The sequence below is a fragment of the Mycobacterium sp. MMS18-G62 genome (assembly GCF_053877835.1).
Map to the genome: position 1 here is coordinate 1930047 of NZ_CM132662.1, position 226582 is coordinate 2156628.

General features: G+C 66.1%; 225 protein-coding genes and 2 pseudogenes (2 of these 227 only partly in view). 122 read left to right on the forward strand and 105 right to left on the reverse strand.

Annotated features, from left to right (window positions below):
- The 4 genes in view from ACWW36_RS09615 to ACWW36_RS09630 are tightly spaced (at most 57 nt apart) and all read right to left on the reverse strand, a layout consistent with a single transcriptional unit that may run on beyond the window.
- Positions 1-1109: the 5' portion of an alcohol dehydrogenase catalytic domain-containing protein gene (locus ACWW36_RS09615; protein ID WP_456141313.1), read on the reverse strand. 70 nt of this gene lie to the left of the window's left edge; 1109 of the gene's 1179 nt are visible here — the first part of the coding sequence; the start codon lies at positions 1107-1109; its stop codon lies beyond the left edge, outside the window.
- Between the two features lie 57 nt (positions 1110-1166).
- Positions 1167-1934 (reverse strand): isocitrate lyase/PEP mutase family protein, encoded by a 768-nt coding sequence (locus ACWW36_RS09620; RefSeq protein WP_456141314.1) that lies wholly within the window; start codon positions 1932-1934, stop codon positions 1167-1169.
- The gene (locus ACWW36_RS09625; protein WP_456141315.1) at positions 1931-2761 is read right to left on the reverse strand and encodes a DUF427 domain-containing protein; all 831 of its coding nucleotides are present in this window, start codon (positions 2759-2761) and stop codon (positions 1931-1933) included. The genes ACWW36_RS09620 and ACWW36_RS09625 overlap by 4 nt, the downstream gene beginning before the upstream one ends.
- A gap of 12 nt (positions 2762-2773) precedes the next feature.
- Entirely contained in the window at positions 2774-4156 is a 1383-nt protein-coding gene (locus ACWW36_RS09630; RefSeq protein ID WP_456141316.1) for an acyl-CoA dehydrogenase family protein, read from the reverse strand.
- A gap of 68 nt (positions 4157-4224) precedes the next feature.
- Between ACWW36_RS09630 and ACWW36_RS09635 the strand changes: the two genes are divergently transcribed.
- Positions 4225-4749, forward strand: a complete 525-nt coding sequence (locus tag ACWW36_RS09635) for a hypothetical protein (RefSeq protein WP_456141317.1) — start codon at positions 4225-4227, stop codon at positions 4747-4749.
- On the opposite strand, the gene ACWW36_RS09640 is transcribed toward ACWW36_RS09635, so the two are convergent.
- Positions 4689-5321, reverse strand: a complete 633-nt coding sequence (locus ACWW36_RS09640) for an FMN-binding negative transcriptional regulator (RefSeq protein WP_456141318.1) — start codon at positions 5319-5321, stop codon at positions 4689-4691. The genes ACWW36_RS09635 and ACWW36_RS09640 overlap by 61 nt on opposite strands.
- 49 nt (positions 5322-5370) lie before the next feature.
- Between ACWW36_RS09640 and ACWW36_RS09645 the strand changes: the two genes are divergently transcribed.
- Positions 5371-5685 (forward strand): hypothetical protein, encoded by a 315-nt coding sequence (locus ACWW36_RS09645; protein ID WP_456141319.1) that lies wholly within the window; start codon positions 5371-5373, stop codon positions 5683-5685.
- On the opposite strand, the gene ACWW36_RS09650 is transcribed toward ACWW36_RS09645, so the two are convergent.
- From ACWW36_RS09650 to ACWW36_RS09665, 4 genes are all read right to left on the reverse strand, one after another.
- Complete coding sequence (locus tag ACWW36_RS09650; protein ID WP_456141320.1) at positions 5686-7062, reverse strand: HNH endonuclease signature motif containing protein; 1377 nt, start codon at positions 7060-7062, stop codon at positions 5686-5688.
- Between the two features lie 31 nt (positions 7063-7093).
- Positions 7094-7384, reverse strand: coding sequence for a DUF222 domain-containing protein (locus ACWW36_RS09655; RefSeq protein ID WP_456141321.1), 291 nt, complete (start codon positions 7382-7384; stop codon positions 7094-7096).
- An 86-nt stretch (positions 7385-7470) separates the two neighbouring features.
- The gene (locus tag ACWW36_RS09660) at positions 7471-8250 is read right to left on the reverse strand and encodes a maleylpyruvate isomerase family mycothiol-dependent enzyme (protein ID WP_456141322.1); all 780 of its coding nucleotides are present in this window, start codon (positions 8248-8250) and stop codon (positions 7471-7473) included.
- Positions 8251-8259: 9 nt separating this feature from the next.
- Positions 8260-8742 carry a flavin reductase family protein gene (locus ACWW36_RS09665; RefSeq protein WP_456141323.1) on the reverse strand — a complete coding sequence of 161 codons (483 nt, stop codon included), beginning with the start codon at positions 8740-8742 and terminating at the stop codon, positions 8260-8262.
- A 26-nt stretch (positions 8743-8768) separates the two neighbouring features.
- Here ACWW36_RS09665 and ACWW36_RS09670 point away from each other — a divergent pair, with 26 nt between their 5' ends.
- Entirely contained in the window at positions 8769-9224 is a 456-nt protein-coding gene (locus tag ACWW36_RS09670) for a PPOX class F420-dependent oxidoreductase (protein WP_456141324.1), read from the forward strand.
- A 2-nt stretch (positions 9225-9226) separates the two neighbouring features.
- On the opposite strand, the gene ACWW36_RS09675 is transcribed toward ACWW36_RS09670, so the two are convergent.
- Positions 9227-9616, reverse strand: coding sequence for a DUF3224 domain-containing protein (locus ACWW36_RS09675; RefSeq protein WP_456141325.1), 390 nt, complete (start codon positions 9614-9616; stop codon positions 9227-9229).
- A gap of 222 nt (positions 9617-9838) precedes the next feature.
- Here ACWW36_RS09675 and ACWW36_RS09680 point away from each other — a divergent pair, with 222 nt between their 5' ends.
- The 4 genes from ACWW36_RS09680 to ACWW36_RS09695 all read left to right on the forward strand — a co-directional run bounded on the left by ACWW36_RS09680 (position 9839) and on the right by ACWW36_RS09695 (position 14490).
- Positions 9839-11062: a glycosyltransferase family 4 protein gene (locus tag ACWW36_RS09680; protein WP_456141326.1), complete on the forward strand. Its 1224-nt coding sequence runs from the start codon at positions 9839-9841 to the stop codon at positions 11060-11062.
- Positions 11056-11787, forward strand: a complete 732-nt coding sequence (locus tag ACWW36_RS09685) for a class I SAM-dependent methyltransferase (RefSeq protein WP_456141327.1) — start codon at positions 11056-11058, stop codon at positions 11785-11787. The genes ACWW36_RS09680 and ACWW36_RS09685 overlap by 7 nt, the downstream gene beginning before the upstream one ends.
- Entirely contained in the window at positions 11774-12844 is a 1071-nt protein-coding gene (locus tag ACWW36_RS09690; RefSeq protein ID WP_456141328.1) for a prenyltransferase, read from the forward strand. The genes ACWW36_RS09685 and ACWW36_RS09690 overlap by 14 nt, the downstream gene beginning before the upstream one ends.
- Positions 12845-13005: 161 nt before the next feature.
- A complete protein-coding gene (locus tag ACWW36_RS09695; RefSeq protein ID WP_456141329.1) occupies positions 13006-14490 on the forward strand; it encodes a purine-cytosine permease family protein in 1485 nt (494 codons plus the stop codon).
- Here ACWW36_RS09695 and ACWW36_RS09700 read toward each other — a convergent pair.
- On the reverse strand, positions 14487-15134 hold the full coding sequence (locus ACWW36_RS09700) for a class I SAM-dependent methyltransferase (RefSeq protein ID WP_456141330.1): 648 nt from the start codon (positions 15132-15134) through the stop codon (positions 14487-14489). The genes ACWW36_RS09695 and ACWW36_RS09700 overlap by 4 nt on opposite strands.
- Positions 15135-15188: 54 nt before the next feature.
- Here ACWW36_RS09700 and ACWW36_RS09705 point away from each other — a divergent pair, with 54 nt between their 5' ends.
- Entirely contained in the window at positions 15189-15758 is a 570-nt protein-coding gene (locus ACWW36_RS09705) for a TetR/AcrR family transcriptional regulator (RefSeq protein ID WP_456141331.1), read from the forward strand.
- On the opposite strand, the gene ACWW36_RS09710 is transcribed toward ACWW36_RS09705, so the two are convergent.
- Positions 15755-16366: a TetR/AcrR family transcriptional regulator gene (locus ACWW36_RS09710; RefSeq protein ID WP_456141332.1), complete on the reverse strand. Its 612-nt coding sequence runs from the start codon at positions 16364-16366 to the stop codon at positions 15755-15757. The genes ACWW36_RS09705 and ACWW36_RS09710 overlap by 4 nt on opposite strands.
- 104 nt (positions 16367-16470) lie before the next feature.
- On the opposite strand from ACWW36_RS09710, the gene ACWW36_RS09715 reads away from it, so the two are divergent.
- Positions 16471-17826: a cytochrome P450 gene (locus tag ACWW36_RS09715; protein WP_456141333.1), complete on the forward strand. Its 1356-nt coding sequence runs from the start codon at positions 16471-16473 to the stop codon at positions 17824-17826.
- On the opposite strand, the gene msrA is transcribed toward ACWW36_RS09715, so the two are convergent.
- Together msrA and msrB are read right to left on the reverse strand one after the other, a co-directional pair.
- Positions 17823-18353: a peptide-methionine (S)-S-oxide reductase MsrA gene (gene msrA, locus ACWW36_RS09720; protein ID WP_456141334.1), complete on the reverse strand. Its 531-nt coding sequence runs from the start codon at positions 18351-18353 to the stop codon at positions 17823-17825. The genes ACWW36_RS09715 and msrA overlap by 4 nt on opposite strands.
- Entirely contained in the window at positions 18350-18835 is a 486-nt protein-coding gene (gene msrB, locus ACWW36_RS09725; RefSeq protein ID WP_456141335.1) for a peptide-methionine (R)-S-oxide reductase MsrB, read from the reverse strand. Before msrB ends, msrA begins: the two co-directional genes overlap by 4 nt.
- A 17-nt stretch (positions 18836-18852) precedes the next feature.
- Between msrB and ACWW36_RS09730 the strand changes: the two genes are divergently transcribed.
- The 4 genes from ACWW36_RS09730 to ACWW36_RS09745 all read left to right on the forward strand — a co-directional run bounded on the left by ACWW36_RS09730 (position 18853) and on the right by ACWW36_RS09745 (position 21680).
- Positions 18853-19263, forward strand: a complete 411-nt coding sequence (locus ACWW36_RS09730) for a hypothetical protein (protein ID WP_456141336.1) — start codon at positions 18853-18855, stop codon at positions 19261-19263.
- A gap of 19 nt (positions 19264-19282) precedes the next feature.
- Positions 19283-19789, forward strand: a complete 507-nt coding sequence (locus ACWW36_RS09735; protein WP_456141337.1) for a nuclear transport factor 2 family protein — start codon at positions 19283-19285, stop codon at positions 19787-19789.
- Positions 19786-20796 carry an NAD-dependent epimerase/dehydratase family protein gene (locus ACWW36_RS09740; RefSeq protein WP_456141338.1) on the forward strand — a complete coding sequence of 337 codons (1011 nt, stop codon included), beginning with the start codon at positions 19786-19788 and terminating at the stop codon, positions 20794-20796. Before ACWW36_RS09735 ends, ACWW36_RS09740 begins: the two co-directional genes overlap by 4 nt.
- Before the next feature lie 110 nt (positions 20797-20906).
- The gene (locus ACWW36_RS09745; RefSeq protein WP_456142427.1) at positions 20907-21680 is read left to right on the forward strand and encodes a class I SAM-dependent methyltransferase; all 774 of its coding nucleotides are present in this window, start codon (positions 20907-20909) and stop codon (positions 21678-21680) included.
- On the opposite strand, the gene ACWW36_RS09750 is transcribed toward ACWW36_RS09745, so the two are convergent.
- Entirely contained in the window at positions 21668-22135 is a 468-nt protein-coding gene (locus ACWW36_RS09750; RefSeq protein WP_456141339.1) for a DUF4262 domain-containing protein, read from the reverse strand. The genes ACWW36_RS09745 and ACWW36_RS09750 overlap by 13 nt on opposite strands.
- A 52-nt stretch (positions 22136-22187) precedes the next feature.
- Positions 22188-22709 carry a DUF4262 domain-containing protein gene (locus tag ACWW36_RS09755; RefSeq protein ID WP_456141340.1) on the reverse strand — a complete coding sequence of 174 codons (522 nt, stop codon included), beginning with the start codon at positions 22707-22709 and terminating at the stop codon, positions 22188-22190.
- A gap of 26 nt (positions 22710-22735) precedes the next feature.
- Here ACWW36_RS09755 and ACWW36_RS09760 point away from each other — a divergent pair, with 26 nt between their 5' ends.
- Positions 22736-24118 carry an NAD(P)/FAD-dependent oxidoreductase gene (locus tag ACWW36_RS09760; RefSeq protein ID WP_456141341.1) on the forward strand — a complete coding sequence of 461 codons (1383 nt, stop codon included), beginning with the start codon at positions 22736-22738 and terminating at the stop codon, positions 24116-24118.
- Here the strand turns inward: ACWW36_RS09760 and ACWW36_RS09765 are convergent.
- The gene (locus ACWW36_RS09765) at positions 24115-24585 is read right to left on the reverse strand and encodes an SRPBCC family protein (RefSeq protein ID WP_456141342.1); all 471 of its coding nucleotides are present in this window, start codon (positions 24583-24585) and stop codon (positions 24115-24117) included. The genes ACWW36_RS09760 and ACWW36_RS09765 overlap by 4 nt on opposite strands.
- A gap of 87 nt (positions 24586-24672) precedes the next feature.
- Between ACWW36_RS09765 and ACWW36_RS09770 the strand changes: the two genes are divergently transcribed.
- From ACWW36_RS09770 to ACWW36_RS09780, 3 genes are all read left to right on the forward strand, one after another.
- Positions 24673-25047 carry a DUF427 domain-containing protein gene (locus ACWW36_RS09770; RefSeq protein ID WP_456141343.1) on the forward strand — a complete coding sequence of 125 codons (375 nt, stop codon included), beginning with the start codon at positions 24673-24675 and terminating at the stop codon, positions 25045-25047.
- A gap of 9 nt (positions 25048-25056) precedes the next feature.
- Positions 25057-25968: a DNA-3-methyladenine glycosylase family protein gene (locus ACWW36_RS09775; RefSeq protein ID WP_456141344.1), complete on the forward strand. Its 912-nt coding sequence runs from the start codon at positions 25057-25059 to the stop codon at positions 25966-25968.
- A gap of 67 nt (positions 25969-26035) precedes the next feature.
- Positions 26036-26593: a Dps family protein gene (locus ACWW36_RS09780; RefSeq protein WP_456141345.1), complete on the forward strand. Its 558-nt coding sequence runs from the start codon at positions 26036-26038 to the stop codon at positions 26591-26593.
- Here ACWW36_RS09780 and aqpZ read toward each other — a convergent pair.
- From aqpZ to ACWW36_RS09795, 3 genes are all read right to left on the reverse strand, one after another.
- Complete coding sequence (gene aqpZ, locus ACWW36_RS09785) at positions 26586-27362, reverse strand: aquaporin Z (RefSeq protein WP_456141346.1); 777 nt, start codon at positions 27360-27362, stop codon at positions 26586-26588. The two genes, ACWW36_RS09780 and aqpZ, sit on opposite strands and share 8 nt — an antisense overlap.
- A 120-nt stretch (positions 27363-27482) precedes the next feature.
- Positions 27483-28541: a cupin domain-containing protein gene (locus ACWW36_RS09790; protein WP_456141347.1), complete on the reverse strand. Its 1059-nt coding sequence runs from the start codon at positions 28539-28541 to the stop codon at positions 27483-27485.
- 44 nt (positions 28542-28585) lie between these two features.
- Positions 28586-29881 (reverse strand): ClC family H(+)/Cl(-) exchange transporter, encoded by a 1296-nt coding sequence (locus tag ACWW36_RS09795; protein ID WP_456142428.1) that lies wholly within the window; start codon positions 29879-29881, stop codon positions 28586-28588.
- Positions 29882-30663: 782 nt separating this feature from the next.
- On the opposite strand from ACWW36_RS09795, the gene gltB reads away from it, so the two are divergent.
- The 3 genes from gltB to ACWW36_RS09810 all read left to right on the forward strand — a co-directional run bounded on the left by gltB (position 30664) and on the right by ACWW36_RS09810 (position 37653).
- Positions 30664-35247 (forward strand): glutamate synthase large subunit, encoded by a 4584-nt coding sequence (gene gltB, locus ACWW36_RS09800; RefSeq protein WP_456141348.1) that lies wholly within the window; start codon positions 30664-30666, stop codon positions 35245-35247.
- Complete coding sequence (locus ACWW36_RS09805; RefSeq protein ID WP_456141349.1) at positions 35240-36706, forward strand: glutamate synthase subunit beta; 1467 nt, start codon at positions 35240-35242, stop codon at positions 36704-36706. The genes gltB and ACWW36_RS09805 overlap by 8 nt, the downstream gene beginning before the upstream one ends.
- Positions 36707-36834: 128 nt before the next feature.
- Positions 36835-37653 carry a polysaccharide deacetylase family protein gene (locus tag ACWW36_RS09810; RefSeq protein ID WP_456142429.1) on the forward strand — a complete coding sequence of 273 codons (819 nt, stop codon included), beginning with the start codon at positions 36835-36837 and terminating at the stop codon, positions 37651-37653.
- A 403-nt stretch (positions 37654-38056) separates the two neighbouring features.
- Here the strand turns inward: ACWW36_RS09810 and ACWW36_RS09815 are convergent, their stop codons facing one another.
- Entirely contained in the window at positions 38057-38926 is an 870-nt protein-coding gene (locus tag ACWW36_RS09815) for an LLM class F420-dependent oxidoreductase (protein ID WP_456141350.1), read from the reverse strand.
- Between the two features lie 60 nt (positions 38927-38986).
- Here ACWW36_RS09815 and ACWW36_RS09820 point away from each other — a divergent pair, with 60 nt between their 5' ends.
- The 9 genes from ACWW36_RS09820 (at position 38987) to ACWW36_RS09860 (ending at position 48248) form a co-directional block, all read left to right on the forward strand.
- On the forward strand, positions 38987-39559 hold the full coding sequence (locus ACWW36_RS09820) for a TIGR03086 family metal-binding protein (RefSeq protein WP_456141351.1): 573 nt from the start codon (positions 38987-38989) through the stop codon (positions 39557-39559).
- 145 nt (positions 39560-39704) lie between these two features.
- Positions 39705-40046, forward strand: a complete 342-nt coding sequence (locus ACWW36_RS09825; protein ID WP_456141352.1) for an ArsR/SmtB family transcription factor — start codon at positions 39705-39707, stop codon at positions 40044-40046.
- 5 nt (positions 40047-40051) lie between these two features.
- Positions 40052-40531, forward strand: a complete 480-nt coding sequence (locus ACWW36_RS09830) for an NADH-quinone oxidoreductase subunit B family protein (protein ID WP_456141353.1) — start codon at positions 40052-40054, stop codon at positions 40529-40531.
- A gap of 29 nt (positions 40532-40560) precedes the next feature.
- Positions 40561-42495: a proton-conducting transporter transmembrane domain-containing protein gene (locus tag ACWW36_RS09835; protein ID WP_456142430.1), complete on the forward strand. Its 1935-nt coding sequence runs from the start codon at positions 40561-40563 to the stop codon at positions 42493-42495.
- Between the two features lie 5 nt (positions 42496-42500).
- Positions 42501-43445 (forward strand): respiratory chain complex I subunit 1 family protein, encoded by a 945-nt coding sequence (locus tag ACWW36_RS09840; RefSeq protein ID WP_456142431.1) that lies wholly within the window; start codon positions 42501-42503, stop codon positions 43443-43445.
- Positions 43446-43454: 9 nt separating this feature from the next.
- Entirely contained in the window at positions 43455-44117 is a 663-nt protein-coding gene (locus tag ACWW36_RS09845) for a hypothetical protein (protein ID WP_456141354.1), read from the forward strand.
- Positions 44117-45580: a proton-conducting transporter transmembrane domain-containing protein gene (locus ACWW36_RS09850; protein WP_456141355.1), complete on the forward strand. Its 1464-nt coding sequence runs from the start codon at positions 44117-44119 to the stop codon at positions 45578-45580. The genes ACWW36_RS09845 and ACWW36_RS09850 overlap by 1 nt, the downstream gene beginning before the upstream one ends.
- A gap of 2 nt (positions 45581-45582) precedes the next feature.
- Positions 45583-47061, forward strand: coding sequence for a hydrogenase large subunit (locus ACWW36_RS09855; protein ID WP_456141356.1), 1479 nt, complete (start codon positions 45583-45585; stop codon positions 47059-47061).
- Between the two features lie 182 nt (positions 47062-47243).
- Positions 47244-48248, forward strand: coding sequence for a PHP domain-containing protein (locus ACWW36_RS09860; RefSeq protein WP_456141357.1), 1005 nt, complete (start codon positions 47244-47246; stop codon positions 48246-48248).
- 21 nt (positions 48249-48269) lie between these two features.
- Here ACWW36_RS09860 and ACWW36_RS09865 read toward each other — a convergent pair whose 3' ends face one another.
- From ACWW36_RS09865 to ACWW36_RS09890, 6 genes are all read right to left on the reverse strand, one after another.
- The gene (locus ACWW36_RS09865) at positions 48270-49673 is read right to left on the reverse strand and encodes a hypothetical protein (RefSeq protein WP_456141358.1); all 1404 of its coding nucleotides are present in this window, start codon (positions 49671-49673) and stop codon (positions 48270-48272) included.
- Between the two features lie 25 nt (positions 49674-49698).
- Entirely contained in the window at positions 49699-50172 is a 474-nt protein-coding gene (locus ACWW36_RS09870) for a YbaB/EbfC family DNA-binding protein (RefSeq protein ID WP_456141359.1), read from the reverse strand.
- Between the two features lie 30 nt (positions 50173-50202).
- Positions 50203-50523 (reverse strand): ESX-1 secretion-associated protein, encoded by a 321-nt coding sequence (locus ACWW36_RS09875; protein ID WP_456141360.1) that lies wholly within the window; start codon positions 50521-50523, stop codon positions 50203-50205.
- 33 nt (positions 50524-50556) lie between these two features.
- Positions 50557-51381 carry an EspA/EspE family type VII secretion system effector gene (locus ACWW36_RS09880; protein ID WP_456141361.1) on the reverse strand — a complete coding sequence of 275 codons (825 nt, stop codon included), beginning with the start codon at positions 51379-51381 and terminating at the stop codon, positions 50557-50559.
- Positions 51382-51442: 61 nt separating this feature from the next.
- Positions 51443-52648, reverse strand: a complete 1206-nt coding sequence (dinB, locus tag ACWW36_RS09885; protein WP_456141362.1) for a DNA polymerase IV — start codon at positions 52646-52648, stop codon at positions 51443-51445.
- A gap of 24 nt (positions 52649-52672) precedes the next feature.
- Positions 52673-53314 carry a TetR/AcrR family transcriptional regulator gene (locus ACWW36_RS09890; protein WP_456141363.1) on the reverse strand — a complete coding sequence of 214 codons (642 nt, stop codon included), beginning with the start codon at positions 53312-53314 and terminating at the stop codon, positions 52673-52675.
- A 76-nt stretch (positions 53315-53390) separates the two neighbouring features.
- Between ACWW36_RS09890 and ACWW36_RS09895 the strand changes: the two genes are divergently transcribed.
- Positions 53391-54866: a flavin-containing monooxygenase gene (locus tag ACWW36_RS09895; RefSeq protein WP_456141364.1), complete on the forward strand. Its 1476-nt coding sequence runs from the start codon at positions 53391-53393 to the stop codon at positions 54864-54866.
- A 7-nt stretch (positions 54867-54873) separates the two neighbouring features.
- On the opposite strand, the gene rraA is transcribed toward ACWW36_RS09895, so the two are convergent.
- From rraA to ACWW36_RS09935, 8 genes are all read right to left on the reverse strand, one after another.
- Positions 54874-55353, reverse strand: coding sequence for a ribonuclease E activity regulator RraA (gene rraA, locus ACWW36_RS09900; protein WP_456141365.1), 480 nt, complete (start codon positions 55351-55353; stop codon positions 54874-54876).
- 9 nt (positions 55354-55362) lie between these two features.
- Positions 55363-56118, reverse strand: coding sequence for a MerR family transcriptional regulator (locus tag ACWW36_RS09905; RefSeq protein WP_456141366.1), 756 nt, complete (start codon positions 56116-56118; stop codon positions 55363-55365).
- Positions 56119-56166: 48 nt separating this feature from the next.
- A complete protein-coding gene (locus ACWW36_RS09910) occupies positions 56167-56661 on the reverse strand; it encodes a hypothetical protein (RefSeq protein WP_456141367.1) in 495 nt (164 codons plus the stop codon).
- 70 nt (positions 56662-56731) lie between these two features.
- Complete coding sequence (locus ACWW36_RS09915) at positions 56732-57652, reverse strand: CopD family protein (RefSeq protein WP_456141368.1); 921 nt, start codon at positions 57650-57652, stop codon at positions 56732-56734.
- Positions 57649-58149: a copper resistance CopC family protein gene (locus ACWW36_RS09920; RefSeq protein ID WP_456141369.1), complete on the reverse strand. Its 501-nt coding sequence runs from the start codon at positions 58147-58149 to the stop codon at positions 57649-57651. The genes ACWW36_RS09915 and ACWW36_RS09920 overlap by 4 nt, the downstream gene beginning before the upstream one ends.
- The gene (locus tag ACWW36_RS09925; protein ID WP_456141370.1) at positions 58146-58802 is read right to left on the reverse strand and encodes a YcnI family copper-binding membrane protein; all 657 of its coding nucleotides are present in this window, start codon (positions 58800-58802) and stop codon (positions 58146-58148) included. Before ACWW36_RS09925 ends, ACWW36_RS09920 begins: the two co-directional genes overlap by 4 nt.
- 34 nt (positions 58803-58836) lie before the next feature.
- Positions 58837-59367 (reverse strand): hypothetical protein, encoded by a 531-nt coding sequence (locus ACWW36_RS09930; RefSeq protein WP_456141371.1) that lies wholly within the window; start codon positions 59365-59367, stop codon positions 58837-58839.
- Positions 59368-59374: 7 nt separating this feature from the next.
- Positions 59375-60031, reverse strand: a complete 657-nt coding sequence (locus ACWW36_RS09935) for a DUF6474 family protein (RefSeq protein WP_456141372.1) — start codon at positions 60029-60031, stop codon at positions 59375-59377.
- Positions 60032-60240: 209 nt separating this feature from the next.
- Here ACWW36_RS09935 and ACWW36_RS09940 point away from each other — a divergent pair, with 209 nt between their 5' ends.
- The 3 genes from ACWW36_RS09940 (at position 60241) to ACWW36_RS09950 (ending at position 63013) form a co-directional block, all read left to right on the forward strand.
- Positions 60241-61314 carry a hypothetical protein gene (locus tag ACWW36_RS09940; protein WP_456141373.1) on the forward strand — a complete coding sequence of 358 codons (1074 nt, stop codon included), beginning with the start codon at positions 60241-60243 and terminating at the stop codon, positions 61312-61314.
- Positions 61315-61376: 62 nt separating this feature from the next.
- Complete coding sequence (locus tag ACWW36_RS09945) at positions 61377-61868, forward strand: ImmA/IrrE family metallo-endopeptidase (protein WP_456141374.1); 492 nt, start codon at positions 61377-61379, stop codon at positions 61866-61868.
- Positions 61865-63013, forward strand: a complete 1149-nt coding sequence (locus ACWW36_RS09950; RefSeq protein ID WP_456141375.1) for a hypothetical protein — start codon at positions 61865-61867, stop codon at positions 63011-63013. The genes ACWW36_RS09945 and ACWW36_RS09950 overlap by 4 nt, the downstream gene beginning before the upstream one ends.
- An 88-nt stretch (positions 63014-63101) precedes the next feature.
- On the opposite strand, the gene ACWW36_RS09955 is transcribed toward ACWW36_RS09950, so the two are convergent.
- From ACWW36_RS09955 to ACWW36_RS09970, 4 genes are all read right to left on the reverse strand, one after another.
- Positions 63102-63500, reverse strand: a complete 399-nt coding sequence (locus tag ACWW36_RS09955; protein WP_456141376.1) for a transcriptional regulator — start codon at positions 63498-63500, stop codon at positions 63102-63104.
- A gap of 446 nt (positions 63501-63946) precedes the next feature.
- Positions 63947-64648, reverse strand: a complete 702-nt coding sequence (locus ACWW36_RS09960; protein ID WP_456141377.1) for a TMEM165/GDT1 family protein — start codon at positions 64646-64648, stop codon at positions 63947-63949.
- Positions 64649-64902: 254 nt separating this feature from the next.
- Positions 64903-65436, reverse strand: coding sequence for a peptidase (locus ACWW36_RS09965; protein WP_456141378.1), 534 nt, complete (start codon positions 65434-65436; stop codon positions 64903-64905).
- Positions 65437-65577: 141 nt separating this feature from the next.
- The gene (locus ACWW36_RS09970) at positions 65578-65910 is read right to left on the reverse strand and encodes a S26 family signal peptidase (protein WP_456141379.1); all 333 of its coding nucleotides are present in this window, start codon (positions 65908-65910) and stop codon (positions 65578-65580) included.
- 22 nt (positions 65911-65932) lie between these two features.
- Here ACWW36_RS09970 and sodN point away from each other — a divergent pair, with 22 nt between their 5' ends.
- Positions 65933-66355, forward strand: coding sequence for a superoxide dismutase, Ni (gene sodN, locus ACWW36_RS09975; protein WP_456141380.1), 423 nt, complete (start codon positions 65933-65935; stop codon positions 66353-66355).
- Positions 66356-66428: 73 nt separating this feature from the next.
- Here sodN and ACWW36_RS09980 read toward each other — a convergent pair whose 3' ends face one another.
- The gene (locus tag ACWW36_RS09980; RefSeq protein WP_456141381.1) at positions 66429-66587 is read right to left on the reverse strand and encodes a hypothetical protein; all 159 of its coding nucleotides are present in this window, start codon (positions 66585-66587) and stop codon (positions 66429-66431) included.
- 380 nt (positions 66588-66967) lie between these two features.
- Between ACWW36_RS09980 and ACWW36_RS09985 the strand changes: the two genes are divergently transcribed.
- The 3 genes from ACWW36_RS09985 to ACWW36_RS09995 all read left to right on the forward strand — a co-directional run bounded on the left by ACWW36_RS09985 (position 66968) and on the right by ACWW36_RS09995 (position 69272).
- The gene (locus ACWW36_RS09985; RefSeq protein ID WP_456141382.1) at positions 66968-67318 is read left to right on the forward strand and encodes a rhodanese-like domain-containing protein; all 351 of its coding nucleotides are present in this window, start codon (positions 66968-66970) and stop codon (positions 67316-67318) included.
- 75 nt (positions 67319-67393) lie between these two features.
- Positions 67394-68443: a DUF4328 domain-containing protein gene (locus ACWW36_RS09990; protein ID WP_456141383.1), complete on the forward strand. Its 1050-nt coding sequence runs from the start codon at positions 67394-67396 to the stop codon at positions 68441-68443.
- A gap of 4 nt (positions 68444-68447) precedes the next feature.
- Entirely contained in the window at positions 68448-69272 is an 825-nt protein-coding gene (locus ACWW36_RS09995; protein WP_456141384.1) for a glycerophosphodiester phosphodiesterase, read from the forward strand.
- Here ACWW36_RS09995 and ACWW36_RS10000 read toward each other — a convergent pair.
- The 3 genes from ACWW36_RS10000 to ACWW36_RS10010 are packed head-to-tail and all read right to left on the reverse strand — an operon-like array spanning position 69269 to position 72095.
- Positions 69269-70480, reverse strand: a complete 1212-nt coding sequence (locus ACWW36_RS10000) for an LCP family protein (RefSeq protein WP_456141385.1) — start codon at positions 70478-70480, stop codon at positions 69269-69271. The two genes, ACWW36_RS09995 and ACWW36_RS10000, sit on opposite strands and share 4 nt — an antisense overlap.
- Before the next feature lie 31 nt (positions 70481-70511).
- Entirely contained in the window at positions 70512-71279 is a 768-nt protein-coding gene (locus ACWW36_RS10005) for a CPBP family intramembrane glutamic endopeptidase (RefSeq protein ID WP_456141386.1), read from the reverse strand.
- 27 nt (positions 71280-71306) lie between these two features.
- Complete coding sequence (locus ACWW36_RS10010; protein ID WP_456141387.1) at positions 71307-72095, reverse strand: DUF2470 domain-containing protein; 789 nt, start codon at positions 72093-72095, stop codon at positions 71307-71309.
- Positions 72096-72201: 106 nt separating this feature from the next.
- Between ACWW36_RS10010 and pheA the strand changes: the two genes are divergently transcribed.
- Both pheA and ACWW36_RS10020 read left to right on the forward strand, forming a co-directional pair.
- The gene (pheA, locus tag ACWW36_RS10015; protein WP_456141388.1) at positions 72202-73122 is read left to right on the forward strand and encodes a prephenate dehydratase; all 921 of its coding nucleotides are present in this window, start codon (positions 72202-72204) and stop codon (positions 73120-73122) included.
- Positions 73119-73805, forward strand: coding sequence for a histidine phosphatase family protein (locus ACWW36_RS10020; protein ID WP_456141389.1), 687 nt, complete (start codon positions 73119-73121; stop codon positions 73803-73805). The genes pheA and ACWW36_RS10020 overlap by 4 nt, the downstream gene beginning before the upstream one ends.
- Before the next feature lie 4 nt (positions 73806-73809).
- Here the strand turns inward: ACWW36_RS10020 and ACWW36_RS10025 are convergent, their stop codons facing one another.
- Positions 73810-73998 carry a hypothetical protein gene (locus tag ACWW36_RS10025; RefSeq protein WP_456141390.1) on the reverse strand — a complete coding sequence of 63 codons (189 nt, stop codon included), beginning with the start codon at positions 73996-73998 and terminating at the stop codon, positions 73810-73812.
- 116 nt (positions 73999-74114) lie between these two features.
- On the opposite strand from ACWW36_RS10025, the gene ACWW36_RS10030 reads away from it, so the two are divergent.
- Complete coding sequence (locus ACWW36_RS10030; protein ID WP_456141391.1) at positions 74115-75089, forward strand: pirin family protein; 975 nt, start codon at positions 74115-74117, stop codon at positions 75087-75089.
- On the opposite strand, the gene ACWW36_RS10035 is transcribed toward ACWW36_RS10030, so the two are convergent.
- From ACWW36_RS10035 to ACWW36_RS10050, 4 genes are read right to left on the reverse strand one after another with little or no spacing between them, the layout of a single operon-like run.
- A complete protein-coding gene (locus tag ACWW36_RS10035) occupies positions 75086-76288 on the reverse strand; it encodes an NAD(P)/FAD-dependent oxidoreductase (RefSeq protein WP_456141392.1) in 1203 nt (400 codons plus the stop codon). The two genes, ACWW36_RS10030 and ACWW36_RS10035, sit on opposite strands and share 4 nt — an antisense overlap.
- Positions 76285-78399, reverse strand: coding sequence for an FUSC family protein (locus ACWW36_RS10040; protein WP_456141393.1), 2115 nt, complete (start codon positions 78397-78399; stop codon positions 76285-76287). The genes ACWW36_RS10035 and ACWW36_RS10040 overlap by 4 nt, the downstream gene beginning before the upstream one ends.
- A gap of 22 nt (positions 78400-78421) precedes the next feature.
- On the reverse strand, positions 78422-78946 hold the full coding sequence (locus tag ACWW36_RS10045) for a hypothetical protein (protein WP_456141394.1): 525 nt from the start codon (positions 78944-78946) through the stop codon (positions 78422-78424).
- Entirely contained in the window at positions 78939-79505 is a 567-nt protein-coding gene (locus ACWW36_RS10050) for a TetR/AcrR family transcriptional regulator (RefSeq protein ID WP_456141395.1), read from the reverse strand. The genes ACWW36_RS10045 and ACWW36_RS10050 overlap by 8 nt, the downstream gene beginning before the upstream one ends.
- Before the next feature lie 167 nt (positions 79506-79672).
- Between ACWW36_RS10050 and ACWW36_RS10055 the strand changes: the two genes are divergently transcribed.
- The 7 genes from ACWW36_RS10055 to ACWW36_RS10085 all read left to right on the forward strand — a co-directional run bounded on the left by ACWW36_RS10055 (position 79673) and on the right by ACWW36_RS10085 (position 85888).
- Positions 79673-80311: a TetR/AcrR family transcriptional regulator gene (locus ACWW36_RS10055; protein ID WP_456141396.1), complete on the forward strand. Its 639-nt coding sequence runs from the start codon at positions 79673-79675 to the stop codon at positions 80309-80311.
- Between the two features lie 117 nt (positions 80312-80428).
- On the forward strand, positions 80429-81361 hold the full coding sequence (locus ACWW36_RS10060) for a class I SAM-dependent methyltransferase (RefSeq protein WP_456141397.1): 933 nt from the start codon (positions 80429-80431) through the stop codon (positions 81359-81361).
- Positions 81362-81447: 86 nt separating this feature from the next.
- Positions 81448-82857, forward strand: a complete 1410-nt coding sequence (locus ACWW36_RS10065) for an aldehyde dehydrogenase family protein (RefSeq protein WP_456141398.1) — start codon at positions 81448-81450, stop codon at positions 82855-82857.
- Positions 82858-82868: 11 nt separating this feature from the next.
- The gene (locus ACWW36_RS10070; RefSeq protein ID WP_456141399.1) at positions 82869-83732 is read left to right on the forward strand and encodes an SDR family oxidoreductase; all 864 of its coding nucleotides are present in this window, start codon (positions 82869-82871) and stop codon (positions 83730-83732) included.
- 7 nt (positions 83733-83739) lie between these two features.
- Positions 83740-84702 carry an NADPH:quinone oxidoreductase family protein gene (locus tag ACWW36_RS10075; protein ID WP_456141400.1) on the forward strand — a complete coding sequence of 321 codons (963 nt, stop codon included), beginning with the start codon at positions 83740-83742 and terminating at the stop codon, positions 84700-84702.
- The gene (locus tag ACWW36_RS10080; protein ID WP_456141401.1) at positions 84702-85406 is read left to right on the forward strand and encodes a haloacid dehalogenase type II; all 705 of its coding nucleotides are present in this window, start codon (positions 84702-84704) and stop codon (positions 85404-85406) included. Before ACWW36_RS10075 ends, ACWW36_RS10080 begins: the two co-directional genes overlap by 1 nt.
- Entirely contained in the window at positions 85403-85888 is a 486-nt protein-coding gene (locus tag ACWW36_RS10085) for a DUF456 domain-containing protein (protein WP_456141402.1), read from the forward strand. The genes ACWW36_RS10080 and ACWW36_RS10085 overlap by 4 nt, the downstream gene beginning before the upstream one ends.
- On the opposite strand, the gene ACWW36_RS10090 is transcribed toward ACWW36_RS10085, so the two are convergent.
- The 4 genes from ACWW36_RS10090 to ACWW36_RS10105 all read right to left on the reverse strand — a co-directional run bounded on the left by ACWW36_RS10090 (position 85878) and on the right by ACWW36_RS10105 (position 88805).
- Positions 85878-86054: a (2Fe-2S)-binding protein gene (locus ACWW36_RS10090; RefSeq protein ID WP_456141403.1), complete on the reverse strand. Its 177-nt coding sequence runs from the start codon at positions 86052-86054 to the stop codon at positions 85878-85880. The genes ACWW36_RS10085 and ACWW36_RS10090 overlap by 11 nt on opposite strands.
- A complete protein-coding gene (locus ACWW36_RS10095; protein ID WP_456141404.1) occupies positions 86054-86689 on the reverse strand; it encodes a fatty-acid--CoA ligase in 636 nt (211 codons plus the stop codon). The genes ACWW36_RS10090 and ACWW36_RS10095 overlap by 1 nt, the downstream gene beginning before the upstream one ends.
- A gap of 104 nt (positions 86690-86793) precedes the next feature.
- Positions 86794-87591 (reverse strand): tyrosine-protein phosphatase, encoded by a 798-nt coding sequence (locus ACWW36_RS10100; RefSeq protein ID WP_456141405.1) that lies wholly within the window; start codon positions 87589-87591, stop codon positions 86794-86796.
- On the reverse strand, positions 87591-88805 hold the full coding sequence (locus tag ACWW36_RS10105; protein WP_456142432.1) for an acyl-CoA dehydrogenase family protein: 1215 nt from the start codon (positions 88803-88805) through the stop codon (positions 87591-87593). The genes ACWW36_RS10100 and ACWW36_RS10105 overlap by 1 nt, the downstream gene beginning before the upstream one ends.
- A gap of 56 nt (positions 88806-88861) precedes the next feature.
- Between ACWW36_RS10105 and ACWW36_RS10110 the strand changes: the two genes are divergently transcribed.
- Positions 88862-89323, forward strand: coding sequence for a nuclear transport factor 2 family protein (locus ACWW36_RS10110; RefSeq protein ID WP_456141406.1), 462 nt, complete (start codon positions 88862-88864; stop codon positions 89321-89323).
- A 3-nt stretch (positions 89324-89326) separates the two neighbouring features.
- Here the strand turns inward: ACWW36_RS10110 and ACWW36_RS10115 are convergent, their stop codons facing one another.
- The 3 genes from ACWW36_RS10115 to ACWW36_RS10125 form a co-directional block, all read right to left on the reverse strand.
- Positions 89327-90166, reverse strand: coding sequence for a class I SAM-dependent methyltransferase (locus tag ACWW36_RS10115; RefSeq protein ID WP_456141407.1), 840 nt, complete (start codon positions 90164-90166; stop codon positions 89327-89329).
- Between the two features lie 156 nt (positions 90167-90322).
- A complete protein-coding gene (locus tag ACWW36_RS10120) occupies positions 90323-90571 on the reverse strand; it encodes a hypothetical protein (protein WP_456141408.1) in 249 nt (82 codons plus the stop codon).
- Between the two features lie 164 nt (positions 90572-90735).
- Complete coding sequence (locus ACWW36_RS10125) at positions 90736-91599, reverse strand: LLM class F420-dependent oxidoreductase (RefSeq protein ID WP_456141409.1); 864 nt, start codon at positions 91597-91599, stop codon at positions 90736-90738.
- Between the two features lie 335 nt (positions 91600-91934).
- Between ACWW36_RS10125 and ACWW36_RS10130 the strand changes: the two genes are divergently transcribed.
- The gene (locus ACWW36_RS10130; RefSeq protein ID WP_456141410.1) at positions 91935-92576 is read left to right on the forward strand and encodes a response regulator transcription factor; all 642 of its coding nucleotides are present in this window, start codon (positions 91935-91937) and stop codon (positions 92574-92576) included.
- Position 92577: 1 nt separating this feature from the next.
- Entirely contained in the window at positions 92578-93771 is a 1194-nt protein-coding gene (locus ACWW36_RS10135) for a sensor histidine kinase (protein WP_456141411.1), read from the forward strand.
- Here ACWW36_RS10135 and ACWW36_RS10140 read toward each other — a convergent pair.
- The 3 genes from ACWW36_RS10140 to ACWW36_RS10150 are packed head-to-tail and all read right to left on the reverse strand — an operon-like array spanning position 93761 to position 97885.
- Positions 93761-94900 carry an acyl-CoA dehydrogenase family protein gene (locus tag ACWW36_RS10140; RefSeq protein ID WP_456141412.1) on the reverse strand — a complete coding sequence of 380 codons (1140 nt, stop codon included), beginning with the start codon at positions 94898-94900 and terminating at the stop codon, positions 93761-93763. The genes ACWW36_RS10135 and ACWW36_RS10140 overlap by 11 nt on opposite strands.
- Before the next feature lie 9 nt (positions 94901-94909).
- On the reverse strand, positions 94910-96349 hold the full coding sequence (gene pntB, locus ACWW36_RS10145; RefSeq protein WP_456141413.1) for a Re/Si-specific NAD(P)(+) transhydrogenase subunit beta: 1440 nt from the start codon (positions 96347-96349) through the stop codon (positions 94910-94912).
- A 3-nt stretch (positions 96350-96352) separates the two neighbouring features.
- Positions 96353-97885 carry a Re/Si-specific NAD(P)(+) transhydrogenase subunit alpha gene (locus ACWW36_RS10150; RefSeq protein WP_456141414.1) on the reverse strand — a complete coding sequence of 511 codons (1533 nt, stop codon included), beginning with the start codon at positions 97883-97885 and terminating at the stop codon, positions 96353-96355.
- 296 nt (positions 97886-98181) lie between these two features.
- Between ACWW36_RS10150 and ACWW36_RS10155 the strand changes: the two genes are divergently transcribed.
- From ACWW36_RS10155 to ACWW36_RS10165, 3 genes are read left to right on the forward strand one after another with little or no spacing between them, the layout of a single operon-like run.
- The gene (locus ACWW36_RS10155; protein ID WP_456141415.1) at positions 98182-99045 is read left to right on the forward strand and encodes an ABC transporter permease; all 864 of its coding nucleotides are present in this window, start codon (positions 98182-98184) and stop codon (positions 99043-99045) included.
- The gene (locus ACWW36_RS10160) at positions 99042-100070 is read left to right on the forward strand and encodes a taurine ABC transporter substrate-binding protein (protein WP_456141416.1); all 1029 of its coding nucleotides are present in this window, start codon (positions 99042-99044) and stop codon (positions 100068-100070) included. Before ACWW36_RS10155 ends, ACWW36_RS10160 begins: the two co-directional genes overlap by 4 nt.
- Positions 100054-100833: an ABC transporter ATP-binding protein gene (locus tag ACWW36_RS10165; protein ID WP_456141417.1), complete on the forward strand. Its 780-nt coding sequence runs from the start codon at positions 100054-100056 to the stop codon at positions 100831-100833. The genes ACWW36_RS10160 and ACWW36_RS10165 overlap by 17 nt, the downstream gene beginning before the upstream one ends.
- Before the next feature lie 3 nt (positions 100834-100836).
- Here ACWW36_RS10165 and ACWW36_RS10170 read toward each other — a convergent pair.
- Positions 100837-100944 (reverse strand): annotated as a pseudogene (locus ACWW36_RS10170) (CAP domain-containing protein); the annotation flags it as partial.
- Positions 100945-101070: 126 nt separating this feature from the next.
- On the opposite strand from ACWW36_RS10170, the gene ACWW36_RS10175 reads away from it, so the two are divergent.
- Positions 101071-101715, forward strand: coding sequence for a TetR/AcrR family transcriptional regulator (locus ACWW36_RS10175; protein ID WP_456141418.1), 645 nt, complete (start codon positions 101071-101073; stop codon positions 101713-101715).
- A gap of 5 nt (positions 101716-101720) precedes the next feature.
- Here the strand turns inward: ACWW36_RS10175 and ACWW36_RS10180 are convergent, their stop codons facing one another.
- Complete coding sequence (locus ACWW36_RS10180) at positions 101721-102542, reverse strand: class I SAM-dependent methyltransferase (protein ID WP_456142433.1); 822 nt, start codon at positions 102540-102542, stop codon at positions 101721-101723.
- A gap of 99 nt (positions 102543-102641) precedes the next feature.
- Here ACWW36_RS10180 and ACWW36_RS10185 point away from each other — a divergent pair, with 99 nt between their 5' ends.
- Both ACWW36_RS10185 and ACWW36_RS10190 read left to right on the forward strand, forming a co-directional pair.
- Positions 102642-104408, forward strand: a complete 1767-nt coding sequence (locus tag ACWW36_RS10185; protein WP_456141419.1) for an acyl-CoA dehydrogenase — start codon at positions 102642-102644, stop codon at positions 104406-104408.
- 31 nt (positions 104409-104439) lie between these two features.
- Complete coding sequence (locus ACWW36_RS10190; RefSeq protein WP_456141420.1) at positions 104440-105294, forward strand: mechanosensitive ion channel family protein; 855 nt, start codon at positions 104440-104442, stop codon at positions 105292-105294.
- Here the strand turns inward: ACWW36_RS10190 and ACWW36_RS10195 are convergent.
- Entirely contained in the window at positions 105281-106387 is a 1107-nt protein-coding gene (locus ACWW36_RS10195) for an alcohol dehydrogenase catalytic domain-containing protein (RefSeq protein WP_456141421.1), read from the reverse strand. The two genes, ACWW36_RS10190 and ACWW36_RS10195, sit on opposite strands and share 14 nt — an antisense overlap.
- 35 nt (positions 106388-106422) lie before the next feature.
- Between ACWW36_RS10195 and ACWW36_RS10200 the strand changes: the two genes are divergently transcribed.
- A complete protein-coding gene (locus tag ACWW36_RS10200; RefSeq protein ID WP_456141422.1) occupies positions 106423-106884 on the forward strand; it encodes an acyl-CoA thioesterase in 462 nt (153 codons plus the stop codon).
- A complete protein-coding gene (locus ACWW36_RS10205) occupies positions 106859-107299 on the forward strand; it encodes an SRPBCC family protein (protein WP_456141423.1) in 441 nt (146 codons plus the stop codon). The genes ACWW36_RS10200 and ACWW36_RS10205 overlap by 26 nt, the downstream gene beginning before the upstream one ends.
- A 2-nt stretch (positions 107300-107301) precedes the next feature.
- Here ACWW36_RS10205 and ACWW36_RS10210 read toward each other — a convergent pair whose 3' ends face one another.
- Positions 107302-107646: a hypothetical protein gene (locus ACWW36_RS10210; protein ID WP_456141424.1), complete on the reverse strand. Its 345-nt coding sequence runs from the start codon at positions 107644-107646 to the stop codon at positions 107302-107304.
- Positions 107647-107807: 161 nt separating this feature from the next.
- Positions 107808-108500: a GntR family transcriptional regulator gene (locus ACWW36_RS10215; RefSeq protein ID WP_456141425.1), complete on the reverse strand. Its 693-nt coding sequence runs from the start codon at positions 108498-108500 to the stop codon at positions 107808-107810.
- Between the two features lie 121 nt (positions 108501-108621).
- On the opposite strand from ACWW36_RS10215, the gene fadD5 reads away from it, so the two are divergent.
- From fadD5 to ACWW36_RS10300, 17 genes are all read left to right on the forward strand, one after another.
- Complete coding sequence (gene fadD5 / locus ACWW36_RS10220) at positions 108622-110256, forward strand: fatty-acid--CoA ligase FadD5 (protein WP_456142434.1); 1635 nt, start codon at positions 108622-108624, stop codon at positions 110254-110256.
- 212 nt (positions 110257-110468) lie between these two features.
- The gene (locus ACWW36_RS10225; RefSeq protein WP_456141426.1) at positions 110469-111266 is read left to right on the forward strand and encodes an MlaE family ABC transporter permease; all 798 of its coding nucleotides are present in this window, start codon (positions 110469-110471) and stop codon (positions 111264-111266) included.
- 1 nt (position 111267) lies between these two features.
- Entirely contained in the window at positions 111268-112137 is an 870-nt protein-coding gene (locus ACWW36_RS10230) for an MlaE family ABC transporter permease (protein ID WP_456141427.1), read from the forward strand.
- A 3-nt stretch (positions 112138-112140) separates the two neighbouring features.
- Positions 112141-113418, forward strand: coding sequence for an MCE family protein (locus tag ACWW36_RS10235; RefSeq protein WP_456141428.1), 1278 nt, complete (start codon positions 112141-112143; stop codon positions 113416-113418).
- On the forward strand, positions 113415-114446 hold the full coding sequence (locus ACWW36_RS10240) for a virulence factor Mce family protein (protein WP_456141429.1): 1032 nt from the start codon (positions 113415-113417) through the stop codon (positions 114444-114446). The genes ACWW36_RS10235 and ACWW36_RS10240 overlap by 4 nt, the downstream gene beginning before the upstream one ends.
- Positions 114443-116017, forward strand: a complete 1575-nt coding sequence (locus ACWW36_RS10245) for a virulence factor Mce family protein (RefSeq protein WP_456141430.1) — start codon at positions 114443-114445, stop codon at positions 116015-116017. Before ACWW36_RS10240 ends, ACWW36_RS10245 begins: the two co-directional genes overlap by 4 nt.
- Positions 116018-116021: 4 nt before the next feature.
- Positions 116022-117683 (forward strand): virulence factor Mce family protein, encoded by a 1662-nt coding sequence (locus ACWW36_RS10250; RefSeq protein ID WP_456141431.1) that lies wholly within the window; start codon positions 116022-116024, stop codon positions 117681-117683.
- Positions 117684-117685: 2 nt separating this feature from the next.
- Complete coding sequence (locus ACWW36_RS10255; protein ID WP_456141432.1) at positions 117686-118828, forward strand: virulence factor Mce family protein; 1143 nt, start codon at positions 117686-117688, stop codon at positions 118826-118828.
- Positions 118829-118831: 3 nt separating this feature from the next.
- A complete protein-coding gene (locus ACWW36_RS10260) occupies positions 118832-120412 on the forward strand; it encodes an MCE family protein (RefSeq protein ID WP_456141433.1) in 1581 nt (526 codons plus the stop codon).
- Positions 120382-121065, forward strand: a complete 684-nt coding sequence (locus tag ACWW36_RS10265) for a hypothetical protein (RefSeq protein ID WP_456141434.1) — start codon at positions 120382-120384, stop codon at positions 121063-121065. Before ACWW36_RS10260 ends, ACWW36_RS10265 begins: the two co-directional genes overlap by 31 nt.
- The gene (locus ACWW36_RS10270; protein ID WP_456141435.1) at positions 121062-122030 is read left to right on the forward strand and encodes an RDD family protein; all 969 of its coding nucleotides are present in this window, start codon (positions 121062-121064) and stop codon (positions 122028-122030) included. Before ACWW36_RS10265 ends, ACWW36_RS10270 begins: the two co-directional genes overlap by 4 nt.
- On the forward strand, positions 122027-122578 hold the full coding sequence (locus tag ACWW36_RS10275) for a mammalian cell entry protein (protein ID WP_456141436.1): 552 nt from the start codon (positions 122027-122029) through the stop codon (positions 122576-122578). Before ACWW36_RS10270 ends, ACWW36_RS10275 begins: the two co-directional genes overlap by 4 nt.
- Positions 122545-123417, forward strand: coding sequence for a mammalian cell entry protein (locus tag ACWW36_RS10280; RefSeq protein WP_456141437.1), 873 nt, complete (start codon positions 122545-122547; stop codon positions 123415-123417). The genes ACWW36_RS10275 and ACWW36_RS10280 overlap by 34 nt, the downstream gene beginning before the upstream one ends.
- 16 nt (positions 123418-123433) lie before the next feature.
- The gene (locus ACWW36_RS10285) at positions 123434-124126 is read left to right on the forward strand and encodes a YoaK family protein (RefSeq protein WP_456141438.1); all 693 of its coding nucleotides are present in this window, start codon (positions 123434-123436) and stop codon (positions 124124-124126) included.
- A 9-nt stretch (positions 124127-124135) separates the two neighbouring features.
- The gene (locus ACWW36_RS10290; RefSeq protein ID WP_456141439.1) at positions 124136-124966 is read left to right on the forward strand and encodes an SDR family oxidoreductase; all 831 of its coding nucleotides are present in this window, start codon (positions 124136-124138) and stop codon (positions 124964-124966) included.
- 2 nt (positions 124967-124968) lie between these two features.
- Entirely contained in the window at positions 124969-125751 is a 783-nt protein-coding gene (locus tag ACWW36_RS10295; protein ID WP_456141440.1) for a fructosamine kinase family protein, read from the forward strand.
- A 26-nt stretch (positions 125752-125777) separates the two neighbouring features.
- Positions 125778-126299 carry an MBOE_33420 family protein gene (locus ACWW36_RS10300; RefSeq protein ID WP_456141441.1) on the forward strand — a complete coding sequence of 174 codons (522 nt, stop codon included), beginning with the start codon at positions 125778-125780 and terminating at the stop codon, positions 126297-126299.
- Here the strand turns inward: ACWW36_RS10300 and ACWW36_RS10305 are convergent.
- Positions 126296-127342 carry a phosphodiester glycosidase family protein gene (locus tag ACWW36_RS10305; RefSeq protein ID WP_456142435.1) on the reverse strand — a complete coding sequence of 349 codons (1047 nt, stop codon included), beginning with the start codon at positions 127340-127342 and terminating at the stop codon, positions 126296-126298. The genes ACWW36_RS10300 and ACWW36_RS10305 overlap by 4 nt on opposite strands.
- Positions 127343-127559: 217 nt before the next feature.
- Between ACWW36_RS10305 and ACWW36_RS10310 the strand changes: the two genes are divergently transcribed.
- Positions 127560-127856 carry a GlsB/YeaQ/YmgE family stress response membrane protein gene (locus tag ACWW36_RS10310; protein WP_456141442.1) on the forward strand — a complete coding sequence of 99 codons (297 nt, stop codon included), beginning with the start codon at positions 127560-127562 and terminating at the stop codon, positions 127854-127856.
- On the opposite strand, the gene ACWW36_RS10315 is transcribed toward ACWW36_RS10310, so the two are convergent.
- Entirely contained in the window at positions 127853-129121 is a 1269-nt protein-coding gene (locus ACWW36_RS10315) for a PQQ-dependent sugar dehydrogenase (RefSeq protein ID WP_456141443.1), read from the reverse strand. The genes ACWW36_RS10310 and ACWW36_RS10315 overlap by 4 nt on opposite strands.
- Complete coding sequence (locus ACWW36_RS10320; RefSeq protein ID WP_456141444.1) at positions 129099-129863, reverse strand: pirin family protein; 765 nt, start codon at positions 129861-129863, stop codon at positions 129099-129101. The genes ACWW36_RS10315 and ACWW36_RS10320 overlap by 23 nt, the downstream gene beginning before the upstream one ends.
- A 69-nt stretch (positions 129864-129932) precedes the next feature.
- Between ACWW36_RS10320 and ACWW36_RS10325 the strand changes: the two genes are divergently transcribed.
- Positions 129933-130376, forward strand: a complete 444-nt coding sequence (locus tag ACWW36_RS10325; RefSeq protein WP_456141445.1) for a MarR family winged helix-turn-helix transcriptional regulator — start codon at positions 129933-129935, stop codon at positions 130374-130376.
- Here ACWW36_RS10325 and ACWW36_RS10330 read toward each other — a convergent pair.
- Positions 130357-131481 carry an NDMA-dependent alcohol dehydrogenase gene (locus ACWW36_RS10330; RefSeq protein WP_456141446.1) on the reverse strand — a complete coding sequence of 375 codons (1125 nt, stop codon included), beginning with the start codon at positions 131479-131481 and terminating at the stop codon, positions 130357-130359. The genes ACWW36_RS10325 and ACWW36_RS10330 overlap by 20 nt on opposite strands.
- A gap of 186 nt (positions 131482-131667) precedes the next feature.
- On the opposite strand from ACWW36_RS10330, the gene ACWW36_RS10335 reads away from it, so the two are divergent.
- On the forward strand, positions 131668-132570 hold the full coding sequence (locus tag ACWW36_RS10335; RefSeq protein ID WP_456141447.1) for a DUF559 domain-containing protein: 903 nt from the start codon (positions 131668-131670) through the stop codon (positions 132568-132570).
- Positions 132571-132586: 16 nt separating this feature from the next.
- Here the strand turns inward: ACWW36_RS10335 and ACWW36_RS10340 are convergent, their stop codons facing one another.
- Positions 132587-133588, reverse strand: a complete 1002-nt coding sequence (locus ACWW36_RS10340; RefSeq protein ID WP_456141448.1) for a sigma-70 family RNA polymerase sigma factor — start codon at positions 133586-133588, stop codon at positions 132587-132589.
- A gap of 20 nt (positions 133589-133608) precedes the next feature.
- Between ACWW36_RS10340 and ACWW36_RS10345 the strand changes: the two genes are divergently transcribed.
- Genes ACWW36_RS10345 through ACWW36_RS10370 form a run of 6 tightly spaced genes read left to right on the forward strand, consistent with a single transcriptional unit; the run spans position 133609 to position 137783 of the window.
- Positions 133609-134448, forward strand: a complete 840-nt coding sequence (locus ACWW36_RS10345; RefSeq protein ID WP_456141449.1) for an alpha/beta hydrolase — start codon at positions 133609-133611, stop codon at positions 134446-134448.
- Entirely contained in the window at positions 134445-135428 is a 984-nt protein-coding gene (locus ACWW36_RS10350) for a hypothetical protein (protein WP_456142436.1), read from the forward strand. Before ACWW36_RS10345 ends, ACWW36_RS10350 begins: the two co-directional genes overlap by 4 nt.
- Positions 135429-135443: 15 nt before the next feature.
- Positions 135444-136193, forward strand: coding sequence for a DUF2786 domain-containing protein (locus ACWW36_RS10355; protein WP_456141450.1), 750 nt, complete (start codon positions 135444-135446; stop codon positions 136191-136193).
- Positions 136190-136684: a TIGR04338 family metallohydrolase gene (locus tag ACWW36_RS10360; protein ID WP_456141451.1), complete on the forward strand. Its 495-nt coding sequence runs from the start codon at positions 136190-136192 to the stop codon at positions 136682-136684. Before ACWW36_RS10355 ends, ACWW36_RS10360 begins: the two co-directional genes overlap by 4 nt.
- 10 nt (positions 136685-136694) lie before the next feature.
- On the forward strand, positions 136695-137369 hold the full coding sequence (locus tag ACWW36_RS10365) for an O-methyltransferase (RefSeq protein WP_456141452.1): 675 nt from the start codon (positions 136695-136697) through the stop codon (positions 137367-137369).
- A 15-nt stretch (positions 137370-137384) separates the two neighbouring features.
- Positions 137385-137783: a nitroreductase family deazaflavin-dependent oxidoreductase gene (locus ACWW36_RS10370; protein WP_456141453.1), complete on the forward strand. Its 399-nt coding sequence runs from the start codon at positions 137385-137387 to the stop codon at positions 137781-137783.
- Here ACWW36_RS10370 and ACWW36_RS10375 read toward each other — a convergent pair whose 3' ends face one another.
- On the reverse strand, positions 137784-138512 hold the full coding sequence (locus ACWW36_RS10375) for an IclR family transcriptional regulator (RefSeq protein ID WP_456141454.1): 729 nt from the start codon (positions 138510-138512) through the stop codon (positions 137784-137786).
- A 34-nt stretch (positions 138513-138546) separates the two neighbouring features.
- On the opposite strand from ACWW36_RS10375, the gene ACWW36_RS10380 reads away from it, so the two are divergent.
- Entirely contained in the window at positions 138547-139881 is a 1335-nt protein-coding gene (locus tag ACWW36_RS10380) for an FAD-binding oxidoreductase (RefSeq protein ID WP_456141455.1), read from the forward strand.
- A 1-nt stretch (position 139882) separates the two neighbouring features.
- Complete coding sequence (locus tag ACWW36_RS10385) at positions 139883-140647, forward strand: DAPG hydrolase family protein (RefSeq protein WP_456141456.1); 765 nt, start codon at positions 139883-139885, stop codon at positions 140645-140647.
- On the opposite strand, the gene ilvD is transcribed toward ACWW36_RS10385, so the two are convergent.
- Positions 140644-142350 carry a dihydroxy-acid dehydratase gene (gene ilvD / locus ACWW36_RS10390; RefSeq protein WP_456141457.1) on the reverse strand — a complete coding sequence of 569 codons (1707 nt, stop codon included), beginning with the start codon at positions 142348-142350 and terminating at the stop codon, positions 140644-140646. The genes ACWW36_RS10385 and ilvD overlap by 4 nt on opposite strands.
- 72 nt (positions 142351-142422) lie before the next feature.
- Here ilvD and ACWW36_RS10395 point away from each other — a divergent pair, with 72 nt between their 5' ends.
- Both ACWW36_RS10395 and ricR read left to right on the forward strand, forming a co-directional pair.
- Positions 142423-143028, forward strand: coding sequence for a DUF305 domain-containing protein (locus ACWW36_RS10395; RefSeq protein WP_456141458.1), 606 nt, complete (start codon positions 142423-142425; stop codon positions 143026-143028).
- A gap of 1 nt (position 143029) precedes the next feature.
- Positions 143030-143320, forward strand: a complete 291-nt coding sequence (gene ricR / locus ACWW36_RS10400; RefSeq protein WP_456141459.1) for a copper-sensing transcriptional repressor RicR — start codon at positions 143030-143032, stop codon at positions 143318-143320.
- 78 nt (positions 143321-143398) lie between these two features.
- Here ricR and ACWW36_RS10405 read toward each other — a convergent pair whose 3' ends face one another.
- Together ACWW36_RS10405 and ACWW36_RS10410 are read right to left on the reverse strand one after the other, a co-directional pair.
- Entirely contained in the window at positions 143399-143695 is a 297-nt protein-coding gene (locus ACWW36_RS10405; protein ID WP_456141460.1) for an MTH1187 family thiamine-binding protein, read from the reverse strand.
- Positions 143692-144081: a PPOX class F420-dependent oxidoreductase gene (locus ACWW36_RS10410; RefSeq protein WP_456141461.1), complete on the reverse strand. Its 390-nt coding sequence runs from the start codon at positions 144079-144081 to the stop codon at positions 143692-143694. Before ACWW36_RS10410 ends, ACWW36_RS10405 begins: the two co-directional genes overlap by 4 nt.
- Before the next feature lie 63 nt (positions 144082-144144).
- Between ACWW36_RS10410 and ACWW36_RS10415 the strand changes: the two genes are divergently transcribed.
- From ACWW36_RS10415 to ACWW36_RS10425, 3 genes are all read left to right on the forward strand, one after another.
- Entirely contained in the window at positions 144145-145371 is a 1227-nt protein-coding gene (locus ACWW36_RS10415) for an MFS transporter (protein ID WP_456141462.1), read from the forward strand.
- A gap of 142 nt (positions 145372-145513) precedes the next feature.
- On the forward strand, positions 145514-146542 hold the full coding sequence (locus ACWW36_RS10420; protein WP_456141463.1) for a L,D-transpeptidase: 1029 nt from the start codon (positions 145514-145516) through the stop codon (positions 146540-146542).
- Positions 146543-146664: 122 nt separating this feature from the next.
- A complete protein-coding gene (locus ACWW36_RS10425) occupies positions 146665-147120 on the forward strand; it encodes a hypothetical protein (RefSeq protein WP_456141464.1) in 456 nt (151 codons plus the stop codon).
- Here ACWW36_RS10425 and ACWW36_RS10430 read toward each other — a convergent pair.
- A complete protein-coding gene (locus ACWW36_RS10430) occupies positions 147117-149078 on the reverse strand; it encodes a M13 family metallopeptidase (RefSeq protein ID WP_456142437.1) in 1962 nt (653 codons plus the stop codon). The genes ACWW36_RS10425 and ACWW36_RS10430 overlap by 4 nt on opposite strands.
- A 54-nt stretch (positions 149079-149132) precedes the next feature.
- Here ACWW36_RS10430 and ACWW36_RS10435 point away from each other — a divergent pair, with 54 nt between their 5' ends.
- Complete coding sequence (locus tag ACWW36_RS10435; RefSeq protein ID WP_456141465.1) at positions 149133-149735, forward strand: hypothetical protein; 603 nt, start codon at positions 149133-149135, stop codon at positions 149733-149735.
- Positions 149732-150421: a hypothetical protein gene (locus tag ACWW36_RS10440; RefSeq protein WP_456141466.1), complete on the forward strand. Its 690-nt coding sequence runs from the start codon at positions 149732-149734 to the stop codon at positions 150419-150421. The genes ACWW36_RS10435 and ACWW36_RS10440 overlap by 4 nt, the downstream gene beginning before the upstream one ends.
- A gap of 88 nt (positions 150422-150509) precedes the next feature.
- Here the strand turns inward: ACWW36_RS10440 and ACWW36_RS10445 are convergent, their stop codons facing one another.
- From ACWW36_RS10445 to ACWW36_RS10460, 4 genes are read right to left on the reverse strand one after another with little or no spacing between them, the layout of a single operon-like run.
- Positions 150510-150914: a CoA-binding protein gene (locus ACWW36_RS10445; protein ID WP_456141467.1), complete on the reverse strand. Its 405-nt coding sequence runs from the start codon at positions 150912-150914 to the stop codon at positions 150510-150512.
- The gene (locus ACWW36_RS10450; RefSeq protein ID WP_456141468.1) at positions 150911-151561 is read right to left on the reverse strand and encodes an alpha/beta fold hydrolase; all 651 of its coding nucleotides are present in this window, start codon (positions 151559-151561) and stop codon (positions 150911-150913) included. The genes ACWW36_RS10445 and ACWW36_RS10450 overlap by 4 nt, the downstream gene beginning before the upstream one ends.
- A gap of 11 nt (positions 151562-151572) precedes the next feature.
- On the reverse strand, positions 151573-152097 hold the full coding sequence (locus tag ACWW36_RS10455; protein ID WP_456141469.1) for an XRE family transcriptional regulator: 525 nt from the start codon (positions 152095-152097) through the stop codon (positions 151573-151575).
- Positions 152094-154991, reverse strand: coding sequence for an MMPL family transporter (locus tag ACWW36_RS10460; RefSeq protein ID WP_456141470.1), 2898 nt, complete (start codon positions 154989-154991; stop codon positions 152094-152096). Before ACWW36_RS10460 ends, ACWW36_RS10455 begins: the two co-directional genes overlap by 4 nt.
- A 315-nt stretch (positions 154992-155306) precedes the next feature.
- On the opposite strand from ACWW36_RS10460, the gene ACWW36_RS10465 reads away from it, so the two are divergent.
- The 4 genes from ACWW36_RS10465 (at position 155307) to ACWW36_RS10480 (ending at position 158515) form a co-directional block, all read left to right on the forward strand.
- Positions 155307-155885, forward strand: a complete 579-nt coding sequence (locus ACWW36_RS10465) for a hemophore (protein WP_456141471.1) — start codon at positions 155307-155309, stop codon at positions 155883-155885.
- A 170-nt stretch (positions 155886-156055) separates the two neighbouring features.
- The gene (locus ACWW36_RS10470; RefSeq protein WP_456141472.1) at positions 156056-156445 is read left to right on the forward strand and encodes a heme-binding protein; all 390 of its coding nucleotides are present in this window, start codon (positions 156056-156058) and stop codon (positions 156443-156445) included.
- A gap of 54 nt (positions 156446-156499) precedes the next feature.
- Entirely contained in the window at positions 156500-157168 is a 669-nt protein-coding gene (locus ACWW36_RS10475) for a response regulator transcription factor (protein ID WP_456142438.1), read from the forward strand.
- Positions 157169-158515 carry a HAMP domain-containing sensor histidine kinase gene (locus tag ACWW36_RS10480; RefSeq protein WP_456141473.1) on the forward strand — a complete coding sequence of 449 codons (1347 nt, stop codon included), beginning with the start codon at positions 157169-157171 and terminating at the stop codon, positions 158513-158515.
- Here the strand turns inward: ACWW36_RS10480 and ACWW36_RS10485 are convergent.
- Genes ACWW36_RS10485 through ACWW36_RS10500 form a run of 4 tightly spaced genes read right to left on the reverse strand, consistent with a single transcriptional unit; the run spans position 158506 to position 163178 of the window.
- Complete coding sequence (locus tag ACWW36_RS10485; RefSeq protein ID WP_456141474.1) at positions 158506-160869, reverse strand: glycoside hydrolase family 65 protein; 2364 nt, start codon at positions 160867-160869, stop codon at positions 158506-158508. The two genes, ACWW36_RS10480 and ACWW36_RS10485, sit on opposite strands and share 10 nt — an antisense overlap.
- Entirely contained in the window at positions 160866-161645 is a 780-nt protein-coding gene (locus ACWW36_RS10490) for a beta-phosphoglucomutase family hydrolase (RefSeq protein WP_456141475.1), read from the reverse strand. The genes ACWW36_RS10485 and ACWW36_RS10490 overlap by 4 nt, the downstream gene beginning before the upstream one ends.
- A gap of 38 nt (positions 161646-161683) precedes the next feature.
- On the reverse strand, positions 161684-162037 hold the full coding sequence (locus ACWW36_RS10495) for a DUF3054 domain-containing protein (protein ID WP_456141476.1): 354 nt from the start codon (positions 162035-162037) through the stop codon (positions 161684-161686).
- Between the two features lie 7 nt (positions 162038-162044).
- Positions 162045-163178 carry a lysylphosphatidylglycerol synthase transmembrane domain-containing protein gene (locus ACWW36_RS10500; protein ID WP_456141477.1) on the reverse strand — a complete coding sequence of 378 codons (1134 nt, stop codon included), beginning with the start codon at positions 163176-163178 and terminating at the stop codon, positions 162045-162047.
- Positions 163179-163255: 77 nt separating this feature from the next.
- Between ACWW36_RS10500 and ACWW36_RS10505 the strand changes: the two genes are divergently transcribed.
- A complete protein-coding gene (locus tag ACWW36_RS10505; protein WP_456141478.1) occupies positions 163256-164398 on the forward strand; it encodes an AI-2E family transporter in 1143 nt (380 codons plus the stop codon).
- A gap of 4 nt (positions 164399-164402) precedes the next feature.
- On the opposite strand, the gene ACWW36_RS10510 is transcribed toward ACWW36_RS10505, so the two are convergent.
- The 3 genes from ACWW36_RS10510 to trmB are packed head-to-tail and all read right to left on the reverse strand — an operon-like array spanning position 164403 to position 168959.
- Positions 164403-167480: an MMPL family transporter gene (locus tag ACWW36_RS10510; RefSeq protein ID WP_456141479.1), complete on the reverse strand. Its 3078-nt coding sequence runs from the start codon at positions 167478-167480 to the stop codon at positions 164403-164405.
- Positions 167481-167523: 43 nt separating this feature from the next.
- Positions 167524-168216 carry an NYN domain-containing protein gene (locus tag ACWW36_RS10515; RefSeq protein ID WP_456141480.1) on the reverse strand — a complete coding sequence of 231 codons (693 nt, stop codon included), beginning with the start codon at positions 168214-168216 and terminating at the stop codon, positions 167524-167526.
- Positions 168213-168959 (reverse strand): tRNA (guanosine(46)-N7)-methyltransferase TrmB, encoded by a 747-nt coding sequence (trmB, locus tag ACWW36_RS10520; protein ID WP_456141481.1) that lies wholly within the window; start codon positions 168957-168959, stop codon positions 168213-168215. The genes ACWW36_RS10515 and trmB overlap by 4 nt, the downstream gene beginning before the upstream one ends.
- A 192-nt stretch (positions 168960-169151) precedes the next feature.
- On the opposite strand from trmB, the gene ACWW36_RS10525 reads away from it, so the two are divergent.
- From ACWW36_RS10525 to ACWW36_RS10550, 6 genes are all read left to right on the forward strand, one after another.
- A complete protein-coding gene (locus ACWW36_RS10525; protein ID WP_456142439.1) occupies positions 169152-170108 on the forward strand; it encodes a hypothetical protein in 957 nt (318 codons plus the stop codon).
- On the forward strand, positions 170105-171604 hold the full coding sequence (locus tag ACWW36_RS10530; protein ID WP_456141482.1) for a hypothetical protein: 1500 nt from the start codon (positions 170105-170107) through the stop codon (positions 171602-171604). The genes ACWW36_RS10525 and ACWW36_RS10530 overlap by 4 nt, the downstream gene beginning before the upstream one ends.
- A gap of 184 nt (positions 171605-171788) precedes the next feature.
- A complete protein-coding gene (locus ACWW36_RS10535; RefSeq protein WP_456141483.1) occupies positions 171789-173615 on the forward strand; it encodes a phosphoenolpyruvate carboxykinase (GTP) in 1827 nt (608 codons plus the stop codon).
- Positions 173616-173671: 56 nt separating this feature from the next.
- Positions 173672-175198, forward strand: a complete 1527-nt coding sequence (gene fadD4, locus ACWW36_RS10540; RefSeq protein ID WP_456141484.1) for a fatty-acid--CoA ligase FadD4 — start codon at positions 173672-173674, stop codon at positions 175196-175198.
- On the forward strand, positions 175195-176082 hold the full coding sequence (locus ACWW36_RS10545; RefSeq protein ID WP_456141485.1) for an enoyl-CoA hydratase/isomerase family protein: 888 nt from the start codon (positions 175195-175197) through the stop codon (positions 176080-176082). Before fadD4 ends, ACWW36_RS10545 begins: the two co-directional genes overlap by 4 nt.
- A gap of 26 nt (positions 176083-176108) precedes the next feature.
- Positions 176109-177062 carry a Rieske 2Fe-2S domain-containing protein gene (locus tag ACWW36_RS10550; RefSeq protein ID WP_456141486.1) on the forward strand — a complete coding sequence of 318 codons (954 nt, stop codon included), beginning with the start codon at positions 176109-176111 and terminating at the stop codon, positions 177060-177062.
- Here ACWW36_RS10550 and ACWW36_RS10555 read toward each other — a convergent pair.
- Complete coding sequence (locus tag ACWW36_RS10555; RefSeq protein WP_456141487.1) at positions 177020-177748, reverse strand: GntR family transcriptional regulator; 729 nt, start codon at positions 177746-177748, stop codon at positions 177020-177022. The genes ACWW36_RS10550 and ACWW36_RS10555 overlap by 43 nt on opposite strands.
- On the reverse strand, positions 177748-178905 hold the full coding sequence (locus ACWW36_RS10560) for an acyl-CoA dehydrogenase family protein (RefSeq protein WP_456141488.1): 1158 nt from the start codon (positions 178903-178905) through the stop codon (positions 177748-177750). The genes ACWW36_RS10555 and ACWW36_RS10560 overlap by 1 nt, the downstream gene beginning before the upstream one ends.
- 29 nt (positions 178906-178934) lie before the next feature.
- On the opposite strand from ACWW36_RS10560, the gene ACWW36_RS10565 reads away from it, so the two are divergent.
- The 3 genes from ACWW36_RS10565 to ACWW36_RS10575 are packed head-to-tail and all read left to right on the forward strand — an operon-like array spanning position 178935 to position 182333.
- The gene (locus ACWW36_RS10565; protein ID WP_456141489.1) at positions 178935-179918 is read left to right on the forward strand and encodes a MaoC family dehydratase; all 984 of its coding nucleotides are present in this window, start codon (positions 178935-178937) and stop codon (positions 179916-179918) included.
- 13 nt (positions 179919-179931) lie between these two features.
- Positions 179932-181038: a CoA transferase gene (locus ACWW36_RS10570; RefSeq protein ID WP_456141490.1), complete on the forward strand. Its 1107-nt coding sequence runs from the start codon at positions 179932-179934 to the stop codon at positions 181036-181038.
- A complete protein-coding gene (locus tag ACWW36_RS10575) occupies positions 181032-182333 on the forward strand; it encodes an amidohydrolase family protein (protein WP_456141491.1) in 1302 nt (433 codons plus the stop codon). Before ACWW36_RS10570 ends, ACWW36_RS10575 begins: the two co-directional genes overlap by 7 nt.
- Here ACWW36_RS10575 and ACWW36_RS10580 read toward each other — a convergent pair.
- Positions 182330-183271 (reverse strand): alpha/beta hydrolase, encoded by a 942-nt coding sequence (locus ACWW36_RS10580; protein WP_456141492.1) that lies wholly within the window; start codon positions 183269-183271, stop codon positions 182330-182332. The genes ACWW36_RS10575 and ACWW36_RS10580 overlap by 4 nt on opposite strands.
- Positions 183272-183333: 62 nt before the next feature.
- Here ACWW36_RS10580 and ACWW36_RS10585 point away from each other — a divergent pair, with 62 nt between their 5' ends.
- Complete coding sequence (locus tag ACWW36_RS10585; protein ID WP_456141493.1) at positions 183334-186084, forward strand: helix-turn-helix transcriptional regulator; 2751 nt, start codon at positions 183334-183336, stop codon at positions 186082-186084.
- 2 nt (positions 186085-186086) lie between these two features.
- Here ACWW36_RS10585 and ACWW36_RS10590 read toward each other — a convergent pair whose 3' ends face one another.
- On the reverse strand, positions 186087-186584 hold the full coding sequence (locus ACWW36_RS10590) for an Rv2253/PknI dimerization domain-containing protein (protein ID WP_456141494.1): 498 nt from the start codon (positions 186582-186584) through the stop codon (positions 186087-186089).
- Between the two features lie 63 nt (positions 186585-186647).
- Positions 186648-188846 (reverse strand): acyl-CoA dehydrogenase, encoded by a 2199-nt coding sequence (locus ACWW36_RS10595; protein ID WP_456141495.1) that lies wholly within the window; start codon positions 188844-188846, stop codon positions 186648-186650.
- A 165-nt stretch (positions 188847-189011) separates the two neighbouring features.
- Between ACWW36_RS10595 and ACWW36_RS10600 the strand changes: the two genes are divergently transcribed.
- Both ACWW36_RS10600 and ACWW36_RS10605 read left to right on the forward strand, forming a co-directional pair.
- Positions 189012-190235, forward strand: coding sequence for an alpha/beta hydrolase fold domain-containing protein (locus ACWW36_RS10600; RefSeq protein ID WP_456141496.1), 1224 nt, complete (start codon positions 189012-189014; stop codon positions 190233-190235).
- Between the two features lie 25 nt (positions 190236-190260).
- On the forward strand, positions 190261-191679 hold the full coding sequence (locus ACWW36_RS10605; RefSeq protein WP_456141497.1) for a WS/DGAT/MGAT family O-acyltransferase: 1419 nt from the start codon (positions 190261-190263) through the stop codon (positions 191677-191679).
- Between the two features lie 22 nt (positions 191680-191701).
- Here the strand turns inward: ACWW36_RS10605 and ACWW36_RS10610 are convergent, their stop codons facing one another.
- The 3 genes from ACWW36_RS10610 to ACWW36_RS10620 are packed head-to-tail and all read right to left on the reverse strand — an operon-like array spanning position 191702 to position 195415.
- The gene (locus ACWW36_RS10610; protein WP_456141498.1) at positions 191702-192976 is read right to left on the reverse strand and encodes an alpha/beta hydrolase; all 1275 of its coding nucleotides are present in this window, start codon (positions 192974-192976) and stop codon (positions 191702-191704) included.
- Positions 192969-194600 carry an acyl-CoA ligase FadD12 gene (gene fadD12, locus ACWW36_RS10615; protein WP_456141499.1) on the reverse strand — a complete coding sequence of 544 codons (1632 nt, stop codon included), beginning with the start codon at positions 194598-194600 and terminating at the stop codon, positions 192969-192971. The genes ACWW36_RS10610 and fadD12 overlap by 8 nt, the downstream gene beginning before the upstream one ends.
- Positions 194601-194605: 5 nt before the next feature.
- A complete protein-coding gene (locus ACWW36_RS10620; RefSeq protein ID WP_456141500.1) occupies positions 194606-195415 on the reverse strand; it encodes a lysophospholipid acyltransferase family protein in 810 nt (269 codons plus the stop codon).
- A gap of 104 nt (positions 195416-195519) precedes the next feature.
- On the opposite strand from ACWW36_RS10620, the gene ACWW36_RS10625 reads away from it, so the two are divergent.
- A complete protein-coding gene (locus ACWW36_RS10625; RefSeq protein ID WP_456141501.1) occupies positions 195520-196971 on the forward strand; it encodes a protein kinase family protein in 1452 nt (483 codons plus the stop codon).
- A 15-nt stretch (positions 196972-196986) separates the two neighbouring features.
- Positions 196987-197769, forward strand: a complete 783-nt coding sequence (locus tag ACWW36_RS10630) for a crotonase/enoyl-CoA hydratase family protein (RefSeq protein ID WP_456142440.1) — start codon at positions 196987-196989, stop codon at positions 197767-197769.
- A gap of 247 nt (positions 197770-198016) precedes the next feature.
- On the opposite strand, the gene ACWW36_RS10635 is transcribed toward ACWW36_RS10630, so the two are convergent.
- Positions 198017-198589, reverse strand: a complete 573-nt coding sequence (locus ACWW36_RS10635) for an HD domain-containing protein (RefSeq protein ID WP_456141502.1) — start codon at positions 198587-198589, stop codon at positions 198017-198019.
- A gap of 57 nt (positions 198590-198646) precedes the next feature.
- On the opposite strand from ACWW36_RS10635, the gene ACWW36_RS10640 reads away from it, so the two are divergent.
- Complete coding sequence (locus tag ACWW36_RS10640; protein WP_456141503.1) at positions 198647-199480, forward strand: arylamine N-acetyltransferase family protein; 834 nt, start codon at positions 198647-198649, stop codon at positions 199478-199480.
- On the opposite strand, the gene ACWW36_RS10645 is transcribed toward ACWW36_RS10640, so the two are convergent.
- On the reverse strand, positions 199477-200049 hold the full coding sequence (locus ACWW36_RS10645) for a TetR/AcrR family transcriptional regulator (RefSeq protein ID WP_456141504.1): 573 nt from the start codon (positions 200047-200049) through the stop codon (positions 199477-199479). The two genes, ACWW36_RS10640 and ACWW36_RS10645, sit on opposite strands and share 4 nt — an antisense overlap.
- A 717-nt stretch (positions 200050-200766) precedes the next feature.
- On the opposite strand from ACWW36_RS10645, the gene ACWW36_RS10650 reads away from it, so the two are divergent.
- Positions 200767-202602: an acyl-CoA dehydrogenase gene (locus tag ACWW36_RS10650; protein ID WP_456141505.1), complete on the forward strand. Its 1836-nt coding sequence runs from the start codon at positions 200767-200769 to the stop codon at positions 202600-202602.
- A 76-nt stretch (positions 202603-202678) separates the two neighbouring features.
- Here the strand turns inward: ACWW36_RS10650 and ACWW36_RS10655 are convergent, their stop codons facing one another.
- Together ACWW36_RS10655 and ACWW36_RS10660 are read right to left on the reverse strand one after the other, a co-directional pair.
- Positions 202679-204160, reverse strand: coding sequence for an aldehyde dehydrogenase (locus tag ACWW36_RS10655; protein ID WP_456141506.1), 1482 nt, complete (start codon positions 204158-204160; stop codon positions 202679-202681).
- Between the two features lie 10 nt (positions 204161-204170).
- Positions 204171-204980 carry a class I SAM-dependent methyltransferase gene (locus ACWW36_RS10660; RefSeq protein WP_456141507.1) on the reverse strand — a complete coding sequence of 270 codons (810 nt, stop codon included), beginning with the start codon at positions 204978-204980 and terminating at the stop codon, positions 204171-204173.
- 36 nt (positions 204981-205016) lie between these two features.
- On the opposite strand from ACWW36_RS10660, the gene ACWW36_RS10665 reads away from it, so the two are divergent.
- Positions 205017-206177: a glycosyltransferase family 4 protein gene (locus ACWW36_RS10665; protein ID WP_456141508.1), complete on the forward strand. Its 1161-nt coding sequence runs from the start codon at positions 205017-205019 to the stop codon at positions 206175-206177.
- On the opposite strand, the gene ACWW36_RS10670 is transcribed toward ACWW36_RS10665, so the two are convergent.
- Together ACWW36_RS10670 and ACWW36_RS10675 are read right to left on the reverse strand one after the other, a co-directional pair.
- Complete coding sequence (locus ACWW36_RS10670; RefSeq protein WP_456141509.1) at positions 206161-207771, reverse strand: hypothetical protein; 1611 nt, start codon at positions 207769-207771, stop codon at positions 206161-206163. The two genes, ACWW36_RS10665 and ACWW36_RS10670, sit on opposite strands and share 17 nt — an antisense overlap.
- 62 nt (positions 207772-207833) lie before the next feature.
- Positions 207834-209036: a DUF3068 domain-containing protein gene (locus tag ACWW36_RS10675; RefSeq protein ID WP_456141510.1), complete on the reverse strand. Its 1203-nt coding sequence runs from the start codon at positions 209034-209036 to the stop codon at positions 207834-207836.
- Between the two features lie 207 nt (positions 209037-209243).
- On the opposite strand from ACWW36_RS10675, the gene ACWW36_RS10680 reads away from it, so the two are divergent.
- Positions 209244-210356 (forward strand): acyltransferase family protein, encoded by a 1113-nt coding sequence (locus ACWW36_RS10680; RefSeq protein WP_456142441.1) that lies wholly within the window; start codon positions 209244-209246, stop codon positions 210354-210356.
- Here ACWW36_RS10680 and ACWW36_RS10685 read toward each other — a convergent pair.
- The gene (locus ACWW36_RS10685; RefSeq protein ID WP_456141511.1) at positions 210325-211800 is read right to left on the reverse strand and encodes an AMP-binding protein; all 1476 of its coding nucleotides are present in this window, start codon (positions 211798-211800) and stop codon (positions 210325-210327) included. The two genes, ACWW36_RS10680 and ACWW36_RS10685, sit on opposite strands and share 32 nt — an antisense overlap.
- 96 nt (positions 211801-211896) lie before the next feature.
- On the opposite strand from ACWW36_RS10685, the gene ACWW36_RS10690 reads away from it, so the two are divergent.
- Entirely contained in the window at positions 211897-213543 is a 1647-nt protein-coding gene (locus ACWW36_RS10690; protein WP_456141512.1) for an acetolactate synthase large subunit, read from the forward strand.
- Here the strand turns inward: ACWW36_RS10690 and ACWW36_RS10695 are convergent.
- The 4 genes and pseudogenes from ACWW36_RS10695 to ACWW36_RS10710 form a co-directional block, all read right to left on the reverse strand.
- A pseudogene (locus ACWW36_RS10695) lies at positions 213542-217696 on the reverse strand (alpha-(1->3)-arabinofuranosyltransferase domain-containing protein); the annotation flags it as partial. The gene ACWW36_RS10690 and the pseudogene ACWW36_RS10695 sit on opposite strands and share 2 nt — an antisense overlap.
- A gap of 1 nt (position 217697) precedes the next feature.
- On the reverse strand, positions 217698-217871 hold the full coding sequence (locus ACWW36_RS10700; RefSeq protein ID WP_325332952.1) for a DUF2613 domain-containing protein: 174 nt from the start codon (positions 217869-217871) through the stop codon (positions 217698-217700).
- 93 nt (positions 217872-217964) lie between these two features.
- Positions 217965-218912, reverse strand: a complete 948-nt coding sequence (locus ACWW36_RS10705) for a 1-acyl-sn-glycerol-3-phosphate acyltransferase (protein WP_456141513.1) — start codon at positions 218910-218912, stop codon at positions 217965-217967.
- A complete protein-coding gene (locus ACWW36_RS10710; protein ID WP_456141514.1) occupies positions 218909-219736 on the reverse strand; it encodes a patatin-like phospholipase family protein in 828 nt (275 codons plus the stop codon). The genes ACWW36_RS10705 and ACWW36_RS10710 overlap by 4 nt, the downstream gene beginning before the upstream one ends.
- Before the next feature lie 53 nt (positions 219737-219789).
- On the opposite strand from ACWW36_RS10710, the gene ACWW36_RS10715 reads away from it, so the two are divergent.
- Genes ACWW36_RS10715 through ACWW36_RS10725 form a run of 3 tightly spaced genes read left to right on the forward strand, consistent with a single transcriptional unit; the run spans position 219790 to position 222561 of the window.
- Positions 219790-220968, forward strand: a complete 1179-nt coding sequence (locus tag ACWW36_RS10715) for a glycoside hydrolase family 3 N-terminal domain-containing protein (RefSeq protein ID WP_456141515.1) — start codon at positions 219790-219792, stop codon at positions 220966-220968.
- A gap of 28 nt (positions 220969-220996) precedes the next feature.
- Complete coding sequence (locus ACWW36_RS10720) at positions 220997-221620, forward strand: TetR/AcrR family transcriptional regulator (RefSeq protein WP_325332954.1); 624 nt, start codon at positions 220997-220999, stop codon at positions 221618-221620.
- A gap of 11 nt (positions 221621-221631) precedes the next feature.
- Entirely contained in the window at positions 221632-222561 is a 930-nt protein-coding gene (locus tag ACWW36_RS10725) for a carbohydrate kinase family protein (protein WP_456141516.1), read from the forward strand.
- Between the two features lie 112 nt (positions 222562-222673).
- On the opposite strand, the gene ACWW36_RS10730 is transcribed toward ACWW36_RS10725, so the two are convergent.
- Both ACWW36_RS10730 and ACWW36_RS10735 read right to left on the reverse strand, forming a co-directional pair.
- Positions 222674-223516, reverse strand: a complete 843-nt coding sequence (locus tag ACWW36_RS10730) for a MaoC/PaaZ C-terminal domain-containing protein (protein WP_456141517.1) — start codon at positions 223514-223516, stop codon at positions 222674-222676.
- 1 nt (position 223517) lies between these two features.
- Positions 223518-224870: a 3-oxoacyl-ACP reductase gene (locus ACWW36_RS10735; protein WP_456141518.1), complete on the reverse strand. Its 1353-nt coding sequence runs from the start codon at positions 224868-224870 to the stop codon at positions 223518-223520.
- Between the two features lie 75 nt (positions 224871-224945).
- Here ACWW36_RS10735 and ACWW36_RS10740 point away from each other — a divergent pair, with 75 nt between their 5' ends.
- Together ACWW36_RS10740 and ACWW36_RS10745 are read left to right on the forward strand one after the other, a co-directional pair.
- Complete coding sequence (locus ACWW36_RS10740; protein ID WP_456141519.1) at positions 224946-226247, forward strand: acetyl-CoA C-acetyltransferase; 1302 nt, start codon at positions 224946-224948, stop codon at positions 226245-226247.
- A gap of 149 nt (positions 226248-226396) precedes the next feature.
- On the forward strand, positions 226397-226582 hold the 5' portion of the coding sequence (locus ACWW36_RS10745; RefSeq protein WP_456142442.1) for a TIGR03564 family F420-dependent LLM class oxidoreductase. The gene runs 747 nt beyond the window's last position; only the first 186 of its 933 coding nucleotides appear in the window; the start codon lies at positions 226397-226399; its stop codon lies off the right edge, out of view.

Here is a 226582-nt window from a genome sequence, read left to right on the forward strand (position 1 = left end):
GAGCTCAGCGGCAGCCGATGGGTAGCGAACTGCTCGACGCCGAGCGGATCGGAGTCGGTCAGCAGCGGCATGATGTCCGGCACCCACCGCTTCACGTTGGCCTGGCCCATCCGCAGCTGAATCTGCTTGTCGAACAACGTCATCATGTTGATCGGGTCGGCCGCTCCGCCGTAGACGCCGGACAGGGAGATGGTTCCGCCGCGGCGCACCAGTGAGATCGCGGAGTTCAGTGCGGCGAGCCGGTCGACGCCCGCGTGCCGCATCACGGCCCGGCCCACCGGCGGTGGAAGGAAGCCCGCGGCGGTGTGCACGGTCTCGGCGATCGGGGACCCGTGGGCCTCCATCCCGACCGCGTCGATCACCGAGTCGGCGCCGCGGCCCTCGGTGTAGCTCATCACGACGTCTTCGGCGTCGTCCTTGCGCAGGTCGATGACGTCTTCGCAGTATTCGCGTGCCCGGCTGAGGCGTTCGTCCACCAGGTCGACACCGAGGACCCGACATCCCTTGCGCTGCGTTGCGATCCGGCACGCCATCGAGCCGATCGGCCCGAGGCCGAGCACCACAAGGGTGCCGCCGTCGGGCACGTCCGCGTATTCGACGGCCTGCCACGCGGTGGGCAGCACGTCGGACAGGTATACGTAGCGTTCATCCGGCCCGTCGTCGGGGACCTTGATGTGGGTGTACTGGGCCTGCGGCACGCGCAGATACTCGGCCTGGCCGCCGGCCACCTCGCCGTACAGCTTGGAGTAACCGAACAGCGCGGCGCCGGTGCCCTGGTCGCGGTTCTGCGTCGTCTCGCATTGGCTTTGCAGTCCGTGGCCGCACATGAAGCAGTGTCCGCACGAGATGTTGAACGGGATCACGACGCGGTCGCCCACGTTGAGGTCACCGGTCTCGCGGCCGACCTCTTCGACGACGCCCATCGCCTCATGTCCCAAGATGTCGCCTTGGCTCATGAATGCGCCGAGCACCTCGTACAGGTGAAGATCCGACCCGCAGATGTTGGTGCTCGTGACGCGGATGATCGCGTCGGTCGGTTCCTTGATCGCCGGGTCGGGCACCGTGTCGACGGACACTTTTCTCCGCCCCTGCCACGTGACTGCTCGCATGGGTCCTCCTCTGCGGTGAGCTTTCTATGGGCGTGCCCACTCGCAGGAGCGTCAAACCTACGACCGGACGGCGAATCGCACCAGACGCGCCTGCATCTCCGGATATGGTTTAGCCGCAGGGATTTCACGACCGTCACGCACGGCGACCGCGACCTGGGCGGCGGCATGGATCGCGGCGCGGTACGGCAGCGAGCCCGTCGACACCCGGCGCACTCCGAGGGCGGCGAGGTCGGCTAGCGAGCAGCCCGGGATGGCGAGGACGTTGACCGGACGCTCGATCGCGCCGGTGAGCTCGCGCAGCACGTCGGGATCAGTGGCGCCGGGAACGAAGATGCCGTCGGCGCCGGCGGCAACGTACTGGGTGGCGCGGTCCAGCGTGGAGGCCACGGTTGCGTCCTGGCCGAGCCAGTACGTGTCGACTCTAGCGTTGACGAACACGTCGGGCGAACGTTGTTTGATCGCAGCGACTTTGGCGGCGTGTGCCTGCGGGGTGATCAGCTTTTCGGCCGAGCTGTCCTCGATGTTGATGCCATCGACGGGCAACTGCGCGACGTAGGTGGCGACGTCATCAGGCCCGTCTGCATAGCCGTCTTCGATGTCCATGGAGACATAGCAGTCAAGTGTGCGCAGCGCGGCGGCGAGTTCGATGTTGGCGTCTCGGGTGGCGCGGCCGCCGTCGGGCCGTCCGAGGCTGGAGGCCACACCGAAGCTCGTCGTACCGATGGCGGTGAACCCGCATTCGAGCAGAGCGAGTGCCGACGGCACATCCCAAGCATTGGGTAACAGCAGCGGCAGCTCGCCAAAGTGCAAGTCCGCGAACGTCATCCGTCGCTCCACGGCGTGACAGGCCGGCCGCGGCGCTCGCCGTCGACGATCACGTCGAGGCGCTCGTCGAAGAAGCAGACCCGGTCACGGACGGGCTCGGCGTCGTGCAGCGGCTCGTGGTAGGTCCATGCGATGTCGCGCGGCCCGTCGGGCACCGAGAAGTAGGAGGCCCGGCCCTTGTACGCGCAGTAGGTCACCGTTTCGCTGGGTTCGAGCCGCACGGCGACGTCTTCGCGTGGAAGGTAGAACCGCACCGGCAGCAGCGTTTCGAAGAGCAGCATGGGCCGCGACGACTCGGCCAAGAGTTGGCCATCGGACTCGATCCGGATATGGCGGCTGCTGCGCAGCACATCGATCCGGCCGAACGGATCGTGCGGGTGGCTGACGATCGGCTCGTCCTCCTCGCGCCATTCGAACGCGTTGAACTCGAGGATCACGTAGTCGGACAGGTCGGGGTCGTCGGGTCGGAACGCCGCCGCGGCGCCGGTCTCGTCGCCAACGAGGACGTCGTATGCGGTGCCCGAGCACGAATGCGCGTCGAACGGAACCGTCGGATCGAGGATCGGGCGAGAGCTGATCGCGGGCAGCCGAACGCCGACGTCCTCGTCGGCACCCGACTCGGCACCGGCCGGGACGAGTTGCGCCGTCAGGGCACTGCGCGGGACGGCGTAGGTCGGCACGACGCGCCGCGGCTCCCAGACCAACCGTGCTTCATACGTGTCGGCGACCGGCTCGCCTGCGAGGTAAACGCGAATTCTCTTGGCCGTCGGCTCATACCGCAGAGTGTCGAGACTGCCGCTGAGCAGGTCCATCATTCGAACGCCCATCGCGGACCCCTTTCATTTGCGGGGCGGGCGCAACAAGTTCATCGCCACTCGCATTATCGGGCCGGGCACGCGATCCTTGGCGGAAAGCGCGGCACTGGCCGCTCGCGTGCGCATCTCGGCGCCGCGGCCGAACATCTTGTTCAGCGGGCCACCGGTCGGCTCGAGGTCCACATGCAGCGGTGGCTTGCCGTCGGCGGCGCCAAGCGCATTGGAGATCACAATGCGCTGGATCTCGCTCGTGCCTTCAAAGATGGTGTACAGCTTGGCATCTCGATACCACTTCTCAACCGGGTGGTCCTTCAGGTAGCCCCAGCCACCCATCGTCTGGATAGCCCGCTCGGTCGTCTTGACGGCGACTTCGCTGGCGGCCAGCTTCGACATCGAGCCCTCGCCGCGCTCGAACGGCACACCGGACGCGGCCATCCACGACGCCCGCCAGGTGAGCAGCCGTGCGGCGTCGATCGCGGTGGCCAGGTCGGCCAGTGGAAAGGCGATGCCCTGGTTGTCGATGATCGGAGAGCCGAATGCCACGCGGCGGTTCGCGTATTCGGTGACGTATTCGAGTGCAGCCCTGGCGATTCCGAGCGCCTGTGCGGCAACCATGGGCCGCGTCTGTTCGAAGGTGCCCAGCGTGGCCGACCCGGAGCGCTGTCCGCCTTCGATCGCCTCGCGCGCCTTGGCGAGTTTGTGTTCGAGCTTCTCGTGTCCGCCGAGCAGGTGATCGCCGGGCACGCGGACGTTGTTGAATTTGAGTTCTGCCGTGTGCGAAGCGCGGCAGCCGAGCTTGTCGAGCTTGCGGACCATCTCCAGGCCAGGGGTGCCGCCGGGCACGATGAAAAGTGCCTGACCCTTGTGGCCGAGTTCCTGGTCGACGACCGCGTTGACGACGTGCACGTTGGCGATGCCGCCGTTGCCGATGAACATCTTGTGGCCGTCGATGATCCAGTCGTCGCCGTCGCGGCGCGCCGTCGTGCGCAGATTGCGGACGTCGCTGCCGCCCTCGGGTTCGGAGATCGCGAGCGCGGCGAGCTTGAGATCGCCTGGCGTGCCGAAGCATTCGGGCGCCCATTGGAGCATCTGCTCGGGCGATGCGGCCTGGCCGATGGCTGAGAGCGCCAGGGCGGGCATCACCACGGCAAGGCCGATGCCTGCGCAGCCCCAGAAGAGCTCTTCCATGAACATCGGCAGCGACAGTCCCGTGGGGTCGCCGATCAGGTCGCGGTAGAACAACGGGCCATAGAAACCCCGGGCAGCCGCTTCTTCTAAAACCGGCCACGGGAATTCCTGGCGCTGGTCGTACTCGGCCGCGACCGGGCGGACGCACTTCTCGGCGAACTCGTGCGTGCGCCGCGCAAGGTCGTGTTGCGCGGCGGTGGGAGTGATATCGAAGGCCATCGATCCTCCGATTAGCCGCGCACGCCGGTTACGAAACAATTGCCCCGTTTGTGCCGCACACTTGGGCGGTGAAACTCGCGGGCCTTCATCTTCGGCAGCGCGACGGGGTCACGTGCGGGCCGACGGTCGCGGTGGTGGCAGGCGCCCTGCTGGACCCTGGCTATCGCGCTCGGCTGTCGGGCAATGAATGGTTTGCAAGCGAGCAGGCCCGAGTGCATGCGGAGGTGAACCGGATCTGGCCGCGCCGCCTCGGCACGACTCCGATGGGAATGGCGCGGGCGGTCAACATGCACAGTGCGGCCAGGTATCGATGGCGGCTGTTCCGCGGCCGGTGGGACGGACTGGCCGATGTGCGGCGATCGGTCGAGGCAGGCTGGCCCGTGGCGATGTTGATCGGCCGGATCGTTCCCCGGCATTGGGTACTGATCGTCGACGCGGTTGGTGATCGGCTCGAGTGCTATGAACCGTCGTCGGGGGAGGTGCGCTCGGTCGAGCTGAACGACATGCGGCGGTCGCGGCTGCGTGGAGTGGGTTACCCGAGGCCGTTTGCGTTCGTGCTGCCGAGCTCGGCCACCCGGTCAGCGACGAGCTGATCGTGCGGCGCGTCGGAAGCCTTGAGTCCGGCGACGACGCCGGCGCGGTTGCGTTCGGGTTGGTTCTGGGACATCTTCGCCTTGCCTTCGACGTGGTCGATGACGAGCTCGACGCCGACGATCGCTCGTAGCTGCGCGCGGGTGTAGCTCTCGGGTGCGTCGCTCACCTGCCACGGCTGAGCGCGGTGCTTCTCATGGTTGTTCGTCAGGGTGGTGACGAGATTGAGCACCCAGTCGGGATCGTCGTGCACGACCAATCGGCCGTGGACATGCAGCACCTCGTAGTTCCAGGTGGGAACGACCTTGCCGGTCTCGGCCTTTGTCGCATACAGGCTCGGTGAAATGTAGGCCTGCGCGCCGGAGAAGATGGCGACGGACTCGGCGCCGTCGGCATGCCAGTGGGGGTTGGCGCGGGCGACATGGCCAAGGAGCGAGTGCCCGTCGTAGATGAGGGGAAGCGGCGTGACGATCAAACCCGTCGAGTCGTGCGTGACCAGATGCGCGAACCCGGCTTGGGCCAATGCATCGCGGGTTTTGTCATCAGACAGCGCGAACTTCCTGGGTACGTACATGGTCACTCAAGCGTAGGGCCAGGTGGGTGTTCGAACGTATGATCGAACAGTGGGCGAGCTCCAGTCGATCGGCTACAACGGGCAGCCCGTGGAGCAGGCGTTCCGGCGGGTGGATCCGCCCGTCGCAGTGCTGGTGGACCTCGCCGCATTGTTTCCGCGCGAGCCGCACCGCGGCGGCGGCTACAACCCGGCCGGATTGCAGATGCATGCGGTGGTCGAGGGCCGGCTCACCTGCTGGGGTATGTGCGAGCAGGGCCACTGGTGGGGACTCGTCACGTACGACATCGCCTACGGCGCGCGGCGCAAATCGGTGACGCACTGGATACCCGCGTGGATGCTCAAACGAATAGTGGATCGCGGCTAGCTACGGCCCTTGGTCTTCTTCGGGTAGTAGGTATTTCTCGGGGTGGTGGAAGTTGTTGACCCGGGCTTGTCCGGTGTCCAGGTGCGGTGGCGGTATCCATTCCGTGCGGCCGTCGTCGCGTTTGCGGGTGGTCCAGCCGCCCTCTTCGACCAGGCGGTTGTCGCCTCCGCAGGCGAGGGTGAGTTCGTCGATGTTGGTTTGGCCGTTATTGGTCCAATTCCGGTCGGCGTGGTGAACCTGGCAGCGATATCCCGGTGCGCTGCAGCCGGGTCGGGTGCAGCCGCGTTCCTTCGCCAGCAACACGATGCGTTGGGCGGCCGAGGCGGTCCGTCGAGCGCGTCCCAGATATAGCGGCAACCCGGTGTGGCGGTCGAACACCGACAGATAGTGATAGGAGTGGGTGGCCAGCTTGATCACCGCACTCATTGGTAAGAAGGTGCCCCCAGCGGTGAGCGCGTGCCCTTTTCCGGACACCAGTTCTTGCAGTGTGGTGGTCACGATGATCGTGCAGGGCAGCCCGTTGTGCTGACCCAGCTTCCCCGAACTGAGCACACTGCGCCCCATCGCGGTGAGCGCGTCGTGATTGCGCTGACCTTGCGAACGCTGATCACTGTGCACCGCGGCCTCGGCCGGTTGCTCGTCGACGCATGGCGCCTCGTCTCCGGGGTTGCACATGCCAGGGGCGGCCCACTTGGCCAACACCGCATCCAAAGTCGCCCGGCCTTCGGGATCCAACCGGCCGTGGATGCGGCTCGTCCCATCGATGCCCTGCTTCTCAATCGTCAGATAGCGCCGCCGGGCGTGCTCGGCCTCCTCCGGCTCGTCGCCGTCCTGGTTGAGCAAGAACGCCAAGCGGTCCGCGGCCTCGCGCAATTCGACCGGCCCCACCCCCGCGGCGGCGCGGGCCAAATCCGCCTCAGCCAACTCCCGGGTCTGGGCATCGACGGAAGCCGGTAGCGCATCGAAGAATCGCGCGAGCACCTGCACATGCTCGACCCCGATCAGCCCGCGCTGCTGGGCGGCGGCCACCTTCGGCAACTGCGGTTGCAGCCCCTCGCCCGTCAGCCCACGCCGCGGCCCCACCAGCTCGGCGTGCTTGATCCTCCGCTTGGCTTCTTTCGGCGAGATCCGCAACCGCGTCGCCAACACATCCGCCAAATTCTTACCGCCCAACGCCTTCGGATCGGCTTCGGCGGCCAGCCGGCTGATGATCTGATGGTCGACCATCGGCTGGCGGCGCGCCACCACCTCGCGGCGGTGCTGCAACGCCAGCAGCTCGGTATGCGTCAGCGCGTCCAGCGACAGCGCGGCCACCTTCTCGTTGACGGCCTCCCACTCGTCATAGACCGCCGCCACAGCCTCACGATCCGAACCCATACATCGAACATTAGTTCGAACCACCGACAAGTTACGCCGACGGGCGCTCGGCCTCAGATATCCGTCGTTGTGCTTCGCCGGTCGAAATCCGCAACCTCCTGGACAACGTGTCTGCTTGTGCAGCAGGGTCGGCCTCGGCGAGGATCCGGCCGATCAGCCTTCGACTGAGTCCGGCCGACGCTTTGTCGAACGTTTCCAGCCGCTCGAGAAGTGCATATCTATCCGCGCGCGACAGCGCATCCAATGGCAACACGGAAAGCGCGCGATAGCCGGATTCAACCGCCTCGAGCGCCCCGATGATCTGATCTTTTGTAGTCGTCATGCACTAACCATGCAGCCGCCCACCGACAAGTAGCGCTCGTCCGCAATCCGCTGAGTCGGCGCCGATCACGATGTAGTCGTAGGCGCTCAAACGACGTTCACATAGTCCAGGAACCGGGCGGCGTAGTCCGCGTCGCCGCCGATCGTCACGTCACGTTCGCGCCATCCGACCCGCTGCGTGCCCCACTCGGGGAATTCGATTGCCCGCCCGGCGATCTGGGCTGCGCACCCGTCCGATGACCCCACATAGACGCCACCGTCCGGGCGCACCACCCAGCGCCGGCCGCCGGGACCGGACAAACTGATGGCCACTGGCCGATCCAGCCATCCCGGTCGAGCGGCACCCAGCTGGTTGCCGAGCACCGCCATCATCCACTCGAGCACGACGGCGATCCGGTTGGCATCGGTGGCAGGCGCATCCCGGCCAAGCGCGGGCGCGATGTCGTGGCGCAGATGGGTGTGGGTATCGAACACGATCGCGCACAGCAGCTGGCCGACCGGAAAACGACCGAGGTCCGCCAACCGTGTCGGCATGCGCGTCAGCGGAGTTCGGGCAAGCAGGCCCATCGTGCGCAGCACCACCCGACTCCAGCGCTCATACTCTGCGAGGACTTGTGACGCCGGCCAGTCGCGACGCGGATCGACCATCTCGTCATTAGTGCGCTCAATGTCCTTGCTGCGGACGAGCTGTAGCGCGGCAGGACCGAACAACGCGTGGCAAGCCGAACCCATGTGGGCGATCACGTCTTGCACGCGCCAGCCCGCAGCCATGCTTGGCGTCTTCCAGTCGGCGTCGTCGAGATCCCGGCAGAACTGCAGCACTTCCAAGCGTTCCAGCCGCAACGCGCCAACCGCGTCGTTGGTCACGGCTAGCAATCATGCCTCGTGGCCAGGATCAAGATCGCGGACATCGGAGAAAGTAACCAGTTGCTCGAACTTCTCCGGTGCGCTGCCTGCGACGGGTTCGAGCAGGTGCCCGACATGGTCGCCCATGTCGTAGCGGCTGAGTACCTCACCGACGAACCAGCCGGCCGCGTCGGAGAGGATCGGCATCCCATGCGGCCCCGGCTGCCACTTGCAGCGCGCGAACTTGTCAGTGCGATCACCGGTCTCGCTGGCGAACAACCGGGCGAGCTCGCTATGCCTGCGCGGGACCAGATGCAACGCAAGGTGGCTCGCCCGCTGAGCCACACGAAAGGTGTGGTTGCGCTCCGACAGCCCCACCAGAAAACGCGGCGGCCCGATGCTTACCTGGCTGGTGAACCCGACGAGGCAGCCGGCAACTCCGTCGTCGGAGCGCGTGGTGACGACGTACATCGGATAGTCGAGCAGTGAGACCAGTTTCTCGAAGGGTTCCATCGTCGTCCGATCGTTAGGGTTTAGGTATGGCCAGAAGGTACGCCACCGCAGACAGCGTCGAGCTTCCCGAACTGCTCGACTTCGTGCGCCCGCGACATCGTATGGTGCTCACCACTTTTCGGTCCGACGGCTCATTGCAGAGTTCGCCTGTGACGGGCGGAGTCGACGACGCGGGACGCATCGTCATCTCCAGTTATCCGCAACGGGCCAAATCGGCCAACGTCAGGCGAACGCCGCGCGCGAGCGTGACCGTGCTCTCCGACGAATTCAACGGCCCGTACGTACAAGTCGACGGTGACGCCGAAGTCATCGAGCTGCCGGACGCCGTCGAGCCGTTGGCCGACTACTACCGATCCATCGCCGGGGAGCATCCCGATTGGTCGGAGTACCGACAGGCGATGGTCGACCAAGGCAAGTGTCTGATCCGCATCACCCCGCGGCGATGGGGGCCGGTGGCGACCGGCGGCTTCCCTCCCCAATAGCGCTACCAGGCGCCCGACAGGTCGAGCGTCATCGAGCCTGCGGGATCGGCGCGGAACTTCCCGGTGCCCGCCACGTCGGCCAACCCGCCCGTGCCTGACGCAACGCGCAGCTCGGCGGCCGCGACACCGTCGCGGTATTCACCGTCGTGCAGCAGCACCAGGCCGCCGTCCAAACCGCCGATCGTTCCCGTGACGTGTTCGATACCGACAAACAGCGCGCTCTTGTCGGGCATGTAGGTCAGCAGCCATTTGGTCGTGGAGGTGCCCTTGATGTCGCCCTCGTACCGCTTCGAGACGAGGGCCTCGGTCAGCTTCGTCGCATCACTGCCGTCCTCGAACGGCGTCTCGTCCCAACTCCCGATTTCAAAGCGAGCCTCGATGTGTCTGCTCATGGCAGTGGGAATACCCGGAGCGAGGGCTGGAGAATCGGCAGGCGAGCGTTAGGCCGCGGCGCGATTGTGGTAGTCAGGGCAGAGCGGTCGCGTTGCGTCCGCTAGCACGTCAAACTATAGTCTGGACACATGTCCAGAGGGTTCGGAGTCTTTGCGTGACACGATTTGTCCAGTTCACCGGCTCCGGATTCGTCCGCTAGTGCGCAGTGTCGTGAGCTGAGCATGCGCATCGCGTTGTTGTCCTACCGGAGCAAGACCCATTGCGGCGGGCAGGGCGTCTACGTCCGTCACCTGAGCCGCGGTCTTGTCGAGCTCGGCCATGACGTCGAGGTCTTCTCCGGACAGCCCTACCCCGAGGTGCTCGACCCGCGGGTGCGGCTGACCAAAGTCCCCAGCCTCGACCTGTATCGCGAGCCGGACCCGTTCCGCATTCCGTGGCCCAGCGAGATCAAGACCCGAATCGATCTGCTCGAGCTGCTGACGACGTGGACGGCGGGCTTTCCCGAACCTCGGACGTTCAGCCTGCGCGCGGCGCGGGTCCTGGCCGAGCGCCGCGCGGACTTCGACGTCGTACATGACAACCAGTGCCTCGGCACCGGGCTCCTCAAGATCGCCGAGTCCGGCCTGCCGGTGGTCGCGACGGTGCACCATCCGATCACTCGCGACCGCGTGCTCGACGTGGCGGCCGCGCGGTGGTGGAGAAAGCCGTTGGTGCGGCGGTGGTACGGGTTCGCCGAGATGCAGAAGCAGGTGGCCCGCCAGATCCCCGAACTGCTCACCGTCTCGTCGACGTCGGCCGCCGATATCGCCGAGGACTTCGGTGTGGCGTCCAGCCAGCTGCACGTGGTGCCGCTCGGTGTGGACACCGCGTTGTTCAAGCCCGGAGAGCGACGGGTCCGCGGCCGGATCATCGCGATCGCCAGCGCCGACGTTCCTCTCAAGGGCGTGAGCCATCTGCTGCATGCCGTCGCACGCCTTCGCGTGGAACGCGACCTCGAACTGCAGCTCGTCGCCAAGCTCGAACCCAACGGCCCGACGGAAAAGCTCATCGCCGAACTGGGCATCTCAGACATCGTGCACAGCTCCAGCGGGTTGTCCGATTCCGAGTTGGCGGACTTGCTGGCATCCGCCGAAATCGCTTGCATCCCTTCGCTCTACGAGGGCTTCTCACTGCCTGCAGTCGAGGCGATGGCCAGCGGCACTCCGATTGTGGCGAGCCGCGCAGGCGCGCTGCCGGAGGTGGTCGGCGCCGACGGCGAATGCGCCAGGCTGGTCCGGCCTGCCGACGTCGACGAGCTGACGCGGGTGCTGGGCGAACTGCTGGACTCGCCGCGGGAGCTGCGCCGTCTGGGTTCGGCGGGCCGCCGGCGCGCGCTCGAGGTCTTCAGCTGGGAATCCGTTGCGGCACAGACGGTGGCGGTCTACGAAAAGGCGATCGCGTGCTGACCGTCGACTTCGACCGGCTTGCTGTCGGTGCACGCACCAAGGTGATCGACGTGGGCTGCGGCGCGGGCAGGCACAGCTTCGAGGCCTACCGACGCGGCGCCGACGTCATTGCGTTCGACCAGAACGCCGCCGATCTCAACGACGTCGACGAGATCCTGCAGGCGATGAAGGCGCAGGGCGAAGTGCCGGAATCTGCCACGGCCGAGGCGGTGAAGGGCGACGCGCTGGAGCTGCCGTACGCCGACGCGTCGTTCGACTGCGTGATCGCATCCGAGATCCTCGAGCACGTCCCGGAGGACGACCGGGCGATCGCCGAACTCGTGCGTGTGCTCAAACCCGGTGGCTCGCTTGCGATCACGGTTCCTCGCTGGCTGCCCGAAAAGGTGTGCTGGGCGCTGTCCGATGAATACCACGCCAACGAGGGCGGCCACATCCGCATCTACCGGGCCGACGAGCTACGCGACAAGGTGCTTGCCCACGGCCTGCGGTTGACGCACAGTCATCACGCACACGCCCTGCATTCGCCGTTCTGGTGGCTGAAATGCCTTGTGGGAACCGCTAATTCCGATCATCCGGCCGTCAAGGCTTATCACAGGCTGCTTGTCTGGGACATGGTGAGCCAGCCATGGCTCACCCGCACAGCGGAGTCGCTGTTGAATCCGGTGATCGGCAAGAGTGTGGCGCTGTACTTCCGGAAGCCGGTGGTGTCTGTTGCTGGCTCCTGACGTCCCCGGCGTGCCCGGTGTCCTCACGCCGGCGCAATGCCGTCAGACCGCGCAGTCGATTGCCGCAACACAAGAATCTTCTGGTGCGATCCCGTGGTTCACCGGTGGCCACACCGACCCTTGGGATCACGTCGAAAATGCGATGGCGCTGACCGCGGCGGGGTTGTTGGAGCCCGCGCGTGGCGCGTTCGAGTGGTGCCGGACGGCCCAGCGTCCCGACGGGTCGTGGCCGATCCAGGTGCGTAACGGCGTCATCGAGGATGCCAACAGCGACAGCAACTTCTGCGCCTACATCGCCACCGGTGTATGGCACCACGTCCTGATTACGGGTGATCGGCGGTTCGCCGAAACCATGTGGCCCGTCGTCAGCAAGGCCATCGACTTCGTGCTCGGCCTGCAACGAAGCAGCGGCGAAATCGTCTGGGCGGCAAGCCCGTCCGGTCCAGAGCCCGATGCGCTGCTGACCGGCTGTGCCAGCATCTATCACAGCATTCGGTGCGCACTGGCGCTGGCGGACTACTTCGACGACCCTCAGCCCGAGTGGGAGGTCGCGGTCGGCCAGCTCGGCCACGCGATCGCCGATCACCCAGAGGCGTTCGTGGTCAAGGACCGATGGTCGATGGAGTGGTACTACCCGGTGCTCGGCGGCGCGCTGCGCGGCGCGGCGGCACGCTCACGCATCGACGAGCGGTGGAGCGATTTCGTCGTGGACGGGCTTGGCATCCGATGTGTCGACGACCGGCCGTGGGTCACGGGCGCCGAAACCTGTGAACTGGTAATGGCATTGGACGCCATCGGCGATACCGGCCGCGCGCGCGAGCAGTTCGCGGCCATGCACCACCTGCGCGAAGGCGACGGCTCGTACTGGACCGGACTTGTGTTCGCAGACGGCAAGCGGTGGCCCGAGGAACGCACCACGTGGACGGGCGCGGCAATGATCCTCGCCGCTGATGCGCTGTCGTCGACGACCGCCGCGAGTGGGATCTTCCGCGGCGCCGACCTGCCTCGCGGGCTAGAGGGCGAGTACGACTGCGCCTGCGCGACGAGCGATCGGTAGTCACTAGCGACGCCGTCGACTCGCGGCGTAATTCATTTGATCGAATAGCGTCGGCAGGCACGTCGCTCAGGCTTACGATCACGCCGGGCCGACGAGTACGGTCGCCTTTCACGTCGGCTAGGGGTTCTTGTCAGCCATATCCTTCCGAGCAAGGAGGCCGCATGTCCGGTGAAACTTCGCCCGCAACTCGTGGACGCATTGCCGGGGTCGAGGTGCGCTCGATCGACTATGTGCCGCTTAACGAACGGCACGGCCAGGTATGGAGTCAGGGGCCGTTGTGGTTCATGAGCAACGCCCAGATCGCGACTCTGGCGGTTGGCACATTCTCGATCACCGGGGGTGGCAACCTGATCTGGTCGTTTCTCGCGATCATCTCCGGTGTCCTCTTCGGGACGTTCTTCATGGCGTTCCACTCGGCACAAGGGCCACAGCTCGGGCTGCCCCAGATGATCCAGTCACGCCCGCAGTTCGGGTATATGGGCGCATTGCTGGTCTGGGCATTCGCATACTTGCAGTACGCGGGCTTCAACATTTTCAACACTATTTTGGCGGGCGACGCCCTGCACGCCACCATTCACGGGCCCAGCAAGATGTGGATCGTGGTCGCCACGTTGGTGGCGGCGATCGTAGCGCTGGTGGGCTACGACCTCATCCATGGAGTCGAGCGGTGGCTGACGGCGGGCTTCCTCGTCATTTTCGGGCTCCTGACGATCACGGTATGCACGCTGAACTATCCGCCCGGCTCCTTCGACATCGGCGATTTCAAATGGACACCGTTCCTAGTCCAGTTCGGCGCGGTTGCGGGTTACCAGATCAGCTGGGCCATCTACGTTTCGGATTACTCCCGCTACCTTCCTCCGTCGGTCACCGTCCGCTGGACCTTCCTGTGGACGTACTGGGGCTCCGCGCTGGGCGCGATCTGGTTGATGTGCTTGGGTTCGGCGCTGGCCGCATGGGCGGGCGACAACTTCGACACCATCGCGTCGCTCGAGTCGGCCGGTAATCAGCTGTTCTCCGGCTTCGGCGCTGTTGCGCTCGTCTTCTCCACGCTTGGCCTGATTTCGGTCACTGCCTTGAACATGTACGGCGGATCACTCACCTTGATCAGCGCGATCGATTCCTTCAAGAAGGTCCGGCCGACCTCGACGGTGCGCATCGTCACCATCACGTTCACAGCGGTGCTCTCGCTTATCCCGGCATTGCTGATCGGCGAGAACTTCCTCACCAACTTCGAGGATTTCCTGCTATTGGTGCTCTACTTGTTTGTTCCGTGGACCGCGGTCAACCTCGTCGACTACTACATCGTGCGACGCGGGCACTATGCCATTGCCGAGATATTCGACCCTCGGGGTATGTACGGACGATGGGGCTGGCGGGGCATCACGGCGTATCTCGTGGGCTTCGCGGCGATGGTTCCGTTCCTCAGCACCAGCAAGTACACGGGCTTTGTCGCGAACGCACTTGGGGGGGCTGACATCTCAATGTTCATCGGCCTTCCGGTCGCGGGAATCCTGTACTGGGTCCTCGCCAAGTCGGTCGACGTCGAGGCCGAGACCAGGGTCGCCCAAGCGGAGGCTGCAGAGCTGGAGCGGTTGGCTCAAGCGCACCTGCGTCCCGAGGAGGATTACAGGCCTGACGCGGGCTAGAGCACCTCGCCGGGGACGCCTGACGTCCGCTCCAGTACGCGCATCGACCCCTGGGCCTGCACCTCGCGAAAATCGTCGGCGTCCAGTGCGCGGCGATAGATGTGGAATGGCGCCTGCCCGCCGTCATTCGGGTCGGGGAACACGTCGTGGATGATCAGTGCGCCGCCGAGATCGACCCATTTGGCCCAGCCGTCGAAATCCCGCTGCGCGGCCTCTTCGGTGTGGCCGCCGTCAATGAACAACAACCGCAACGGCATTCGCCAACCACGCGCGACAACCGGAGACTTTCCCACGATTGCCACGACGTGATCGTCCAGACCCGCCGCGTCCAGCGTGTGCCGCGCAGTGGGCAGCGTGTCGAACAACCCGGTGACAGGGTCGACCAGCGACGTGTCGTGATACTCCCAGCCGGGCTGGTGCTCCTCAGAGCCGTGATGATGGTCGATGGTGTACACCACGCCGCCGGTCTGCTGGGCCGCAGCGCCGAGCAGCACCGTGGACTTGCCGCAGTAGGTACCGATCTCGACGCCGACGCCGTCGCCCAGATACTTGACCGCCGTGTCGTACAGCGTCCGGCCCTCGTCGGCGGGCATGAAGCCGATGACCTGCTCTGCGAGGGCGAAAAGTTCATCTGTGTGGCTCATCGGCGTCCAACTTACCGTTGCTGGTCATAGGCAGTTGTAGTAGCGTCCGGACATGTGTCCGATCCGGCCTTGGAGTCGACTCGGCGCCGTCTGACCGCCAAACAAGCCGATACCGTCGACCGCCTTGGTCGGGCCGCGGTCGACCTTCTATGTCGTGACGGATTCACCGGCCTGACCGTCCGTCGCGTGGCCGCCGAGGCAGGTGTCGGCGCGGCGACCGCATATACGTACTTCTCCTCGAAGGAGCATCTCGTCGCCGAGGTGTTCTGGCGCAGGCTCGCCGCATCGCCACCCGCCGCACACGAATCCGACGACCCCGCGGCGCGCGTCATCGAGGTGCTGCGGCATATCGCTCTGTTGGTTGCGGACGAACCGGAGTTCGCGTGCGCGGTGACCAATGCACTGCTGGGCAAAGACCCTGACGTGGACGTGTTGCGACTGCGCATCGGCCGCGACATCCGCGATCGGCTGACCGCCGCACTCGGACCCGAAACCGACCCGGATGTCATCGACTCACTGGAAATTCTCTACTCGGGCGCGCTCGTGCGGGCCGGGATGGGTCACACGTCGTATGTCGACATTGCGCAGCGGTTGGAGAAGTCGGCGCGGCTGATTCTGCGCTAGCCGCGAGGCCCGAGAATCGCCGACGCGGCGGTGATCGCCGGTTCGAGGATGGCGCGCACGTCGCGTCCGTCCTCGACGAAAAGCGCTGTCAGCTCGCGTAATCCGCCGAGCAGGATCAGCGCAAGCGGCCGGGAAATCGGAGACAGGTTGGCCCGCCGGAAGCCCGGACTGTCGGTGAGGTCGACGAGCATGTCGGTGAGGTGTTCCATGGCCAGCCGATGCAGCGGCCGAGCCGCCGCGCCCAGCGCAGGCGCCTCGCGGATCCAGCTCAGTGTGATCGCCGGCCGCGCGCCGATGTGATTGACGTACGCGACGGCGGCCTGGCGGATCTGCGCCTGCCAGTCTGCTTCTGGGTCCACGCTGCCCCGGATGCTGGCGATCAAATCTTCGTTGTTTCTGCGCAGCAACTCGATCAGGCACTCTTCCTTGCTCGCGAACTGCTCGTAGAAGGTGCGCTTCGATGTGCGCGCGTGCCGAACGATGTCGGCGACCGTCGTGTCGCGATAACCGCGCTCACCGATCGATTCGGCCAGCCCGTCGAGCAACCGGTCCCGGAAGGCAGAGAAAGCAGGGTCGACGGACGCACCCGTGTTGAGCGCTGTCGTCATTTCATCTCCCGGAAGCTCTTGCGCGGTGTTGGTACTACCCGGTACCGTACTACACATACTCGTGGTACATGGTAGTACCAAGCTAACGGCTGGAGCGATTACCAATGACTGACGCAGCGGTTGTCAACACCGAAGCCCCGACGACACCCGGCCCGCTCAAGCAACCACCGGTCGTGCCGTTCCCCAAGGCGGTCCAAGGAGTTGCCTTCGCGGGGTTTCGCCGCTGGATGATGCGCAAGGCAATCAAGCGGTACGGCCGTGTCTTTACGATCAACGTTCCGTTCTTCGGCCGCACGGTGATGATGTCGGACCCCGCACTGGTGCGGCAGGTGTTTCTCGCAAGCACCGATGACCTGATGAACGTCCAGCCGAATCTCAGCCGGATCTTCGGGCCCGGCTCGGTTTTCGCGCTCGACGGCACGCAGCACCGCAGTCGGCGCAAGCTGCTCGCCCCGCCGTTTCACGGACAGAGCATCAAGAACTACGAAAAGGTCATCGAAGAGGAAACGTTGCGCGAGAGCGCAAATTGGCCGGAAGGCAAGGAGTTTCGGACCCTGGAGCCGATGAACAAGATCACCCTCAACGTGATCCTGCGGACAGTGTTCGGGGCCGACGGTGTCGAGCTCGACTATCTGCGGCAGATCATCCCGCCGTGGGCAAAACTGGGTTCGCGTATGGCGACCATGCCCGAGCCGCCGGTAACCCTGGGTCGCTACAGCCCGTGGGGGCGGTTGGCGGAGTTCCGCCGCAACTTCGACCGCACCGTCTTCACGCTCATCGACAAGGCCGAAGCGGACCCGCATCTGGAGGACCGCACCGACATTCTGGCTCTCCTGCTTCGCAGCAGATACGACGACGGATCGAAGATGTCGCGTCAAGACGTCTCCGACGAGTTACTCACGCTCCTTGGCGCCGGGCACGAAACGACCGCATCCACGCTGGGTTGGGCGTTCGAGCGGTTGCGCCGCCATCCGGACGTCGTCGCACAGCTGGTCAACGAGGTCGACGAGGGCGGCAGCGAATACCGCCAGGCGACCATTCTCGAGCTGCAGCGCAACCGGACAGTGATCGACTTCGCCGGCCGCCACGTCGCCGCCGCTCCGTATTTCGAACTCGGTGAGTGGCGCATCCCGCACGGCTACGAAATCGTCGTCAGCCTCGCCGACCTACACAACAACCCGGAATTCTTCCCGAACCCCGAGCGGTTCGACCCGTCGCGTTTTCTCGGCAACAGGCCGCCCGCATTCGCGTGGGTGCCGTTCGGCGGCGGTACACGCCGCTGCATCGGCGCCGCATTCGCCAACACGGAGATGGACGTCGTACTGCGAACCATCCTGCGGCACTTCACGATTGAAACCGACGACGCGCCGGACGAGAAGATCCACTTCCGCGGCATCGCGTATACGCCGAAGGACGGCGGCCTGATCACCTTGCACCGCCGTCCTGTGCCTGCTGCCTAGACTCCCCTACTTGCGTGTGGGCCCACGGCGCGCTTGGGCAGCTTCCAGCCCGGCCGCGGGAAGTGGCAGGTATACCCGGTCGGGTAGCGCTCCAGGTAGTCCTGGTGCTCCGGCTCGGCTTCCCAGAAGTCGCTTGCGGGCGTCACTTCCGTGACGACCTTGCCCGGCCACAGCCCCGAGGCGTCGACGTCGGCGATGGTGTCCAGTGCGATGCGCTTCTGCTCGTCGTCGACATAGAAGATCGCCGACCTGTAGCTGGTGCCGACGTCGTTGCCCTGGCGGTTCTTCGTCGTCGGGTCGTGGATCTGGAAGAAGAACTCCAGCAGCGCGCGGTAATCGGTCTGCGACGGGTCGTAGACGATCTCGATCGCCTCGGCATGCCCCGGGTGATTGCGGTAGGTCGCGTTCGCGTTCTGGCCACCGGTGTAGCCGACGCGGGTGGACACCACGCCCGGCTGCTTGCGGATCAGGTCCTGCATGCCCCAGAAGCAGCCGCCGGCCAGGATCGCCTTCTTGTATTCGGTCACGCTGTCTCCTTTGTGAATAGCGTGCGGTACTGCCCATATCCTTCCGCCTCGAGGTCGTCGAGGTGGATGAACCGCAGCGCCGCCGAGTTGATGCAGTAGCGCAGCCCGCCTTCTGCGCGCGGACCGTCGGTGAACACGTGCCCGAGATGGCTGTCGCCGTGGGCGGACCGCACCTCGGTGCGGAGCATCAGGTGCGAGAAGTCACGCTTCTCGATCACGTTGTCGGACTCGATCGGTTTGGTAAAGCTCGGCCAGCCGGTGCCGCTCTCGAACTTGTCGACCGACGCGAACAGCGGTTCCCCGGAGACCACGTCGACGTAGATGCCGGGCTCGTGGTTGTCCCAGTATTCGCCGGTGAAGGGACGCTCGGTGCCGTTCTTCTGCGTCACGTGGTACTGCTCCGGCGACAACGCGTCGACCGCCGCTTGTGCTGAATGTCGCCGGCCGAGCGGCTCCGGGTTCTTGTTGTATTCCGCTGTCATAGTGCTTGTATAACCCCGTGCGGTACCCCATTAGTTCCTGCCTTCTTGCGGCCGGCGTCGTTCTCGCCTGCGCCCCGGTGGCGTCGGCCGATCCGGCGGTCGTCGCTCCGCCGGAAGTGCCGCCGGACCCCTCACGCCTGGTGTTCATCGACAATCCGGCGATCGTCGATCCGCATCCGATGCCGGTGGAGTCCTGGAGCCGCAGCGGCGACGGACTGGCGGTCGACTTCACGTCGGGCGTACCCGAGTGCTCCGGCGTGCACGTCGACGTCGAGGAGACCGAGCAGACCGTCACAGTCGAATTGCAGGGCGGTGCGCCGCCCGAATCCGTCGGCCGTATGTGCATCATGCTCGCGGTGTTAGGAACCCTCGAGATCCCGCTGCAAAGTCCGCTCGGAGAGCGGCAGGTGCTCGACAAAGTCCAGTAGAACGTGTTCTAGTTTCGGGGTGACCAGCAAGACGTTCACCCGCGAGGAGTTGGCCGCCGCGTTCGAGCAGTTCGAAGCGACGGTCGACCGCGCCGCTGCGACCCGCGACTGGGATCCATGGGTCGAGCAGTACACACCCGACGTGGAGTACGTCGAACACGCCGCCGGGACGATGCACGGCCGCGACGAGGTGCGCACCTGGATCTGGAAGACCATGGAGAGCTTCCCCGGCAGCTACATGACGTCGTTTCCCGCGCTGTGGTCGGTGATCGACGAGCAGACCAGTCGGATCATTTGCGAGCTCGACAACCCGATGCGCGACCCGGGCGACGGCACGATCATCAGTGCCACGAACATCACGATCCTCACCTACGCGGGCGACGGGCTGTGGTGCCGGGAGGAAGACGTCTACAACCCGCTGCGGTTCGTGTCCGCGACGGTGAAGTGGTGCCGCAAGGCCCAAGAGCTCGGCACGCTGCCCGACGAGGCGGCGGCCTGGATGAAACAATTCGGAGGCGCCAAGTGAAGCCGAAACTCGTCATCGGCGCCAACGGTTTTCTCGGCTCGCATGTGACGCGGCTACTGGTTGCCGACGGGCACGAGGTTCGCGCGATGGTGCGGCCGAACGCGATGACGATCGGCATCGACGATCTGCCAGTCACGCGGTTCGTCGGCGACATCTGGGACAACGACACCCTGCGCGAGGCAATGGCCGGTGTTGACGACGTCTACTACTGCGTCGTCGATGCCCGCGGCTGGTTGCGTGACCCGGCGCCGCTGTTTCATACGAACGTCGATGGCACCCGCAACGTGCTCGAGGTCGCGAAAGATGCTGGGCTGCACCGGTTCATCTACACCAGCAGCTACGTGACCGTCGGTCGCCGTCGTGGGCACGTTGCGAGCGAAGACGACGTCATAAATGACCGCGGACTCACGCCGTATGTCCGCTCTCGAGTACAGGCCGAGAACCTCGTGCTGCAGTACGCCAAGGAGCACGGGCTGCCGGCCGTCGCGATGTGCGTTTCGACGACCTACGGCAGCGGCGACTGGGGCCGCACTCCACACGGGGCAATCATCGCCGGCGCGGCGTTCGGCAAGCTGCCATTCGTAATGGGAGGCATCGAACTGGAGGCCGTCGGCGTCGACGACGCCGCGCGCGCAATGATTCTCGCCGCCGAACATGGACGAGTCGGCGAGCGGTACCTGATTTCGGAGAAGATGATCAGCAACGCAGAAGTCGTCCGCATCGCCGCCGAGGCGGCCGGAGTTCCTGGTCCTACCAAGTCGATTCCGCTGCCGGTGTCGTATGCGCTCGCCGTCGCGGGCAGCATCAAGGCGAAGCTGCGTGGCACCGACGAGCGGCTGTCGCTCGGCTCGCTGCGGCTGATGCGGGCCGAAGCACCGGTGGACTGCGGCAAGGCCGCCCGCGAATTGGGCTGGGAGCCAAGGCCGGTCGAGGAATCCATCCGCGAGGCGGCGAAATTCTGGGTCGGCCTGCGCGAAGCCAAACGCAAGAGCAAGACGGCAGGCTGAACGGCGCGCCGAACGCCGTTCAGTAGGTACCGCTTGCGACCCGGGCATGACTAGCCTCGGGTGACGTGACCGAGAAACTCCACGTCGACCTGTCCGGTGCGCCGCAGACAATGCTCGCCACCTTCTACGCCAAGGCGGTCGATGCCGGCCTGGAACGGCCGATCCTTGGCGACCGCTACGCCAGGGACATCGTCGACCGCATCGACTACGACTGGAAAAAGACCACGATCACCCCGGCGAACTCAGCGGCCGTCACCACCCGCAGCGCGCACTTCGACAGGTGGGCCCGGCAATTCCTCGCGGTCCATCCCGACGCCGTCGTGCTGCATTTGGGCTGCGGGCTCGACGCGCGGTACTTCCGGCTGGATCCCGGCCCCGGTGTCGAGTGGTACGACGTCGACTACCCCGACGTGGCGGACATCCGCAATCAGCTCTACCCGGCACACGACCACTACCACGTCGTCTCGGCGTCGGTCACCGATCCGGCGTGGCTCAACGACATTCCAGCCGACCGTCCCGTGCTGGCCATCGGCGAGGGCCTGACGATGTACCTGACCCAAGCGGACGGCGTCGCACTCTTTCGTCGAATCGTCGACCGTTTCCCTTCCGGGGAACTGCAATTCGACGCCTTCAGCCGGCTGGGCATCAAATCGCAGTGGACCAACGCAGTGGTGCGGCGCGCGGGCGCCACGCTGTACTGGGGCATCGACGGCCCCGACGACATTCTCGAGTCGGTACCCGGCGTGCGGCTGCTCGCCTGGGTATCCGCGATCGAGGTCGACGGGTTCGCGGAGGTGCCCTGGTATTACCGCGCCACGCTACGGGCTATGCGGGTCCTGCCCGGGCTGCGCTACATGGCGCAGTATCACCGCTACGCCTTCTGAGCGCGCACACCGAGCACGGGTTGCCGACGTCGGCCATGACCCCAACCCGCGGCCCACGGCCAGCGACCATGGTCATCGGCCCACACCAACTGCAGCGCCCGAATGTCCGGACCGCCAAGGGCCACCGCGAATGTCATGTGCGCATCGGGATGTTCCACTTCGACGATCTCGAGGAGCGGCCCAGCGCCCTCGGCGATGTGTGCGCCCGGTTTGAGGACCCGACCGCGCACCGCGGCCGCAGCCACGTCGTTCAACAGACGCGCCGCTCGCTCTGGAGATAGGCCCGTGACCAACAGCTCCGGTAGACCGCGGTCGTGGAGTCCGATCGTGTACGCATATGGGCGCCGGTCGTCTTCGACGCCCTGTACCGCCCATCCGTGTATTCGGATCGTCGCCAGGAGTTCGTCGAGATACTCCTCGGTGGTGCCGTTCGGGTTATCGCACTGCCAGCACATCACCGCACCTTCCTGTCGTAGTTAGGGCCAGCGTGCACCGGGGGTCCGACAACTACCGGCGCACGAACCGCACACCGAGCACCGGTTGCGTTGCTCGTCCGTCGGCGAACTCCGCTGACCACGGCCAGCGGCCCCTGCCGTCGGCCCACACCAGCTGAAGCGCTCGAATGTCCGGTCCACCGAACGCCACCGCCCAGCCCATGTGCGCGTCTGGGTGCCCGACTTCGACCGTCTCGATGCGAGGTCCATCGGGCAGGGAGATCTGCTGCCCCGGAGTCAGCACGTCGCCGCTCACAGACCTTCGTGCCACCATGTCCAGCAGCCGCAATGCACGCGCCGGTGATACCCCGGTGATCAGTAACTCGGGCAGGTCCCAGTCATGAAGCCCGATTGTGTAAGCGTATGGCCTGCGGTCGCTTTCGACGTATTGCACTGTCCAACCCTTCTTGCGGATCTTGCCCTGCAACAGGTCGTAGTAGTCGTCGCGCGTCGCTCCGGGGTGATCGCACAACCAGCACATGACGCCCTTCCTGTTGTCGTAGTTGGGGGCCAGCGTGCACCGGGGGTCCGACAAATCCGTCCTGCTGCCAGAATCGGACGGTGCCCACAGCAGGTCCCGTCAACGGTCGCGTCTCGAACTGGTTCGTCAAATACCCGTCCCCGCGCCCACCGCTGCCGGGAACCCGAGATGCCGACGTATGCATCGTCGGCGCCGGATACACGGGCCTGTGGACGGCCTACTATCTCAAACGGGTCGACCCATCATTGCGAATTGTGGTGCTGGAGGAGCGATTCGCCGGGTTCGGCGCGTCGGGCCGCAACGGCGGCTGGCTGTCCGGCCTGGTGCCCGGCGATCGCCACCGCATGGCAGGGCTCTACGGCCGCGAGCGCGTGCTGGCGTGGCAGAAAGCCCTCAACGACTCCGTGGACGAGGTCATCGACGTCGCGTCGCGCGAAGGCATCGACGCCGGCATCGTCAAGGGCGGGACCATGCAGATCGCCCGCAACCCCGCCCAGGCGTCGCGACTGGCCGCCGAGATCGACGAAGAACTGAAGTGGAAGATCGACGGCATCGCTGCGCTGACGAAAGACGAAGCGACACAACGCATTCAGATCGACGGAGTGGTATCGGCATATCACACTCCGCACTGCGCACGGGTGCAGCCCGCCAAACTCGCGCGCGGTCTGGCCGATGCGGTCGAACGGCTCGGCGTCGACATCTACGAGATGTCGCTCGTCACCAAGATCGAAGCGGGACGGGTGACCACGCCGATCGGCACCGTCACGGCGCCGGTCGTATTGCGCGCTACGGAGGGTTTCACGGCGTCGTTGCCGGGGCTGCGGCGTCGCTGGCTTCCGATGAACAGCTCGATGATCGCCACCGAGCCGATACCCGACAGCGTGTGGGAGTCCGTCGGCTGGACAGGCTGCGAGACCCTCGGCGACACCGCGCACGGTTTCTTCTACGCGCAGCGCACCGCCGACAACCGGATCGCCATCGGCGGCCGCAGCGTGCCGTACCGGTTCGGCTCGCGGACCGATCTCGACGGGCGCGTCCCCGAGCGCACGATCAAGCACTTGACCGCGACCCTGCACCGCATCCTGCCGCAGGTGCGAGACATCCCGATCGCCCACGGCTGGTGCGGGGTACTGGCCGTGCCGCGTGACTGGTCGGCCAGCATCGTGCACGACAAGGCGACCGGCCTCGGCTGGGCCGGCGGATACGTCGGCCACGGCGTCACGGCCACCAACCTGGCCGGCCGCACGCTGGCCGATCTGGTCCTCGACCGCCACAGCCCGCTTACCGAGCTGCCCTGGGTCGGCCACCGCTCACGCAATTGGGAGCCCGAACCGTTGCGCTGGCTCGGTGTGCGCGGAATGTACCTGGCGTACAAGGCCGCCGACTGGCATGAGGCGCGCGGCGGCCGAACGACCTCGCCGATCGCCGTCGTCGCCGACCGGATCGCCGGCCGGCCGCACTAGAGCGCTTCGGCCTTCTCCTTCAGCCGCTGCAACGTCAGCTTGATGTGCTCGGCGTTGGCCGCGTCCCGGTCCCGTACGCCGGTGCCGACCCACGCCGTCTTGCTGAACCAGCCGGGACGTCGGTCCCAGGTCCGCTCGGTCACGCGGCACCCGCCGTCGGCATCTGCAATGTCGTAGCGCCACCGCGCGACGGGCACACCGAGGTACCGGACGTCGAACGCGAAGGCGCGTCCCGGCTCGGCATCGGTGACAGTGCAGGTGGTCGACCAGCGGAAGAAACCGTTGCGATTGTGGCCTTTGAACACCGCGCCTGGACGTGCGGTGTTCCCCTCGCGCCAGTCCATGGCCTGGGCTTCCTCGGCCAGCGACGCCAAGGTGGGTAGATCGGTGATCAGGTGGTAGACGGTCTCGGGGTCGGCATTGATGCTCACCTCGGCCTGTGCGGAGGCGGCGCCCGGATCAGTCATGCCGGCGATCGTATGTTGGCTGCCAGGAACATATGGCGGGTCTGGGCATGTTGCGTTGTAGAGACACCGTTCGTCAGGAGAGCAGCCATGACCGACCGACCCGTACTTGAGCCCACCGAGACCCATCCGATCACCGTCCAACCGACCGGCAAGCACGTGACCGTGAAGGTCAATGGCGAGGTGGTAGCCGACACCGACAACGCGTTGACGCTTCAGGAGTCCACGTACCCGGCGGTGCAGTACATCCCGTTTGCGGATGTGGTGGGCGACCGGTTGAAGCGCAGCGACACCGAGACGTACTGCCCGTACAAGGGTGAGGCCAGCTACTACCACGTCGTCACCGGCGCCGGCGAGACCGTCGACGACGCGATCTGGACCTACGAACAGCCGTATCCGGCCGTGGGTCAGATCGCTGGACATGTCGCGTTCTATCCGGACAAGGCGGACATCGCGGTCGCATAGCCTGGCCTGGTGCACAGTTCGGCCAGCGTCGTATTCGACGGGCCTGCCAGCCCTGGCTTGACCCTCTCGCCGCTGCGCCGCGGCCGCGGCGACCCCTGCTATCACGATGCCCCCGACGGCGCGATCTGGCGGACCAGCCTGATGCGCAGCGGACCGGTGACCGCCCGTGTCACGCAGTCGGCGCCGAATACCGTCGACTGTGAAGCATGGGGCAGTGGCGCAACGGAATTCGTCGAAACGCTGCCCGCCCAGTTGGGCGTCGACGACGACCCATCCGGGTTCGCCCCTGACGAACCGACCATTGCCGCGGCGCTTGAACGCGTCCCGCATCTGCGGCTGGGGCGCACCGGCCGCGTGCTGGAGGCGTTGATCCCCGCGGTGCTCGAACAGCGCGTCTACGGCATGGATGCGCGCCGGGCCTGGCGCAAGCTGGTGACGAAGTTCGGCTCACCGGCACCAGGGCCCGCACCTGAGCACATGCGCGTTCCGCCGACCGCCGACGTGTGGCGCCGTCTCCCGTCGTGGGAGTTCCACAAAGCCAACGTCGACCCTGGCCGGGCCCGCACAATCGTCGGCTGCGCACAACGCGCGGACTCGCTGGAGCGGCTGGCAGCCAGGCCGCCCGAGCAGGCGCGTATGGCGCTGATGTCGCTGCCGGGAGTGGGGGAGTGGACCGCGGCCGAAACAGCCCAGCGCGCGTTCGGAGATGCCGACGCGCTGTCCGTCGGTGACTTCCATCTGTCGAAGATGGTGGGTTGGCGCCTTCTCGGTTACCAGATCGACGATGCGGCGATGCTCGAGCTGCTCGAGCCGCTGCGACCGCACCGTCACCGCGCCGTGCGGCTGCTGGAAGTCACCGGGCCGGCGCATGCGCCGCGGCGCGCACCGCGTCAGGCGATACCGAATCTTCGCGCGATCTAGCGGTGATTACCGGCTATGCCGGATGGGTACACGTCGCGGGACAGTCGATCATGCGAAGGAGCTATTGATGACTGAGTTCACAATCCCCGGCTTGTCCGAGAAGGACGGCAACAAGGTTGCCGACCTGCTGCAAAAGCAGCTCAGCACGTACAACGATCTACACCTGACGCTTAAGCACGTGCACTGGAACGTCGTCGGCCCCAACTTCATCGGCGTTCACGAGATGATCGACCCACAGGTCGAATTGGTGCGCGGTTATGCCGACGAGGTGGCGGAGCGCATTGCGGCCCTTGGCAAGTCACCGCAGGGCACACCCGGCGCGATCATCAAGGACCGCACCTGGGACGACTACTCCGTCGAACGCGACACGGTGCAGGCCCACCTTGCTGCTCTCGACCTGGTGTACACCGGCGTGATCGAGGACACCCGCAAGGGCATCGAGACGCTAGAGGATCTGGACCTGGTGTCGCAGGACATGCTCATCGACCACGCCGGCGAGTTGGAGAAGTTCCAGTGGTTCGTGCGAGCCCATCTGGAGAACTCCGGCGGGCAGCTGGCCAGCGCCGGCGCCAAGACCGAGCGCGCCGCGGCCAGCAAGGCGAAGAAGAAGGCACCGGTCAAGTAGTCGAGGGCTCCTCCAGGGCATCGTCGCGCACCGGACGGTCGGCCAGTTCTTCGTTGCGGCCGAACAGGTATGGGTAGGCGATGCCCGCGATCGCCGCTCCCAACAGTGGTGCCAGCCAGAACACCCATAGCTGAGCCGGTGCGCCGTTGCCGTTCAAGAATGCGACGCCGGTGGATCGCGCCGGGTTGACCGAGGTGTTGGAGATCGGGATTGAGATCAGGTGGATCAAGGCCAGGGTGAGGCCGATCGCCAAGCCGGCGAACCCTTTTGGAGCACGGTCGTCGGTGGAGCCAAGGATGACCAATAGGAACATGCCTGTCAGTACGACCTCGGCGATGATCACTGCCCACAGTGAGAAACCACCGGGGGAATGTTCGCCGAATCCGTTGGCGGCCATATTGCCGTGCCGACCCGGCCAGCCTTTCTGTCCCTTGGCTATCACCCAGATCGCTCCGCCCGCCACCAATCCGCCGATCACCTGTGTAATCCAGTAGGCGGGCAACGCTTTCCACTCCACGCGGCGTGCCAGCGCCGCACCAAGCGTGACGGCGGGGTTGAAGTGACCGCCGGAGATCGTGCCGAATGCGTACACACCGGTGAGCACCGTCAGGCCGAATGCCAGTGAGACACCGAGGAACCCGATACCCAGCGACGTGTGCCCGGATGTGAACTTGGCGGCGAACACCGCGCTGCCACACCCTCCGAACACCAACCAGAACGTTCCGAGGAACTCTGCTGCCAGTCGGTGCAGCATTGTCGGCTCGCGCATGCGTGACTCCTTCGTCCGATGTGAAGCCATGCGCCGAGGGTGACACGCCTTGGTTGCGGCAGGGCCGGTCGTGGCCGAATCGTGCCTGGATGGCAACCTTCGCGACCCGCGCGTGACCTTTTACCGTTCGCCCATTGCGAATTCGTCGACCCTGTTGTTGCGGCTGACGATCAGTGGATCGGTCTTGGTGAACGGGAAGTTCGGCAGATCGTCGATGTGCATGTTGAATGTCGCGGCCAACACTTCACGGGAGTAGGCACTTGCCGAGGCGCGGTAACCGATATCGCCCGGTGTGGGCTGGTCGAAAAAGATCGCGAAGTGGATGTCGGGCGCGTCGACGACCTCGATGTGATGCGGATAGGCGCGTGGGATGAAATACACGTCGCCCTCGTTGAGGTACCAAGTGTCGAGCGTACCGTCGGGATCCATCACCGTCATCCGGCCTTTCCCTTTGTGCACGTAGCCCATTTCGGCGGTGACCGGATGCCAATGCGGTTCGCGCATGCCGTCTTCGCGGATGCGCAGCGAGTACATCGACAGGTCCTTGAGCGCCGGCCAGAACTGCAGCCGAGCCAGCCGGGCCGAGCCGACGGCGAGACCGATGGGTGGACTCTGCGCTTCGACGGCGAACTTGTGCGGGTCGTCGAAGCGAGCGTTGGGCGGAACGACCGGGTCGCCGTTGCGCCGCGCCAGCTTGCGGTCGATGGTGTCGCGGCGCATCTTGGCGAAGTCGGATGCGGGCAAGTCGTAGGTGTTTCCCAGTACGGCGTCGGTCATCGCGCCGAAAGCCGCTGCAAGACCGAAGTCTTCGGGCCGCTCGCTGCGGAACGAGAGGATGAACTCCGCCGGATCTTCGCCGATGTTCTCAATGTGATGCAGCGACCCGGAGTCGATGTGGAACATCTCGCCGGCGCTGATCGTGAAGCTGGAGAACTTGCTGTAGGTGTCCAACACCGAGACCAGCGACGTGCCCGACACACAGTAGGTGAGCTCGTTGCAGTCGGCGTGCCAGTGCGGCGTCCGCATGGCGCCGGGATTGATGACGATGCGCTTGATGGACATGCCGGACAGAATCGGGAAACTGTCGGCGGTGACCCGTCTGATCGAGCCGAGGTCGTTCTCTTCGACGATTTCACCATCGGTCAGCGACGTGGCGTGCCTGCTCGGTGTAGTTGCCATGGCGGAAGCTTCTCACTGACGGACCGGTCAGAAGCGTCGATCCGTCAACTGCCACCGCGTTTCTCGATGGACGCTTCGTCGGGCATCCGCTCGCGAAGGCTGTCATAGATCGGCGGCGATCCAACGAAGTACGCCACGAGCACCGCCGCAGCCGTCGCGGCCATCATCGGCACGAGCACCTCGGTCGTGGCTGTCATCTCCGTGACGACGACCATCCCCGTGACAGGGGCGCGCACCGTAGCTCCGAAGAATGCAGCCATTCCGACGAGCGCCATCGGAACCGCTAACTGCGTTGCGTTTCCGGGCCACACCAAACCGAAGCCGCCTGCGAAGAGCAGTCCCCACAGCGCGCCAACTGCCAGCAGCGGCGCGAACAGCCCTCCGGGCACCGCCGCCGAGTACGACAGGGGGCCGGCGATGAACCGCACCGCAAGGATGCCGACGACGACGGACGCAGCGATGTGTGGTCCGCCGAGGATCCGTTGGGTGAGGTCTTCGCCGCCGCCCACCCCGAGCGGGTATATGAACATCGCGAGCCCGATGACGGCGCCGATGACGGCCGCCTTCGCCAGGGTCGGGATCCGGCGAATCGCCGCGACATGGTCAAGGAACCACAACACCAACCGGTTGTAGGCAGCACCCAGGCATCCGGTCAGCAATCCGAAGACGACGAAGAGGGGCAACCAGGCGAGCGCCGTATCGCCTATGGGTTCGACCCGAAAGTCGGCGTGGTTGCCCAGGACAAACCGAGAGCAAGCCACCCCTGCGACAGCCGAAAACAGCGTCGCCAGCACGGTTTTCACACGAAATGACTTCGTGACCTCTTCGAGGGTGAAGAGCGTGCCTCCGATCGGCGCGTTGAAGGCTACCGCCAGGCCGGCGCCGCCCAACGCTGTCTGCATCATCCTGACCTCGGAATCGGGCAGCCTGGCACGTCGCGCCGCTTCGGCGCCGATCGCCGCGCCCATGTGCACCGTCGGCCCTTCGCGACCCAGCACGAGGCCCGATCCGATGCTCAACACACCACCGACGAACTTCGCCGGAAGCAACCGGATGAGCGGTGGCTGGGCCTCACCCAGAAAGACCGCCTCAACATGCTGGATACCGCTTCCTGCGGCGAGTGGCTCCCACCGCACGATCAGGGCGGCCAAGGTTGCACCAGCCGCGGCTGCGGCCATGGGAACCAGCCAGCCGGGCCCCGGTAACTTGTGTGCAAAGTCGACGAGGTCGATACGCAGGTCATCGGCCTTCTGCAGACACCAGCGGAACGCGCCGCCGACGAAGCCGATGAGCACCCCCGCGATGATCGCGGTGAGGCAGATATGTAATGAACCCCGCATGGAATCGTCGGGTTCATCGGGACGCGCCGTCGGTGCCGTCATCGTGCGAGCAACCGTTCTCCTTCACGCCGGATAACCCGGATCCCAGTCTCGCAGATCGTGACGGGCGTTACCGGGCAGCGACTCGAAGTCGCGAATGGACGCTGCCTTGGCTGGGCGATGTGGGCGAGTGGGTCCAGCATGGTGACATGGGCAAAACCTATGGGGTGCACTGGTTTACAACGTGAGCTTGATACCAGTTGAGGGGCGGTGCGTGGGCGACCACCGGGTTGGTGGTACCTCCATCGAGGCATGCGATCTTGATGTCCGCGCCGTCGATGGGTGTGGTGCCACGGTTGGCCGTCGAAGGCCGGTCTCCAGGCGCTTCTCTAAGAATCTGACTAGGCTTTGTGCAAATGCGTGTGATCTTGTCATGGCAGCGTACAGACTTTGTCCTTCATCACAGCAAATATTGTGGATGAATGGACCAGGAGTGTGATTTACCCCGCAGCTAGCAAATCCCCCCGCCCCACGGTTGAAAGATTAACCGCGGCAACGTTATTCGTTCGTTATCTAAGTCGCGACTGTCAACTGGCCTTAGCGGCCAGCCGAGTATAGTTAGGCTCGACTAAGTTGGCATGTCAGGCGGGGTTTGTCATATCGTTTTCTCCACTTGTGGCGAGTGGGGTAGGGCCGTCGTTCAGTGCTGCACGGAGGCACCGCCACCGCCAAACCGGCTAATGCCGTCGCTGACGGCTGCCATGAATGCTTCGCGAAGGCGTGCGAGAAAAGGGTAGGTGGGAATGGCGCCCCGTATTCAAGGGCTGTACAACCCCGCGTTCGAGCACGATGCGTGCGGCGTGGCGATGGTCGCCGACATGCACGGCCGCCGCAGTCGCGACATCGTCGACAAGGCCATCACGGCCCTGCTGAACCTGGAGCACCGCGGTGCCCAGGGCGCCGAACCGCATACCGGCGACGGCGCGGGCATCTTGCTGCAGGTGCCCGACGCGTTTCTGCGCGCTGTTGTCGAATTCGACCTGCCCGAATACGGCAGCTATGCGACCGGCATGGCGTTCCTGCCCCAGTCATCCAAGGACGCCGCCACGGCGTGCGAGGCCGTGGAGAAGATCGTCGAGGCCCAAGGGCTGCAGGTGCTCGGCTGGCGCGAGGTGCCGACCGACGAGTCGTCTCTTGGCGCGCTGGCGCGCGACGCGATGCCGACTTTCCGCCAGCTGTTCATCGCCGGCGCATCGGGTATGGACCTCGAGCGCCGTGCGTACGTTGTGCGCAAGCGTGCCGAGCACGAACTCGGCACAAAGGGCCCTGGTCAAGACGGCCCTGGTCGCGAAACCGTCTATTTCCCAAGCCTTTCCGGTCAGACGTTCGTTTACAAGGGCATGCTCACGACGCCTCAGCTGAAGGCGTTTTACCTTGACCTGCAAGACGATCGGCTCACCAGCGCACTGGGCATCGTGCACTCGCGGTTCTCCACCAACACGTTCCCGTCATGGCCGCTGGCCCACCCGTTCCGGCGCATCGCCCACAACGGCGAGATCAACACCGTCACAGGTAACGAGAACTGGATGCGGGCGCGCGAGGCGCTGATCGACACCGACGTCTTCGGCTCGGGCGATGCCTTCGACAAGATCGTCCCGGTCTGCACGCCGGGGGCATCGGACACCGCGCGATTCGACGAGGTGCTCGAACTGCTGCACCTGGGCGGGCGCAGCTTGCCGCACGCGGTGCTGATGATGATCCCCGAAGCGTGGGAACGCCACCCGTCGATGGACCCGGCGCGGCGGGCGTTCTACCAGTACCACGCATCGCTGATGGAGCCGTGGGACGGCCCGGCGTCGATGACGTTCACCGACGGCACCGTGATCGGCGCGGTGCTTGACCGCAACGGCCTTCGCCCGTCACGGATTTGGGTCACCAACGACGGCCTTGTCGTGATGGCGTCCGAGGCCGGCGTGCTCGACCTCGACCCGTCGACCGTGGTCAAGAAGATGCGGCTCCAGCCTGGCCGCATGTTCCTTGTCGACACGTCGGCGGGCCGCATCGTCGACGACGAAGAGATCAAGGCCGAGCTGGCCGCCGAGCAGCCGTACCAAGAATGGCTCGACGCGGGTCTGTTCCACATCGACGAGCTTCCGCCTGGCGACTACGTGCGCATGCCGCATCACCGAGTGGTGTTGCGCCAGCAGATCTTCGGTTACACCTACGAGGAGCTCAACCTGTTGGTGGCGCCGATGGCGCGCACCGGTGCCGAGGCGTTGGGTTCGATGGGCACCGATACTCCGATCGCCGTGCTGTCGGCGCGGCCGCGGATGCTCTACGACTATTTCCAGCAGCTGTTCGCCCAGGTGACCAACCCGCCGCTGGACGCCATCCGTGAAGAGGTGGTGACCAGCGTGCAGGGGACGCTCGGTCCCGAGGGCGACTTGCTGAACCCCAACGCCGAGTCCTGCCGCCAAATCGTGTTGCCGCAGCCGATCCTGCGCAACGCCGAGCTGTCGAAGCTGATGTGCGTCGACCCCGATCACGAGATCCGCGGTCACAAGCACGGCATGCGCGCAGCCGTGATCCGTTGCCTGTATCCGGTGAACCGGGGCGGCCAGGGGCTCAAGGAAGCCCTCGACAACGTGCGGGCGAAAGTGTCGGCGGCCATCCGGGACGGTGCGCGCATCATCGTGCTCTCGGACCGCGAGTCCAACGAGCAGATGGCGCCGATCCCGTCGCTGCTGTCCGTTTCGGCCGTGCACCACCACCTGGTCCGGGAACGGACCAGAACCAAGGTCGGCCTGGTCGTGGAGGCCGGTGACGCCCGCGAGGTGCACCACATGGCTTGCCTGGTGGGCTTCGGCGCGGCCGCGATCAACCCCTACATGGCGTTCGAATCCATCGAGGACATGGTCGACCGCGGTGTGATCACCGGTATCACCAGTGATCAGGCCAAGGCCAACTACGTCAAGGCGGCGGGCAAGGGCGTGCTGAAGGTGATGTCCAAGATGGGCATCTCGACGCTCGCGTCGTACACCGGCGCGCAGCTGTTCCAGGCCATCGGCATCAGCCAGCAGATGCTCGACGAATACTTCACCGGTTTGACCTGCCCGGTGGGCGGCATCGACCTCGACGACATCGCCGACGACGTCGCTGCCCGCCACGCGCTGGCCTACCTGGACCGGCCCGACGAGTGGGCGCACCGCGAACTCGAGGTCGGCGGCGAATACCAGTGGCGCCGCGAGGGTGAATACCACCTGTTCAATCCGGACACCGTGTTCAAGCTGCAGCACTCGACCCGCACCGGGCAGTACTCGATCTTCAAGGAGTACACCAAGCTTGTCGATGACCAGAGCGAGAGGATTGCCTCGCTGCGTGGCCTGCTGAAGTTCGCCGAAGGCGTCCGCCCGCCCGTGCCGTTGGACGAGGTGGAGCCGGCGAGCGAGATCGTCAAGCGGTTCTCGACCGGCGCGATGAGCTACGGCTCGATCTCCGCCGAGGCGCACGAGACGTTGGCGATCGCGATGAACCGCCTTGGCGGCCGGTCGAATTCGGGCGAGGGCGGCGAGGACGTCAAACGCTTCGAACACGACGAGAACGGCGACTGGCGACGCAGTGCCATCAAGCAGGTGGCTTCCGCACGCTTCGGCGTCACGAGCCACTACCTGACCAACTGCACCGACATCCAGATCAAGATGGCCCAAGGTGCGAAACCCGGTGAGGGCGGCCAGCTTCCGGGTAACAAGGTCTACCCGTGGGTGGCAGAGGTGCGCCACTCCACGCCGGGTGTCGGCCTGATCTCACCGCCGCCACACCACGACATCTACTCGATCGAGGATCTGGCGCAGCTGATCCACGATCTGAAGAACGCCAACCCGCAGGCGCGCGTGCACGTGAAGCTGGTCAGCGAGAACGGCGTCGGCACGGTGGCGGCGGGCGTGTCCAAGGCGCACGCCGATGTGGTGCTCATTTCGGGGCACGACGGCGGCACCGGCGCGACGCCTCTGACGTCGCAGAAGCATGCGGGCGCGCCGTGGGAGCTGGGCTTGGCCGAGACGCAGCAGACCTTGCTGCTCAACGGGTTACGTGACCGGATCGTCGTGCAGGTCGACGGGCAGCTCAAGACGGGCCGCGACGTGGTGGTCGCCGCGCTGCTGGGCGCCGAGGAGTTCGGCTTCGCGACGGCGCCGCTGGTGGTGTCCGGCTGCATCATGATGCGGGTCTGCCACCTCGACACCTGCCCGGTGGGCGTGGCGACACAGAACCCGGTGCTGCGTCAGCGGTTCACCGGCAAGCCGGAGTTCGTCGAGAACTTCTTCATGTTCATTGCTGAGGAAGTTCGGGAAATGATGGCGCAGTTGGGCTTCCGGACCGTCAATGAGATGGTCGGACAGGTCGGCTCGCTGGACACCACCCGCGCGGCCGAGCACTGGAAGGCCTACAAGCTGGACCTGTCGCCGGTGCTGCACGAGCCGGAGTCGGCGTTCATGAACCAGGACCTGTACTGCAGCTCGCGTCAGGACCACGGCCTGGACAAGGCGCTCGACCAGCAGTTGATCGTGATGTGTCGTGAGGCGCTCGACTCGGGTACACCGGTGCGGTTTTCCACGACCATCGCGAACACCAATCGGACCGTCGGCACCATGCTTGGTCACGAGGTCACCAAAGCTTATGGCGGGCAAGGCCTTCCCGACGGGACGATCGACATCACATTCGACGGGTCGGCCGGTAACAGCTTCGGAGCGTTCGTGCCCAAGGGCATCACGCTGCGCGTGTACGGCGACGCGAACGACTACGTCGGCAAGGGCTTGTCCGGTGGCCGCATCGTGGTACGCCCGTCGGACAGTGCGCCCGAAGACTATGTCGCCGAGGAGAACATCATTGCCGGCAACGTGATCCTGTTCGGAGCCACCAGCGGGCAGGCGTTCTTGCGCGGTGTCGTCGGCGAGCGGTTCGCGGTCCGCAACTCGGGCGCGCAGGCAGTGGTCGAGGGCGTCGGTGATCACGGCTGTGAGTACATGACAGGCGGCAAGGTGGTCATCCTCGGTTCGACCGGACGCAACTTCGCCGCGGGCATGTCGGGCGGTGTGGCTTACGTCTACAACCCCGAAGGCTCTTTCGAGGACAACCTCAACTCGGAGATGGTTGACCTCGAGGCGCTCGACGGCGAGGATGTGGCCTGGCTACGCGACACAATCCAAGCGCATGTGGATGCTACGGATTCTGCAGTCGGGCAACGCATTCTGGCCGACTGGGAAGGAGCACTGCAGCACTTCGTGAAGGTGATGCCGCGCGATTTCAAGCGGGTGCTCGAGGCGAAGGCGCAGGCCGAACGTACCGGCGAGGACGTCGACGAGGCGATCATGGCGGCCGCCAATGCCTGATCCCAAAGGTTTCCTCAAGTACACAAAGCGCGAGACCCCGCCACGGCGGCCGGTCCCGCTGCGATTGCTCGACTGGAAAGAGGTCTACGAGGACTTCTCCCACGACACGCTGCGCGAGCAGGCCACCCGCTGCATGGACTGCGGTATCCCGTTCTGCCACAACGGGTGTCCGCTTGGCAATCTCATCCCCGAGTGGAACGATCTCGTACGCACCGACCGCTGGCGCGACGCGATCGAGCGGCTGCATGCGACCAACAACTTCCCGGAGTTCACCGGCCGGCTGTGTCCCGCACCGTGTGAGGGCTCGTGTGTGCTTGGTATCAACCAGGATCCGGTCACGATCAAACAGGTCGAGGTCGAGATCATCGACAACGCCTTCGAGGAAGGCTGGGTCGTCCCGCTGCCGCCAGGTCAGCTGACCGGCAAGACGGTCGCGGTCGTCGGCTCCGGACCGGCCGGCCTCGCGGCCGCACAGCAGCTCACTCGCGCCGGGCACTCGGTGACGGTGTTCGAGCGCGACGACCGCATCGGTGGCCTGCTGCGCTACGGCATTCCCGAATTCAAGATGGAAAAGCGCCACATCGACCGCCGTTTGGCACAGATGGAGGCCGAGGGGACCGTCTTCCGTGCCGGCGTGAACGTCGGCGTCGACATCCCCGCCAGGCAGCTGCGGTCCGAGTTCGATGCGGTTGTGCTGACCGGCGGTGCCACCGCGTGGCGTGACTTGCCGATTCCGGGCCGTGAGCTGGACGGCATCCATCAGGCCATGGAGTTTCTGCCGTGGTCCAATCGCGTGCAGCAGGGCGATCCGGTGGTCGACGAGGACGGTCTGCCGCCGATCCACGCGAAGGGCAAGAAGGTCATCATCATCGGCGGTGGCGACACCGGAGCCGACTGCCTTGGCACCGTCCACCGCCAGGGTGCGGCGAGCGTGCACCAGTTCGAGATCATGCCCCGCCCGCCGGAGACCCGCGCGGAGTCGACTCCGTGGCCGGTCTACCCGTTGATGTTCCGGGTTTCCTCGGCGCACGAGGAAGGCGGCGACCGGGTGTACTCCGTGAACACCGAGGAGTTCATCGGCCGCGACGGGCATGTCACCGGGTTGCGCGGGCATGAGGTTCGCATGGAGGGCGGCAAGTTCGTCAAGGTCGAGGGCACCGAGTTCGAGATGGAGGCGGACCTCGTCCTGCTTGCGATGGGCTTCGTCGGCCCCGAGCGCGAAGGCCTGCTGACCGACCTCGGCGTGGAATTCACCGATCGCGGAAACGTCGCGCGCGACGCCGACTTCCAGACGACGCTGCCTGGTGTTTTCGTCGCGGGTGACATGGGCCGGGGTCAGTCGCTGATCGTCTGGGCGATCGCAGAGGGCCGTGCCGCAGCGGCTGGTGTGGACCGCTATTTGATGGGCCGGACCGCGCTTCCGGCGCCGATCAAGCCCACCGCGGTGCCTCAGCGGTAATTACCGGCAACGTCAGACCTGGCGGTTAGCGGCGTGTCCGCTTCGGATAGCAACGGTCTGACCAGCAGACTGGTTGCACTTTGCCGCCGCAACCTGCTCAATTTCCAAGTCTGCGCGTCGGGTCCGAGCTGACCCGGCGCCGCTTCCTCGCGGCGTTATCCGTCGCGACTCTGGCAGGCGTAGGGATGGCGCGCTGCACCGTCGGCGGCCAACCCCGGGCTGCGCAGGCCGCCACGCCGACCGTCTCTCCCGATCCCGTCCCTCGGCCGTCGCCCGTCGGGCTGCTGCCTCCGCCTCCGCGGACCGCGCGGATTGCGCTGCCCGGAGGCGGAGTGCTCAGCAGCCTGCCCGGTGAGGGTGATCTGCTCGCGGTGACGGTGGACGACGGTGTGAACAGCGATGTGGTACGCCTATACACGCAGTTCGCCAAGGACACGGGTATTCGGCTCACCTATTTCGTCAACGGTACGTACTACTCGTGGACAGAAAACCGAGACTTGTTGCGCCCCTTGGTAGATGACGGCCAAATACAGCTGGGCAACCACACGTGGTCGCATCCGGACCTGACGACGATATCGGCAGCCGATGTGGCAGAACAACTGCGGCGTAACCATCAGTTTCTCTGGAAGATGTATGGCGTCGACCCGCGACCCTACTTCCGGCCGCCGTACGGAAAGCACAACCCGACGGTCGACAAGATCGCCGGCGATCTCGGGTACACCGTCGACACCCTCTGGTCAGGTTCCCTCGAGGACCAGAACGTGATACCCGAGGACGAGATCCTCAAGATGGCCAACAAGTACTTCAACCCGCAAGCCATCGTGATCGGGCACCTGAATCACCTGCCCGTGACCCATGTCTACGGCCAGCTCGTTGACCTCATACGGTCGCGCCAGCTTCGCACGGTGACACTCGATGATGTGTTCCTCAAGCCTGATCCAACCTAATCACATCCGTCACATCTGTCACTCTAAAAACATCTGATGATTGTTCGGCGCGCCTAGTTCTGTTTGCCGGATGTCAGGTATCTAATGACTTCATGAGGGCGCTGCGATAAAGTAGGGCCCAGATCAGCAATCGGTATACCGCAGGAGTTATTACCGTGTACCTCAACCCGATATCTCGGTCACGGGTGAGTCGAATCGCCTGGTCACTATTACGTCATCCCCTGAAGAGCCGTGAATTCCCTGCCAAGGCAGAACGGCTGATCACCGCAGACGAGCTGCTTCGGTACGGCGTCTAGCAAATCTCGGCAGGCTGGTTACGTCGATCCGACAGATCGTGATCCCGCCTTTGCCTAACCGTTATATTTTCGTTACCGTCAGCCGCATTTGCTGGGATGCGCGCGGTTCAACTGACTAGTCCCGAATCCCTGATCGCCTCGGCGAGCGGTTCCAACACCGCCGGCGTGTGGGGCGTGGGCAGGTAGACGATCGCCAAATCCAACCCTTCCTTGCCGAGCGCAGCCGCCTCCTCGATCGCATGTCCGTAGTCGATCGGGCTATCCGGGCTGTGGTGGTCAGGACTGAGCCGGACGTGTGCCGACAGCATGATCTCCTTCGGATCGCGGCCGATGTCCGCGCAGTGCGACGCGAGCACGTCACGCTTGCGCGCGAACTCCTCCGCCGGCCCACCCACGAAGTTCCAGTGCTGCGCATACTTCGCCGTGATCCGCAGCGTGCGCTTTTCGCCGCTGCCGCCGATGCAGATCGGCGGATGCGGCTTCTGCGGCCCCTTCGGCTCGTTGCGCGCATCTTTGAGCTGATAGAACTTTCCGTCGAACGACGTCGTGTCCTTGCTCAACAGGCTCGTCAGCACCTCGCAGGCTTCCTCGAACCTGTCGAAACGCTCTTTGATGCTCCCGAGCTCGATCCCATACGCGCCTGACTCCTCCTCGTTCCAGCCGGCGCCGATTCCCAGCTCGAGGCGGCCGTTGGAAATGATGTCCAGCGCGGCGGCCATATTGGCGAGCACCGCCGGGTGGCGGTAGTGGACACCCGTGACCAGTGTGCCCAGCCTCAGCCGCTTGGTGGCCTGCGCCAGCGCGGTCAGCGTCGTCCAACCTTCCAGGCAGGGCCCGGTCGAGTCGGAGAAGATCGGATAGAAGTGGTCGAAGGTCCAGCCGGATTCGAATACGTCGATATCGTCGGCCGCCTTCCAGACGGCAAGCATGTCGGCCCAAGTGGTGTTCTGCGGTGATGTTTTGAAGGCGAATCTCACAGTTCGAAAAGTAGTCTTCGAAGCTGATTAATTCCTGGCGCGGCGAAAGTCATTACCGACATGATCGATTTCAGCCTCTCCTGCCAGCGCACCGCCGACCTCTTGGCCAACGTCACCGATGACGACCTCGCCGCCCCGACTCCGTGTGCGAACTTCTCCGTCGGCGACGTGGTACACCATGTCGGCGGGCTGGCGCTGGCGTTCGCCGCCGCCGCTTGCAAGGATCGCGGGCCGCTTACTGGCCCGCCTCCCAGCGTCGATGCTGCCCAGCTGGATCCCTATTGGCGGACCCGTTACCCGGAGCGGTTGACCGAACTCGCTCAAGCCTGGGCCGATCCGAGCGCTTGGCAGGGCATGTCCCGGATCGCAGCCATGGACATGCCCGGTGAGGCCGTCGGGCTTGTCGCACTCACCGAAGTCGTCATCCACGGTTGGGATCTAGCTCGTGCGACCGGGCACGCCTACGACGTGGATCCCGCCGTCGCTGATGCGGTGCTTGCCAACGTCGCCCAGTTCGCGGCCCAAGGACCGGTCGAGGGACTGTTCGACGCTGCCGTGCCGGTCGCCGATGACGCGCCGGTACTCGACCGGATCGTCGCGCTGAGCGGGCGCGACCCCGGTTGGCGTGCGTGAAGGGTCACTGCGGCTGACTGGCCACATGAGTGCGGGCGTCTCGGCTTGAACCGTGATTGCTCCGGCGACTAGTCCACTGCTTCCACCATCTGATAAGTTCTTCAATTGATTGAACGAAGAACATCGCAACTCTTCAGGGGATGGCGTGGAAGCGGAGCCGCTGTACAAGCTCAAGGCAGAGTTCTTCAAGACGCTCGGTCATCCCGCGCGGATCCGGATTCTTGAACTGCTGGCGGTTGGCGACCGAGCCGTCGGTGAGCTCTTGCCGGAGATCGGCATCGAGTCGTCCAACCTGTCCCAGCAGCTCGGTGTGCTGCGGCGTGCTGGGGTGGTCGACGCTCGCAAAGACGGCAACACGGTGATCTATTCGATCGCCTCACCGGATATCGCCGAATTGCTCACCGTGGCACGAAAGGTGCTGAGCGGAATGCTGCGAGATCGGGTCGCTGTCCTAGAAGATCTGCGTGCCGCGGGCCCGGCTGAGTAACGCCGATGGGCTGGTTCCGCAAAATCCTCAGAGTCGGCCGCGTGGTCGAGCGAGCCGGGAACACACCTGCGCAGGCCGTGAAACCGCCTGCGGGAGTGCGTGGTTCGCTGCAGATCCGACATGTGGACGCCGGATCCTGCAACGGATGTGAGGTAGAGATCGGTGGCGCCTTCGGCCCGGTTTACGACGCCGAGCAATACGGGGCACGGCTGGTCGCGTCGCCCCGGCACGCCGACGCGCTGCTGGTAACCGGCGTAGTGACACACAACATGGCCGATCCACTGCGGATCACGGTCGCGGCCACTCCACGGCCGCGAGTGGTGATCGCCTGTGGCGACTGTGCGCTGAACCGCGGCGTGTTCCGAGACGCCTACGGCGTGGCAGGCGCGGTCGCTGACATCGTTCCCGTCGACGTCGAGATCCCGGGGTGCCCGCCCACGCCGACGGAAATCATCGCCGCCTTGCGATCGGTGACCGGGAAGTGACTGCCACGCTGCCAGTCTCGTCCGCGACCGTGGAAGACACTCCGCATCACCACCGATACGGTGCGCTCGCGGGGGTTCTCACGTCCTGCGTCGGCGTGATAGGCGTGTGGGCAGGTCTGGCCGGCTTGTTCGGCGCGGTTCGGCCGGTGCACATCGGATGGCTGTTGCCGCTGTCCGGTGTGCAACTGGAGCTTGATCCGCTTGGCGGCTTCTTCATGGTGCTCACCGGCGCGGTGGCCATACCTGTCGGCTTCTATGTGATCGGATACTCCCACCACCTCAGCCGGGTGCCCGCAGCGGTGCTACCGCTGTTCGTTGCCGCGATGCTTGTGGTCCCTGCCGCGGGATCAGTGACCACCTTCCTGCTGGCGTGGGAGCTGATGGCGATCACGTCACTGGTGTTGGTGCTGGCCGACCACACGCGCGCCGAAGTGCGTTCGGCAGCACTGGTTTACGCGGTAATGACTCAGCTTGGATTCGTGGCCATCCTGGTCGGCCTGATGGTGCTGTCGGCGGCGGGTGGGGCGGACCGGTTCGCCGACCTGACCGGCGTGTCCGACGGTGCGCGGACCGCTGTCTTCTTGCTGACGGTCGCCGGATTCGGCTCCAAGGCCGGCCTGGTGCCGCTGCACGCCTGGCTGCCACGTGCGCACCCCGAGGCACCCAGCCCGGTCTCGGCACTGATGAGCGCCGCGATGGTCAACCTGGGTCTGTACGGGATCGTGCGCGTCGACCTCCAACTGCTCGGCCCCGGTCCGCGATGGTGGGGCCTTACGTTACTCGTCGTCGGTGGGATGTCCGCACTGTACGGCGTGTTGCAGGCGTCGGTGGCGACGGATCTCAAACGGCTGCTTGCCTATTCGACGACGGAGAACATCGGGCTGATCACGCTGGCCCTCGGTGCGGCAACGCTGTTCGCAACTTCCAGCGCGTCGAGGCCCGCGACGATCGCCATGGCAGCGGCGATGCTGCTCCTCGTCGGGCATGCGGCTTTCAAGTGCCTCGGGTTTCTGGCCGCCGGCTCGGTGCTGGCGGCCACCGGCCTGCGAGACCTCGACCGGCTCGGCGGGCTCGCTCGGCGAATGCCGGCCACCACGGCCATGTTTGGGGTGGCCGCGCTCGGTGCGTCAGGACTGCCGTTGGGCGCAGGCTTTGTCGGCGAGTGGCTTCTCGTCCAGTCCCTCATCCACGCCGCACCGGGCCACGACACAATGGTGGCCCTGACGGCGCCTCTGGCCGTCGGCGCGGTCGCACTGACCGCCGGCCTGGGTGTGGCGGCGATGGTCAAGGCGTTCGGTATCGGGTTCCTCGCCCGCCCTCGCTCCGAATCCGCCTCCAGTGCAACCGAATCCACTAGCTGGATGGTCACGGGCATGGCGATCGCCGCCGGAGCCTGTGTGCTGATCGCGGTGATGCCCTTCCTGGTCGCACCCGCGTTACGCCGGGTTCTCGGCGCGCTTCCCGCCGCACAGCCCGTCGCGTTCACCGATTTCGGTGCTGTGGTGCGGTTGCCGGGCATACCGGGTTCAATCGCACCGGGCATTATCGCCGCGGCGCTGATCATCGCGGTGCTGGTGGTGATCATGCTGAGTCGATGGCGCTCGCGGCGTCGTCCAGCCGCCGAGGTGCTCCCGTTGTGGGCTTGCGGCGCCGACGATCTGACGGCGCGGATGCAATACACCGCCACATCATTCGCCGAACCGCTTCAGCGGGTATTCGACGACGTGCTGCGGCCGGACACCGACATCGAAGTCACGCCTTACGCGGAATCGCGCTACATGGTCGAGGGTGTGCGCTATCGAAGCAGGATCGGCGACGCCATCGAAGAACGGTTGTACCGTCCAGTGGTCGACGCGGTAGCCACCGCAGCAGCCGTACTGCGCAGGGCACACACCGGAAGCGTGCACCTATACCTCGCCTACGGGGCGCTCGGCGTACTGATCATGCTGGTGGTCGCGAGATGAATGCGATTTCTTACCTCGCAGGCGCGGCCCAGATCGGCACCGTGACGATCGGTGCGCCGCTGGTGATCGGCCTGATGCGGCAGGTGAGGGCGCGGTGGGAGGGCCGCGCAGGTGGCGGGCTCCTACAGCCTTGGCGCGACATTCGCAAACAGCTTGGTAAGCAACAGATTACGCCGGCGGGCACGACCATCGTCTTCGCCGCGGCGCCCGCGGTGCTGGCGGGTACGACTCTGCTGATCGCCGCGATCGCGCCGGTCGTGGCGACCGGCTCACCCCTAGATTCGAGCGCCGACCTGTTCGCGGTTGTCGGGTTGCTGTTCCTCGGCACCGTCGCGTTGACTCTCGCCGGGATCGACACCGGCACCTCATTCGGCGGCATGGGTGCCAGCCGGGAAATCACCATCGCGGCGCTGGTCGAGCCGACGATCCTGCTGGCGGTGTTCGCGCTGTCGATACCGGCAGGATCGGCGAACCTTGGTGCACTCGTGGCGAACACCATGCATAGTCCCGGGCAGGTGGCCTCGCTGGCCGGTGTGCTCGCATTCGTCGCACTGGTGATCGTCATCATCGCCGAGACCGGGCGGCTGCCCGTCGACAACCCAGCGACGCATCTCGAGTTGACGATGGTGCACGAGGCGATGGTGCTCGAATATGCGGGACCGCGGCTGGCAATGGTGGAATGGGCATCGGCGATGCGGCTCACTGTGTTGCTCGCCCTGCTGGCAAATCTGTTCCTGCCGTGGGGAATTGCCGGTGGCCAGCCCAACCTTGTCGATGTCGTGATCGGTGTGGCCGCTGTAGCCGTCAAGGTTGGTGTGCTGGCGACCCTGCTGGCCAGCGCCGAGGTGTTCATCGCGAAGTTGCGGCTGTTCCGAGTGCCCGAACTGCTGGCGGGGTCGTTCCTTCTCGCACTGCTCGCAGTTACCGCTGCCAACTTCTTCACCGTGTAGGAAACCGAAATGACCGACGTGAACTTCGCCATCCTGATCGACTTCGCCGCGGGGGGTCTCGTGCTCGCGGCCGTGCTCGTCGTGTGGCGTCGTGACCTGCGAGCCATCGTGCGGCTGCTGGCATGGCAAGGTCTTGCCCTGGCGGCGATTCCGGTCGTGCGTGGCCTCCATGACAACGATCCCGCCCTTGTTGCAGTCGGTGTCGCGGTGCTCGTCCTGCGCGCCGGGATCCTCCCGTGGCTGCTCGCCCGCGCACTGGCGGCTGAACAGCGGGCGCAGCGCGAGGCCACGCCGCTGGTGAACACGGCCACCTCGCTTCTGATCACCGGCGCCCTGACGATTGTCGCGTTCGCGATCACCCGCCCGCTGGTGAACCTGGAATCGGACCCGGTCGTCAACACCGTCCCCGCGGCGTTCGCGGTGATCTTCATCGCCCTGTTCGTCATGGCGACAAGACGTCACGCGGTCTCCCAAGCGGCGGGATTCCTGATGCTGGACAACGGGATCGCCGCGACGGCGTTCCTGCTGACGGCAGGCGTGCCGATGATCGTCGAACTCGGCGCATCGCTGGACGTGCTGTTTGCGGTGATTGTCATCGGCGTGCTGACGGGACGCCTGCGCCGCGCCTTCGGCGGTGCCGACCTCGACCAATTGCAGGAGTTGAGAGACTGATGACCGCACTGCTCCTCGTCGCGATGTTGGCGCCGATCGTCGCTGCGATTGTGAATCTCGTTGTGGGATGGCATCGTTGGACCGCGGCGTTGACTGTGCTGTCGGCCGCCACCGTGCTGGCCTGCGGGGCTGCACTCGGCACGAGGGTCGGATCCGCTCAACATGTGTTTCTGGGCGGCTTGCTGCGTGCCGACGCCCTGTCGGTGACCATGTTGGTCGTCATCGGTGTGGTGGCCACGCTGGCCACCTGGGCCAGCATCGGATACATCGACGCCGAACTCGACCACGACCACACCGACGCGGCCGGGGCTCGGTTGTACGGCGTGCTGACACCCGCATTCGTCGCGGCGATGGTTCTTGCCGTGTGCGCCAACAACATCGGTGTGATCTGGGTCGCGATCGAGGCCACCACCGTCGTCACGGCTTTCCTGGTCGGCCACCGTCGCACCAAGACCGCCCTGGAGGCGACGTGGAAGTACGTGGTGATCTGCTCGGTCGGCATCGCGGTCGCATTCCTGGGCACCGTGCTGTTGTACTTCGCGGCTCAGCACGCCGGTGCGCCCGGCGTGCAGGCGCTCAACCTCGATGTGCTCACCGCACACGCCTCCGGCCTCGACCCCGGGGTGGCGCGAATGGCCGGGGGGCTCCTGCTCATCGGCTATGGCGCGAAGGCCGGGCTCGTTCCGTTCCACACCTGGCTGGCCGACGCTCACAGTCAGGCGCCTGCGCCGGTGTCGGCATTGATGAGCGGGGTGCTGCTGTCGGTGGCATTCTCGGTTCTGCTGCGCATCAAACCGATCATCGACGCCAGTACAGGTGAGACGTTCCTGCGTACCGGCCTGGTTGTGCTGGGACTGGCCACGCTGCTCGTCGCCGCGCTGATGCTGACGGTGACCGGCGATGTCAAACGCATGCTCGCGTACTCGTCGATGGAGAACATGGGCCTGATCGCGATCGCAGCCGCGGCCGGGACGACGCTGGCGGTAGCGGCACTTCTGCTGCACGTGCTTGCGCACGGCATCGGCAAGACGGTGTTATTCCTAGCCGGTGGGCAACTGCAGGTCGCACACGGGTCCACCGCGATCGCCGACATCACGGGCGTCATCCGGCGTTCCCGTCTGGTCGGCGGCTCGTTTGCGTTGGGGTTGATCGTGCTGCTCGGGCTGCCGCCGTTCGCGATGTTCGCCAGCGAGCTGGCCATTGCGCGATCCCTGGCCGACGCGCGGCTGGCCTGGGTGCTTGGCGCGGCAATGCTGTTGATCGTGGTCGCGTTCGCCGCACTGGTGCGCAACTCAGGCCGGATGCTGCTTGGCGCCGCGCCCGCGGCGGCGCCGGCGATAGTCGTGCCGGTCACCATTGCTGCGGCTCTGCTCATCGGCCTCGGCGCCTCGATCGCGCTCGGGATCAGCGCGGGGCCGCTGACCGACATGCTCACCACCGCCGCCGGACAGGTCGGGGCGTAGCAATGAGCGGAGATCGCATGCTGCACCGGATCTCTCGAGATGCGGTAGCGGACCGGGCGGAAGAACTCTTCGCGTCCGGCTTCCGGTTGGCATTGGCGGCGGCTCACGACGACGGCGATCGACTGCGGGTGGTGTACCTGTTCCTCGCTGGCCGGCCCGACCGTCGCGTCGAACTGGAATGCGTCGTGCCCGCGAGTAATCCGGCGGTGCCGTCGCTGGCATACCTGTCCTTCCCTGCCAGCCGGTTCGAGCGGGAGATGGCCGACCTATACGGCATCCGTCCAGTCGGACACCCACGGCCGCGTCGACTCGTCCGGCACGCGCATTGGCCCGAGCGCTGGTATCCGATGCGTGAAGATGCCGGGCCAGCACCGGAATTCGAGACGACCGGGCGGTTCCCGTTCGTGACGGTCGAGGGCACCGGGGTATACGAAATCCCCGTGGGACCCGTGCACGCCGGGTTGATCGAACCGGGCCATTTCCGGTTCTCCGTGGTGGGTGAGACGGTGCTACGGCTCAAGGCGCGGTTGTGGTTCGTGCATCGGGGGCTGGAGAAGCTTTTTCATGGGAGGGCGGCCGCCGACGCGACCGAACTGGCCGAGCGGGTCAGTGGCGACACATCCGTCGGGCATGCAGTGGCGCACAGTCTGGCGGTCGAAGATGCGCTGGGCATCGAGGTGCCCGACTCGGTGCATCGGCTGCGGGCGCTGCTCATCGAGTTGGAGCGGCTCTACAACCTGGCCGCCGACCTCGGCGCACTCGCCAACGACGTCGGATTCTCGCTGGCCAACTCTCACTGCCTGCGGATCCGCGAGCAACTGCTGCGGCTCAACGCCTCAGTCACCGGACATCGGCTGCTGCGCGGCGCGGTCGCGCCTGGTGTCGTGCGGTTGCATGCACTGCCGGAGCCGGCCGAATTGCGGTCGATCGCGTACGACCTCGCCGAGGTTGCCGAACTAACGCTCGCCAACAGCGTGATCCACGATCGGTTCGCGGGCACATCCATCCTGACGGCCGACGACGCACGTGCAATGGGTTGCCTAGGTTATGTGGCCCGCGCCAGCGGCATTCGAACCGATGCCCGGCTGGATCACCCGGCCATCGATCTGCCTATTAGCGAGACCGGCTCATCCGACGGCGATGTGCTGGCCCGCTACGCCGTGCGGCGAGACGATTTCGCGGCTTCGGCCGAGTTGGCGTGCTATCTGGTCGAATCGCACACCGGCCCAACCCAGCACGAAGGCGAAGTGCCACAAGCCCAGGAACTTCGCAGTGGCGTCGGCATCGTCGAAGGCTGGCGCGGAACGATCGTGCACCGCGTCGAGATCGGCGCCGATGGCTGCATCACGCGCGCGAAGATCGTCGATCCGTCCTGGTTCAACTGGCCTGCGCTGCCCGTCGCGATGGCCGACACGATCGTCCCCGATTTCCCGCTGACCAATAAGAGCTTCAACCTGTCCTACGCCGGCAACGATCTCTAGGAAGAAGAGTTTTCGACCGCGCAGGCGGGCCTCCCGAAGAGAATGCACCGCTGGCGTCCGCAGGTTGAGAGGGCATGACCGCCGCCGGTGGCGTCGACTTTCTGCGGACCGAATCATCGCGCTCTCCGGTCGGGACCCAGTGTGGCGTGCCTGGCGGTACAGAGGCGGGGCACACTGGAGGCATGGATCCGGTCATCGCGCTGCGCCAGATCGCCTACTACAAGGACCGTGCCCGCGAAGACCCTCGACGGGTGATGGCCTACCGCAACGCGGCCGACATCGTCGAAGCACTGAGCGAGACCGAGCGGGAACGGCACGGCGCCGCCAACAGCTGGCAGTCCCTGACCGGCATCGGACCCAAGACGGCGAAAGTCATAGCCGAAGCGTGGTCAGGACGGGAGCCCGGAGCTCTCGTCGAATTGCGGGAAGCCGCAAAGGATCTGGGTGGCGGCGACGTCCGCGCCGCCATCAAAGGCGACCTCCACGTCCACTCCAATTGGTCCGATGGATCCGCTCCGATCGAGGAAATGATGCTCGCCGCAAGGGAACTCGGGCACGAGTATTGCGCGCTGACCGATCATTCACCGCGGCTGACGATCGCCAACGGCCTATCGCCCGACCGGCTGCGTAAACAGCTCGACGTCATCGACGAGCTACGCGAAACCGTTGCGCCGATGCGAATCCTCACCGGCATCGAGGTCGACATCCTCGAAGACGGTTCGTTGGATCAGCAGGATGACCTGCTGGAGCGTCTCGACGTCGTGGTCGCCAGCGTTCATTCGAAACTGTCGATGGACGCCGAGTCGATGACCCGGCGAATGATCAAGGCCGTCACCAATCCACACACCGCTGTGCTCGGCCACTGCACGGGCCGTCTCGTCAGCGGCAACCGCGGCATCCGGCCCGAATCGAAGTTCGACGCCGAAAAGGTGTTCACTGCCTGCCTCGACAATGGCACTGCCGTCGAGATCAATTCGCGGCCTGAGCGCCGGGATCCACCGACCCGGCTGCTGAACCTCGCGCTCGAAATCGGATGCCTGTTCGCCATCGACACCGACTCGCATGCGCCCGGCCAACTCGATTTCTTGGGCTACGGCGCCCAGCGTGCGCTTGACGCCGAAGTGCCCGTCGATCGCATCGTCAACACTTGGTCTGCCGACAAGCTGCTGGATTGGACGTCGGCTTAGACGAACTATTGGGCCGAGTCCTCATTTCGGCGCGACCAGTGAGAACAACTCCGTGCCGTCGTCGGACAGCTGGACCAATGTCGTATTCACACGCCAGACCTGAGCGAATGAGTTCACGCGGGAAGGCAGTGTCCACAACGTCTCACACGTTCCCAGGTCCCGCGCTTTCGCCACGAATCCGGCATCGGGGTTGGTGACCGAGAAGACAATTGCGGATCCGTTGATACCCAAGAAGTTCGACATGTTGAAGTCACACGCCGGCCCTTTGGTCCCCGTCTTCAGTTCGTACTGCCGCCACATAGGAAACGCTTCGCTCTTGTTCTCGTTGACGAACAGGGTGGTTCCTATGAGGTGGACCGCCCCGCCCGGGAGGTCCATCAGCTTGTGGCCGTCGGGGGAGTAAATCGCGGACTGGCCACCTGAGGCCACAATTGGCAAACCCACTGAGCCGGTGAGTGAGCCGTCGATACTATGCCCGCCGAGTTGGTTACCGCGGTCGTCGAAGAAACTAACCCCCAACGACTTTCGATTGCGTACGACCTCGGCCGCAAATCCGCCAGCGTATACCTCCGTCTCCCCAAGATGGGCGCCATCGTCTACCTCGGGCTTGACCACCCTGCCGTCGCGGAGTGAGAACACGGTCATCTCGTAAGCGCGAGGGTCTGCACTCACTTGGACACCAAGTGCCTGCGGCGCCAGCTCGAATCGAGGCGATGTTCCCGACTGAATTCGTCCGTTACCAGGCACGAACCATGTTGTCTCAGCTCGTAGCCCAATGCCGTATACGCCTTGGCCGTCCGTCTTGGCGACTGCATAGTTGCCGACCTGTTCCACAGCGAGCGTCGCGAATCCGAGGCGGAGATCTGTCGGGCCGTTGTAGGCCACGGTCCCGGAGGGTACGTCCACCACGTATGCGGTGGGCGACGAATCATCGCTGAGGCACAGAAGATTCGCGGGTCCGTTCAGGAAGCATTCGGGCGGTCGACTGCCCGCATCTAATTTGACCGGAGCGAAGAGCCGCTGACCGGTGCGCACGTCGATACCTATTACCCACCACTGTGGACCCGGCGTAGCAGGAGTACTGGCCAGGAAATAGGCGTGGTCGTCGTGGTTACCGATGAGTGGGCGCGAACGAAGCGGATCGTTCAGGTTGCCAACCCGGCTCAGCTCTGTCCCATCAACGGGCCCGGGCAGGCCAAGGTCCGTGACATTCGCTCGCCAACCGGCAACCGGCTGCGCGCGCATCGGTGAGGAGAGCATTGCGCTTGGCGCCGGCTGCCAGGACTGGCGGGTCACCGCGGTGCCATCATCGCGCAACCGCCACACGACGAGGGCGACCGTAGATGCGACAACTGACAAGACCGCGACTGCGATGAGCCAGCGTCGACGCGGTCGCGACGCGACGGGTTCAGGCGTCATCCTCACATTGACCACCTTGACCTTGGCGTGATTAAGCCTCGTCGTGTAGCGCGTAACGAGCTGCGAAGACGTTCGCTCTGCGCGCTTCCGCGGTCTGTGGCGACGGCAGGCCGAGATCATGCTCGATGTAGCCACTGGTCATGACGGAGTCGTGTCCCATCGTGCGCATGAGCTGCACGATAACCGCATGCTGTGCGGCCTGTGCCTTCTCCGCGGCGAGGCCGGCGAGGACGACGATCTCATCGGCAAGTTGAGCTTCTGTCATGTCCGCCGCATTCGCCGACAGGTCAACTCGGTGCAGACGGCCACCGATCATCGCCGTCGCTGACACTGTCCCTGCTGGGTTGGTGACTGTGAATAGTGCCGCCAGCGGGCGGTCGTCTCCCTGGTCGAGAATTGGGGAGTACTCGGCAATTACGTCGAGCGCCGACGCTTCGTCGTAGTCGCGCGGAGCGGCGAATTCGAGGGCGTCGTCATCGTCGTCCCAGGGCACGTCACCAGTCATCGCGGGTAACTCCGCGCGGTCGGGACGTTGTCACAGCGCGCAAGAGTCGATGTCCCGGCGCGCGAGCCAGTCGGCATTGTTGTAATTTTCGGACGCGGTGTGGAGCCTCTCCGAGAGGTCATGCGACATCTGCCACAGTTTCGTCCGAGCGTTATCGCGTGCCGCCTCCACTGCGTCGACGGCCATATTGCTGGCGGCACACACTACGCCGTGGGTGCTCCAGACATGAGATGCGAGATCGTTGACCGTTTCCCCCGCTATCTTCATCGTGCCGGCTGCCGTCGTCTGCTTGGCTGCGATCTCGTCGATGTGCTCAGTCAATACACGGAGATTGTCCCCTTGGGCGGACAATTTGGTTCCTCCATTCGATCTGTGTTCTCAGCCTCATCGCGGAGCGGGTGTGTCGCTGGGTTTTGCGGGTGGATATATGACGGGTGGTCCGTCGGGCTCAGGGACCTGGTACGGCAGATTGGCATCTGTACGACTTGGTAGTCGTCCGGCCGTGCGCTCGTCGCCGAATGGTTCGCCGCAGGGGATGACGACGCTTTCGTCATCTCCGAACAACACCTCGCCGGCCGCCGCCTCGTAGGTGCCAAGCTGATCTCGAATTCGATTCGCGTTCAGCAGCGACTCGGCGAGCAGTTTCGCCATCGACATCTTCGCCAATTCCACCTGGCTGCCGGCAACAGCCAGATCGGCCGCGGCCTTGACCGCGGCGCCGCCAGGGATTGCGTTCATCCATGACGTCGCTGTGTCGTAGTCGGAAAGAAACTTGATCCGGTCGTCGAGGTTCGTGCGGGTCTCGGTGACTTGGGCGGCTAAATCGCTGAGATACCCCCGCATGTTCTTCTCGGCCTCGGCGACGTCGAGGGTATGCCGGCGGTGACTGTCGTTCTTCGTCTCGTATGCGTCGGCGGCCGTGCCGTCCCAGCGGTCTGGCTTCACCCGAGCGTCGATGAGCAGATTGCCGGCCTCGTCGTACATTTCGGCGGACTTCTTGAACGCCTCACCGGCTTCCGGCTGACCGGATCCCGTCGTTGCCTTCATGCCGTGGATCACGCCCTGCGCAGCGGCGAGAATGGGTGAGCCAGCTACATCAATGAGCGTGTTCGCTGCCTTGTCGAGCAAGCTTGGCGGCTTGTCCCAGTCGACGCCGACGACGTCGCCGTACCGTCGAAGCAAATCGAGTGCTTCTCCCAGCAAACTCAATGCTCTGCCCCTTCTATCCGAATCAGCTTAAGCCAGCTCCGCAGGGGTTAGTTGCGCCAATCTAGTCCGGCAGGTGCGGCATCTCCAGTCCCGGATCACGGCCGAGCAGCACACCTCGGGTCAGTGCGGTGTTGCCATAACGCTGACGCACGCGGTCGACAGCGTCGTCGAGCGCCACCGTGTCGGCAAGTTCGAAGAACGGCAACTCCAGCTGCTGCGCTCCTTCGCGGTCGATGTTCGACACCGCGAAGCCGACGAGCGTCAGGCCTCTGTCGGCTATCAAAGGTGCGGCGGCCGTGACCAATCCGCGTGCGGTATCCAGGATGGCGTCGGTCGACCCCGTGGCCCGCGCCATGGTGTGCGACCGAGTGACCCGGCTGAAATCGTCAAATCGCAGTCTTAGCACCACGGTTCGACCCGTGCGTCCCGCCTTGCGCATACGCCGGGTGATGCGGTCGATGAGATTGATGACAACCGCGTCGATCTCCTGCGCCGTCATGTTGTTGCCCCGCCGTCCTAGGGCGCGCTGTGCACCGACCGACCGGCGTCGGACACCGGTGACAACCCGACGCCGATCGATGTTGCGGGACAACGCAAACAGCTGACGGCCCATGGCGCCGCCGACCATCGCGGCGAGCGTGGATTCGCCCAATTCGGCGACATCGGCGACGGTTTCGATGCCGTGCGCATGCAGCTTCTCTGCCGTCTTCACCCCGACGCCCCACAGCCGGCGCACCGGCAGCGGATGCAGGAATGCCAGCTCGCGGTCGGGCGGGACGAGCAACAGTCCGTCCGGCTTGGCTTCCTGGCTGGCGACCTTGGCCAGGAACTTGGTGCGGGCGATTCCGACGGTGATGGGCAGCCCGACGCGGTCGCGGACCTGTGCCCGCAGCCGCGCTGCGATCTCCACGGGCGTGCCTGACACCCGCCAGAGACCGGACACGTCGAGAAACGCCTCATCCACGCTCAGCGGTTCGACGGCAGGCGTCGTGTCGCGGAAAACCTCGAACACCGCGTCGCTGGCTTGCGAATACGCCGACATGCGGGGTGGCACGACGATCGCGCGCGGGCACAGCTGCCGCGCCTGGCGGCCACCCATCGCAGTGCGCACCCCGTAGGCCTTGGCTTCGTAGCTTGCGGCGAGCACCACGCCACCGCCGACGATCACCGGCCGGCCGCGCAAAAGGGGATCATCGCGCTGCTCGACCGATGCGTAGAACGAGTCGAGGTCAGCGTGCAGGATGGATGCCGAGGCCGACACGAACATATGTTCGCATCAGGGTCCGACGAGTCAGCGCCCTTCGCCGTAGATGCTGGCTACCCAGACGTGCACCAGCGTCTCGAGCACCTGCTCTTTCGGTATGGCCGGGTGCTCGTCGGAGAACGAGGCGAACAGCGTCCGCTCGTTCATCAGGTTCAATGCGGTGGCCAGATCCTCGGCCGGCAGCGTCGTGGGGGCCAAGCCGCGCTCGCGCTCCGCCTCGATGGTGGCGGCCGTGTTGTCGATCCACTTCTGCATGAACCGAGCGAGCAGGTCACGGATCTCCGGATGGGTAGCCCGGGCCGCATGACCGGCGCGGGTGACGCCCTTGTGCTTCACAAAGGCCTCGAAGAAGACGTTGATCGCGGTGCGCCAGGCCTCGTATCGGTCGTCCGGCAGGGCGTCGGCCAAGCCCTCTGATGCGGTGTCGGCCTCCACGATGACGCGTTCGACGAGCGTGAGCAGGACTGCGTCCTTGGACGGGAAGTAGAAGTAGAACGTCGGCCGGGACAGGCCGGCGCCTTTTGCCAGGTCATCGACGGAGATCTCGCTGAACGGCCGCTCGTCGAGCAGGCGTTCGGCGGTTGCCAGGATGGCCGCTTCGCGGTCGTCGCCCGAAGGTCGCGTTGAGCGGCGGCCTCGGGATGCGCGAAGAGGGCTGGCAGTGGTCACGACGTAGACCTTACTCTGTGTCGAATTCTTCAACACACCGTTGACTCACTCGACACGGTGTTGATAGCTTTACATCATGACCGAATTTGTCGACGTCGTCATCGTCGGAGCCGGTATCTCCGGCATCAGCGCCGCATGGCACCTGCAGGACCGCTGCCCGGGCAAGAGCTACGTCATCCTCGAACGCCGCGAGAACCTCGGCGGCACCTGGGACCTGTTCAAGTACCCCGGCATCCGCTCCGATTCCGACATGTTCACGCTCGGATTCCGGTTCAAGCCGTGGACGTCGGAGAAGGCCATCGCCGACGGTCCGTCGATCATGGCGTATCTCAAGGAGACGGTCGCTGAGTACGGCATCGACAAGCACATCCGCTACGGCCACAAGGTGGCCGGTGCCGACTGGTCCGACGACGAGAACCGGTGGACCGTGCGCGTCGAGCGCGACGGCGAAGAAGTGGAAATCAAGGCGGCCTTCTTGTTCGCCTGCAGCGGCTACTACAACTACGACGAGGGCTACTCGCCGGAGTTCGTCGGTTCGGAGGACTTCGAGGGCACGATCATCCATCCGCAGCACTGGCCGGAGGACCTGGACTATGCGGGCAAGAAGATCGTTGTCATCGGCAGTGGCGCAACCGCAGTGACTTTGATTCCCGCCCTTGCCGATTCGGGCGCCGGGCATGTGACGATGTTGCAGCGCTCGCCGACCTATATCGGTGCGCTGCCCGACGTCGACCCATTCACCGTGCGGACCAACAAGACACTGCCGACCAAGCCCGCGTACGTGCTGAACCGGTGGAAGAGCATCCTGTTCCAGTCGGCGCAGTACCAAATCAGCAGGCGTTTCCCGAATTTCATGCGCAAGACGCTGATGACGATGGCCCAGCGCCGCCTGCCCGAAGGCTACGATGTCGAGAAGCACTTCGGCCCCAGCTACAACCCGTGGGATCAGCGGCTGTGCCTGGCGCCCAACGGGGATCTGTTCAAAACGATCCGCGCCGGCAAGGCCGACGTCGTCACCGACACGATCGAGCGCTTCACCAAGACTGGTATCAAACTGACCTCGGGCGAAGAGCTTCAGGCCGACATCATCGTCACCGCAACGGGTTTGAACCTACAGTTGTTCGGCGGTGCCAAGGTGATGCGCAACGGCGTACCCATCGAACTCAACGACACGATGGCCTACAAGGGCATGATGCTCACACACATGCCGAACATGGCGTTCACGATCGGCTACACCAACGCATCGTGGACGTTGAAGGCCGACCTCGTCTCGGAGTTCGTCTGCCGGGTGCTGAACTACATGGACGCCAACGGTTTTGACACCGTCGAGCCGCAGCATCCAGGCAATTCCGTCGACGAGCGACCGCTGATGGACTTCACGCCGGGCTACGTGCTGCGGGCGTTGGACTACCTGCCCAAGTCCGGACATGTCGCCCCGTGGCGGCTCAAGCAGAACTACCTGCTCGACTTGCGCCTCATTCGGCACGGCAAGGTTGACGACGAGGCGCTGGCCTTCTCCAAGCACCGTGCCACGGAGCCGGTTTCGGCGTAGCGCCTAGCTACGGCGCGACCACGACGATGCCGTCGTCGTCGCTGTACGCGATGTCGCCCGGCGCGAACACCACTCCGCCGAACTCGACCGCCACATCGCGGTAGCCGTCGCCGGTCTTGGTGCTCTTGCGGGGATTCGTGCCCAGCGCCTTGATGCCGATGTCGAGGGTGCGCAGTGTCGCCGCGTCGCGCACCGCGCCGTTGATGATCAGCCCCACCCAACCGTTGTCGACGCCGAGGCCGGCGATGACGTCACCGACCAACGCGGCATGCAGCGAGCCGTCTCCGTCGATCACCAGCACGCCGCCGTTGCCCGGCTCGGAGAGCACTGATTTCAGCAGCGCGTTGTCCTGAAAGCACTTGACGGTCGTGATCGGTCCCGCGAATTGCGACCGGCCGCCGTACTGGCCGAATTGCAGGTCGCAGCTGCGGACGTCGGGGCCGATGTCGTCGACCAGGTCAGCTGTGGGGCGAGGCTCTACGGTCACCGGTTGATGCTAGCGACCGGATTTCTCGACGATGATGTCGCGCACGAACTGCGCCAAGCCCGGCTCCGCGTCGTCGTAGTAGCGGGTGAATCGCTCATCGGCGACGTACATCTCCGCCAGGCAGCGATGCATTTCGTCGCCGCAGTCGTAGAACCGTTCGATCGATGCGCGGTGCCGCTCTGCGAGTTCATTGGCCGCCGCAGAGCCCGGCTGCACGCCGTTGCGTTTCGCCTCAGCCAGCGCCGCCAGCAGTGCATCCCCTTCGGCCTTGATGTCGATCCAGTCCTGCTTGCCCAAGCGCGAAACCCGTTGCTGCGATTGCTTCCACGCATCGGTGTCGCCCCAGCGCTGCTCCGCCTCGGCGGCGTACTCCCCGCTGAAAGCGGTGGTGCCGAAGATCTCCACCTGTTCCTCTGCGGTCAGCTGGATACCGTCGCGATGTGCGTTCATCAGTTCCTCCACTGCTTTGATCGTGTGCTCCAAGCGCTGCGCCTGCTCCAGCAGCAACTCGTGCTGGCGTCGCAGGTGTTCGACCACGTCCGCCGCCTTGTCGTCGAGCAGCGTGCGGATCTCGTCGAGCAGCAACCCGACGGAGCGGTACACGAGCACCAGATGCAGACGCTCGATGTCGGCGTCGGTGTAGCCGCGGTAGCCCGCCGGGGTGCGGACGCTGGGCACCACCAGACCGATGTGGTCGTAGTGGTGCAACGTGCGCACGGAGACACCGGTGAGGGTGGCTACCGCTCCGACGGTCTTGGCGTCCATGCCGCCACTATCGACCCTGACGCCGCGTGAGGGTCAAGCCGAATTCGATCAGTCGTCGGAGTGCCGCCGTGCCAACAGCACGACCAGGATCGCCAGCACGCCCGCGGCGATGGCCGCCACGATGGGTAGCCGCGACGGTTCAGGGCCGACGAGTGGGACAGACGCGGGCCCCGCAACGGGGTTACTTGCGCTGGCGACCGTCGACTTCGCCTGCGCTGCAGCCTCTCTCGCGGCCGTCGCGAGATCACCATTCGTGTCGGCCAGCCGTTGAGCGGGCGGCGCTGCGTTCGGAGGCGCCTTCTTGGCAGCAGTCTTTTTCGCGGCCTTCTTGGCGGGCGCTTTCTTCGCGGCTTTGGCCGGTGCCTTCTTAGCGGCCTTGGCGGGCGCCTTCTTGGCAGCTTTAGCCGGAGCTTTCTTGGCCGGCGGCACGGGTGGTTCGGCGGCAGGCGGGACGGGATCGGCGCCAGGCGTCGACGGCGCTTGTTCAGCCGCCGGGGATACCTCGTCCGGCTTCTCGTCGGGTCGGTCCTGCTGGTCTGCCATCTGGCTGCTCCTTTGCGCCTGTGTATTCCTACCCGGCAGTGGCTCCCATCATGCCAGGTTGCATATGGCGCTAACCGGTCACGGCCAGTGCGGCCGCCAGGGTCAGCGCGACGGCCATGATTGCCAATTCCGTCAACGCCCTCGATCGCGAGACCACGGCCGCGGTTCGGTGCGAGCGAGCGGCAGGCACCCACATCGTGCGATTTCGCCACGCCAGCACCACCAGCGTCGCCATCACCGCGACCTTCGCCGACACCAGCCTGCCGTAGCCCGTGCTGACCAACTGTGCAGGCGAGCCGATCGCGACCGCCGCACCCACGATGCCGCCAACCAGCAGGGCGATCACACACCACAGCGACAACTGCGAGAACCTCGGCAGCACGCGCGCCCACTGGCCCCGGTGTTCGACGGTGAGCACGAGCGCCGCCAACGTGCCGCACCACAGCGCGGCTGCCAGCGTGTGCGCCGCAATCGCCGCGCCGCCGATGGTGCTCGCCGCGACATGGCCGGTGAGCGGACGCGCCGTCAAGCCGACGGCAGCGACGCCGGTTACGGCCAGATTCGCCGACGTCGTCCGCGAGGCCATCACGGCGACCACAACCACCAGAGCGGCACCCGCGCCGAACAGCTCGACGCGTCCAGCCGCCGTGTGTACCGCGAATTCGGCCGCCGTGCCGAGACCGAGCCGGAATACCGGAACCGCCGCCGCGTCAGCGGCGTCGAGCACGATCCGGGCCAGCTCAGCCAGCAGCCACACCGCGCCGGCGATGGTGAGCGGGACGGTGGCGCGGCGGATCAGCTCTGCCCGATACCGATCGATCTCCAGCATCGGCACCACCGCGAGGCCGAGCGTGATCACCGCCGCGCAGTCGGCGACCGCGCGCACCAGCGTCGCAGCCAGTTCATTGTGCTGCGACGCCAGCGCCCACGCGGCCACCGATGCGGCAACGATGACCAGCACACCGCCGGCCACCGCCCGTCGACTCGTCACCTCCGCCGTCGCACCGCCCACGCCGCGCCGCCGGCAACGATCAACCCGGCGGCCACGTAGAACGGCCACACCGGAACTCCGTCGCCCGACGCCGGACTCGCCGACGGGCCCGGAGTGCCAGTGCCCGAAACGGCGAGCCGAAACTGCCACGATCCGGACACCACATGACCGTCAGCTGATGTCGCCCGGTAGTTGACGGTGTAAGTGCCGGACGGTCCCAGTGGCCGCACGCCGACGCTGATGACAGCGCCGTCGACCTTCGGCTCACCCGTCGACCAGAGGTTGCCGTCGGGGCCGACGACCGTCATCGCGGCGAACTGCGGCTGCATCGCCTCGTTGAACGTCGCGCTGACCTGTGTCGGGGACTGGGTCAGTTCTGAGTTCTCGACGGGGTCGGTCGCGATGCGCGTCGCATGCGCGGACGCCACCGATGCCCCGCCGACCGCTGCGATGGCGAGCCCGATGATCAGCATCACCGATGCGACGAGGCGATTCATGATCGCCGTCGTACCAGCAGAACCATCGCGACCGCAACGGCCGACAGCGCCAATGCGCCGCCCGCCAGCCACCGCGCCGAGTTGTCGGGCGCCACCGCCGTCTGCGCCATCGGCATCGGATGGTCGTCCGCAGCCTGGGCGCCCGTCAGAGCGACCTCCGGCACGGGGTATTCGGGTTCGGCCCCGCCGGGTGGCGCCGGCTGATCCCATTTCACGACTGTGCCGTCCGAATACGTCTGCGTCGCCGGGAAGCTGGCGCTTTCGGCATCGGGCAGCTTCACCGAGATTCGGAAAAGGCCGAACTGGTCGCGCCCGACGCCGGTTCCCGGCGCAGCGGTCCACGTGACCGAACGGACGGTGCCCGCGGCGGCGTCTCGATCCAGCGTCGCGGACCAACCCGGCAGCACCTCGGTACTCGCAGACGCGACGGTGGGTAGGACTACGCTCAATTGTGTTGTCAGCGCACCCTTTTCGGACTCGTTGGGAACTTTGAAAGTCAGCACCGAGTATGCGCCCGGTGCCGGGTTGTCCGCCGTGACGCGGACGTGCGCCCATGCTGGCGCGGCGCCGGGCAGCAGGGCAAGGGACATTGCCGCCCCGGTGGCGGCAACGATGGTCATGGCGCGCGCAGGCGCCACAGGACTGAATCGCATTCGATTGTGCTTTCTGTGTCGTCGGGGATGTCGGTCAGCGGGCGAGGCTGACCGGCGGACCCCGATGTGACACAGAAGCGGCGAGCAGAAGCGCCGAGCGCAGCGGCTGATCGGCGCCACCCAGAGCGACGACGGTTGGCCCGGACGACGGCAAGTAGACGCTTCGCACAGCCGCCCGCACCGCCCGCGATACGGCGCGGCACAGCCGATCGCCCGCCGCGATCAAGAGCGCGCCCACCGCGATCGCGGTCAGGTGTGCGGCCAGCATCGCCGCAGCGGGAGGGGCACCGACGGAGGTGTGAGCGTGGCCTGCGGTCTCGAGCATCACGTGCCCGAGCAGCTGACCGGCCGCCAGGAGACCGAGCAGCACGCGGGCGTCGGCGCCCCTGGTGATGGTCGCGGCCAGCGCACCGATGGCGACAGCCAGCACGGCGAGTTGAGCTGTGGCCGCCCCTGTTGGCACCGCCCCACCGCCGGCGCCGTGCGCGGCTATGGCGAGGGCGGCTGTCAGCAGTCCCGCGGCCGAACCACGCAGGCGCGCTGCGGGATTCGGGACGCGGGACATCTGCGGGTCAGACCAGGCCCAGCCGGGCCATCAGGTCGGCGTCGATCCCGTCGAGTTGCTCGGTGATCGCGGCGTGAGCGGCGCGGCGACGCGAGACGGGCATGTTCTCGGCCGCGGTTACCGCCGCAGACAAGTCGTTGAGTCGTTCGGTCATCGCGGCGACGAACTGCTTGGTCTCGCCGTCCTTGGGCTTCTTGTCGGCGACGAGACGCAACGAGTGTTCGGCACCGGCGATCCGCGCCGACAGCTGAGCACCATGACCGGAGAACTGACCGATCTGACTGAGCGGGACACCGAGCCGGTCGGCGCGGCGCTCGTCGACGAACCCGCGCGCGGCAATAGCGGCGCGGTAGGCGATCGGCACGACGATCGGGGCCAGCAGCCGGGTCACCGTGAGCATGCGGCGGATTCGGGTGGGGGAGAACAGCTTGCCTTCGCGGGCCGCCTTCAACTGTGTCTCAGCAACCTTGAGCGCGGCCCTGTCGCTGTCGCGCTGGGCCCTCAGTTGGGCCTTGAGCGCCCTGGTTTCGGCCCTGTGCGCGGCCTTGATGCGCCGCGCTTCGTTCTTCGCGGCGAGCTTGGCTTCCAGCTTGGCCTTGGCTTTGATCGCGCGGGCTTCGGCCCTACGGGTGGCGCGGGTTTTGCGTCGCTTGAACAGACTCATCCCCTGCTGCCTCCCGGGTCATCTGATTGACGTTGACGTCAGTTCGATCGATCGTGCAGCCCAACACTATCGTCCGGAGTTCTTTCGGTGCGGAGCGCGGTGCGGCCGCAGTTGGTTTAAATCGGCAGCAAACGGTCCATCACGGTTGTGCGACAATCGTTTGATCATCTTGATGACCATCGTGCGATGCCGTGGAGGGTGGTGACGACGTGGGTTCGCGTGTGCGCATCGCCGCGGCGGCCTGCTTCGTGGCCTCTGGGCTGATGGCCGCGGGCGCAGGTGCCACGCTCGCCTTTGCCGAGCCCGGTCAGCATCACGGCGGTTCGGGCGATAACGACAGCAAGGACTCCAGCGGCGCCACCATTCACGACGGGCTCGGGCACGAACATGACGGCTCAGGTCAGGTGGCCGACAAGGGCGGCAACGAAGATCGGCCGGGGGTGAACGGAACGACGCCTGGCGTTGGTCCGCTGCCGGGCGGGACGGGCAACGAGCATTCCGGAAACGTAGGCAGCGGCAAGACTCCCGCCGGCCACGATCCGGGCACCAAGGACGACCAAGAGGGCGACCAGGCTGGCGGAGGCCAAGGCACGACACCGCCGACGACGAAGCCAAGCTCGACGTCGACGCCACCGTCGCCACCGCCGGAGCAGCCGGGCTGCGACAAGGACAACAACGACGATCACTGCAATCCGGGCTGGCCGTGGTGGCCATGGCCGTGGCCATGGGAGCCGGGCCAGCCGCCAGGTCCCGGCGGCGGTGGGGGAGGCGGCGGAGTCGTCGAGGTGCCCTCGGGTCGCCCGAAGCCGCCGCCGGAGATGCAGCTGCCGCCCGAATTGAAGCCGCCCGCATCGGAACCCGCCCAGCCGGGCGTCGTCAGCCCCGTCCCCGGCGTGGGCGTTGCGGCCGCGGAGCTGCCGATTGCCCCGCTCACGCTGCCGGTGGTTGTCGCGCCGCCGGCGGGCTTTGGCGGAGGAGCCGGTGGGGCGCCGAATGCGCCGACGTTGCCGGGAACACCCCGCGGCGTCACGGCAGAGCCGCCAGCCGGACGGGAGCCGCTGCCGGCCAGCGTGGGCAGCAACATCGCCGCGCCGGCGTCGTCGTATCGCACCGGATACGGCGAGTATTTGCGGACCGCCGGATTGTCGCAGGTTGCGGCCATGGCGGTGCCGGGTATTACCGGCATTTTGGTACTCACCAGCGCTGGTGGGTTAGTAGGGTACCGGCAGGCCAGGGCGGGCCACGCCGTGCGCACTGGCGGTACTGCGAGGTTCATGAACTGACAAACTGCGCGCCCTCTCGGGGGCGAACAGCACATAGTGGACTCGTCGAAGAGGGGGTTTGTATGCCTGCCAGCCGTCGCGTCACCCGTGCCGTTGGTGCGGTGCTTGATCTCGCCCCGCGCCGCGGGGAAGTGTCTCTGCCTCGCCTCGTCGACGCCGTCAGCGAGGACCGCGATCGGCCGATCGAACTCAAGATGGCCGATCTGCCTCCCGGCGTTTGCGGGCAGTGGCGCCAGTATGCCGATCGCGATGTGTTCTTGATACAGAAGGGTTTACCCGCGTGGGACCGCACGCTGGCTCACGAGCTGGGCCATCTGGTTCTCGGCCACGAGGGCATACCGGTCGTCCAGGCGGCCCGCGAGAACACCGAGGTGGCCACCTCGGATCTGATCGGGTACATGCTCAACCAGCGGACCGGCTGTATGGGTCCGGCCGGCGAGGATGCCGAGCAGGAAGCGGAGGACTTCGCGGCGCTGCTCATCTACCGGCTCGGGCGACTGCCGTCTGATCGTTCTTCGATAGTGCAGGTCCGGCTCGGAGAGGCATTTGGTTGATCGTCTGGGTGATCGCCGGTCTGCTCGGATTGGCTACCGGACTTCGAATCGGCTGGGCTCTGGTCAACAAGCAATCTCTGGTCAGCACCGCGATGATCATCGCGCTGGGCAGCCTCGGATTTGTTGCAGCGCTCAACTGGCAGCCGCTTACCCTCCTGATCGACACGGTGCTGCACTGGAACAACATCTCGATGGGTCTGACTCAGGTGGCCCTGATCGCGTGCGCAGCGGGCAGCTGCGTGATGATCACGTCCGTCTCCTCGGTGCGTAAACCCGGCACAATTCGAAAAATCGCGATCGCGCAGTACAGCGTTGCGGGTGTGATCGCCGCGGTGAGCTTGGCGACCTTCTTCGCAGCTGGCCAGCAACCGGAGGTGTCTCCCGAGGAGTACCTCAAGAGGAATCTGAACTCCAGTGGCACAGCGTTGCCCTGGCTGCTTCCGCTGCTGTACGTGCTCCTGGCCCTGACCCTGGTCTCGTGGGCGGGGATGCGGTATTCAAACCGAAGCCGCCGGGGCCGTGCGTTGTTCGTGTTCACCTTCGGCATCGTGCTGATCGTGCTGGCGTCCGCCTTCTTCTTCCTGCGCGCCGTGGGTACGACTCATCTTTTCGGCGTCGGCGCAGCGGCCACACTGCTGGGTTGCGCGATGCTGATCGTCGCGGCGGGGTCACTGCTGCCCAGTGTCGAAGACTGGTTCGGGGCGCGACGCGAGCTGCGTGTCATCCAGCCGCTGCTCACCGAACTGGGGCGCAGGCATCCGGACATCGGCATCGGCGTGCGCCCTCGCGGGCCTCTGGTGTTCCGGGTCGCCGAACGGATGTCGCTGATCTCTGACGCGCTGTTTCTGGAGGCCACCGCCGACAGCACCCGCAGGCGGCCCGTGGACGCCACCGGGGCCCGGGCCTCACGGGAACTCGACGAGGTCGACGACGTGTCGGACGTGGAGTCACCCGCTGTGCCGCCGCGACAGCAGGCACAAGCCATCGCACAGTGGATTTATGACGGACGCGAGGGTGCCCCTGAGGACACCCTCGCGACTTTTCCAGGTCTGAGCTGGCTGCGGCAGCCGACGTCGTATTCAGATCGGGAATGGATTCTCGAGATCGCGCAGCGGTATCGCGAGCTGGCGATCAAGGGGACATAGCCCCAACTACTAAGCACCTATTGTCGTCGTCCCCAACTGACGTGGGGACGACGACTTCGCCGACCGTCGCGTTACGACGGGCGACGGGCTAATCGTCCAGGTGCTCCCTGCGGCGCAGTTCATCAACCTTCTGAACGATGTCCTGCTGCGCTTCTGGGGACAGCCCGACGGTGCGTGCCGCAATACGGCGAACGCCCTCGTCGCGCATATTCGCCAGCCAGGTCAATTCCTTGTCGAGCTTCTCGTAGTACTCGTCGTCCGTGAAGTAGGCCGGCTTGATACGGAAGAAGTTGGCAAGGGCGGCCATGGTGGCTGCCGAGGGATTGGTTCGGTTGCCCGAGCGGAGCTGCGACAGGTACGGAGCCGACATCGTGACGCCTTCAGCCTTGAGGGCAGCGATCACTTCAGCCGACGTGTGCGGGCCACGACCGGGCGGGTAAACCGTGTCAAACAGGCGGTTTAAGCGGGCGGCGAACGTCTTGCTCATCTAGTTTGACCTCCACATGATGGTCGAGCGGGTTTTATAGGCGGCGTATTTGCTGAACATCGTAGCGAGACTTGTGCCCACAACCAAGTGCAAACCGCAGAAAAGTTAACCCGCCTTTTCGTTTCAGTGTGCCGCTACAGGTCTAAACGGCGATGTCGGTGGGCTCCGGCACCGTCATACTACGGTGCGCCGAAGCAAATAATAACGCCTGGGTGCCGATGAGTTTCCTATGTCTTTGACAGCAATCGTCACAGGAATCGCGATGTTCACCATGGGCAACGCAGATCACGGATCAACAGGCGGAATCCAGCGTTTGCTAGTTGGCAGGTCAGAGGGGGTGCCGTAAGCCCCCTTAGGGTGCTCCTCAGCACGTAGCGGAGGTTAGCGCGGCGACTGCGTGAGCCAGGTCAGTCGTTCGACCGACAGTAGCCAGCTAGTGGTGTGGATCACTCCGACGACGATTCGAGCGGGACCAGCGCGCGTTGATGTCCGCGGCGCCTGGCGATGAGCCGGACGGCGACGGTGAAGGCGAATACGGCAGCGACCGATGCGATGACCGCTACTGCCACCCACTTCAGCCCGAGAGCGCCGTCGATGAGCAACCACAAACCGAAGACCAGAAACAGCACACTGGCGAGGTAGTGAAGAAAGCGTTCGGGCAGCCGCTTGTGCATTACCGCGCCCACTGCGATAGCGACGCCGTCGGCCAGCACCATGCCCGCGGTGGCTCCGATCCACACCCCGGCCCAGTTGTGCTCGCTGGCCAGCGCGACGGTGGCGAGCATCGTCTTGTCGCCAAGCTCTGCGAGCACGAACGAGGAGATGACGGCCAGCAGCACGTGCCGCGGCTCGGCGACAGATCGCACCTCGTCGTCTTCGCCTTTGTGGCCGTCGCGCCACGTCCACACCGCGAACAGCAGGAAGGCGATCGCCGCGATGAATGCGATGGGCCTCTGCGGCAGCGTCAGGCCGACGAAGTGGCCGATGGTCACCGAAAGGCCGTGCACCATGAACGAGGCGATACCGACGCCGCAGAGCACCACCCACCACCGATGGCGCAGCGCGTAGGTCATCGTCATCAGCTGAGATTTGTCGCCCAACTCAGCGACAAAGACCACCGAGAGACTGACGAGGACTGCGGTGAGCATTCGACGACCTTTCGACGCGTCGCCGACGGGCCAGAAGTTCGCGGTCCGTCAGGCTTCGGTCGAAGGTCTCGCCCACCGCAGTGCGGTTCGCCGGCCGGGCTCTACGCCAGTATGTCGACACGACGATTGGGGGCTACTCCCCTTCGCTGACATCACCGACGATAGCGACCGGTGAATGCGGACGCCACTCGGCGGGTAAGTTCGGGTGCCCGAATCCACCGTTTCCGGTGGCGAATCAAATGCTTCGAAAACCCTTATGCCGCAAGCAGCATGGCCAAGATCGCGGTATCGGGATGGCTGATGGGGTCGACACCGACCCGGCTCACCATGGAGGTCACCGTGCCGTCCGATTCTGCCTCCACCCATGCGGCCCGGTGTTCCAGTCCCAGATGCGGCAGACCGGGCAGCAGCACGCAGCCCGATGCGGCTCCGGTGCACTCCGGCAGTGACGGCATGGTCTCCGACGGTGGATGCAGCATCAGAAGAGCCGGGGGCTGATGATCCGCGAAATAGCCTGGCGGAACGGCAGATTCACCGACCACGGTGCCTTCGGCGACTACCAGCCCGACAGTGCCGGGCTCCGGATCGTCAGGCAACTCTTCACGCACACCGAAAATCGTTGTGGTGGACAGTAATCCCGGCAACGACGCTACGCGAACGGCGACCATCAACAGCTGCGCCCATTCCTTGGTCGAATCCGGCCACCGGCCGGACACCACGAAACCCTTGAGCGATCCACGCGAATGAAACGGGGCGATCTCGATCGCCCGACCGGACCCCATCTCCATCTCGCCTCCGCGCCATCGGTGTTCGGTTTACTTCCCCCGACACGCCTGTGGGTCGATTCGCTCAGAATGCGGTAGGTCTGGCCTGGCACGCAAGACGACACGAGTGCTAACAGCGAGTTAACTCAACAAGACGCGTGTTGATCATCGACTCCGCACAGTCCAGATCACGCGATACGAACCGGTTGCAGGCACCCAGCCGAACTGCCGCGAGTCGACAACACCAGGCGCCTGCGGGTTGTCCGAGTGGGCCTCGAAACTCGCGCTGCGACCGGTACCGCGCACATCGCCGACGCGTTTGACGAGCCACCGCGACGGCTTTGTCGGATCGGGAAAGACACGCAATTGCCCGCGCCGAGGGGCACCGACGCGTATCGCGAGTAGCCCGTCACCTGGGTGAAGCGAGGGCCGCATCGAGTCCTCGACGACGGCGAACCGGCGTAGCGGCCAGCCTCGCCGGGGATGGTTGCGGCCCACAGCCAAAGGGTAAGTTAGGGCCATGCTGCAAAGACTCTTCGCGAACGCCACCCCTGCCCATGCTCACTGCGACTTGTACTGCGGCGTCTACGACCCCGCCCAGGCCAAGATCGAAGCGCTGTCGTGCCTGAAGACTCTTCAGAAGTACCACGACTCCGACGACGACCATTTCAAGGCTCGCGCGATCCTCATCAAGGAGCAGCGCGCCGAAGAGGTCAAGCATCACCTGATGGTGCTGTGGGCCGACTTCTTCACCAAGGACCACTTCGAGCAGTTCCCCAATCTGCACCAGTTGTTCTGGGACGGCGTGCACGGAGCGGGTGACGTCAAGAAGTCGCTCGACGTCGCCGTCGCCGAGAAGCTGCTGAAGACGATCGATGAGATCGGTGACATCTTCTGGCAGACCGACAAAGGCAAGCAGATGGGCGTCTACCCACCCGCCTGACAACTCAACGTCCAAACACAAGAGCCGCCGGATCAGACTCCGGCGGCTCTTTCGTGTGTATTGAGAAGCTTGTTCAGAACCAGACGATCAGGGCGAGGATGCCCAGCAGGACGAGCGCAATCGCACCTGCTCGCAGGCAAGCCATGAGTTGTCCGCGCGTATAGGCATGCGCGGAGGTGTGCCATTCAGAAGGCGGCAAAGCGGACCCCGGCCCCATTGGATGCGACGCCATCAAACGCTCCTGACCTGCAAGATCGTGACCTCCCCCAGTGAGATCTATCACAAGCTCTCGTGTGACGGTGATCATAGCCCGTCGGCTTGCCGCGTGGAAATCGGAGTCGGCATCGGCTGTGCAGAAGCCGGACAGTTAGCCCATCAACTCATTTCGCTCGATTGCGCGCGGCCTGTTGATTAGGTAGCCGCAGCGGCCCAAGGTTATGCACAGTCAATTTCAGCAACTACACAGACTTAGCGGCTCAAGCGGGGTTCTGGCCGATGGCGGCCTGTGGATGAACCTGTGGAAACTGTGGATAGCGCGGCATTGCTGACACCTCCTGAGCGAGGCGTCTCGGGCACCGCCGACCGATGAACTGCCAGTGCCGCCGTGTCAGCATGGAGTCCGTGGACGAACTAGTAGTTGCCCAAGCACAGATCGCCGATGTGCCGTCGGAGTTCGACGAGTCGGTCGTGCTACTCGATGTGCGTGAGGACGACGAGTGGCAGCGCGGTCATGCACCGGGCGCGCGGCACATCCCGATGGGTCAAATTCCGGCCCGCATTTCCGAACTCGATCCGACCGCCACGCTGTTCGTGGTGTGTCACGTCGGCGGACGATCACAACGGGTCGCGCAGTATCTGGCCGGCCACGGCTACCGGCCACTCAACGTCGCCGGAGGCATGCAGGCCTGGGCCGGCGCGGGCCGCCCTGTGGTCACAGACAGCGGCGACGCGGGCGTCGTCTGAACAATCGTCGCTAGGCTGGTCGGATGATCCTGCGCACGCGAGGAGCGAAATGATGGTGCGCACGCAAGGAGCGAAATGATTCAGGTGTGTTCCGCGTGCGGAACGCGATGGAACGTGCGAGATCGGCGCCGGGTGTGGTGTCCGCGCTGCAACGGCACACTGCTGCCGCCGTCGGCTCCGATCGCCGGTACCGAATGGAGCGCGCGGCCATCGGCGTCGGCGCTGAATCCAAGCACCCAGACAACTCCGCCGCGGCTGCCGCCCGGCTACCGCTGGATCGCCGTGCGACCGGGCATGGCGCCGCCGCCCCGCATGCGGCGCCGGCCCCTTGGGCCCACCCCGCGCTATGCCGTGATCCCGCGCTGGGGGTTGATCGACCATTTCGACACCGACGTGCAGCCGCAGGCCGGTCCGCGAACCGGGCCGTCGTCGGCGATGGTGCGCACGACACTGATCACGACCATGGCGGTGCTCGGCATGGCGGCGCTGGTACACGTCCTGCGCTACGCGTTGCTCATCGTGAACCGAAGCGTGCTGCTGAACCCGTGGGTGGCCGGCATAGCGACGTGGCTGGGCGTTGCGGTCAGCGTGCTCGCGGTGTTCACGGTCGTGGCCAGCGCGGTGGTACTGACGAACTGGCTGATCGCCAGGCGTGCCGCGGCTTTCGCTGGCCACGGGCGCGCCGAGCCACGCCCGACGTGGGCGCTTCGCTTGGGATGTTTATTGCCGTTGGTGAACCTGGTTTGGGCACCTGTCTTCGTGATCGAACTGGCCAGGATCGAGGATCGGCTGAAATGGCTGAACCGCCCGATCGTGCAATGGTGGCTGGTATGGATAACCAGCACGGCGGTGTCGGGGTGGTCGATCGCCACGAGCTTCACCACTGATCCCCAGGGCATCGCCGACAACACCGTGACCACGATCGTGGCGTACCTGCTGGGGCTGGCCGCGCTGGTTCTGGCCACGAAGGTGTTTCTCGGATTCGAGCGTCAGCCCGTCGAACGGGCCGCAAAGCGCTGGGTAATCGTCGCCGACAAGAACGCCACGCCCGCGGAAAAACCGCATGCCGCCGAACCGGAACCCGCCTCTGCGGTTGAGTCCGAAGGGCAGAACCCGGCAGCATAGCCGTATGGACTCGGGTGACGGCGCGCTCGGCGGTCACCCATTCGTGGTGGCCCACCGGGGCGCATCGGCTGAACGTCCGGAACACACCCTGGCCGCCTATGAGCTGGCGCTGAGCCAGGGCGCCGACGGAGTCGAATGCGATGTGCGGCTGACCCGCGACGGACATCTGGTGTGCGTGCACGATCGCCGAGTCGACCGAACGTCGAGCGGCACCGGCCTGGTCAGCGAGCTGACCCTGGCCCAATTGCGCGAATTGGATTTCGGCTCATGGCATCCCAGTTGGCGCGCCGACGGGAGTCAGGGCGACACCGGACTTTTGACGCTGGACGATCTCGTCGGTTTGGTCCTGGACTGGAACCGGCCCGTCAAGATCTTCATCGAGACAAAGCATCCCGTCCGATACGGCGCGCTGGTGGAAAGCAAGGTGCTTGCCCTGCTGCACCGGTACGGCATCGCGGCTCCGGCGTCGGCTGACCTGTCCCGTGCCGTCGTGATGTCGTTCTCCGCGGCCGCGGTGTGGCGGATCCGGCGTGCGGCGCCGCTGCTGCCGACGGTGCTCCTCGGCGAGACGTCGCGCTATCTGGGCGGCAGCGCCGCCACCACCGTCGGCGCAACCGCCGTCGGGCCGTCGATCGCGACGCTGCGCGAGCACCCCGAATTGGTGGACCGGGCCGCCGCTCAGGGGCGGGCGTTGTACTGCTGGACGGTCGATCACTACGAGGACGTCCACTATTGCCGTGACATCGGCGTCGCCTGGGTGGCGACGAACCACCCGGGCCGCACCAAGGCGTGGCTGCAAAACGGGCTGACGGGAGCCGGGCGCGACTAGCCGGGCTGGGCGGCGTCGAGGACGTCCGGCGGGATAGGCGAGTCGGACGCCAGTGCGGCGAACAACTGTCCCGCTGCGTCGCTGTTCCACACCACGACCGAGCCGGAGTCGCTGCCGGTGAACTCGCCGATCGGCACGGTGGTGGTCAAAATGTCGCCCCGCAGCGCCCACGCCAGCCGGGCCAGATCCCAGATGTGAGCACCCTGATCGACGGCCAGGGCACCGGTGGCCGCATGCGCCATCGGGTACCAGCGCAGCGGGTTGAGCACTACGGCGGGACTGGCGGTGCGATGCAGCAGGGCCGACATGAAGTTCCGCTGATTGACCATCCTGTCCAGGTCGGCGCGTGGGGTGGCGCGGGTCCGCACATAGCCGAGCGCATTGCGGCCGTCGAGCTTCTGGCAGCCGGCGGGCAGATCGATCCCGGCGAGCGGATCGCTGATGGGTTCGGTGGGGCACATGGTCACTCCGCCGACCGCGTCGACCATGACGGCGAAGCCGTCGAAGCCGATTTCCGCGTAGTGGTCGAGCCGGATCCCGGTGGCCTGTTCGACGGTCTGCGCCAGCAGCGGCGCCCCGCCGAACGAGAACGCGGCGTTGATCTTGTCCTGGCCGTAGCCAGGGATCGAGACGTAGGAGTCACGCGGGAGCGACACCATCGTGGTCGGCGTGCTCGAACCGATGGCCGGGACATGAACCAGCAGGATCGTGTCGGTGCGGCCGGTGCCGATGTCTCCGCCGGTCGCAAGCTCCGCCTGTTGTTCGGGCGTCAGGTTCTGACGGCTGTCCGAGCCGACGAGAAGCCACGTGGTGCCCTTGCCCTCGGCCGGACGCTCGGGATAGTCGGCCAGCGCCGGGATGCGATGCAGCGACGAGTCCATCCAGAACCCGATGCCGACGACGGCGACGACGAACACCAACAGCAAGGCGAGCACGATGCGGCCCCAATGCCGTTTGCGGCGAGGCTTTTTCGGTGGCGGGGGCGGAGGCGGGTGCCCCGCCGCGGGAGCGGGCCGGCGTGGAGGTGGTGTCGGGGGCCGACGCGGTGGAGGCGGTGGCCGGCGGGGCGGCGGCGGTGGCGGAGGTGTCGGCGGGTTCGGCGGCCACGCAGGCGGCTGCCGGTAGTTCGGGTCGCGACGGATCACCTGCGACGGCTCTTGGCGCGCCCTGGGATCGGGCCTTTGGCCGCGCGGCCGATGATCGTCCACGATTGAGAATCTACGTGGCCAACGGCCGCGATTACGGCAGCCAGCTCAGGTGCTCGGCCGCCAGTACGTAACCGACGAACGCCACCGCGTCGATCAGACCGTGAGCGATGATCAGCGGCCACAGCCTGCGGGTGCGCAGCCAGACATAGCCAAAAACCAATCCCATCGCGATGTTGCCGAGGCCCGCCCCGTAGCCCTGATACAGGTGGTAAACACCGCGCAGGATGCTCGACGCGAGCACCGCGGCCACCGGGTTGACATTCAACTGGCGCAGCCGGGTGATCAGGAACGCGACGACGACGACCTCTTCGGCCCAACCGTTGGCGAACGCCACGGCGAGCAGCACGGGGATGCGCCACCAGGTGTCGTTGAGTTCCGTGGGCACCACGGACACGCTCAGCCCCAACAGCCGGGCGGCCACATACAGCCCGAGGCCGGGCAGCCCGATCAGGGCCGCCAGACCGATGCCGCCGAGCACGTCGGAGCGCCAGCGCAGCCGGCCCAGTCCTATCTGGCTCGGGCCAAAGCCACTGCGCCACAGCAGATATAAGCCAAGCGACCCCCACGCCAGCAGCTGAAACACTCCGGCGAGGTTCAGGCCCATGTCGATCAGGTCGATCGGTGAACGCCGCGGGTTCAGCGCTATCTTCTGCCCGGCCAGGCCGAGAATTATCGCCTCGGCCAGGTTCAGCAGGGCGGTGTAGGCCGACAGCCCGAACGTGACAGCGAGGACGACGAAGACCTCGATCCGTAGCCCGCGCCGCTGCGCAACAGTCAGCTCGTCGGGCGCCACGGTCACCGGAGATACGGTAGCGGGCGATGTGTTCTACAGGCGGCGCGCGCGCAGTCCGTTGAGGAACGGGCAGCCCATCAGCACGCGGATCGCCTGGCTCAGACCGGTCACGTCGTCGACCGGTTTTGCGAACGGCAGCCGCACGTCGTGGTCGCCTTCTTCGTTTTCCACGCGCAGCCGGACACCGTAGCGATCCAGGCCCAGCGGGCAGACTCGACCGCGGCGAAGCGCCGCGGGCAGACGCGACGCGAGCCGGTCGACCACTTCGCGGTGCGCGGAGTCCAGATGCTGCAGCCAGCACGATTCCATCGCGCAGAACGGATCCGGCTGCGCTCCCAGCAGTGTGCCCACCGCGACGGACTCGGCGCCGGTGGAATCAGCGACCACCACCGACTCGATCTCTAGGCGCATCAGCGTGTAGCGGACGTCTTGGTCAGACTGTGCGGGACCCGAATTGACTTGTAGCAGAGCAGGATTGGGATCTTCATCGGCGATCAGGTCGAGCAGGGGAGCGACGTCGTCGACGGGGACGGTGTGCAGGCGACCGCGGATCCACACCAGCGAGCGCACGGGTTCGCGGACGGGCACTGGCGCGTAGTCGGTCATCTCGAGCACCGCCTGTATGCCGGCACACCCTTCGTCGCCGACGACGTCGGCAAGCCCTTCGTCGACCGGGACGGTGATCGCGAACGAACCGTCGTCGAGCAGGTGATGCACTGGCGTCGCGATCGGTTCGACACCCTCGACGGCGAGCATCGCCCCCGACGCCCGCACGCATGCACTGCGGATTCGTTCGGCCGTCGTCGGTGCCGCTGTCATCATCGCGCCGCTCCTTCTAATTAGGTTAGCCTAAGTTAACTTCGCGTGCATCGAAGCGCAAGGCTTTCACGTACCGGGGCGCGGCGCCGACACCGGATAGGGTTGAAATGTGCCCCGCATCGCCTACCTCGGACCGGAAGGGACGTTCACCGAGGCGGCCATGCTCAAGATGTCGGCCAACGGCGTGATTCCAGGCGGACCGGCGACGATCACCCCGATCTCCGCGGATAGCACGCAGTCCGCACTCGCCGCGATCCGGTCTGATGACGCGGATTACGCCTGCGTGCCGATCGAGAACTCCATCGAGGGATCGGTGGTGCCGACACTGGACACCCTCGCCAACGGCACGCCACTGCAGATCTTCGGCGAGTTGACCCTCGACGTGTCGTTCACGATCGCCGTTTCACCGGGCACCTCGGCCGAGGACGTCGAAACCGTGGCGGCTTTCCCCGTCGCGGCCGCGCAGGTGCGCAACTGGTTGGCGGACCATCTCCCGAAGGCGCAACTAGTGCCGGCCAACTCCAACGCGGCGGCCGCGCACGACGTGGCCGACGGCCGTGCCGACGCGGGGGTGACCACCGCGCTGGCCGCCGAACGCACCGGTCTGACGGTGCTCGCGAGCGACGTCGTCGACGAACTCAACGCGCGCACCCGCTTCGTGTTGGTCGGAGTGCCCGGGCCGCCGCCGCAACGCTCGGGCGCCGACCGCACATCGGTGGTGTTGCGCCTGGACAACGTACCCGGCGCGCTGGTGTCGGCCTTGACCGAATTCGCCATCCGCGACATCGACCTCACCCGCATCGAATCCCGCCCCACCAGAACCGAATTGGGCACCTATGTGTTCTTCCTGGATTGCGTCGGGCATATCGACGACGACGCCGTTGCCGAGGCACTCAAGGCGCTGCATCGTCGTTGTATGGATGTGAGATATCTGGGGTCGTGGCCAACCGGATCGGCGGCCGGTGCAACACCGCCGCCTCTTGACGAAGCGTCGCGGTGGCTGGACGGGCTGAGGAAGGGAACGCCGTGAGCGGACGGCTGGTGCTGGTCCGGCACGGACAAACACACGGCAACGTCGAACGCCGGCTCGACACGCGGCCCCCGGGCGCGGAGCTGACCGATCTCGGCCGCGGCCAGGCCCGCGCATTCGCGCGGGAACTGCTGTACCGCCCGGCGATGCTCGTTCACTCGGTCGCGGTGCGCGCCGCCCAGACCGCCGCCGAGATCGGCGACGAATTGGGGCTGAATGCCCACGAATTCGACGGCATTCACGAAGTTCAGGTCGGCGATCTCGAGGATCGCAACGACGACGACGCGATCGCCGAGTTCGAGACGGTCTACCAGCGTTGGCACGAGGGCGATCTCGGGGTGGCGATGCCCGGCGGAGAGAGCGGCGACGCAGTTCTCGAGCGCTACGTGCCGGTGCTGACCCAATTGCGCATGCGTTACCTCGACGACCACGAGTGGCATGACGACATCGTGGTGGTCAGCCATGGCGCGGCTATCAGGCTGGTGTCGGCGGTGCTGGCGGGCGTCGACGGCAGCTTCGCGCTCGACCACCACCTGGCCAACGCCGAGACCGTTGTGCTGGCGCCGATCACCGACGGCCGGTGGAGCTGTGTGCAGTGGGGGACGCACACGCCGCCGTTCTATCCGGAGCCCGACGTCCACCCGGTGGAAGATGCGCTGCAGTCCGCCGACCCGATGGGCTGAGCTCTCAAATAGCGATGGCTATGGCGTCGCCGCACGTGCAGCCGATCGCGTCGCAATCGATCACAAACGCGTGCACCACCTCGGGAGTGACGCAGCCGTCCTCGGTGCACTCCGAGCGAAATCGAGTGTGGTGAATGACGGTGCCGTGGCAGTGCTCCAGCCCCGCCAGGCACTCGCGGCATTCACTGCTCATGGCCCGTTCATAGCACCGCACGGCGACGAAGCGTGGTTGCCGCGCCTGGGAGAGGAACGACTGGGGAATATTCGGACTGTAGTCCGGTTATATCGGTAGATGCTTAGGAGGTACCGATGCCAGCCATAACCGCCGATACGCTCACCCTTCCCAGGATCGCGTTGCCTGCGCCCGCTGACACCGAACGGCCGGTCCGGTCGATCACCAGTGGCCCGCGCGGCTACGAAGGAGAAGGATTCCCCGTCGTCCGCGCATTCGCCGGAGTCAGCACCGCCGACCTCGATCCGTTCGTCCACATGGACCAGATGGGCGAAGTCGAGTATCGACCGGGCGAGCCGAAAGGCACCGACTGGCATCCGCACCGCGGGTTCGAGACCGTGACGTACATGATCGACGGCCGCTTCGCCCACCAGGATTCACATGGCGGCGGAGGACTGATCACCGATGGCGCCACCCAATGGATGACGGCTGGGTCGGGCATCCTGCACATCGAGACGCCGCCAGCCGAACTGGTGGACAGCGGAGGACTGTTTCACGGCATCCAGCTGTGGGTGAACCTGCCCCGCAAGGACAAGTTCGCGGCGCCGAAATACCAGGCTATCGAGGGCAACCAGGTCACACTGCTGTCGTCGGACGACGGCGGGGCGCTGGTCCGCGTCATTGCCGGCGAGCTCGACGGCCAACGCGGGCCTGGCGCCACCTACACACCAATTACTTTGGCGCATACGACTATTGAGCCAGGAGCCCGGTTGAACATGCCGTGGAACCGCGACTTCAACGCGCTCGTGTACGTGCTGTCCGGTCGCGGGACCGTCGGACCCGTCGACCATCCGATTCATCAGGGACAGCTCGCCGTGCTCGGCCCCGGCGATCGGATCCGCATTGGTGCCGACCCGAACCAGGACTCGAACCGGCCCGCGCTCGAGGTGCTGGTGCTGGGCGGCAAGCCGATCCGTGAGCCGGTCGTCCACTACGGGCCGTTCGTGATGAACACGAAATCCGAACTGATCCAGGCGCTCGACGATTTCAATGCAGGCAAGTTCGGCGCCATCCCGCCCAATGCGCTGATGCCACACCGGCCGATCGGCTAGCCCGCCGCGCTCGGCCGCGACTGCAGTGCGGGTGCGGCGGCGGCCAGAATCTCGTCGCGATTTCCGTTGAGCGGCGGGTAGATTCGCTGACAGTTGATTGTGAGCTTGGTGGCCTTGGCTTCGGCGCCGCTTGCGACCACTTGACGGTCCCAGCCTTCGGTGTAGACCGCGCCGGCGGGTCCGAGGTCCAAAACCGTGACATACCAAGGGATTCGCAGCGGCAGCATCGGCTCGCCTAGCAGGTCACTGATGACGTTGTATCCGGCGAACCGGCCCATCGGCCTGCCGTGCTGACACGACATCACCGACAGGTGCGTGTCGTCCATCCTCGCCGCCGCGACATCTCCTGCGGCGAACACGTCCTGCACGCCCTCGACCCGCAGATAGTCGTCGACGGGGACGCGGCCGAGCCGGTCACGTTCGACGCCCAGGTCCGCGGTGAGCGGGTTGGCCCGCATGCCCGCACACCACACCACGGTCGACGCGTCGAGCTTTTCGCCGGTCGACAGTGTCGCCCCATCCTTGTCAACCGCGGTGATGCTGACGCCGAGTCGGGTCTGCACCCCGTTGGCCGTCAGCGCTGCCTCGATGACCGGCCGTGCCGACGGCCCCATGTCCGAGCCGACGTGCGGGTTGTGGTCGGCGAGTACGACGCGGGCGGGGACGTCCGGGAACAGCGCCGCCAGCCGGGTCGGAAGTTCGCAGGCGGTCTCGATGCCCGTCAGGCCCGCGCCCACCACGACGGCCGTGTTTGCAGCCGGAGTCTGGGGGCCGGCGGCCAGCGTCTCCAGATGCCGCTGCAACGCCGTTGCCCCGTCGTATGTGTCGACGTCGAACCCGAATTCACGCAGACCCGGAATATCAGGTCTGACCACTTGGCTGCCCAGCGCCACCACCAAACGGTCGTAGATATGCGTGCCTGCAGACGTCTTCACCGTGCGCGACGCGGGATCGATCGCGGTCACGTCGGCGGTTACATGCCGAACTCCCGCCGGGTCGAGCACGTCTCGCAGGGGTATCCGGCACCGCGTCAGATCGGCCTCGTAGTTTCGGACCCGAATGTCGTGAAAGGGCTGCGCGCTGATCACCGTGACGTGCATATCGCCATGCGCTACGTCGAGCTCATCGAGGCGCCGCGCGGCTCCGAGCGCCGTCCATAATCCGGCGAAACCCGCACCGAGCACGACGACTTCGCTCATCCGGCTGACGCTACTGTCCGCGGATAGAGCAGCTCCAGTTCGCCGATGTTGGCCGCGACGGTGACCAGCGGCAGCGCGGCCGAGATCGACATCGCGTCTCCGGTCGCCTCGGCGCGCAGGCTGAGTACGAAGTCGTCACTGATCGGTGGCAGAGGGACAGCCGGGTCGACACCCCCGAGACGTTCACACACCGCATCGGCATGCGCCTCGAGCACTTCGCGCGTCTTGGCGTAGACGCCGAGGGGCGGCGGGACGACGTCGGTGATCAGTTCCGCGGCCGCCCGCAGCCGGATCGCACGGTTGGCGGCCGTGATCACCGGCGCCCTGAAGTCGGTATTGCCGCCGCTTTCCGAAAGATACTGGCGCACAGCGTCATCCACCGTGCGCGAAGCCTCCAGTGCATCGTGGCTCAATGCGATGACGCGGTCTGTCGCCTCTTCTGAGGCGCCACGCGTCACCCGTCGGACGGCGGCTTTCAAGAACGCTGCCCCGACGCTTCGGGCGTTGGCGATGGCCGTTGACACCAACGCCGTGGCACCGCGCGGCCACAGCAGCACCGACACGATCACCCCGACCAGCGCGCCGACGAGCACGTCCTCCACCCGGATCAGGCCGACCCGCCAACCCGTCGGCACGATCAGGTTGAAGTTGATCAGCACCATCATCGTGAACGCCGCCTGGCCCGCGATGAACGAGGCGACCTCGGGAACGAACGCGGAACCGAACGCGACCACCGGAAGCAACATCCACATGACGGCGCGATCCACACCGACCACCTCGATGACGACGACACCCAACACGAATCCGATCACCGTGCCCGTCACGGCCCGCAGCACCCGTGTGCCGGTCGTCAGCGCGCTGCTCCGCAGCACCGACATCGCCGCAAGCACCACCCAGAATCCGTGCTGGACCGGAAACAGATGCGTGACGGCGACGGCGACCGCCAGGCCCAGACCGGTGCGAAGGCTGTTGCGCAGCACCACCGCCTTGGTGGCGAGGAAGCCCTTGGTGATCGCGGCGACGGCCACGGTCTCGGGCATGACCCAGTCGGCGGTGCCGGTTTCCGGCAGGCGACGACCGAGCACACGAGCCCAGACGGGACGCGCGTCGGCGGCCGCGGCGTTGCGGATGAGGCGGCCCGTCACCCCGACAGTGGCGGAGAAGGTGCGCCTGCCCAGGAGTCTGCGACCGACCGCGACCGCGGCGTCGTCGTCGCCTTCGTTGAGGATCTCGACGATGTCCTCGCGATAGCGGCCCTGCGCGACGACGCGCAACTCGGCCAGCGCGTCAGTCAAATCCGCGGCACTGGCCGCGCGTTGCGTGGCGTTGGGACTGACCAGAACAGCCGCCGAATCCCTGAGCACCCGGATGATCGGCGGCAACATATCGCGGAGCAGTCGGCTGGTGTCCTCGGCGATCCGGTCGGACAAGAAGCCAAGGTCATCGACGACGCGAACCAGGGCGCGGCTTCCGGCGGTGAGCGCGACGGGTCGGTAGTCGGCGCCAATGTAGTTGTCCCACAAGGCGTTCATCGCTCGTGTCACGTCTTTGGGCGTCGAGACGCCGTCGAGGCTGTCCGCCAGGGCGCGGCACACCGCGGCCGCGTGCTGGCGCAGCTCGTCGTGATGGCGGGGCGGCAGTAGGAACAACGCGGCGGGAACACACAACGCCAATGCGATGGCCCAGCCCAGCAGTCGCTCGGGTATCGGGCCAGGCGGCGTGCACGCGGGCAGAACGAACAGCAGCAGTGTGGCCCGCTGGCCGGCAGCGATGATTTCACTCAGCACTCCGGCGAAGGTGACCGCGACGCCGAGCACGAACATCGCCACGACGCTCACCCACGGATAGGGCGCCACCAGGGTTCCGGCCGTGATGAGGATCGCGCCGTTGATCCCGAGGCCGCAGTACGCCAGGGCGCGCGCCGGACGGTTCCCGGGGAAGTCGACCAGGATCAGCAGCGCCACCGAGCCGAAGATCGTGAACAGTGGCGTCTGCGAGCCTTCTCCGACCGCGAAGCTCACCGCCGCCGCGATCGGCAGCACGATGGCGGCGCGGGTGGCCCTGCGCAGGGCGTCGTGTTCGGGGTCGCGTTGCTGGACCCGGTTCGCCACCCGGCGCCATAAGCCGGTCAAGTCAATGCGCAATGATCTTGATGCCCACGACGAGGACGCCGACGCCGACCAGGCCGGCGACCGTGATCGCCTGCTGCCACCACCGTAGATGGGTTCGGCGCACGGCGAGCAGTGCGATGACGCCGAGCTCGCCGACCACGATCCACATCGCAATCCACATCGCCGTGTAAGTGCGCAACAGCCCGACCCCGGCTACGGCAAGGACCGCCAGCGGAAGGAACGCGGCCTCCAAGATCTGGCCGGACGACTGCAGCATCCGGGCCGCGGCCCGGCCCTGCGGTGCCCGGCCGTACACGCCGAGATGGGCGATCCAGTCGGCCAGCAGGCTCGCGGCCCACAAGCCGCCGGTGGCCACCGCGACGTCAAGCACGCGTGCCCACGCGCTGGTGTCCTCGGAGGTATAGCGCACTAGTACGGCGAGGGTGGCCAAACACGAGATCGCTCCGTAAAGCCGTTCGCGTAGCAGTGAGACGACGTGTTCGACCGGGACGGGGTCGTGTTCGGTATCGCGTGCCGCACTAGTCACCGGCGGGCACCGAAGCGAATCGGCCGGAGTCGAGAGCGTCGAGCAGCTGTCCGGCGATCCATTCGAGTGCAGCGGTGTCGCGCTCAAGGGTGGCCTGCTCGAAGCCGACCAGCAGGTAGACGCCCCAGGCCGCGAACAGTTCGGCCTGCCTCTTGTTCTCCAAGATCTCGTAGGCCGATTCATACATGATGTCGAAGCGCTGTTGATCGACCGCGGCCTGAATCCCATACACCTGCGGATCCAGCGAGCTCCACACCCGGATCGCGGCCTCCGCGCCGTGCGGCAGCGTCAACCCGACCTGGATCAGCGTGTCGATGCGGCGGCGCGGATCCGGCTCGGCGCGCACTGCTTCGATCACCTGCACGGTCCTGGCCTGCATCCAGTGCGTGATGAGTTCGGAGGTGTAGGCGGGCCAGCCGGAGAAGTAGTGATAGAAGGAGCCGGTGGTGACGCCGAGGCGGTTACACACCTCGGCAAGCTTCAGCCCGCCATAGCCCAGGTCCGACAGCACGTCGAGGCCGGTCTCGAAGTACAGCTCACGCGAAACGACGCCCGCCATGGGTTTGCACCCTAGTTCGACTTCGTCGACGACTGTGCCCAGTGTCGCGAAGCCGGCCGTCGGAATCTTGTCCGCACGGGTCGTAGTTGTTTGCTGAAACGACATGCCGACGTCGCATCGGGTGCCCGCCTCCCTGACCCTCCAGTGAGCTGTGGCACAATTTGACCGTGCCGCAACATACGGCGAGTCGTGGACCCGGGCGTCCCCCTGCAGCGAAGGCCGCCGAAACGCGCGAGCGCATCGTACAAGCCGCCCGCGAGGTATTCAGCGAACTCGGATACGACGCTGCCACCTTTCAGGCGATCGCGATCCGCGCCGACCTGACCAGGCCTGCGATCAACCACTACTTCGCCAGCAAGCGAGTGTTGTGGGCCGAGGTCGTGGAGCAAACCAATGCGTTGGTAGTTAGCGCGGGCAAGAATCGGGCCGAGGGCGAGACCACCTTGATCGGCCGGCTGTCGGCGTACTTCACCGCAGCGATGCAGGCCGACTCCGAAGACCGTTCTGCGGCAGCCTTTCTCGTCACGTCGGTGCTGGAGTCGCAGCGCCACCCGGAGCTCAACAACGGCGAGCACGACTCATTGAAGAACTCGCGTGATTTCGTCACGTGGGCGGTCAAGGACGCAATCGAGCGACGCGAGCTCACCACCGATACCGACGTCAACCATCTCGTCGAGATGCTGGTGGCGGTGATGTGGGGGATGGGCTTCTATGCAGGGTTCGTCGGAGATCACGACGACCTCGGCGCGGTGGTGCACAAATTCGAGCTGTTGATGGCCAACAAGCTCTGGCAGCTGCACGAATAGCACCCGCGAGCGTTAAATAGCACACACTTCGTGTAGCTACGCTAACTTTTTAGATAGCATTGCGAACGAAATGTTCGATTCGACTGTGCTGCGCCCGCGGCTGGATGGAGAGCTTCGATGAGCTCGTTGCGTACCGACGACGACACCTGGGACATCTCCACGAGCGTGGGATCCACGGCGGTCATGGTCGCCGCGGCCCGTGCCGCCGAGACCGACCGGCCCGACCCGCTGATCCGTGACCCGTACGCCAAGGTGCTGGTGGCGGGTGCGGGCACCGGCGCGTGGGAGTTCATGCTCGACGACGCGTTCGTCGCAAAGGTCGCCGACGCCGATGCCGAGGCCGCCGCGGTCTTCGAGCACATGGGCGCCTATCAAGCGGTGCGCACCCACTTCTTCGACGCGTTCTTCACCGACGCCGTCGCGGCGGGCATCCGCCAGATCGTCATCCTCGCTTCCGGCCTGGACTCGCGCGCTTACCGTCTGCAATGGCCGGCGGGCACCACGGTCTACGAGATCGACCAGCCCCAGGTGCTGGAGTACAAATCGGCCACCTTGGACGAGCATGGTGTGGCGCCGACGGCGGTGCGTCGCGAGGTGCCGATGGATCTGCGCTTCGACTGGCCGAACGCCTTGCGGCAGGCCGGTTTTGACGCAAGCGCGCCGACGGCCTGGCTGGCCGAAGGCCTGCTGATGTATCTGCCCGCGGAAGCACAGGACCGGCTCTTCGAGCACATCACCGCGCTGAGCGCGCCAGGCAGCCGCATCGCTGCGGAGACCATGGGTGTGCAGGCCGACGATCGACGCGCGCAGATGCGCGAGCGGTTCGAGCGCATCGCAGCGCAGTTCGGCATGGAGAGCACGCTCGATGTGCAGGAGCTCATCTACAGCGATCCCGACCGCGCCGATGTCGCCGTTTGGCTTGCCGAACACGGCTGGGCGTCGACGGCGACCTCCTCGCGTGAAGAGATGCATCGCCTTGGCCGATCCGTCGAGCTTGCGCAGACCGACGGCGACGCGTTCTCGACCTTCGTCACGGCGGAGAAGAACTAGCAGCGGCGGGTTCTGTTTGGGCCTTCTGGGCGAGCCAACCGGTTGGTTAGGATCGGTTATTCCTCGGGTCAGGAAGGACACCCACCATGACCACCGAATCCGTCGCGCCTGAAACAGTCAAAGCCCCCGAAACCGACATCCCCGACGTCGTTCGACGGCTGCGGGAAACCTTCGCCACCGGCCGCACCAAGAGTGTCGACTGGCGCAAGGGGCAGCTGCAGGCGCTGGAAAAACTGATGCTCGACAACGAGGCCGCCATCGCTGATGCGCTCAACACCGATCTTGGCCGCACGCCGTTCGAGGCGTGGCTGGCCGACATCGCCAGCACCGCGGGCGAGGCCAAGGACGCCGCTAAGAACGTCCGCAAGTGGATGCGCCGCAAGTACCGCTTGCTGGAGATGTCACAGCTGCCCGGTCGGGGCTGGGTCGAGTACGAGCCCTACGGCACGGTGCTGGTCATCGGTGCGTGGAACTTCCCCTTCGTGCTGACGCTCGGGCCGGCTGTTGGTGCCATCGCCGCGGGCAACACCGTGGTCCTCAAGCCCTCGGAGGTCTGTCCGGCCTCGTCGGCGCTGATGGCCGAGCTGGTGCCGCGCTACCTCGACAACGACGCCATCGCCGTCGTCGAGGGTGACGGCTCAGTGAGCCAGGAGCTCATCGCGCAGGGCTTCGACCACATTTGTTTTACGGGTGGCACCGAGATCGGCCGGAAGGTCTACGAAGGCGCCGCACCGCACCTGACCCCGGTGACCCTTGAGCTCGGCGGCAAGAGCCCGGTGATCGTGTCCGCGGACGCGGACCTCGACGTCGCGGCCAAGCGGATCGCCTGGACAAAGCTGATCAACTCCGGCCAGATCTGCATCGCACCGGACTACGTGCTGGCCGACGCCAAGATCCGCGACGAGCTCGTCGACAAGATCAAAGAGGCCGTGACGACGTTCGAGTCGCAGAATCCCGACGGCAAGCGGATCGTCAACGAGCGGCACTTCGACCGCCTGACCGCCTCCCTTGCGGCAACCAAGGGTGACGTGGTCATCGGCGGCGGGTCGGACGCGTCGAAGATGTCCATCCAGCCCACCGTCGTCGTCGATCCCGACCCCGCCGAGCCGTTGATGACCGACGAGATCTTCGGTCCGATCCTGCCGGTGATGACCGTGCAATCCATTGACGACGCAATCGGTTTCGTCAACTCGCGTCCCAAGCCGCTGGCGGCTTACCTGTTCACCAAGACCAAGAGCATTCGCGAACGGGTGATCAAAGAGGTGTCGGCGGGCGGCATGGTGATCAATCATCTGCTGTTCCAGTTCTCCACCAACAAGCTGCCGTTCGGCGGCGTCGGGCCGTCGGGTATGGGTGCCTACCACGGCAAGTTCGGCTTCGAGCAGTTCAGCCACCGCAAGTCGGTGATGACCAAGCCAACCCGACCCGACCTCGGCGCCTTCATCTATCCCCCGTATACAGAGAAGGCTTGGAAGCTCGCTAGACGGCTCTTCTAGAAAGGAACCACATGCCAGGAGTGCAGGATCGCGTCATCGTCGTCACCGGGGCCGGAGGCGGACTGGGGCGTGAGTATGCGTTGACGCTCGCCAAGGAGGGCGCCAGCGTCGTCGTCAACGACCTCGGCGGTTCACGTGACGGCACCGGCGCCGGACATTCGATGGCCGATCAGGTGGTCGACGAAATCAAGCAGGCCGGTGGCCGGGCGGCGGCCAACTACGACAGCGTCGCCGAGCCCGAGGGTGCGCAGAACATCATCAAGACCGCTCTCGATGAGTTCGGCAAGGTCGACGGCGTGGTTTCCAACGCGGGCATCCTGCGCGACGGCACCTTCCACAAGATGGAGTTCGCCAACTGGGACTCGGTGCTGAAGGTGCACCTTTACGGCGGCTACAACGTGATTCGCGCGGCGTGGCCGCACTTCCGCGAGCAGAGCTACGGGCGCGTCGTCGTGGCCACCTCCACCAGCGGCCTGTTCGGGAACTTCGGCCAGGCCAACTACGGCGCCGCCAAGCTCGGGCTGGTCGGCCTGATCAACACGCTGGCCCAGGAGGGCGCGAAGTACAACATCAAGGCCAACGCCCTCGCGCCGATCGCCGCGACGCGGATGACGCAGGACATCCTGCCGCCCGAGGTCTTCGAGAAGCTGACGCCCGAGTACGTGGCGCCGGTGGTGGGCTACCTCATGAGTGAGGAAGTCCCGGATACGGCGTCGGTGTTCATCGTCGGCGGAGGCAAGGTGCAGCGCACCGCCCTGTTCCAGAACGAGGGCGTGACGTTCGACCACGTGCCGACCGTCGACGACGTCGCGGCCAAGTGGGCAGAGATCGACGACCTGTCGGCCGCTCAGCGAGCAACCTTCAGCCTCGGCTGAGTCGTAAATGAAAGCGCTTGTCGCGCAGGAGCTTTCGGGGCCGTCAGGGCTGGCATACACGGACGTCGACGATGTTGGCGGCGAGGATCTGGTCGTCATCGACGTCGGCGCGGCCGGGGTGAGCTTTCCCGACCTGTTGCTCCTGCGCGGCGAGTATCAGCTGCGGCTCGAGCCACCGTTCATCCCCGGCATGGAGGTCGCCGGCGTGGTACGTGCTGCGCCCTATGAGTCGGAATTCAAACCGGGCCAACGGGTGACGGCGCTGTCCATGCTCGGCGGATGGGCGGAACAAGTGGCGGTGCCGCCGGCAAGTCTCAAGCCCACGCCTGATGACATCGATGACGCCGAGGCGGTCGCGCTGCTCGGCAACTACCAGACGATGTACTTCGCTCTCGCCAAACGCGGCGCCCTGCGGGCAGGTGAGACGGTCCTGGTGCTGGGATCGGCTGGCGGGGTCGGAACAGCGGCCGTGCAGATCGCTAAGGCGTTGGGGGCCAAGGTCATTGCGATGGTGCACCGGCCGCACGCCGCGGATTTCGTCCAGTCACTGGGTGCGGACGTCGTGCTGCCGCTCACCGACGGTTGGCTCGACGCGGTCAAGGAACACACCGGCGGGCAGGGCGTCGACCTCGTGGTCGATCCGATCGGCGGCGAGGCGTTCGACGATGCGATTCGCGCGCTGGCCGTCGAAGGCCGGCTGCTGGTGATCGGATTCGCCGCGGGCGGGATTCCGACGGTCAAGGTGAACCGGCTGCTGCTGCGCAACGTCGCGGTGATCGGCGTCGGATACGGGGAATACGTCAACCGGAAGCCGGGGGCGCAGTCGGTGTTCGAATTCGGCGTCAACGAATTGGTCAAAGCCGGGCTGCGACCGCCGCCGCCGCTGCGGTTTCCGTTGGCCAAGGGTGCCGAAGCGCTGGACACGCTGGCCAACGGTGGTGTGCAGGGCAAGATGGTCCTGGAGCCGTAATGACTGTGCGGGCGTTGGCCTTCGACGTGTTCGGCACGGTCGTCGACTGGCGCTCCAGCATCATCGGCGAGCTCGAGCAGTTCGGCGCTGCCCATGGCCTGCAACAGGATTGGCCGGCGTTCGCCGACAGCTGGCGGGCCGGATACTCGCCGGCGATGGATCGAGTGCGTCGCGGCGACCTTCCGTGGACACGGATCGACGACCTGCACCGAATGATCCTCGAGGAGCTCCTTGGCGCGGCCGGTGTCACGTCGATATGCAGTGAGGAGGTCGACGAGCTGAACCGGGCCTGGCACCGGCTCGACCCGTGGCCGGACTCTGTGGCGGGGCTGACCCGGTTGAAGGAAAAGTTCATCATCACAACGCTTTCCAACGGCAATGTCTCGCTGCTGACCAACATGGCCAAGCGGGCAGGACTGCCATGGGACTGCGTGATATCCGCCGAGCTGTTCCGCCACTACAAGCCGGACCGGCAGGCGTATCTCGGGTGTGCCGATTTGCTCGACGTCGCCCCGGGCGAACTGATGCTCGTCGCCGCCCATCCAGGTGACTTGAGAGCGGCGTGTGATGCGGGGCTGATGACGGCGTACGTCACCCGGCCGCTGGAGCACGGCCCCGGTCGCAGGCCGCCTAGGGTCGAAGATGGCGAATTCGACGTCACTGCAACGGATTTCGTCGACCTTGCCGAGAAGCTGGGGGCATGAGCACCGGCGGCATCGTCCTCGTCGCGGTAGCGATCGCCGTTGGCCTGGTCGGTGTCGTGGTGCCGCTGCTGCCGGGAACGCTGTTGGTGTTGGCGGCGATTGCGGTGTGGGCCGTCGTCGAAAACAACGTCACGGCGTGGATAACGCTCGGTGTCGTGACGGCGCTGTTGGGATCCACCACGCTCGTCAAGTACTTGTGGCCGGCGCGGCGGATGCGGGCGGCCGAGGTGGGGACGTGGAGCCTGGTGGCCGGCGGCCTGCTCGGCATCATCGGCTTCTTCGTCATCCCGGTGCTCGGCTTGGTCATCGGATTCGTGCTGGGCATCTATCTGGCCGAGCTGTCGCGCCGTCGGGACCAGCGGGTGGCGTGGACGTCGACGGTGCACGCCCTGAAGGGTGTTGCGCTATCCGTCGGTGTGGAACTGGCCGGTGGGCTGATGGCCACCGTCGTATGGGTGGTCGGCGTCTACCTCACTCAGTAGTTTGTGGCGCGAACGAGTCGATGATTGCGCGCACCGTGCGACGGCACCGGCCACACTGCGACCCCGCACCGCACACGTCGGCAACTTGCTTGGATGTCGACGCGCCGCCTTCCACCGCCCGCCTGACCGTATCGCTGGTGACACCGAGGCACAGGCAGACATACATCAGCCGTCGTCCCCGCCGGCATCGTCGATGCGCATCGCGTGCGCGAGCCTGCCCACGAACACCGGGGGATAGGCGCCGACACCGGCATCGGAGAGCCATTCTGAGGCGATGTCGGGCCTGCGCAGCCACCGTGCGGCGCTGTCCTCGTCGGTAAGCTCCTGCAGGAGCATGACCTCGTGGGGATCGTCGAAGGCTTCAAAGATCATCACTCGACGAATTCCGGCTTTGCGGAACAGCTCTCGGGTCTCGCGCACGTGGGCCCGAAATGCGGTCTCATCGTCGACGACGGTGATCGCCGCGATGACGACACCAGGCGGCGCGGCGGCGGCATCGTCGAATGTGAACCGTTCAATCAGTTCACCCGCGAACACCGCGGGCAGGTCTTCGACACCGACGGCATCGAACCATTCGATGAATGCGCGGGACTTCAACAGCTCGGCAACCGGCTCGCGGGTATGCAGAGCGAGCGTCACCAACACGCGTTCGGGGTCAGTCGTCGACGTATAGACGAACACGTGGTGCGCTCCGAGCGCGGCGAGTTCGTCGCGTCGTCGCTGCAGCAGCGGCCATACCCGCGTCGGGTCGGGAACGCGGTAGTCGGTCGTCAGCACAAGCGAGTGCGTTTCGTGATTCATCGTCGATGAACGAGGCTACGCATTATCGCGTAACAGCACTTTCGTTTTTGCCCGCGTAGCGAGCGACAACAGGACTGTCGCTCGCAGGGCGGGCAATTTACGAACTACCCCAGGAGCGCCGTGCGTACCCGCGCGACATCCTCAGCCCCCACACCCGCGGCTTCGAGATACCCGCGCAGCGAGCCGTAGTTCTGCTCGATCGACCGGCGCGCGGCGTCGAGGTAGTCCTCTTGCACACCGAGCACCGCGTCGGTCAGACGGGCTTCCGCGAAAGTGAGCACTTCAGGCGTCTCCGAATGGTCACGGACCGACTCCATGATCCGCTCCCGAAGCTGTGGCACCGCGGCGTTGCTGCGCAGGAAGTCGGCCATGATCGCGTCGCGATCAACGCCGGCCGCCTCGAGGACGGTGGCCACCGTGAACCCTGTGCGGTCCTTGCCCGCGAAGCAGTGCGTGATCACCGGTCGCTCGGCGGCGAGCAGCGAAATCACTTGGCGCACAGCGCGTTGCGCGCCGCCCAAAGTGGGGAACCGCAGATACTCCTCGGTCATGAAGCGCCGGGCGGCCACGGAGACATCCTCGTCGTCGGGCTTCTCGCTCATCATCTTCTGAAAGGTGGCCTCGTGCGGCGCCTCGCCGTCGACGGCCGACACATCAGGAAACGGCAGCAGGTGCACGGCGACCCCGTCGGGCACCTGGCCCGGGCCGCGACGCTCCACCTCCCGTGGTGAGCGCAGGTCCGCCACGTCGGTGATGCCGAGTTCGATGAGCCGCCGGCTGCCGTGTTCAGAGAGGCGGCTCAGCTCGCTGGACCGGAAGAAACGGCCCGGCCGCACACCGGTCTCCTCGGCGACGTCACGAAAGTTCCACGCCCCCGACAGCTCCCCGATACCGACCGTCACTAGCGCGTCACCGCCGCGGCGAACGCACTCTTCTCTTTGCCCACCTCTGCGCGGGCGATCGTGCGCATGTGCACTTCGTCGGGTCCGTCGAAGAGCCGCATCGCGCGATGCCAGCTGTACAGCCGCGACAGCGGGAAGTCGTCGGATACGCCCGCGGCGCCGTGCACCTGGATGGCCCGGTCGATGACGTTGCAGGCGACCTGCGGCGCGACCGACTTGATCTGCGACACCAAGACATGCGCTTCTCTGTTGCCGTGCTGATCGATGGTCCACGCCGCCTTCTCGCACAGCAGCCTGGCCTGGTCGATCTCGTTGCGTGAGCGGGCGATCTGTTCGCGCACCACCCCCTGTTCGGCCAGCGGCTTGCCGAACGCGACCCGCTTTTGCACCCGGTCGATCATCAGGGCCAGCGCGCGCTCAGCCGCACCCAGCGCCCGCATGCAGTGATGGATACGGCCAGGGCCCAGCCGCGCCTGGGCGATCGCGAAACCGGCGCCCTCCTCGCCGAGCAGGTTCTCGGTCGGAACTCGCACGTTGTCGTAGACGATCTCGCAGTGGCCGTGCTGGTCCTGCCAGCCGAACACCGGCGTCGAGCGGATGATGTTCACGCCAGGGGTGTCTATCGGCACCAGCACCATCGACTGCTGCTGATGGCTGGCCGCGTCGGGATTGGTGCGGCCCATCACGATCAGGACTTTGCAGCGCGGGTCCGACGCTCCTGTCGTCCACCATTTGCGGCCGTTGATGACGTAGTCGTCGCCGTCGCGGGTGATCGACGTTTGGATGTTGCGGGCGTCGGACGACGCGACTTCAGGCTCGGTCATCGAAAACCCGCTGCGGATCTCGCCGGCCAGCAGCGGTTCGAGCCACTGCTTGCGCTGGGCCTCGGTGGCGAACAGGTGCAGCGTCTCCATGTTGCCGGTATCGGGCGCCGCGCAGTTGGTCACCTCGGGGGCGATCTCCAGGCTCCACCCGGTCAGCTCGGCCAGCGGCGCGTACTCCAGGTTGGTCAGTCCCGATTCGGCGGGCAGGAACAGGTTCCACAGCCCCCGCTCCTTGGCCAGGCCCTTGAGCTCCTCAACGACCGGCGGCACGGTGTGGTCGTTCGGTCCGGCCTCTTCGCGGTAGCGGTGGTATTCCGCTTCGGCGGGGAAGACGAATTCCGTCATGAAAGCGGTCAGCCGCTTGTGGTAATCCTGCGCCTTGGCCGACATCGCGAAGTCCATGCCCGCCACGATATGACACGTGTCTAACGGCGTAGAAACATGGCATGACCGACAGCCGACCGCCATTGCCTCCGTTCACGCTCGAGACCGCCAAGCAGAAGGTCCAGGCCGCCGAGGACGCCTGGAACACTCGCGACCCGCGACACGTCAGCCTGGCCTATACCGTCGACTCGCACTGGCGCAACCGCGACGAACACGTCGTCGGCCGCGATGCGATCGTGGCGTTCTTGACCCGCAAGTGGGAGCGCGAGCTGGATTACGTACTGCGCAAGAGCCTGTGGGGTTTTCGTGAGAACCGCATGGCGGTCCGTTTTCAGTACGAATGCCGCGACGCGTCGGGCCAGTGGTACCGCAGCTACGGCAACGAACTGTGGGAGTTCACACCGCAGGGGCTGATGGCGCGACGCGAAGCCAGCATCAACGATGTGTTGATCGACGAGTCGCAGCGACGCTATTTCGGCCCGCGGCCCGAATCGGAGCACGGGTTGGACATTCCGCTCTGGTGACTGCTAGCCGCTGGCGGCGGCCCGTCCGACGCCGACGAGGCTCAGCCCGGGGATGGTGTAGCCGCCGGAACCTGTGAAGTCCGCCAAGGCAGCCACGGCGTCGGCATGAATCGCCGATGTGACGTCGTCGGGAAGCGAATCGATGAGCGCGGCGACGGGACCTGCCAATGAAGGCACGATTTCCCACCACTCGTCCAGCGACGCGACGTCCATCGGCGCCTCGACCTCACGGACGTCGACGTCGTGGAAGCCCGCGGCAGTGAGGACGCTCGCGAGCTGCCCGCTTTCGGACAGCGAGAACGGCCCCGGCATGCCCGGCGGGGGAACTGGGGCACCGAGCTGGCCGCCGACGGCGTCGAGCAGCGCACTCAGCCAAGGATTGGCCTCGGCCGGTCCCCACACGGAGAACGCCGCGCGGCCGTCGGGCCGCAGGACGCGAAGCGCCTCTCGCGCGGCGGCAGTCGGGTCGGAAACCAGCATCAGCGCCTCACGGCTCAGCGCCTTGTCGAAGGAAGAATCGGGCGCGTCGATGTGCTCCATGTCGAACAGACGGACTTCGACGTTGTGCAGACCAAGAGCGTCGACCCTCTCCGATGCGATCGCCGTCATCTCAGCGGCGACGTCGGAGAGCACCACCTGGCCTTGCGCCCCTACGAGTTCTGCCGCCGCGATACCGAGACCGCCTGGCCCGCAACCAAGTTCGAGAACACGGTCCCCTGGCTGCAAGTCGGCAACGGCGAGCATTGCCTGGTTGACGTCGACACTGCGTCGGTCGACGAATTCGGCGTGCTGCCGCCAGGACGGGGCAACAGTGGACCACATCGCGTGCAACGGATTGGTCACTGCGCCCCCGCGCGCCCCGGTTGCATCGCCATGCGCTGAGTGTACGACCAGTGAATGAGCGCGAGCTCCAAGAAATCTCACTGTCACGGTCACGCTAGGGAGGCCCTCCCCGGGTTACGCCGCCTGGGGAGGGCCTCTGTGGAGGGTGGTCTGTTATTAGCCGCCGCCGGAGCTGTCGCCGCCGCCGTAGCCGTGGTGGCGGTGCCAATGCCCGCCCGGGTAGACGAGGACCGGCGGCTGCGCCTTGACGTTCGGCGTGGCGACGATGCCGGGGCGCGGCGACGGATCGTGGGTGGGGTAGGTGCCGGCGCTGGCCATGCCGGCCAGTCCGAGCGCGGCGCCGCCGAGGATTCCGGCCGAGATCGCCGGTAAGGCGATGTAGCGGGCGAAGCGCGTCGTGTTCATTTCGAGTTCTCCTGTGTCCGTTGGCTTTTGATGTCTTGCGTCGGTGTGTTCCGGCGATGACTCAAGACTGCCGCCTCGGACACGGTTTGTATGTCGGGCGTCCGGAGGATGCACAGGATGAACCGCCTGTCCCCCGATCGGGGGAAGGCGCGACGTTGGGGCAGCTACAGCCCGGCGTCCTTGGCGACGGCTTCTAACGCGGACAGGTGCTCGTCGACCGTGCGCAGGCCAGCGCCCATGGTGTTGACCGAGACATGGCTGGCACCGGCGTTGGCCCATTGGGCGAGTTCGTCGGCGACCTGTCGCCTGTCGCCTAGCCAGCCGGCCCGCCCTTCCATGTCAATCGTCGAGGGATCCCTGCCCGCCGCATCGGCTGACCGGGCCACGATCTCGCGCGCCTCGTCGAGCCGCGGGCCAGGCGGCATCATCGGAAACCAGCCGTCCGCCAACCGGCCCGCCCGCTCCAGCGCCGGCCTCGACGCCGCGCCGATCCAGACCGGTATCGGCCGCTGGACGGGCAGCGGTGCCAGGCCCGCGCCCGTCACCCGATGGTGCCGACCGTCCAAGGTGACCGTCTGTTCGGTCCACAACCGTCGCAACAACTCGACCTGCTCCTCCGACCGCTTGCCCCGGTTGGCGAAGTTCTCACCGAGTGCCTCGTACTCGACGGCGTTCCAGCCCAGCCCGATGCCCAGCCGCAGACGGCCTTCGCTGAGCAGGTCGACCTCGGCAGCCTGCTTGGCCACCAGCACCGTCTGGCGTTGCGGAAGGATGATGACCCCGGTGACGAGTTCCAGCGTGGTGGTGACCGCGGCCAGGTATCCGAACATCACCAGCGGTTCGTGAAACGTGGTGTGGACGTCGTACGGCCCGGCCCAGCCGGTGTGAACCGCGGGATCGGCGCCGACGACATGGTCGTAGGCCAGTAGATGGCTGAATCCGAGTTCCTCCACGCGTTGGCCGTAGGCACGCACGGCTGAGGCGTCGCCGCCGAGTTCTGTCTGAGGAAACACCGCGCCGATTCGCATACTGAGGCCCAACGTAACGAGGCCCTCTCCCAATTCCTTCGGGGGAGGGCCTCGATGCCTTGGCGTGTCAGCGGGGCTACCCGGCCACGCCGAGGACGGCGCCGATGAGACCGGCCGAGAGGACCAGCAGGATGAGGTAGCGAGCCATGGGGCACATATGAATTTTCCTGTCTTCGTTGATTTTTGGCGTCTTGTGCCGATCTGTTCCGGCGTTGATTCAACAGTGCTGCAGCAGGACCGCTTTGTATGTCGGGCGACCCGACGGCACACCGGATGAAACGTCTGTCCTGCAATTGGGGGAAACGCCCGCGTCGCTGTGTGCGAGGCTTGGCGTCATGACCAGCGAAAAGGTCCGTGTGGTGGTGGGCGACGACCATCCACTGTTTCGCGAGGGCGTTGTCAGGGCGCTCACCTCGAGCGGCTCGATCGAGGTGGTTGCCGAAGCTGACGACGGACTGTCCGCGCTCGAGGCGATCAGGACCCATCAGCCACAGGTTGCGCTGCTCGACTATCGGATGCCCGGCCTTGACGGCGCTGAGGTCGCGGCCGCCGTCACGCGCGACGAGCTGCCGACCCGTGTGCTGCTGGTGTCGGCGCACGACGAGTCGGCGATCGTCTATCGGGCGCTACAGGAAGGCGCGGCGGGGTTTCTGCCGAAGGAGTCGACGCGCAGCGAGTTGGTGAATGCCGTACTGGACTGCGCGAAGGGCCGCGACATCGTGGCGCCCAGCCTCGCGGCGGGACTGGCCGGCGAGATCCGCAAGCGGGCCGAGCCTGAGGGGCCGGTGCTGTCTCCGCGTGAACGCGAGGTGCTCAAGCTGATCGCCTCCGGCAGCAGCATTCCCTCGATGGCCAAGCAACTGTTCCTGGCGCCGTCGACGGTGAAAACCCATGTGCAACGGCTCTACGAGAAGCTGGGCGTCAACGATCGTGGAGCCGCTGTCGCAGAGGCGATGCGGCGCAAGCTTCTGGATTAGCGTGGCCACCACCTTCGGCCGGATCGCCGACTATTTCGCGACCGAACCCGTGCGGGTCTCGGCGATCCTGCGGTTGCCCTTGATCGGGTTGATCGCCGTGCTGGTGTGGATCTGGGAGGTCGACCATTGGCTGCCCGGCTTGTATGCGGTGATCCTGGGCGTGTACGCGGCGGCGGCGGTGTTGTGGCTCGTCGCAGTATTTCGCGGGCCCGTACCGCGGTGGGCGGACTGGGTTTCCACGGGCATCGACCTGCTGGTGATCATCACGCTGTGCCTGGTATCCGGGGGCGCGACCGCGGCACTGCTGCCCGTCTTCTTCCTGCTTCCGATATCCGTCGCATTCCAGGACCGGCCCGCGCTGACGGCGATCATCGGAACCATAACGGCGGTGGGCTATCTCGCGGTGTGGATCTTCTACTCCAAGCGCGACGACAAGGTCGGGCTGCCGAACATGGTCTACACCCACTTCGGCTTCCTGCTGTGGCTGGCGGTCGCGACGACCGCGCTGTGCTTTGTGCTGGTTCGGCGATCGACGCGGGTCAAGGCCTTACAGGAGATGCGACGCCAGCTGGTCTCGGAGGCCATGGCCTCCGACGAGCGCCACAACCGCGAAATCGCCGAGCACCTGCACGACGGTCCGTTGCAGACACTGCTGGCCGCCCGTCTCGAACTGGACGAACTGCGTGAACGCCATCCCGATCCAGCGCTCGACATGGTGCATGCGGCATTGCAAGAGACCGCGAAGGGACTCCGCTCGACGGTCACGGAGCTGCATCCGCAGGTGCTCGCACAGCTCGGGCTCACCGAGGCGGTGCGAGAACTGGTGCGCCAGTTCGAGACTCGCAATGACATCCCCGTCGACGCTGATCTTGAAGATGTCGGCAAGCCGCAGTCCCAGTCGCTGTTGTACCGGGCTGCGCGCGAACTGCTGACCAACATAGGCAAACACGCGGCGGCGACGACGGTCCGAGTCAGCCTGTCCCGCAGGGGAAATCGCGTTGTCTTGACGATCGTCGACGACGGTACGGGTTTCGATCCCCAGATCGTGGGGCAGTATGTCGCCGACGGACACATCGGGTTGGGGTCGCTGCTGGCGCGGTTCGATTCGATGGGCGGGGCGATGGACATCAACTCGCGGGCCGGCCACGGCACTCAGGTGACTGTGACGTCGCCTCCGGAGACGGTCAGGTCGTAAGCCCGCGCGCTATGACCAGGCGTTGAATTTGGTTGGTGCCCTCGAAGATCTGGGTGATCTTGGCTTCGCGCATGTACCGCTCGACGCGGTAGTCGCGGGTGTAGCCGACGCCGCCGAACACCTGGACCGCGTCGGTGGTGACCTTCATCGCCGCGTCGGTGGCCACCAACTTGGCGATGCTGGCCTGCTGCGAATACGGTCGTCCGGCGTCACGGCGGCGCGCCGCATCCAGATACGTCGCGCGGGCGCCGGCCACCGCTGCGGCCATATCGGCGAGCAGAAAGCCCAGACCTTGATGGTCAATGATCTTGCGGCCGAACGTCGTTCTGTCGTTGGCGTACGTGACGGCCTCGTCCAGTGCGGCCTGCGCCAGCCCCGTCGCGACCGCGGCGATGCCGAGCCGGCCCGAATCCAGTGCGGAGAACGCGATCTGCAGACCTTGGCCCTCCTCGCCGATCAGTCGGTCGACGTCGACATGGGCCTGGTCGTAGAACGCCGACGTTGTCGGCACGGCATGCAGGCCCATCTTCTCTTCGGGCTTACCGAAGCTCAGCCCCGGAAGGTCGCCCGGCACCAGGAAGCATGAAATGCCACGCGAGCCTTCACCGGTGCGGGCGAACAACGTATAGAAGTCGGCGCGCCCTCCGTGGGTGATCCACGACTTGGAGCCGTTGAGCACATAGCCGTCGTCGGTCCTGGTCGCCTTGCATTGCAGCGCAGCGGCGTCCGAACCGGCCTGCGGCTCGGAAAGGCTGTAGGCGCCGACCTGCTCACCGGACAGCATGCCCGGCAGCCAGCGCTGCTTCTGCTCCTCGGTGCCGAACGCCAGCAGCGGATGAGACGACAGGCTGTGCACGCTGACCGCAACCGCGACCGCCGCCCACCGGGCCGCGATCTCCTCGAGCACCTGCAGATAGACCTCGTAGGGCTGGCCGCCCCCACCCCACTCCTCGGGCTGCGGCAGACTCAGCAGCCCTGCCGCGCCGAGTTGAGCGAACACACCCTCCGGATAGGTCTCTGCCTTCTCGTGCGCATCGACGATCGGGTCGAGCACCTTGTCCGCGATATCGCGGGTCAAAGCGATCAGGTCAACGGCGTCGTCGGAGGGCAGTAGCCGGTCGACTGGCATGGCGGTGCGTCAGACCCTTTCGCTGACCGATAGCGCCGCGTTGATCGCATCGACCCGGTCTTTGGCGTCACCGAACAACATCTGGGTGTTCTCGCGGAAGAACAGCGGGTTCTGCACGCCGGCGTAGCCCGAGGCCATCGACCGCTTGAACACGATCACGTGGGCGGCGTTCCACACCGTCAGCACCGGCATTCCGGCGATCGGGCTGCCCGGGTCTTCTGCCGCGGCCGGGTTGACGGTGTCGTTGGCGCCGATGACCAGGACGACGTCGGTGCTGTCGAAGTCGTCGTTGATCTCGTCCATCTCCAGCACGATGTCGTAGGGCACCTTGGCCTCGGCCAACAGCACGTTCATGTGGCCGGGCAGGCGTCCGGCGACGGGGTGGATGCCGAACCGGACGTCCACGCCGCGGTCGCGGAGCTTGCGGGTCAGGTTGGCAACGCCGTACTGGGCCTGGGCCACGGCCATGCCGTACCCCGGCGTGATGATCACCGAATGGGCTGACTCGAGAAGTTCGGCCGCGCTTTCGGCCGTGATCTCCCGATGTTCTCCGTAGTCTTTGTCGTCGGCCGGACCGGCCTCGATCCCGAAGCCGCCGGCGATCACGGAGATGAACGAACGGTTCATCGCCTTGCACATGATGTAGGACAGGTAGGCACCTGAGGACCCGACCAGCGCGCCGGTGATGATCAGCAGATCGTTGCCGAGCAGGAAGCCCGACGCCGCCGCGGCCCAGCCCGAATAGCTGTTGAGCATCGACACCACCACCGGCATGTCGCCGCCGCCGATCGAGGCGACCAGGTGCCAGCCGAGCAGCAGCGCAAGCACAGTGACCACCGCCAACAGCCACAGCTGCGGGTCGATCACGAACCAGACGGTCAGCGCGGCGAAGACGACGAGCGCGCCGACGTTGAGGAAGTTCTTGCCGGGCAGCATCATCGGCGCGGACTTGATGCGGGCCGAGAGCTTGAGGTTGGCGACGATCGAGCCGGTGAACGTCACGGCGCCGATGAAGACGCCGATGACGACCTCGGCCGAGTGGATGCCGAGCATGCCCTCGTGATGAAGAAGCGCGGCCTCGGATCCGGCAAGGTCATGTTCGACGTGCATATAGCCGTTCCAGCCGACCAGCACCGCGGCCAGGCCGACGAACGAGTGCAGCAGCGCGATCAGCTCGGGCATGCCGGTCATCTCGACGACCTTGGCGCGCCACAGCCCGATCGCGGCACCGATGGCCATGGCGCCGGCCAGCAGCGCGATGCCAACGGGTTCGATGTGACGGGCGAACGCCAGCGCGATCGTTGCTATCAGGGCGACCGCCATTCCGGCGATGCCGAACGTGTTACCGGCCCTGGATGTTTCATGCTTGGACAGCCCGGCCAGCGCGAGGATGAACAGTATGGCCGCGACGACGTACGCCGCGGTTGCGATGGTTTCCAGTGTGAACAAGATCTAGCTCCTCGTGAACATGGCCAGCATGCGGCGGGTCACGGCAAAGCCGCCGAAGACGTTGATGCTGGCGAGCAAGATCGCCAGTGTTGCCACCGCGGTGACGACGACATTGCCGTGCCCAACTTGCAGCAGCGCACCGACGACGATGATCCCGGAGATCGCGTTGGTCACCGACATCAGCGGGGTGTGCAGCGCGTGGTGCACGTTGCCGATCACGTAGTAGCCGATCACGATGGCCAGCGCGAACACCGTCAGGTGTACCTGCAGCGCGGCCGGCGAGAGCGCGATCAGCGCGAAGAGCACGGCCGCTGCGGCGAAGGTCAGTCCGAGGCGTCGCCCGATGGTCATGGGCTTTTTGTCCGGCTTCTTCTCCACCGGCGCAGCAGGGGTGACAGCCGGGGCGGCGGACACCTGCACAGGCGGCGGCGGCCAGGTGATCTCGCCGTCGCGGACCACCGTCACCGAGCGCTGAACCACATCGTCGAAGTCGAGGATGAGCTTCCCGTCCTTCTCGGGGGTGAGCAGTTTGAGCAGGTTGACCAGGTTCGTGCCGTACAGCTGTGACGCCGTGGCGGGCAGCCGCCCGGCCAGATCGGTGTAGCCGATGATCGTCACGCCGGTATCGGTGACGATCGCCTGGTCCTTGACGGTGCCCTCGACGTTGCCGCCGTTGGCGGCGGCCATGTCGACGATGACGCTGCCGGGCTTCATCGAGGCCACCATGTCGGCGTTGATGATGCGCGGTGCCGGCTTACCAGGGATCAGCGCGGTGGTGATGACGATGTCGACGTCCTTGGCCTGCTCGGCGTAGAGCTGCGCCTCGCGGGCCTTGTAGTCGTCGTCCATCTCCTTTGCGTAGCCGGTGGCCGACACCTCGGCCTCCGGTGACTCGATCGAAAGGTATTCTCCACCAAGGGATTTGACCTGATCTGCGACCTCGGGCCGGGGATCGGTGGCGCGCACGATCGCGCCGAGGCTGCCTGCCGCGCCGATAGCCGCCAGGCCGGCCACGCCGGCGCCGACGACGAGCACCTTGGCCGGCGGGACCTTGCCGGCAGCGGTCACCTGTCCCGTGAAGAACCGGCCGAACTTGCCGGCAGCCTCGATGACGGCGCGGTAGCCGGCGATGTTCGCCATCGACGACAGCACGTCCAGTGACTGGGCCCGGGAGATACGCGGAACAGCGTCCATGGCGAGCACGGTGATCGGCCGGGTGGCGAGTTGCTCGACGAGCTCCGGCTTCAGCGCGGGCGAAATCAGGCTGATCAGGGTGGCGCCGTCGCGCAGGGCGGCGATCTCCGCGTTGTCCGGCGCGTTCACCTTGAGCACCACGTCGGCCGTCCAGACCCGCTCGGCGGACCCGACGCTGGCACCGGCCTCGGTGAACGCCGCATCGGAGATGCTCGAGGCGGCACCCGCGCCGGTCTCGACCACTACCTCGTAGCCCAGCTTGATGAGTTGGCCGACCGTCTGCGGCGTCGCGGCGACGCGCGTTTCGCCAGGCAGCGACTCTCTCGGGATCCCGATGATCATCGAATTCGATCCGATCTAGGTTTCTGTCACGGTCCGGTCGGGGGGCGAGAAGGCCCCCCGGCACAGCTCGTCGTGGGACGAGTGGAATACGTCAGTGTAAGAGTTGACAGAAATCGCCCGCGTGTCCTGTGGGTGACTCGCCCGCGATCAGCGCCGAACGTGGGTTACCGTCACGTTCTCGTCGCGTTGAGTGTGCGGGTAACCCACGTTCGCGGGCGCCGTTGGGGGTCCACCCAATAAAACTCGGGCTGAGCGCAGACCTTCAGGGAAGGGTCTCGTCCCGGTACCAATACCGGGTGTCCGTATTCGTCGATATCGCGCCCGACGAGTCGCTCGTTGACTCGCCGGCGGCCGTCGCGCCGTCAGGCAAATGGCGTGGCCGGCTGGCGAGAGCCGCGTTGCCGCTGCTCTCGCTCGTCGTGTTCTTCGTCGTGTGGCAGCTCGTCGCGGCAAGCGGTATCTGGAATCAGACGTTCGTGCCGTATCCCAGCACGGTCTGGCGTGCCTTCCTCGATGTCTCGACCACACACGACGGCACCCGCGGCTACGCCGGTTACCTGCTGGCCGAACACCTCTATATGACGCTGCGCCGGGTGTTCGCCGGCGTCGTGATCGGCGTCGCCCTCGGCGTGCTGCTCGGCCTCGTCATGGGATCGATCAGCTGGGTGCGCAGCGTGCTCGAGCCCTGGCTGACCTTCCTGCGTGCGCTGCCGCCGCTGGCGTACTTCTTCCTGCTGGTGATCTGGCTCGGCATCGACGAGGCGCCCAAGATCACGCTCCTCGCGCTCGCCGCCCTGCCGCCCGCCGCGGTCGCCACCACCGCCGCGGTGCTGGCCGCGCCCGTCGGGCTCACCGAAGCCGCCCGCGCACTGGGGGCCTCCCGCGGCGAGGTCATCCGCGACGTCGTCGTCCCGTCCGCGCTGCCGGAGACGTTCACCGGCATCCGGCTCGCAGTCGGCATGGCGTACTCGTCGGTGGTCGCGGCCGAACTGTTCAACGGCCTGCCCGGCATCGGCGGACTCGTCAAAGACGCAAGCAACTACAACAACACCCCCGTCGTACTGGTCGGCATCTTCGCGATCGGAATCTCGGGTCTGATCATCGACGGTCTGCTTCGCGCCATCGAACGGCGCGCTGTCCCCTGGAGAGGAAAATTATGAAACTGAAGGCGCTTATCGCGGCGGTGGCCGTCACGGGGCTGGCGTTGGCCGGCTGCTCGGTCGACCGGTCAGGGCAGCAGGCCGACAAGCCGACGATTCGCCTTGGCTACCAAAGCTTTCCGAGCGGCGACCTGATCGTCAAGAACAGCCGGTGGCTGGAAGAAGCCCTGCCCGGCTACAACATCAAGTGGACGAAGTTCGACTCAGGTGCCGACGTCAACACCGCGTTCATCGCCAAGGAACTCGACTTCGGCGCGCTGGGTTCCAGTCCCGTCGCGCGTGGACTGTCCGCACCGCTCAACATTCCCTACAAGGTCGCGTTCGTGCTCGACGTCGCGGGCGACAATGAGGCGCTGGTGGCCCGCAACGGCAGCGGCATCAACACGATCACCGACCTCAAGGGCAAGCGGATCGGCACACCGTTCGCGTCGACCGCCCACTACAGCCTGCTCGCCGCGCTATCGCAGAACGGGTTGTCCGCCAACGATGTTCAGCTCGTCGACTTGCAGCCGCAGGCCATCTTGGCGGCGTTCGACCGCGGCGACATCGACGCCGGCTACTCATGGCTGCCCACGCTCGACCAGCTGCGCAAGGACGGCAAGGACCTGATCACCAGCCGCCAGCTCGCCAAGGACGGCAAGCCGACGCTGGACCTCGGTGCGGTGTCCGACGAATTCGCCAACGCGCACCCCGACGTCGTCGACATCTGGCGCCAGCAGGAAGCCCGCGCGCTCAAGCTGATTCACGACGATCCGGCCGCCGCCGCCAAGGCGATCGCCGCTGAGATCGGGCTGAGCCCAGACGAAGTCGCCGGCCAGCTCAAGCAGGGCGTATACCTGACACCCGATCAGGTCGCCTCATCGGAATGGCTTGGCGCCGAAGGCGAACCAGGCAACATCGCGGTCAACCTGCAGAGTGCGTCGCAGTTCCTCGCCGAACAGAAGCAGATTCCGTCGGCGGCGTCACTGCAAACCTTCCAGAACGCGATCTACACCAAGGGCTTGCCCGGTGCCATCACCCAGTGACGGCACCATCCGGGTAAGCAACGTCAGGCACCGCTACGGCCGCGGGCGCAGCGAGGTCACCGCGTTGGGACCGGTGGACCTGACCGTCGACCCGGGATCGTTTCTGGTCCTCGTCGGCGCGTCGGGCTGCGGCAAGAGCACACTGCTGCGGCTGCTGGCCGGCTTCGAGTCGCCCAGCGAGGGCTCGGTGGCGGTGTCCGGGTCGACCCCGACGCCGGGCGTGACGGCGGGCGTGGTGTTCCAGCAGCCGAGGCTGTTCCCGTGGCGCACGGTCGGCGGCAATGTCGACTTGGCGCTCAAGTACGCGAAGGTGCCACGGGAGCGACGGGCGCAGCGACGCGATCAGCTTCTGGCCCGCGTCGGCCTCGAGGGCACGGCCGACCGCAAGATCTGGGAGATCAGCGGCGGGCAGCAGCAGCGCGTGGCGATTGCGCGGGCGTTGGCCGCGGAGACGCCGTTGTTTCTGCTCGACGAGCCGTTCGCGGCGCTTGACGCGCTCACCCGCGAGCGGCTGCAGGAAGACGTTCGTCAGGTCAGCGCGGAGTCCGGTCGCACGACGGTGTTCGTCACCCACAGCGCCGACGAGGCGGCGTTCCTCGGCTCGCGGATCGTGGTGCTGACCAGGCGGCCGGGCCAGGTGGCGCTGGATCTTCCTGTGGACCTGCCGCGCACCGGCGTAGACCCCGACGAGCTTCGTCGCTCGCCCGAATACACGGAGTTGCGCGCCGAAGTCGGGCGCGCGGTGAAAGCTGCTGCCGCTTAGCGGTTAGACCGGGGGATAGGCCGGTGGTGGGTAGACGCCGCGAAGGATCCAGGCGAACCAGTTGAAGCCGTACTCGACCTCGTCGCTCGCGTCATAGTCCGGATTCGGATCCATGTGCTCACCCTCTCGCGTAACGGCCGCTTCCCGCTGAAGTCTAGACCCGGCGCCACAGCCGCGACAGCCCGAAGACCTAAACTGTCCAACCAGTTGATTGATGCCTGCTTATAGTGAATCGCCATGTCCGAAGCCACCAACGGGATGACCCGCCGCGAGGAGCTGCTTGCCGTCGCGACCAAGCTGTTCGCCGCGCGGGGCTATCACGGCACCCGGATGGACGACGTCGCGGACGCGGTCGGGCTGAACAAGGCGACGGTGTACCACTACTACGCCAGCAAGTCGCTGATCCTGTACGACATCTACAAGGGCGCCGCGGACTTCACCGTCGACGCGCTGCACGACGATCCGACGGCGTCGGCGCGCGAGACGATCTACCACTTCACCCGGCGGTTGCTCGTCGGCATCGCGGGCAATATCGAGCGCGCGGCCGTGTACTTCCAAGAGGGTCCCTACATCACCGAATGGTTCACCGAGGACCAGGTCGCCTACATCCGCGAGAAGGAAACCCAGGTCTACGAGCACGTGCGCGACGTCATCGATCGCGGTATCGCCAGCGGCGAGTTCTACGACTGCGATTCCCACGTGCTGGCGCTCGGCTACATCGGGATGACGCTCGGCTCGTACCGCTGGCTGCGACCGCAGGGCCGGCGCACCGCACAGGAGATCGCCGAGGAGTTCAGCACGGCGCTGCTGCGCGGCTTGATCCGCGACGAGACCGTGCGGGTGGAGTCGCCATTGGGCATCGACGTGCAGCGCACGGTGTAGTCGCCCTAGAACTCAAAGCGGTTCAACACGTCGTAGTTGCGCATCGGCGTCGCCCACATCAGCCGATAGACAAGGCGTTGCGGGGTGAACGGAATCGACTCGTAACCAGCGATTGTGGAGACCTGCTCCACGAATCGGAGGCCAGGTTTCCAACGCTCGATCTCGCGTGCGTCGCGGAGGCCCCATTTGACGATGCCGTTGGTGAACAGCTTCGAGAGCCGCGGGCCGGCAGGCGACAGCGTGTCGAATAGAAGTCCGCCATTGCCGAATCGGTCGGTCAGCCGTTGAAGAAGTTCGCGGACTTCACGCTCGGTCAGATACATCACGAGCCCTTCGGCGACGACCAATGTCGGCCGGCCTGTCGGTATCTGCTCAAGCCACCCGGGATCGTTCACTGACGAGCCGATCATGCGGTAAGCGTCAGTCTCGTCGTAGACCTTGCGCCTGAGCTCGATGACGCCGGATTGGTCGAGGTCGAACCACTGCACGGTCGGTGGCGGCTGGATGCGAAACGCCCGGGTGTCCAGACCGCAGCCGAGGTGTAGCACGACCGCATCCGGGTGTCTGCCCACAAAGTCGGCGGTCCAATCGTCGAGCTTCTTGGCGCGTAGTGCCACCAGGAACTGGTTCGCCCATGGTTGGGCAGCTCGGTGCAACCCTTTGAAGTCGTAGTCGATGCGTTCGAGCGCTTCGGCCGCCGCGTGGTCGCCCAAAATCGGCCGCGGCGAACGGCTTTCATATGCTCGCAGGTACAGGGTGACCAGATTCGTCCACTCCACCGAGCCCCACCCGACGGAGCCGAAGTCCACCTTGGCAGTCGTCACGATGTCCTCCTCTCCGCCAGCATGCCACGCGCCGAGACTGCGGCCAGATCGTCAATTCCCCGAATTTCGCGATCTGTTCGCAGTCTGGACGAAGATGGACACGTGAAGTCCACCCTGCTGTCCAGGCGCGACATCGACTTCCTGCTGTACGAATGGCTGCGGGTCGACGAGCTGACCAAACAAGAGCGATTCGCCGACCATTCACGCGAGACGTTCGACGGTGTCCTCGACCTGTCCGAACAGCTGGCCAGCCGCTACTTCGCACCGCACAACAAGAAGAGCGACGCGAACGAGCCCAGCTTCGACGGCGACAAGGTCACCGTCATCGACGAGGTCAGGGAGGCGCTCCACGCGTTCGCGCAGGCCGACCTCATCGGCATGGGGATGGACTACGAACTCGGCGGCGCGCAGCTGCCCGCGACCGTCGCGCAGGCCGCTTTCGCGTGGTTCTCTTCCGCGAACATCAGCACGACGGGCTACCTGATGCTGACCATCGCCAACGCCAACCTGCTGGCCAAGTTCGGCAGCCCCGACCAGATCGACGCGTTCTTGCGGCCGATGCTCGCCGGACGATTCACCGGGACGATGGCGTTGTCGGAAACCCAGGCGGGCTCGTCGCTCGCCGACATCACCACGCGCGCCGAACCGCAGGACGACGGCTCCTACCGGCTGTTCGGATCGAAGATGTGGATTTCGGGCGCCGAACACGAGCTCACCGAGAACATCGTCAACCTGGTGCTGGCGAAGATTCCCGGTGGCCCGCCAGGAACAAAGGGCATCTCGCTGTTCATCGTGCCCAAATACCTTGTCAACGCGGACGGCTCCGTCGGTGAACGCAATGACATGGTGCTCGCCGGGCTGAACCACAAGATGGGTCAGCGCGGCATCACCAATACGGTGCTGAACTTCGGCGAAGGCAAGTTCCGTCCCGGCGGCAAGCCTGGCGCCGTCGGGTACCTCGTCGGTGAACCGCACCGCGGCATCACCTACATGTTCCACATGATGAACGAGGCGCGCCTTGGCGTCGGCATGGGCGCGGTGTCGCTGGGCTACACGGGCTATCTCAAGTCGCTGCAATATGCGCGCGAACGGCCGCAGGGCCGGCCGGTGACGGCCAAGGATCCGTCAGCTCCGCAGATCCCGATCATCGAGCATGCCGACGTCAAGCGAATGCTGTTGGCGCAGAAGGCCTATGTCGAAGGCGGGCTGGCATTGGCGCTGTACTGCGCCAAGCTCGTCGACCTCGGCGACAACGACGATCTACTCGACATCCTCACGCCGGTCGCCAAGAGCTGGCCGTCGCAGTGGTGCCTCGAGGCCAACAACCTCGCCATCCAGGTGCACGGCGGCTACGGCTACACCCGCGAGTACGACGTCGAACAGCACTACCGCGATAACCGGCTCAATCCCATTCACGAGGGCACCCACGGTATCCAGAGCCTGGACCTGTTGGGCCGCAAGGTGACTCAGCGTGGCGGCGCAAGCCTGACCGCGCTCGGCGATGCGGTGACCCAGACGATCACCTCTGCCAACGCGGTAGGCGGTGAGCCGAGTGAGCTTGCCGCACAGCTGGACTCGGCCTGGCATCGTCTCGTCGATGTCACCGCGACGATGTTCGGCTCCGGCGACATCGAGGGCGCGATGGCCAACAGCGTCATCTATCTCGAAACATTCGGGCACATCGTCGTGGCGTGGATGTGGCTGGAGCAACTGCTGGCCGCCCACGGGTGTACCGGCGACTTTTACGACGGCAAGCGCCAAGCCACGCGCTACTTTTTCCGCTACGAACTGCCCAAAACAGCACCTGCGCTGGACCTTTTGCGGAGTGTGGACCACACCACACTCCAAATGCGCGACGAGTGGTTTTGACTCGGCCCGAATCGGGAAGCCGTCCGCGGGTATGTCTATGACACTTGAGAACCTCGGACACTGGGCTCTCACCAAGGGCCTGCACATCCTGTTGGTCGTCGTATTCGCGCTCATTGCGACGCGGGCAATCAGATGGATCGCGGGGCGCATCAGTCGGCGATTCGATCGAACGGACACCAGCGACGCGGTGGTACGCCCGGAGAGCGTCAAGCACCGCCGTGCCGTCGCCTCGGTCATCTCGTCGGTCGCGATCGCGCTGCTCTATGTGATTGTCGCTGTCGACATCGCCAATCAGCTTGGCCTGCCGGTCGGTTCGCTTGTGGCACCGGCCGCGGTCTTGGGTGCCGCGCTTGGCTTCGGTGCGCAACGCATCGTCCAGGATCTGCTCAGCGGCTTCTTCATCATCACCGAGAAGCAGTACGGGTTCGGCGATCTGGTCGAGCTGTCGGTCACCGCCGGCGGCGCCGCCGTCGGCACCGTCGAGGACGTCACGCTGCGTGTCACCAAACTCCGCACCAGCGACGGTGAGGTGTACACCGTGCCCAATGGTCAGATCGTCAAGGCACTCAACATGTCGAAGGATTGGGCACGCGCCGTGGTCGACGTTCCGGTGTCGACGTCGGCCGATATCAACCGTGTCAGCGACGTGTTGAGCGACGTCGCGAAGACCGCCATGCAGAACGACGGACTGCCTGATCTGTTGCTCGACGAGCCGTCGCTGATGGGCGTCGAGAGCATCGAGGTCGAGACCGTGAATCTGCGCATGGTGGCGCGGACCCTGCCTGGCAAGCAGTTCGAGGTGGGGCGCGAGCTGCGAGCACTCGTCGTTGCGGGGTTGCGCCGCGCCGACATTGCCACGTCCGGCGCGGTGTCTACTCGAAGCTGATGAGCTGCCGGACGGCCTTACCGTCGGCCAGTTGATCCATGCCGGAGTTGATGTCGTCGAGTGCGATCGTCGCCGAGACTAGTTGTTCCACGGGCAACCGGCCTGCCCGCCACAGCTCGACGAACTTCGGGATGTCGTGTGACGGCACGGAAGAGCCTAGATAGCTGCCGATCAGCGAGCGGCCCTCCGCGACGAATCCCAAGGGCGACACACTGATTCGTGCATCTGGCGGAGGTAGACCGACGGTGACGGTCCGGCCGCCGGGCGCTGTCAGCGCGATCGCGGTCTCCAGGGCGAGCGGATGCCCGACGGCCTCGACGACGACGGCACCCTTGAGCCCCCGCTCGACAGCCTCGTCGGGTGTGTACGTCTCGTGGGCGCCCATGGCGCGCGCCCGGTCCAGCTTGTCGGGAAGCCGATCGACGCCGACGACGCGAACATCGTCGTGTGCCAGCGCCGTGAGGATTGCGGCCATGCCGACACCGCCGAGTCCGACGACGATGACGGTCTGACCAGGCCGTGGCAGTCCGGCATTGATCACGGCGCCGCCGCCGGTGAGCACGGCGCAGCCCAGCAGCGACGCGACGACGGGCGGCACGTCGGCGGGAACCGGCACCACGGAGGTGCGGTCGACGACGGCGTACGTCGCGAAGCCGGAGACGCCGAGGTGGTGGTGGACCGGTTGGCCGTCGCGACTGAGTCGTCGGCTTCCGCTCATCAGCGTGCCCGCCGTGTTGGCGGCGCTGCCGGGTTCGCAGGGAGTCAGCCCATTGGTGGCGCAGGCCGCGCAGTGGCCGCACCGCGGCAGGAATGTCATCACAACGCGTTGTCCGACAGGCACATCCGAGACCGCGGAGCCGGCCTGCTCGACGACTCCGGCGGCCTCGTGGCCGAGCAGCATCGGCACGGGCCGGACCCGGTTTCCGTCGACCACCGACAGGTCGGAATGGCACAGACCCGCGGTCTCGATGCGCACCAGCAGTTCGGTGTCGCCGGGCGAAGCCAAGTCGAGCTCGCCGACGGACAGCGGCTTCGACTCGGCGTAGGGCCTCTTGCGTCCGATCTCTTCGAGCACGGCGCCGCGGATCCTCATGGCTACCAGCCTGCCTTCACTGGGAGACTGCTGCCATGGGCAGCGCCGAGCAACCACTGACAAGCCGAGACTTTCCAGTGCACTGGCCGGTGTCGACGCGGTGGACGGACAACGACATGTTCGGTCACCTCAACAATGCGGTCTATTACGAACTCTTCGACACGGCGATCAACGGGTGGATCAACACGAACTGTGGAATTGACCCACTCGCGGTGCCGTGGCTTGGTGTGGTGGCCGAATCGGGCTGCCGGTACTTCGCCGAGCTGAAGTTTCCCGATCCGCTCGTCGTCGGGCTTGCGGTCAGCCGGCTGGGCAACAGCAGCGTGACGTACCGCTTGGCGCTTTTCCAGGCCGATCGTCCGCTCGCGGCGGTCGGGCACTGGGTACACGTTTACGTCGACAGGAGCACGCGGCGACCGGTGCCCATCCCGGAGGTGATTAGGTCGCTGCTCGAATCGATATGCTCGGCCAATGCCGCTCGTCAGCAAGACAGTTGAGGTCGAAGCCTCCGCCGGATCGATCATGGCCATCGTCGCCGACTTCGAGTCGTACCCGCTGTGGAACGAGGAGATCAAGGGCTGCTGGGTGCTGGCCAGATATGAGGACGGCCGTCCGAGCCAGCTGAGACTGGACGTTGTGGTGCAGGGACAGGCAGGCACCTTCATCACGGCGGTCTACTACCCGGGCGAGAACCAGATCTACACCGTGCTGCAGCAGGGGGACCACCTCGAGAAGCAGCAACAGAAGTTCTCGGTGGTGCCGATCGGGGCGACGTCGCTGCTGACCGTCGACCTCGACGTCGAAACCAAGCTGCCGATCCCGAAGCCGATGGTGAAGAAGGCCATCGCCGACACGCTCGATTACCTGGCGGACAACCTCAAGACCCGCGCCGAACAGTTGGCCGCGACGTAGCTTTACGCGCCCAGCGCATCCCAGAACGCGTCCGCGTCGCCGTTCTGGCTTGAAATCATCGCAGCTTCGGAACGAAGCGCAAGCACTCGTTGATGGATCCGATACTCCGTAGAACGGGGCATCTCACCTGGGCCATACCGTCCGCGTTTGAGCCGGACAACCCGGCCGTGGGTGATCTCGTGGCGCAGGGCATCCGACACCACCTTCGACGACCGGCCGGGAATGTCGAAGCCCTGGAAGTCCAGAGCGTCGAGGAGGTCGGCGACGGTCGAAGAACCATGCTGGAACAGATACATAGTGAGCGCATAGCGAAGCTCGATGCCCCGCAGTTGGCGTTTGTAGATCATGGCGTGACGCTGTCACGGCCGGCTGACATCGATGGCGCGGTCTCCTGGGGTGGTGTTGCTGTGTGCCCGCCTCGCGGCGACAAAGTCGTCAGTGGCGACACAGTCGCCGATAGCCGGGCACAGAGCAGTCATAGGGTCGGAGCAACGCAGCCGGCGCCGCGTCAGCTCCACAACCCGATTTCGTCGAGCCGCGCGATCAACCGCGCAGCCCCGTCGGCGAACTCGCCGCTCGTCAGCCGCACCACGGTGTCCACATCGCGCCGGCGCAGCGCCGCGATCAGTTCACGGTGGCCTGCCACCGCCATAGCACCCCAGCCCTTGTCACCGGCGTAAACCTGCCCCGGTAGATAGCGCGCCACATGTAACAAGAACCACGCCAGTTTGATGCGGCCCGTCGAGCGGTTGAATGCACGGTGGAACGCGAACTCCGCCGTGGCGACCTCATCCGGGTCGCCGTGATCGATTGCCGCTGCGAGGCCATCGTTCAGCCGTTCCAGTTCGTCTATCTCTTCATCGCTGATCCGCTGCGCCGCCGTCGCGGCGAGTTCCTTGGCGATCGTGGCCTGCAGCCAAAAGATGTCCTCGATGTCACCGCGCGTCAGCGGCACCACGACGTGCCCGCGATGCGGCTCGAGCTGCACCATGCCTTCGCCCCGCAGCGTGCGCAGCGCCTCGCGCACCGGTGTGATGCTCACCCCAAGGGCCGCCGCGGTCTCATCCAGCCGAATAAAGGTGCCTGGGCGCAGCGTGCCGGTCATGATGTCGGTGCGTAAACGGGCGGCGACCTCGTCAGACAGCTGTTCGCGTCGCACCGCACGCCGCGGCCGGGGCCTGGCTCTGGCGGGTGCATTCATTGCGTTCTCCGGTCTATCTGGCGTGGGGTTGTCCCCGAGCCGCCGAGGCCATAATGTGACCGGGGCAACACCATGTTTGATCAAATATCAACTAGGCGCAACCCAGGCAGATGGAGCCGACCTGTTGACGGAGCCCTACCCCACCGAGCAGCCGTATCTCGCACGCCGGCAGAACTGGACCAACCAGCTCGCGCGGCACGCCCTGATGCAGCCCGACGCCACGGCGCTGCGGTTTCTCGGCCACACCACCACATGGGGTGAGCTCGACGAGCGGGTGACAAGGCTGGCCGGTGCGCTGGCCCGCCGCGGAGTGGCCTTCGGGGACCGCGTGCTGGTCCTGATGCTCAATCGCACCGAGTTCATCGAATCCGTCTTGGCGGCCAACAAGCTCGGCGCCATCGCGGTGCCCGTCAACTTCCGGATGACCCCGCCCGAGATCGCGTTTCTGGTCGGCGACTGCCAGGCCCGCGTGGTGATCACCGAACCCGTGCTGGCCAAGGTCGCCACCGCGGTCCGCGACATCGACCCGACGCTGTCCACGGTCGTCGTCGCCGGCGGCGGCACCGACGATGAGGTCATCGGTTACGACGACCTGCTCACCGAGGCCGGGGATGCCCCCGAACCCGTGGACATCCCCGACGATTCACCTGCGCTGATCATGTACACGTCAGGCACCACCGGCCGGCCGAAAGGCGCGGTGCTCACCCACCTCAACCTGGCCGGACAGGGCATGACCAACCTGTTCACCGTCGGCGCCGACATCAACAGCGACGTCGGCTTCATCGGTGTCCCGCTCTTCCACATCGCCGGCATCGGCAACATGATCAGCGGGCTGATGCTCGGCCTGCCGACCGTGCTGTATCCACTCGGGGCGTTCGACCCAGGTGCGCTGCTGGACGTGCTCGAAGCCGAGAAGGTGACGTCGATCTTTCTTGTGCCCGCGCAGTGGCAGGCCGTGTGCACCGCGCAGAAGGCCAATCCTCGCCAGCTGCGGCTGCGAGTGCTGTCGTGGGGCGCCGCGCCCGCATCGGACACGCTGCTGCGCGACATGTTCGAGACCTTCCCTGGGACACAGATCTTCGCCGCGTTCGGGCAGACCGAAATGTCGCCGGTGACTTGTATGTTGTTGGCGCAGGACGCAATTCGTAAACTCGGGTCGGTCGGCAAGGTGATACCGACCGTAGCGGCGCGTGTCGTCGACGAAAACATGAACGACGTTCCCGTCGGCCAGGTCGGCGAGATCGTCTACCGGGCGCCGACGCTGATGGCCGGCTACTGGAACAACCCCAAGGCCACCGCCGAGGCGTTCGCGGGGGGCTGGTTCCACTCCGGTGACTTGGTCCGCCAGGACGAGGAAGGCTACGTCTGGGTCGTCGACCGCAAGAAGGACATGATCATCTCCGGCGGAGAGAACATCTACTGCGCCGAGGTCGAGAATGTGCTCGCCGGCCACCCCGCGATCGTCGAGGTCGCGGTGATCGGGCGACCGGACGAGAAATGGGGTGAGGTTCCGGTCGCCATAGCGGCGGTAACGGAATCCAATCTCAGCCTGGACGACCTTGACGGATTCCTCACTGAACGGCTCGCGCGGTACAAGCATCCGAAGGCTTTGGAGATCGTCGACGCACTGCCCCGCAACCCCGCTGGCAAAGTACTGAAAACGGAACTGCGAGCGCGCTTCGCCGTAGCGAAAACGATTGACGCTCGCGAAAGTTCCACTCCGCCAACGGTTTCTGCTGCGGCACAAGAGATTTAACGGACGGGGGCGAGTTTGCTAACGGTTACGGGCACAATCCTGCCGATGCGGTGCACACGCGCGTACCGATCGGGTACAGTCCTGTGGTCCGTCTTACTACCGACCAGTAGGGAGACGGCAGTCACACAGACGGGGTTGGGGCAAGGAGGGGGCGTGCGACACGGGCTGCCGCTGCGCCACGACACTCGCAGTTTCGTCGTGGGAGTGCACCGGTGACGGCGTCGACCGGTGTGGTCGGATACGTCCGCGACCAGACCAGGCCTGCCCTCACGGCGGTCGGCGGCTTCGTCCGCATGTGCGTGCTGACCGGCAAGGCGCTTTTCAAGCCGCCATTCCAATGGCGTGAGTTCATCCTGCAGAGCTGGTTCTTGATGAGGGTGGCGTTCCTGCCCACTCTCGCGGTGTCCATCCCGCTCACCGTGCTCCTCATCTTCACGTTGAACATCCTGCTCGCGGAGTTCGGTGCCGCGGACGTCTCGGGTGCCGGAGCGGCGATCGGCGCCGTCACCCAGCTGGGTCCCCTCGTCACCGTGCTCGTGGTCGCCGGCGCGGGTTCCACGGCGATCTGCGCTGACCTCGGCGCCCGCACCATCCGCGAAGAGATCGACGCGCTCGAGGTGCTCGGAATCGATCCGATCCACCGTCTGGTGGTGCCACGCGTCGTCGCTTCGACGTTCGTCGCTGTGTTACTCAACGGCGCCGTGATCACCGTCGGCCTGGTGGGCGGCTTCATCTTTGGCGTGTATCTGCAGAACGTTTCCGCAGGCGCGTACGTCTCGACGCTGACACTGATCACGGGCCTGCCCGAGGTGGTGATCTCAATCGTCAAGGCCGGCACCTTCGGGCTGATCGCCGGACTGGTCGGGTGCTACCGAGGCCTTACCGTTGCCGGCGGCGCCAAGGGCGTGGGCACCGCGGTGAACGAGACGCTGGTGCTGTGCGTCATCGCCCTGTTCGCAGTCAACGTGGTGCTGACCACGATCGGTGTCCGCTTCGGAACGGGGACCTGACGTGTCGACTATTCAGGTTCTGCGATCACGATTCCCACGGGGAGCCGCGCGCACCGAGAAGTTCGTCGGCGCGCCGGCGCGCGGACTGGACGGCATCGGGCACGTCGCCTGGTTCGTCGTCACCGCGATCGGCTCGATCGGGCATGCGGTGCGCTACTACCGCAAGGAGATGCTGCGCCTGATCGCCGAGATCGGGATGGGCACCGGCGCAATGGCTGTCATCGGTGGCACCGTCGCGATCGTCGGTTTCGTCACGCTGTCCGGTTCGTCTCTGGTCGCGATCCAGGGGTTTGCGTCACTGGGCAATATCGGCGTCGAGGCGTTCACCGGCTTCTTCGCCGCGCTCATCAACGTGCGCATCGCCGCACCGGTGGTCGCGGGGCAAGCCCTGGCGGCAACGGTCGGTGCCGGCGCCACGGCCGAGCTGGGTGCGATGCGCATCAGCGAGGAGATCGACGCGCTCGAGGTGATGGGCATCAAGTCCGTCTCGTATCTGGTCTCGACGCGGATCGTGGCCGGCTTCGTGGTGATCATCCCGCTGTACGCGATGGCGATCATCATGTCGTTCCTGTCGGCACAGGTCACCACGACGTTCTTCTACGGCCAGTCGATCGGCACCTACGAGCACTACTTCCGGACATTCCTGCGTCCCGACGACGTGTTCTGGTCCTTCGTTCAGGCGGTCATCATCTCGGTGATCGTGATGCTCAACCATTGCTACTACGGCTATTTCGCCAGCGGCGGACCGGTCGGTGTCGGCGAGGCCGTTGGCCGGTCGATGCGCGCCTCACTGGTCGCGATCGTCTGCGTGGTCCTGTTCGCATCGTTGGCGCTCTACGGCGTCGACCCGAACTTCAACCTCACGGTGTAGCCCATGACCGCACCTATCAACGAGCCCCGCACCCCGCCGTACAAGCTGGCGGGGTTGGTGTTGGCGCTGATCACTATCGCCGCAATCGTGCTGGTGTACTTCCAGTTTCGCGGCGACTTCCTCAAACGCGAACAGCTGACGATGATCTCGGCGCGGTCCGGCCTGTCGATGGACCCCGGTGCGAAGGTCACCTTCAACGGCGTGGAGATCGGGCGAGTCGCCAAGGTCAACGAGGTCAGCGTCGGCGGCGAGCCCAGGGCGAAGATCACGCTGAACGTCGATCCCAAATACCTGCAGCTGATTCCGAAGAACGTCAATGCCAACATCAGCGCCACCACGGTGTTCGGCAACAAGTACATATCGTTCTCGTCGCCGAAAGACCCTGCGAAGGAACGCATCAAGACCTCCGACGTGATCGACGTGACGTCGGTGACCACAGAGTTCAACACGCTGTTCGAGACGGTTGTATCTGTCGCTCAGCAGGTGGACCCGATCAAGCTCAACCAGACGTTGACCGCAACCGCCCAGGCCCTCGACGGGTTGGGGGATCGCTTCGGGCAGTCGATCATTCACGGCAATGAGATCCTCGACGACATCAATCCGCAGATGCCGCAGATCCGACGCGACAACCAACTGCTGGCCAGCCTCGGCGACGTGTACGCCAACGCCGCGCCGGATCTGTTCGACGGTCTTCAGAACGCGGTGACGACCGCCCGCACACTGAACGAGCAGCAGGGCAACATCGATCAGGCGTTGATGGCCTCCGTTGGTTTCGGCAACACCGGCGCCGACGTCTTCGAACGCAGCGGGCCGTATCTGGTGCGCGGTGCCCAGGACCTGATCCCCACATCGGAACTGCTCGACAAGTACAGCCCGGCGTTGTTCTGCACGATCCGCAACTTCCACGACGTTGAGCCCAAAGTCGCGGCATCGCTGGGCGGCAACGGCTATTCGCTGCGCACCACCACCGAACTTGTTGGTGGGGGTAACGCCTACGTGTACCCGGACAACCTGCCGCGGGTGAACGCCAAGGGCGGACCCGAGGGCAGGCCCGGTTGCTGGCAGCCGATCACTCGCGACCTGTGGCCCGCGCCGTACCTGGTGATGGACACGGGCGCATCGATCGCGCCGTACAACCACCTGGAACTCGCCTCGCCGTTTGGGTGCGCCGGGCTGCCGCCGTGCATCATTCCCCTTCTCCCAGCACCGATACCGATCATCGCCCCCGGGATCGAATACGTCTGGGGCCGCCAGTTCGGGGAGAACACGATCAACCCATGAAAATCACCGGTACCGCTGTCAAGCTCGGCATCTTCTCACTGGTGCTGCTGCTGTTCACCGCGATCATCATCGTGGTGTTCGGGCAGATGCGGTTCGACCGCACCACCGGGTACACGGCCGTCTTCTCCAATGCGAGTGGTCTGCGGTCGGGCCAGTTCGTTCGGGCCTCCGGCGTCGAGGTCGGCAAGGTCACCGAGGTCCAATTGATCGACGGCGGATCGAAGGCCGAGGTCCATTTCAGTGTGGACCGCTCACTGCAGCTGTTCGACGGGACGACGGCTTCCGTCCGGTACCTGAACCTGATCGGTGACCGGTACATGGAGCTCAAGCGCGGCCAGAGCGACAAGCGCATGCCCGCAGGCGGCACCATCCCGATCGAGCGCACCGAGCCCGCACTCGACTTGGACGCGTTGATCGGCGGCTTCCGGCCCGTGTTCCGCGCGTTGGACCCGAACAAGGTCAACAACATCGCGCAGTCGATCGTCACGATCTTCCAGGGTCAGGGCGGCACCATCAACGACATCCTGGACCAGACCGCGTCGCTCACCTCCGCGCTCGCCGATCACGACCAGGCGATCGGTGAGGTGATCCGCAACCTCAACACCGTGCTCGACACCACGGTCAAGCACCAGAAGCAGTTTGATGAAACATTGCAGAACTTCGAGCAGCTGATCACCGGACTGAAGAACCGCAAGGATCCGATCGCGAGTTCGGTGGCGAACATCAGCGACGCGGCGGGCACCATCGCCGACCTGCTCGCCGACAATCGACCGCTGCTGCAGAGCACGATCACCAACTTGGAAGGCATCCAGCAGCCGCTGGTCGACCAGAAGGACCAACTGAACGACATCCTCGTCAAGCTGCCGACGGCATTCAAGATCATCGGCCGCGCCGGCGGCATCTATGGCGACTTCTTCAACTTCTACGCCTGCGATATCTCGTTGAAGCTCAACGGGTTGCAGCCCGGAGGGCCGGTGCGCACCGTCAAGCTCACTTCGCAGCCATCGGGTAGGTGCACGCCGAAATGAGGACGCTCGAGGGGTCGAACCGGATCCGCAACGGGTTGATGGGCATCATCATCCTGGTCATCGTCATCGGCGTGGGACAGAGCTTCGCCAGTGTGCCGATGCTGTTCGCGACGCCGACGTACTACGCCCAGTTCGCCGACACCGGCGGCATCGGCAAGGGTGACAAGGTCCGCATCGCAGGTGTGGACGTCGGCCGGGTGCGCTCCATGACTATCGACGGGGACAAGGTCGTCATCGGCTACTCCCTGTCAGGCACCCAGATCGGAACCGAAAGCCGGGCGGCCATCCGCACCGACACCATCTTGGGCCGCCGCAACATCGAGATCGAACCGCGCGGCTCGAAACCGTTGCGCGCCAACGGAATTCTTCCGCTGGGTCAGACCACCACCCCGTACCAGATCTACGACGCGTTCTTCGACGTGACGAAGGCCGCCTCGGGCTGGGACACCCAAATGGTGAAGCGGTCGTTGAATGTCCTGTCGGAAACCATCGACCAGACGTACCCGCATCTGAGCGCGGCGCTTGAAGGTGTGGAGCGGTTCTCCGACACCATCGGCAAGCGCGACGACCAGATCAGGCAACTACTGGCCAACGCCAACAAGATCGCCGGAGTTTTGGGTAGCCGCAGCGCGCAGATCAACCAGCTGCTGGTGAACGCTCAGTCGCTGCTCGCGGCGATCAACCAACGCAACTACGCCGTCAGCCTGCTGCTCGAGCGGGTGGCGTCCTTCTCCGAACAGGTGAAGGGCTTCATCGATGACAATCCGAACCTGAATCGGGTGCTGGAGCAGCTGCGCACCATCAGCGACGTCCTGCGGGATCGCAAGTTCGATCTGATGGACACGCTGTCGACGGTCGCCAAATTCGTTGCGTCACTTGGTGAGGCGGTCTCCTCGGGCCCGTTCTTCAAGGTGTTGTTGGCGAATCTGCTGCCCTACCAGATCTTGCAGCCGTTCGTCGACGCCGCATTCAAGAAGCGAGGTATCGACCCGGAGGAGTTCTGGCGTAACGCCGGTCTGCCGGCCTGGCGGTTCCCCGATCCGAACGGCGCGCGATTCCCGAACGGCGCACCGGCGCCGGGTCCGGCCGTTCTGGAAGGCACACCGGAGAACCCGGGTCCGGGCGTGCTCAAGGGTTCGCCGTGCTCTTACACGCCTCCGATCGATGGCTTGCCGAGGCCTGGCGATCCGCTGCCGTGTTCGCATTTGACCACCGGTCCGTTCGGCGGGCCCGAATACCCGCCGCCGGACGTGGTCACGTCCGACCCGAATGTGAACGGCCCGGGCTTCACACCGGGTGTGCCATCGGCCGCCATTCCGGGTCAGTTGCCACCGGATATGCCCGGTGTGCCCGCACCGATCGCACCCGGTCCGCCGGGAGCTCGCACGGTGCCCGTCGGCCCGTTGCCGCCACAGCCGCCGGACTTCACGCCGGGCATCGCACCGCTTCCACCGGCGTTGACGGGTCCGCCGCCGCCACCCGGACCCGGTCCGGAGCTGGCGCCGGCCCAGGTACCCCCGTTGCCAGGCAACCCGCCGTACCTCCCGCCCGGATCGCAGCAGGAGGGCTGAACCGATGTCGACCATCTTCAACGTCCGCAGCCTGAAGCTGCCGAGCGGCGTTTCGCGAGCTTCGGTGATCATCGGAGCGCTGATCGTCGTCGTGGCTCTCGTCGCGGGCATCGTCGGCTGGCAGCTGTACAAGAAGCTGACCAACAACACCGTCGTCGCCTACTTCACGGACACCCTCGCGCTGTACCCCGGTGACAAAGTCCAGATCATGGGTGTCAAGGTCGGCTCGATCGACAAGATCGAGCCCGCCGGCGACAAGATGAAGGTGACGTTCCACTACGAGAACAAGTACAAAGTTCCCGCCAACGCCACCGCATCGATCCTCAACCCCAGCTTGGTTGCGTCGCGCAACATCCAGCTGTCCCCGCCGTACACCGGCGGTCCCGTGATGGGGGACGACGCGGTCATCCCGATCGACCGCACACAGGTGCCGGTCGAGTACGACCAACTGCGCGACTCGATCAACCGGATCCTGACCGACCTCGGGCCCACTCCCGAGCAACCGAAAGGCCCGTTCGGCGACATCATCGAATCCGCCGCCAACGGGTTCGCCGGCAAGGGCCAACAACTCAACAAGACACTCAACTCGCTGTCCGAGGCGCTGTTCACCCTCAACCAGGGCCGCGGCGACTTCTTCAGTGTCGTCAAGAGTCTGGCGTTGTTCGTCAACGCTCTGTACAAGAGCGATCAGCAGTTCGTCGCCCTGAACGACGATCTGGCGAAGTTCACCAACTCGTTCACCAACACCGACCGGGAGTTGGCGAATGCGCTGAAGGACCTGAACCAGCTCTTGACGACGACCCGTCAGTTCATCAACAAGAACGGCGAGGTGCTGACGCACGACATCAACAACCTGGCCGAGGTCACCAACGCCATCCTGCAGCCCGATCCGCTCAACGGTTTGGAAACCGCCCTACACGTGTTTCCCACGCTCGGCGCCAACCTGATGAACATCGTGTCGCCCACGACCGGCGGCGTCATGGGCTTGCCCACCATCGCCAACTTCGCAAACCCAATGCAGCTGGTTTGCAGCGCGATTCAGGCCGGTAGCCGGCTGGGGTATCAGGAGTCCGCCGAACTGTGTGCGCAGTACCTGGGCCCGATCCTCGATGCGATCAAGTTCAATTACCCGCCGATTGGTATCAACCAGTTCATGACGGCGATGACGCTGCCCAAGACGGTCACGTACTCGGAGCCGCGTCTGCAGCCCCCTGGGGGCTACAAGGACACCACGGTGCCCGGCGTCTTCTCGCGCGACACGTTGTTCTCGCACGGCAACCACGAGCCGGGCTGGGTCGCCGCGCCCGGCATGCAGGGCATCGACGTGCAGCCGTTCACCGCGAACATGGTGACGCCCGAGTGCCTCGCCGAACTGATGGGCGGACCCGACTGCGTGATTCCAGGTGCACCGCCGGCGTTCGGAGCCCCGCCAGGGGGCAACTTGCCCGGCCCGCCGGACTCGTACAACGAGAACAACCCGCTGCCGCCGCCGTGGTATCCGCAGCCGGGACCGCCGCCGCCGCCCGCGCCGGGCGTGATACCGGGCGATCCTGGTGGTTCGCCACTGTCCGCGCCTGCGCCCGCCGCCGGGCCCGGCCCAGGGCCCGCCGCCCCCGCCGGACCGCCGCCCGCGGGCCCGCCGCTACCCGCTGAGTCAGGTGGTTAAGCATGCGTAAATGCAGCCGAATCGCCAGCCGTGCCCTCGCGCTCGTCATGGTCGCGTTGGTGCTGAGCTCGTGCGGATCCTGGAAGGGCATCGCCAACGTCCCGCTGCCGGGTGGCCCAGGCACGGCATCCAACAAGATGACGATCTACGTGCAGATGCCGGATACGTTGGCGCTCAACGTCAATAGCCGCGTACGTGTGGCCGACGTGTACGTCGGCAGGGTGCGGTCGATCGAGCTGAAGAACTGGGTCGCCACGCTGACACTCGACCTGCAACCGGATGTGAAGCTTCCGGCGAACACGCTGGCCAAGATCGGACAGACCAGCCTCCTGGGATCGCAGCACGTGCAGCTGGATTCGCCGCCGGACCCGCAGGGGCAGCTGCACAACGGTGACACGATTCCGCTGAAGAACGCCTCGGCGTTTCCGACCACCGAGCGGGTGCTGGCCAGCATCGCCACCATCTTGCGTGGCGGCGGCATCCCGAACCTCGAGGTGATCCAGACCCAGATCAACAACCTGCTCGATGGACGGGCCGACCAGATCCGGGAGTTCCTCAACAAGCTGGACACCTTCACCGACGAGCTCAACAAGCAGAGCCAAGACATCACGCACGCAATCGATTCCACGAACCGGTTGTTGACGATCGTCGGTCAGCGCAATGAAACCCTCGATCAGGTACTCACTGAATTCCCGCCGCTGATCAAGCATTTCGCGGACACCCGTGATCTGTTCGCCGACGCAGTGGAGGCGCTGGGTCGGATCAGCGTGGCGGCCGACAACGCGTTGGCTCCGGCCAGTGACCCCCTGCATACCGACCTGCAGAACCTCCAGCGGCCGCTCAAGCAGCTGGGCCGCGCGTCGCCGTACCTGGTCGGTGCGCTGAAGCTGATGCTCACGGCACCGTTCTCGATCGAGAACGTGCCGAAGGTGGTTCGCGGCGACTACCTCAACGTGTCGCTGATGGTCGACTTGACGCTGTCGTCTCTCGACAACGGCTTCTTGACCGGTACCGGCATCTCCGGAATGCTGCGCGCACTCGAGCAGGCATGGGGACGCGATCCGGAGACGATGATCCCGGACGTGCGGTTCACGCCGAACCCGCACGACGTGCCGGGCGGACCGCTGGTCGAAAGGGGTGAGTGAGTAGTGCTAACCCGTTTCATCAAATTCCAGCTGGTGCTCTTCACGATCCTGACGATCATCGCGCTCGTCGTGTTGGGCTGGTACTACCTGCGCGTGCCGAGTCTGGTCGGTGTGGGCCAGTACAAGTTGTATGCGGAGCTACCCCGGTCCGGCGGCCTGTACGGAACGGCCAACGTGACGTACCGCGGCACCCAGATCGGCAAGGTCACCGACGTCCAGCCCACCGAGCGGGGCGCCAAGGCGACGATGAGCATCGACAGCCGCTACAAGATTCCTGCCGACGCCACGGCGAACGTGCATTCGGTGTCGGCGATCGGTGAGCAGTACCTGGACCTTGTGTCCACCGGCAACCCCGGCCGGTTCTTGAGCAACGGCCAAAGCGTGGGATCCATTGAGGTGAACACCGTGCCCAGTGAGGTCGGTCCGGCGCTGGATGCCGCGAACCGAGGTCTGGCGGTGCTACCCAAGGAGAAGATCGACGCGCTGCTGACCGAAACCTCGCAAGCGGTAGGTGGACTGGGCCCGGCGTTGCAGCGGCTGGTCGATTCGACGACGAACATCGCCCAGGGCTTCAAGGACAACATCCCGCAGGTCAACGACATCATCGCGAACTCGGCACCGATCTTGAACAGTCAGGTGCAGTCCGGCGACAACATCGAAGTGTGGGCGCGCAACCTCAACATCCTGGCTGCGCAGTCGGCCGAGCAGGATGCCGCCCTGCGCAGCGGTCTTCAGCAGGCCGCGCCGACGCTGGACCAGACGACTGCGGTGTTCAGCGGTGTGCGTGACTCGCTACCGCAGACCCTGGCGAATCTCTCGGTCGTTTTCGACATGCTCAAGCGCTACCACAAGGGCTTAGAACAGACATTGGTGATCTTGCCGCAGGGCGCGTCGGTCGCGCAGGCCGGAACGTTGTTCAAGGATCTGGGCCAGCTCCCGTTGGCGCTGTCCATCAACCAGCCGCCGCCGTGTTTGACCGGGTTCCTGCCCGCATCCGAATGGCGATCGCCTGCCGACACCAGCATGGCGCCGCTGCCGTCGGGCACGTACTGCAAGATTCCAAAGGACTTCCAGGCCAACGCCGTTCGCGGTGCGCGCAACTATCCCTGCGCGGACGTCCCGGGCAAGCGCGCGGCAACGCCGCGGGAGTGCCGGAGCAATGAACCGTATGTGCCGCTTGGTACCAACCCCTGGTACGGCGACCCGAACCAGATTTTGTCCTGCCCCGCGCCGGCCGCGCGCTGTGACCAGGGAGTCAATCCCGGACGAGGGGTCATTCCCGCGCCCACCGTCGACAACGGCCTCAACCCGCTCCCGGCAGACCAATTGCCGCCGCCTGAAAGGGGCGGGTCGGCACCGACCAGCGATCCGTTGAGCCCGCCCGGCGCTGGGAGGGTCCAGTGCAGTGGACAACAACCCAACCCGTGTACGTACACTCCGGCACCAGGGCCACCTGGCTCCACCGCCGTCTACAGCCCGCAGAGCGGTGAGGTGGTCGGACCTGACGGCGTCAGGTACAACGTCAGCAATTCGAATAACTCAGGAGACGACGGATGGAAGGAGATGCTGGCACCCGCCAGCTGAACCCCACCGATGCTGATGCTGCACCTGACGATGCTGTCGCAAAGCCGGATCAGGAGTCGTTAGCAGTATCCCCAGAAGAACAATCCGAAGACGCCACCGAACAAGCCGAGGAAGCCCCAGAGCACGTCGGCGAAGCGCCTGACGATCGCCGGCCGTCTCGGCTGGGCATTGGCTGGGTGGCAAGCATCTGCGTGGCCTTGGTGCTGGCGGCGGCCGGTGTCGCTGCGGGTGGCTACCTGGCGTTGCGGTCCCACGACGACAGCGAGGCCATGGCCCGTGCTGATGCCGCGGCAGTTCAGGCGGCGAAGGACTGCGTGACGGCGACGCAGGCACCGGACACCGCGGCGATGGCGACCGCCCAGTCCAAGATCATCGAGTGCGCGACCGGTGACTTCGGTGCGCAGGCCACGCTCTACAGCGGCGTCTTGCTCGACGCGTACCAGGCCGCCAACGCCAAGGTGGCGGTCTCCGACATCCGCGCCGCGGTCGAACGGCACAACGACGACGGGTCGGTCGTCGTCCTGGTGGCGGTGCGGGTGAAGGTGACCAATTCCGCGCAGGCCGACCAACAGCAGGGTTACCGGCTGCGGGTGGTGATGGCGCCCGCCGACGGCACCTACAAGGTCGCCAAATTGGACCAGGTCAGCACGTGACGGCTGTGCTCGACGCGACGCCTGACGCACCCGCCGAAGTGCCCACGCAGCAGCCCGCCTCGTGGGGTGCGCGTGCCGGCGCGTTCGCAGTCGACGTGCTGGTGGGTGTCGCGGTCATCGTGACGATGGCGCTCCTGACACTGACCGCCCCGCAGCGTGGCTGGGTGTGGTGGGTGCTGACGGCCGTCGCCGCGCTGACGTTTCTGCTGATGGCGGTCAACCGGCTGCTGCTGCCGACGCTCACCGGGTGGTCACTTGGCCGCGCGCTGTTCGGCATCGCGGTCACCAAACGCGACGGCTCGGCCGTGGGGGTGTCCAGATTGGCCGCCCGCGACCTGGCGCATGTGCTCGACACCGCCGCGCTGTTCATCGGATGGTTGTGGCCGCTGTGGGATCGTCGACGCCGCACATTCGCCGACCTGTTGTTGCGGACGGAAGTGCACAAAGTCGAGCCGCCGCGGCGCGACATGCACCGCCCGGCCGCTTCGGTGCTGATCGCCGCGACGCTGCTGTGCGCGGCAGGGGTGGGCCTGAGCTATCCGGTGATCTACCGGCATGATCGCGCCGTCGATGCGGCGCACGCGCAGATCGCCGAGCAGGGCCCACGGATTGTCGAGCAGATGCTGAGCTACAACGTCGACAGCCTGCAGCAGGACTTCTCGCACGCGCAGTCGCTGACCACCGACGCCTACCGGGCCCAGTTGATCGCCCAGCAGCAGGCGGTGCAGAAAGCCGGCGCCACGACGAACGAATACTGGGCGGTCAGCAGTGCGGTGCTGTCCGCGGCGCCGGACCGGGCGTCGATGCTGCTGGCCATGCAAGGTCAGCGCGGCACGAGCGCGCAGGATCTGAAGTTCATCACCGCCACCGTGCGAGTGGACTTCGAGAAGTCACGTGACGGCCAGTGGCGGGTCGCAAACCTCACCGTGCTGAAGAAGCCGCAGATGAATCAGGCCGGCCAGTGAGCCCGCGGCGCAAACTGGAAGCCGACGAGCGCGACTTCTTCGACGTGGCCCCCAAACCGCCCCGCCGATGGGGGTTGTTGGTGGTGGCCGTTGTCGCGGCGCTGCTGATGGGTGCGGCGATCACCGCGAGCACGTGGATGCTGGTCGGACACGAAACCGATCGAAGGGCGGCGGTGAAGGAAGCCGCGGCGCTGAGTTACGTCCGCGAGTTCATGACCACGTACACCACGCTGGACCCGTTCCACGCCAACGAGTATGCGGATCGCATCCTGGCTCAGGGCACCGGCGATTTCGCGAAGATGTTCAAGGACAAGGAGAACGAGATCCTGGTTCAGGTCGCGCGCGCCGAGCCCACCACCGGCTCGGTGCTCGAGGCCGGTCTGCAGCGATGGAACGATGACGGAAGCGCCGACGTCCTGCTCGCGACGAAGATCACCAGCAAGTCACCCGACGGAAAGTCGACGCTCGAGAGCGGAAGTCGTTGGGTTGCAACGACTATCAAGGAAGGACAGCAGTGGAAGATCAGCCGGCTGATCCAGGTGATCTGACCACGGGTGCTGAATCGCCGGCTCAGCCGGCGGACGCCCCTGCGGCCGACGACGCCGCGCCCCGCCGGCGCAGGGGTTTGTGGCGGCGGCGCGCGAAAACGCCTGAAACACAGCCCACTCCGACCGGCGAGTCCGAAGAAGCCGTCGAAGAACCGAAACCCGAATCGCGCACGCCAGTGGGTAAGGCCGGCCGAAGCGCCAAGCCGGTGGCCGAACCGGAACCCGCCGGCGCGGACGAGGCAGCGGACGACGAGGAGTCGACTACTGCCGAAGAGGCTGACGAGGATGCGCCCGACGCCGACGTGATTCTGGTGCCGCACAAACCGGCCGGCAAGCGATTGCAGATCACCGCGGCCGCTGCAGGCGCGCTGTTCGTCGGCGCAGCCGCCTTCGCCGGTGCGACGGTGCAGCCCTACCTCGCCGATCGCGCGCTCGTCGACACCAAGCTCGATATCGCCCGCACCGCGGCCAGCGCCATCACCACGTTGTGGACGTACACGCCAGACAACATGGATTCGCTACCCGACCGCGCTGCCCGCTATCTGGGCGGCGACTTCGCGAACGAATACCGCAAGTACATCGACGCGATCGTCGCGCCCAACAAACAGGCTCAGGTCACCAACACCACCGAGGTGATGGGCGCCGCGGTCGAATCGGTGAACCCGAAGGAAGCCACCGCGCTCGTCTACACCAACTCGGTGGCGACGAGCCCGGTGACGAAGAACATCCCATCGCTGCGTTATCTGTCGTACCGGCTGACGATGGAGCGTCAAGACGCCAAGTGGCTGATCACCCGGATGTCCACCGTCACATCGTTCGATCTGACACCGCAGCTCTAGGGCGCCCACCTCAAGCATGGCTGTCGTCTCCCCGGTCTCGGACCGACTGACGGTGACCAGCCTGCTGCTGTTGACGTTCGCGACCGGCATCGTCGACGCGATCAGTGTGCTGGTACTGGGCCACGTCTTCGTCGCGAACATGACGGGCAACGTGATCTTCCTCGGCTTCTGGTTTGTGCCGCATTCCGGAGTGGATCTGACCGCCGCGATCGTCGCGTTCGTCAGCTTTCTGGCAGGCACGGTGCTCGGCGGCCGCCTGGCCCGCCATATCGATTACGAGGTCCGTCACTGGCTGGCCGTCGCGCTCGGCACGGAAGTGGTTGTGCTGGCGACGCTTTCGATCCTGGCCGGCACAGGGGTCCTGGACTATCACAACAACAGCAAGCTCGTCTTGATCGCGGGGATGGCCGTCACGTTCGGCAGCCAGAATGCGACCGCACGCCAGTTCGGCATCCAGGAGCTGAGCACCACGGTCCTCACGTCGACGATCGTCGGCATCGGGTTCGACAGCCGGCTGGCCGGCGGCACCGGACAGCGCGAAAAGTTGCGCTACAGCGTGGTGCTGACGATGTGTGGCGGCGCAGTCGTCGGAGCGACGCTGACCCGGTTCACCGTTGCGCCGGTAATCGCGTTGGCGGCAGCCACCGTCGCGGCCAGCGCCGCTATCTTCCTGTTCGGCCCGCAAAGACAGGACACGGCCGCGGACTAGTCTCGCGGTATGCCATCAGTACTCGTCACCGGAGCCTCCCGCGGAATCGGAAAGGCGATCGCCGAACACCTCGCTTCACGCGGTTGGGACGTGATCGCCGGTGTCCGCAGCGCGCAAGACGCGGACACCCTGGTCAAGCTGAACCCGCAGCGGATCTCGTCGGTCATCGTCGACGTCACCGATGCCGGACAGATCGCCGCGTTGGCAGACTCTTTGCCGGAGCGACTGGACGCGATCGTGAACAACGCGGGCGTCGTCGTCAGCGGGCCGATGGAGACCGTGAGCCCCGACGACTGGCGAAAACAGTTGGATATCAACGTGATCGGTCAGCTGGCCGTTACGCAGGCCGTGCTGCCGCGGCTGCGGCAATCACGTGGCCGGATCGTGTTCATCTCCAGCGTCAACGGACGTTTGTCGATGTCGTTGATCGGCGCCTACTGTGCCAGCAAGTTCGCCTTGGAAGCCGCCGCCGACGCGCTTCGAATGGAGTTGCGGCCGTGGCATATTCCGGTCGTCATCGTCGAGCCGGCGCAGACCGACACCGACATGTGGCGCACGGCGGACACGATGGTCGCCGACGTCGAATCCGCCTTGACCCCCGAACAGCGTGGCCTGTACGCCAAGCACATCACCGGTATGAAGAAGATGATCCCGGTCTCGCAGAAGCTGGCGGTGCCGGCGCACAAGGTGTCCGCCGTCGTGGAGGAGGCGCTCACCGCTCGCCGGCCACGGGCGCGCTACGTCGTCGGTGTGGCCCCCAAACTTCAAGTGGCACTAATGACGCATCTGCCAACCTGGGCCCGTGACCGCGTGCTGCGACGGGTCGCCGGTCAACCTTAGCCATGACGACCTTCGTCAAACGCAATCCCAGCGCGCCCCCGGGCTTCTTCGCGTGTGAAGCCGCTGGGCTGCAATGGCTTTCGGCCGCCGCCGGCGGAGTGGAGTGCGCACGGGTGATCGACTACGACGACATCAGCCTGACGTTACAGCGGCTATCGGATTCCGCTCCGACCCGCGCGGCCGCCTACGAGTTCGGACGCCGGTTGGCCTGCACGCACGATGCGGGCGCGGTGGCCTTCGGCGCACCGCCCGACGGCTGGGCCGGGCCAGGATTCTTCGGCCCGTTGCATCAGCCGCTGCCGATGTCGTTGACCGGCCACGAACGCTGGGGCACGTTCTACGCGCGCGAGCGCCTGGTCCCGATGGCGGAACGCGCGGCACCAAGACTGAGCACCGCGACCCGCGAAGCCGTCGCTGCGGTGACATCCCGCTGCGAGGCAGGTGATTTCGACGACGACGATCAGCCGGCGCGGCTTCATGGCGACCTGTGGAGCGGCAACGTCATGTGGACATCCGAGGGGGCAGTGCTGATCGATCCCGCGGCCCACGGCGGCCATCGCGAGACCGACCTGTCGATGCTTGCCCTGTTCGGATGCCCGTTTTTCGATGAGGTGATCGCCGGATACCAGGCGCGTCGGCCGTTGCGAGACGGCTGGCGTGACCGCGTCGGATTGCACCAGCTCTACCCGCTGCTGGCTCACGTTATGTTGTTCGGAGGCGGGTACGAGCGCCAGACGCACGCCGCGGCAGCGACCGCGCTCATCTCCCGATTCGCCGACGAGTGACCGAGTCGGTGTGTTAACTCAGTGATATGTCAAAGTCCGCGCCAATAGGCGTTTTTGCCGCATGTGCGGCGATACTCGTCTCGCCCGTCGCTCACGCGGACCGAGCTGAACCGCCGCCGCTGTACGGGTACTACAACGTGTTCATCGACTTCTCACAGCAGACGTTCAACGGTATGCCGACGCCGATGAATCCGATAACGTTCCCCGTCGAATTCACCACCAACTGTGATGTCAACGGTTGCGTCATGCACATGGACAACAAGGACGACCATGCCCGCAATCCAGGCGCTCCCTTGGCTTACGAGTACAGATGGAACAACGACCGTTGGGAAACGAGCGGTGAGTACCCCTACTTCTGTGATCGCAGCAACCCCAACAGCGCCGTGACGGCCCAACGCTCGGACTACTGGATCCCGAACCCTGACGGCAGCTTCTTCGGAGAGCGCACGCTCATCACCGATGGAGCCGGATGCCCAGGTGAGGGGCCGGGCACCCACTTGGTGCCGATATCCCTGACACCCATCGACCCGCCGCCGGGGGGCGACTAGTTGAACGCGAGCCAGCTCGGCAGAGCGCGCTCGCGGGAGTCGCACAGCACCTGACGGGTGTCGCAGTTCCCGTCGGGCACACCGGCGCCCGCCCACATGCCGCCGGTATCGCGGCGCAACACGATCGCCGAGGAACCGCCGCCGTCGAGCAGGACTGCCGTGTCGCTGCCGAGGCCGCGGAACAAATCCTGGATCTGGTCCGGGGTATAGCTACCGCCCTGGAAGACGTACATCTCGTCTTTACCCTTGGCGTAGGCGAGCGCAGTGCGCGCCGCACTCGGGCCGCCGTCGTTCATCTGCCCGGTGTCTCCCGGTGCGAGCAACCCGAGTCCGCTCACCGCGACGAACCGGGTGCCCTTGTCCATCAGTCCCTGGATCACGGGCGATGCCGCGTCGTAGTCGTCGTGTGCCTTCGGGGAGACGACGAACGGCGCGCCACTGACAGGCAGGATCATCGTGGACAGCGCGGACCAGCTTTCGTTTCCGCCGGACAAACCCTGCTTGCCTGCGTAGGCGATGGTGCCGGTGACGGCGGTGTTGGCTCGGCCCTGCCCGCGGGTGTTGTCGACGTAGGCGCCCAGCGGCGAGCTGCAACCGGTCGACTTCCACGAACCGCCCTTCTGCCCGCGCACGTCGAAGAAGTTCGCGTTGATCGCGATTGTCGGCTGGCCAAGCGCCTGCCACGCCTGTAGCGGCGTGTAGATCTCCGAGGCCTGCAACAGCCCTTCTGAAGTGCGCGCACGCGGATCACGTTCACAACGGGCTTGATAGCCGGCGTGTGAGTCGACCAGAAGCCTCGGCGCCAGGCGTTGCGAGGCGGACTTGATGATCATCAAGTGGCCGCCGTTGGTCAGCTCATACCAGTCGCCGGCGGCGTTGAGCATCGGCGCGGGATGTCCGCCGCCGAAGTTGTAGACGAGGTACGAACCGCGGGTGCTGGCGATCGCGTTGGCCAACAATTCGCGTCCGTCGGCGGCGCGGGCCGTTGGGGCCGCCGTCGTTGCCAACGCAGCGCACAGCAGCAGCGCTGCGGCGTACGCCATCAAGCGCCGGAAGTTTGCGGCCGCACTCGACACGGGTGCCCCTTCGACGAGACAGCTAGAACGTAGACAACAGTAATCACAGTAGAAACACTGTCAACTTTCGTCACAGCTACATATCAGTTGGGCATCGGCTGCGTTGCTGGCTTCGCTGTCACGCGTGGAATTTGCCGGATTGGGTAATCCCGCCGTGGTCGGGCTTACATCTTGAGGAGAAGAAATGATTGGGACAATTATCAGTGCGATCGTCGTCGGAGCTATCGTCGGCGCGCTTGCGCGGCTGATCATGCCGGGCAGGCAGGCCATCGGCGTCATCATGACCATCGTGCTGGGCATCCTTGGGTCCTTGATCGGCTCATGGGTGACCTATCAGGTTGGCTATTCCAACTCCAATGGCGGGTGGGCGGTCATCCCGTTCCTCGTCGGTGTCGTCGTGGCGGCCATCCTGATCGGGATCTACGTCGCCGTCACGGGCCGGCGCGGTACAGGCACGCCGCGCGGCACCACCGTCCGCTAGCGGGCCGGCGGCGCGAGCCGGTACACGGCATCGGCATAGTCGTCGGTGATATACACCGCTCCGTCCGGTCCCGCTACGGCGGCGACCGGACGGCCCCAGCGGGAGCCGTTCTGCGCCTGAAATCCGCCGACCAGCGTCTGCTGGTTGCCGAGATGGCCGCTCTGCCAAGCGAAGAAGGACACTTCGGGCGCCTGGGGCGGCTGGCGGTTCCATGACCCGTGCACTCCGACAAGCGCTCCGCTGCCATAGGGGTCGGGCAGCACACCTTCGGTGAAGCTCATGCCAAGCGGGGCGGCGTGCGCGCCGAGGCTCTGCTCGACTTTCGGAAGCGACGCGCAGTCGAGCTTGCTGCCATCGCCGTTGGTCTGCACGTCGCGGATGAACGGCAGGTCCGCCGGTCCGCCGTCGGGATTGCAGTAGGGCCAACCCAATTCGCGCCCTGGCGTCAACCTGGCGACGGCCTCGGGCGGATGGTCGTTGATGTACTCCGGATCGACAAGGCCCGTATGCGGGTCGGCGACGTTGTCGCGGTTGTTGACCGCCGTCCACACCGAGCCGTCGGGCGCGATCGCCAGGCCAGTGCCGTTGCGCACGCCCGTGGCGAACGGCCGAGATGGCCCTCCGCCCGGTGGGATTCGCATGACGGTGGCTCGCGGTGGGTTGGCGTCGCGGTCGCTGGCGGAGATGTTGCCGGTCGAGCCGATGGAGAAGTACACCGCGCCGTCCGGGCCGACGGCAACGCTCTTCAGTGCGTGCGCGTATTCGCCTTTGAGGTCAGGGCTTTTCGCATCCGGCAAGCCCCCGGCGAGCGTTCGCCGATTGGTCGCCGTGCCGTCGGCGTACTCGTAGGCGTCGATCTGGTCGCTTTCGGCGACATACAGCGTCCGGCCCGCGAACGCCAGGCCGTGCGGCTGGTCGAGCCCATCGAGCAGCACCGAGTCGCGGCCGGACTCCAGACGCAGGATCTGGCCGGCGCTTGGCACCGAAATCAACAGCGTGCCATCGGGTGCCCATACGGCCAGTCTGGCCTTGGGTATGCGCGCCCACACCGACATCGTCCAGCCCGGCGGGACCAGCACCTGGCGTGGTCGGTCGAACGGGGACTGGGCCATCGCTGCGTCCACTGTGACCGTGACGGGTGCCAAGCCAGTGGGTGATTGCGCTTGAGGTGCCGGACCGTGTGGCGGGGCTGGGCTCGCCGAGCATGCGGCGATCAGCGCGATGCCGATGAGCCCAATGTGCTTACGCCGCAGCCAAACCCGCATGCATCTCCCAGACCAGAATCTCGGCTGGTTCGGTAGCGGTGACCTTCTGCCCGCCTGATGCGGTGAACCGGACGGCGTCGCCCTCATGGAGCGGGCCTGCGCCTTCGAGAGTGACCTCGCCGCGCGGGACGAACAGATGCAGATAGGGCGCCTGGGGCAGGGCGACGGTGTCGCCCGGTTGCATGCGAGCGCCATGCAGGGCTGCGTAGCGGTTGCGGATCGTGATGGCGGCGGCGTCGCTGTGTTGGGGCATACCCGAGGCGATCGTCACAAGGCCGCCGCGCAGCAGCTCGTCGTCGATCTCGAGCTGCTGGTAGCCGGGATCGATGCCCGACTCGTCGGGGACAACCCACATCTGCACGAAATGCACTGGCTCGTCATGTGTTTCGGACCCGGTCAGCTTCCACGAATCGTTCTTTTCCGAGTGCAGGATTCCGCGGCCGGCGGACATGCGCTGCGCCAGGCCGGGATAGATCACCCCGGAGTGTCCGGTGGAGTCCTGGTGCACCAACGAGCCGCGCAGCACCCACGTCACGATCTCCATGTCGCGGTGGGGATGCGTATCGAAACCGGTGCCTGGCTTGACGATGTCGTCGTTGTTGACAAGCAGCAGGCCGTGGTGCGTGTTCTCTGGCTCGTAGTGGCTGCCGAACGAGAACGAGTGTTTGGAGTCCAGCCAGGAGATCTTCGTCTTCGCGCGATCGTCAGCGCGGCGGATGTCGACGGTCTCTGTCGGTGTCATGTGCTCACCCCTCGGGTTCTCGCCAGCCTAGGTGGCAGGCCTTGACCAAGACAACATAGATGATGTGTCATGTATTCCGTGTGGTTGACCGACGAGCAACAGCGGGTGTGGCGGGGCTATTTGACCATGGTGAGCCGGCTACAGATAGCCATGCACCGGCAGTTGCAGCAGGACTGCGAGCTGTCGCTGTCGGACTACGACGTGTTGGTCGCCTTGTCGGAGCGCGGGCCGCAGCGCGTCAACGAGCTCGGTGAGGCGCTGGGTTGGGAGCAGAGTCGGGTGTCGCATCAACTGCGACGGATGCGTGGCCGCGGATTGGTCGTCCGCCATGGCAGTGACGACGACCGCCGCGGCGCGGTCGTGGAGATCACCGACGCGGGCCAAGCTGCTTTGGAAGCCGCAGCGCCAGGGCACGCCGAATTGGTGCGTGCGGTGGTGTTCGACGGTGTGTCGCCGACGCAGCTACGTGCGCTGGCGTCGTGGATCGAGGTGGTTACCAGTCGGCTTCAGTGAACTTGATGACGCCGCGGATGTTCTTGCCGTCCAGCATGTCCTGATAGCCGTCGTTGATGTTCTCCAACGAATATGTGTTCGTGACCATCTCGTCGATCTTGAGCAGACCCGACTTGTAGAGCGCAATAAGTTTCGGGGTCTCGACGTGCGAGCTGCCACCGCCGAAGATGTTGCCCTTCAACGTCTTCTGCAACATGGTGAACAGGAACAGGTTGAGCTTGACGTCGACGTCCATCATCGAGCCCATACCGGTCACGACGCAGGTGCCGGTCTTGGCCGTCAGGATCATTGCCTCTTCGAGGTACTCGCCCTTCATCTCGCCGACGGCGATGATGGTCTTGTCGGCCATCAGCCCGTGGGTGACGTCGATCATCGGCGCGATGGCTTCGGCCATCGACGGATAGACATGCGTGGCGCCGAATTTGATGGCCTGGTCGCGCTTCCACTCGTTGGGGTCGATGGCGATGACGTTGCGGGCCCCGGAGATGACCGCACCTTGCAGCGCGCTCATGCCGATGCCGCCGACGCCGATGATCGCGACCGTCTCACCGGGCTTGACTTCGGCGACATTGGTGGCAGACCCGTAGCCGGTGGGCACCGCGCAGCCCAAGATGGCGGCGGTCTCGAACGGGACGTCCTTGTCGATCTTGACGACGGAGTCCTTGTGGACGGTCATGTAGGGGGCGAAAGTGCCGAGCAGGTTCATCGGCGACACCTCGGTGCTGCCGGCGTGCACGCGGGAGGTCCCGTCGGCGATGGCCTTGCCGCCGAGCAGCACGGCGCCGCGGTCGCACAGTGACCGGTACCCCTTCAGGCATGGCTGACACTCACCGCAGGCAGGAATGAAGGCGAGGATGACGTGGTCGCCCTCTTCGATACCGGTGACATTCTTGCCGACCTTGGTGACGACGCCCGCGCCCTCGTGGCCGCCCAGTGCGGGCAGGCCGATCGGGGTGGCGCCGGTGGTCAGGTGGTAGTCGGAGTGGCACATGCCGGCGGCGTGCATGCGGATCTGTACCTCGTCGGCGACGGGATCACCGAGGTCGATCTCGTCGATCTTGAATGGCGAGTTGAGCTCCCACAGCAGAGCGCCCTTGGTCTTCATGATTCGCGATCATAGAACACGTTCCAAAACACGTGTCAAGAAGCCCGTCTAGCTGGGCTTACAGTGTGCTAGATCAGATCGTTTGGCGAATGGCCACTTGTGGCACACTTTCGCCGTTCGTGCGTGTGATAACTGGCCACTGAGCGACAAGCGAAGCCATTTGCGCGTGAACACCGTCCTAAGCGCATGGCGCAGACGGGTCCCTTTATCGGCACTGAAGCACTTGCGCGCGGCACCGTGACGAGGCGAACGCTGATTAGCCGCTACGACAGGATCTACCGCGATGTCTACCTGCCGAAGGAAATGGAACTCACACCGCCAATGCGGGCGGAGGCTGCATGGCTGTGGTCTGGTCGAAAAGGGACCGCCGCAGGGCTGTCGGCTGCGGCGTTGTACGGAACGGATTGGATCGATCCGCGACTGCCCGCGGAGTTGTATCGCCGTAACGGCAAGCCAGTGGATGGCATCGTCATTCACCGGGACGAACTGGCAGACGACGAGACCCGCCTCATCCGCGGTATCCCCGCGACGACACCCGCCCGTACCGCCTTCGATCTCGGTCGCCGCGGCCGTCGCACGGAGGCGCTCATTGCAGTTGATGCACTAGCGAACGCGACTAGGTTGCAGGCGCGTGATGTCATACGTCTGTTGGAACGCCATCGTGGGGTGCGCGGCCTGGTTCAACTGCGCGAAGTGATCGACCTGATGGATAGCGGAGCGGAATCGCCGCAGGAAACCCGCACCCGGCTTGTGCTCATTGACGCGGGACTGCCGCGCCCGACGACGCAAATCGTCGTCTATGGCGACTTCGCGGGAAGGCGGTACGCGAAGGTTGACATGGGATACGAGGATTTCAAGGTTGGTGTGGAGTACGACGGTGAGCAGCACTGGACCAACCCGGAGCAGTATGCCTACGACATCGACCGGCATGCGGAGCTGCTGGCCCGAGGCTGGGTAATCATCCGCGTGAGCGCCGAGATGCTGCGATACCGTGCGCACGTAATTGTTGCGCGGGTATGCGCGGCGTTGCGGGCGGCCGGTGCCGAGTGGCCAGTTATTGCAAGGATTTTGGCGGAAGACGTGGCATAGGTGGCCACTCGGCCGGCTAGAGAGAAGCCGGCAGGCCGAACTTTTCGAACAGCGCCGTGTCGAGGAACGCCACCACATGCGAGACACCGTCGGGCTTGAGGTCGAGCACATGCAGCTGGAACGCCTCGTGTATCCCGGTCTCGCGGTTGAGCATGTACAGCGCCGCCGCGGGTTGCCCGTTGGCCGTCGTCTTGATGAACCGCATGTCGCCCGGACCTTCGGCCGGGCAGTGGACCCGCGTGAGCGTGACGATCGCTTCGGGGCCCTGGTACCAGCCGTCGAACGGTGGCATCTCCCAGATCGCGTCGTCGGTGAACATCTTCACCAGCTCATCGATGTCGTACGCCTCGAACGCGGCGATGTAGCGGTCGAGCAGATCCTTGCTCTCCGGCGACTCCGGCTCGGCCAGCTCGTCGTCCTCGCTGGGGCCGACGGTGTCCAGTTGTGCCCGCGCGCGCTGCAGCAGGCTGTTCACCGCCGCGGTGGACGTGCCGATCGCGTCGGCGACCTCGGCGGCCTTCCACTGCAGCACGTCCCGCAGCACCAGCACGGCCCGCTGCCGCGGCGACAGATGCTGCAAAGCCGCAATGAACGCCAGCCGCACCGACTCGCGAGAGTCGACGATGTTCGACGGGTCAGCGGAGTCATCGGGCAGCGGCTCGAGCCACGGCACCTCGTGGCGTTCGAACAGTTCACCGTTCGCATCCGAACTCGGCTGTCCGAGGCCCGTCGGCAGCGGCCGGCGCTGACGACCTTCTAGCGACGTCAGGCACGTGTTGGTGGCGATGCGGTACAGCCATGTCCGCAGCGACGACTGTCCCTTGAAGCCGCCGTATGCCTTCCACGCGCGCAGATACGTTTCCTGGACCAGGTCCTCGGCGTCGTGCACAGAACCGGTCATCCGGTAGCAGTGCGCCAACAGCTCACGCCGGTGCGGCTCGGCCTTGAGCAGGAATTCGTCGTCGGTTTCGTGTGCGAGGACGCTCACGGCACCGAGCTTACGCAGACTGTCCGACACGTACTCGTTACTCTCCCCTGATGGCCACAACCCGCAGCGAACGCAGCTTCGACGGTGTGGGCGGCGTGCGCATCGTCTACGACGTGTGGACACCTGACACCGAGGCCCGCGGCGTCGTCGTGCTCTCACACGGATACGCCGAGCACGCCCGCCGCTACGACCACGTAGCGCAGCGGTTCGGTGAGTCAGGCCTGATCACATACGCGTTAGACCACCGCGGACACGGCCGCTCCGGCGGCAAGCGGGTCTACCTCAAAGACATCTCCGAGTACACCGGTGACTTCGACACGCTGGTGAAGAGCGCCGCCGCAGAGCATCCCGGGCTCAAGCGCGTCGTGCTGGGCCACAGCATGGGCGGTGGCGTCGTGTTCGCGTACGGCGTCGAGCATCCCGACGACTACACCGCGATGGTGCTGTCCGGCCCGGCCGTCGACGCGCAAGAGAACGTGTCGCCGGTGATGGTGTTCGTCGCCAAACTGCTCGGCAGGATCGCGCCCGGCCTGCCCGTCGAACAGCTGCCCACCGACGCGGTATCGCGCGACCCCGACGTCGTCGCCGCCTACAACGCCGACCCGATGGTCTTTCACGGCAAGCTGCCCGCCGGCATCGCCCGCGCATTGATCGGCGTTGGCGAGAGCATGCCGCAGCGCGCGGGCGCCATCACCGCCCCGCTGCTGGTCGTGCACGGCGAGCAGGACAAGTTGATCCACGTCGACGGCAGCCGCCGCCTTGTCGAATGTGTCGGCTCGACCGACGTGCACCTGAAGGTCTACCCCGAGCTCTATCACGAGGTGTTCAACGAGCCGGAGAAAGCGGTGGTGCTCGACGACGTCACGTCGTGGATCGAGGCCAAGCTTTGAAAGCGCTTGCTGCGCTGGCGGTTTCGATCGCGCTGCTGGCCGGATGCTCGTCCGAAACCCCGCCGGCCTGGGTCGACGACGACGTCACCTTCGCCGCAGACGGCCTCACCATCCACGGCTCCTACCGCCATCAGCACGACGGCAAACCTGGACCCGCCGCACTGCTGATCTCCGAAAGCGGCAACACCGACCGCAACGGCGACAACGCGGTCGCGGGCCCCGTCGGGAACATGCGGCAGCTCGCCGAACTTCTGTCCGATCGCGGCGTCGCCAGCCTGCGCTACGACAAGGTCGGCACCGGCAAGACGGGCCTCGGCCCGTATGCCGCCAAGCCCGCCGACGTCGGCAGCGCCGTCTACACCTCTGGTGCCAAGGCAGCGGTGCGTTTCCTCGCCGACCAGCCGGGCACCGACAAGGCACGCATCTCGGTGTACGCCCTCGGCGAGGGCACCATCCACGCGATGTCGCTGGCCGTCGACACCACGCCGGGCGCGCCAAAGATCCACTCACTCGGCCTGTTTCAGCCGCTGTCGGGCCGCTACCTCGACATCATCACCGCCCGAGTCCGCGCAGACGCGACACCCGAGACGCTGTCGACGTGGCTGGCGGCCGTCGACCAGGTGCGCACCAAGGGCACCGCACCCGACAAGCTGCCCGAGGGGCTGAGCGCCATCGTCAACCCCGGCAACATCAAGGCCGTCATCGAAGCCGACGCGATCGACCCACTCGCACTGGCCGCCAAGATTCCCGCCGACACCCGCGTCTTGTTGACCTGTTCAGACTCCGATGGACAAGCCAAATGTGATACCGAGCGCGCGCTCATCGATGCGCTCAAGCACACGCAGTTGACCGTCGTCGAGCTCAAGGGTGTCAACCACGTGTTGCGCGACGACCCCACCGACAGCGTCGCGAACTACGCCAAGAAGGACCCACTTTCTCCACAGGTCGTGACGGCGCTCGACGGTTTTGTCACCAACTAGCCCTAATCTGGCGCCATGAGTGACGACAAGATGCTCGCGCGGATTGCCGCGCTGCTGCGCCAGGCGGAGGGCACCGACAACACGCACGAGGCAGAGGCGTTCATGGCCGCGGCGCAGCGCCTGGCCACCGCGACGTCGATCGACCTGGCGGTCGCACGGGCGCATTCGGCCGAGCGCACCAAGTCGCAGATGCCTGTGCAGCGCACCATCACGATCGGCAACGCCGGTACCCGAGGGCTGCGGACGTATGTCCAGCTGTTCGTGGTAATCGCGAACGCCAACGACGTGAAGTGCGACGTCGCGTCCAACTCGACGTTCGTCTATGCGTACGGCTTCGCCGAGGACATCGACGCCAGCCACGCCCTGTATGCCAGCCTGGTGATGCAGATGGTCAGGGCGTCCGAGGCATACATCGCTTCGGGGGCGCACCGGCCGACGCCGACGATCACCGCGCGGCTCAACTTCCAGCTCGCGTTCGGCGCCCGCATCGGGAAGCGGCTGGCTGAGGCCCGCGAGGAGGCGCAGCGGGAAGCGACCAAGGGCCGCGACAGCCAACCTGGAACCGCTATCGCGTTGCGGGACAAGGACATCGAGCTCAAGGACTTCTACCGCCAAACGTCAGAGGCGCGCGGCACATGGAGGGCCACCAGTGCCACCGCCGGATACTCGTCCGCGGCCCGCCGCGCGGGGGATCGCGCGGGTAGGCGGGCGCGGCTTGGCAGCAGTCCCGAACTGTCAGGCGCCAGGGGCTCGCTGCGGAAGTGACGCCACGCGACAGTCAGCGGGCGAAGGTCTATGCCGCCGAGGAATTCGTGCGGACGCTGTTCGACCGGGCCGCCGAGCACGGCAACCGGGTCGTCGATTTCTTCGGAACCCAGCTGACACTGCCGCCCGAGGGCCGGTTCGCCTCGGCCGCCGCCGTGCAGCGGTATGTCGACGACGTGCTGGCCCATCCCGCCGTACGGGACCGCTGGCCGCGAACCGGTGCGCTGACCGTGCGCGCCCGCCGCGGCGCGACCGCCGCGCATTACGAGTGCAGCGAGGTTGATGCGGTGATTGCGGTGCCCGACCGGCTCGCCAACTGGGCGCTGCGCGAGCTGGTCGTCCTGCACGAGATTGCGCATCATCTCAACGACGCAGAGCCTGCACACGGACCGGAATTCGTCGCCACGTTCTGCGAACTCGCTGACGCCGTCATGGGTCCGGAGGTGGGCCACGTGCTGCGGGTGGTGTACGCCAAAGAGGGTGCGCGATAACGTTTGTGCCGTGGCGGAACCGGACCCGAAAGATCTCGACGAGCTGTTCAACCGCGTGCTGCGCACCGAGGACGACGCGCTGACGGCGGCGCGTGCGGCATCGGCTGCCGCGGGCATGCCGGCGATCGAGGTGTCCGCGCAACACGGCAAGCTGCTGGCCCTGCTCGCGACGGCGACGCGCGCCACCCGCGCACTCGAGATCGGCACGCTGGCCGGCTACAGCACCATCCAGCTGGCCCGCGGCGTCGGTCCGGGCGGCCGCGTGGTGACGCTGGAATACGAACCACGGCATGCCGAAGTCGCGCGCCAGAATTTCACGCGCGCCGGAGTCGACGACCGCGTCGAGGTGATCGTCGGCGCCGCGCTGGACACCCTCCCGACGCTCGCAGAGCGCGGCGAGACGTTCGACCTGATCTTCATCGACGCCGACAAGGAGAACAACGTCGCGTATGTCGAGTGGGCGATCAAGCTGGCCGCGCCGGGCGCAATCATTGTGGTGGACAACATCGCTCGCTTCGGACGCGTACTCGATCCGGCCCCCGACGATCATCAGGCGCGCGCTGTACGCGACATGTTGCAGATGATGGGTGACGATCCTCGGCTGGATGCGGCGGCGATCCAGACCGTCGGCACCAAGGGCTGGGACGGTTTCGCGGTGGCGACCGTCAAGGAGCCCGTCGACTAGCAAGGGAGCTCAATCATGCCGATCCCTAAATGGGTTGCCCGTACGAACAAGTACGGCATCAACCAAGTCACCCGGCTCATCGCACCGTGGGCGCCCACGTTTGCGCTTGTCGAGCATCGCGGGCGCAAGTCGGGAAGGACCTACAGCTCACCTGTCATGGCGTTTCGCGAAGGAGACGAGCTTGTCTTCGCGCTGACCTACGGCCCCGACACCGACTGGGTACGCAACGTGATCGCAGCCGGCGGAGGTGGGGTGAGGACACACGGCGGCCATTACCGGATGAGCGCGCCTCGGCTCTATCGCGATGAGAATGCTTCCGATATGCCCCCGCCGGTCAGGTTCGCGCTGCGCCGGATCTTGCACGTGCCAGAGTTCCTCAGCGTCCACCTCGACGACGACCCTGGCGATCGCTAGTCACCGCAACGCTGCGATCTGCAGCTCGCAAGCCTCACCCAACCTGGCCAGCGCGGCGACGATTCGATCCTCCTGCGCGAGAAAGCGTTCCGTAGGCGCCGGCACCGAAATGGCGACGATGTGCCCGCCCGCTGTCCGCACGGCAATGCCCGCCGCCGAGATGCCTGCCGTGTGCTCGTCGCGGTCGAACGCGATCTTCGACACGCGCGCGTCGGTGTCGTTCAGTAGTTCCTGAGCGGCCTTGCCGTTCGCCGTGCCCTCCAACGGAAATCGCACTCCGACCGCCGACACCGCACGCAACCGGTGAGACGACTCGATCTGGTCGATGAACCACATCTGCTGCCCGCGCAACACCGACAGGTCGACTGTCTCGCCGGTGGCGGCGGCCACCTCTTCGAGGGCCGGCCGAAACAGCGTCGCGAGTTGCGTGCTGTCGGCGGTCCCCAGCCCGAGCAGACGATCACCGAGGGAGAACCTGCCGTGGTCGTCGACACTGGCGAACCCCACTTCGACCAGTCCGACGAGCAATCGGCGCACCGTCGATTTCGGCAGTCCGAGCCGCGCGCCGAGATCGACCAGACGAAGTTGGCCGGGTGCGGTGGCGATCTCGTCAAGCGCGGCCGCGGCGCGACGCAGCACCTGGATGCCATCGTCGCGTCCGTAACTTACTTGTTCATTTTGCTGCGGCCGTGACACGCCCTCACTATATTGATCCGCTATACGAATCACAATGATCCACTATACGGATCAAAAGGGGGTCGACATGCTGCCCGACGGTCGGCACTTCTTCCGCGGCGATGACGGATATGAACCAGCTCGACGCGCCACCGTGTGGAACGCTCGCACTCCGGAGCGCTTCCCCGATGTGGTCGTGCAGGCGCAAGACGCGGACGACGTCGTCTCGACGATCCGCTATGCCAAAGCCAATGGCCACCAGGTGGGCGTGCGGTCCGGCGGCCACAGCTGGGCGGGCAATCACGTCCGTGACGGCGGTGTGCTGCTCGATGTCAGCCGTCTCGACCAGAGCACCGTGGACGCTGATCGGATGGTCGCCGTCGTCGGCCCAGGCAAGGGTGGAAGTGTGCTCGCTGCCGAACTCGACGCGCAGGGGCTGTTCTTCCCGGCCGGCCACTGCAAGGGCGTGCGCATCGGTGGCTACTTATTGCAGGGTGGCTACGGCTGGAACAGTCGCGTGCTCGGGCCGGCGTGTGAAAGCGTGCTCGGACTCGACATCGTCACCGCCGACGGCGAGTCCGTCTACTGCGATGCCGACCATCATGCCGATTTATATTGGGCTGCAAGAGGATCCGGCCCTGGCTTCTTCGGTGTCGTCACTGCCTTTCACCTCAAAGTCTATCCGCGCCCGGCGATCTGCGGCAGCAGCCTCTACGTCTATCCGATCGAGCTCGCCGACGACGTCTACACCTGGGCTCGCGAGATCAGCGCCGACGTCGACCGACGCGTCGAGCTGCAGATCGTCGCCTCCCGCAGTGTCCCAGGCGCCGGCCTCGAAACGCCCGGCATCGTGATGGCGTCGCCCGTCTTCGCCGAATCGGAGGACGAGGCCATCAAGGCGTTGGCGCTACTCGACACCTGTCCCGTGCGCGACCGCGCAACAGTCGCAGTCCCCTATGCCCCAACGGATCTCGCAACCTGGTACGACGGCGTGATGAGCAACTACCCGACCGGCTACCGCTATGCCGCCGACAACATGTGGACGTCGGCGCCCGCCGACGAGCTGCTACCCGGCGTTCGCCGCATCATCGAGACCATACCGCCGCACCCCTCCCATTTCCTGTGGCTGAACTGGGGTCCGTCACCTACGCGACAGGACATGGCCTACAGCCTGGAAGACGACATCTACCTCGCCCTGTACACGGTCTGGCAAGATCCCAGCGACGACGAAAAGTACGGCGACTGGGCACGATCCAACATGGCGGCAATGTCACATCTGGCCAGTGGTATCCAGCTCGCCGACGAGAACCTCGGTCAGAGACCGGCCAAGTTCGCCAGCGATGATGCGATGGCGCGGCTGGACAAGGTACGTGCGCAATACGACCCGGACGGGCGGTTCTACACGTGGATGGGACGCGTCTGACATGGACGACTACCTGGGTTACCGCGCCGGTGATCGCGACACCCCGTTCGGGAAGTTCTTCGACCCTGAAATGGCGCCGCTGCCAAGGCATGTCGTCGAGGCGCTGGAGCACGGGCCGCAGGCAGGGCCGACACTGCCCGCCTTCGACGACATGGCGACGCTACTCGACGACGGCTATCAGCAGACCGAGAACGGGTACGGGCGGCTGCGCGACGGCGGCATCTGTGTGTCGGTGCGCACCGACATGCCCGATGTCACGCCGGCGATGTGGGAATGGTGGTTCGGCTGGCACGGCAGCGACTCCCGCCGCTACAAGCTGTGGCACCCGCGGGCGCATGTATCGGCGCGGTGGAGCGACGGCGGCGCTGACGGCGCCTACGTCGGTCGCACGTCACTGGTGCAGGAGTACCTCGGTTCGGCGTTCACCCGGCCTGCGATCCGGTTCGTCGAGCCGTCGACGATAGGCCTGAAACCCACTGATTCGGTGGCGATCTGCGCGCGGCTCGGGTCGGGCGACATCCCCGTCGACGTCGGCTGGCTCGTGCACTACGTGCGCCCGACGCCCGAGGGCGCCGAGATGCGGTCCCGCTTCTGGATGGGCGGGCGGCACGTCGCACTGCGTGCCGGAACGTCGCTGGCGGACAGGGCACTTAGGCCAATAGCGGCGCATCAGCTACCCGACCCGCGCGACCTGATGGTGCATTGCGCGCAGGAGATGAACCACCTGGCGGGCTTCCTGCCCGCTTTATACGAGCTGCTGGGCTAGCCGCAGACCGCGCCGCCGGCCGCCGACCCGACCAGCTTGGTGTACTTGGCCAGCACGCCGGTGGTGTAGCGGGGCGGAAGCGGCTCGAAACCTGCTTTGCGCGCGTCGAATTCAGCCGGGTCCACCAGCACATCGAGCGTGCCGCTGGCGACGTCGAGCCGAATACGATCGCCATCTTGCAGGAACGCGATCGGACCAGCGTCGACAGCCTCGGGCGCGACGTGCCCGACGCACAGTCCCGTTGTGCCGCCGGAGAACCGGCCGTCGGTCATCAGGAGCACATCCTTGCCGAGGCCGGCGCCCTTGATGGCGCCGGTGATGGCCAGCATCTCCCGCATACCCGGTCCGCCCTTGGGTCCCTCGTAGCGGATAACCACGACGTCGCCTGCGGTGATGGTGCCGTCTTCAAGTGCATCCAGCGCGGCGCGCTCGCGTTCGAAAACCCTTGCGGTGCCCTCGAATACATCGGAGTCGAAACCCGCCGACTTGACCACTGCGCCCTCGGGTGCCAGCGAGCCGTGCAGGATCGTGATGCCGCCGGTCGGGTGGATCGGATTGCTCAGCGCCCGCAGCACCTTGCCGTCGGGGTCGGGCGGCGCGATGTGGGCGAGGTTCTCGGCCATGGTCTTACCCGTCACCGTCATCACGTCGCCGTGCAGCAGCCCGGCGTCGAGCAGCGCCTTCATCACGACGGGCACGCCGCCGATGCGGTCGACATCCGTCATCACATGGCTGCCAAAGGGTTTCACGTCTGCCAGGTGCGGAACCTTCGCACCGACACGGGTGAAGTCCTCGAGCGTCAGCTTGACGTTGGCCTCGTGTGCGATGGCCAGCAGGTGCAGCACGGCGTTGGTCGAGCCACCGAACGCCATCACCACCGCGATCGCGTTGTCGAACGCCTCTTTGACCATGATGTCGCGGGCGGTGATGCCGCGACGCAGCAGTTCCACCACGGCTTGCCCGCTGCGCCGGGCGAACCCGTCGCGTCGGCGGTCCGTCGCCGGCGGTGCGGCTGACCCCGGCAGCGACATGCCAAGCGCCTCGGCCGCAGAAGCCATTGTGTTGGCGGTGTACATGCCGCCGCATGCACCCTCGCCGGGACAGATCGCCCGCTCGATCGCGTCGACGTCCTCGCGCGGCATCAGCCCGCGCGAACACGCGCCGACGGCTTCGAACGCGTCGATGATCGTCACTTCCTTCTCGGTGCCGTCCGACAGCTTCGCGATGCCGGGAAGAATCGACCCGGCGTAGAGGAAGACGCTCGCGAGATCGAGACGCGCGGCGGCCATCAGCATGCCGGGCAGCGACTTGTCGCAGCCGGCCAGCAGCACCGAGCCGTCGAGGCGTTCGGCCTGCATGACGGTCTCGACGCTGTCGGCGATCACCTCACGCGAGACCAGCGAGAAGTGCATGCCTTCGTGGCCCATCGATATGCCGTCCGACACCGAGATCGTGCCGAACTCCAGCGGATAGCCACCGGCTTCGAACACGCCTTCCTTGACCGACTTTGCCAACCGGTCCAGCGACAGGTTGCAGGGAGTGATCTCGTTCCACGACGAGCCGACGCCGATCTGCGGCTTGGCGAAGTCCTCGTCACCCATGCCTACCGCCCGCAGCATGCCTCGGGCGGCGGCCTTTTCGAGGCCGTCGGTGACGTCGCGACTACGGGGCTTGATGTCAATGCCAGAGGGCTGCGAGGGCATGGGCTTCAGTATGCCCTCGGCGTTTGGACCGGCCAAACCGATATCGATACCCCCACTGGGTACCCTTGACTCGTGACGTCGATCAATGCCCGACTCGTCGCCTTGCTGACCGCCCTGTGCGCCGCGCTGTTCGTGTCGGCGTGTGGAAGCGCGGGGTCCGCCGATCATTCCGAGCACAAGCCGACTGATACACCTGTCATCACCGGTCAACCGGCCGGCTACAACGCCGACGACGTCGCATTCGCCACCAACATGGTCCCGCATCACCAGCAGGCCATCGAGCTGTCGGCGTTGGTTCCCGACCGCTCCACAAACCCGCAACTCATCGCGCTGGCCAACCAGATCTCGGCCGCGCAGCAACCGGAGATCAACGTCATGAAGGTGTTCCTGGTGCAGTGGAACGAAAACCCCGACACCAACTCGGGGCACGCCGGACACGGCAACACCATGCAGGGCATGGTCGACGAGGCGACGATGTCGAAATTGAAGTCGCTGGGCGGTGCCGAGTTCGACAAACTATGGCTGAATTCGATGATCAGCCATCACCAGGGCGCGGTCGAAATGGCCAAGGCCGAGATCGCCAACGGCGACAACGTGGACGCCAAGTCGCTGGCTCGGAACATCGTCACCACGCAGGAGGCCGAGATCGGCCAGATGAAGCAGATGCTGGGAGGCTGAAATGACTGGGGCGCATGGTTATTCGCAGCAAAAAGAGAATTACGCCAAGCGGCTGCGCAGGATCGAAGGCCAGGTCCGCGGCATCGCGAAGATGATCGACGAGGACAAGTACTGCATCGACGTCCTCACCCAGATCAGTGCGGTCAACAGCGCCCTGCAGTCGGTGGCGCTCGGGCTGCTCGACGAGCATCTCGGCCACTGCGTCACGCAAGCCGTCGCCGAGGGCGGAGATGAGGCCGACGCCAAACTCGCCGAGGCGTCTGCGGCCATCGCGCGCCTAGTGCGTTCCTAGCGCTCGACGCGAGACTGCACTTGTTGCGGCAAAGAGCGAGTAAGGCGCGCACTAAGTGCAGTTTCGCCGAACCGCTCGCTAACCCGCGTCGAGCTCGCGCTCAATGCGTTCCACCTTGGCGGTCAGCTGGTCGGTGTGGCCGGGCCGAATGTCGGCCTTGAGCACCAGGCTCACACGAGGGGAGACGGCGGCCACCGCATCCACCGCCTGCTTGACCACCGCCATCACCTCGTCCCAGTCGCCCTCGACATTGGTGAACATCGCGTTGGTCTCATTCGGCAAGCCTGATGCACGAACCACCCGAATCGCCTCTGCCACCGCGGCGCCCACGCTCTCGTCGCCGCCCAATGGGCTGACGCTGAACGCAACGATCACTGCTTCGTGAATCCCGTCGGGCGCACGACCAGAATGACTCGGTCGGCCTTGTCCGGTGGAGGTTCGGTCAGCGGGCCGCTGTAGCGGTCGTTCAGCCGCAGGTAGAACGCCCCGGTCGGGTCGGGAACGATCTCCTCGACCACGCCTCGCACCTCCAGATAGCGGTAGGGGTTGTCGGGGTCGCTGATCGACATCGCGACATTCGGATTGGCCTCGATGTTGCGGAACTTCTGCCGCTTGGTGGTGTGGGTGAAGCGGAGTTTCTCCCCGTCCCAGTCGAACCACATCGGATTGACCTGTGGATTGCCGTCGGGCCTTGTCGTGGCCAGATGTCCGTACAGCGGACGTTCCAACAGCGTCTCGTAGCCATTCGGAATGGCAACCATCGCGCATCCTTTCGGTTCGGCTTCCGGGCACTGTAACGCCCAACCGATACCGTGACTTCCCACATGGTTGTCGACAGTCGCACCCGCGCGTGGACGCCGCGCATCGCCTTACAGCTGACGGTGCTGGCGGCGGCGGCCTTCGTCTACGTCACCGCCGAAATCGTGCCGGTCGGGGCACTGCCCTCGATCGCGTTGGACTTCGGTGTGAGCGAGGGGCTGGTCGGGACCCTGCTCGCGAGCTACGCGTTGGTCGCTGCCGTCACGACAATTCCGCTGGTGCGACTTACGGCGTTCTGGCCGCGGCGGCGTGTGCTGTTGCTCACCTTGATGTGTTTGACTGTCTCGCAAGCAATTTCGGCGTTGGCGCCCGATTTCGCGGTGCTGGCCGGCGGCCGGGTGTTATGCGCGCTGACCCATGGGCTGATGTGGTCGGTGATCGCGCCCATCGGAGCCCGGCTGGTGCCCGCCACGCACGCAGGCCGCGCCACCACCGCGGTATATGTCGGCACCGGCCTCGCGCTCGTCGTCGGCAATCCCATGACGGCCGCGATGAGTGAGTTGTGGGGCTGGCGGATGGCCGTCGTCGTGGTCACCGTCGCCGCGGCGCTCGTCACGACCGCTACGTGGGTCGCGCTTCCGCCAATGGTGATGTCGGACAAAGACGGGGACGCCGTCCGCCGCCGCGAGCGCCATCGCCGCAACGGCCGGCTGGTGAAACTTTCGTTGCTGACGCTGGTCGGCGTCACCGGCCACTTCATCTCCTACACGTTCATCGTCGTGATCATCCGCGACGTGGTCGGCGTGCACGGGCCACAGCTGGCGTGGCTGCTGGCTGCGTTCGGCATCGCCGGGCTGGCGTCGATGGCGTTGATGGCCCGGCCGCTGGATCAACGGCCCACCGCCTCGGTGCTCGGCTGTCTAGGGGCGCTTGCGGCGGCGTTCGCGGTGTTGTCCTGGCTGGCGGTCGACGTCCGAGTCGGTCTGGTGGCGCTGATCCTCGGCGTTGGTGCGGTCGTGGTGTGGGGTGCGGCCTCCACAGCGCTGCCGCCGATGCTGCAGTCGGCGGCCATGCGCAGCGCGCCCGACGACCCCGACGGCGCATCGGGCCTGTATGTCGCCGCCTTCCAGGTCGGGATCATGGCGGGGGCCCTGCTGGGCGGACTGCTCTATGAAGGGGTCGGTCTGGCCGCCATGATCGGGGCGTCGACGGCCCTCGTCCTGATCGCCTTGTTCGGCGTGGCCACCGCCCGTGGCCTGTTCGAGATTCCTCAGCCAACCAGCAGGAAGTAACGTCGGCAACAGCCCCGCGATTAACAGTGCAGCTCAGCGGCGTGAGCCGAGCGGTCGTCGGGGATCAAGCAGCACCCTCGTCTCGATAGCTGGTCCTTGCGCTGTGCCACACTGGACCAAGATCGTGACTGGAGGTTGACGTATGCGGCAGCGGACGAGGGGCAGGCTGATCACCGCGATCATCGCGGCGGGACTGGTCGGGAGCCTCGTGCTAGGAAACCCATCCGCACTGGCTGATCCTGAGGTTCCACCGCCTCCCGCCCCTATCGACCCCGCCGCGGGCGACGCACCGCCGCCGGCGGATCCGCTCGCGCCGCCGGCCGACCCTCTGGCTCCACCGCCACCGGTCAATCCATTCGTCTTTCCGCCGCCCGCGGACCCGGCGGCGTCGCCTGCGACTCCGATGGCAATCCCCGAGGGCACGCCGGCCGGTCAGAACCCGACCCCCTACGTCGGGCAGCCGGTGTTCGCGCCGCCGACCTTCAACCCGACCAACGGATCCAAGGCCGGCGCGGCCAAGCCGATCTACATCAACTTCGCGCGACCGATCGCCGACCGGGCGATGGCCGAGCAGGCGATCCACATCTCGTCCGTTCCGCCGGTGCCGGGCAGGTTCTACTGGACCAGCGACACACAGGTGCGGTGGCGGCCGCAGGACTTCTGGCCGGCGGGCACCGTCGTCAACATCGACGCCAGCGGCACCAAGTCCAGCTTCACTGTTCCCGAGCAGCTGGTGGCGACCATCGACGACGCGACTCACCAGATGACAGTCGTGCGCAACGGCAAGGTGGAGAAGACCATTCCGGTGTCGATGGGCATGGCGGCCGGCGGGCATACGACCCCGAACGGCACCTACTACGTGCTCGAGAAGTTCCCGACCATCGTCATGGACTCGTCGACATACGGCGTGCCCGTCGATTCGGCCAACGGCTACAAGGTCAATGTGCAGCTGGCGGTCCGCATCGACAACAGCGGCAACTTCGTGCACAGTGCGCCGTGGTCGGTCGCGGACCAGGGCAAGCGCAACGTCAGCCACGGCTGCATCAACATCAGCCCTGAAAACGCCAAATGGTTCTACGACAACTTCGGGAGCGGCGATCCGATCGTCGTCAAGAACTCCAAGGGCCTCTACAACCAGCCCGACGGCGCGTCGGACTGGCAGATGTTCTAACCGGAGCCTCCTGCCGAACGAGCACGCTTCCTCCGGAAAAACCTGGTGTGCAACGTCAGTCGTGGTGATTGGCTGCAGGTATGGGGGAGGAGGTATTCCGTCCACATCGGAGCTTGTGGATCTTGACCACAGCCATGTTCGGCGGAATGTTCGTGCTGGCGTTGGCGATCGTCTTTCCCCACGCCTTCGCACCGCTGGTCAAGTTCCTCGGATTCAAGGGCGCTCGCGACGACGCGGCAGTACCAGGCATAGTGCTCGCCGCCCTCTTCGGCATCTTTGTCGTCCAAGGTGTGAAGCGGGTGTTCTCCCGTGGGCTGCGCCTGACCAGTGAGGGGCTCGAGCTCGACACATACAAGCTGGCGTGGACCGAAGTCGACGACTTCGAAAAGGCCGGGCGTTTCCATATCCGCGTGAAGTACTGGCCCGGGCATGAGCTGAGCCGGCGAGAGAAACTCAGTGTCGTGCTGGGCAAGATGGGCGTCTACGCCCGACCGGCCTACATAGACACCGGCTATGACACAAACGGCAGGAAGCTAGTCGATGTCCTTCGGAGATACCGGCTCACCCACGGGCGCTAGTTCCAGATCCGCACTCGTCGCTGCGGTTCCAGGTACAGCTCGTCGGATTCGCTGACCTCGAACGCGTCGTAGAACGCGTCCATGTTGCGGATCACGCCGTTGCACCGGAACTCCGGCGGCGAGTGCGGGTCGATCGCAAGCCGTCGAATAGCTTCGGCTTCACGCGATTTCGTCCGCCACACCTGCGCCCAGCCGAAGAACACCCGCTGCTCACCGGTCAGCCCATCGATCATCGGGGCCTCCTCGCCCTTCAGCGACAGCCGGTAGGCCAGCAACGCGATCGACAGCCCGCCCAGGTCGCCGATGTTTTCACCGACGGTGAACGCGCCGTTGACGTGGTGTCCATCGCCAAGCTCGCGCGGTACGAACTCTTCGTACTGCGCGATCAAAGCCTTTGTCCGAGCACCGAATTCGGCTCGATCCTCGTCGGTCCACCAGTCGACGAGGTTGCCGTCGCCGTCGTACTTGGCGCCCTGATCGTCGAACCCGTGTCCGATCTCGTGGCCTATCACCGCGCCGATACCGCCGTAGTTGGCGGCGTCGTCGGCCTCGGCGTCGAAGAACGGCGGCTGCAGAATCGCTGCGGGAAACACGATTTCGTTCATCCCGGGGTTGTAGTAGGCGTTTACCGTCTGCGGTGTCATGAACCACTCGTCGCGGTCCACCGGACCGCCGAGCTTCGCCAGATCGCGGTCGTACTCCACCGCGTAGCCGCGGCGGTAGTTGCCGTACAGGTCGTCTCGCTCGATGACCAGTTCGGAATAGTCGCGCCACTTGGCCGGGTAGCCGATCTTCGGGGTGAACTTGTCGAGCTTGGCAAGCGCCTTCTCCCGCGTGGCAGGCGTCATCCAAACGAGTGAGTTGATGCTGACGCGGTAGGCCTCGCGCAGGTTGGCCACCAGCTCGTCCATCCGCGCCTTGGCCTCAGGCGGAAAGTGCCGCTCGACATACAGCTTGCCGACCGCATCGCCCATCAAGCTCTCGACCACGGACACGGCGCGCTTCCAGCGGTCGCGGATCTGTTCGGTGCCGCTCAACCGTCGGCCGTAGAACGCGAAGTCCTCGGCGATCAGGTCGTCGGTGAGCAGGAACGCGCGGGCGTGAATGACGCGCCAACGCAGCCAGCGTTTCCAGTCCTCGAGGTCTTCGCCAGACCACGCATCGGCGAACGCCGTCAGGTAATCGGGCTGGCGCACGACCAGCTCGGCGACCGTCTCCGGCGTGGTGCCCAGCGCCGCGACCCAGCCCGCCCAGTCGAAGCCCGGTGCCTCGGAAGGCAGGTCCGCGAACGTCCGCAGGTTGTAGGCGAGGTCGGCGTCGCGGCGCTTGACCACGTCCCAGTGCGCGGCGGCCAGCTTGGTCTCCAGCGCGACGATGCGTGCCGCCGTCTCGGCATGATCGCCGCCATACACCAGCGCGAACATCGCCGCGATGTGCTCCGGGTATGCGGCCAGGATCTCGGCATGCTGCTCGTCGCGGTAGTACGACTCGTCGGGCAGCCCGAGCCCGGACTGGTTGAGGTGAAGCAGGTATCGCGTCGAGTCCTTGGAATCGGTGTCGACGTACACGCCCGTCCCGCCGCCGACGCCGGCGCGCTGCAAGGCGCCGAGCACCGCGGCAAGCGAAGCGGCGTCCGAAGCGGCGTCAATGGCGGCGAGCTCGGTGAGCAGCGGCTGCAAGGCACGCGAGGCCACCGTCTGCTCGTCCATGAAGCTGGCGTACAGGTCGCCGATGCGCTGCTCGTCGGTGCCCTTCTTGGCCCCGGACGCCGCCGCCTCGGTGATCAAATCGCGGACCTGCTCCTCGGCCCGGTCGTACAGCAGCCGGAATGCGCCGTCGGTCGCACGATCGGCAGGCATCTCGTACTCGGCCAGCCATCGGCCGTTGACGTGGCCGAACAGGTCGTCTTGGGGGCGGGCATCGGAGTCGACGTAGCTCAGGTCGATACCCGAGCGCAGATCTTGAACCGTCACCCCAACATCCTTCCAGAAGTGCACAGGTAGCCTCACGCCATGCCCGACGACGAGCAGATCCCGAATCGCGACGCCGACGGTCCCGTCTTCTCCGGCTTCGGGATCGGCACCGCGGTGTTCGGCGCAATCGCTGTCGCGGCGGTCGTGCTTGCCGGTCTGATCTGGACGCAGCACCGCAGCGACGTCGACGAGATTCGGTACCGCACCCGGGTGATGCAGACCGCGGCGGACTGGACCGGCGTGCTGATCAACATGAACAAGGACACCGTCGAACCCAGCATGCAAAAGCTGCACGAAGGCACCGTCGGTCAGCTCAACGCCGACTTCGATTCGACGGTCGAACCATTCCGAAAACTGGTTCAGACGCTGCAGGCGCGCACCACCGGCCAGGTCGACTCGGTCGCCGTCGAGTCGATCCACCACCCGCAGCCAGGACCCAACGGCACACCGCCGCCGACACCGAAGCCACAGCCCGAGCTGTCGGCCTTCGCGTCGCGCACCGACACCGTCATGGTGGTGGCGACCTCGATCAGCGAGAACGCCGGCGGTGACAAGCCGCAGACCGTCCGATGGAACCTGCGCCTTGACGTCTCCGACGTGGACGGCAAGCTGCTGATCTCGCGGCTGGAGCCGATCCGATGAGAAACCGTTGGCGCGTACTGGCTTTCGACATTCTGGCGCCCCTCGCCGCGGTCGTTGCGCTGGTGTACATCGGCATCGCACTGGCGTGGCCGCTGTGGTGGGTGTCGGTCTGCTCGGTGCTATGCGTGCTGATCGTCGAGGGCGTCGTGGTGAACTTCGCGCTGGCGCGCCGAGACGCCGTCACCGTCGGCACCGACGACGACGGGCCCGGCTTGCGGTTGGCGGTCGCCGCGGTGGCGACGGCGGCCTTGGTCGCGGGGGTCACGGTCGGATACCTGCGCTGGACGGTGCCCGACCGCGACCTGCACAACAACAGCGCCGAAGTGGTGGGCATCGCGAGCGGCACCGCCGAGGCATCGGCGACGTTCAGCCCGCAGAATCCGACCGCGACGATCGACCGGGTCACATCGACGATGTCACCCAAGAGCGCCGATGCGTTCAAGAACGAATTCACGAAAATCGCAAAGGATTTGACCAGTAGGAATGTCTCCGCGCAGGCCAGTACCGTCTCGGCTGGTGTCGAGGCGATCGGGCCCGACGCCGCCAGCGTCGCGGTGATCTTGCGCGCAACCCAGACCAGCCCTGGCAAGCCCGCGGACACCGCTGTGCTCGCGTTGCGCATCGCGCTGTCCAAAAACGACGGGCACTGGCTCGTCGACGACGTGTCGCCGATCCATTCGCGCTAACCCAGCGACCGCAACGCCCGCGAGCGCTCACTGGGGTACGGGTTCAGGCCTCAAATTCGTACCAGGGTGAGCGCTCGTCGACGTGGCGCTAACCGAGCAGACGGGCGTGATCGACCTTGAGGCAACGGTCCATCACCACCTGTAATCCCGCCGCCTCGCCGTCGCGCGCAACTTGTTCATCCCACAGGCCTTGTTGCAGCCAGAGCACCTTCGCGCCCACCTTGATGGTGTCGTCCAGAACAGACGGCAGATGTTCGTGGCGACGGAAGACGTCGACGAGGTCGGGTACCACCGGCAGATCGGCCAGGCTCGGATAGACCGGCGTGCCGTCGATGTCGCTGATCGTCGGGTTGACCAGGTACAGCTCGTAATCACTGTGCGAGCGCAGATAGCTCCACACGCCGTGGCTTGGCCGCATCGGATTTGCCGACACACCGACGATCGCCACGGTGCGCGTCTCGCGCAGGATGCGCTGCAGGTCAGGCTCGCTCACGAATTCCTGTATACCCGCAGCCGCTTGGCCAACTCCTCGGGCTGACTCAACGCCACCAGGTGCCCGCCCGGTATCACGTCGAGTTCCAGGCCCAGCCGTTCGCGTACCAGTCGGCGCTGAAAATCCAACGGGAACAGCCGGTCATCGCTTCCCTGGATCACGCTCGTCGGCACATCGGGCCAGCGATGCAGCGGCCACGGCTGGCCAAAGGGTGTGTCGGACTGGCGCGGTTCACCCTGCCGGAAAGCCTCCTCGCGCACCGCGGTAGGCACGTCATGAAAGAAATCCTCGACCGGGTCGAAGGCCGGCACCACTTGATCGTGACCCGTTGCAGACCACCACTGGCCGGGTGATTCGCCCGGTGCCGGAACCATCGGGTTGACCAATACGATCGCGGCGGTCGGCACGCGGACGGCCACCATCGGTGCGGTGAACGCCCCCATCGACTGGGCCACGAGAACGAGCGGATCCGAAACCCCGGCCACAGCGTCGACGACGGTGTCGGCGTAGGTGCTCAGGTCGGCGGAGTCGTCGGCAGCCGGCAGGTCAACGGCGATGACCCGAGCGTCGAGGGAATCGAGCAGCGGGACGACGCGGTGCCAATACCAAGCGCTGCCACCGGCTCCCGGGATCAGCGCGTACGTCATCTATTCGCTATCTAGCCGCTCTTGCCCGGCCGGTGGTGGCGCATCTTGGCGAACCGATCGGAGAGCCGTCGCATCCGGATCATCAAAGACGCCGAAGGGCTGGTCTGACCGCTCACGTAGGCCGCGAAATCGTCGTTGGGCACGCCGATGCGCGACGCGAATTCCTGCTCGCCCAGTCCCGACCGTTCCAGCAGCAGCTGAATGTGGCGAGCCACCTCGGCGCGTTCGTTGGCTTCGAGGTGTTCCCGTGCGCGGCCGAGCACCTCGGCGAGCGCCTTCGAAACACCGTATGGCCGTGCGGTTTCCAGCACTTCCTCGACCTGACGAGCGGTCCTGCCGTACGGGTCGCGCTTGATAGCGACGACGATCTGCTGCCAGACCGTCAGGTCGTCGGTTTCCAAGGCGGCCCTGATCGCCGACGTCGGCCAAAACTCCACCGGCCGGTCGTCGACGAGTGGCCGGCGGCCCTGCGCCTGACGTGTGCGTGCGGAGACTGCGTCGCGCTGCGCGTCCCGAATGTCGGGGGCCAACGTCACCTCGCCTCCTCCAGCATCGCTACCGCCACCGACAGGCAGCGCTCCCTGACCCTGGCCCAATCGGCCTCCGCATCCGGGCCCGACATCCGGGTGTCGTGCTCGTCGTACGGCTGTGGATCGGCCAGGCGGCGCACCAACTGGGTGGCGACCCATTGCTTTCTCGGGTGCTCACCACAGTAATACCGGTCCATTGACGCCAGCACCACAGCGGCGGTGTGAGTTTCCATCGAGTCCACCAATTCGGCAAATTCTGCGTAGTCGCGAGTGGTATTCCGGCACATGATCAGGTAGCTCTTCAGCCGCAGCGTCTCGGCGCCGGTCGGAATCTGCAGCCGGTCGCCCGTGGGCAGCTGGACGTTGGTGGTCTCCATCGGACTGCGCCGCTCCACCGGTGCGCGGTCAGCCTCGGCCGCGGTCTCCAGCGCGTCCAGCGCGACCGAAAGCCGGCCGCGCCACATCGTCACCGGATGTACGCGCAGGGTGGCCGGGGCGGTCTTTGTCGAGCCCTTGGATATCCCGTTGCGGTACACCCGGCCGTTGGTGTGACTGCCGGCGAGGGCGGCTTCGGAGCAGATGCCCAAAGCAAGCGGATCGGCGACCGTAATGCTATCGGGGACAAGGTTTTTCAGCCTGGCTGCCGACTTGACGACCATCCGCAGGTCGGACCCGGACGGGCCGAGCGAGGAGATGTCGTCGGGGATGATGACCAGATCGCCGATGTCGGCCTTGGGCAGCGGCTTTTCGAAGTCCACCGACGGCAGGATGCGGTCCAGCCAGCGCGGCAGCCACCAGTTCCATTGGTCGAACATCGCCATCAACGCGGGCACCAGGATCAGCCGCACCACGGTCGCGTCGACGGCGATCGCGACCGCGCACGCGACGCCGAGTTGCGCGACCAGCGGCATACCCGCGAAAGCGAACCCGATGAACACCGCGATCATGATCAGCGCCGCGCTGGTGATCGTCCTGGCGCTGGTGCTCACCCCGTACGCGACGGCGTCGCGGGTGTTGTTGGTCTGCAGGAACCGCTCCCGGATACGGGTCAGCAGGAAGATCTCGTAGTCCATCGACAACCCGAACGTCATCGCCAGCACCAGCGGCGGGATGGTGCTGTCCAGCGATGAGATCGGTTTGAAGCCGAGGTCGGCCAGCCATCCCCACTGGAAGACGACGACGAGGCTGCCGTAGGCCGCCGCCACCGACAGCACCGTCATCAAGACGCCCTTGAACGCCAAGAACACCGACCGGATCGAGATCAGCAGCATCACGAACGCGATCAAAGCGACGAAGCCGAACACCAGGGGCTGCGTGACTGACACCCGGTCGTCGAAGTCCTTGATCAACGCCGTTGGACCGCCGACATCGACCCGCGCGCCCGCGCCTGCGGTCTTCGGCAGCTGCTCGCGCATCCAGTCGACGGTTTGGCGGGCGCCCATGTCTTCGGGGTCGACCGTGAGCACCGCCGACAGCAGCGCACGGCGATAGTCGTCGCCGAACACCGGCGGCGCCACGGTAACGACGTTGGGCGCCTGAGCCATTCGCTGGCGCAGCGCGTCGAGGGCGGGTTCTTTCACGGTGGCCGAGGCGGCGTTGCCGTCGGGGAATGTCACCAGCACGCGCACCGGCCCGAGTGCCCCGGGGCCCAGTGCCTCGGCGGCCGCGTTGACGCCGCCGCGGATCTCATGGGTCGGTTCGAACTGCCGCTGCATGCTGTTGCCGAGCATCATCGAGAACGACGGAGCCGCAAACGTCAGCAGCAAGAGCGAAGCCGCGAGCGCCGAGGCCCACGGCCGCCGCATGACCCAGCCGGTCCACCGGCTCCAGAACCGTGACTGCGTGCTCTCTGGCCGGCGCGACCAATGCAGGTAGGACGACCGCTTCGCGGCCGCCTTGCCGAACGTCGCCAGCACCGCGGGCGTCAATGTCGTGGACGTGAGCACGGCCACCGCGACGGCCAGGATCGCGCCGGTGGCCATCGACTGCAGCACCGGCGTGTTGATCAGGTAGATGCCGGTGACGGAGGCGATCACCGTCAAGCCCGACAGCACCACCGCGAGCCCGGAAGTGGCCATCGCCGCGTCGGCGGCCTGCTGGGGGTCACGGCCTGCGCGAAGTTCCTCACGGAAGCGCATCAGAATAAACAGTGAATAGTCGATGGCCAGCGCGATGCCGAACATCGAGACCGTCGACGTGACAAACACCGACATCTGCGTGTACATCGACAGCAGATAGACCAGGCCCATGGTGACGGCGACCGTGCAGATGCCCAGGACGAGCGGCATGGCCGCGGCCGCCAGCGAGCCGAACACCGCGAGCAAAACAATCAGGACGATCGGAAGGTTCCACTGCTCGGCCTGCGCGATGTCGTGTTTGGTCGCCAAGGTGGCTGCGGCGCCAAGCGCGCCCTGGCCGATGACATACAACCGGACCCGGCCATTCTCGATCTCACCGGCCTGATCGCCGTTGATGCCGACCTTCTCCCGCAGTTGCTTGGCGATATCGACCACGCCGCTGTTGTTGAAGTCCGGTTGCAGGGAGACGACGTAGGGGCGGTCTGGCTGTGGTGGCGGCTGTTGTGGGTTGGGCACCACCTTGACGCTGGGCACCTGTGCGGCGATCTGTTCAAGATGCGTCACCGCGGCATTCATATCGTCGAACGTTGCGTCGGCGCGCGGCGCCGCGACCAGCGCAAGTGGCGAGGCGCCCTGGTCGGGGAAGTGGGCTTCGAGTTCGCGCTGCACGTGCAGGGACTGCGAGCCCTCGACCTCGAATCCGCCACCGGTGAGATGTCCGGACTGATTCATCGCGAGATAGATCGCCGGAACAATAAGGAGCAGCCACGCCGCGAAGACCGCCCAGCGATATCTGCGCAGGTTACTGCTCAAGCGCATCATGAACTGCTGGATGGCTGGTCTCCCCGCTTTCTACCCGGCGTTTCGTAGCGTGAGCGTACAACAGCGTGAGGTAGGGTGCCTCGGCCTCAGCAACGCCCTAATGCTGCTCTAACGCTTCTCGCGCCGGCGCCGCGCAGTGTTACGCCGCCTGTGGACTTCCTGGCCCTCACCTGCATGTTCATTCGCTGGATTGGCGGGTGCGGCGACGCCGATGGCAGTATGTGCCCTGGCCGTTTCGGCGTCGGGGACCTTTGCCGTCGATCGTCAAGCGTTTGCGGGTGCGTTAAATCGTTCGCAAACCGTTAGGAGTTGTCCATGTTTTTGCGGACTTCGTGCCCCGGGCTGACCGCGACGTCGCTGCGACGCAGCCTCGCCGCTGTGTTCGCCGCCTCCATCGCCGGAGGCGCCGCGGTGGCGGCGCTGGCCGTTCCGGCGGCGACCGCAGCGGGGGACCCGTGCGCGGCCAGTGAGATCGCCCGAACCATCGGCTCGGTGGCCACCTCGACCGGTAACTACCTCGACTCGCATCCGCAAACCAACCAGGCGCTGACGACGATCTCCCAACAACAGGCCGGGCCGCAGTCGCTGGGCGCGATCAAGAGCTACTTCGATGCCAACCCGCAAGTCGCCAAGGACATGCAGACGTTGCAGCAACCTCTTGTGAGCCTGTCTACCCGATGCAAGCTGCCGATCAGCCTGCCTCAGCTGATGGGCCTCATGCAGGCCGCCCAACAGCAGGGTGGTGCGTTGCCCGGCGGTTTGCCAGGAGCATTGCAAACCGCGCAGACGGTCGGTGCGCCCGGTGCCGCGGTGCCCGCACAGTCGTCGTCGGCCTCGGCCGTCTCGCAGGGCGCCGGCCCAGCTCCCGGGCCCGCTGCAACCTCGCCGCGCTGACGGTTCGACGCCGCGAGTCGCCGCCAGCGATGCCGCTGACCTGCATATTTAGACTTTCTCACGATTGGTTAAGCGCAAGGCAAGAAAGTCGGCATCGATTCTGCTTAGCTTTTTATTGTCGGAACCGCTAATGGTTGTGACCTCTCCACTTCATATGAAGGAGCCTGTCCATGTTGCTCTCGGCCCGTACCGCGCGGCGCGCGGTAGCTGGCGCGGTCGGTACCAGTGCGATCGCCGGTGCGATGTTGTTTGGTGCTCTGCCCTCGGCGATGGCCGACGAAGACCCGGCGCAGAACCCGCCGAACTGCACCGCGGCCGACCTGGCCGGCGTTGCATCGGGCGTTTCCGCGGCGACATCCGCGTACCTTTTCACGCACCCCGACGTGAACTGGTTCTTCACCAGCCTCGAGGGCGTGCCGCGTGACCAGGTCCGCACCAAGGTGCAGACCTACCTGGACGACAACCCGTCGGTGAAGGCTGACCTGACCGGAATCCGTCAGCCGTTGGTCGATCTGAAGAACCGCTGCGGCGGCGCGGCACCGGCGCCTTCCATTCCGTAGTACGTGCGGGTTGGCGACACGCCCGCACCGGAAAGCGTGAGCCGCACGGTGCTGATGGTCGACGACGACCCGGACGTGCGGACCTCGGTCGCCCGCGGATTGCGGCATTCGGGGTTTGACGTTCGGGTCGCGGCGACCGGAAAAGAGGCGCTACGGCTCTTATCCAACGAGTCTCACGACGCGTTGGTTCTCGATGTTCAAATGCCAGAACTCGACGGTGTCGCCGTGGTCACCGCACTTCGGGCATTGGGCAATGACATTCCGATCTGCGTGTTGTCCGCGCGCGACACCGTCAACGACAGAATCGCGGGTCTGGAAGCCGGCGCGGACGACTATCTGACCAAGCCCTTCGATTTGGGCGAGCTGGTGGCGCGGCTCCATGCCTTGCTGCGGCGGTCCAGCAATTCCGATCAGTCATCGGACACGATGAGGGTCGGGCCGTTGACCATCGACACCGCCCGCAGGCTGGTGTTCGTCGACGGCGAGCGCGTCGACTTGACCAAGCGCGAATTCGACCTGCTGGCCGTGCTGGCCGAGAACGCAGGCGTGGTGTTGTCCCGCCAGCGGCTTCTGGAACTGGTGTGGGGCTACGACTTTGACGTCGACACCAACGTCGCCGACGTGTTCATCTCCTACTTGCGGCGCAAGCTGGAACGCGACGATTTGCCGCGGGTGATCCATACGGTTCGCGGCATCGGCTACGTCTTGCGCGACGAGCCATAAGTGCGGTTGCCGCGATTCCTCGGGTCGGCGTCCCTGCGTACCCGAGTGGCCATTGCTTCGGCGGCGGCCGCGGCTGCCGTAGTCGCGGTCTTCACGATCCTGACCTCGGTGGTGCTGGCGAATAACGATGCGCAGCAATTGGATCGGCGGCTGGATTCGATCATCGACGCCTCCATGTATCCCGAGCAACTGCAAGACCCGCATCGCGGTGTGCTGACGACGGGACGCTCGCGGTCGACCGGTCAGGTGGTGTTCCAGCGCGGGTTCCAGTTGCCACCGTTGCCGTTGGGCACGGCGACCGTCGAAGTCAACGGTGTCGACTACCGCGTGCGCACGATCGAGGTGGATCAGCACGGCGCCGTGCTGATGTCGTTGGGCATCCGGGCCGACAGCATTCTGTTGAACCGCGCAAGGATTCCGGCGTACACCGTTATCGGTGTCGTGACGGTGTTGATCGCCGCCGGCCTGGGCTGGTTGCTCGCGGGCCCCGCGATCCGGCCGCTGCGCAGATTGACCGAACACACCAAGCGACTCGGCAAAGGCAGCGACGAGATGCCCGAAGTGCGAGGCGTCCGCGAGGCCGAGGATCTGTCCGAGGCGATGAAAGAGATGTTGAGCCGGTTGGCGGCCGCGCAGCGTGCGACCACCAATTCGCTACAAGCAGCACAGGATTTCGCCGCCAACGCCGCGCACGAGCTGCGGACACCACTGACCGCGATGCGTGCAGACCTCGACACCTTGCGGATCCACGATCTGCCGGCCGAGGAGAGAGCCGAAGTGGTGCAGGATCTTTCGCGTGCACAACGCCGCGTGGAGGCGATCATCACCGCGCTCGGACAGCTGGCCTCCGGACAGCTGGCGCAGGCCGAGGACCGCGAGCTCATCGACGTGGCAGACATGCTGGACCGCGTCGCGCGCGAGAACATGCGAACTGCCGGCGATGTCGAGATCGTCGTGGAGGCAGCCGATGATCTCGGCAGCATCTGGGGATGGCCGGGTGGGCTGCGCCTGGCCGTCGACAACCTGGTGCGCAACGCGGTGACACACGGCCAAGCCAGCCGAATTGTGTTGGCCGCGCGCCGCACCAGCGACACGATGACGATCATCGTCGACGACAACGGCCGCGGGCTTCCACTCGAAGAGCATGAGACCGTGCTCGGCCGGTTCTCCCGCGGCAGCACGGCCGCCGGCGGCGGTTCGGGCTTGGGGCTTGCATTGGTGGTCCAGCAGGCGACACTGCACGGCGGTCGCATCGAGCTTTCCGACGGTCCGCTGGGGGGACTGCGCGCCACTCTGACGATCTCGACTTCGCCTGAGCCGACGGTGAATTCGGTCGATCAGTGCTGAGTCAGGCGCCGACGGCGTAACGGTTCCCGTCCAGGCGGCTGCGGTGGCGTTGGCAGCAGCGCCTTTCGCGGACGCACCTTGACCGTGGTCGGCGAGCGTGTGCTGAGCTCCAGGTCCTCACCGGCGTGCCGGATGGTCAGCCCGCCGTCCGGGCCGTCCCGCAGCGTGTAGGTGACCTCTGTGTGATTGGCGTCGACAGTCAGTCGAAAACCGCGCCAGCGCAATCGGAATCGCAGGCACGCGATCTCATCGGGCAGCTGCGGATCGAGTGCCAGCACGCTCTCGTCATCGCGCAGGCCACCGAAGCCGGCCACCAACGCCGTCCATGCTCCGGCGAGCGATGCCATGTGTAAGCCGTCGCGGGTGTTGTGGTGCAGATCGCGCAAGTCGATCAGTGCGGCCTCGTACATGTAATCGTGTGCCAGCTCGAGGTGTCCGACCTCCGCGCACATCACCGCCTGCGTACACGCGGACAACGACGAGTCGCGTGTGGTCCTGCGCTCGTAATAGTCGACGTTGCGGGCCTTTTGCTCCGGCGTGAACGCGTGACTCTGCCACTGCATCGCCAAGACGAGGTCTGCCTGCTTGACCACCTGCGACGGGTACAGCCGCACATAGGCCTCGTGCAACAACAACGGGTATTCGGTGTTCTTGGTGAAGTTCCACTCCCGCAGCGTCGTAAAGCCCTCGCACTGCTGATGCACGCCCAGCTCTTCGTCGTAGGGGATGTTGGCGTCGTCGGCGGCATCGCGCCACGCGGCCGTCTCCTCGGTGGTAACGCCCAACGCGCGGGCGTGTTCGTGTTGGCGTGTGCACGCGTCGGCCGCGATGCGCAGGTTGTGCGCCGCCATCAGATTGGTGAACACGTTGTCGCGGACGACGGCGGTGTACTCGTCGGGGCCCGTGACGCCGTCGAGATGCCAGACGCCGTGCCGGTCGTGATGGCCGAGCGACATCCACAGCCGCGCGGTTTCGACGAGCACCTTCAGCCCGCATTCGGCCTCGACCGACTGATCGCCGGTGACAACCCGGTACCGCTCGAAGGCCATCGCGATGTCGGCGTTGACGTGCCACGCCGCCGTGCCCGCTGGCCAGTAAGCCCCGCACTCCTGGCCGCGGATCGTCCGCCACGGGAAGGCCGCGCCGGCGAGGTCGAGTTCTTCTGCTCGCTCCTTGGCCAGATCTAACGTCGACGCCCGCCATCGCAGCGCGTCCGCGGCGGCGCTGGGTGCGGTGTAGGTGAGCACGGGCAGCACGTAACCTTCGGTGTCCCAGAAGGCGTGGCCGTCGTAGCCGGTGCCGGTCAGCCCCTTGCCAGGAATCGCCCGGCGTTCGGCGCGGGCGCTGGCCTGCAGAACGTGAAAGAGCCCGAACCGCACCGCCTGCTGACAATCCGGGTCGCCGTCGACCTCGACATCGGCGGAGTCCCAGAAGTCGTCGAGGAACGAGCGTTGCGCGTCGACGAGGCCTTGCCACCCGCTGTAGCGGGCGCCGGTCACGGCAGCGGCGGCTTGGTCACGCAGCGCGGGCCGCGACCGCAGGCTCGACCACCCATAGCCAAGGTATTTGACGATGCGCAACCGCTGGCCGGGTCGCAGGCCGCAGATGACGGTGGTGCGGGCCAGGTCGGCGCGGGCCTCGGTCTTGACCTCGACCCGTCCGGGAACGTCGACCTCATGGTCCATCGCGGCGGCCATCATCAACTTGCTCGCCCTGGTCCTGTGCACTAGACAGGCGCCGCACTCGTTGACCTCATGGTGCACGGGTTCCAGCGGGTTCTTCAGCGCCGCAGCGACACGCGGGTCGGCCGACGCCGGTGGCTGGTCCTCGTTCGCGACGAGCTCGGATTGCACTGTCACACGGACGAATTCATCCTGCGCCTCGACCACATACTCGATGGCGGCCACACCGCGTTGCGCCAACGAAACCAGCCGCGTCGATACCAGTTTGATCCGCTTGCCCGCCGGCGACGTCCAGCATGCCCGCCTCGTCATCATGCCGGCGCGCAAATCGAGAACCCGTTCGTGCTCGTTTAAATGGCCGTAACGCACGTCGAACGGCTCGTCGTCGACCAGCAGGCGGATGATCTTGCCGTTGGTGATGTCGATCAGCGACTGCCCGTCTTCGGGATAGCCGTAGCCGGCTTCGGCATACGGAAGCGGCCGCGTCTCGTAGAACGAATTGAGGTAAGTGCCGGGCAATCCGTAGGGTTCCCCCTCGTCCAGGTTGCCTCGAAGTCCGATGTGGCCGTTGGACAATGCGAACACCGACTCCGTCTGCGCCAGTATGTTGAGGTCGAGTTTGGTTTCCCGCACGTGCCACGGCTCTACGGGAAAGGCTTCATCGGTGATCATGACGTCGTCAGCAATTCAGTCAGATCGGTGACGACGACGTCGGCGCCGTTGCGGCGCAATGCTTCTGACTGACCTACTCGGTCAACGCCGACCACGAATCCGAAGTGCCCCGCGCGTCCGGCCTCGACACCGGCCAGCGCGTCTTCGAAAACCACCGCCTGATCCGGGGGCACGTCGAGCAGCTGCGCGGCCCGTAGGAACGAGTCCGGGGCAGGCTTGCCGGGGATGTTCTCGTCGCGCATGGTGACGCCGTCGACTCGCTGCTGCACGAACCGGTCCAGCCCGGTCACCTCGAGGACCTCGCGGGTGTTGGCGCTCGACGAAACCACCGCCACGCCGAGGCCCGAGGCGCTGACCGCCTCCAGGTAACGACGCGAGCCTTCGAACACCTTGACGCCGTCGTTGTGCAGAGTGTGCTGGAACATCTCGTTCTTGCGGTTGCCGAGCCCGTGCACCGTTTCGTGGCCAGGATCGTCGTCCGGCGCACCGTCGGGCAGGTCTATGCCGCGGCTGCTGAGAAAGGAGCGCACCCCGTCCTCGCGCTTCTTTCCGTCGACAAATGTCTCGTAATCGGAAGCGGGATCGAACGCCACGAACGGCTCACCGGTCCGGTCGGCACGCTCACGCAGGTACGCGTCGAACATGAGCTGCCACGCCCGCTTGTGCACGCTGGCCGTGTCGGTGAGGACTCCGTCCAGGTCAAACAGGCCCGCGCGGATCTGGTCAGGCAACCCCAGACGCCGCGCCTCGCTCTCGGTGGATGATCGTGATCCCATGATCGACACATACCCGTTTTGAGGGCTTTGCGTAGCTCCTATCGTTTGATCAGCTTGGCCGCGCCGCGCCAGCCGAGCAGCAGCAGCGCGGTCACCACCGACGCCACCACCACGAAGCTGGCCGCCACACCTCCAGACGTGGCTTTGCGCAAGAGCATTCCGACGACGACCGTGCACAGCCACACCGCGATCCCGGTCGGAACGATTGCCGTCGGCCGGCGCCAACCGCGGGCGAGCAGCCAGCCGGCACAGGTACCGGTCAGAAATGGCCATGCGGTCTGCGCGACGCCGGCGATGGTCACGCCCTCGGCGTGGCTGCGACGGCCGATGGCGCAGAACACCACGACGGAGACGACATCGGTCGCGAAGGCGCAGAGCGCGGCGGATTTCATTGGGCCCCTACTGATTCGGTTCAGGGTCGTGTGGCGCTTCGGGGTCGGGGCTGAACTGCGATGGCCGGCTTAGGGTTTCGGAGGCGTCCGGGTCGATGTCCTTTTCCGTGCGGAACATGAAGAAGAACACCACCCAGCCGATCGCGGCGATGAAGATCCAGCTGATCAGCCGGTAGATGAGCATCGCCGAGATGGCCGAGGCCAGGGTCATGCCCGACGACACCAGGCCGGGCACCAGCACCGCCTCCACCACCAGCAGCCCGCCCGGCATCAGCGGGATCGACCCGACAGCGCGGGCCGCAGCGTAGGCCACCGTCACACCGGCGATCGACGGACGGCCCCCGGTCGCGTAGCAAGCGGCCAGCAGGCATCCCACGTCGGCGATCCAGTTGAACAACGACCAGCCGAACGCCACACCGAGCTCGCGGCGGCTCAGGCTCACCGACTCCAGCTGCGACAGGGTCTCGCGCCACTTGTCCAGCCCAGTGTCGGCAGGCTTGCCGCGCACCGAGTTGAACCACGACAGCACGCGCACCCCGATGCCGTCGATGAGTTCGGGGCGGGTGGCGACGGCCTGCGCGAGCAGGATCAACGCAATGAAGCCGCCGAGCGAAAAGATCAGTGACAGAGGGTTTTTCGTCGCACCCAACAGGAAAGCGCCGCTGAGGCCGAGCAGAGCAAGGCCCACCACTTGCAGGGCACCCGACATCACCAGCTGCCATGACGCCACCACCGGTGATGCGCCCCAGATCCGCTGTTGGCGATAGATGAACGTGGCCGACAGCACGGGGCCGCCGGGCAGCGTGGTCGACAGCGAGTTGCCGGCATAGAAGGCAGCCTCTGAGCGCCACTGCTTGACGGTCACCCCCGCCGAGCGCAGCAGGGTTCGCTGGATCTGCGCGAAGCTGTGCATGGACGACATCGCCGCGACGATGGCCGCAAGTCCCCACCACCAGTTCGCCGAGTACAGGCTCTTGGCCGCCTTGGCCAGCTGGTCCCAGACCAGTACGAGTTCGACGGTCAGCACGACGGCTGCGACCGCGATGACGACCCACCGCAGCCACCAGTACTTGCCTCGGGCGGGCCTCTCCTGGCTGGTCTTTCCGGCCTGAGAGTCGCTCGCAGGCGCGTCGTGGGACACGCCATACAGGGTAGAGCGTCAGGTGGCCGATTCCCGAGATCCGCTGCGATGACGCGGGCGGCCGTTACGCTACCGGCATGCCAGCTGGCCCGTCTGTTGACTCCGTCGCCGATGAGTCGGTGAGTCCCCTCGTCAGGAAGACGGCGGCATGGGCGTGGCGGCTGCTGGTCATCCTCGCGGCCATCGTCGCGTTGCTCTGGGCGGTCAAGCGACTCGAGATCCTCGTGGTGCCGGTCGCTCTGGCCACCATGCTGGCGGCGTTGCTGCTTCCGCTCGTCGACTTCCTGGACCGGCGCGGGGCTCCACGCGGAGGTGCGGTCGCCCTGGTGTTGCTGGGCGGCATCGCGGTGGTGGGCGGCATCCTCGCGTTCGTCGTCAGCCAGTTCATCCAGGGCGCGCCCGCGCTCGTCGACCAGGTCAGCGCCAGCATCAAGGGCGTGGGCGACTGGCTCACCCAAGGCCCGCTGCACATCAATCAGCAGCAGATCGATTCGGCTCGCAAGTCTGCGATCGAGGCGCTGCAGAACAACCAGGAGAAGCTGACCAGCGGGGCGTTGTCGACGGCGGGCACCGTGACCGAGATCGTCACCGGCGCACTGCTGGTGTTGTTCACATTGATCTTCGTTCTGCACGGTGGGCGCAACATCTTCGCGTTCGTCACGAAGATCTTCCCGACCGACGTCCGCGAACGCGTGCGCGACGCCGGTAGGGCGGGATTCCATTCGTTGATCGGGTATGTGCGGGCGACGTTTCTGGTCGCTCTCGTCGACGCGGTGGGAATCGGCACCGGTTTGGCGATCATGAGTGTGCCGCTGGCGCTGCCGTTGGCGTCGCTGGTTTTCCTCGGCGCGTTCGTCCCGCTCGTCGGTGCCGTCGTCGCCGGCTTCCTCGCAGTGATCGTGGCGCTGATCGCGAAGGGTGTGCTGTACGCGTTGATCACGCTCGGCCTGATCATCGCCGTGCAGCAATTGGAAGGCCATGTCCTGCAGCCGCTGGTGATGGGCCGCGCCGTCTCGATCCATCCGCTGGCCGTCGTGCTCGCGATCGCGGGCGGCAGTGTGTTGGCCGGCATCGTCGGGGCGTTGCTCGCCGTGCCAACGGTGGCGTTCCTCAACAGCGCGGTGCGCGTGCTGCTCGCGGCCGAACCGGAGGTCGAAGAGGCCGAGTTAGAGGCGCAACAAGGGCCGGTGGTGAAGTCGACGCCGGACGACGTCGACTAGTCGCCTAGAGCCTGCCTTCGCGCCGCAGCAGATCCTGCGCGCTCACTCCGCCGCCGGTTCCGCGGCGCTGATGTTCGTCTTCTTTGCGGGTGTCGATCTTCTCGGTCGCATCCGGATCTCCCCTGCCTTCGGGCGGGGTCCCCTGTTGCCGCGCCGAGGGAATCGCCGTCGTCGCATCGGCGTCCTTCGGCCGCGGACGTCCCCTGCCCTCGGGCGGGGTCCCCATCGCGGGAATCGCCGTCGTCGGCTCGTTGCCGGGAGGCGGCGCAGGACGCGGTTGCCGTGGCCGTTGTCCCCTGCCTTCCGGCGGGGTCCCCACGGGCATCGCGCGCGTCGCGTCGGCTGAGGGCCGTCCCCTGCCTTCAGCGGTGCCCTGCGGCGGGGGCGCAGGTTGGTTCGCCGACGGTGGAGTGCCGCGCAATTCGCCGAGCCACGACTCGATTTCGCGCTCTTCGCGGGGTGGCTTCGGTCCTGATGCCGGCCGTTGCGGGCGCTGGGTGTCGCCCTCGTGCGGATGGTTGACCCGGGCGGTCGCGGTGTTCACCGCGTTGCGGACCGCGTTCTTGGCGCTGGCGAACCGGGTGGTCGGTGGTTCGGCAGCGGGCTGGGGGCGAGCACTTGGGATGCGCGTCGTCCCCGCGACAGACGGCGGGTTGGCCCGCGGCGGCGCAGGGATACGCGTCGTGGCGCCCGGCCGTGACGAACCCTCGGCGGCCGGATGGGTCGGATCGTGTGGCGGCCGCGGGCGTGGCGCTGGACCGCCGGCACCGACAAGGGCCTCTTCCGGCTCGCGCACCGCGGGACGTTTGCGCTCGTCGGGCAGCTCCGTCTCGCCGAGGCCGAGCCGTTCCTGGAGGCGCTTCATCCAGCGTGGCGCCCACCAGCAGTCGTCGCCGAGCAGCTTCATGATCGCCGGCACCAGGAACATCCGGACCACGGTGGCGTCCAGCAGCAGCGCGATGAGGAGACCGAACGCCAGGTATTTCATCATCACCAGGTCGGAGAACACGAACGCACCTGCGACGACGGCCAGCACCAAGGCGGCGCCGGTGATCAGCCGGCCGGTGGTGGCCGTGCCGATCCGGATGGCCTCGGCCGTGGACATACCGCGCTCACGCGCCTCGACCATGCGGGACACCAGGAACACTTCGTAGTCGGTCGACAAGCCCCAGATGACCGCGATGATGAGGCCGATCATCGGCGCCATCAACGGCTGCGGCGTGTAGTTCATCAACCCGGAGCCGTGGCCGTCGACGAACATCCAGGTGAGCACGCCCATCGTCGAGCCCAGTGTCAGCGCGCTCATCACCGCGGCCTTGATCGGTAGCACCACCGACCCGAACGCCAGGAACATCAGGATCGTGGTCGTGGTGATCAGCAGAACCACCATCAACGGCAGCTTGTCGAACAAGCTGTGGATGCTGTCCTGCTCGAGTGCAGGCGTGCCGCCGATCGACATCGTGACGCCCCGTGGCGGGGTCAGTGCGCGTAGCTCCTCGATCTTCTTGCCCGCGTCGTTGCGGTTCTCTAATCCGTTCTGGATCACCCGGATGGACGGATCCTTCGACGCACCATCGAGGTACGGACGTTCCTTCCACATCTTGGACGTGTCGTTGTCCGGATCGGTGAAGCCGGGGATCTGCATCGCCTTGTTGCGGACGTCCGCGATCTGCTGATCGGTGATCGGCTGCCCGTTGTCGCTTTCCATGACGATCGTCAGCGGCTCGGTGCGGAAGCCGGGGAAGATCTTGTCGAACTCCTGCTGCGCCTGGCGCACCGAATTGTTGGGCGGCAGGTATTTCTCGCTGATGCCGCCGAGGGCGAGCTGTCCAAGCGGGATGATCAGCGCGATCAGCACGATGACGATGGGCACGGCGAACGCAGCGGGCCGCTTCATCACGCGGTTGACCAGCTTGCCCCAGAAACCCTTCTCGACTTCTGCTCGGGTCTTGGTCTTCTGCGTCTTGTCAGCCAGCCAGGTCAGGTACACCCGCATCGGCTTCCAGTTACGGAAGAATGGCACCCGTAGCAGCGTGCGCACACCGAGCGCGTCGACGTTGGGCCCCAAGATGGCCAGCGCGGCGGCCAGCACGGTGATCGACAGGATCGCCGCAAGCATGACCGAGGCGATGATCGCGTAAGTGATGGACTTCAGGAAGCCCTGCGGGAACAACAGCAGCGGGACGGACGATGCGACGAGGATCACCGCGGAGAACATGATCGTGCGGCCCGACGTCATCACCGTTCTTCGGACCGCGGCCTCCGTGTCGTAGCCTTCGGCGATCTCTTCACGGAACCGGCTCACCATGAATAGGCCGTAGTCGACCGCGATGCCAAGGCCCATCAGCGTCACCACCGGCTGGGCGAAGAAGTGCACGGGCATGAATTCGGAGACGAGCCGCATGATGCCGAGTGCGCCCGCGATGGTCAGGCCGCCGATGATGCCTGGGAGCGCGGCGGCGACGACGCCGCCGAACACGAAGAACAACACCACGCACACGAGCGGGATTGCCGCGACCTCGGCGCGTCTCTGGTCGTCGCCGATGGTGCCGGTCAACTCGGCCGCCAGCGGCTGCAGGCCGGCCAGTTTGACGTCCACGCCGTCGTCTTTGACCTTGAACAGGTCGTCTTTGACCTTCTTGTAGTTGTTCAGGATGGCGTCGTCGTTGTCACCCTTGAGCTGGATCGACATGAACGCGTGCTGCTTGTCCGCGTCGGCCATGTTCTTCAGCACGTCGGGACTCTTGAAATAGCCGATGGAGCGAAGAATCTCGTCGGGGTGGTCCTTCTCGACCTGCGCGAGGTTGTCGAGGATCTTCTTCTTGAAGTCCGCGTCGTCGACGGTCTTGCCCTCGGGTGCGGTGTAGATGCCGATGATGTGGCCCGACGTGTCGCGGCCGTAGGCCTTGTCCGCGGTAACCGAAGCGTGCACGGATTGGCTGCCGTCGTCGTAGAACCCGCTCTGGGTGACGTGGCTGCCAAGGCTGATGCCGAAGACGCCGCCGCCCAGGCACAGTGCGACCATGACACCGATGACTATGTATCGGTATCGGTACACCGTTCGACCCCACCAGGCGAACACGTAAGCTCCTTACTAAATCTTCTGCGGCCCGCGCATGCTCTCGTTAAACCCGCGAGGTCAGTAGCGAGGACAGCGGCCGGAACGGCTGCAGCCAAGCCCCCTGCTCGGGCAGCGAATCTAGGCCGATTCGCGGTAGTGGTTCCCGGAAAACACCAGGAATGTCCTCCAGGTCGACAAACTCCAAGGTATCCGACGCTAACGCCCAACTGGCATGTTCGCGAAATCCCAGCACCTGGACTTCGATGCCGTCGCGGGCAATTTCCTCCAGTGGCTGTTTGAAGGCCTGCCCGTCGGCGGACGCCACCAGCACGCTGGCCAATCCCTCGCTGCGACGCAGCGCGATGTGGTTGAGCATGTCGGTGTCGACGTCGCTGTCTTCGTCGATCTTCGGCTTCGCGAAGACCGCGAACCCCACGTTACGCAACGCCTCCACCCAGGGTCGAACGACGTCGGCGCTACCTGGGGCGATGTTGGTGAAGACGGTGGCCTCCGGCTCCAGCGAGACGTCGGGGCGCGCTGCCGAGAGTTCAGCCGTGTGGGCCAGCAGCCACCGGCCGAGCGCGTCGAACCGTGGGCGGTGGGCGGCGGTGGGCCGGCCGCCTAGGATCGAGCCGAGGCCCATGTCCAGGTTGGGCGCGTCCCACACCAGCAGCACCCGTGCGGTCGTCTCCGCCGGCGCGACCGTCGCTGGCGGTACCTCTTCTTCTATGTGTTGGATGTCCTCGGTCAGGCTCATCGCTTCTCCCAGAGCAGTTCCGCGACGTGGCTACCCGCGTGCCGGGCCTTCGTTTCGTACTTGGTGTCGGGTCGATCCACCGAGATCGGCAAGTCGTCGGACGCGGTGACGCGGCGCAGCCTCGGCTCGGCGTCGCCCACCTCGGCGATCTGCTCGGCGTAACCGGCGTGATCGGTGGCGGCGTGCAGCACCCCACCGGGTCGCAGCCGGTCGGCGATCAGCGCGACGGTGTCCGGTTGCAGCAGCCGTCGTTTGTGGTGGCGGGCCTTGGGCCACGGGTCGGGGAAGAACACCCGCACGGCGGTCAGCGATTCCGGGCCCAGCAGGTGTTCGAGGACGTCGACACCGTCGCCGCGGATGAGCCTGATATTGGTGATGCCTTCACGGTCGATGCCGGACAGGAGCTGTGCCAGGCCACGGCGGTACACCTCTACCGCGATCACGTTGAGGTGCGGCTCGGCCTGCGCCATCGCCAGCGTCGAGGTCCCTGCTCCGCTGCCGATCTCGAGCACGACGGGCGCGGACCGGCCGAACCACGCGTCGACGTCGAGCAGCGGCACGGGGCCGTCCTCGTCGCGGGCCTGCATGCCCAGCTCGGGCCACCGCCGTTCCCAGGTGGCCTGCTGGCCGCCCGAAAGCGTCGACCGCCTGGCGCGGAAGCTGGTGACGCGGGGATGCAGATGCGACGCGGGCGGGGCAGAAGCCTCGGGCCGGGGCGCATGCATCCGTCCATGGTCGCTCATCAAGGGTCGAGTACCCGCATCGTGGTACAGATTGATACCCAACAGTTGCCTTCGGCTGGTAATGCATGTATCGCCTCACAGGCCGCCAAACATCCGCTCGCGGTGCGTCTGCGGAGGTGCCAACATTTCGGTTGGGGACCGTGTTCGGATCGGGTCGGGTTAACGGAAGGCCGCCAGATTTTCGTCGATGCGCTGACGCGATTCGCTGAGCAGAGCCGCAATCCGCGGTTGACGTCGATTGTTCGTCGTATTGCCGCCCCCGTGCGTGTTGCTGTCCGGGGCCGCGAGGGCGTGGGCAGCAAAACCGTGTCCGCCGCGTTGACGGCCGCAGGCGTGGCGGTGACGCGCGATGCGGGCGCGGCGGATGTCCAAGTGGTGGTGATCGCCGAGACGCTCAAGCCGGAGGACCGGGCGATGCTTGCCGCGTTCGACGGGCCGACGCTGACGGTGCTCAACAAGGCGGACCTGAGCGGCTTCACCGACGGGGGCCCGTTGGTGCTCGCGCATCGGCGCGCGGCCGACTTCCGGGCGTTGACCGGGGTACCGACGGTTCCGATGGTCGCCCTGTTGGCCACCGCCGAACTGGACCACGAGCTGATCGATGCCCTGGGCACGCTGGTCAGCGAACCCGCGGATTTGACCTCGGCCGACGCGTTCGTGTGCAGCGAACATTCGCTGCCGTGCGCGCTGCGGCGGCGACTGCTCGACACCCTCGACCGGTTCGGCATCGCGCATGCCGTGTTGGCGCTCGGCGAAGGAGCGGAGGCCGCGGCCGTGCATGCAGTCCTGCGTCAGGCCAGTCTTGTCGACGGGGTTGTGGAGCACCTCGACGCCGTCGGCGCGCCGGCCCGCTACCGCCGGATCAGGTCCGCAGTCACTGAATTACGTGTTGCGGCAATACAATCCGGCGACGAGCGGCTGGCGGAATTCCTGTCGGGCGACGACACGGTGCTGGCGATGATGACCGCCGCGGTCGACGTCGTCGAGGCCGAGGGGTTGACCGTGGACAGGGGTGACGATCCCGGCGCACACCTGCGCCGGGCGAATCACTGGCGTCGCTACAGCCGAGGGCCGGTCGGCCCGTTGCATCGCAGCTGCGGCGCCGATATCGCACGGGGATCGCTGCGCCTGCTGGGCCGGACCCGATGAGCGATCCGATCGCGGCGGCAGACGCCCTTGTAGCGGCGATCGACCCGGGGCTGAGCTCTCCGGGTGTAGAGAGCCGCGACGTGGTGCTGGTGACGGGTCCGTGGCTGGCGGGCACCACGAGCCTGATCGCGGCGTTGCGTGAGTCGATGCCCGAGCGCGCCTTCATCGAGGCCGACGAGCTGGGTCCTGCCGATGCGCCCGCGGCCGTGGTCTTCGTGGTGTCGGCGATCGCGCCGTTGACCGAATCCGATTGCACGCTAGTCGATTTGGCGTCGAACTACACCGATCTGATCATCGGCGTGGTGTCGAAGATCGACGCGCACCGGAACTGGCGTGAGGTGCTCGCCGCCGACCGTGCCCTACTTTCCGCGCGGACAGCGCGGTATGAGCACGTGCAGTGGGTCGGCGCGGCGGCCGCGCCGGATCTGGGGGAGCGCAGGCTGGACGAACTCGTCGGCGTGCTGCGGCAGCGGCTGGCCGATCCTGACGTCAAACGCCGGAACCGCTTGCGCGCCTGGGAAGCCCGGTTACAGGCCGTGATCGCCCGCCACGAAGCCGACGCGGCAGGGTCGGACCGCCAGGCGCGGGTGGCCGCGCTGCGGAAGAACCGCGAAGACCTTCTGCGGGGCCGGCGGCTGACGAAGACCGAACGGACGGTCGCGCTGCGCAGTCAGATTCAGCAGGCGCGGGTCCAACTGACGTTTTTCGCGCGCAACCGCGCGACGTCGGTGCGTGCCGAACTGGTCGAAGACGTCTCGAATTTGAGCCGACGGCGGCTCGGCGAATTCGAACCCTACGTCCGCAAGCGGGTGGATGAGGTGGTCGCCGAGGTGGACGAGGGCGTCACCGAACACCTCGGCGATGTCGCGACCGAACTCGGCCTACCTAAGCCGCACGTACCGCCGCCACCCGAAACCCCCGAGGTGGCCTCGCCGCCGCTGAGGTCTCGTCGGCTGGAAACGCAGCTGATGATGGTCCTGGGTGCGGGTTTCGGACTCGGCGTGGCGCTGGCCGTGACGCGTCTGTTCGCGGGCCTCGCGCCGGGTTTGACCGTGGCGGGGATGGTGGCGGGCGGGCTGGTGGGCCTGCTGCTCACAGTTTGGGTGGTCGGGATCCGCGGCCTGCTGCACGACCGGGCGGTGCTCGACCGCTGGGTCACCGATGTCACCACGACGCTGCGATCCGCCGGTGAAGAACGGGTTGCGACGCGGGTGCTGGACGCCGAGACCGCTCTGACGTCGGAGCTGGCGGTGCGCGAGGAAGCCGACAGCGCCGCGGCCGCGGACCGGGTCGCGCAGATCGACGCGGAGCTGCGCGAACATGCGATCGCCACCGCACGAGCCGCGACCCTGAGGGATCGTCGCCTGCCGCAGCTGCAAGGAGCCCTCGACGTGGTGCGCACCGAGCTGTACGGGTCGGCGGTTGCCGAGGCCAGGAATGGTTCGGACGGTGCCGACGCGACTCTGCCCGCCGACAAATCGGAATCCACGAATTGACGAATCAGCGAACGTCCTCAGCTGAATCGATAAACCGGCGTAAACGGCTTTCTGAATCGTTCCTGTGAGTGATCGGACATACTCCCGATTTACCGCGGGTATGTCACCCACGTTAACCTCAGTACAGGGCCGACCGTGACTGCCGGGCTTTGCGTCCTGGCTGAAACCAACGCAGGAGATTTTGATGACCGCAGCGACTATTCCAGGACTAGACACCGCTCCGACGAAGCACGAAGGACTGCTGGCGTGGGTCCGAGAGGTCGCCGAACTGACGCAGCCCGACCGGGTGGTGTTTGCCGACGGCTCCGACGAGGAGTACGAGCGGCTGTGCGCGCAACTGGTCGACGCCGGCACGTTCAAGCGGCTGAACCCCGAAAAGCAACCTGATTCGTACCTGGCGCTGTCCGACCCGTCGGACGTGGCGCGGGTGGAATCGCGCACTTTTATATGTTCCGAGCGCGAAATCGATGCGGGCCCGACGAATAACTGGATGGATCCGGCCGAGATGCGGTCCATCATGACCGACCTTTATCGCGGCTCGATGCGCGGCCGGACCATGTGGGTCGTGCCCTTCTGCATGGGCCCGCTGGGTGCCGACGATCCGAAGCTCGGTGTTGAGATCACCGACTCCGAATACGTGGTCGTGTCGATGCGCACCATGACCCGGATGGGCAAGGCGGCCCTGGAGAAGATGGGTGACGACGGTTTCTTCGTCAAGGCCCTGCACTCGATCGGCGCGCCCCTTGAGCCCGGCCAAAAGGACGTGCCGTGGCCGTGCAACGAGACCAAATACATCAGCCACTTCCCGGAGACCCGCGAGATCTGGAGCTACGGCTCGGGCTACGGCGGCAACGCGCTGCTGGGTAAGAAGTGCTACTCGCTGCGGATCGCCTCCGCGATGGCCCACGACGAGGGCTGGCTGGCCGAGCACATGCTGATCCTCAAGCTGATCTCGCCTGAGAACAAGGCGTATTACGTCGCCGCGGCCTTCCCATCGGCGTGCGGCAAGACCAACCTCGCGATGCTGCAGCCGACGATCCCCGGCTGGCGTGCCGAGACGCTGGGAGACGACATCGCGTGGATGCGGTTCGGCAAGGACGGCCGGCTGTACGCGGTGAATCCGGAGTTCGGCTTCTTCGGTGTCGCGCCCGGCACGAACTGGAAGTCCAACCCGAACGCGATGAAGACCATCGCGAAGGGCAACACCGTGTTCACCAACGTGGCACTGACCGACGACGGCGACATCTGGTGGGAAGGCCTCGAAGGCGACCCGCAGCATCTCATCGACTGGAAGGGCCGGGACTGGACGCCCGACTCGGACGAAAAGGCCGCGCACCCGAATTCGCGCTACTGCACGCCGATGTCGCAGTGCCCCACGCTGGCGCCCGAGTGGGACGACCCTCAGGGTGTGCCGATCTCGGCGATCCTGTTCGGTGCTCGCCGCAAGACCACCGTGCCGTTGGTCACTCAAGCCAACGACTGGCAGCACGGCGTCTTCATCGGCGCGACGATGGGCAGTGAGCAGACCGCCGCCGCGGAGGGCAAGGTCGGTACCGTGCGCCGCGACCCGATGGCGATGCTGCCGTTCCTTGGCTACAACGTCGGCGACTACTTCCAGCACTGGATCGACCTCGGTAAGAACTCCGACGAGTCGAAGATGCCGAAGATCTTCTTCGTCAACTGGTTCCGCCGCGGCGACGACGGCCGCTTCCTGTGGCCGGGCTTCGGTGAGAACAGCCGGGTGCTGAAGTGGGTCATCGAGCGCATCGAGGGCAAGGCCAACGGCTCGTCGACCCCGATCGGCATCGTGCCGACGGCGGGAGACCTCGACCTCGACGGGCTCGACGTCGATGCCGCGGATGTCGACGAGGCGCTGAAGGTCAACACCGACGAGTGGCGTGAAGAACTGCCGCTGATCGAGGAGTGGTTCGAGTTCGTCGGCGAGAAACTGCCGACCGGCATCAAGGACGAGTTCGACGCGCTCAAGCACCGTCTGGCCGAGACTGATTAACTCCCGGTCAAGGGGTGCTTGACACCTGTCAAGTTTGGGCGTCGTAAAGTCAGCCCATGCAGATTCGCGAACACGCCGAGGCCACCCCCGACAAGCCCGCCGTGATCATCCATCCGTCCTGCGCAACGGTGACCTTCGGCGAGATGGAGGCGTGCGCGAACCGCCTGGCTCACTACTTCCGGCGCGCCGGGCTCGTCGAGGGCGACACCGTCGCGGTCTTGATGGAGAACAACGCGCACCTGCACGCTGTCATGTGGGCGGCGCGGCGCAGCGGCCTGTACTACGCGCCGATCAACACCCATCTCACTCCTGCCGAGGCCGCCTATATCGTCGACAACAGCGGCGCCAAGGCGGTTGTCGCCGCGCGGGCCATGCGCAAGGTGTGCGAGGGGCTGGAAGAACATCTGCCCAACGGCCTGCCGGACCTGCTGATGATCGCCGACGACGACCTCGACGGCTGGCTGCGCTACCCCGAATGTGTTGCAGACCAACCTGATTCGCCGATCGCCGACGAGGTCGAGGGTGAGCTTCTGCAGTACTCATCGGGGACCACCGGGCGCCCAAAGGGCATCCGTCGCGAGCTTGCGCACGTCTCGCCCGCGGAGGCGCCGAGCATGATCGGCGTGTTATTGGGCGCGCTCGGATTCGACAGCGACGGCACGTATCTCAGTCCCGCCCCGCTCTATCACACCGCACCCAATATGTGGTCGATGGGAGCGCTCGCGATGGGTGGCACCGTCGTCGTGATGGAGAAGTTCGACCCAGAACAGTGCCTGGAAGCGATCCAGCGCTACGGAGTTACTCATGGCCAGTTTGTACCCGCCATGTTCGTGCGGATGCTGAAACTTCCTGAGGCGGTGCGTAATTCGTACGACATTTCCAGTCTCAAGCGAGTAGTGCACGCCGCGGCGCCCTGTCCGGTCGACATCAAGAAGCAGATGATCGACTGGTGGGGGTCCATCGTCGACGAGTACTACTCCTCATCTGAAGGTGCAGGCGTCACGTGGATCACCGCCGACGACTGGCTCGCTCATCCTGGCTCCGTCGGTAAACCACTTCTCGGCCAGGCCCATATTCTCGACGAGCAAGGCAACGAACTGCCGTCTGGACAGGCCGGGCAGATCTTCTTCGACATGGGTGGACTGCTGTTCGAGTACCTCAAAGACTCGGAGAAGACGGCCGAGTCTCGCGATACGCATGGCTGGGTGACGGTCGGCGACGTCGGCTATGTCGACGAGGACGGGTATCTGTTCCTGACCGACCGCAAGCACCACATGATCATCTCCGGTGGAGTCAACATCTACCCGCAGGAAGCGGAGAACATGTTGGTCACCCATCCAAAGGTGTTGGACGCCGCGGTGTTCGGTGTTCCCGACGACGAAATGGGACAAAGCGTCAAGGGCGTCGTGCAGACCGTCGACCCGGCCGACGCCACCGACGAGTTCGGCGACGAGCTCTTGGCTTGGCTGCGAGAGCGGTTGGCGCACTACAAGTGCCCGCGGTCGATCTCGTTCGAGACGCAGCTGCCGCGCACCGACACCGGCAAGCTGTACAAGCAGGAGCTGATCAAGAAGTATTCGTGAACACCATCGAGCTGCCCGCCGGAATCGTCGTTGGAATCGAAAACCCGGTTGAGCAAGCAACTTTCACGCTGACCGAGTCCGAGTGCGACGACCGTCGCGCCGTCACGGTCGCATCGATACCTGAAACGCTCGACAATCTGACCACACGGTGTGAGCGGTGGCCGCACGCCGCGGCCGTCTGCGACGACGTGCTGCGCGCGTTCGACCCCGCCGCGCCTGCCTTCGCAGGCGTCATCACCGAATCGCTGGCGTATTCGACATTGCAGTCGGGACCGGAGTTCGCCCGCTGGCTCGCCGAACGTGGCGCAGCACAGATGCCCGAGATCCCCGACCCGGTGCAGGCCGAGCGCGACGGCGACCGCCTGTATATCCGGTTCAACCGGCCGCAGCGGCACAACGCGTTCTCCACCGACGCCCGCGCGGCGCTGCTCGAAGCGCTCGAGGTTGCTCGCCTTGATCCATCGATCACCGAACTCGTGCTGACCGGCAATGGCCCGTCCTTCTGCAGCGGAGGCGACCTCGCCGAATTCGGCACCTTCGCCGATCCGGCGAACGCACACCTTGCCCGCACGCGGCACAGCCCCGCCCTGGTGCTCGACGAGATCACCGCTCGGCTCGGCCGGGCCTGCCGCGCCGAGGTGCACGGCCAGGTGCTGGGCAGCGGACTGGAGATGGCCGCCTTTTGCGGATGGATCCGCTCCACTCCCGACGCGGTGCTCGGACTGCCCGAGCTCAGCCTGGGATTGATCCCCGGCGCCGGCGGCACGGTCAGCATCACCCGCCGCATCGGCCGCTGGCGGACGGCGTACTTGGTGCTGTCCGGCCTGACGATCGACCCCGCGACGGCACTGCGCTGGGGTCTGGTCGACGAAGTCACCCCCTAGCTCGGCAAGAGTGGCAGGCTGGCGCCATGGGGTTGCCGAGCATGCGACCCACTGGCTGGTTCCAGGTGGCCTGGAGCGCCGACCTGGAGGTCGGCGACGTCAAGCCGTTGCACTACCTCGGCGCGGACCTCGTGGCTTTCCGCGATCTTGACGGCGCGGTCCACGTCCTCGATGCGTACTGCCAGCACCTCGGCGCCGACCTGTCCCATGGCGGCTGTGTGGTCGAAGGAGGCATCCAATGCCCATTCCACGGCTGGGTGTGGAGCGGCGACGGCCACAACGTCCGCATCCCCTACGAGTCGCGGCCCGACGACAGAGCACGAGTTCGGTCCTGGCACGTCACCGAGCGCAACGAATCCGTCTACGTCTGGCACGACCTCGGCCAGTGTGAGCCGCTGTGGCCGGCGCCGGACGCGTGGCAGGAACTGGGCAGCGTGATCGGCAGCCATTACTTCCGGCCCATCGGCCCGGACGAACGACAGTTCTTTCCCGGTGTGACCGTTCATCCGCAGGTGGTCGCCGAGAGTTCGGTGGATCGTCAGCACCATCGCTTCGTGCACCACATCCCGGTCAGCCCGGTTGTGATTGCCGCGGCGTCTAACGACTCCAGCTGGCATGCATCGATCGGTTTCGGCGCCGGTGAACCGGTCCAAATCACTTGGTACGGAGTGGGATTGAGTTTGAGCTGCGAATACCACGGCGACGGTATGCAGATCATCTCGATCTGCCCGACACCGGTTGACAACGCGACGACCGACATCTTCGCCACATACTGGATCTCGGAAGGCCTCGACTACGACGATCGGCTCGAGGCGGCCAAGCGCACCCTGCCCGACGACGTCGGCATCTGGGCGCATCAGCGGTACCTGGACCGACCCGGGCTTGCACCGTCGGAGGCCGACGACTTCACGCACCTGCGCGAGTGGGCCCGCGCCTTCTACCCACAGGCTCGGCCGGAGCGGCGCAACGTCACCCTGTAGGTGTACTGCTCGGGCAGGAAGTGGCTGACCGAAAGCTCGACCGGCCGACCGCTCACAGCCGAGTACAGCCGATCCACGCGCAACATCGGGTGGGCCGGCTCGCACCCAACCGCATCGGCGACGACGGCATCGGCCGGTGCGACCGTAATCGATTGCGCGGCTTCGGCTATCGGCTCGGGTAGGTGCGGCTCAAGCAGGCCGATCACCGTGTGGGTGCCGACCGCGCCGTCGGCGAGTTCGGCCTGTATCGGCTGGGCCACCGACGGCACCAGATGCACCGTCGTCAGCACGAACGGAACGCCGTCATGCAGGCGCCGGAACACCACCGAATACACGACGTCGTCGTCCAGCCGCAGCCGACTCGCGGCATCGACGTCGACCCGGCGCCGCAGACCAGTCAGCACCTCCATGGTGGTGTCGTCCGACAGGCTCATCAGGTCCTCGATCGAGCCAAGCTGTCGCAGATAGCGCCGCCCCGGTTCGCTGGCGTACGTCCCGCGGCCCGGCACCCGGTACACCACACCCTCGGCGACCAGATCCTGAAACGCCCGCCGCACCGTCTGCCGCGACAAACCATGGCGCGCAACAAGTTCGGACTCGGTGGGCAGCCGGACGCCGTCGCGGTACTGCCCCGCGGCGATCTCGTCGCGAAGCTGTTCGCGCAGAGTCTGATACGCGGGCGTCATCAGATGCCCCCGCGGGCCACCAACTGACTGGCGATCACATTGCGCTGGATTTCGTTCGTGCCTTCACCGACGATCATCAGCGGCGCATCGCGGAAGTAGCGTTCGACGTCGAATTCGGTGGAATAGCCGTAGCCGCCGTGGATCCGGACCGCGTTCAGCGCGATCTCCATGGCCACCTCGGAGGCGAACAGTTTCGCCATGCCTGCCTCCATGTCGCAGCGCTCGCCGCTGTCGTAGCGTTGCGCCGCATACAAAGTCAGCTGGCGCGCGGCGGTCAGCTTCGTCGCCATGTCGGCCAGATAATGGCCGACGGCCTGGTGTTTCCAGATCGGCTGGCCGAAGCTTTCCCGGTCTTGGGCGTAGCGCAGCGCGTCCTCAAGTGCGGCCGTTGCCACCCCCAGCGCCCGCGACGCCACCTGAATACGCCCGGTTTCAAGGCCTTTCATCATCTGCGCGAAACCCTTGCCCGGTTCGCCACCGAGGATCGCCGACGCCGGCACGCGGTAGTCGTCGAAAGTCAGCTCACACGACTCGACACCCTTGTAGCCCAACTTGGGCAGATCCCGCGAGACGGTCAGGCCCGGGCCATGCTCGGCGAGCACCACCGAGATTCCCTTGTACGCAGGTTTCGCGGCGGGGTCGGTCTTACACAGCAGCGCGATCAACCCGGACCGGCGCGCGTTGCTGATCCACGTCTTGGAGCCGTTGACCACCAACTGGTCACCGTCTCGCAGCGCGGTCGTCTTCATGTTCTGCAGATCCGAACCGCCGCCGGGTTCGGTCAACGCCATCGTCGCCCGCACTTCGCCGGTGGCCATTGCCGGCAGATATGTGCGCTTCTGCTCCTCGGTGCCGAACAGTGTCAGCAGCTTCGCGACGACGGTATGCCCGCCCATTGCGCCGGCGAGGCTCATCCAGCCGCGTGACAGCTCCTGGGTCACCAGCACGTAGCACGGCATCGACACCGGTGAACCGCGGTAGGACTCGGGGATCGCCAAGCCGTAGATGCCTATGCGCTTCATCTGCTCGATCCACGCCTGCGGGTATTCGTTGGCGTGCTCGACTTCGCGGACTGTCGGCTTCACGTCCCGGTCGACGAACGCCCGCACCGTCTCGACCAGCAGAGTTTCTTCTTCGATCAACATATGTACGGCCATATTGACACTTTGTGCGGCCCAATGACAACATGTCGGCTGTGACTGGTGGCCCCTACTTTGACGATTTGCAGGTCGGGCAGGTTTTCGACACGGCACCGTCGATGACGCTGACGGCCGGGGCGGCCGCGGTGCATCAGTCGATCGTCGGCGACCGGCTGCGCCTCGCCCTCGACGCCCAGCTGGCGTACGCGGTGACCGGAGCGACGGCTCCGCTGGCGCACCCCGCCCTCGTCTGCGACGTGGCGATCGGCCAGAGCACGCTGGCCACCCAGCGCGTCAAGGCCAACCTGTTCTATCGCGGGCTGAGCTTCCACCGATACCCCGTGATCGGCGACAGCTTGTTCACCCGTACCGAGGTGGTTGGGCTGAAGCAGAACTCGGCCAAACCCGGCCGTGCGCCGACTGGGCTTGCGGCGCTGCGGATGACCTCGGTCGACCAGATCGGCCGGCTGGTGCTGGACTTCTACCGCTGCGCGATGATCCCGCTGAGCTCCGATCGGGAAACCGGTCACGCCGACGACCTGACCCATGTCGGCGCCGATCTCGCGCCACCGCCCGACCCGACCGCCGACTGGGACGCCGGCGCGTTCCGCGAGAAGGTGCCGGGTGCCCATTTCGACCCCGGCATCGAGGGGACGGTGCTGCACAGCACCGCCGATGTCGTCAGCAGCGCGCCGGAGCTTGCTCGGCTCACCTTGAATATCGCTGAGACACACCATGATTCGCGCGTCGGGGGTCAGCGCCTCGTCTACGGCGGCCACACCATCGGACTGGCTCTGGCCCAGGCGACGCGGCTGCTGCCCAACCTTGCGACGGTGCTCGGCTGGGAGTCCTGCGACCACACCGGCCCGGTGCACGAGGGCGACACGCTCTACAGCGAGGTCCACGTCGACGGCGCGCAGACGCTGGCGGACGGGCGCGGCGGCGTGCTGGAGCTGCGGTCTCTCGTCTATGCCGTTGGTGAGCCCGACCGGCAAGTGCTGGACTGGCGGTTCACGGCGCTGCAGTTCTGAGCACAATGGCCGTATGAACATCCCCGCCGCCGTGCTCGAGCAGGCGCGGCGGCTGGCGTGCGCGTGGCAGACGATCACCGGCGTTGCGGTCGACGCCGCGGAGATCATCACCGGCAGGGCCGCATTGCTCGACCTTTCACCCGGCGGCCGGATCTCGGCAGGCGGCGCCACGCGGCTGATGCCGAGCCGCGACGGCTGGTGCGCGCTCACGTTGTCACGTCCCGACGACATCGACGCCGTCCCCGCACTGGTGGAGTCCGACGCCGTCGGCGACGACCCGTGGCCTGCAGTGCGACAGTGGATCGCCGGGCAGAAATCCCACGCCGTCACACAGCGGGGGAGACTTCTCGGCCTTCCCGTCGCCGCGCTGCGCGAAACCGCCGCCGCGCCACCGCAAATCCGTTCAGCGGGGACGCCGACAGCGCCACGCGGCGTTCCCGGCTTGCTGGTGGCCGACCTGTCGTCGATGTGGGCCGGTCCGCTGTGTGGGCAACTACTGGCGAGGGCCGGCGCGACCGTCGTCAAGGTGGAAAGCAAGGCGCGCCCCGACGGCACGCGCGCCGGGGAGCCCACGTTTTTCGATTGGATGAATACCGGAAAGCTCTCATACACGGTCGATTTCGATCGGCCTGCCGGCCTGCGGCAACTGCTGGAGGCCGCCGATGTCGTCATCGAGTCGTCTCGTCCTGCGGCATTGGAACACCGCAGCCTGGGCCCCGCGGACGTCGCGCCGCGCGACGGCCGGGTATGGCTGCGCATCACCGGCCATGGGACAGACGGCGATCGCGCCAACTGGGTGGCCTTCGGCGACGACGCCGCGGTGTCGGGCGGCCTGGTCGGCACCGCCCACGATGGCCCGGTGTTCTGCGGCGACGCGATCGCCGACCCGTTGACGGGCCTGCATGCGGCGGCGGCCGTAGCGGAATCGCTGAGCCGCGGCGGCGGTGAGTTGATCGAGCTGTCGATGGCTGCCGTCGCCGCGACATACGCCGCATTGCCGAGTTCCACCGAAGTTGATCGCAGCGTCAAGCCGACACTGTCGACACCCGCCTCATTGCTCGGTGCGGACAACGCCGTGGTCGAGCGGCTCGTTGCCGAAAGACGCCTGGCCTCATGCTGATTCAACGGGCGGTGTTACTCGACGGCACGTCCACCGACATCCGTGCCGACGAGCGCATTGTCGATATGGGCGACCTGACGCCACGCAAGGGAGAGCAGGTGCTCGACGCGGCAGGGGGGACGGTCATCCCCGGCCTGCACGACCACCACGTGCACCTGCGGTCGGCCGCCGCCGCCATGACGTCGGCGCGGGTGGGACCCGCCGAGGTGCGGGGCCGCGAGGACCTCGCGCGCGTGCTCGCCTCGGCGCAGGTCGGAAGTGACGGCTGGATCAGGGCGGTGGGTTACCACGAGGCGGTCGCAGGACCGCTGGATCGCACAGTGCTGGACGAGGTTTCGCCGCCGGTGCGCGTCCGCGTGCAGCATCGCAGCGGTGTGCTGTGGACGCTCAACTCGGCGGGTCTGGCCGAGGTGGGATTGGCCGATCACCCGGACGGGCGCCTGCGAAGCGCGGACCGAAGCTGGTCGGACACGTTGCAGCGCAACGAATCCAGCCTGGCCGATGTCAGCCGCAGGCTATCCACGTATGGCGTCACCGGCGTCACGGACGCGACGCCGGAACTCGAAGTTTCCGACATCGTGAAGCTGATCGAGGCGCATCGGCACGGCGAACTTGTTCAGCGCGTCGACTGTCTGGCCCCTGGCAAGCGGATCCTGCACGACGCCGACCTCGACCTCGACGAACTGACAGCGTGGATCGCCGAGCGGCACGCGGACGAGGCGCCCGTCGCCGTGCATTGCGTGACAGCGGCACAACTAGTCGTCACGCTCGCGGCGCTCCGCGCGGCGGGTACGCACCCGCAAGACCGCATTGAGCACGGGGCGATCGTCCCCGACGACAGCCTCCCCGAACTGGCCGGCCTCGGCGTGACTGTGGTGACGCAACCGAACTTCGTCGCCGAGCGGGGCGACCAGTACCTGACCGATGTGCCCGCCGAGGAGCACCACGAACTGTGGCGACTGGCGTCGCTGCGCCGGGCGGGTGTACCGGTCGCGTTGTCCACCGACATGCCGTTCGGCGAAGGCGACCCATGGGCGACGATGCGCGCCGCGGTCCATCGCACCGCCGCAAGCGGAGCGGTCCTCGGTTCCGACGAATCTGTTTCGGCGCGTGAGGCTTTGACGATGTTTCTCGGCGGGGCAGGCCGGCCCGTCACGCCAAGGACCGTCCAGCCGGGTCAGCCCGGCGACCTGTGCGTGCTTGCCGGCCCGCCGGCACAGGTCCTCGACGAACTTGACGCGCAGATGGTGACGGCGACCGTCGTTGCAGGCGACCTGGTCTTCGACAACACCTAGGCCGCGGCGGGCGCGAAGGCCTCCCGCAGCATCGCGCACTGACTGTCGAAAAACGACCGTGACACCTCGGCCTTCGGCGCAATCCCATCGAAACCGTGGAATGCGCCCTTGACCACCTCGACATGGCATGGCACCCCTGCGGCTTTGAGTCGCTCGGCGTAGGCCAAGTCCTCGTCGTGAAACAGATCGAGTGTGCCGACCCCCAGCCATGCGGGCGGCAACCCGGCGAGCTCTTCACGTCGCGCGGGGACGGCCACCTCGCGGTCGGCGTCGCCGAGGTAAGCCGACCAACCGAACTTGTTGCTGGATTGGTTCCACAGCCGGTGTCCCGGATTGTCGAGATCCTTGCGTTCCACCGTGCGGTCGTCGAGCATCGGGTACACCAACAGCTGTGCGGCAAGGCTGATTTCGCCCCGGTCGCGCGCGAGCAATGCCAATGCCGCGGCCAGCCCGCCGCCTGCGCTGGCGCCACCGATCGCGACACGCGTGGGGTCGACCGCGGGCAGACGAATCAGCCACCTCAGGGCGGCGTAACAGTCCTCGAGCGGCGCGGGATACGGGTGGTCGGGCGCAAGCCGATAGTCCACCGACGCGACCGTCACGCCGAGTTCGCGTGCGAACCGACGGCATAGCTGGTCGTCCTGCGCCGCGCGTCCGATGACGTAGCCGCCGCCGTGGATCCACAGCAGGGCGGGCCCGGGACCACTCGCGCCCGTAGGGCGGAACAGCCGAATGCCGACGCCGGAGCTCAGCGTCAACACCTCGATGTCCTTGGGCGGTGTCCGCCGCCAAAGCAAGCGCTCGGCCGCCCTCATGAACGGCACGGTGACCGGGGTGACCACCTGTTTGGGGATGAAGCGGGCGACGCGGCGCAGGTCGGGGTGAAACTCAGCAGTTGACACCCGCTCAGTATCGAGCACAGAGCGAACGCGGCGCATCGGCTGTCGAAATAACCGCCGTTTTCGCCCGGCGTGAATTTGCTCGCTGTCATCATTGGCGCGTGCCCGCAGAAGTAGTCCGCCGTTCGGCCGAGGTCCGGGCGATAGCTGACTTTATCGGGTTCGTCGAAGAGCGACCCTCGGGTCTGCTCATCGAGGGCGAAGCGGGCATCGGCAAGACCACGCTGTGGCTGGCGGCCGTGGAGCTGGCCCGCCAGCGGGGATTCCGCGTGCTGACGGCCCGCGCGTGGGAGGCCGAGTCGGTGCTGGCGTACACCACGGTCGCCGATCTGCTCGCAGGCGTCGATGACGACGTTCTGGCAGGTCTTCCGGAGGTACAACGCGTCGCCGTCGACAGAGTTCTGCTGCGAGACGACACCGATGGGCCGGCCACGGACCAACGGGTGGTCGCCGCCGCCTTGATGACCGTCATCGAGACGCAGACGCGACACGCGCCGGTGCTGATCGCGATCGACGATCTGCAGTGGCTCGATCCTTCCAGCCAAGCGGTCGTCTCGTTCGTCGTCCGGCGTCTACGAGGACGGACAGGACTGCTCGTGACCGAGCGTTCGCGGCCCGGCGTGAGCGTGCTGTCCTGGCTGCACCTCACGCCGGACGCGATCGCGCGGATCAAGGTTCCTCCGTTGAGCCTCGGCGGGCTGCACGAGTTGTTCTCCACGCGGTTGGGCCGTAGCTATCCGCGTCCGACCATGGTTCGCATTGCGGAGCTTTGCGGCGGAAACCCCTTCTACGCGCTGGAGTTGGCGCGCGCCATCGGTGACCTGCCCGCGGGCCATTCAGTTGACCTGCCGGCCACGCTGGCCGATCTGGTGAAGATGCGCGTCAGTCACCTCAACGCTGAGGCCGCGGATGTGCTGCTGGCCGCTGCGTGTACTGCCGAGCCGACCGTCGAAATCCTCGCCGAGGCGACCGGCACCACCGTCGAGCGCGCAATAGAACTGCTCGACTACGCCGAGAGCCGAGGTGTCGTCGCGATCGAGGGCAACCGCGTTCGTTACTGCCATCCGTTGCTCGCACATGGCGTCTACGCCGATGCGACACCGGCGCGACGCCGTCAGGTTCATCGAGCGTTGGCAGGCGTCGTCACGCAGCCCGAGCTCAAGGCACGCCATCTAGCGCTGTCCTCGTCCAGCGCGACCCCAGAGCTACTGCAGGCCATCGACGATGCCGCCAACGCGGCACGCGTCAGGGGCGCCCATGCGGCGGCTGCCGAATTACTCGACCTCGCAATCAAACTCGGCGGTGATACGCCGCTGCGTCGGCTTCGATCGGCAGATCATCATTTCCGCACCGGCGATATAGACCAGGCTCATGCCGTGCTCGCACCGGCGATAGAGCAACTCGAACCGGGCGCGATGCGGGCACTCGCGTGGAACTTGCTTGCCGGGCTCTGGGTTTACCAGAGAAGTTTCACCGAGGCCGAGGATGTCCTCAAGCGTGCGGTCGTCGACGCGGAAGGAAATCCGGCGGTGCTGGCGCAGACACTGATCCTGCTGTCTTTCGCGCAGGCGAATTCCGGTGATTACGAACAGGCACTTCGCAATTCGATCGAGGCGGTCAAGCAGGCAGAAGCCGTCGGCCTGCCGGTCATGATCAGTCAGGCGCTGGCCGACTGGCAAGTGCTGAGCGCGCTGTCTGGGCTGGGCTTCGACGAAGCGAGCCTGCGGCGCGCACTGGAGCTCGATGATCCCGACGCCGATGTGCCGGTGCCGTTCCGGGCGCATTCGACCGCCGCGCAGGTGTTGGCGTGGGCGGGACGGCTGGACGAGGCGCGCGGGTACGTGCAGATCTTGCGGCGGCGGTGCGTGGAACGCGGCGCCGACATCGACATGCTCTTCGTCGACGTCTGGACCACGCTGATCGACGTGTGGCGCGCGGACTTCACCGAGGCCGCGCACACCGCGAACGACGCAGTCGAGCGCGCCGAGCAGATCGGCGGTGACCACAGCCTCGTCATCGCCCTGACGGTGCGGGGGCTGGTCGCCGCGTACACCGGCAACGTCGAGCAAGCCCGCGCCGACGCTCATACGGCCATCGACGCCGCGGAGCGTTTCGGGGCACCCCTTCTGGCCGAGTGGCCTCGCATGACGCTCGGCTTTCTTGGCGTGTCGACCGGCGACTACGAGCAGGCGCTGCGGGATCTTGGACCGCTGGTCGTGGGTTTCGATCGGCTCAAGTCGATGGAGATCATCAAGGCTGGTTTCATACCCGACGCGGTGGAGGCGATGGTCGCGCTGGGTCAACTGGCCGACGCCGAGCCGATGGTCGCCGCGCTCGAACGCGACGGCCGCCGGCTCGACCGTCCCTGGATGCTCGCAATCGGATCCCGCTGTCGTGCCATCATGCTGGCGGCACAAGGTAATGTACGGGCCGCCGAACTTACCGTTCGCCAGGCGATCGCCGAACACGGCCGGCTGCCAATGCCTTTCGAGAGAGCACGCTCGCTGCTACTTCTGGGCCAACTGCAGCGCAGGCAGCGGCAAAAGCAAGTTGCGGCAGCCAGTTTCGGCGAGGCGCTGCGGGTGTTCTGTGAATTGGGCACTCCGTTGTGGGCCGAGCGTGTGCGCAGCGAGCTGGCGCGCACCAAGGTCAACCCGAGCCGTGACCTCGAACTGACACCGTCGGAACGACGGGTGGCCGAACTCGCCGCCGCGGGCCTGACCAATCGCGACGTTGCCGCGAAGCTGTTCGTGAGCGCGAAGACAGTCGAGTCCAATCTGACGCAGATCTACCGCAAGCTGGGCATCCGCACGCGGGCCGAACTCGGCAGGGTGATGGCGGAGTCCAACTGACGTCAGGCAGGCACGGCGGTGAGTGGCGAGACGACGGTGCCGAGCAAGTGCGCGCTGCCGCAGCCCGGCGACTCGACGCTTGCGCTCCGATCGCCCGTCAGAGTGCCGTTGGAGTCCGGCATCAACGTGTAGGTGACCGTCGCCGGCGCGGAGTGATCGCCGCACGTCCACTCGAAGTGCTGCACGGTCTGCCACGCGGCTCCGGTCCAGCGGAAGTCGAATGGGCTGCCGTTGGCGACCAGGCTCGAATGCGCGACGCACCCGTCGCTGTCACACGTCGTGCTGAAGTCGACCTTCGCCGCAAACGGGATCGCGGGTGCCGGAGAACCGTTGAAGGTCTGCCGATCCAGCGCCCTGGTCACGACGTAACTCCCGTTGAGCGGCACGGGGTCAGTCGCGCCGGTACGCGAAGGGCCGTACGTCGACGGATCCGCCGAGGACACCCCGGGAGTCATCGCCGCCGCGGCTGCGACACCGACTGCGACGACCTTTCCCAACATGGTTCCAGCATCGTCCTGGCGTGGCCGCCGAGGAATCGGGTGTTCCCCTACGACTTTGCCGGACTACTTCAGTAGGGGGTCGCGCGGCAACCCGAGAATCCGTTCGGCGATCGTATTTCTCGTGATCTCCGAGGTACCGCCGGCGATCGTCATCGCCCGGTTTCCGAGGTAGCTACGAAGTAGCTTCGGCGATTGTCCGACCACCGCGGCCGTACCCGACAAAGCCATGCCCAGTTCGGTGATCCGCTGCCCGGCCTCGGCCACCAACAGCTTCGTGACGTTGCCCTCGGGGCCGGGCTCCGCGCCGGCGATGGCGCGGCTCGCGCGTCGCAGGTTCAGCAGCCGCAGCGTGTGGGTTTCGGCGATGCACTCGCCGGCCCGCCGCACGTACTGGGCCGCGTTCGGCGCAGCGTCGAGCAACTTGACGAGGTCATCCGGGCTGAACCCGACCGCACCGCCCGAACCGCCGCCGATCGAGATGCGCTCGTTGCCGAGCGTGGCCCTGGCCACCAGCCAGCCGCGGTTCACGTCGCCGACCACGTCGGCGTCCGGGACGAACACGTCGTCGAAGAACACCTCGTTGAAGTGAGCGTCGCCGGTGATGCCGCGCAGCGGATTGATCGTCACGCCAGGGGCTTTCATGTCGATCGCCATCATCGTCACGCCGGCGTGCTTGGGCGCCTCGGGATCGGTACGCACGGTGGCCAGGCCCCACTGGCAGTACTGGGCCAGGCTGGTCCACACCTTCTGCCCGGTGACCCGCCAGCCGCCGTCGACCTTCTTGGCCGCCGTACGCACCGCGGCGGCGTCGGAGCCGGCGCCCGGCTCGGAGAACAGCTGGCACCACATCGCCTGACCGCGCAACACCGGTTCGACCCAGCGCTCCCGCTGGTCGTCGGTGCCGGCCTGGGCGATGGTCAGCGCCACCCAGCCGGTGATGCCCATATCCGGCCGCTCGATCGGTTTTGAATCCCCGGTCGCTGCGCTCCTGCCCGCCGAACCGAACTCCTCCTCGATCACCAGCTGCTCGAGAACGTCGGCGGCGCGGCCCCACGGCTTCGGCCAGTGCGGCACGAGATAGCCGGATTCGACGAGGAAATCGCGCTGCTTGTCTTCGGGCAGGGACCGCAGGTTGGCGACGGCTTCGCGGGCCTTCGTGCGGTACTCGTCGGCCTCGGGCGGCAGTGTGAACGACGCGCCGTGGGCCTGTCCGGTGCGCTGCGCCTCGACGACGTCGAGCAGCGGGTCGCCGCTTTCTTCCATCAATGCGGCCAGCGTGCGGGCCCGGCGCAGATACAAATGGGCGTCGTGTTCCCATGTGTACGCGATGCCGCCGTGCAATTGAATGTTGTTCTGCGCGTTGAAGATCTGTGTGCGCACGGCATGTGAGGCCGCGACTGCGGCGGCGAACCAGGCACTGTCCAGATCGTCGGCGCGCGCCGCGTCCCAGGTGGCGGCGGTCGTCTCTTCGGCATTCACCAGCATGTTCGCGGCATGGTGCTTGACGGCCTGGAAGGTGCCGATGGTGCGGCCGAACTGCTCGCGCACCTTGGCGTAGTCGACGGCCATATCCAACGCGGCCCAGCTGACGCCGACCGCTTCGGCCGACGCAAGGATCCGAAACACCGTGCGCGCCTTGCGGGCGGCGCCGCGCAGCACGCGGTCTTCGGGCACCGACACGCCGCGCAACTCGACCGATCCGACGGTGCGGGTGGTGTCGATCGGCTCCAGCGCAGTCACTGTTACCCCGTCTGCGGTGCCGTCGACGATCACGACATCGTCGCCCGCGATGAGGACCAGCACGTCGGCGTCCGGGGCGCCAAGGACGGCTGGACTCTCGCCCGTGATCACCAGGTCCGAACCGACGGTGATACCGCCAGACAGGCCCAGCGCGCCGACGGTGCTGCCGTCGGCCAGGCCCGGAAGTAGTTGTGCGCGAACCGAATCGGGTGCACAGCGGTCGATCACCACGGCAGCGGCGACGGTGGGCAGGAACGGCCCCGGGCACAATTCGCGGCCTTGTGCTTCCAGCACCACCGCCAATTCGGCAAGGCCGAAACCCGAACCGCCGTGCTCCTCGGCGATCGCCAGGCCGTTCCATCCCAGGTCCTTGCCCGCCGACCAGATCTCCGCTGGATGTGTGGACCCGTCCTCGAGGGTCGCGCGGGCGGCCGCGCGGCTGTTCAGCCGGTTCAGCTGCCCGAACGCGGCGTCGGCCAGGTCGTTGTGCTCCTCGGTGATGGCTAGGGCTGACTTACTCACGGTGGAAGTCCTCTTTACGTTTGACGGTTGTCAAGTAAAGCTAACCCGCCCCACCTGGCCTTCGTATAGTGTGATGCAGCTCACAAAAAGATCTTGATCGTGTTGTGAGTAGACATCTTCGGAATGTTGTCGTTTGGAAATCGGTGTGCGGGGTACAGTCGCGCAATGACGGTACGACCGGACACCCGGTACCCCGGACCGACGATGTGGACCCGTGCCCGGTGGTTGCTGAGGGCCGGACCGTCCGACTACATGCTCGCGATGAGCGTTGCTTCGGCGTCGCTGCCCGTGATCGGGAAACGCCTTGAGCCACTTGGCGCCGTCACCGCGATGGGCATCTGGGGCTACCGTCATCTCCCTGACTTTCTGGGCGCCTCGGCACGCTCATGGTTCGAGCCGCGCAACGCCGAGTTGCGTAAGCATGAACGGGATCTGACCCATTCGGTCGCCGACGCTGCGCTGCGCGGTGTCGTGCCCGCCGCCGACCTCGCCATCGAGTGGCCCGCGCCCGAGGGCGCGCCGCCGCTGTGGAAGGTGCGCCAGCACAGGCGCAGCATCTACAAGACCTCGGTGCGCTACGGCAGTCATCCGTCGCAGCTGCTCGATGTGTGGCGGAGCAAGGAGCTACCGGCTCAACCGGCGCCGGTGCTGATCTTCGTCCCCGGTGGCGCATGGGTGCACGGCAGCCGCATGCTGCAGGGCTATGCGTTGATGTCGCATCTCGCCGAAAAGGGCTGGGTGTGCCTGTCCATCGACTACCGCGTCGCTCCCCACAACCGCTGGCCCTCGCACATCACCGACGTCAAGACCGCGATCGCCTGGGCCCGGGCCAACGTCGACAAGTTCGGCGGTGATCGCAATTTCGTTGCGATCGCAGGATGTTCGGCCGGCGGCCATCTGTCGGCGCTAGCCGGACTGACCCACAACGATCCGGAGATGCAGGCCGACCTGCCGGAAGGCTCGGACACCTCGGTCGACGCCGTCGTCGGTATCTACGGCCGCTACGACTGGGAGGATCGGTCCACGGCCGAGCGGGCGCGGTTCGTCGACTTCCTCGAACGGGTCGTGGTCAAACGCAAGATCTCCAAACACCCGGACGTGTTCCGCAAGGCCTCGCCGATCGCGCGGGTGCACGCCGACGCCCCACCGTTCCTGGTGATCCATGGCACCGGCGACAGCGTCATCCCCGTCGAACAGGCACGAAGCTTCGTCGAGCGGCTCCGCGCCGCGTCGCATTCGGTGGTGAGCTACGTGGAGTTGCCCGGCGCAGGCCATGGCTTCGACATGATCGACGGAGCCCGCACCGGCTCGGCGGCGACGGCAATCGGCCTGTTTCTCAACCAGATTCACCGAAACCGGACGCTGAATAGGGCTAAAGCGGTTATATAAGCTCCTCCACAAGGGAGGTAGCGGCGTGAAAAGGCTTCGCGGGTGGGACGCTGTGCTGTTGTACAGCGAGACGCCGAACGTGCACATGCACACCCTCAAGCTGGCGGTGATCGAGATCGACGATCTCGGCGACCGCAAGTTCGGGGTGGAGGAGTTCCGCAAGGTCCTGCACGGCAGGCTCTACAAGCTCGACCCGTTCCGGTATCAGCTCATCGAGGTGCCCGGCAAGATCCACCATCCGATGTGGCGGGAGAACTGCGAGGTCGACCTCGACTACCACGTCCGCCCGTACCGCGTGGAGGCTCCAGGCGGTCGGCGCCAGCTCGACGAGGTCATCGGGAAGATCGCCAGCACACCCTTGGACCGCAGCCGGCCGCTGTGGGAGATGTACTTCATCGAAGGTCTGGCCAACGGTCGGATCGCGGTCCTCGGCAAGATCCATCACGCACTGGCCGACGGTGTTGCCTCTGCGAACCTGCTTGCGCGAGGCATGGATCTGCAGGAGGGTACGCAGGCCGACCGCGATTCGTATGCCACCGATCCGGCGCCGACGAAGGGCGAGCTGCTTCGCTCCGCGTTCGCCGACCATATCCGGTTGATCGGCAGGCTGCCGGGCACGATGCGATACACGGCGCAGGGAATCCGGCGGGTCCGCCAAAGTTCGCGGAAGCTGTCGCCCGAGCTGACGCGGCCGTTCACGCCGCCGCCGACGTTCATGAACCACATGGTCGATCCGGTCCGTAAGTTCGCGACCGCGACGCTGGCATTGGCGGATGTGAAGCAGACGGGCAAGCACCTCGGCGTCACGATCAACGACATGGTGCTGGCGATTTCGGCGGGAGCGCTGCGAAAGTTGTTGCTGCGCTACGACGGTCACGCCGAGCATCCGCTGCTGGCGTCGGTTCCGGTCAGTTTCGACTTCTCGCCCGACCGTATCTCCGGGAACTACTTCACCGGCGTGCTGGTCGCGCTGCCGACCGACTGCGAGGATCCACTGGACCGGGTGCGCAATGCCCGCGAAGCGGCGCTGGAGGCCAAGGAGAGTCACCAGCTGATCGGACCGGAGTTGGTCAGCCGATGGTCGGCGTATTTCCCGCCCGCGCCGGCCGAGGCGCTGTTCCGCTGGCTGTCCAACAAGGACGGGCAGAACAAGGTGCTGAACCTTCCGATCTCGAACGTGCCGGGCCCGCGTGAGCACGGCCGCGTCGGCGGCGCATTGGTGACCGAAATCTATTCGGTGGGTCCACTCACCGCCGGCAGCGGCCTGAACATCACAGTGTGGAGCTATGTCGACCAGCTCAACATCTCGGTGCTGTCCGACGGCCGCACACTCGAAGATCCGCACGAACTCACCGACGCCATGGTCGATGCGTTCATCGAAATACGCAGGGCTGCAGGGCTTTCCGAAGAGCTTACGGTCGTCGAGAAAGCTATGGCGCCGTAATCGGGCCGAATGGCCAGTTATGTCACGCTTCAGACGTTTTCGCGTGCGATAACTCGCCACTCGACCTTTGCCGCGTCGCGTGCACCCACGACAAGAACTTCTCGACGGCCTGCGCGGTGTAATGCGCGCGCGGTGAGCCGTAGAAGTCGAACGCGTGCTGTGCATGCGGGATTTCGGCATAGGCGACGACGGACGTCGATGCTTCGCGAATCGCCTCGGCGAACTCGCGGCCCTCTGGGACGGGGATGATCGAGTCGTCCTGGCCGTGCAGGATGAAAAACGGTGGGGCGTCGGGGCGTAACCGCCTGATAGGCGACGCGTCGATGTAGATCTGCCTGTTTTCGGCGAACCGCTTCTTGACCACGAACTTCTGCAGGAACGCGATGAACTCCTTGCGGCCGTGCCCCTGGGTGGAAACCCAGTCGTAGCGGCCGTAGATCGGTACCGCGGCCACCACCGACGTGTCGGCGTCCTCGAATCCCGGTTGGTATTGGGGGTCGTCGGCGGTCAGCGCTGCCAGCGAGCACAGATGTCCGCCGGCGGAGCCGCCGGTGATCGCGACGAAGTCCGGATCGCCGCCGAATTCGGCGATGTGCTCCTTGATCCACGCCAAGGCGCGCTTGACGTCGACGATGTGGTCCGGCCAGGTGTAGCGCGGGCTTACGCGGTAGTCGATCGACACACACACCCATCCGCGTTCCGCGAGGTGGCTCAGCAGGGGATAGGCCTGCGGTCGCCGCATCCCGATCGCCCAAGCACCGCCGGGCACTTGGAGCAGCACAGGCGCCTTGCCGTCACGAGGAAGGTCCGAGCGGCGCCAGATGTCGGCGAAATTCACGCGTGGGTGCGGACCGTAGCGGACGGTGCCTGCCTTCTCGACGTAGCGGCGCCGGATCAAGTCATTCGGCGGAATGCCGACCAGACGACGGCGCCGCGCCGGTTGCGATTGCGCGCCGATCGCCTCGTAGTCGTCTCCCAGCGCCTCCCTCAGCGGGTCTTCGAAATACGGCTGCGAGGCCACGTTGCGGCGCATGATCAAGCCGAGCAGCACCCACGCAATTGCGGTGAGGAGCAGAGCGATCCGTCCCCGCGCGCCCCGGAAATCGCCGCGCCGGCCACGCCGCACAGCGTCGAGCATCGACCCGAACAGATACAGCGGGGCCGCCTCGGTGGTGGGCCAACCGAACGCGAACACCGGCAGCGTGATGTATCCCTCGCGCCCGAGCGGCTGCACACCGTTGGCCGCATTGGCGAGCTCGGCCACCGCCCGCAGGAGTGGAAAACGGCGCCTACGCACGGCCGGCGCGCTCCTGCAACTCGCTGCGCGCGATCTTTCCGGTGCTACCCCGCGGCAGTTCGTCAAGAATCGTGATGTCTCGTGGCACTTTGTAATTCGCCAAATTCTCTCGTACGTGTTGCTTCAGTGTGTCTGGGGTAGCCGACGACCCGTCCTTCAAAACCACGAACGCGGCCAGCCGCTGCCCGAACTGTTCGTCGTCCACACCGATCACCGACGCCTCGGCCACGTCAGAGTGGGCGGCCAGCGTCTTCTCGACTTCGATGGGATAGACGTTTTCTCCGCCGGACACAATCATCTCGTCGTCGCGGCCGACGACGAACAGCCTTCCGGCGTCATCGACGTAGCCGACATCGCCTGACGACATGAAGCCTTCGTGGAAGTCTTTCGTCTTGCCCGAGGTGTATCCGTCGAACTGGCTGGAGTTGCGGACGTAGATGCTGCCGACCTCACCGCGGGGCACTTCGTTGAAATCGGAGTCCAGTATGCGAATTTCGGTGCCACCGGCGGGTTTGCCCGCCGTGTCGGGCGCGGCCCGCAGGTCTTTCGGCGTTGCGGTGGCGATCATGCCGGCTTCGGTGGCGTTGTAGTTGTTGTAGATGACGTCGCCGAACTGATCCATGAATTTGATCACGACGTCGGGACGCATCCGTGAGCCCGACGCGGCGGCGAACCGCAACGTCCGGCCGCTGTACTTGTTGCGCACGTCCTCGGGGAGGTCCATGATCCGGTCGAACATCACCGGCACCACGCACAACCCCGTCGCCTTGTGCCGGTCGATGAGTTCGAGGGTCGCTTCGGGATCGAACTTGCGGCGCGTGACGACCGTGCACGCCATCGATGCCGCGAACACCAGCTGGGAGAAGCCCCACGCGTGGAACATCGGCGCAACGATGACAACGGGCTCCTCGGCGCGCCACGGGGTGCGATCCAGGATCGCCTTGAGGATGCCCGGACCTCCGTCGGTGCCTCCAGAGTGCTTGGCGCCCTTGGGAGTTCCCGTGGTGCCGGACGTCAGGAGGATGACCTTGTTCTTGCTTGTCGCCCGCTGTGGCTGCTGTCCGGCGTGCTCGGCGATCAACTTCTCGACGGTCAGCTCGTCCTGCGGCCCGTCGGTCCAGGCGATGATCCGCGTCGCGTCGGGCTTTTCGGCCAGCGCACGGTCGACGGTTTCGGTGAACTCCTCGTCGTAGATGACCGCGTCGACACCTTCGCGCTGCACGACCTCGGCCAGCGCCGGGCCGGCGAAGGACGTGTTCAGCAGCAGCACGTCGGCACCGATCCGGTTGGCGGCGATCAGCGACTCGACGAAGCCACGGTGGTTGCGAGCCATGATCCCGAGGACCGTCGGAGCCGACGGCAGCGATTGCAGCCCTGCGGCCAATGCATCGGCGCGTTCGTCGATCTCGCGCCAGGTAAGGGTGCCGAGTTCGTCGACGAGACCGGGGCGATCAGGGCAGCGCTGGGCAGCGGCGGCGAATCCCGATGTGATGCCCATGTTTTCGCGCTGCATTGCCGCGGCGATCCGCAGGTACTTGTCGGGCCGCATCGGCGCGAGGAGCCGGGCACGTCCCATCGTCGCGACGATGCCGAGCGTTTCCGTGAGCCGGTCGGTGATGGCCATGGGTCCTAGCCAAGCACAGGGAGCCTGCGCTCCTCTGCCAGTTCGTCGAGCGCCCGTTGCATGACGTGCCGAACGTGGGCGTCGACCTCGTCGATGTCGGGATCCTCACCGAACTCGGCGACGATGTCGATCGGCGGCAGCACCTGCATGACGATCTTGGCCGGTAGCGGAATGTTGGGCGGGACCACCACGCTCAGGCCGAACGGGAACCCGAAGGAAATCGGCACGATCTTGGTGCGTGCCAGGCGGGCGATGGGCCCGAGCCGTTCGGCCAGCCACGTGCCACGGGAGAGGAAAATCTGCGTCTCCTGGCCACCGATGCCGACGGTCGGCACGATGGGAACGCCGGCGTTCAGTGCCGCTTTCACGTAGCCGGTGCGGCCGCCGAAGTCGATCTTGTTCTCCGAAAGCGTCGGGCGGTACACGTCGTAGTCGCCGCCGGGGAACACCACGACGAGGCCACCGGAGCGCAGCGCCTCATCGGCGTTTTCGTGGTTGGCGCTGATGTAGCCGATCTTCTTGAAGAAGTCTCCCGTCGGTCCGACCGAGAGCATGTCGTGGCTGAGCGTGTACAGCGGACGGTCATAGCCGTGCTGGTCGTAGAAGTGAGCGGCGAGGATCGGAACATCCATCGGCAACAGCCCACCGGAGTGGTTGCTGACCAGCAATGCGCCACCGGGCGGCATGTTGTCGAGCCCGCGCACTTCCGATCTGAAGTAGCGCTTGAGGAACGGCCGGGTGAGACCCATGACGCGCTCGGTGAGCCCGGGATCCCACTTGGTGATTTCCGACGGCTCGGTGCGGGTCGAGGCCATAAGGTCCCCCTCAAATTAGAACGTGTTCTAGTTATGGTACCTGAGCCGCGGGACCGCGAGTCGGGCAGTTTAGAACCGGTCAGTCGGGGCTACGTCGATTGGCAATGACCACGGAACGCGATGGCACATCGGACCCCTTCAACCTAGGTCAGCCGGCGCCGGGCATGTGCATCGGCCGCTACCGGCTGCTGACCCGGCATGGAGGTCGGCCACAACTGCAGTTCTGGGAGGCGCTCGACTTGGTGTCGGGGCAGCACGCGGCGTTGACGCTCGTCGATCCCGAGGGCGCCCTACCGGAGGAGTTCGTGCACGAGATCCTTGCGCGCACCGTGCGCCTCAAAGGGATCGACATGCCTGGCATCGCGCGGCTGCTCGACGTATTCCATACCGGGTCGTTCGGTGTGGTGGTCTGCGACTGGGTCCATGGCGGGAACCTGCGGGAGGTCGCTGACACGCCGCCGTCCGCTGCCGGTGTGGCCAGCGCGATGCAGTCCCTGGCGGCGGCGACGGAGGTTGCGCACCGCGCCGGGCTCGTCCTGTCCATCGACGATCCGGACCGGGTGCGGATAGCCGTCGACGGCCACGCCGCACTCGCTTTCCCCGCCACGATGCCGGAGGCCAGCACCGAATCCGACCTGCGGGGCATCGGTCAGGCGATGCAGGCGCTCATCGGCACGCGCGGAGAGTTTCCGTTCCTGATCTCCACGGTGATGACGGGCCTTCTGGAGGGTGGAATAGCCAGCGCCGCAACGCTTGTGACGCTGTTACGGCAGGCCACTGTCGATGCCGGTGCCGAGCAGTCCGCAGGTGTCATGCCGCCACTGGAGCCTCCGCCGCCGGGGTATTACGCAGGATTTCGCAACTACGGCGCCGAGGAGCGCGCGGCGGCGGCCCGGCGCCAGGTCATGCGCGTCGGCCTGGTCAGCACGGCGGCGATTGTCGTCGTCGCGTTGGTGGCGCTGGGTACGACCCTCAATCGGGTGTTCGGCGATAAGCACGACGCGGCCGGCCTCGATGCGGACAAGCTGGGCCTGAACACCACGCCGGCTCAAGCCGCGCCGGCTCCGCCGACGATTCGCAAGGAAGCGGCGCCGGGCGACCGGATTCAGCCGGTGGCGGCGGCAGTGTTCTCGCCGGACGGCTCGCCTGACAGCCCTGAGGCGGCGGGATCGGCGATAGACGGCAACCCGGCGACGGCGTGGTCGACCGACACCTACTACGACCCCGATCCGTTTCCGAAGTTCAAGTCCGGTATCGGGCTGCTCGTCCAGCTGGCACAGCCGACGGCGCTGAGCGCGGTGACCGTCGACCTGAACAGCACGGGCACGGTCGTGCAGGTGCGTTCGGCGGCAAACCCGGCGCCGAGAACTCTGGCCGACACGACCGAGTTGACGGCGCCGACGCCGACGCGGCCGGGACGCAATCGAATCGGGATCAATAATCCGGCGCGTGTCTCGTCGGTGGTGGTATGGATCTCCACGCTCGGCTCGGCTGATGGCAAGAGCCGTTCGGCGATCTCCGAAATCGAGCTGCAGGCAGCGACACCGCCCGCGTGATCGGCGGCCGATAGCATCACCGGCGTGACAGACAACAGCGAAAATGTAGTCCTGGTCGAGCAGCGCGACCGGATCCTGATCATGACCATCAACCGGCCCGAGGCCAAGAATGCGGTCAACGCCGCGGTGAGCCGGGCCTTGGCCGACGCGGTGGACCGCCTGGACAGCGATCCGGGGCTCTCAGTCGGCATCGTCACCGGAGCGGGCGGCTCGTTCTGCGCGGGAATGGACCTCAAGGCGTTCGCGCGCGGTGAGAACGTCATCGTGGAGGGCCGGGGGATGGGCTTCACGGAGCAGCCGCCGGTCAAGCCGTTGATCGCCGCCGTCGAGGGCTATGCGCTGGCGGGTGGGACCGAAGTGGCACTGGCGACCGATCTGATCGTGGCGTCCAGGGATTCGGCGTTCGGCATTCCGGAGGTGAAGCGCGGGCTGGTCGCCGGGGGCGGCGGACTGCTTCGGCTGCCGCAGCGCATTCCGTATGCGGTCGCGATGGAACTGGCGCTGACGGGTGACAACCTGCCGGCGGTGCGGGCGCACGAGCTGGGACTGGTCAACGTGCTTGCCGAGCCGGGATCGGCGCTGGACGCGGCAATCGCGTTGGCCGAGAAGATCACCGCGAACGGCCCGTTGGCTGTGGCGGCGACGAAGCGAATCATCGTCGAGTCGCGGAACTGGGGCCCTGACGAGATGTTCGCCGAGCAGATGAGAATCCTGATGCCGGTGTTCAGTAGCAACGACGCGAAGGAAGGCGCGATTGCGTTCGCCGAGAAGCGCGCGCCCCGCTGGACCGGCACCTGACGGTCCGTCCGGTGCGGCGGCGAGAACAGGCACGACGCTGGCTACTTAACGCCGTAGTTGCGTCCGGTTATCGCCTTGCGAGGAATTCAGAGGCAACCCTCTCCCGTTCTCCGCCGGTTCAACGGTATCGCTCAGTAATAAGGTGTTCGCCGCGACACAACGTCACCATCGGCTGGGACGGTAAGTCCTCTGGTTTTCGGCGGCGTCTGCGGTCCAGGAGTTGACGTTCGCCGAGGCACTCGGGAAGCTAGCCCGTCAGCGCTCGAATCTCATCGGCGATGTTGCGGCGGGCACGCTCCTCCCAAAGTTCACGGCCGGGCGCGCTGTGAAATATCGGACCGTCGATCAACGACGAGAGGATCCGCGCCCGAGCCGGTTTGAACACATCATCGGGAACGTCTGCGTACTCGTCGCGAACCGCGGAGGCGTACGCGCGATACCTAAACGCGCCACTGCCCAGCACCGACAGGTCGGCATCGCAGAGCACGGCGCCGTTGATGTCGTCGTCGGAAACCTTGTGAGTCTTGGTGGCGAGCACGAGCCGAGCGACTTCATCGCGGATCGGCGATGACGCCAGCAGTTCGCGTGCCAGTTCTGCCGACCGGTCTTCGTTGTCGTCGCGGCCGATCTCGTAAACGGCGTCGTGGAACCATGCGGCCAGCTCGACCGCCTCGCGATCGAAGTCAAGGCCGGTGTCGGCGAGTACTCCGATCGCGTCGAGCACCTCGTGCAGGTGCGCGACCGTGTGATGCTTGCGGTGAGATTCCGACCAGCGGGCCAGCAGATCCTCCCGCAGCTCCTCGGTCAAGTGCGCAGCCACAAGCGAGATGCTCTCACGGTTTGACCTCAACCCGTGTTGAGGTCGCAGGATGGTCGCATGACAACGGACGTGGACGTCGCCGCCTACTTCGACAGGATTGGCTACCGCGGCCCATCGGAGCCGACCCTGGAAACGCTGCGCGCGCTCGTCGCCGCGCACAACCGGTCCATTCCGTTCGAGAACCTCGACCCGCTGCTGGGCGTACCCGTCGCGGACCTGACCGCTCCCGCGCTCATGGACAAATTGGTGCTGCGCCGACGCGGCGGGTACTGCTACGAACACAACGGCCTGATGGGATACGTGCTGGAGGAGTTGGGTTTTGGCGTCGAGCGGCTCGCCGGCCGTGTGGTGTGGATGAACACCAGCGGCGTGCTGCCGGCCCAGACCCACCAGGTTCTGTCAGTGACAGGGCAGGCCCTCGACGGGCCGTACCTGGTCGACGTCGGATTCGGCGGGCAGACGCTGACGTCGCCGATCCGTCTGGAGATCGGCCTGGTGCAGCAGACCCGTCATGAGCCGTATCGCATCGTCGAGCACGGGGACGCGTGCCGGCTCGAAGCCGAGATCCGCGGCGAGTGGCAGCCGCTGTACTTCTTCAGCACCCGCCCGCAGCCACGGATCGATCTGGAAGTCGGAAGTTGGTATGTCTCAACGCATCCCAATTCACACTTTGTCACGGGACTGACGGCCGCACTGGTCACCGACGATGCGCGGTGGAACATGCGGGGTCGGAATCTGGCCATCCATCGCGGTGGCGAGACCGAAAAGATCCGATTCGACACTGCGGCGCAGGTGCTCGACGCGCTTGCTGACCGCTTCGGCGTCAACCTCGCCGACCTCGGCGATCAGGCCGACGTGGAAAAGCGAGTGACCGAGGTGCTTGACACCTAGTGATGGTCAGGGAGCCCATGGCGGCGGACGAATTCCCTTGACTTGACCAGGAATTCGACCTCCTCGGCCACCCTGCGTAACGGCTCGACGGTCCGAGTGGACCGGCACAGCACCACTGCGCCTTCGAGCGAGGCGATGCACATGATGGCCAGCGACGCAGCGCACGGCTCGTCGAAGCCGTCGCTGACGAAGGCGCGGGTGAGCGCGTCGCGCCACCGGCTGAAGATGCCGCCCGCGACCGTCGTCAGCTGCGGTTCGTCCTCGGCCGAGCCGATCGCCGCGGCCACCACGGGGCAGCCCGCGGTGAAGTCGCTCTCGACGAGCAGGTCTTGCCAGAAGGCGACGAACTCTCGCACGAGATACATCCCGCCCTTACCGGCGGCCTCGTCGATGACCTCGGTGAGGGTTTCGCCTGCATACTGCAGCGCCTCGGTCAGGATCTGATTGCGGCCTTCGGGGAAGTGGTAATAGACCGACCCGCGTGGTGCACCACTGCGGGCGAGCACCTCGTCGATCGTGACGCCAGCCGCGCCGCGCTCACGCATCACCTCCGCGGCACTGACCAACATGTTGATCCGCGTCGAGCCGCGTTTGGTCCGGGGCTTGGTCGATGTGGACAGGACAAACCTCCTGCGGGTGGTCAGGCCGCGCGCGTATGGCGGAGCTGGGAAGGAATCCAGCTGATAGCGCGCGGGCTCAAACGGAAGATCGGTCGGCCACCCACACTGCGCGTGAACCGACGGCCTGCGAAGTTGACCTCAACGATCCACATCGGGTACCTCCCTGTCTATGACACAAAGCATAGAACCCATAACACATGTGCGCAATTAATGTATTCCCCGTCACATGCGAGCCCAGGTAGACGGGGGCGTCTAGCTGACCTATGGGGTTTAGACGGCTAGCCGGATTATGGGAAATAGCATAATTTGCTTGATCCTGGCTGAGGGACTCACCCGCGCCGTACTCTGGCAGCAAAGGCTAGGGAAAGCGGGTCCGTCATGGCCCACAGTTCGCGTTTGCGCAGATCGATCGTGATCGGCTGGTGCGTCGCGGCGGCCATATCGGCTCCGATTGCATACGCCGCTCCCTCGGATGGCAACGGTTACAACGGCGCGCCGACAATCGTCTCCGGCGCTCCGATCCCCACCATGAACGGCGTGCCGTGCGTCGGTTCACACTTCGGAACCTGCGTCGGATTCGCCCAGAACCAGCCAACGCCAAGGCAGCCGACATCTATCGTCGGTCACAGTCCCACCGTCGGTCGATAGGCACGAAAGGCGCTGCCCATGGGCCACTACAAGAGCAACGTGCGCGATCTCGAATTCAACCTCTTCGAGGTGCTCGATCTGGAGAAGGCGCTGGCCACCGGCGAGTTCGGCGATCTCGACGGCGACTCCGTGCGCCAGATGCTCGAAGAAGCCTCACGGCAGGCCGAGGGCCCACTGGCCGAATCCTTCGCCGAAGCCGACCGGCACCCGCCCACCTTCGACCCCAAGACCCACACCGTCACCCTGCCCGAACCATTCAAGAAGTCGTTGCGCGCCTGGCAGCACGGGGAGTGGTTCCGCGTCGGACTCAGCGAAGACATCGGCGGCGTGCCTGCCCCCGCGATAGTCGCATGGGCGATCAACGAATTCCCCCTCGGCGCCCAGCCTGCCGCGTTCATGTACATGGCGGGTCCCATCATGGCGAACATTCTCTACCACATCGGCAATGAGCAGCAGCGGCATTGGGCCGCAATCGCTTTCGAGCGCGGCTGGGGTGCGACGATGGTTCTCACCGAGCCCGATGCAGGCTCGGACGTCGGTGCCGGACGCACAAAGGCGGTCCAACAGCCCGACGGGACTTGGCATCTCGACGGCGTCAAGCGGTTCATCACGAACGGCGATACCGACGACCTGTTCGAGAACAACCTGCACCTGGTGCTGGCGCGCCCGGACGGCGCGGGGCCGGGAACCAAGGGGCTGAGCCTGTTTCTGGTGCCCAGGTACTTGTTCGATCCCGACACCGGAGAGCTCGGTGAACGCAACGGGGTATACGTCACCGGCCTCGAGCACAAGATGGGCTTGAAAGCCTCCGCCACATGCGAACTCACCTTCGGCCAGCACGGTGTGCCGGCCGTCGGCTGGCTGGTCAACGACACCCATAACGGCATCGCCCAGATGTTCAGGGTGATCGAATATGCCCGGATGATGGTGGGCACCAAGGCAATCGCCACGCTGTCGACCGGTTACCTGAACGCGTTGGAGTACGCCAAGATCCGGGTTCAGGGCGCGGACATGACGCAGATGACCGACAAGAACGCTCCCCGCGTCACCATCGTCCACCACCCCGATGTCCGGCGTGCGCTGCTCACCCAGAAGGCATACGCCGAAGGGCTACGTGCGCTGTACCTCTACACCGCGGCACACCAGGATGCCGTTGTGGCCGGGATCGTCTCCGGTGCCGACGCCGACATGGCCGACCGGGTGAACGATCTGCTGCTGCCGATCGTGAAGGGCGTGGGTTCGGAGCGGGCCTACCAGTGCTTGACCGAATCCCTGCAAACGCTGGGCGGTTCAGGCTTCCTGCAGGACTACCCGATCGAGCAGTACATCCGCGATGCCAAGATCGACTCGCTCTATGAAGGCACCACAGCCATCCAGGCGCAGGACTTCTTCTTCCGCAAGATCGCGCGCGACCAGGGCGGAGCGCTGGCGTATGTGGTCAGTCAGATCACTGATTTTCTGAGCAGCGACGGGGCCCGACCGGAACTCGCCGACGGACGCACGTTGTTGGCCACCGCGCTTGCCGACGTGCAGGGCATGGTCACGGCCATGACCGGATACCTGATCGGCTCGCAGGAAAACGCCCGCGAGCTGTATCGCCTTGGGCTGGAATCGGTTCCATTCCTGCTCGCCGTCGGCGATCTGCTGATCGGATGGCTCCTGCTGAACCAGGCCGAGATCGCCCTGACCGCGCTGGACGGCGACGTCGTCGACAAAGAGCGGGCGTTTTACAGCGGAAAGGTCGCCGCGGCAAAGTTTTTCGCAAAGAACGTATTGCCGCGGCTGACCGCCGAACGCAAGATCATCGAGGGCGTCGACCTCACGGTCATGGACCTGCGAGAGGAAGCCTTCTAGATTTCACCGGCGAACAGACGCAAGAGTCCCCGACTCGCCGGGAATTTAGAGCGCTTTGCGTCTTCTCGCGCTCGAACTAGACCTCCGGCGTATAGCCAAACGGCAGCAGGATACTCTTGGCCTCGCAGTACTGCTCGATGCCCTCCGGCCCGTTCTCGCGACCGATGCCGGAGTTCTTGTAGCCGCCGAACGGCGCACCCGGATCGAACGCGTACATGTTCACCGCATACGTGCCGGTGCGAATCTTCTTGGCGATCTCGACGGCCTTCGGGAAGTCGGACGTGAACACGCTGCCCGCCAGCCCGTACACCGAGTCGTTGGCGATGCGGATCGCATCCTCCTCGGTGTCGAACGGGATGATCGCCAGTACCGGACCGAAGATCTCTTCCTGGGCGATGGTCATCGAGTTGTCGACGTCGGCGAACACGGTGGGCTGCACGAACCAGCCGCGGTCGAGGCCTTCGGGCCTGCCGCCGCCGGTGACGATGCGCGCGCCCTCCTCGACACCCTTCTTGATGTATCCCTCGACGCGTTCGCGCTGCTTCTCGGAAATCAGCGGGCCGATCATCGACGCGGGATCGTCGGGCAGGCCGACGGGCATCGCCGCGACCGCGGCCGACACCTTCTCAACGACCTCGTCGTAGCGCGACCGCGGCGCCAGGATGCGGGTCTGGCCCACGCACGCCTGCCCGCAGTTCATCAGGCCCGAGAACACGAGCATCGGCAGCGTGGAATCCAGGTCGGCGTCCTCGAGGATGATCGCCGCAGACTTGCCGCCGAGTTCGAGCGTGCACGGCTTGAGCTTCTCGGCCGCCATCTTGCCGATTTCCTTGCCGACCGCCGAGCTGCCGGTGAACGTGAACTTGTCCAGCTCTGGATTGTTGGTCAGCGCGCGGCCGGTCTCGGGGCCGCCGGGCACGACCGACAGCACACCCTCGGGCAGGCCGGCCTCGACGAACACCTCGGCCAAGGCGTTGGTGGACAGCGGCGTTTCGGCGGCGGGCTTGAGCACGACGGTGCAGCCGGCCAGCAGCGCGGGGCCGAGCTTGTTGACGGCCAGGAACAGTGGCACGTTCCATGCGACCACCGCGCCGACGACGCCGACGGGCTCCTTCGTCACCAGGGTTTGGCCGTAGATGCCGTCGCGGATCTCGTTCCACGTGAACTTGTCGGCGGCCGCCGAGTAGTACTGCAGCGTCGACAGCGAGGCGCCGTACTGCATCATGTCGACGATCGTCGGCGGCTGGCCGGTTTCCAGCTTGAGCAGGTGCTTGAACAGATCGGCGCGATCCTCGAGCAGCTTGACCGCGCGCCCGATCACGGCGGCGCGCTCGGCGGGCGGTGTGGTGGGCCACGGGCCTTCGTCGAACGCCTTGCGGGCGGCCGCGCATGCGGCGTTCACGTCGGCCTCGGCGGCCAGCGGCACCTGTCCGACCTTCTCTCCCGTCGCCGGTGAGAACACCTCGATGACGTCGGACGTCGACGGTTCAACCCACTTGCCGCCGATGAACAGCTTGTCGTACTCAGTCTTGTAAGCCGTGTCCACACTCTGTGTCATGAGCGTCACATTACCCAGATTCCGGTAAAACGAGAACCTGTTCCAGTTCGGCATTTGCCGGTGGCTGCAAGACCAGCACCAGATTGCTCACGAGGAACTCACGCAGCACCGGCGTCTTCGTCATCCACCACGCCCATCGTGGGTGGTAGCGGGGGAATGCGGCGACGAGTGCGCCGGTGCTCGCGGCCCACTCAAGGCCGTCTCTCACCGACACCTCGAACAGTGACGATCCGTAGTTGTTCTTCGGCGGGTGGCCGTGCCTGCGGGTGTAGCGCCGCGCCGCCCGGGCCCCGCCGAGGTAATGCGTAAGGCCCATCTCATGGCCGCCGAACGGGCCGAGCCACACCGTGTACGACAACACCACCAGCCCGCCGGGTTTGGTCACGCGAAGCATCTCCCGGCCCAGCCGCCACGGCTGACGCACATGCTCGGCGACGTTGGAGGACAGGCAGATGTCGACGCTGGCGTCGCCGAACGGCAACGCCATGCCCGACGCCCGAACGTAGGTAGTCCCCGCATCGAGAGCAGCGGGGCCGTCGTGCATTTCGGCAGGGTCGGGCTCGACGCCGATGTAGTGCATGCCGGCATCGGCGAAGGACTCTGCGAAATAGCCCGGGCCGCCGCCCACGTCGAGCAACGTCCGGCCCGTCGCGGCGGTGCCGGTGGCCGCACGCCACAGATCGGTCACCATGGCCGCGGTGTCGTCGGCCAGCGCGCCGTAAAACCGGGCCGGATCGCTCTGCTCAAAGCGGAACTGGCTGAGCAGTCGCGCCGATCGCGACAGCGTCGCCCGGCGGGCGAACAGATCGGTCACGGCCATCAAGGGTGACCCTACGCAGCGGCTACTCTGGCACGGATGTCTTCTCGCCCGGTTCGCTCCGTCCTGCTGCTGTGCTGGCGGGACACCGGCCACCCGCAAGGCGGCGGCAGCGAGGCATATGTGGAGCGCATCGGCGCTCAGCTGGCCGAATCCGGTATCAGGGTGACGCTGCGCACCGCGCAGTATCCGGGCGCCCGAAGGCGCGAAGTCAAAGACGGCGTGCAGATCAGCCGCGCAGGCGGCCGCTACTCCGTATACATCTGGGCGGGGCTGGCGATGGTCGCGGCCCGGATCGGGCTCGGTCCGCTGCGACGGGCGCGGCCGGACGTCGTCGTCGATACCCAGAACGGCTTGCCGTTCATGGCGCGTCTTGCTTTCGGCCGACGCGTCGCGGTGCTGGTACACCATTGCCACCGCGAGCAGTGGCCCGTGGCGGGTCCGGTGATGGGCAGATTCGGCTGGTTCGTCGAGTCGAAGTTGTCGCCGCGGGTGCACCGCCGCAACCAGTACGTCACCGTGTCGCTGCCATCGGCGCGGGACTTGACCGGCCTCGGCGTCAACCCCAACCACATCGCCGTGGTGCGCAACGGCCTGGACGAGGCTCCGGCGCAGACGCTATCGGTGCCCCGCGCCGCCACGCCCCGCGTCGCGGTGTTGTCGAGGCTGGTGCCGCACAAGCAGATTGAGGACGCGCTCGACGCGATCGCCGAACTTCGGCCGCGGATACCGGACCTGCACCTGGACATCCTGGGCGGCGGCTGGTGGGAACAGCGGCTCGTCGACCACGCCGCTCTGCTGGGCATCTCCGATGCGGTGACGTTTCACGGGCATGTCGACGACGACACCAAACACCATGTGCTGCAACAGTGTTGGGTGCACGTGCTGCCGTCGCGCAAGGAGGGCTGGGGTCTGGCGGTCACCGAAGCCGCGCAGCACGCGGTGCCGACCATCGGGTATCGATCCTCCGGCGGGCTGACCGATTCGATCGTCGACGGGGTCACCGGACTACTGGTCGACGATCACGCGGAGCTGGTCGACGGGCTCGAACGGCTGCTGTCGGATCAGGTGCTGCGCGAGCAGCTCGGCGCTAAGGCGCAGATCCGCAGCGGCGAATTCTCTTGGCGCCAAAGCGCCGACGCGATGCGCGCCGTGCTGGAGTCCATGCACGCCGGACGCATCGTCAGCGGCGTCGTCTAACGCCCAGCACGCCCAACGCCAGCAGGCTGCCGGCCAACAAGCCCAACCACAGCCAGTGTGCCGCCAGCACGATGCCTCGGCCCGACGCGGATGGATGGTCACCGCCGACGTGGTACAGCGTCAGGTCGTCATCGTGGTACGCCACCGGCAGGGGCAGCGCTGTGGCCCAATTGGATTCGACGACGACCCAGCCCACGCCCGCCTCAGCCAGCCTGTCCCGATCGGCACCCTTCACCAGCAGTTCCTGCACACCGCGGGCGCGTTCACCCTCGCCCGGTACCGTGCGTCCGCCGATCGTCAAGTCGCCCGTCGTCAGCACATCGGCTCGCACCCAACGGGGCAGGGGATCGAGCACCGGCGCATCACCGGCCCACGCGAAGCGACGCAACGGGTCCACCGGCAGCACCGCGACCGGGCGAGGGTCGGCGTTGATGATCTGCGCGGCGGTCGTCCAGCCGGACGGATACTGCACCGCCGAAACATTGCCGCCAACCCCCCAAGCCAGGTCCGGCAATGTCGCCAGCAGGGCGGCGCAACAGACCAATGCCGTTGCCGCCGAGGGAAGCCGGGGCCGCAACGTGACCACGGCGGCGGCGCCGGCCAACGCATAACCCGGAACCGCCAACGCCACCCACTTCTGCGCGTCACGCACCACACCCAGCCCCGGCAACGCCCTGACCGTCGCCTCGACGAGCGCCAGCCCCGGCCCGGTCGCCATCGCCGCGGGCACCACCACAGCGACGGCCGCGAGAACCAGCAGCGGCACCGCCGACGGGCGGCGTACCGCCACAGGCAACCCCAAAGCGACGACACCCAGCAGCACCACCGCCGACGCTATCCCGAAAAGCGTTGCCCGCGAAGCGGGTACGGCATCGGAATTCCAGATGCCGCCGAGGCTGGCCAGGCTGGCCAGTGTGCCGAGTCCCGGCTCGGCACGCGCCGCGAACGCCCTCACACCTTCGGCTTGCGACGACGACAACGAATCGGAGACGGCCGCCGCCACCAGCCAGGGCAGCGCAACCAACAGCGCTGCGGCCAAGCTCACCGCCGCGCACAGCCATCGCGGCCGCCCCGCGCCCGGCGCGAACACACACGCCAACGCAACCGTCGCCGCCAGCATCAACCCCGTCGGCGTCAGCCCCGCCAGCGCCGTCCAGAACACCAGCGCACACACGCCCGCCCACGGAGCCGCGGCCGACGTACGCAGCCGCAGCACGGTCGTCGCCACCCACGGCAGGCAGCCATAGCCAACCATCAGACTCCAGTGACCCTGCAAAAGTCGTTCGGCGACATAGGGATTCCAGACCGCGATCGTGACGGCAACACACTGGCCGGCCACACCCGCGTCGGGCAGAACCGTGGCCACCAGCCTGGCCGCACCCCACCCCGCCAGCCACAGGCCGGCGATCAGCAGCGCCTTGACCACGACGCCGCCGTCGAGCACCGAGGAAGCCAGCGTCACCGCGAAGTCCTGGGGCAACGCGCGGGGGGCGGCCTCCGACAACCCGAGCGCCGAATCCGACAGATACGAACGCGGCGTGGACACCGCGTCGCGCAACAGCAGATAGCCCGGCGCCAGCAGCGGCGCCGTCACGAGGAGAGCAAGCAGCAGCGCGTAGGCCGGCGCTACGACCGACCGCGTCTGTATCCGGCCGATCAGACCGGTCTGTCCGGGGGCAGATCCTGCGGCCGTTGCGCAGGCAGCTTTTCGGTTTTCGCCTCGGCGCCCGGCACGGGCTCACCCGCTTCGTCGCGGGCGAAGAAGCGATGGTCTGCCTCGTCCAGACCCGGATCGATCAGCGCGGACTCGGCCCTCAGGCTGAACGACCCCAGCAGCGCGCCGCCGACCAGCGCCACCAGCCCGAGCCCGGTGAAGGTGATCGGCAGGATGCGGCCCCACAGCGCAACGCGGTCGCGCTCGTCGCGTGCGCTGGCGACCTGCGACTCGACGGTCTGTTCCGTGGAGGTGACGGTGTAGTCGACGAACGTCACCTCGGGCTTGAGCGGCTCGCGCGCGTAGTAGTGGTAGCCGTGTTCCTTGGCCCGCACGATCGTCCCTGACACCGGGTCCACCCAGAAGGTGCGCTGTGCGGCGTAATAGCGAGTCATCGTGATCGGTTCGTCCGGATTTCCGGGCAGACCCCACAGTGACGCCCGCGCGGTGACTTGCGCGTCGGCGTCGTCGTCGTACAACGATGAGTACTTGATCGGCTCGACCAGTTTGTTGTCGGCGTCGTAGCCCACGTTCTGGGTGAACCGGTAGGTGGTCAGGCCGTTGACGTCTTCTTCACCGTCGTAGTTGGCGTCGTAGGGCTTCTGCGCGATCGGGTCGAAGTACGGATACGTCTTCTTCTCGGTGTCGAACGGGAAGCGGTAAGCCAGCCCGTCGTGTGGCAGCGCGATGTTGGTCGGCGGATCCTGGTTCTCGATCGCGCGTGGTTTCTGCACCGCGCCGCCGGGGTTGTTCTCGCTGGAGACCGACATGGCGGTCTTGCGGTTGAGCGTGACGGTGTCGACCATCGCCAGCAGCAGGCCGTTGTCCTGCTGCTTATCCGAGCGGCGCAGCGTGCTGCCGACCTGCAGGGTGACCACGTCGGCGTTGGCAGGAGATTCCACGCTCAGCTGCTGCTGCAAGGCCAGCGGCACGTTCTTGTTGACGACGAACTTGTCACTGTTCAGCGACGCGGGGTCGAAAGCGCTCCCGGTTCCGTCGCTGACCAACGAAGCGTCGAGGGTGAGCGGGATCTTCGCGATCTTGCTCTTGGTATAGGTGGACAGCAACAGCGCGGCGATCAACAGGGCAGCACCGAGCCCCATGATTCCGCATGCCGCGATACGCAGCGCCACTGCGCGGTTCAAACCGTGCCTCCTTCAGCTGTGGACCAGCCGCAAACCCGTTCGACCCTAACAGCACAATTTAAGGTCGTTGTTTTATCCGAGCGCTTGAGCCGACGGCCGCTTGACTACCCGTTTTCGGGTTCAGTCGACACACCCGGCAGACTGATCGCCGTGACGGAAAGCTCGACTGTGGGCGGGACGCGGTCGTTTCTGCCCGCCGTCGAGGGGATGCGCGCCTGCGCGGCCGTCGGCGTCGTCCTCACGCACGTGGCTTTTCAGACCGGCCGCACGGGCGGCATCACCGGCCGGTTGTTCGGCCGCTTCGACCTTGCCGTCGCGGTGTTCTTCGCGCTGTCGGGCTTCTTGTTGTGGCGTGGCCATGCCGCCGCCGCCCGCGGATTGCGGACTGTCCCGCCGACCGGGCATTACCTGCGATCGCGCATCGTGCGGATCATGCCCGGCTACCTGGTTGCGGTCGTGGTGATTCTGACGTTGTTGCCCGACGCCCACGCCGACTTGACGGTTTGGCTGGCGAATCTGTCGCTGACCCAGATCTATGTGCCGTTGACGCTGACCGCGGGTCTGACGCAGATGTGGAGCCTGTCGGTCGAGGTCAGCTTCTACCTCGCCTTGCCGTTTCTTGCGCTGCTGGCGCGGCGACTGCCGGTGCGCGCCCGGATTCCGGCGATCGCCGCCGCCGCTGTCGCCAGCTTCGCCTGGGCGTTGATCCCGTTCGACGCGCCCGTAGGCGTGAACCCGCTGAACTGGCCGCCGGCCTTTTTCTCGTGGTTCGCAGGCGGCATGCTGCTCGCCGAGCTGACGGTGACCCCGATCGGCTGGCCGCACCGGCTCGCGCGCCGGCGCGTCGTGATGGCCGTCATCGCGGTCGCCGCATTCCTGGTTGCGGCCTCGCCGCTGGCCGGTCCGGAAGGTCTGACGCCGGGCACCATCAGCCAGTTCATGGTGAAGACGGCGATGGGCGCGGTGGTCGCGGCGGCGCTGTTGGCTCCGCTTGTTCTGGACGCCCCGGACTGCCCGCACCGCTGGTTGGGCAACACCACGATGGTGACGCTGGGCCGATGGTCTTACGGCTTGTTCGTCTGGCACCTTGCGGCGCTGGCGATGGTGTTCCCGGTCATCGGCGAGTTCGCGTTCAACGGGCACATGCCGGTGGTGCTGGTGCTGACGGTGGTGTTCGGGTTCGCGATCGCGGCGGTCAGCTATGCGCTGGTGGAGTCGCCGTGTCGAACCGCTTTGCGGCGCTGGGAGTTTCGCAACGAGAGCCCTGTGCCGCCGCTGGACAGCTCCGTCAGGAACGTGCCCGAGCCCGTCGCGCGATAACCTCGTCGCGCACCGAGGACCGCCGCGCTTTACCCGCATCGTCGCGCAACGGCGTGTCGCTGAACTCGACGCTGCGCGGCACTTTGTACGACGCGATCCGGTCGGCGAGGAACGCGATGACGGCCTCTTCGTCAAGGCCGTCGGCATGAACGATCGCGTGCGGCACCTGTCCCAGGTCGCCTGTGTCGTCGTCGGGTACACCAACCACCAAGCACGACAACACGTTTGGATGCGCGGATAGGGCCGATTCGATTTCGGCCGGATAGACGTTGCGGCCGCCGACGGTGAACATGTCGACCCGCCGGTCGTTGAGATACAGGAAGCCGTCCTGGTCGAAGTAGCCAAGGTCGCCCAGTGAATCCCAGCCGTCGCGGCTCTTGGCGGTGCTGCCGATGTAGCGGTACGTCGGCGCGCTGCCGGGTGACGGCCGCATGTAGATCTCGCCGACGACGCCGGGCGGGCACTCGTTGCCGTCGTCGTCGAGCACCTTCATCTCACCGGCGACGACGACGCCTACCGAACCTGGATGCTCCAACCACTGTGAGCCGTTGATGAACGTCAGCGCCTGTAACTCGGTGCCGCCGTAGAGTTCCCAGACCACCTCGGGTCCCAGCAGGTCGATCCAGGCCTGCTTGATGGCCGGTGCGCACGGCGAGGCGAGATGCCAGAACCTGCGGATCGACGATAGGTCGTATGCGTCCGGGTTGCCGCGATAGACCGGAAGCAGCCGCTGCATGATCGTCGGCACCGTCGCCAGGAACGTGACCCGGTGCTCGGTCACCAACCGCAGAAACTCGTGAGGTTCGAATCGAGGCATCAGCACCAGGTGGTGTCCCTGCACCAGGCCGATGGCGAAGGTGGTGAAGCCGGTGTTGTGGCTCAGCGGCACCGAGAGCAGGTTGACGTCACCCTCCTGTGCGCCCAGCGGATATCCGGCGGCAGCGGGCAGTCGGCTGTCGCCCCCTGCCTCGATGAGCTTGGGTCGTCCGGTGCTACCGCCCGACGCCATCGACTTCCATATCGGCGAGACCGCCTCTGGCAGTGGGGCGTCGGACAGCGTCGGCTCCGGCGTGAAATCGCGCAGCACAGAAGGTGATACGCCGTTCGGATCCTCACGTCCGACGAGTAGGGCCGGTTGCCGCAACTCCAGCAGCGCCGCGATTTCGGCGTCCGGCAGGCGGGCCGACAGCGGTTGCGGAGTCGCGCCGAGCTTCCAGGTGGCGAGCACGGCCTGCGCCCATTCGATCGAGTTGGGCAGCACCACCGTCACGTAGTCACCTTGCCGGACACCGAGTTCGGCGTACGCACGCGCGAGCCGGTTGGTCGTCGCATCGAGTTCACCGCGGGTGATGGTGCGGCCTTCACAGGTGACCGCCGGCTCGTCGGGTGCCAGTTCGGCCAGGCGGGCGAACTGCGTGCCGATGGGCGCGATCGGTGCGGTCATCGGTGAGGCCGCGTTGCTTCGAGGTGTAGCACTCCACCGATGTTAGGAGATTTCGACTCGCCATTGGCGAATCCGGCTCCTCGCTATGGTGGCCAGATGAGTACAGCCGCGCAGCTGATGGTCGAGTGCCTGAAAAACGAGGGCGTTTCCGTTGTCTTTGGACTGCCGGGTGAGGAGAACATCCGCTTCGTCCAGGCGCTGGCGGCATCGGACATCCGCTACGTGCTGACCCGGCACGAGCAGGGGGCGGCGTTCATGGCGGAGATGTACGGCCGCGTCACCGGAAGAGCCGCGGTGGTGTCCGCGACGCTCGGCCCCGGAGCGATCAACATGCAGTTAGGCGTCGCGGACGCCACCACCAACAGCACGCCTATGGTCGCGATCTCCGCTCAGGTCGGTCAGGATCGCGAGTACAAGGAGTCGCACCAATACGTCGACCTGGTCACCATGTTCACTCCGATCACCCGCTGGGCCGACGGCGTCCCGACGGCTCGCGCGATTCCCGAGATGTTCCGCAAGGCGTTCAAGGTCGCCGAGACCGAACGCCCGGCCGCGGTGTACTTGGCGGTTCCCGAACACATCGACGCCGACGACACCGACTACGACCTGAAGCCGTTGCCACGCAACGTGGTGCGCGCCGAAGCGCCGGCACCAGGCCAAGTGCAGCGCGCGGCCGAGGTCTTGCGAGGTGCCCGGCGCCCGGTGGTGCTGGCCGGTCACGGGGCGGCACGCGCCGAGGCGACGGCCGCCCTGGTGCGGTTCGCCGACAGGCTCGGAGTTCCGGTCGCCAACACGTTTCACGGCAAGGGCGTCATGCCGGACGACGACCCCAACAGCATCGGGACGGTCGGCTTCATGCGCCGTGACTATGTCAACTTCGGGTTCGACAGCGCGGACGTGATCATTGCGGTGGGCTACGAACTGCAGGAGTTCGACCCCGTCCGGATCAACCCGAACTCCGACAAGAAGATCATCCACATCCATCGGTTCCCGGCCGAGGTCGACATGCACTACTCCGTCGACGTGGGCATCATCGGCGATATCAGTTCGTCGTTGGACGCATTGAGCGACGCGCTTGGCGGACACCGCTTCGACAACGATGCCGCCGGCCCCGGTCGCGACCTTCTCGCCGCGGAATTCGCCAGGGGACAGCAGGATTCACGCTACCCGCTGGCACCGCAGCGGCTTGTTGCCGACATCCGCGCGGCGCTTGGCCGCAGCGACGTGGTGCTGGTCGACACCGGCGCCTCGAAGATGTGGATGGCGCGGCTCTATCCGACCTATGAGCGCAATACCTGCCTGATCTCTAATGGCTTGTCCACGATGGCTTTTTCATTGCCGGGAGCGCTCGGCGTGAAGCTGGCACGGCCGGAGGCGAAGGTGCTGGCCGTGATGGGCGACGGTGCGTTCTTGATGAACTCCCAGGAGATCGAGACCGCGGTGCGCGAGCGGATCCCATTGGTGGTGCTGATCTGGGAGGACGCCGGCTACGGGCTCATCGAATGGAAGATGGATCTCGAACTGGGCGAACATTACTATGTCAAGTTCGGCAATCCCGATGTGGTGAAGTACGCGGAAAGCTTTGGCGCCAAGGGATATCGGATCACCGAGGCTGATCAGCTGTTGCCGACGCTGAAGGAGGCGCTTGCTGACGACGGAGTTTCCCTGATCGCCTGTCCGGTCGACTACTCCGAAAACCTTCGCCTGACGGATACGCTGGGTCACCTGGATGAAACTCTGTAACCGCCGACGCCATCACCATCGCCACCGAGGCGAGCGCCAGTAGCTGTACGCCCCAGGCGTGCCCGACGTAGCCGTCGACCGAGCGCCACGGATTCTGGCTGAGCACGGCGCCGGCGAGGATCAGGCCGCCTGCGGACACACCGATTGTGACTGCATCGCAGAGCTTTTCGCGACGGCGCAGCAGGTATCGCAGGCCGAGCGCGGCTCCGACGACACTGACGCCCGCCACCCCCGCGATGACCGTTCCGGCCGCCAGTGCCGCGACGCCGGCCACGGCTGGGGCCGGCCGCCATGGCCGTGCCGGCTCGTCGGGTGGCCGTTGTCTGCGAACGGGTAGGAATGCCAGCAGCACAAGCAGAGGCAGAAGGGCCAGTCCGCCGATCAGTCCGGCGCGATAGAGCGTGTTGGACGAGAACGTCAACGTGATCGGTCCTGAGGTGCCCGCCGGTATCACCCAGCCTTGCTGCCAGCCGTTCACTGTCAGCGGGTTCAGCAGCGACCCGTCACCGGTTCGCGCGGTCCAGCCCGGATTGATGCTCTCGGGGACGACGAGCACCCGCGAGGCGTCGGACGGCGGGACCGTCAACTCGCGGCGGTCGGCCCGCCACTCGCCGGTCTGTGCAGGAACGGTTGTGGCCGTGCGTAATTCGCTAGCCATGGGGCCGGCCAGTTGAACACCGTCGACGAAGAAGGCCGAGCCGGGGCTGACCAGTAATTCTTGCTGGCCGGCGGGCAGCGTGATCGGGTCGGCCCGGCACGGCTGCGCGGCCACGGGCTGGCCGTCAAGCAGCGCGCCGACCGTCGTCGCTATCGAGGTCTGGACGAACTGCCCGGCGACGCCGATGATCGGGCCACGGCCGCAAGGCAGATCTATGTGCCGTTCGCGGTTGCGCGCGCCATCGGCCGCGGCGATCGGTGTGCCGCGCGCGTCGAGCGCCGTGACTTCGGCAAGGCCCGGCGGCTTGAGCTGATCGAAGCCCAGCGCGGTGCGGTCGATGACGTCCTTCCAGTCCAAGATCGACACCTTGATGGTGTCGGTGACGCGCGGCTTGAGGTTCAGTGTCTGGGCGTCGCCGTCGGCGGCGAGTCGGCGCACCTGCGGCCCGTCGCCGAGGTCGACGGCCACCAGCTTCGGATGTGCAGGCAGCTCCGAGGAACTCGGCGTTATCCGCACGCCGGCGACCTCGCTGCGCGTGGGCAGTTTCAACGTCAGCGTCGGCGGCGTCCTGAACTGCACGACATTCTGCGGTGCTGTCCACGCGGTGCCTGGATCGCCGTCCGCCGCGGCGTACGCCGAGCCCAGCACGTCGATCGGGTCGGCGTCGCCGGTGGCTCGGGCGGTGCCCGGTGCGGCGATCAAGTCGGCCAGGTTCGGTCCTTGTCGCGCGCGCACCCACACCGTCGGCGTCACGGCGATCTGTGATGGGACCGTCAATGTGCGGCTTAGATTCACCGGCTCCTCTGGTGACAACGCCATCGCCGCCGCACATCGCACCCCGTTCGGGCCGTCAGCGCAGCCGGGGCGTCCGAGCAATTCGGATCCCAAATCCCATTGCGCCACAACCGAATTCGTCGGCGGCCCGGGCACGTTCACGGTGTGTCGCAGGTTCACTGGATGGGCGAAGCCGCTTGCGTCGTACTGCGTGATGGAGAAGTCGGTGATGCCGAACTGCACGCCGGGCGATCCGTCCTCGGTGCCTGCCGCGGTGATGCGCACCCATGGTGTTTCGCCGTAGGGCAACGCAACTGTCAACGGCTTGCCGGCTTCGTCGAACCGCACCGTGCTGGTGCCGTTCACCGTCGACACCTCGAGGCGGCGGACCTGCGCACCGACCGCGGTGGCGCTAGGAGTGATCGTCATGGTCGCGTTGGTCACCGGATGGTCGAAATCGACCTGCAGCCATTGACCGATGGCCGCCTGCAACGCATTCGACACCCAGCTGGTCGACGAGTCGGCATCGATGGCCGCCGGCGGGCCGAGCGCCGGTGCAACGTTGGGCAGCGCGGTCGAATCCGCCGCCGAACTCGACACGGAGAGCCGCCCGCCGTTCCATTGCCCGTAGACCGGGGTGGTGTCGCGAGCCGGATAGTCGAGCACCCGGTTGAAAGTGTGCCGCAGGTCGTCGGGGGAACGGATCGCCGACGAGTGATCGTCCACACGGCCGTAATCGGTCTCGCGGGCCAGCGGGGTGTCGGTCACCGTGACGAGTGGGACGGGCAGACCCGCGCGTTGCGCGTCACCGGTCAGCAGCATCGGTCCCAGCGGCGGCTGCCCCAGAAGCCGGCGGCGCTCGTCGAGCCGCAGCAGCGCCTCGGGCCCACCGTCCACGCGGGCCATCGCATCGGTGTCGGCCAGATAGGGCCGCATGCCCGTCGCGCCGCCCACACGGTAGATCTCGATGGCCGGATAGAGCGGCCGCAGCCCGCTATCGGTGATGAATCCGGCCAAAGTGCCCGGGCCGACGGGTTCGCCGAATTGTGCGACCTTCGTCAGGCCGGGTGACCCGTCGATGGCCCTGTGCACCAGTAGTGGCCGCGCCGAGCGCGAGGTCTGCGGATCGAGGTCGTTGCGCACCACCACATACGAAATGCCTTGCCGTGCAAGGGTATCGGCCAATCCAGCCGAGGGGCGTCCTGCCGCGAACAGTCGCTGCACCGAATCCAGCGCGCGGATGGTCTCCGGCGGTGTCAGCGGAATCGAATCCCGCACGCCCCACGGGCTGCCACCGAGGACCTGCAGTGGCTCGTCGTGGCTGGTGCCCCATGTCTGGGTTGCGAACGGCGCGCCCGGCGCCACGAGCACGCGCCCGCCGTCGTTGTGATCGTCGAGCCAGTCGGCCGTGTCGTGCCAGTACTGCGGGATCGCGTCGAACGCTCCTGGCGGAGTGAGCCGGCCGGTCCACGCCAGCGACGTGGAAGCGGCCAGTGCGACGAACACGACGACACCAACGGCGATGCGCTTATCGCGTTCCGGATGGGCAAACGCGTCCATCCACTCGCGCCGAGGTACGCTGCCGGGCAACGGAATTCGCCCCAGCAGATGCGCCAACCCGAGCGCAAGCGGCAACCGCAGCAGCGGCTCGAGCTTGTGGATGTTGCGCAGCGGTGTGCCGCCCGCATCGAGGAACGCCTGAACCTGGTGGGCGACAGGCGATCCCAGCCCACCCGAGTAGCCCGCGGCGAGCAGCACGATGCCGATCAGCAGGATGGTGATGAGCCGGCCGCGGGCCGGCATTGACCGCATTGCCAGCCCGGCCAGCCCGGCCGCCGCGACCAGCGTCGTCGCCAATACCGCCACCGATCCGGTCACCAGTGAGGCACCGGCCGTGGCGTTCGGCGCGACGAACGGTGTCCAGGCGTCGGTGCCACGCAGCATCTCGGTCAGCGACATCCACTGCGTGGTCACGCCGGAGGACTCGATGAAGTCGAGGAACGGCGGGCTGATCCGTCCCAGCAGCAGCAGCGCGACCACCCACCACGACACGGCCAGCACCACACATGGCAGCCACCACGCGGTGAAGCGCCACCACAGCCGGTTCGGTCGATGACACGCCCACCAGATCACCGCGCCCAGGCAGCCGGTCAGCGTGGCCACGGCGTTGACCGCGCCCATCAACGCGATCGCCAAAGCAGACCGCGCCGCCAGCACCCGCACGGGTCCTTCGTCGCGCAGCGCCAGGATGATCGGCAACAGCACCCACGGCGCGAGCATCATGGGCAGGGTCTCCGAGGAGATCGCGCCCAGCGTGGTGAGCACACGCGGAGACAGCGCGAACGCCGCCGCGGCGACCACGCGCGACGTCGGGCTGCCGATGCCAAGCGCCTCGGCCACCCGCAGCAGACCCCAGAATCCGACGGTGAGCAGCAGCGCCCACCACAGCCGCTGGGTCACCCAGCCGGGCAGCCCGAGCACATCGCCGAGCAGGAAGAACGCGCCGTGCGGGAAGAGATAGCCGTAGGCCTGGTTCTGCGCCTGGCCGAACGGCAGCTCGCTGTTCCACAGATTGAACGCACGGGCCAGGAACCGCAGCGGGTTGGCGGTCAGGTCCAGCTTGGTGTCGGGCGAGATCTGTCCGGGCGACTGGGCGAAAGTCAGGACGAGCGCCGCCGCGGCGGCCAGCCACAACCAGCGCCGCGATAGCGGCGCCGTCACACTAAGTTCTGTCGCCGTACTCAACCCTGTTGAGCACCGACGACGCCGGATCGCCCGGTTGCAGCGGCGGCTTGCTGTCCTGCTGCACCATCAGCGTCACTCCGAAGATGGCCGCCGCACCCAGCAGCAGGCCGACGACGATGCTGGCCGCGGCGGGTACGAGAAACCGATCCATCCGGCCAACGTAGCAGACAATGTTTTGCGTGCCGCCGCCCGAACGCGTCTTCCGGCGCTCGGAAACGTGCTGCGTGTGGGTTCGTCTCAGCACCTACTGAAGCTGATCGGTATGGCCGGCCACCCACGCGTCGACTTCGCCCCATGTCCGCTCGAGCCACGGGCTCAGTTGGTCGGGCGGAGGCAGCTGGGCGGCGGGAATCAGGACGGTGCGGACAAGCAGTCGCCGGTTCATCGGCAGGCGCCACCACGCTCGCGCCCGTCCGTCGGGAGAGAAACCCGTATGGGTGAGCACGAGGACATCGGCCCCGGCAGCTCCGGTCAGCGCCGCGGCCGTGCCACCGGTGCGCGGCGGCAGCGTATGTGTTTGTCGCCACGCGCGGCGCGCTTCGCGCAGCTTGCCGGACGAGCGGAGCCGCTCGACGGCGTTGCGCCAGCGCGCCCAGGTGAAGTTCCCGCCCTCCGGGAACAGCAGCAATGCCTGCCCAGCCGTCAACGAGGCGGCCAGATCGTGAATTTGCCTGCGCGCCTTCTCACTTCGATGGTGCAGGAAGCACAGGCAGCCCAGGTCGCCGGTGAGGTCGAGAACCGGTTCGCACCGCAGGAGTGCCTTGAGCACGACCCGCAGCTGCAGCCGGTAATGGATGTTGAGCAGCCAGGCCACCAACAGGGTGTCTCCGGGCCCGCAATGCCGAGACAGCACGATCAGCGGCCCGTCGCGCGGAATCTGCTCGGGGGTTGGCGACGCGTCATCGAGCACCACCCTGATGTTGAGGGTTCGGCGCCCGACGGTATAGGCGCGTTCGAGGACGTCGCTCATGAACTCATCGCAGTCCTGATCGCCACGCAACAGCGTCCACAGCGCCCGCAGTTCCAAGATCGCATAGGCCATCACGACGCCAAGGGTCCGAACCGGCAGGGTCGACCGGGCCAGCAGCCCGGCCAGGCCCCCGACGGCCAGCAGCAGTGGCCAGACGGCCAATACGCCGATCATCATCACGCTCGTGAAAGGCACTGTGATCGCGCGGCGCAGCAGCGTCATGGCAGCGCCTCCAAATACTGCAGGGTCGCGTCGTAGGCCAGGTCCGCGCGACGGGAGATGCGGCGGGTATCGCGGTACCGGAGGTTGGACCACGTCGCGGCTGATCGCTGCGGTAAACCGCTCGGAAGCACGTGCACGGTGACGTGGCGCCGGACTCGGTCGAGATCGCTGTGGAACCGATGGCGGCGCGCAATCTCGAACGCCACGAATCCGACTTCCCACAAGAACCGGGGCGCCCGCAGCTCCTCCTCGAGGCGCCCGACGTGCAGCACCCAAATGGTGTCGGCGCCACGTTCGACCGCCCGATCCAACGGAATGCTGTTCACCAGGCCGCCGTCGTAGAAATGCTCGTCGCCGATCTGGACCGGGGGAAATACGCCGGGCAGAGCGCAGGACGCGAGGACGGGTTCGACCAGGTCCCCGGTGTTGAACCAGCACTCGCGTGCCTGCTCGATGCTGGCCGCGACGCATTCGAACGGCACCGCCAGTTCTTCGAACGTCTGCACGGGCAACTGCTCGCGCAACAGCCGCCGGAGCTGACCGTTACCGTGCAACGACGTCCTGCGGCGGACGACTTCAGCCACCCGTCGGACGATGGAGCCGTCCATCACGCCGCCTTCGGACAGCGCGTCCCAGAGGGCCAATAGCAGCCGCGCCCCCTCGGGAGTCGGGTCGGCCGCAAGCGCGGCACCGTTGATCGCGCCGATGGAGGTGCCGCACACCAGCTCGGGTTGCACCCCTGCTTCCAGCAGCGCGCGAGCCATCCCGGCTTCGGCGGCCCCGAGCAGACCGCCCCCGCCCAGCACGAACGCGTGACTCGTCATACGAGGGGAATACCCGCGAGACGGCCACCGCTCGCGCATGACAGCATGGCCGAATGGCCTTGCCTCGTCGACTGTGTGTACTGGCGGCGCTGTCCTCACTTCTCGCGGCCTGTTCGTCGCCGGCGCAGACCCCCGGCCCGTCGTCGGCGGTGCCGTCTCCGACCATGGCCGCGACGGTTGCGACTGCGCCACTCGAGGCCATGCCCGCTCCGGCCTGTGGCGATGGAGCGGCGCTGCTGGCCAGCATGTCGACACGCGACAAGCTGGCTCAGTTGCTGATGGTCGGCGTCACCGGAGCCGACGACGCACGTGCGGTCGTCAACAACCACCACGTCGGCGGCATCTTCATCGGCAGCTGGACCGACCTGTCGATGCTGTCGAACGGCACGCTGCGCGACATCGCCTCGGTGGGCCCGCTGCCGCTGGCGGTGAGCGTCGACGAGGAAGGCGGTCGCGTGTCGCGGCTGGCCGGGCTGATCGGAAACCAGCCGTCGCCGCGTGTGCTCGCGGCCACCCACACGCCCGAAGAGGTGTACAACATCGCCCTGCAGCGGGGCCAGGCGATGCGCAACCTCGGCATCACCATCGACTTCGCGCCGGTCGTCGACGTCACCAATGCACCCGACGACACGGTGATCGGCGACCGGTCGTTCGGCGCGGACCCGACGGCGGTCACCGACTACGCCGGCGCCTACGCCCGCGGTCTGCGCGACGCCGGGCTGCTGCCGGTGCTCAAGCACTTCCCCGGCCACGGCCACGGCTCGGGCGACTCGCACACCGGCAGCGTGGTCACCCCGCCCGTCGCAGATCTACAGAACAACGATCTGATCCCGTACCGCACGCTGACCACCCAAGGGCCGGTGGCCGTCATGGTCGGGCACATGCAGGTGCCAGGGCTAACCGGCAGCGATCCCGCGAGCCTCAGCCCGGCCGCGTACGCGCTGCTACGCTCTGGCGACTACGGCGGCCCCGGGTTCAACGGGCCGGTCTTCACCGACGACCTGTCGTCCATGCAGGCGATCAGTGATCGTTTCGGCGTCGCCGAGGCAGCGTTGCGCGGCTTGCAGGCCGGCGCGGACATCGCGTTGTGGGTGACGACGGACGAGGTTCCTGCGGTGCTGGACCGGCTCGAGAAGGCACTGGCGGCCGGCGAGTTGACGATGTCGGGTGTCGACGCGTCGGTGCTGAGGATGGCAGGCGTGAAGGGGCCGAATCCACGCTGCGGCCGCTGATCGGCCACCCATTGCTTACCCTTGAGTAATGGCCGGAGGTACGAAGCGTTTGCCGCGCGCCGTGCGCGAGCAGCAGATGCTCGACGCCGCGGTGCAGATGTTCTCCGTCAACGGCTATCACGAGACGTCGATGGACGCGATCGCCGCCGAGGCGCAGATCTCCAAGCCGATGCTCTACCTGTACTACGGGTCCAAAGAGGAGCTGTTCGGCGCGTGCCTGGATCGCGAGCTGCAACGGTTCGTCGATGAAGTCCGCCAGACGATCGATTTCACGCAGAGCCCAAAGGATCTGCTGCGCAACGCCGTTCTGGCGTTCCTGAACTACATCGACACAAACCGGGCGTCGTGGATGGTGCTGTACACCCAGGCCACCAGTTCACAGGCGTTCGCCCACACCGTTCGTGAAGGACGTGAGCGCATCATCGAGCTCGTCGGCCGGCTGCTGCGCTCGGGCACACGTCATCCCGAGCCCGACACCGACTTCGACATGATGGCCGTCGCGCTGGTAGGCGCGGGTGAGGCGGTGGCCACCCGCGTCAGCACGGGCGAGGCCGACGTCCACGAGGCCGCCGAGCTGATGATCGACCTGTTCTGGCGCGGCCTGAAGGGCACGCCATCTGATAAAGACGCTCAGGCGGTCGCGTCCAACTAGGCTCGCGCCCGATGAACGTCATCTGCATGGGTGCCCACATTCTCGACGTGCTCGTCCGTCCGGTGTCGGAGATTCCTTCAGGGCAGGACACGGCGTTGGTGGAGCAGATGCGGATGACGGCCGCCGGCACGGCCGCAGGAACGGCACTGACCTTCGCGAAACTCGGTGCCTCGGTGCGCACGGCGGGGGCGATCGGCGAAGACCCGCCCGGTGACCTGCTGCTGTCGCTGCTGCAGCGCGCCCGCATCGACACGGGTCTGGTGGTACGCAAACCGGATGTGCCGACATCGATGTCGGTGTTGCCGATCAGGCCGAACGGGGAGCGTCCCGCCCTGCATCTGCTCGGAGCCAACCTTGCCTACACGCTCGACGACGTCGACTGGGACGCCGTTGCCGCCACCGACCATATCCACCTCGGTGGAGTGGAGATGCTGGGGCCCGACTTCGCAGCACGAGTTCTCAAGCACGCCAAGGACAATGGAGTCTCCACGTCCGTCGATCTCATCGCGCCCGGCGGCATGGGAACGCTAGACCTCATCGCTCCCGCCCTGGCCTACACCGACTACCTGCTGCCGAACGAGGACCAGGTGCTCGGCTTCACCGGTGCCACCGAATTGGCCGAAGGATGTAAGCGGCTGCTCGACGCGGGTGCTGGACTGTTGGCGGTCACTTGCGGTGCCGAGGGGGCGCTGGTCGTCAACGGCGAAGGGGCTGAACAGGTTCCGGCGTTTCATGTGGACGTCGTGGACACGACGGGGTGCGGTGACGCGTTCTCCGCAGGCTTCGTATATGCGACGTCGATCGGTCGCTCGCCGCCCGAGGCCACGGTCCTGGGCAATGCGGTCGCGGCACTCGTCGCGCAGGGATTGGGCAGCGACCACGGCGATTTCGGCCTGGCCGCCGCCGACGCTTTCTCTGTGAGCTCGCCGCTCCAGGGATAGTGCGCAAATTGCCCGCGTAGCGAGCGACAAACGCTTCCAGGCATGCCGCAATCACGATGTTGTCGCTCGCTACGCGGGCAAAACGGAAAGTGCCTTTCCGGCGACCGCGAACCTAAAGCGCCGTCATCGTGCCCTTCAGATGCGGGTCACCGTTCGTCAGGTGACGTAGCGTCAGCTCCCACCCATCGGAGACGCGATCGACGTAAAGTCCCGCGCGCGCCGGCAGCACCACCGGCTTCGCGAATCGCACCGAATACTTGACAGCGTCCGGAAGCTGGCCCTCGATATTCGCTAAAACCGCTGCCGCCGTGAACATTCCATGCGCAATCACCGTCGGGAAGCCGAACAGCTTCGCCGCGATCGGGTTGGTGTGGATCGGGTTGTGGTCCCCGCCGACCGAGGCGTAGTGGCGGATCTGTCCAGGCGTGATCCGCAGTACCGCGTTCGGCGGACCCAGCTTCGGCTGCTTCTGCGGCGGCGGCTTCGGCTCGTCGGACAGGCTGGTCCGCTGTTGGTGCAGGAACGTCGTCACCTGATGCCACGCCTTGTCGTTCCCGACGCTGATGTCGGTCACCACGTCGACTAGCAGCCCGCGACGGTGCTCACGCAGGTTCTCCGCATGCACCCGCGCGGAGACGGTGTCGCTCACCACGATCGGCCGGTATTGCGTGATGTGGTTTTCGATGTGCACCGAACCCATTGCGGCGAACGGGAAGTCGAAGCCCGTCACCAACGACATCACCGTCGGAAACGTCAACGCGAACGGATACGTCAGCGGGACCTTGTCGCCGAACCGCAAACCGGTGACGTTCGCGTAGTCGGCCACATTCGCCGGGTCGATCGTCAGTTCGTCGACGGTCAGCGTCCGATCGGGCAACGTATCGCCCCGCGGTACGAAAGGCAGCGCCCCCGCGGCTGCCCGCACGAGGTTCATCAGCCCAGACGGTTGCGTCACCCTAGGCTCCCAGCCACGCCTGACCACATACCCTGATCGTATTGCCGGTCACGGCATTCGACGCCGGGCTGGCGAAGTAGGCGATGGTCTCCGCGACGTCGACGGGCTTGCCGCCCTGATACAGCGAGTTGAGCCGGCGGCCCACCTCACGGGTCGCCAGCGGGATCGCGTCGGTCATCTTGGTCTCGATGAATCCCGGCGCGACGGCGTTGACCGTGACGTTCCTGTCGGCGTAGGCGGCTGCTAGCGATTCCGTCAGCCCGATCATGCCGGCCTTGGTGGCGGCGTAGTTGGTCTGCCCGCGGTTGCCCGCGATGCCCGCCATCGACGAGAGCCCGACGATACGACCGCCGTCACCGATGGTGCCGTTGTCCACCAAGCCCTCGGCAAGACGAAGCGGCGCAAGCAGATTCACGGCGACCACCGAATCCCAGCGTGCCTCGTCCATGTTGGCGAGCAGCTTGTCGCGGGTGATACCGGCATTGTTGACGAGGACGTCTGCATGGCCGGCGTGCACGTCGCGCAGGTGCTCGGTGATCTTGTCGACGGCGTCCTCGGCGGTCACGTCCAGCGTCAGCGCTGTGCCGCCCACCTTCGACGCCGTGATGCCCAGCGCCTCAGCGGCGCCTTCAACGTCGATGCACACCACCTTCGCGCCGTCGCGGGAAAACACCTCGGCGATCGTCGCGCCGATGCCCCGCGCGGCGCCCGTCACGATCGCGACCTTGCCGTCCAGCGGCTTGTCCCAGTCGGCAGGCGGCGCCGAATCGGCCGCGCCGACCCGGAACACCTGCCCGTCGACGTAGGCCGACTTGCCCGACAGCAGGAACCGCATCGTCGACTCCAGGCCCGTCGCGGCCGGCTTGGCGTCGGGCGACAGATGCACCAGGTTCACCGTCGCGCCGCGCCGCATCTCCTTGGCCAGTGAGCGGGTGAACCCCTCGAGCGCCCGCTGCGCGACCCGTTCGTGAATGCTGCCGGTGTCCTCCGGCGAAGTGCCGACGACGACGACCCGGCCCGACGGTCCGAGGTTGCGCAGCAGCGGGGTGAAGAACTTGTATAGATCCTTCAGCCCGGCGGGTTCGGTGATGCCCGTCGCGTCGTATACGAGTCCGCCGAACGAGTCGGCCCACCGGCCGCCGAGATTGTTCGATACGACGTCGTAGTCCTCGGCCAGCGCGGCGCGCAGAGGCTCGGCGACGCGACCCTCCCCGCCGATCAGAAGCGTGCCGGCCAGCGGCGGCTCTTCGGGCTTGTAGCGGCGCAACGTCTCGGGCTGCGGGACGCCGAGCTGCTTGGCGAGAAACGATCCGGGTGTCGAGTGGACGATTTGGGAATACAGATCGGTAGCCATGGGACCTAACTTACTCCAGAGTAAGAACGGTGAGTACCATGGCCCTAGAGAACCCAACTACGGAGGCAGGCAAACGTGGCCAACAGCAATAACAGCCGACGAGTCGCCGTCCTCGGGGGCAACCGAATTCCGTTCGCACGGTCGGACGGTGCCTATGCGAACGCCTCCAACCAGGACATGTTCACCGCCGCGCTGGGCGGGCTGGTCGACCGTTTCAACCTCGACGGCGAAAAGCTCGGTGCGGTGATCGGCGGCGCGGTGCTCAAGCACAGCCGCGACTTCAACCTGATGCGCGAATGCGTGCTGGGCAGCTCCCTGTCGTCCTACACGCCGGCGTTCGACCTCCAGCAGGCATGCGGGACCGGTCTGCAGGCGGCGATCGCCGCGGCCGACGGCGTCGCGGCGGGTCGCTACGACGTGGCGGCGGCCGGCGGTGTGGACACCACATCCGATGCGCCGATCGCGTTCGGTGACGACTTCCGCCGCGTCCTGCTCGGCCTGCGCCGCGCCAAGTCGAATGTCGACCGGCTCAAGCTCGTCGGCAAGCTGCCCGCGTCGCTGGGCGTGGAGATTCCGGTGAACAGCGAGCCGCGCACCGGGCTGTCGATGGGTGAGCACCAGGCCATCACCGCCAAGCAGATGGGCATCAAGCGCGTCGACCAGGACGAGCTCGCCGCGGCCAGTCATCGCAACATGGCCGCCGCCTATGACCGCGGCTTCTTCGACGATCTCGTCACGCCGTTCCTCGGCGTGTACCGCGACAACAACCTGCGCCCGGATTCGTCGGCGGAGAAGCTTGCCAACCTCAAGCCGGTGTTCGGCGTCAAGGCCGGTGACGCGACGATGACGGCAGGCAACTCGACGCCGCTGACGGACGGCGCGTCGGTGGCGCTGTTGGCCACGCCCGAGTGGGCGTCGGCACACGGCGTCGAACCGCTGGCCTACTTCGTCGACGCCGAGACCGCGGCCGTCGACTACGTCAACGGCAAGGACGGCCTGCTGATGGCGCCGACCTATGCGGTGCCGCGGCTGCTGGCCCGAAACGGCCTGAGCCTTCAGGACTTCGACTTCTACGAAATCCACGAGGCGTTCGCGTCGGTGGTGCTGTGCCACCTGCAGGCGTGGGAGTCCGAGGAGTACTGCAAGGAGCGGCTGGGCTTGGATAAGGCGCTGGGATCGATCGATAAATCCAAGCTCAACGTCAACGGTTCATCGATCGCGGCGGGCCACCCGTTCGCCGCCACCGGAGGCCGGATCGTCGCCCAATTGGCCAAGCAACTCGCGGAGAAGAAGAAGGAAACCGGCCACCCGGTCCGCGGCCTGATCTCTATCTGTGCGGCCGGTGGGCAGGGCGTCGCCGCGATTCTCAAGGCATAGAAAAAACCTCGAAAAAATCTTTCGGGAGGCTGTAACGGCCCCGCGGGAGCCGTCGATACACCTGATAGCTCCGTGTTGCCGTCTGACCCCCCGACCCGACGGCAATACGGGGCTCTTAATTTTCGCCGCCGGGTGCTTCGATGGTGAGCATGGAGATCAGCCTCAGCCTCGTCGGATTACTTTCAGATGCGGGCGGCGGTTCGCCCGTGGACGCCACCGTGCGCAAGCTCGCCGAATTGCGCGACGAAGGGTTCCGCAGGGTCTGGATGGCCCAGCTGCCCTACGACCCCGACCTGATGACGGTCCTGGCCGTTGCGCTGCACGAGGTCGACACG

Bases quoted from the DNA above. Each gene is read 5' to 3' on its own strand.
- ACWW36_RS10515 (WP_456141480.1), bottom strand. From the start codon at position 168,216: ATGAGCCTGACCGAGGACATCCAACACATAGAAGAAGAGGTACCGCCA.
- ACWW36_RS10065 (WP_456141398.1), top strand. From the start codon at position 81,448: ATGACCACCGAATCCGTCGCGCCTGAAACAGTCAAAGCCCCCGAAACC.
- ACWW36_RS10095 (WP_456141404.1), bottom strand. From the start codon at position 86,689: ATGAATCACGAAACGCACTCGCTTGTGCTGACGACCGACTACCGCGTT.
- ACWW36_RS10655 (WP_456141506.1), bottom strand. From the start codon at position 204,160: ATGACACAGAGTGTGGACACGGCTTACAAGACTGAGTACGACAAGCTG.
- ACWW36_RS10570 (WP_456141490.1), top strand. From the start codon at position 179,932: ATGAACATCCCCGCCGCCGTGCTCGAGCAGGCGCGGCGGCTGGCGTGC.
- ACWW36_RS10210 (WP_456141424.1), bottom strand. From the start codon at position 107,646: ATGATCTACAAACGCCAACTGCGGGGCATCGAGCTTCGCTATGCGCTC.
- ACWW36_RS10725 (WP_456141516.1), top strand. From the start codon at position 221,632: ATGAACGTCATCTGCATGGGTGCCCACATTCTCGACGTGCTCGTCCGT.
- ACWW36_RS10660 (WP_456141507.1), bottom strand. From the start codon at position 204,980: ATGGCCGTGACCGATCTGTTCGCCCGCCGGGCGACGCTGTCGCGATCG.
- ACWW36_RS10550 (WP_456141486.1), top strand. From the start codon at position 176,109: ATGGGGTTGCCGAGCATGCGACCCACTGGCTGGTTCCAGGTGGCCTGG.
- ACWW36_RS09990 (WP_456141383.1), top strand. From the start codon at position 67,394: ATGATTCAGGTGTGTTCCGCGTGCGGAACGCGATGGAACGTGCGAGAT.
- ACWW36_RS10705 (WP_456141513.1), bottom strand. From the start codon at position 218,912: ATGACGCTGCTGCGCCGCGCGATCACAGTGCCTTTCACGAGCGTGATG.
- ACWW36_RS10060 (WP_456141397.1), top strand. From the start codon at position 80,429: ATGAGCTCGTTGCGTACCGACGACGACACCTGGGACATCTCCACGAGC.
- ACWW36_RS09650 (WP_456141320.1), bottom strand. From the start codon at position 7,062: ATGGGTTCGGATCGTGAGGCTGTGGCGGCGGTCTATGACGAGTGGGAG.
- ACWW36_RS10410 (WP_456141461.1), bottom strand. From the start codon at position 144,081: ATGGTTGCCATTCCGAATGGCTACGAGACGCTGTTGGAACGTCCGCTG.
- ACWW36_RS10195 (WP_456141421.1), bottom strand. From the start codon at position 106,387: ATGAGGATCCGCGGCGCCGTGCTCGAAGAGATCGGACGCAAGAGGCCC.
- ACWW36_RS09630 (WP_456141316.1), bottom strand. From the start codon at position 4,156: ATGGCCTTCGATATCACTCCCACCGCCGCGCAACACGACCTTGCGCGG.
- ACWW36_RS09805 (WP_456141349.1), top strand. From the start codon at position 35,240: ATGCCTGATCCCAAAGGTTTCCTCAAGTACACAAAGCGCGAGACCCCG.
- ACWW36_RS10160 (WP_456141416.1), top strand. From the start codon at position 99,042: ATGAAACTGAAGGCGCTTATCGCGGCGGTGGCCGTCACGGGGCTGGCG.
- ACWW36_RS10555 (WP_456141487.1), bottom strand. From the start codon at position 177,748: ATGACGCCCGCGTATCAGACTCTGCGCGAACAGCTTCGCGACGAGATC.
- ACWW36_RS10200 (WP_456141422.1), top strand. From the start codon at position 106,423: ATGGGCAGCGCCGAGCAACCACTGACAAGCCGAGACTTTCCAGTGCAC.
- ACWW36_RS10300 (WP_456141441.1), top strand. From the start codon at position 125,778: ATGTCAAAGTCCGCGCCAATAGGCGTTTTTGCCGCATGTGCGGCGATA.
- ACWW36_RS10710 (WP_456141514.1), bottom strand. From the start codon at position 219,736: ATGACGAGTCACGCGTTCGTGCTGGGCGGGGGCGGTCTGCTCGGGGCC.
- ACWW36_RS10335 (WP_456141447.1), top strand. From the start codon at position 131,668: ATGGCGCAGACGGGTCCCTTTATCGGCACTGAAGCACTTGCGCGCGGC.
- ACWW36_RS10580 (WP_456141492.1), bottom strand. From the start codon at position 183,271: ATGCGCCGCGTTCGCTCTGTGCTCGATACTGAGCGGGTGTCAACTGCT.
- ACWW36_RS09960 (WP_456141377.1), bottom strand. From the start codon at position 64,648: ATGCTCACCGCAGTCCTCGTCAGTCTCTCGGTGGTCTTTGTCGCTGAG.
- ACWW36_RS10140 (WP_456141412.1), bottom strand. From the start codon at position 94,900: ATGCCAGTCGACCGGCTACTGCCCTCCGACGACGCCGTTGACCTGATC.
- ACWW36_RS10050 (WP_456141395.1), bottom strand. From the start codon at position 79,505: ATGGCGGGCGTCGTTTCGCGTGAGCTGTACTTCGAGACCGGCCTCGAC.
- ACWW36_RS10320 (WP_456141444.1), bottom strand. From the start codon at position 129,863: ATGACACCGACAGAGACCGTCGACATCCGCCGCGCTGACGATCGCGCG.
- msrB (WP_456141335.1), bottom strand. From the start codon at position 18,835: ATGACAGCGGAATACAACAAGAACCCGGAGCCGCTCGGCCGGCGACAT.
- ACWW36_RS09750 (WP_456141339.1), bottom strand. From the start codon at position 22,135: ATGTGCTGGCAGTGCGATAACCCGAACGGCACCACCGAGGAGTATCTC.
- ACWW36_RS10175 (WP_456141418.1), top strand. From the start codon at position 101,071: ATGTCCGAAGCCACCAACGGGATGACCCGCCGCGAGGAGCTGCTTGCC.
- ACWW36_RS09945 (WP_456141374.1), top strand. From the start codon at position 61,377: ATGCCTGCCAGCCGTCGCGTCACCCGTGCCGTTGGTGCGGTGCTTGAT.
- ACWW36_RS10420 (WP_456141463.1), top strand. From the start codon at position 145,514: ATGCGGCAGCGGACGAGGGGCAGGCTGATCACCGCGATCATCGCGGCG.
- gltB (WP_456141348.1), top strand. From the start codon at position 30,664: ATGGCGCCCCGTATTCAAGGGCTGTACAACCCCGCGTTCGAGCACGAT.
- ACWW36_RS09860 (WP_456141357.1), top strand. From the start codon at position 47,244: ATGGATCCGGTCATCGCGCTGCGCCAGATCGCCTACTACAAGGACCGT.
- ACWW36_RS10620 (WP_456141500.1), bottom strand. From the start codon at position 195,415: ATGGCCTCGACCCGCACCGAGCCGTCGGAAATCACCAAGTGGGATCCC.
- ACWW36_RS10245 (WP_456141430.1), top strand. From the start codon at position 114,443: ATGAGGACGCTCGAGGGGTCGAACCGGATCCGCAACGGGTTGATGGGC.
- ACWW36_RS10600 (WP_456141496.1), top strand. From the start codon at position 189,012: ATGACGGTACGACCGGACACCCGGTACCCCGGACCGACGATGTGGACC.
- ACWW36_RS09795 (WP_456142428.1), bottom strand. From the start codon at position 29,881: ATGCGGGGTTCATTACATATCTGCCTCACCGCGATCATCGCGGGGGTG.
- ACWW36_RS10205 (WP_456141423.1), top strand. From the start codon at position 106,859: ATGCCGCTCGTCAGCAAGACAGTTGAGGTCGAAGCCTCCGCCGGATCG.
- ACWW36_RS10685 (WP_456141511.1), bottom strand. From the start codon at position 211,800: ATGACCGCACCGATCGCGCCCATCGGCACGCAGTTCGCCCGCCTGGCC.
- ACWW36_RS10240 (WP_456141429.1), top strand. From the start codon at position 113,415: ATGAAAATCACCGGTACCGCTGTCAAGCTCGGCATCTTCTCACTGGTG.
- ACWW36_RS09925 (WP_456141370.1), bottom strand. From the start codon at position 58,802: ATGCGATTCAGTCCTGTGGCGCCTGCGCGCGCCATGACCATCGTTGCC.
- ACWW36_RS10650 (WP_456141505.1), top strand. From the start codon at position 200,767: ATGGGCCACTACAAGAGCAACGTGCGCGATCTCGAATTCAACCTCTTC.
- ACWW36_RS10530 (WP_456141482.1), top strand. From the start codon at position 170,105: ATGAGCGATCCGATCGCGGCGGCAGACGCCCTTGTAGCGGCGATCGAC.
- ACWW36_RS10010 (WP_456141387.1), bottom strand. From the start codon at position 72,095: ATGATGACAGCGGCACCGACGACGGCCGAACGAATCCGCAGTGCATGC.
- trmB (WP_456141481.1), bottom strand. From the start codon at position 168,959: ATGAGCGACCATGGACGGATGCATGCGCCCCGGCCCGAGGCTTCTGCC.
- ACWW36_RS09910 (WP_456141367.1), bottom strand. From the start codon at position 56,661: ATGGCAGACCAGCAGGACCGACCCGACGAGAAGCCGGACGAGGTATCC.
- ACWW36_RS09700 (WP_456141330.1), bottom strand. From the start codon at position 15,134: ATGAGCCACACAGATGAACTTTTCGCCCTCGCAGAGCAGGTCATCGGC.
- ACWW36_RS10380 (WP_456141455.1), top strand. From the start codon at position 138,547: ATGCTGCCCGACGGTCGGCACTTCTTCCGCGGCGATGACGGATATGAA.
- ACWW36_RS10305 (WP_456142435.1), bottom strand. From the start codon at position 127,342: ATGGCGTACGCCGCAGCGCTGCTGCTGTGCGCTGCGTTGGCAACGACG.
- ACWW36_RS10485 (WP_456141474.1), bottom strand. From the start codon at position 160,869: ATGATCACCGATGAAGCCTTTCCCGTAGAGCCGTGGCACGTGCGGGAA.
- ACWW36_RS09675 (WP_456141325.1), bottom strand. From the start codon at position 9,616: ATGAGCAGACACATCGAGGCTCGCTTTGAAATCGGGAGTTGGGACGAG.
- ACWW36_RS10575 (WP_456141491.1), top strand. From the start codon at position 181,032: ATGCTGATTCAACGGGCGGTGTTACTCGACGGCACGTCCACCGACATC.
- ACWW36_RS10075 (WP_456141400.1), top strand. From the start codon at position 83,740: ATGAAAGCGCTTGTCGCGCAGGAGCTTTCGGGGCCGTCAGGGCTGGCA.
- ACWW36_RS10460 (WP_456141470.1), bottom strand. From the start codon at position 154,991: ATGATGCGCTTGAGCAGTAACCTGCGCAGATATCGCTGGGCGGTCTTC.
- ACWW36_RS09655 (WP_456141321.1), bottom strand. From the start codon at position 7,384: ATGACGACTACAAAAGATCAGATCATCGGGGCGCTCGAGGCGGTTGAA.
- ACWW36_RS10030 (WP_456141391.1), top strand. From the start codon at position 74,115: ATGCCAGCCATAACCGCCGATACGCTCACCCTTCCCAGGATCGCGTTG.
- ACWW36_RS09870 (WP_456141359.1), bottom strand. From the start codon at position 50,172: ATGACTGGTGACGTGCCCTGGGACGACGATGACGACGCCCTCGAATTC.
- ilvD (WP_456141457.1), bottom strand. From the start codon at position 142,350: ATGCCCTCGCAGCCCTCTGGCATTGACATCAAGCCCCGTAGTCGCGAC.
- ACWW36_RS09930 (WP_456141371.1), bottom strand. From the start codon at position 59,367: ATGTCCCGCGTCCCGAATCCCGCAGCGCGCCTGCGTGGTTCGGCCGCG.
- ACWW36_RS09745 (WP_456142427.1), top strand. From the start codon at position 20,907: ATGCTCGCCACCTTCTACGCCAAGGCGGTCGATGCCGGCCTGGAACGG.
- ACWW36_RS10565 (WP_456141489.1), top strand. From the start codon at position 178,935: ATGTCGGCTGTGACTGGTGGCCCCTACTTTGACGATTTGCAGGTCGGG.
- ACWW36_RS10495 (WP_456141476.1), bottom strand. From the start codon at position 162,037: ATGAAATCCGCCGCGCTCTGCGCCTTCGCGACCGATGTCGTCTCCGTC.
- ACWW36_RS10130 (WP_456141410.1), top strand. From the start codon at position 91,935: ATGACCAGCGAAAAGGTCCGTGTGGTGGTGGGCGACGACCATCCACTG.
- ACWW36_RS10345 (WP_456141449.1), top strand. From the start codon at position 133,609: ATGGCCACAACCCGCAGCGAACGCAGCTTCGACGGTGTGGGCGGCGTG.
- fadD12 (WP_456141499.1), bottom strand. From the start codon at position 194,600: ATGGCCATCACCGACCGGCTCACGGAAACGCTCGGCATCGTCGCGACG.
- ACWW36_RS10295 (WP_456141440.1), top strand. From the start codon at position 124,969: ATGACGACCTTCGTCAAACGCAATCCCAGCGCGCCCCCGGGCTTCTTC.
- ACWW36_RS09680 (WP_456141326.1), top strand. From the start codon at position 9,839: ATGCGCATCGCGTTGTTGTCCTACCGGAGCAAGACCCATTGCGGCGGG.
- ACWW36_RS10640 (WP_456141503.1), top strand. From the start codon at position 198,647: ATGACAACGGACGTGGACGTCGCCGCCTACTTCGACAGGATTGGCTAC.
- ACWW36_RS10625 (WP_456141501.1), top strand. From the start codon at position 195,520: ATGACCACGGAACGCGATGGCACATCGGACCCCTTCAACCTAGGTCAG.
- ACWW36_RS09980 (WP_456141381.1), bottom strand. From the start codon at position 66,587: ATGGCGTCGCATCCAATGGGGCCGGGGTCCGCTTTGCCGCCTTCTGAA.
- ACWW36_RS10370 (WP_456141453.1), top strand. From the start codon at position 137,385: ATGCCGATCCCTAAATGGGTTGCCCGTACGAACAAGTACGGCATCAAC.
- aqpZ (WP_456141346.1), bottom strand. From the start codon at position 27,362: ATGCGCGAGCCGACAATGCTGCACCGACTGGCAGCAGAGTTCCTCGGA.
- ACWW36_RS09670 (WP_456141324.1), top strand. From the start codon at position 8,769: ATGGCCAGAAGGTACGCCACCGCAGACAGCGTCGAGCTTCCCGAACTG.
- ACWW36_RS10700 (WP_325332952.1), bottom strand. From the start codon at position 217,871: ATGGATCGGTTTCTCGTACCCGCCGCGGCCAGCATCGTCGTCGGCCTG.
- ACWW36_RS09770 (WP_456141343.1), top strand. From the start codon at position 24,673: ATGACCGACCGACCCGTACTTGAGCCCACCGAGACCCATCCGATCACC.
- ACWW36_RS09995 (WP_456141384.1), top strand. From the start codon at position 68,448: ATGGACTCGGGTGACGGCGCGCTCGGCGGTCACCCATTCGTGGTGGCC.
- ACWW36_RS10720 (WP_325332954.1), top strand. From the start codon at position 220,997: ATGGCCGGAGGTACGAAGCGTTTGCCGCGCGCCGTGCGCGAGCAGCAG.
- ACWW36_RS10265 (WP_456141434.1), top strand. From the start codon at position 120,382: ATGGAAGGAGATGCTGGCACCCGCCAGCTGAACCCCACCGATGCTGAT.
- fadD4 (WP_456141484.1), top strand. From the start codon at position 173,672: ATGCAGATTCGCGAACACGCCGAGGCCACCCCCGACAAGCCCGCCGTG.
- sodN (WP_456141380.1), top strand. From the start codon at position 65,933: ATGCTGCAAAGACTCTTCGCGAACGCCACCCCTGCCCATGCTCACTGC.
- ACWW36_RS10080 (WP_456141401.1), top strand. From the start codon at position 84,702: ATGACTGTGCGGGCGTTGGCCTTCGACGTGTTCGGCACGGTCGTCGAC.
- ACWW36_RS10190 (WP_456141420.1), top strand. From the start codon at position 104,440: ATGTCTATGACACTTGAGAACCTCGGACACTGGGCTCTCACCAAGGGC.
- ACWW36_RS10440 (WP_456141466.1), top strand. From the start codon at position 149,732: ATGAGAAACCGTTGGCGCGTACTGGCTTTCGACATTCTGGCGCCCCTC.
- ACWW36_RS10475 (WP_456142438.1), top strand. From the start codon at position 156,500: ATGGTCGACGACGACCCGGACGTGCGGACCTCGGTCGCCCGCGGATTG.
- ACWW36_RS09695 (WP_456141329.1), top strand. From the start codon at position 13,006: ATGTCCGGTGAAACTTCGCCCGCAACTCGTGGACGCATTGCCGGGGTC.
- ACWW36_RS10735 (WP_456141518.1), bottom strand. From the start codon at position 224,870: ATGGCTACCGATCTGTATTCCCAAATCGTCCACTCGACACCCGGATCG.
- ACWW36_RS09715 (WP_456141333.1), top strand. From the start codon at position 16,471: ATGACTGACGCAGCGGTTGTCAACACCGAAGCCCCGACGACACCCGGC.
- ACWW36_RS10310 (WP_456141442.1), top strand. From the start codon at position 127,560: ATGATTGGGACAATTATCAGTGCGATCGTCGTCGGAGCTATCGTCGGC.
- ACWW36_RS09965 (WP_456141378.1), bottom strand. From the start codon at position 65,436: ATGGAGATGGGGTCCGGTCGGGCGATCGAGATCGCCCCGTTTCATTCG.
- ACWW36_RS10120 (WP_456141408.1), bottom strand. From the start codon at position 90,571: ATGAACACGACGCGCTTCGCCCGCTACATCGCCTTACCGGCGATCTCG.
- ACWW36_RS10690 (WP_456141512.1), top strand. From the start codon at position 211,897: ATGAGTACAGCCGCGCAGCTGATGGTCGAGTGCCTGAAAAACGAGGGC.
- ACWW36_RS09830 (WP_456141353.1), top strand. From the start codon at position 40,052: ATGGGCTGGTTCCGCAAAATCCTCAGAGTCGGCCGCGTGGTCGAGCGA.
- ACWW36_RS09820 (WP_456141351.1), top strand. From the start codon at position 38,987: ATGATCGATTTCAGCCTCTCCTGCCAGCGCACCGCCGACCTCTTGGCC.
- ACWW36_RS10250 (WP_456141431.1), top strand. From the start codon at position 116,022: ATGTCGACCATCTTCAACGTCCGCAGCCTGAAGCTGCCGAGCGGCGTT.
- ACWW36_RS10535 (WP_456141483.1), top strand. From the start codon at position 171,789: ATGACCGCAGCGACTATTCCAGGACTAGACACCGCTCCGACGAAGCAC.
- ACWW36_RS10150 (WP_456141414.1), bottom strand. From the start codon at position 97,885: ATGATCATCGGGATCCCGAGAGAGTCGCTGCCTGGCGAAACGCGCGTC.
- ACWW36_RS09640 (WP_456141318.1), bottom strand. From the start codon at position 5,321: ATGTACGTACCCAGGAAGTTCGCGCTGTCTGATGACAAAACCCGCGAT.
- ricR (WP_456141459.1), top strand. From the start codon at position 143,030: ATGACTGGGGCGCATGGTTATTCGCAGCAAAAAGAGAATTACGCCAAG.
- ACWW36_RS10385 (WP_456141456.1), top strand. From the start codon at position 139,883: ATGGACGACTACCTGGGTTACCGCGCCGGTGATCGCGACACCCCGTTC.
- ACWW36_RS10325 (WP_456141445.1), top strand. From the start codon at position 129,933: ATGTATTCCGTGTGGTTGACCGACGAGCAACAGCGGGTGTGGCGGGGC.
- ACWW36_RS10085 (WP_456141402.1), top strand. From the start codon at position 85,403: ATGAGCACCGGCGGCATCGTCCTCGTCGCGGTAGCGATCGCCGTTGGC.
- ACWW36_RS09765 (WP_456141342.1), bottom strand. From the start codon at position 24,585: ATGACTGATCCGGGCGCCGCCTCCGCACAGGCCGAGGTGAGCATCAAT.
- ACWW36_RS10415 (WP_456141462.1), top strand. From the start codon at position 144,145: ATGGTTGTCGACAGTCGCACCCGCGCGTGGACGCCGCGCATCGCCTTA.
- ACWW36_RS09855 (WP_456141356.1), top strand. From the start codon at position 45,583: ATGAGCGGAGATCGCATGCTGCACCGGATCTCTCGAGATGCGGTAGCG.
- ACWW36_RS09625 (WP_456141315.1), bottom strand. From the start codon at position 2,761: ATGGGCGTTCGAATGATGGACCTGCTCAGCGGCAGTCTCGACACTCTG.
- ACWW36_RS10560 (WP_456141488.1), bottom strand. From the start codon at position 178,905: ATGGCCGTACATATGTTGATCGAAGAAGAAACTCTGCTGGTCGAGACG.
- ACWW36_RS09620 (WP_456141314.1), bottom strand. From the start codon at position 1,934: ATGACGTTCGCGGACTTGCACTTTGGCGAGCTGCCGCTGCTGTTACCC.
- ACWW36_RS10315 (WP_456141443.1), bottom strand. From the start codon at position 129,121: ATGCGGGTTTGGCTGCGGCGTAAGCACATTGGGCTCATCGGCATCGCG.
- ACWW36_RS09710 (WP_456141332.1), bottom strand. From the start codon at position 16,366: ATGACGACAGCGCTCAACACGGGTGCGTCCGTCGACCCTGCTTTCTCT.
- ACWW36_RS09955 (WP_456141376.1), bottom strand. From the start codon at position 63,500: ATGAGCAAGACGTTCGCCGCCCGCTTAAACCGCCTGTTTGACACGGTT.
- ACWW36_RS10290 (WP_456141439.1), top strand. From the start codon at position 124,136: ATGCCATCAGTACTCGTCACCGGAGCCTCCCGCGGAATCGGAAAGGCG.
- ACWW36_RS10680 (WP_456142441.1), top strand. From the start codon at position 209,244: ATGCGCGCCTGCGCGGCCGTCGGCGTCGTCCTCACGCACGTGGCTTTT.
- ACWW36_RS10035 (WP_456141392.1), bottom strand. From the start codon at position 76,288: ATGAGCGAAGTCGTCGTGCTCGGTGCGGGTTTCGCCGGATTATGGACG.
- ACWW36_RS10330 (WP_456141446.1), bottom strand. From the start codon at position 131,481: ATGAAGACCAAGGGCGCTCTGCTGTGGGAGCTCAACTCGCCATTCAAG.
- ACWW36_RS10070 (WP_456141399.1), top strand. From the start codon at position 82,869: ATGCCAGGAGTGCAGGATCGCGTCATCGTCGTCACCGGGGCCGGAGGC.
- ACWW36_RS09920 (WP_456141369.1), bottom strand. From the start codon at position 58,149: ATGAATCGCCTCGTCGCATCGGTGATGCTGATCATCGGGCTCGCCATC.
- ACWW36_RS10235 (WP_456141428.1), top strand. From the start codon at position 112,141: ATGACCGCACCTATCAACGAGCCCCGCACCCCGCCGTACAAGCTGGCG.
- ACWW36_RS09850 (WP_456141355.1), top strand. From the start codon at position 44,117: ATGACCGCACTGCTCCTCGTCGCGATGTTGGCGCCGATCGTCGCTGCG.
- ACWW36_RS09665 (WP_456141323.1), bottom strand. From the start codon at position 8,742: ATGGAACCCTTCGAGAAACTGGTCTCACTGCTCGACTATCCGATGTAC.
- ACWW36_RS10490 (WP_456141475.1), bottom strand. From the start codon at position 161,645: ATGGGATCACGATCATCCACCGAGAGCGAGGCGCGGCGTCTGGGGTTG.
- ACWW36_RS09780 (WP_456141345.1), top strand. From the start codon at position 26,036: ATGACTGAGTTCACAATCCCCGGCTTGTCCGAGAAGGACGGCAACAAG.
- ACWW36_RS10435 (WP_456141465.1), top strand. From the start codon at position 149,133: ATGCCCGACGACGAGCAGATCCCGAATCGCGACGCCGACGGTCCCGTC.
- ACWW36_RS10590 (WP_456141494.1), bottom strand. From the start codon at position 186,584: ATGTTGGGAAAGGTCGTCGCAGTCGGTGTCGCAGCCGCGGCGGCGATG.
- ACWW36_RS10215 (WP_456141425.1), bottom strand. From the start codon at position 108,500: ATGAATGCACCCGCCAGAGCCAGGCCCCGGCCGCGGCGTGCGGTGCGA.
- ACWW36_RS10125 (WP_456141409.1), bottom strand. From the start codon at position 91,599: ATGCGAATCGGCGCGGTGTTTCCTCAGACAGAACTCGGCGGCGACGCC.
- ACWW36_RS09845 (WP_456141354.1), top strand. From the start codon at position 43,455: ATGACCGACGTGAACTTCGCCATCCTGATCGACTTCGCCGCGGGGGGT.
- ACWW36_RS10285 (WP_456141438.1), top strand. From the start codon at position 123,434: ATGGCTGTCGTCTCCCCGGTCTCGGACCGACTGACGGTGACCAGCCTG.
- ACWW36_RS10645 (WP_456141504.1), bottom strand. From the start codon at position 200,049: ATGTTGGTCAGTGCCGCGGAGGTGATGCGTGAGCGCGGCGCGGCTGGC.
- ACWW36_RS09935 (WP_456141372.1), bottom strand. From the start codon at position 60,031: ATGAGTCTGTTCAAGCGACGCAAAACCCGCGCCACCCGTAGGGCCGAA.
- ACWW36_RS10715 (WP_456141515.1), top strand. From the start codon at position 219,790: ATGGCCTTGCCTCGTCGACTGTGTGTACTGGCGGCGCTGTCCTCACTT.
- ACWW36_RS10465 (WP_456141471.1), top strand. From the start codon at position 155,307: ATGTTTTTGCGGACTTCGTGCCCCGGGCTGACCGCGACGTCGCTGCGA.
- ACWW36_RS10105 (WP_456142432.1), bottom strand. From the start codon at position 88,805: ATGTCGGCCAAGGCGCAGGATTACCACAAGCGGCTGACCGCTTTCATG.
- ACWW36_RS10355 (WP_456141450.1), top strand. From the start codon at position 135,444: ATGAGTGACGACAAGATGCTCGCGCGGATTGCCGCGCTGCTGCGCCAG.
- ACWW36_RS09985 (WP_456141382.1), top strand. From the start codon at position 66,968: ATGGAGTCCGTGGACGAACTAGTAGTTGCCCAAGCACAGATCGCCGAT.
- ACWW36_RS10110 (WP_456141406.1), top strand. From the start codon at position 88,862: ATGACCGACAGCCGACCGCCATTGCCTCCGTTCACGCTCGAGACCGCC.
- ACWW36_RS10470 (WP_456141472.1), top strand. From the start codon at position 156,056: ATGTTGCTCTCGGCCCGTACCGCGCGGCGCGCGGTAGCTGGCGCGGTC.
- ACWW36_RS10025 (WP_456141390.1), bottom strand. From the start codon at position 73,998: ATGAGCAGTGAATGCCGCGAGTGCCTGGCGGGGCTGGAGCACTGCCAC.
- ACWW36_RS10505 (WP_456141478.1), top strand. From the start codon at position 163,256: ATGCCAGCTGGCCCGTCTGTTGACTCCGTCGCCGATGAGTCGGTGAGT.
- ACWW36_RS10450 (WP_456141468.1), bottom strand. From the start codon at position 151,561: ATGACGTACGCGCTGATCCCGGGAGCCGGTGGCAGCGCTTGGTATTGG.
- ACWW36_RS09905 (WP_456141366.1), bottom strand. From the start codon at position 56,118: ATGGACGCCAAGACCGTCGGAGCGGTAGCCACCCTCACCGGTGTCTCC.
- dinB (WP_456141362.1), bottom strand. From the start codon at position 52,648: ATGTTCGTGTCGGCCTCGGCATCCATCCTGCACGCTGACCTCGACTCG.
- ACWW36_RS10090 (WP_456141403.1), bottom strand. From the start codon at position 86,054: ATGTATGTCTGCCTGTGCCTCGGTGTCACCAGCGATACGGTCAGGCGG.
- ACWW36_RS10665 (WP_456141508.1), top strand. From the start codon at position 205,017: ATGTCTTCTCGCCCGGTTCGCTCCGTCCTGCTGCTGTGCTGGCGGGAC.
- ACWW36_RS09895 (WP_456141364.1), top strand. From the start codon at position 53,391: ATGACCGAATTTGTCGACGTCGTCATCGTCGGAGCCGGTATCTCCGGC.
- ACWW36_RS09790 (WP_456141347.1), bottom strand. From the start codon at position 28,541: ATGGCAACTACACCGAGCAGGCACGCCACGTCGCTGACCGATGGTGAA.
- ACWW36_RS10255 (WP_456141432.1), top strand. From the start codon at position 117,686: ATGCGTAAATGCAGCCGAATCGCCAGCCGTGCCCTCGCGCTCGTCATG.